Source organism: Streptomyces sp. WZ-12 (assembly GCF_028898845.1).
Lineage (GTDB): Bacteria > Actinomycetota > Actinomycetes > Streptomycetales > Streptomycetaceae > Streptomyces.
Window position 1 is genome coordinate 171,503 of the sequence record NZ_CP118575.1, and the last position, 206,823, is coordinate 378,325.

A 206,823-nucleotide genomic window follows, 5' to 3' on the forward strand; every position below is an offset into this window, starting at 1 on the left:
GCGTTGTAGGCGGCTGACTTGTCGGGGTAGGTGAAGGTGTTGTCGGCAATGACCGCTGTTCCGCTCGCGTCCGCTGCGGGCGTGGTCACCGGGGTGCCGGTGCCGAAGTCGACGCTGGCGGTGGCGCCTTGCATGAGTCCGGTGACAGTGGCGCCGGCCTTGTTCCAGTTCGCCCCCGTCCCCACTGGCTTTATTCACGAGCCGTGACGGCGGTTGTACACGGGTTTGGGAGGCGCCCGTTTCCACGGTCGGGTGATGTTCACGAGTTTTGAAGGCAGTGGGGGGCTTGCCAGGACAGCATCGAGGTGTTCCCGGTGAAAGGCCCTGGTCATGCCGCAGATGTCGAAGGTCGAGCTGTACGCGGCGATTCGTCGGGACCACCGAGCCGGCGTGACGATGCGGGAGCTGGAGCGCAAGTACAACGTCGCCTGGCGGACGGTGCGCAAGGCCCTGGACTCGGCTTGGCCGGAGCCGCGCAAGCAGCTTCCGCCGCGGCCGTCGGCGCTTGATCCGTACAAGACGCTGATCGACGGGATCCTGCGGGCGGACCTGGGCGCGCCGCGCAAGCAGCGGCACACGGTCACCCGGATCTTCCATCGGCTGCTCGATGAGCATGGTGCGAACGTGTCCTATCCGATGGTCAGGCGCTATGTCGCCGACCGGAAGCCGCAGATCGCGGTGGAGGCGGGGAAGGCGCCCATCGAAGCGTTCGTCCCGCAGACCCACCCACCCGGCATGGAGGCGGAGGTCGACTTCGGCGACGTGGCCGTGCGGCTCGGAGGGGAGCTGGTGACCTGCTACCTGTTCTCCTTCCGCCTGTCGTATTCGGGCAAGGCCGTCCACCGGGTGTTCGCTTCCGCCGGCCAGGAAGCCTTCTTCGAGGGCCACGTGCACGCGCTGCGGACGCTGGGTGGAGTCCCGCGGGGCCGCGTCCGCTACGACAACCTCAAGGCCGCCGTCGCCCAGGTGCTGGGGCTGAGCCGGGCGAGGGTGGAAACCGACCGGTGGATCGCGTTCAGATCGCACTTCGGCATCGAGAGCTTCTACTGCCGCCCGGGCATCGACGGCGCCCACGAGAAAGGCGGTGTCGAGGGACAGATCGGCTACTTCCGCCGAAACCACTTCACCCCGGTGCCGGAAGTCTCCTCGCTGGCGGAGCTGAACGAGATGGTCGAGCAGTGGGACCTGCACGACGGCCGACGCCGGATCGGCTCTCGTTCGCAGACCATCGACGACTACTTCACCGTCGAACAGCCGCTGCTGCTGCCACTGCCGCAGGAACCTTTCGAGACCGGGCGGGTGTTCACCCCCAGGGTCGACCGCTACAGCCAGATCACCGTCCGCACCAACCGCTACTCAGTGCCGGTCCGCCTGATCGGCAAACGGGTCCGCGTCGTCCTGCACGCCTCCCACCTGGTGGTTTACGACCAGAACGTGGAAGTGGCCCGGCACGAGCGGCTGATCGCCAAGGCCAGCTGCCGCCTGGATCTGGACCACTACTTGGAGGCCCTGATCCGCAAGCCGGGCGCTTTCCCCGGCGCCACCGCCCTCGAACAAGCCCGCTCTGCAGGCAAGTTCACCCCGGTCCATGACGCCTGGTGGGATCAGGCCCGCAAAGTCCACGGCGAGCGGGACGGCACCCGAGCCCTGATCGAGGTGCTGCTGCTGGGCCGACACATCCCTCACGAGTACCTGGTCGCCGGGCTGGCCACGGCCCTGCGGGCCGGGGCTCTGACCGCGGACGCGGTCGCCCTGGAGGCCCGCAAGGCCGCCCAGGCCGAGGACGAGCCAGCTGCCCCCGGCTCGTCGGGCACCGAAGCGGGACAGCCGTCGGGGACCGTGACGTTTCTGCACGAGTGGAAGCTCGCCCACCTTCCGCCGGACACCAGGCCGCTGCCCTCGGTGACCCCCTATGACCAGTTGCTCCGACGTCGTCGCGCCAGCGGCGGCGCCCACCGAGAGGAAGAAGCCCAGTGACCCTGCCCCGCCAGCGAGGCTTGACCGAGCAGGCCGCCACCACCGCCATCGACACCGCCTGCCGCATGCTGCGGCTGCCGTCGATCCGCAAGGAGTTCGCCGACATCGCCGACCGGGCGGTGAAGGACCAGCTGACCTATCGCGGCTTCCTTGCCGAGATGCTGATGGCCGAGTGCGACGACCGGTCCCGCCGCCGCTCGGAACGCAGGATCAAGGCCGCCGGCTTCCCGAGAGAAAAGTCGCTGCGGACCTTCGACTTCGACGCCAACCCCAACATCGACGCGGCCACCATCAACACGCTCGCCAGCTGCGAGTGGATCAAGAAGGGGCAGCCGCTCTGCCTGATCGGTGACTCCGGCACCGGCAAATCGCACATGCTGATCGCCCTGGGCACCGAGGCGGCGATGAAGGGCTACCGGGTCCGCTACACGCTCGCCACGAAACTGGTGAACGAGCTGGTCGAAGCCGCCGACGAGAAGCAGCTCACCAAGACCATCGCCCGCTACGGCCGCGTCGATCTTTTGTGCATCGACGAACTCGGATACATGGAACTGGACCGGCACGGAGCCGAGTTGCTGTTCCAGGTCCTGACCGAACGCGAGGAGAAGAACAGCGTCGCCATCGCCTCCAACGAGTCGTTCGGCGGGTGGACAAAGACCTTCACCGATCCCCGTCTCTGCGCGGCCATCGTCGACCGCCTGACCTTCAACGGCGCAATCATCGAGACCGGCACCGACTCCTACCGGCTCCCTTCCACCCGGGCCCGGGTGGAAGAACCGGCCAAGGCCGGCTGACACCTGCAGGCCCCATCTCGACGGCCCGCCGCCCTCACGGGCGGCGGGCCGTCCCACGAAGTGACGTCATTTCTCGTGAACATCCACGGCCCCGCTGGCCGCTCATCGCCACCCAAACCGATGGACAAACGCTGCTGCTTGAAGTGAACGAAGCCACATGTCATCTTCCCTGATCTCTGCCGTCACCCGCCACCATGACCAGTTGCCGGACAGCGGCACGTACGACGCCTGGCGCCTGGCCGATCTGGCCGCCTTCCTCGACCAGTTGCCCGACCCGCGCTGTCGGCGCGGACGGCGCTACTCCCTCGGCGCCCTGCTGACCCTGTGCACGCTCGCCGTTCTTGCCGGGGCCACCGGCTGGGCCACCATCACCCGCTTCGCCATCGGCCTGTCCCTCGCGGACCGGCAGCGCATCGGCCTGGCGCGCGGCGTCCCCCGCGCGATCACACTGGCCCGGCTGCTGCGTCGGCTGGACGCCGACCTGCTCGATGACGCCCTCGGCGCCTGGGTCCAGCTCCAGCACGCCGATCCGCTCGCCACCCCGCAGGGCACCGGCCCACGCAAGAGAGGGGCCGTCGCGGTGGACGGCAAGACGGTCCGCGGCTCACGCACCCGCGATCAGCGCACCGTCCACCTACTGGCCGCCTGCCTGCACGGCACCCGTGCCGTGATCGCCCAGCGCCAGGTCGAGACCAAGAGCAACGAAATCACCGCCTTCCAGCCCCTGCTGGCAGAGCTCGATCTGACCGACACGGTGGTCACCTTCGACGCCCTGCTCACCCAGCACGACCACGCCCGCTTCCTGGTCGAGGAGAAGAACGCGCACTACATCGCCCTGATCAAGGCCAACCACCCCACGCTGCACGCCCGGTTGAAGCAGCTGCCCTGGAAGGAGGTCCCGCTGATGGGCTACACCCGCGCCACCGCGCACGGCCGTGACGAGATCCGCAGGATCAAGGCAGTCACCGTTCCCGACCTGCCCTTTCCCCACGCGGCTCAGGCCCTGCAGATCGTGCGCCGCCGCCGCGTACTGTCCACCGGCAAACTCACCCTCGAACGCGTCTACGCGCTCACCGACCTGACCATGCACCAGGCCACCGTCCCCCACCTCGGCGAACACGTCCGCGAGCACTGGGGCGTGGAAGCCCTGCACCACGTGAGAGACGTGACCCTGCGCGAGGACGCCTCAAAGATCCGCATTGGCAACGCGCCCCGCGTCATGGCCGCCCTGCGCAACACCGCCCTCGCCCTGGCCGAGCTCGCCGGCTGGCACAACCATGCCGCCGCCGTTGATCACTACCGGTCACACCCCGACCACGCGCTCGACCTCATCAAGCCCGTCCTCTGAGAAAGATCGCGCCCTGCCGGCGCCCTGGGGATCGGAGCGCTTCGCCGGGCAGACGCGAGGGTAGCCGTGGGTGCTATAGATGACGCCTACAGGTGCTTCTCGGAGGAGATCTCTGCGATTATCGATATGAGGTTAGATATACCGAGTATGAATCTGTCCTGGTATTTTGTCACCTGCTCCTGGGTCAGTCCTTCTCTGATGCCGAAGGTGTGCGCCAGGTCGATAAGTTTTACGTTGACGGAAGAGGCTCGATTGTCGGAGGCTTCGTCGAAAGCAATCAAGACGCTTGCCCCGAGTGGCGCCATCCATTCTTCTCTTACTGCCTCTCTGATCCTCTCAAGCCCTCTCCGGATTGCGGCGTATACTTCAAAGTCGCTTGAGTACTGCCGCAAGTGCTGGATGGAGTCCCTTCCCCGGGAAATACGTGTACCAGAGACTCCCGTTCCGCCGACGACTCCGAAGCCCAGCGAGGCTGAGGTGGAAAGCACGTCTGCGGCAGTCAGGCGCGCCTTCTTCCAGCGTGCGGCTGCAGGGGTCACTTCTTCGTGTGTCAGTAGTTCACTCTTACTTGCCGCCCTAAAGCCGATCTTGATGTCCAGAACTTTTGGACTCTTCATACCGTGAGTCATGTTTTCAAGAAAAACGTGCACTCCGGCTTCTTCGCCGGCAAGGCCGAGTTGAGGATCGCGTTCTGAGTACGAAACGGGCGAGACGGCGGCCAAACCCTTCAGTGACTCCCCTGCCCGCATTAAGGCGTATAATCCGTATTCTCTGGCATTGGTCGGCTTTTGGAGGATCCTGCCACCCTGCAGGGACTTAATTCCCCCATGTCCGGCCACCTGATGCTCTTGGCTCCGCTGCTGTCGGGGCGGGATCTTGAACATGCGATTCCCCTTTGGGTGCAGATTTGAAGAGGGTATGTCGATCAGGTCGTGAGTATGAGCTGGTCTCGAGCCTGCTTACGGGCGAACTCCTGCTTCTCGTGCCTGGACCAGTAGGTGTCGAGTAGGGCCGGGTGATGTCGAGTCTGTCTTTTTGACCATCAGGTGGCGGCAAGCTCCTCCAACGCCCCAGTGCGGCACATCAACATGGTTGCCGAGCTCCCTGAGTGCGGTGTCGGCTCCACCCCGCTGCACGAGAACCTGGACACCATCGCCCACGGCGGCAAGCTCGTCTTCCACGTTCTCGCCGCCCTGTCCGCTCATCCGCGAGCTGACCATCATCGGAACCAACGGTCGGTTGGGACGGCACCGCCGCCGGCGGCCACTACCGGTCGCATCCTGGCCAACACGGTCCCGCTGCTCGGTCTCGGCCAGTGAGGACGCGTCACCTCCTGGTCCACCGCCATTCAGGAAGCAGCAACACACACCAATATAAGATCCTTTTTTGCCGCAAACTCCGCAAATGGAATTACCTCCTCCTTCCTGTGAGGATCGTAAATCCCTACTGTATTGCCGTCGATCCTGTCGTGAAGTATGGCGCGTGCATGGCGGCCACCTGGGTCCTCCCAGGAGGCAACCATGAATTCCCCTTTCTGGCTCGCCTCCATCATCAGCCTAGAGAATTCGTCTGCGGCCCTCTTGAAATACACCCGAGCCTTCCACCCGAAGAGCTCTGCAAGCTTCCATGCCTGGACTCCGTGTATGCTGGAGTAGCTTGGAGGCTCATCCTTTAACTGGGACTGCCGCTTCGCCACAGCTTTCTCGAGTATGGCAACCCAGGGCACATCGGCCTGCGCGTACAGCCAGAGACCTGACCCACCTGTAGGGAAAACGGGCGAAACGATTTCAGGCCCGTCGGAAAAGTTGACGGAGAACCCGCCTGCCGCGGGGCTTATCAGCCGCTTTATTATTTCCGGATCCCTGTATACGGCGGCGCCAAGCATTGCGAGAAGTCCACAACTCCCCAGGGCCCCTTGCTTGATGTCGGAAAATTTTGGTGTCCCGTTTTCTGGGTATATAGATTTTCGGAATACCGCAGGGGAGAGCGATTCAGGGATGCGGTGTGGCCCCTGGGTTTTTTGATGCGCTGGGATTACCTCAACCGAAGAACGTCGCTCGGCCTGCCCCTTGCGAAGTGATGCGTACATCTTGTTGGCCTCCTGACGGCATTGTCACGTACTGCTGAACCGCATTGCGACTGCTGCCCGGGCGGGTAGCTGGGCTTCAGGGGAGCGTGGGGTCGTAGTCGCCGGGTGGGATGTGGAGACTATCGGTGTCGTAGTCCCCGAAGCGCAGGACGTTCTCGCGCCGGTGGGGGCTGGTCACGGCGAGATCTTCGGGGAGCACGGTCCAGCCCTCACTGACCATCTGCCGCAGCGTACCGGTCATGTCGATGGTGGTAGAGAAGATGATGCTGGAGGCAACCAGGTCAAGGAATTTGACGGCCTTTTCCTGCTGTTCGGGGTCGCGAGAGCTAAGGAGGCCGTGGTTTCCGAAAGCGAGCCATTTGGTGAACCCATTGTACGCCTCAGCCTTATTCGTCGCCCTGCTGATCTGCTCGCGAAGTGAGGGTTCCGACAGATAGCGCAGGAGCACGATGGTGCGGACGGCACGTCCGACCTCGCGGAACACCTTGTAGATCTGGTTCTTGCGTGACCGGTTGTTCAATCGGCGCAGCAGCGTCACCGAGGAGACAGTGCCCTCCTTCACCGACAGGGCGACCTGGATGAGGTCGGGCCAGTGATTCTCGATCAGTGGCCAGTCAATGGCGGTGCGTGGGTCGGTGGAGAACAGCGGGTCGATGTGCTGGTAGCGCAGGCCAGGGTCAGGGCGGTGGAAGGTGAGATCGTGGAAGTTGCGGATCCTGGGGAGCAGGTCGATTCCGAGGGTGTGGGCGAGTCCGAAGACGGGGAACGACTGGCCTTGCGTATCTGCATGCACCGTGCTGGGCTGCACGTCCGATTCGTTGGCGAGCATCGCGTCGATCAGATAGACGGCCTCCCAGGCCCCGCAGGGTATGAACCGGGAGAAGAGCGCGATGTAGGTGTCGGCGACAAGATGGTACGCGATTCCGCCGAAACCCCCGTACCGGATGGACGTTTCGGCGAGGAGGTTGTCGATGACGGTGTCCATCATCGTGCCGTCCACCGCCGCCACCGACCCGTCACCCCACGCGGCGGTGAGCTCGAGGTCGGTGTAGGTGCTGATGACGTCGGCGCCAGCTTTGCCGAGGGTGCGGGTGGTGAAGTGGCGCTGGGCGATCGCGCCGAGTTCGTGGGCGGTGACGGCACCGCGCATATGGCGGGCGGCCTGCGCGGGGCCGAGGTTGCAGCCGTAGGTGAACGCGGTGATCACATAGCGGGACAGCGGATCCTTCAGTTTCGGGTCCGACCCCGACAGCGGCCCCGGCCGGTGCCACCACCCCGTCCAGTGCGCCGCCCGCGCCAGATGTTCCAGCGCCGAGCGCGCCGGCAGCCGCCTCGACAGCTCGGCATCTACCGCCTCCGCGGACGCGGTACGGTCCGTGCCCTTGCGCGCCTTGAGCGAGGGCACCCCCGTCAGCGGATCGACGGTCAGATCGGCGTTGTCGGGGTAGCCGTCGTCCACCTCCTGGGCCACCTCGGTGAGCTGCTGCCTGAGGCGGGCGGTGAAGCCAGCAGCGGTGGGCGGCAGTCCGGCCTCCACGCAGAACGCCGCGAGCCTGGGCACGCACTCGTCCCAGGGCAGGAGCATGGTCGTCCAGTCGCCGTACTCCTCACAGCCCACCACCGCGATGTCCCCGCACCGCAGATCCTCCACCAGGTAGGTGAAGACCATCGTCTCGAAGTGCCGGCGCACCAGCTGCCCGGGGACATCCTTGGCGTAGACAGTCTTCAGCCAGTTCTTCGACGCGAACGACAAATCCAACGCCCGCGGAGCCTCGTCCGCTGCCTCGCAAAGGGCGGTGGGTGGCGGGGTGTCGGGGATCAGCGGACAGGTCAGGTTCTGGTGCGCGAGCGCGTGCTCCAGCGCGTCCAGCACCCTGCGGTCCTGCGAGGTCGCCACGAACGTGAGCCTGCGCGCTAGCTTGAACATCGTCGGCCGGTCCGGGCGGAAGAACCGCTCCACCAGCGGCGTGAAATTGTTCCCGTGATGCGCGGCGAGGGCCTCGATCTGGCCGAGCTGCGCATCGAAGCCGCCCGCCCGCTTCACCGCCTCCCGCGCCAGCTTCAGAGCCAGGACGTCATCGAGCGAGCCTGCGGTGCTACCGTCCCCGTTGCCGACGGGGTCTTTCAGCGCGGCCAGGACGTCCCGGTAGGCGGCGATCAGCTGCTCGGTGACCTCCTTCTGCCGCTTCTCGATCTCCGCGAGCTCCTCCTCCGCCCGCTTGAGGTGCCGGGCCATGCGCTTGCACAGCATCGTCACGAACTCATCCCGCGCCCGCGAGCGCAGCTCCGCGACCAGACAGGCCAGCATCGCCGTGCGGCGCGGCTCGGCGATGTCCTTCATCTCCCCCACACTCAAAACGCGTGCCTGCGCAGCCAGCGACGCCGCCTTCGCCGACGCCGTCTTGCCCACCCACCAGCCGGAATCCCCCAGAGCATCCAGGCGTTCCATGCGTTCGGCGTGCGCGCGGAACTTGGACCACGTCGCCCGCCGCCCCGGCTCCTTCAGACTGTCGAAGACGCTGCGGCGCTCACCATCGGCCACCTCCAGCAGAGCAGCGAGACGGATACGGGCCGCCTCGCTCATCCGGGACACGATCCCCGCACAGATCTCCCCCTCCACCCGGGTCCGGATAGCGGCGGCCATGCGGTCCAGGGTGGAGAACCCCGGCAGCTCCAGCCCCGCCCGGACCAGCTCCTCCAACGCCACATTCACCAGATCCGCAGAGTGCGCCTTCACCGGCGCCGCCGCCGTCATCGCCCGCGCGGCAACCTCCCTCGCCCGCACAGGATCCCGCACCAGCCCCAGGCGTTCCCTCACCCAGGTGCGGTGGTGCTTGGCCGTCCGCGGCGACCCCGTCTCCGCCAGCACGGCATCCCCCAGCCCCAGACCGGACCGCACATGTGCCACCACCGGCTGCGGCACCGTCTCCAGCGGCGGGAAATACCCCAGCCGGGCGCAGGACTTCAGCATCACCGCTAGCGCCAGCCGGTGCCCCGGCCACCGGGCCCGCCCCTCCACCCAGACCCTCTCCTCCGGCGCCACGGTGAAGAACTCCCGCAGCTCCCGCTCCGAGATGATCCGTTTGAAGCGTGGATACGCCGTCCGCTCCACTGACGCCACGACCCGCCCCTCCCAGCTACCCGGCCCGTCCACCAGGAAGCCGATCAAGAAGCCGACAGCCGCCACCAGAGGCAAACGTCCCAAGAACACACCACTACAGAACGTCCTGCCCTGTCACTCAGCGTCTACCAATGGCCCCTTTCGCGGGTATCTCCTCCGGCCCCGGACGTGGCGTACAGCTCACGCAGGCAGGGGATTTCGTTCGTCTTGTCCGGGACGCGCATCTGCCCGGTGACCAGGGCGTTCTCATCACAGCCGGACAGCAGGTGAGCGGCGGATGCGGTATGGGTGCGCGAGCCGCGGGCGCTCTTGCCGTCCACTGCCAGACGCTCCGGGCACCCCTTCGGCGCGGCGCGGCCGGTCAGCAGGGCCGCGAGCCCCTGTGGGCAGGTCATCAACAGCAGGCGCCGGACGGTGTCCTTGGCCGGGACAGGGCGCAGTCCGAGACTGCCATGGCCGGGAAAGCCCAGGCGAGCGCGGGCATCCTGGGTACTGAGCCTTTGCCAACCTCACTTTGAGCAGTTCAGGTGAAGCGTCAGCACTGCTTGAACGACGCCGGTGATGCGGGTGGTGCTGCAGCGGAGTTTGCGCAGGAGGCGCCACGTTTTGAGCGTGGCCATCGCCTGCTCTCCGAGAGCCCGAATGCGCGCATGTGCGACGTTAACAGCTTGCTGACCTGCGGAGAGGTTGTTGTGCCGGCCGCGGAAGGGCACCCGGACACTCCCGCCGGCGCCCTGGTATCCCTTGTCCGCCCAGCAGGCCAGGTCGGCATCAGACAGGGCGTTGATGATGCCGTGAGTGCGGGCGGCCTTGATGTCGTGGACGGCGCCGGGCAGGGCGGGCGATGCCCACAACAGTCGGCCGTGCGGGTCGGTGAGGACCTGCACGTTCATCCCGTGCTTGCGATGCTTGCCCGAATAGAAGGGTCGGTCGGCGGCGATCCGGTCGATCGGCAGCAGGGTCCCGTCCAAGATGACGAACGCCTTGCCCTGTGCCGCCTTCACCGCCGCCGCGAGCTCCGGCGCCAGGGCGGCCAGCAGTTCCACGGCTTCGGCGACATATCGGTAGACGGTGCTGAGACCAACCTTGAACCCGGCTGCGAGCTGCGCATACGTGTGCCCACAGCGCAGGTGCGCCAACACCAGCAGGGCCTGTCGGCCAGCGGGCAGCCGGCGCCAGCGCGTACCCCGCCCGGCCCGGTGTGCAGCCAGTTGAGCCGTCAGAAACCGCAGGTGGGAAGTGGACAGGTCGAGCGCGGACGGGTAGACAAGCACGCGAAGCTCCTGGAGCAGACGAGCGATCTTGGTCGTGAACTCGTCTACCAGGAGCTTCGTCATGTCACGCACCTGGGCCCCACCCCAACACCCCATCAAGCCCAGCAGGTTGGCAAAGGCTCACTGTGGCGCAACCAGTCGGCGATCGCCGCATAAGACTTGGCGCCCGCAATCACCGCGGCCTGCGCAGCACGCAGAACCGGAAGCAGCGACCAACGCCGGCCCCGGCGACTGCGGGAATCGAACATCTCCGGATCGCCGTCAACAGTCGCGGAGGGTAAGCAGACGAATGTGGCAAGATACGACAACGCCGAAGTTCCGTTCCGGACAGCCGAGTTGGAGTCTCAGCTGAACCCAACGGAACTTCGGCTCTTCAGGTTGCGGAGCCTCTCACCAGCCCAGATACATGATCAACAGGAACTTGCGTCAGCCCTGACCCACCACCACACGGCGGATCGAGGCTCAATAATTCGCAAAAATGCGCAACTTGGGTGATAGGAATCTTTTGTACCGCGCGTCCACTTCCTGCTTCCCACTAAGAGGACTTTGCTTACCTTGAGGCGAATTGCCCGGTCTTCAACCGATCGAGGAAGGGATACCTGTATGTCTTCTTTTTATGACCCCGAATCGGAGCTCGACAAGCTGGGCATCCCAATCCAATACATCCAGCTCAACGATGTTCTAGCCACGTGGGATCCGGAGAGCGGCAAGGTGTACTGCAGCACCGGGCTGAGCCCAATGCAGAAGCGTTGCGCGCTGACGCATGAGGTCGCTCATATCACGCTGAAGCATCGCCGTTGTTCCTATCTCGCCACCGAAGACGCCACGACGGTGGCTGCCGTTGCTCAAGAAAGAGGCGCTGAAATGTGGGCCGCGCGTAAGCTTGTGAGCGCGGTGCAGCTGGCTGCCGCCCGTGAGTGCGGGCTACCGCCTACAGTGGTCGCAAGGGAACTCGGCGTTACTCTCCGGGTATATCGTGCGCGGCTGCTCGCCGAGCACCAAGACGAGCAGCGTTGGCTGGGCAACCTCGATGAACTCGTCGGTGTCTGACACGGCAGCTGTAAGTCGTGATCTTCGGGGCGTCCGTGCAGGTCAGCAGGTTGCTGCGGGTATGGGAACGGCCACCGTGATCATGAGCGTTTGTGACGACGTTCAACGATCAGGTGGCCGTGGAGGCCACGATAGCCGAGCAAGTGTGGAGGACGGCGTTCGGGGCGCTGATGGCCGAGGTGGCTGACTGTTCCCGCGCCGTGATTCGCGACAGCTGGCACGGGAGATGACGGAGGCGATGCTGATGGAGCTGGAGCGGCGCAACTGCTGGACGCTCGCCGAGGCGCTCGGCCACGACGGGCCGTACCGGCTGCAGCACTTCCTTTCCCGCGGCTCATGGAACCACGGAGCGTTTTTCAACGCCGCTGCGTTTAGCGTGGTGAGCAGGGTGCAAGTCCGTTTTCCATGATCTTGATCTCGGTGTGGAGGGTGTAGTTCCGCGCGGTGGCGGGGTGTTTGCCGTGGTGGGCGGCGTACTTGCTGACCGACTTCACGTTCCTGGATTTCATGCGCTGGCGGTGACGGGCGGGCAGGAGGTTGTCCAGCAGCGCGCGGCCGATGGCTCCGACCAGGCGGACTGGTCCGTCGGGCAGGACGCCGGCGGCGGTGACGACCTGGTCGCGGGCGGCGTGGAGGGCGACGGTGAAGCTGAGGCGGTCCATGTCCAGGCCCGGGCGGGTGGCCGCGGTGTCCGCGGCTGTGCGGATCAGGGCTTGGTAGACGGTGAGGATGCCCGAGAGCTCTTGTTCCAGGTCGGTGGGGTGTCCGGAGCGCAGGACCCGGCCGTGCAGCAGGGTCGCCTTCACGCTGGCGTAACAGGTCTCCGCCTGAGGTTCCCCCGTCGTTCGGGAGGCGCTGATCAGCTGGTCAGGAGGGGTTGACGGGGTTTCAGGTTCGCTCGTTCGGCCGTTGCCTGCTCGGCGTAGTACTTCTCCTCGAATTCGATCGGGCTGAGGAAGCCGAGTCGTTCCTGGGTGCGGCGGGAGTTATAGAAGCCGTCTGTGTACTCGAAGAGCGCGAGGTTCGCCTCGGCACGTGTGGCGAAGACGCGGCCGCGCACGCACTCGGTCTTGATCAGCATCCACAGGTTCTCCGCGAGGGCGTTGTCGTGGCTGTCCCCGACGGAGCCCATGGACGCGTCAACTCCTGCCCGCAGCAGGCGAGTTGTGAGCTTGATGGATGTGTACTGACAGCCGTGGTCGGCATGGTGGATGAGCTTGCCGGGCTCGACCTCGCGGGACGCGAGGGCGTACTCCAGCGTGGTCAGGACCAGGTCGGCGTCCGCGCGGGCGGAGGTCTCCCAGGCCACCACCCGGCGGGAGAACGCGTCCCGGATCGCCGACAGCCACAGCGGGCCCTCGCCGGTCGAGATCATCGTCAGGTCGGTGACCCACAGCCGGTTCGGCGCCGGTGCGGTGAAGTCCCGGTTGACCAGGTCCGGGGCGAGTGTGGCCTTCGGATCCCGGCGCGTGAAGCCTGTGCGGCGCGGGCTGATGCCCGCCAGGTCGGCCTCGCGCATCAGGCGCTCGACCCGCTTGCGGCCCACGCGTGTGCCCTCGCGTTTCAGCACGGCATGCACGCGCGGAGAGCCGTAGATCCCGCCCGGACTCGGTGTGGATCTCCTTGATCCGCTCGGTCAGCTCGACGTCGCGACGCCGCCGCTCGCACGGCTGCTTCTCGGCGCGGCGCCAGCGGTAGTAGGTGGAGGAGGCGATGTGCAGTTCCCGCAGGACGCACTCGACTCCCAGGTCAGGGTGCTCGTCGAGGAGCCCCGTCACCTGGGCCGGGTCGGGTCGAGTTGCGCCGCGAAAAAAGCCGAGGCCGTCCGCAGAACTTCGTTCGCGCGCTTGAGCTGGGCGTTCTCCTTGCGAAGCGCGGCGAGTTCGACGCGTTCGTCGCTGGTCAGCCGGTCGTCCCGCTCGCCGGCATCGGCCTCGGCCTGCCGGATCCAGCCGCGCAGGGCCTCGGGATGCACGCCGAGCTCGATAGCCAGTCGCTTGATCTGGGGCTTCGGGTCGGAGGTCCGGTACATCCGCACCGCACGCTCGCGCAACTCCAGCGAGTACTTCCTGGGGGCAGCCATGGTCGATGTTCCTCTCATGAGAACCATCTGACCCTCTGTCACCATCCTCCGCATCTCGGGGGAACCTCAGGCTTTGGTCCAGTACTACCTTCTTGCCCAGGACGTGTTCCGCCTGGGCAGGCTCCAGTGGGTCATGGAGACCTCGCTGCTGAAGACGCTGGCCGGGAAGCACCGGTCGACGGTCACGAAGATGGCTCGGAAGTACAAGAGCATCGTCGAGACACCTGAGGGACCGCGAACCTGTCTGACCGTCACCGTTCTACGCGACCGGGGGAGGAAACCGCTGGTCGCCCGCTTCGGCGGGATACCGCTCAAACGACAGCGCAAGGCCGTCCTCACCGACAGGCGGCCGGTCATGGCCAGTGCGAAGCGAAACGAGCTGATCCACCGGCTCATCGCCGAGTGCTGCGAGATCTGCGAAGCCCGGACGAATCTTGAGGTCCACCACGTCCGCAAGCTCGCCGACCTCAACCGGCCCGGACGTCGGGACAAGCCCGACTGGGTGCACCTCATGGCTAAACGACGGCGCAAGACCCTGGTGATCTGCCGTCGCTGCCACGAGGACATCCATGCCGGGCGGGGCACCGCGCCACCACGGAAGTGATCACTGGAGAGCGGGATGCCGGGAAACTGGCCTGTCCCGTTCGGGAAGGGGCCGTCGGAAAAGGACCCGAACCACGGGCACCTCGTCGGCGGCCTACTTCACTCGGGTCGGCGGCTCGGGGAAACGGAACGACGGCAACGTCGTCACCGCGCCCCGAGCCGACCGCACAAGGTCGGTACCCCTTGTACGACGGCGCCCCCTCGGACCCCACGACCGACCCCTCCCACAACGACCCAACATCAAGATCACCTCACGCCACCCACAACAACCCGATAGCGCCTGTCCGCGACCTCGCTCTGCCGTATCCCTTGTTCGAATAAATCAGCTGCCCGCATACGCCGCCGCTCGGCCTCAACTGCCCCCAACCGCCTACGAGTTAGAATCTCCATACACACGGTATGCCGAACAAGGCCAGATCATCAAACGCGCCGTCAAAGATCAGTACTTCCTGCTCGAAGATCCACCGTTGACCGCACAGCCCCTCAGTCCGGGGCAACTCCACGACTCAATAAATGTCGGGGATTAGGAAACGGTGAATTCTTCTTCATTGATGAGGCGTCGGAGTTTTCGATATTCGGTGCGGACGGCGTTGAGTAGGCTTGCCGTGCTGATGGGTCGATGACTGACGGCTGCTTGGTAGGCCGCGGTCAGAGCACAGGAACGGATGCTTCCCCCCACGAGGTCGAAGGTGTTGGCCAGGCGAGTGAGGTCAAGGTCATCGTCCCTGGGAACGGATGTTCCCAGGCATTGGTCCCACAACAGCCGCCGATGGTGTGCATCGGGGAGGGGGAAGTGGATGATCATGTCTAGCCGCCGAGTAAAGGCTGGGTCCAGGTTGGCGTGAAGATTGGTGGTCATCATGGCCAAGCCGTCGAAGCTCTCAAGACGCTGAAGGAGGTAGGCAGTCTCGAGGTTGGCATAGCGGTCATGGGCGTCCTGGACTTGTGTTCGCTTGGCGAAAAGGGCGTCGGCTTCGTCGAACAAGAGGACAGCATTGACATTGGTCGCTTCGGTGAATATGCGGTCGAGATTTTTCTCAGTTTCGCCGATGTACTTGTCGACGACGGAGGCCAGGTCGACGACGTAGAGGTCGAGACCAAGGTCGGCAGCGACAACTTCTGCTGCCAAGGTCTTGCCGGTACCAGACTCACCGGAGAACAGAGCTGTGACGCCGAGCCCACGGCTGTTCGCCGGACGCATCCTCCACGTGCCAATAACCAGGTCACGATGGCGTGCCCGCAGCGGGAGTTCCCTGAGCTGGGATCGTGGTAGCAGCGGCAATATAAGTTCCTCCCAGCGCGCGGTGGGGGAGATGCGACGCGCAAGGCGTTCCAGTCCGGCGGCGTTATGCACTCGGGCAGAGGTGCGCAGGTGGCTGAGGTTGACAGCTGTGCCCTCAAGTTCGGCGTGGCGGCGAGCGGCGTCGACGGTTTGGTGAATGTGCTTGGCCGAGAGCCGATAGGAGGCTGCCATCTCAGCGGCAGCGCTCGGAAGTTGACTGGCCAACTCGCCAAGGGCAGCCTGCCACTGCGCCGTGCGCTCGGCGGGAGTCGGTGGCGAGGCGGTGATGCGAAGAGGAAGGCGTTGACTCCAAGCAGGGTCCCAGGAGCATGCTCCGGTGACGATCATGGGTAGTGGCTGATCCTGCCACGATGGCACAAGTGCGTGAGAGGGAAGGTGCGGTATCGTTCGGTCGGCTGGGCCGATGATGAGAGCACAGTTGCGCAGTCGTGCTTCGCGCAGGGCCGTAGATACCAAGAGGGCGACTTGCTCTGTCGATGTGTCCTTGCCTAGGTGAAGCACCAAGGCTGACTCTTCGGCGGCTGTGACTGCATCGACGGCCAGGGCCGTGGCGGTGTGGGGGTCGTCCTGCTGGATGTACGCCAAGGGTTCCCCTCGGACTACAGCCGCGGCTAGACGCTGTGTGGCCTGGCAGTGCGCAACCGCCATCGGAAGGAGTTGAGGGCAGGCCAGGTAGGCGGTGTCGATGAGCCCTTCATCTAGAGAATCGTCTCCCAAAAGGTGCGCGACGACGCGGTTGGCTACGCGCAGTGTCTGGGATGGCCAGGGTCCCTCGGATTCCTGAAGGGTCAAGAGGCCCCCGCCGACGAGGGGTGCATGGAGGGTGAAGCGGGCTCGGTCCGCGGCACTGGCGGTTGAGGCGGAGCACAAGAGAAGTGCCAGTTGAATGGTGGCCCGCCGGCAGGTGATGTCGCTGTTGAGATAGGCATAGAACTGCCCGAATCGGGCGTCTACTTCTGGTGCCAGGGCGATCAGCAGTACTTCGATGTCCAGAGAGGACAGTGAGAAGGCCCTGATGAGCTCACGGAGCCGCAGCCGCACACCGGTGTGCTCCAGATGGTCCGCCCATGCTTCGAGTTCGGCCCGCAGTTCTTGGTTGTGACTCTCGTCGAGGAGGTGAGCGCGTGGCTGGTCGAACAGCTTCATGATGTGCTCGGGCGACATGTGGATGCCCAGCAGTGAATCCGCGAGGGACGGGGCAGCATCTTCGTTGGTCACGGTCACGGCTTGGCGAACCCGCTCCTCGATGAGGGCGAGGCGCCCTAGGAGGTAGGAGAAACTCGGGTCTTCGGGGCTGGGCAACTCCTCCATGTCGTTGGGGGGGGGTGGGCACCCCCGGCGGGGCGGGCGCTGCATTGGTCGGGTCGTCGGCGGATGGGATCATGAGGTTGCCGGTTCCGTAGCGGTGCTGCGCCCAGATGAAAGAGGTTCAATCACAATAGACATTAATTCGAGAATTTCCAAATGGATGGTTTTAGCGCGGGAGGTGTTTTCGGTGTCTTGAGTGGCCGCGATCTTGACGGTGCCAGAACGCCCCATCCGTTGAGTTGTGGACGCCTCGCCATCATCAGAGGCGTTTAGTTCTTGAGTAATGTCATTTGAGCCCGCTAGTTCGAAATTAACTTTGACTTTAGGGGCTCCTGATCCGGCGGTGGGTTGCGCCTGAGCGACTCCGACGGCGATAGAGTACGGATTACCATTAGAGCCAGCTTCGAGTTCGAGAGGGAGGGGAGTAAATTCTCCTTCAGCTATTGCGCCTTCACCCTCCTTGCTTTCCTCCCAGACTTTGATGGTGAACGGGCCGGGCTCATATTCTGGTCCCGGTCCAGGATCCTTGTAAGTGTGGAAGCAGGTGGTTCCATCTACGTCCTCTACGATACCATCTCCCCAGTCCACTTTAACTTCTACCTCTTCACCTGTGTCCCGGTTATGAATGTTGACCGCGACGTCGGCCCAATATGGGCCAGATTTGACGACCAGATACAGGCCGGCGGCGATCTTATATTCGAGGTGGGCGGGGCAGTGAGCCCGCACGAGCCGGTCGAATTGTTCGCGGACTCTTGGTTCGTTGAGATCCAAATCGCTGCCTTGTTCGGAGACGAGTTGGCGGGCGATGATTTGCACAATGCGGTCGTCAGGGTTTACGCCGTGGGGTTCGGTGATGCTCAGTTTCCATCCATACACGTCGCGGGCTTCGGCGATGAGTGCTTGGGGTGTTCCGATGCGGGCATTGATCCATCCGCAGCTGTCGATGGCGGCGCGGCGGCGTTGTTCGGACCAGCCGGGTTCGGTGCGGGCTCCGCTGATGTGGACGAGCCAGTCGAGGAAGGTTGCGGGTGCACTCCAGGGGTCGAAGAGGTTAGGGAAGCTGTCGAGGGCGTGTGCCATGGGGTCGAGGAGTGCGTCGATTCCCGCGGCGAAGGCTCGGACGACATGGTCTTGCGTGTAGATGGAGGGGAGTAGTTGTGCGGTGTGGCCCTGCCCGGTGATTGCGGGCGTGTTGTCGGAATGGGAAGTCGTCATCTTTGCTCTCCTCATGTTTACACAGCGGGAAGTTCTCTTATTCGGTTGCCTCCTGATGTGTCTGGTGGCGCGGTGTGCAGCACCTTACGCTGCGTTCTCTACGGTGCCGTCGCCTCATCCACCGCTGCTTCGTGCTGTCGTGCTTCCGCCGTGGCCCACTTGTCGAGGCTTGGGTTAGGTTTCGATTTCTACAGTGATCTCGTGCTGACCTGAGTAGATTGTTTCCAGGGGGCAAAGATCGATACTGTCCGTCAGCTCATCCGCTGTGACAGTGTTCCCTGCGGAGCGTGCGAATGATAGGGAATCAATGCGTTGCAGGTCAGGGAGCTTTTGCAGCTCCCTGTATGCCTCGCCGATGTGGACGCGTCGACCGAAGGGCCAGCCTGAGTGATGAGGGCCGCCTCCGTGAACAGGGTTAAAAAGGCGGTACATGGCCTTCTCGGCAACATCCTGCAGTGCCTCGCAATCTTCCGGAGTGCTGTCGGCCGCCGCGTAAATCGTCCCTACGACACGGACTTCTTGGTATTGGGGAGGCTCGATTTCGAGGTCCACCCCAGGAGGCATGATACGAGCCAGCCCGCGGGTCAGAGTGGCTTTCAGTTCCGGCGAGGGATCGAGCAGTTCGAGGTCGATAGAGCCATCAGGTTCTGCAGCGACGCTCGGTACGACTATGAGGTGCACCCTGTCCGGGTTTTGCCGTAGTGCCATCTCGGCATCGAGGCCGCCGGTGGCCGCTGTGGGGTTCACGATAATGAGGCCGGGAATCTCCTCGGATAGCTGGGAGACCATGCCCGCGGGCACGTTGCCCTGGGCGCCTTGGCTAACGAGGTAGTCCCGACCGACTTGGATTGTTGCCCCCAAAGGGGGCACTGCGCCGTGCTGATAGGTGTTGATGGCGTCGTAGTTCACACACGGGCCGAAGGAGACCTCCCCGGTCGCATGGTCGATGACAATATGTCGATCATCTGGATGGGAAGCAGCAAAGGACTCCACGGGTGTCCATTCCTGGAACTCTCCCCCAGCGGTGACCAGCACGGTCGGGGCGTCGCCAAGAATTGGCCAGGCAGGCAGGCTCAGGCGTTGGCCTGGGCAGCCGGTGGCCGTGCCGATGGAGGCGCCGGCGGGGACACAGTCGGCTTGTATGGCACCTACGCTTGCGGTCTGTGCGTACGCGCAGGCGCGTATCACTGGCGCGGGCTGTCCGGAGGTATCCAGCACGCATGACAGCCAAGCACCCGCCCGTTGTGGGAACCCCTGCGCGCGGAGTGCAGCGCCGTCTGGAAACAACTCGTCAAGGGTGTGCGGGAGCACCTGGTTTACGGCCTCGTGCCAGCCGGGGATATCGCCGAGCCGAGCAGACAGGATCGTCGTGTCGTCGGTGCCGGCCTGGGGTTGAGTTTGGCTGCGGAGGATGGAGGGACTGAAAGGACCGAGGCCGTGCAAAGTCACTGTCAACGTGGGCGGCTGTTGGGCGTCGATCGTGCCCGCTGGAAAAGTGAACGTCAAGGTCGCGTCGGGCAAGGGGAGATCTTCGGGGATCGCGGTGGTGAATCCGGCGGGTGCACCCAGATCCACACTACCCCCGACCCATGGTCCTTGGGCTCCGTCCTGTACGAGCGATAGTCCAATCTGCCGCACCAGGGAGACGGAATCGGTGGTCATGAAGCGCACCGGCGGGGTACGCGTGTCTAGGGCGGGCTGCAGCGCGACGCTTCCTGCGGGGAGTTGGACATCGATAGTGCTCAGGGCCGGATTGCTCAGGCTCACGGTCAAGGTTGTGGTGGCCGCGCGGCAGGGTGTTGTGGAGACCGCGGGCGAAAGTTGCTCGTAATCGGTGGTAGGGACCCGGGCCTGTACAACCCCGGCCGCGACACGGCGGGCAAGTTGCTCGTAGTCGTAGGCGACTACCGCGCGCTCGGGGACCGCCGCGCCCAACGGCGTGCGTTCAGCGGCCTCGAGCAAGGTTTCGCCGTCAGCCCCACCTGTGCAGGAGGTGGGGTTGGTTACGGCGGAAACCTGGGGCAGCGGTGTGCGCAGTACCGAGATCGTGCCTGCCGCCACATTGCCCTGAGTACCGCCACCGACCAGGTAACTGCGCATGTGCAGGGCAGCACCGCTGACAGGCACGGCACCGTATTGCTGTATCCCGCTGGCCTCTTTGACTTGAATGCCAAAGACAACCTCCCCTGTGGCATGATCGAGAGTGAAATGACGATCCAGCGGGCCCGACTGAGAAAGAGACTCGACGAAGGACCATTCCTGACACTCCTCATTCACCGTTACTTCGGCGACCATCGGCCATGCTTGTGGCTGTGGCCTCTCTGTCAGGGCGAAACGCTGGCCGGGGAGCCCCGAGGAAACTCCTAACTCCTGTGCCGGCACGAGCCGTCCTTCCACCACCGGCGCACTCGCTTGCTGCTCCACGACCCGTACTTGGCGCACCGGAAGTCCGTACTGCCACGATGAGGAGTCTGCCGGCCGGCATCGCAGCACACCAGCCCCGTCCGCGCGCAGCGGAGAGCCGCGCGGTCGTCCGAGGCGGACAGCGACGGGGGCGTGCCTGTGCGGTACTCGCAAGGTTACGGTAATGCTGTCCGATGCGGTGCGCTGATCCTCTGTTAGAACATCACATGGGGCCCAGGCCGAGCCCTGCCCTCTGCTCCCCACCCACGCCTCCCATACCCACGCCCCAGCTTCCTTCTCGGCGGCCACGTCGACGCGCACCCTGACGTGTTCCTTGGGCATCGGCCGAGACAACACCAGCAAGAGAAATGCGTTGCTCTCACCCGCACTGACAGAGTCCGCTGGGAGTAGGTTTCCCCGCAGTGCGGACATCGGATCATTGAGGTCCTCTTCGATGACAACGCCGGATCCTTCCAACCTCTGAGGAGAAAAGGCTATATCTCGGGTGGTGGTAAAGACCACTGGCTCCTCGTTCTCTGTGGATTCCGTGGCCACCTCTGTGCCCGCGGGTATCCGCACGCGTTGACCTGCATCGGCAAACAACTCAAAAACCACCGTGCCTCGTGCCGCGGATGACAGGTACGCACGCGCTCCGATCTGGCTCAGCAGCGCTCGACAGTTCATGCTTGGAGCAGAATTTAGCCGACTACGCAACGCGTCCGCCATCTGCGAAGATGCCGCCAGTAACGCCTCCCCCGGGTCCGCGCCCCAGCCATTCCATTTCCCTCCGGAGGCCCCCTGGACGGCCTCTCGCGCCTCGGACAATAATTCAGAGATGCTACGATCATCAACAGAGGGGTTATCCATGACGCCACACCCAATTCTCTAAAATCCGAATATTTGCCGTTCTAAGCTTTCAGCGTCAAAGCCTACAATTCACCCCCAGTTAGGAAGAGCGGGTTCGGCACTTTCTCGGCGCACGCCCATGATCCAGGAATCTCCCCCCCACTGACCAGCACTCGGCGATTCGCATGGCTTCCCGAGGAGAGAGGATCGTGCCGGTCACGAGCCGCCCAAGGCTATTTTGTAGGATCTCCGGCACGCCGTTGACCAGGGAGTTCTTCCGGCACTCACAACTTCGCAACAGCCCTGATCCATGACCTGACCTGGGCCCAAAATACATACGGAAAAAGGAGCCAAGGAGAGAAGAGTTAAGAAAGTCTCGGAACTGTTCGGCCGATCCGCGACCCAAAGCCGCCCCGGCAACCCTGTTATCCAGCGCCCTCTGCAAAGTTAGCATGCGCCGGGCAATTCCCCTGAAAACTCTAGGGAAGTCCAATCTCGTGCCACTGTCTCACAACTCGCCAAATAGGTCAATACCATGTTTGCAGAAGGCAGCACCCCCGCACCGACTTCCGCTCTCACCCACATATCAGAACCCGTCCGAATCAAAAACCAAAACCGCGTACCCTTGAAGCCTAATCTTCCACAGCAAAACTCGACTCGACATCGATCTCCAGCGTGCCCACCAGTTCCTTTGAGGCGAGCTGGACCTGTTGCGTAGGGTCGCTATTGGGGTTTTTCAGATCGAAGAGTTCGATCTGGTCGACCTCACGGACAGATGGAACTTTTTCCAGCGTTTGAAGGATCTCTCCTACGTGAACTGGCTTGCCCCAGGGCCAGCCGGTACCCTCTTCTCCACCGTATAGAGGGTGAAAGTACTGACGGAGGGCAGCTTCCGCGTCTTCCTTGACCTCTTCATCAGACGCGTTTACCCAGGGTGTCACCGTAGCCTTGATCTTAATCTCATGATAGATGGCGAGGACCGTTGTCACCGACGTGCCGATAATGCGTAGATCTTCTGCTCGCTTCTGAACTCTCCCTATGAGGTCGTCAGAACCCACAGAAAGAGACGTGTAAGTATCCGGTTGCGGAAATTGGGGAACGACGTTAAGCACTATGTTGCGGGGTACACCGCTGGGCAGCTCTTCTGTGGCAGCGCCTATACGCGCTACACCTGGGACGTGTTGTAGCGTACGTTCGAAGTCGGCAAGAGTGACAGCACGTTGCAGCGACGTAAGCCCCAGGGCCGAACGCTTAATTACTTCATCTACGGTCTCCGCCGAGCTCCCCATGTCCAGCAGTTCTCCGTCCGCTTCCAAATCGCCGCTATTCGTCAGAATTGTCACTGGAAAGGAGGAAGGAATAGGGACACTGGATGCAGTGTAGTACGTTGCAGTAATGCGTTGACCTTGGTCCGGAATCGCACCGTATTGAAGCGATGTCGAAGTTTGTGAAACGTATACCAGAGGGCCAAACATGACCTTTCCGGATACATCGTCCCAAGTCCAGCACTCCTCCTCTTCTTTTCGGCGAGAAAAGGACAGGACGAGGTCCCAGGGATTCCCTTGACCATTGATAGTTACCGTCAAGAGCGGAGCATCGTTGGCCCATAACGTAGGCGACAGTGGTTGACGGGCAGGGGAAAAAGATTGCCCAGGCTGCCCCGTGGAGATACCCAGTACTTCGTCCTCGACTAGTTCTACAGCGGCGGCATCTATAACGATTCCTGATGAATCCTCGCTGACCATTGGAGCAGTGATCGTGATGAATTTCACTGGATACTCTGCACTGGTCGCCTGAGTGCCGGGCGGGATCTGCGGCACGCTGCCATCAGCTTTGAGGGTGACTCGGATGCGGGGCGGCGTGGGAGGTGCGGGGGCAAGGCCGAGGAGTTTGAGTAGGGCGCGTTGGTGTGATTCTGGAACGCGATTGACTCGGTAGCAGAGCTCGTCCACCTGTTGGGCGCAGGCTTCGATCAGGGTGATGCCGGGGTCGGAGACGTTGTGGTCGGTCCAGGTGGGATCGAGGGTGGGAAGGAGTCGTTTGGCGGCGTCGACGAGGTCTTGGAAGCGGAGGTCGTCGAGGTTGGGGACAGGGAGGGCCATCACCCGCCTCCAGTGTTGGGTGTGGTTTCTTCGGGGATGACATAAAAGGGGAAGACGAGGTTCCGGATGCTGTTGGTGGAGCGGATGCGGTAGCGGATGTCGATGTACATCAGTCCGGGGGTGGTGTCGTCGGTGGCGATGCCGATGTGGTCGACCTCGATGCGGGGTTCCCACCGTTCGAGGGCGGTTTGGGTTTCATACACGGCCTGGCCGGCGGTCGTCGCGTCGAGGGGGGCAAAGAGCAGTGAGTGGACGTTACAGCCAAATTCCGGGCGCATCGCCCGTTCGCCGAGCCGGGTCGTGAGAATAATGTGGATGGCCTGTTCGATCTCGCGAGGGCCGCTGGTGAGTGCCACGGTGGCGTCGGCGTTGAAAGTGGCAGGATGTGTCCAGCCACGGCCGATCAGGGCGGTGTCGTTCACGCTGGCCTCCTCGTAGGGTGGGGCGAGTGCTGGGGATGGGAACGTGAGATGAGGACGCCAAGATCAGTTGATCTCCACGGATCTGCCTTCGATCTTGACGTTGCCTGTGGTCTTGAGCGTGAGATCAGCGCTGCCGGCGTCGAGGCTGAATCCCTCACCGTTTAGGATGATGGCACCGTTATCGGTGATGCTGATACTGCTGTCGCCGTTGGCTATGTCGATATTTCCGTCCTCCTGACTGAGGTGCAGGGTTCGCTGTCCGTCACCGGTGGTCAAGCAGACGTGCTGGTCGCCCGTGATGCTGGTGGTCTTGGTGAATCGATCGAGTTGCAGCACTTGCCTGCCCTCGCCGGTGGACAATCGGATGCCTTGCGGATCCTTATCTTTGGCGTCAAGGAATTCGAGCCGGTCCCCGCTGCGGGACGCTAGCGATTGCCGGTTAATGTGATCTTTTGATTCGGGGTCGATCAGTGGGAGGTCTTCGCTGGAGGGGGTGGGTTTGTCCTTGCCATTGTAGAGACCGCCGAGGACGTAGGGATGGTCAAGTCGCCCTTGTTCAAACCCGATGAGGACTTCGTCTCCGACCTCCGGGCTGATCACTCCGCCACCGCGAACGCCGCCCAGTTGCACCGTGCGGACCCAGTCGGTTTCGTAGGTTTCGCTGAGCCAGGGCAGCTTGAGTTTGACCTGGCCCCGGTCTTTGACGTGGTCCGGGGTGTTCTTGTCTGACTTGACAGCGACCACTTTGGCGACCGCCAGGCCTGCGTGGTAGCCGGGTGGGAGAGGCGGGCGTTCATAAGGCAAAGGAGCGGGAGGGGCCGTGCGAGCGCCAAGGCGTACCCAGGTCGTGTCGCCGTTCTGGTCGAAAACGTGCGTGACCGACGTAGCTGTATAGCGGCCAGTAAAGATTGACCCTGTGTTGATGAGGGTGACGGGCGTTCCGGCGCGGAGTTGAGGGGAGATACGGAGAGATGCCTCTAGTTCGATGAAGCCAGAGGTGATGGAGGTGGCCAGTGCCTCGGCTGTGGCTTTGGCGTCCTTGGCGGAGGTGCAACCGGTGGCCAGTTCGGTGGGCGGCGTGTCGAGGCCTAGTTTTTTGGCGGCTTCGCCGGGGGTCAAACCAAGGTCAATCTGTGGGCTTTTGCCGGCTTTGGCAGTCGTTGTGACGGTGTCCTTGATGAGAGGATCCCAGCCGATGACCTTGACCTCTTCAGCCTGCCCTGCGGAGTCGGCCATGATTCGCAAGGTGAGAAGATTATCACCGAACTTGAGTACGTAGGGATTTTTGGCGGTGATTTGATTCAGATGTGGTGCTTTATCGGCTGCTGCTGGTCTCAGCAACGATAGTTCTTCGCGGTCCACTACGAGTTCCAACCCGGTTTTGCGGGTGAGCATCTGGAGGAACTCCCAATCCGTCATATTCGTCTGGGCCATGTAGCCTTGTTCTTCGTCCCTATCGACCTTTCCTAACTTCAGTTTGACACGCCTAACCACCTCGCCCAAGATTTCCTTGGTGGTCATTCCTTCATAAACGATCGCATGGCGTCCGTGATGGAGCCTGTGTGCGCGGTCCAGAGCTCTGATCACAGTGAACGTTCCGTCAGTGTTGAACTCTGTCTCCACTGCGGTCACTTCTCCATCGAAGAGCTCTTGCCGCGAGGAACCGATCGGCACGGAGATTTCCACTGTCGAACCGATGGAGATTTCGAACTTACTCAGCATCTCGTGATAAGGGTCTCGAAAACTCAGTCGGGCTGATGCTGGCAGGCGGGTGTGTGTATCGACGGAGAGACTTTCAAAAAAGCAGCCAGACAGCTGTTTGCTGTTGAAGATGATTTGAGGCAGATTAGCCATGCCAGCCTCCCACATCGGTGAGTGCCGGGATGGTCAGCACCGTGCCGGGCGCGAGGGCTGCGACGTCATCTATACCGTTGATTGTGGCGATGCGACGCCAATGGTCGGGGCTCCCGTAGTAGCGCCAGGAGATCAGAGGAAGAGATTCACCTGCGATGAATCGGTGCTGGGTGAGTGCATCGAAAGACCCTGATGTTGGATTTTGTCGTTGTATTTCCCCACCGATTTCTTCGATAGAGATAGAGCAGGTTGCTTGTACAGGTTCACCGCTAAGTAAAAACGCAGTGTAGATAGCATTCACATCTGTGATGCAACCATTGAAGCGCCCCGCCTGAGAGCCTCCCCATTCCAGGCGGACCCATGGCGGGGAGGGCCGCTGCGCATCGATGCTTTTTTGGGTGGGCCTGCAGCAGTTAAGGAGCTCATCAACCTTTTCTTGAACATAGAATTTCGCAGATGCATCGATGGCCCTGAAGCGAGCATCAAAACTGAGGGTACGGGGCTGCGCGCCGATAAATTCTGCGCGCGCGGCGGCCTGCGCTGCCCGGGCTGGAGTTCGAGCAAGCCTTGCCGACCCACCGGTCGACAATTGGGTCGGATTGAAGTTGAACTCGATATCTTTGATAAATGCCCCCGGGTTGGTGCTAAAATTGTCACCGGGCGGCTCGTATATCTTAATTTTCGCGTGGACCATGCCTCGACTCCATAGTAGATCCTTTCAGATGGGGAGTCCTCCGACCCTAAAATCCTAGACGAATCCTTGGTGGCAAATCTCCAGGGTCTCCTCGGCCGCGGACACTCTACCCGCATCGAACGAGGGGCCCTTCCAACTCACGGGAAACACACCCATCAGGAGCCAACTGCCCAGTACTCTGCCATCCGGTCCGCTGGCCACAATCTCGCCTAAAGTGGGCAGAGGTACAATTCCTGAACTGCTGACCCACCACGACAGCGGTATGGTCTGCTTGGTGAAAGGCCGACTGAGCGTGATGTTGGAAAACCGTACCCCGGTCGGCCACTTCCACGTAAAGGAATCGAACCCGCCCTCCTTGTACTCGTCGATCTCGACGTTACAGCTGAGCCCCTCGCATCGGGTAAAAAAACCAAACCCCAAAACACCTGCAGTGAATTTCCAGCTCATCGCGAAGTCATCGTCAGACATGACGAAACTTTCTCCCTTCCCCACTCAGATACATAGAGTGGCTTCCAATATTGAAGTGGCGGCGATTAAGCAGGTTCGACGATCGATTTAAGGCAAGAAGGAGAAGATTCCCGAGCGTTCGTCTGAGGATTTCTGCTCCTTGCGCATCATCCAGCTCAGCGGAGCGAATAGGGCCTGAGCGAGTCTCTCGGCGTGATACGCTAGAAGCTCCTCAACTATGTCATCCATATTCCCACGATTCAGGTGGGCCGAAACTGACGGCGAATCGAAAGCTTTCCTTGCTGCATCTGGGAATTGAGACGCGACAGTCGTGCCCAAGGGGGTGACTGTTTGCGATACAGGCACTGAGGACGCCTGCCCACCACTCTGTTGGCCCGCCGAGAGCGCTACCTGGGGTTGGGGCTCTGGCCGCGTGAGCCGAGCGCCACGTGGTAAAGACGACAGCGGCTCACCGAATCCTGAGGCTCTCGCCGGCACGACAGGTGTCGACGATGTATGCGCGGAAGGCCGAACGAAGGAGAGCGGCACCTGTCCAACAAACACCGGCTCACTGTGTCCCCCCTGCTCATCCCTCGCCGACACACCAGCACGACCAACAACAGGCCACCCACAACCAAGCAAACCGCCAACCGCTCGCCCCCGCCCCGAGACCACCTCACGCCGGCGTTCGACACCTGTGCTCGTCAACACCAGTCCCGATACCGAGACCACCCCACTCCTCCGCCCGCGCACCAAACGAACTGTGCCACCCCCACCGAACATTCGACCGCGAGCCCAAGGAGACGCCGACACACCAGCACGACCAACAACAGGCCACCCACAACCAAGCAAACCGCCAACCGCTCGCCCCCGCCCCGAGACCACCTCACGCCGGCGTTCGACACCTGTGCTCGTCAACACCAGTCCCGATACCGAGACCACCCCACTCCTCCGCCCGCGCACCAAACGAACTGTGCCACCCCCACCGAACATTCGACCGCGAGCCCAAGGAGACGCCGACACACCAGCACGACCAACAACAGGCCACCCACAACCAAGCAAACCGCCAACCGCTCGCCCCCGCCCCGAGACCACCTCACGCCGGCGTTCGACACCTGTGCTCGTCACCACCAGTCCCGATACCGAGACCACCCCACTCCTCCGCCCGCGCACCAAACGAACTGTGCCACCCCCACCGAACATTCGACCGCGAGCCCAAGGAGACGCCGACACACCAGCACGACCAACAACAGGCCACCCACAACCAAGCAAACCGCCAACCGCTCGCCCCCGCCCCGAGACCACCTCACGCCCCTTCTCTACAACCGGCAAACGCCGCCACCCCCACCCCACCACCGACACGGGTTGGGGCGAACGCACGAAGGACAACAACGCGGGCAACGGCACGCCACGGGTCCGCCGCGATCGCCTCCGCCACGAGAGCACTCCACCCCACACCGTAAGGATCCGTGGAACCTTTGCTACGGTGATGAGGCAGTGTCGAGACCATGCAGTGAGGTGTCTGATGGGCTGCGTCAGTGCCGTGCGGAGGGGTGGTGTGGTGCGTGACGCGTGTGCCCCCCGGTGTGTCGTATTCGAAGCGCCGTCGCCTGACGCCTCGGGGGGTGGTGTGGTGGCGTCTGAACGACGCGACCAGTCCGGCAGACGCGTCACTCGTGTTCACCTGCCTTCGTTGATGGTGGTGTTGATGCGGTTGATTTCGTTGACGTACCGCAGCCGTTCGTGGTGGGTGAGACTGTGGATGTCTTGGAGTGCCCAGTGGAAGTGGTAGGCGATGTAGGAGGTCTCGCGGTGCAGCTGGTCCACTGGGTGGGTCACGATTCCCCCAGGCGACCACGGGTTTCACGCCCTGGGACTTCCGTTCCGCAGGAGGGGCATGCCAGTGGCTTGGGGTTGACGTCATTGATTTGCTCGTAGAGGTCCTGCAGGTAGGCGAGGTCGACTGCGAAGAGCGACTCCATGATGTTGGGGTTAACCTCGGGTAGAGAGCCGAGTTGGGTGACAACCAGGCTCAGGAGCACTACTCCCAGATAGGCTTCGTTGTCTCGCACGCGCAGGTCAGCCAAAGGCGCGAGTTCGTCCCGGGCGGTGGCTCGACGCATGGTGCCGCTGCGGTGCACGGTTCCGGTGGAGTCGACGTATCCCAAGGGAAGTTCGAAGGTGAATTCGATCTGCAGGTGTTGGGCAGCGGACGAGGTAGGCGGGGCGCCTGCGCGGGTAGGGGTTTCGATGGTCATACGGCGGCTACGCTCCTTCGACGTCTACGTCTTCGTAGGTAACGGTGACCCTCTCTTGTGCGGCTCCTGACTGGCCTGCTTGGAGTGCGGGGGCTTCCCATGACTTGGCCCAAGCGTTGGACAGGCGGATGCGGCGGACAACCTCTTTTTGAGCATTCATCAGTACGATGGTGATGTTCTGTCGGGCCCCGTCGACGTCATGGTTTTCGACGGTCTGTTTGACCCAGTTGGTGAATGCGAGGTTCTTGTCCAGGCCGCGGGTGATGGTCACCTCGCCAGAGGTGGGGGGCCCGGGCTGCTTGCGCAGGATCGGGGTGCCGTCCGCGGTCACCTGGCGTACTTCGATCTCTTCCTGCCCGTAGGTGATGGCGCTGATCTCCTGGAAGGTCTCTACCAGAATACCGCCTAATTCTACGCCGAAAACGTTCGTACTTGCTGTGTCTCCGATGGCCATCTTGAATCATCACTTCCTGTGTGAGGTGAAGCCTAGGATTCGGGTCCTCCGACGATTTGGGTCACTCTGAAGGTGATGAATTCACCGGGTCGAACGGCGGCGATGCCGATGTCACAGTAGACCTCACCGGCGGCTATGGATGTGGGGTCGTTGTTCGTTTCGTCGCAGATGACGTAGTAGGCATCGGAAGGCGTTGCTCCTGCCAGGGCGCCTGCGCGCCATTGGTCCCTGAGGAATACAGAGACGTTACCTCTGAGGCTGGACCACAGTCGTTCGTCGTTGGGTTCGAATATAGCCCACCGACTGCTGACACGGATTGATTCCTGGATGAAGTTGCACAGTCTCCGGACGTTTATGTACCTCCAGTCAACATCGGAAGAATCGACCTGAGTGCGCGCACCCCAGACGCGGATTCCTTGACCCCTGAAGGATCGGATACAGTTCAGCCCTTTTTCGTTGAGCTCGGCCTGTTCTTCATCCATGAGATTCTTCTCGAGGTCCAGGACGCCTTGGAGCACTTCGTTGGCCGGCGCCTTGTGTACTCCTCGCTTTCCGTCAACCCGCGCCCACATTCCTGCGACATGCCCCACCGGCGGTACATACATCTTCTCCCCTGCATTATCGAATACCTCCAGCCACGGGTAGTATAAAGCGGAGAATTTTGCGCTGTCATCCTCGGTAATCAGGGGGGTGAGTTCCAATGCGGCCCGGTCCCCCAAGCCTTCCTGGAGGTGAAGCACAGTCATACGATTGCGCATCTTTGCGCAATGGGCCGCCATCGCTCTTGCATTGAGCTTCGCCTGCTCCTCTGTGCCAAACCACAAGTCAGGGGCGATTACGATGGTGACGTCTTCAAGGGCTTCGAGTTCCGCCAAGCCGGTTCCATTGGCCCGGCTTCCCTGGTACGATGGAGCCTCCGCTTGTTCGGGTTCTGCTGCCGTGTCATCTTCCCCGCCAGCGTCGTCAACGCCACCATCGCCGGATGCAAACGGCGACATATTTTCCGTCGCACTGTAGTTATCATCTACTGCGACCCTATAGCAGGGTCCGCCTCCGTTTTCAAACCATCCCCGTATTGCAGCCGGCACATAAGTAGATGCCGGTTCGCCTGTGGATGCGGGTGTGCGGTTATCCCACGGAGCAGACAGAAACTCGTCGTCCCCTAGATTAGCCCCAGGCGCACCCACCTCTCCAAAGGTACTATTAAGCTCCTCCCATTCCTGCCAGTTCCGGATGAATTGGGGTTCGCCGTCATACTGCGGATCCAAGAAGGCGGCACATGCGGTGGCCACGCCCTGAACCAAGCGCACCCCACTAGGAACCTCCTGCACATACACACCAGGAGCTTGCGGCGTCATGTTCACTCTCCATCCATCATAGGATCTATGACCATCAGTATCGGACACGATATGTGCGGTGTCACCTGGCGAATGAACAGCGAGTAGGGGGAAGATGCTGCCCCAAAGGGACCTCTTCAAGGCATCCCAACCAACTGGCCCCGCTTACGCCTCGGGGCATTCAGAATGTCCACGAGTCAGCCCATTAAGGCTGGCATTCTCTGCACACAGTGCACAACCCTTAGATCTTGCTGCATGCTAAATTCCATCCCTGTTTCATTAGAGCTCATCCCCCTGCTCGAGAGGCCGGCCCGTGATAAAAGAAGTGGATAACGCGTTACAAGTCATCGTGGATACCGAAATAGGTGAGGGGCAATTTGTCATTAAGTTTGATGCCCCCACTCGGGAAAAGGTTGCCGAGTGGGGCGGGGCCCATGCCGTCGACCTGTTCCTCTATGAAATCCACGAAGACCGAGCCAAGCGCTCCTGCGGCAGGATCTCCGTATACCAGAAGAACGGAGAGGCCCCCACACTGGAAAACCTGGGCCCTGAGTACAAAATTGGGGAATATGAGGCACCGCGCTTCTTCGCCCTCACGTACATGCTCACGGTCTGGACTGGAACTCCGATGGACGAACACCAAGTGCTCGGGCAATTGACTGCGCGCTTCGCCCATGAACAGACACTCCTATTGCCCTCTTTGGAAAGCATCCCCATCCTCAAACTGCTCGGCGTCACTGCCTCGCTGGAAATTTCTGAGCTGCCGCAGGATCGGATCTTTACGGACCTGTGGCCCGCTATCGGTAATACCCACACCCCGTTCGTCAGTCTGACCGTGACGCTTCCCTTGGTGTGGTTCGATGCGCCAGCGATCGAGTATCGTGTCGACAAGGTGACTGTGAGATTTCCCGACGAAGTGCCAAACGCCGCCCCGTCGATCACTGAGCCGCCCGCAGGCAACACCGGGCGCAGGCCTCAGATCAAAGGAACCTGTGTGGCCGGTGCGACCGTGACCGTGGCAACGACCAACGGAACGATCACCCCCGCCACCGTCACTCCCGGCGGCACCGCCACCACCTGGACACTCCCGAACCTCACCGATGACCTGGCAATCGGCAGACACGAGCTGACCGCCACCCAGACCGTCCCCGGCAGCGCCCCCTCCCCGGCCTCCACCCCCCTCACCATCACTGTGGTCGCTACACCTGCCCGCCTCGTCGTCTGGGGCGAGGGCGCGGACCAACTCACCACCGGGGCCCCTACAGAGCAGGGCTTCACCCAGGTCGCCTGCGCCGGAGCCGGCGGCGTCAACTATCCTCTGGTGGCGGTGGCGATTGACAAGGACGGCAAACTGCGCGTCTGGGGACAGAACGCGGCTCAGCTCTCCGAGGCTCCTACAGAGGAGGGCTTCACCCAAGTCGCCTGCACCGGCTACGGCCGCGCCGGCACTCTGGTGGCGGTGGCGATTGACAAGGACGGCAAACTGCGCGTCTGGGGACAGAACGCGGCTCAGCTCTCCGAGGCTCCTACAGAGGAGGGCTTCACCCAAGTCGCCTGCACCGGCTACGGCGTCGTCAACTATCCTCTGGTGGCGGTGGCGATTGACAAGGACGGCAAACTGCGCGTCTGGGGACAGAACGCGGCTCAGCTCTCCGAGGCTCCTACAGAGGAGGGCTTCACCCAAGTCGCCTGCACCGGCTTGGGCGGCGCCGACTCTCCTCTGGTGGCGGTGGCGATTGACAAGGACGGCAAACTGCGCGTCTGGGGACAGAACGCGGCTCAGCTCTCCGAGGCTCCTACAGAGGAGGGCTTCACCCAAGTCGCCTGCACCGGCTCCGGCCGCGCCGACTCTCCTCTGGTGGCGGTGGCGATTGACAAGGACGGCAAACTGCGCGTCTGGGGACAGAACGCGGCTCAGCTCTCCGAGGCTCCTACAGAGGAGGGCTTCACCCAAGTCGCCTGCACCGGCTCCGGCCGCGCCGACTCTCCTCTGGTGGCGGTGGCGATTGACAAGGACGGCAAACTGCGCGTCTGGGGACAGAACGCGGCTCAGCTCCCCGAGGCTCCTACAGAGGAGGGCTTCACCCAAGTCGCCTGCACCGGCTCCGGCGGGGCCGACTCTCCTCTGGTGGCGGTGGCCCTTTAGTAGGGTCGGGGACTGGCGCGGTGGCTTCCGCTCCGTTTCCAGCCCCCGCCGCTTCAAACCGTACGTGCGGTTCTCCCGCATACGGCTTTCCGACATCGTGTGAACGATCTTGATATTCCTCAGCCCCGCGATCACATAATTCCGCAGGTCCTCGCCGGGTTCTTGTCTATCTGATCGAGGGTCAGTCTGTCTTCTTCGTGGCTCCTCCTCGGGGGCGTTTGTTGGGCCGGTAGCTCGGGCCGTTCATGATCACCTGGTGGCTGGTGTTGATGAGCCGGTCGAGTAGGGACTCCGCGACGACGGGGTTCGGGAAGAGCGGATACCAGTCACTCGGCGCCCTGTTACTCGTCAGGATCAGCGACCGCCCTTGCCGCTCGGAAACCAGCTCGTAGAGGTCGTCGGCCTGCGTCGCGGTGAGCTGACGCATCGCGAAGTCGTCGAGGATGAGCACGTCGGGCCGGATGAACTCGCGCATGCGCTTGTCCCAGGTGCGGTCCGCGAGGACCCGGCTGGTCTTGGCGAAGCGGACGTTCGCGCCCTGCCGGATCGCGAGGTGACCAAGTGCCTGAGCGACGTGCGTCTTCCCGACGCCAACGGGTCCGAACAAAATTACGGACTCGCCGGTGTGGAGCCAGCGCAGGGCGGCGAGGTCGCGGATCTGGGCCGCGGGCAGCTTCGATGAAGCCGCGAAGTCGAACTCCTCAAGTGTAACGGCCTGCTCGAACTTTGCTCGGTGCAGGCGCCGTTGGAGCGCGACGGTCTCGCGGCGGGTGATCTCGTCCTGGCAAAGGGTCTGCAGAAACTCCAGGTGCCCGAGCTCGCCGCCGTGGGCCTGGGCGAGGCGGGCGTCGAGGGTTTCGAGCATGCCCGACAGCTTCAGCGCCCGCAGCGCGTCCCGCAGGGCGGTGTCCATGATGCTCATCTCAGGCCACCTCTCCCGCGTCGCCGTGACCCTGGTCGCCGCGGTCGCCGTTCGCGGTGCCGGGGGTCATGTCGGCCGCGAAGAGCCGCTTCGGCCCGTGCAGGAACGCGGCGGCCCCGCCGTCGCCGGTGGACTCGGGCTGCGGGTCGCTCTCGGTGCCGGCGATCAGGATGCCCTTGACGGTCCGGTAGGACGGATCGCCCACCGTGATGGCCTTCGCGCAGGCCGCCTCCAGTCGCTCGCTCCCGTACTTCTCCTTCAGGCCGAGCACTCCCTGGGCGGCGCGGAGCCGGTAGAGCGCATTGATCTCCAGCAGCTCGGCGATCAACTCGGCGCAGGACGGGCCGACTTGGGCTGCCTGCTTGCGGCACCAGACCGGGGTGCGCATATGGAAAGCGATCTTCTCGGGCGGGTAGTCGTTCTGGCCGGTGCGCTTGCCCTGCTCCAGCGCGGCGTGCGTCTTGACGAGCTGGCCGTCGTCGAAGACCTGCACCATCGTGGCGGTGGAGCGGACGTCGACCTTCTTGCCGATCAGCTTCCAGGGCACCGAGTAGAGGGTGCGGCCGACCTTGATGTGGATGTCCGGGCCGACGGTCGCCGTCGACCAGCGGGCCAGCACGAACGCGCTCGGCGGCAACGGCTGCAGCACCGGCTTCTCGACTGCCTCGAACACCGACAGTGGTGCGGCCCCGCCCAGCGGGCGGCACTGCCGCTGCCCCGCGACGTTCGTGCACCACTCGATCGCGGCGGCCTGCATCTGGTCGATAGAGGTGAATTCCCGCCCCCTCCACCACGAATCACGTATATAGGGCATAGGTCGCTCCACCCTCGGCTTGTCCTTGGGTCTCAATGCCCTCGCTGGGTCCACCAACGTGCCGTAATGCGCGGCGAGTTCGGCATAAGACCGGTTGATCTTCGGGTCGTAGAGGTCCGGCTTCTCGACGCCGGTCTTCAAGTTGTCCGGCACCAGCCGCAGCGGCGTGCCGCCGAAGAACTTGAACGCTTCGACGTGGGCCTCGCTCCAGGCGTGCTGGTCCAGGTGAAGGACGGGACGCACGAACATGTGCCGGGAGGCGGCCAGGACCATGACGAACGCCCAGATCCGGTGCCGCTTGCCCGAGCGCGGATTGATCCACTGCCCGAGGAAACCGTAGTCGATCTGGGCCTCCGAGCCCGGCTCGACCTCGTCCCGCAACACGGTGACCTGCGAGCGGCGCGATTCCTCGGGCAGCGTCGCCTTGACCCAGCGGCGCAACGAGGCGACCGACACGTTCAACTCGTGCTCGTCGCGCAGGCGTTGGTGGATCGTCGAGACGGTCACCGTCCCGAGCAGTCCCTCGATGTAGTCGCGGTGCTTGTCGATCTCGGGCCAGGTGATCTGCCGCAGCCGCTTGTCCGCGAGCTTGGGGAACCAGCCCTTGATCAGCTCGGCCCAGTCCTTCTCGGTCATGGGCGGCCCGCCGGGGGTTATCCCGGCGGCCACCGCCGGCGCCAGGTACTTCCCGATCGTCTTGCGGTCCACGCCGAGCGAGGCGGCCACCTCGCTTCGCGAGCGGCCCGCGTACCAGTGGACGTAGATCTCCGTGATGTCGACCACGCTGAACGTTCTCCTTGCCATCTGGCGCCACCTTCGACCGCGTACTTGATCGAAGGAAGCGTCCGCCTTCAGACGGCGAGGACCCTGTGACCGCGATCACGATCCCCATGGGGAATTCCGTGATCGCGGGGCTGGGAATTATGTGACGCACGGGGCGTCTGAGGTGCGGAATTTCGTGATCGCCCACACATCGTTCACCGACTGGCATGCGCCGTCGCCCTGCGTACGGTTCCGGTAAGGCGGTAGACCCGGAGCCGTGTGATCCACCCGTAGGTGAAACGGGTGGTTCCAGTTCCGACCCCGCAGGCCGTGTTTTCGGCTGGCGAGGATCGCCAGCCGTTCGTGGACGTAGCCGTCGACCGCGTTGAACTTCCGCCCGGAGTTCCCGTTGCGGAAGTACGCTCCCCAGCCCCGCAGCACAGGTGAGGTTCCCCCGAGATGCGGAGGATGGTGACAGAGGGTCAGATGGTTCTCATGAGAGGAACATCGACCATGGCTGCCCCCAGGAAGTCCTCGCTGGAGTTGCGCGAGCGTGCGGTGCGGATGTACCGGACCTCCGACCCGAAGCCCCAGATCAAGCGACTGGCTATCGAGCTCGGCGTGCATCCCGAGGCCCTGCGCGGCTGGATCCGGCAGGCCGAGGCCGATGCCGGCGAGCGGGACGACCGGCTGGCCAGCGACGAACGCGTCGAACTCGCCGCGCTTCGCAAGGAGAACGCCCAGCTCAAGCGCGCGAACGAAGTTCTGCGGACGGCCTCGGCTTTTTTCGCGGCGCAACTCGACCCGACCCGGCCCAGGTGACGGGGCTCCTCGACGAGCACCCTGACCTGGGAGTCGAGTGCGTCCTGCGGGAACTGCACATCGCCTCCTCCACCTACTACCGCTGGCGCCGCGCCGAGAAGCAGCCGTGCGAGCGGCGGCGTCGCGACGTCGAGCTGACCGAGCGGATCAAGGAGATCCACACCGAGTCCGGCGGGATCTACGGGTCTCCGCGCGTGCATGCCGTGCTGAAACGCGAGGGCACACGCGTGGGCCGCAAGCGGGTCGAGCGCCTGATGCGCGAGGCCGACCTGGCGGGCATCAGCCCGCGCCGCACAGGCTTCACGCGCCGGGATCCGAAGGCCACACTCGCCCCGGACCTGGTCAACCGGGACTTCACCGCACCGGCGCCGAACCGGCTGTGGGTCACCGACCTGACGATGATCTCGACCGGCGAGGGCCCGCTGTGGCTGTCGGCGATCCGGGACGCGTTCTCCCGCCCGGTGGTGGCCTGGGAGACCTCCGCCCGCGCGGACGCCGACCTGGTCCTGACCACGCTGGAGTACGCCCTCGCGTCCCGCGAGGTCGAGCCCGGCAAGCTCATCCACCATGCCGACCACGGCTGTCAGTACACATCCATCAAGCTCACAACTCGCCTGCTGCGGGCAGGAGTTGACCCGTCCATGGGCTCCGTCGGGGACAGCCACGACAACGCCCTCGCGGAGAACCTGTGGATGCTGATCAAGACCGAGTGCGTGCGCGGCCGCGTCTTCGCCACACGTGCCGAGGCGAACCTCGCGCTCTTCGAGTACACAGACGGCTTCTATAACTCCCCCCGCACCCAGGAACGACTCGGCTTCCTCAGCCCGATCGAATTCGAGGAGAAGTACTACGCCGAGCAGGCAACGGCCGAACGAGCGAACCTGAAACCCCGTCAACCCCTCCTGACCAGCTGATCAGCGCCTCCCGAACGACGGGGGAACCTCAACCCGGCGCAGGCCGTTGACCAGGGAGTGCAGTGCGGGGAGTTGTCGTGTTCGACGCGCTCCATCCAGGCGGGGAGTTCGCTGCCGGTCAGGTCCCGCATCATCGTTGCGAAGTCGCGGACGTGCTGGGTGGCCGCGTCCAGTTCGGGACAGCCCGCACTGATCTCCTTGAGCGCGAGGGCGTCCTCATCCGGGAGGCTGCCGGGGTTCGTCATGATCCATCGGATGATGCGGCGGGGCCGCGGAGCCACACAGGGTGCTGCCGGTGCGGCGGTGGAGGATTTGAAGCGGCGGAGGTAGCGCCGGGTGGTCTGGATGCTGCCTTGAGCCCTTTCCATCTGTACGGCCTGTGGGTGAGGCGGCGAGAGCATGTTGACCGTGGCGTGACGAACGGGGCATCCCGCTGGTTTGCCAAGTCGCCAAACACAGCCTCACCTGCGGAGATGCCCCGTGTTCCGGGAGCACGACCCGGAATCGCGACCAGGTGAGGTTCCCCCGTCGTTCGGGAGGCGCTGATCAGCTGGTCAGGAGGGGTTGACGGGGTTTCAGGTTCGCTCGTTCGGCCGTTGCCTGCTCGGCGTAGTACTTCTCCTCGAATTCGATCGGGCTGGGGAAGCCGAGTCGTTCCTGGGTGCGGGGGGAGTTATAGAAGCCGTCTGTGTACTCGAAGAGCGCGAGGTTCGCCTCGGCACGTGTGGCGAAGACGCGGCCGCGCACGCACTCGGTCTTGATCAGCATCCACAGGTTCTCCGCGAGGGCGTTGTCGTGGCTGTCCCCGACGGAGCCCATGGACGCGTCAACTCCTGCCCGCAGCAGGCGAGTTGTGAGCTTGATGGATGTGTACTGACAGCCGTGGTCGGCATGGTGGATGAGCTTGCCGGGCTCGACCTCGCGGGACGCGAGGGCGTACTCCAGCGTGGTCAGGACCAGGTCGGCGTCCGCGCGGGCGGAGGTCTCCCAGGCCACCACCCGGCGGGAGAACGCGTCCCGGATCGCCGACAGCCACAGCGGGCCCTCGCCGGTCGAGATCATCGTCAGGTCGGTGACCCACAGCCGGTTCGGCGCCGGTGCGGTGAAGTCCCGGTTGACCAGGTCCGGGGCGAGTGTGGCCTTCGGATCCCGGCGCGTGAAGCCTGTGCGGCGCGGGCTGATGCCCGCCAGGTCGGCCTCGCGCATCAGGCGCTCGACCCGCTTGCGGCCCACGCGTGTGCCCTCGCGTTTCAGCACGGCATGCACGCGCGGAGAGCCGTAGATCCCGCCGGACTCGGTGTGGATCTCCTTGATCCGCTCGGTCAGCTCGACGTCGCGACGCCGCCGCTCGCACGGCTGCTTCTCGGCGCGGCGCCAGCGGTAGTAGGTGGAGGAGGCGATGTGCAGTTCCCGCAGGACGCACTCGACTCCCAGGTCAGGGTGCTCGTCGAGGAGCCCCGTCACCTGGGCCGGGTCGGGTCGAGTTGCGCCGCGAAAAAAGCCGAGGCCGTCCGCAGAACTTCGTTCGCGCGCTTGAGCTGGGCGTTCTCCTTGCGAAGCGCGGCGAGTTCGACGCGTTCGTCGCTGGTCAGCCGGTCGTCCCGCTCGCCGGCATCGGCCTCGGCCTGCCGGATCCAGCCGCGCAGGGCCTCGGGATGCACGCCGAGCTCGATAGCCAGTCGCTTGATCTGGGGCTTCGGGTCGGAGGTCCGGTACATCCGCACCGCACGCTCGCGCAACTCCACCGAGTACTTCCTGGGGGCAGCCATGGTCGATGTTCCTCTCATGAGAACCATCTGACCCTCTGTCACCATCCTCCGCATCTCGGGGGAACCTCACACCGGGCACCGGTCCGCGACCTGCACCGCGTCAGGCAGGGCACGCCGGATCGCGTCAGCATAGGTTGCCGAGCCGTCACGGCACACGATCTCGATGCCCGGATGCTCGCTCAGCCACGCCTGTAGGGTGTCGGCCGTGCGACCGGGCAGCACGTCGATCCGCTCGTGAGTCTCGGCGTCGATGATCACGGTGGCATAGCGATGCCGCCGGCGCAGAGCGAAATCGTCGTCGCCGATCACGCGGGGCAGCCGCCCGGCGGATAACGGGATCCGCAGCAGGGCGCGCAGGGCCGTGTGACGCGACAGGCTCACCGCCAATATCGCCAGCAACCGTGTCCCCGCCCGGCCCGCAACTCCTTGACCACTGCCTTGACTTGCCTGGTCAGGCGGGTCGTACGCCGCTGGTACCGGTCCAGGACGCCGGGCACCTGTTCACGGAAGGTGTGGCGGCAGCCGCGCGTGGGACACACCAGGCGCCGCACCCGCACGCGGACCACTACCCGTCGTCCATCGACCGGCACGTCCACGACTGTCCGCCAGTGATAGCCGTGTACGCGTTCCGACGGGGCCCCGCAGGGGTGTGACCCAGATACGCGTCAAAGGGGCAACGGGTTGATCTTGAAGCCTCGACAGGTATTCGGGGTCACGCTGTGACGTCGGCGTTCTCGGTGAGGATGCGGTACACGGTGGCCACCGAGGGGTGTTCGCCCTTGTTCTTGCCTGAGGTGATGACGAGCTTGCGGGCGATCTCGGGGACGGGTACGCCGTTTGCCCGCAGGCTGCGGGCGTAGGCGGCCATGTCATCGTCGACCACTTTGGGGCGTCCGCCGTGCCGGCCGCGCTCGCGGGCGGACGCCTGGCCCTCCAGGGATTTCTCCCGGATGTACTCGCGTTCGGACTCGGCCATGCCGGCGAAGAACGCGAACAGGGCGGCGCCGTGCCCGGACGGGTTGTACACCCCCTGCAACGGTCCGGTGAGGAGTTCGAGCTGGATGTCGTGGTGGCGCAGGTCCTCGGCGATGGTCAGGAGTTCGGCGGCGTTGCGGCCTTTACCGAGTGTGCTTTGAGTGTGCGCTTCGCTCGATGGGGCGATCCGAGAGCACGTTGCGTGTCTATTTACTGATCGTCTCAGTTTCCTTCCCGACGTACGGGACGAGGGGCGGGAGACAGTGTGCGAAGTGGGATGGTCCTGGAGGACATCCGGGTACAGCCGATGAAGCGGGCCGGTGGCGGGTGGTCGTACACGATCGTCTGGCCGGACGGGTCGGTGGATGAGGAGGCGGACAGCTTCCTGCGGATGCACGAGGGGTCGGGGACGCAGAAGACCTACGCGTACACCCTGGTCGACCACCTGCGGTGGCGGGTACGCGAGGGGCTGGGTACGGAGAAGGTCACGCTGCTGGATCTGCACCGGTACATGGGGGCGGTCGGGGCGAGGGTGCCGATGCCGTTCGGGCAGCCGTGGCGGACGCCGCCGAAGAAGCCGTACGGCGAATCGGGGCTCCAGACCGCGGCCGCGTGCTTGAAGGGCTTTTACCTGCACCAGTGCGCCAAGCGCGGGATGAACGACGATCAGAGCCCATCCGGCCAGATCGACGATCGGTAAAGCGGCCCAGACGCTTCATTTCGTGCACCGTGAAGATCACCCGTTGGTAGGGGACGGCCTTCTTGATGGTGCGGGCGAAGTCCATCGCCTTGACGAACTCCGGCCGGATCTTGACGCGGGTGCTGATCTTCTCGGAAAAGACTGGGTCGCACCTGGCTTCCGCCAGGGCGTCGAGCTGGCTCTGGAGCTCCTGCTGGGCGGTACTGCAACGTGCGTATCCCACTCTCGTGGGCTTCGTGGTGGCCTCGGGCGCGGCGCCATCGATGGCCGGACCCCTCTCCCATGCACGGCCGGGGCCGCGGTCGGCAGGGGTGCGGACTTCGAGCTCGGCGCGGAGCTGGGGGACGAGCATGAATCGGGGGGTGTGGTACTTCGGGGCGACCTTGCCGCCGCGGGTGCGGCAGGTGCTTCCGGCGGGCACCTCACACGTGGGGCAGTCGAACTGTTCGACGGCGGTGGCCGGTTCAGCGAGCTGGGGCATGTCGCAGAACCTACCGCGAGGGGCATTATGCGAAGGCTTTTTTGCGAGAGGTTGTGAGAACGAAGTTCAGGGGCAAACCGGACGCGGCCAGGTAGGGATTGTCCTGTCTCTGTGATGTCCGGGCAGTCTCGGAGATCTCCGGGCAAGTGAGCTGACGTCTCGGTTATCTCCGGGCATTTGGTGGGGTGTATCGGTCTTCTCCGGGTGCGGCGGGCCCGGGCCTTCTACGGTCGTAGCGGCGGGGCAGCGACGTCGTAGCGGAGGCCGGGGTGGCGGGACATGAGGGTGTACCCGAGTCCGCGGAGGGATTCGAGGTCGAGTACGTCACGAGGGCGGGGGTCCGGCGGCGGGGCACGCTGAGCGAGCTGTGGCCGGTCCGGTTCGAGGAGGTCGCGCCTGAGCGGCGGTTTCCGTCTTTTCGCGGGCAGGGCAACTGGTGCGGCTGGTACTGGTCGGCAACGTGCGACGATCACGTGGGCTACGAATCGTGGCTGGAGCGGGACCGGCTGGTGCTCCTCGACTTCGACCCGCTGGTGACGGGCATGGCTTCGCAGCCGTTCCGGCTGTCGTGGACAGGGTCGGCAGGCAGGCGGATCCGGCACACGCCGGACTTCTTCGTACGCCGCGCGGACGGCACGGGTGTGGTGGTCGATGTCCGCCCCGATGACCGGATCGAGCCGCGTGACGCGGTGAAGTTCGCCGCGACAGCGGCAGCCTGTTCGCTGGTGGGCTGGGACTTCTGGCGGGTGGGGACGCCGGATGCGGTGCTGATGGCGAATGCGCGATGGCTGGCCGGCTACCGGCATCCGCGGGTGCACCGCCCGGACGTCGCGGCCGGTCTGGTGGAGGTGTTCGCCGAGGAGACCGCGCTGCTGGCCGGGGTCCGCGGGGTCGGCGACCCGATCGTGGTGCTGCCCGTGCTCTATCACCTGCTCTGGCGCCGGATTTTGGCCGCCGACCTCGAAACGGCGCTGCTGGCCATGGGGACGACGGTCCGTCTGGCCGATGCGACGGCGGGAAGTGGAGATGCCGACGCGTTCGCGACTGCTGCGGGTGGGTGACACGGTCCGGTTCGACGGGCGTCTGCACACGGTGGTCGCTTTGGAGGGGACTGCGGTCCGGCTTGTCGACGAGGCTGTGTCGGCAAGCGTGGTGTTATTGCCGCACCTGCTGATGTCCGACGGGTTCGAGGTGGTCACGGCCGCCTCGCCCCGTATGACTGTTCCCGACTCCGGAGTGCTGGAGGGCCTTCCGCCCAAGGCTGTGGAGCGGGCGGAGTGGTGGCAGCGGCACCTGGTGGAAGTGCTCACCGGCCGGCCCGCCCATGCCCCGGACGGGCCGGTGAAGACCGAGTACGACCCGCAGATGAGGTCGCTGCGGCAGCGGGAGCTGGCCAAGTCCGCCGAGCTCGCGGCGTCCGGGACGGCGGTGTCGCTCACGGTGCTGCAGGACATGCGGGCCCGCTTCGAGCGGGAAGGGATCCTCGGCCTGGTCGATCCGCGGCTGCTCACGGTCCCGGACGGCACGGGCCGGGCCGACCGGCAGGTCGTCGAAGCCCTGCGGCAGGTGGTGGACGGGCAGACCGGCAAGTCCACGGTGTCCGCTCAGGTGCGGCGGCGCCGGATGGAACGGCTCGTGGAGGCCGAGCACGGTCCTGGAGTGCCGCTGCCGTCGCGGGCCACGTTCTACCGGCTGCTGGCTGCGGTCACGGCCGGCCGGCACACCCTGGGCTCGGCCCGCACCCGCCGTTCCCTGGCCAAACAGCCGGACGGCATGTTCGGGCAGCTCACCGCCTCCAGGCCGGGCGAGGTCATGGAGATCGACTCAACTCCGCTGGATGTTCTGGTCGTTCACGAGGACGGCACGGTGGACACCGTCGAGATGACCGGCCTCGTGGACATCGCGACCAGGACGCTGGCGGCAGCCGTCCTGCGGCCGTCGACGAAGGCGGTGGATGCCGCTCTGCTGCTGGCGCGGGCGATGACGCCGGAACCGATGCGGCCGGGCTGGGCGGAGGCACTGCGCATGTCACGGTCGGTGCTGCCGCACGCCTCGCTCATGGCAGTCGATGAGCGTCTGTCCAAGGCCGCCGCCATTCCGGTGATCACGCCGGAGACGATCGTCTGCGACCGCGGCAAGGCCTACCTCTCCGACACGTTCCGGGCGGCCTGCAGGTCACTGGGCCTGAGTTTTCAGCCCTGCCACCCGACACCCCTACGGACAAGCCGCACATCGAGTCGACACTGGGCTCAGTGGCCACGATGTTCACTCAGTACCTCCCCGGCCACAAGGGACGCAGCACCGAGCACCGGGGCACTGACCCGGAATCCCAGCCGCTGTGGTCGATCCACCAGCTCCAGGAGCTGCTGCAGGAGTGGATCGTCATCTGGCAGAACCGCCCGCACGACGGGCTGCGGGACCCGTTCATGCCCGGGCGGGCGATGAGCCCGAACGAGAAGTACGCCGCCCTGGTCGCCGCCGCCGGCTACGTCCCGGTCCCGCTCGGCCCGCAGGAATACATCGGTCTGCTGCCCCGGGAGTTCAGGACGATCAACTCCTACGGCGTCCGCATCCGGCACCGCGCCTACGACAGCCCCGAGCTGACGCCGTTTCGACGGCAGCCGTCGGGCACCGGACCGGGTGACAGGCAGTGGGAAGTCCGCTACGACCCCTACGACATCTCCCGCGTCTGGGTACGCAATCACCGCGAAGGCGGCTGGATCACCGCGCTCTGGCGGCACCTTCGCACCGCACCGACCCCGATGGGCGAGCTGGCCTGGGACCACACCCGCCGCGTCCTCGCCGAGCGCGGCACCGATCCGGTCACCGAGCAGGAGATCGCCCAGGCCGCGGCCGACCTGCTGGACCGGGCCGCCGACGGACCCCAGGAATCGCCGGCCAAGCCCTCCCCGCGCAGCCGCAAGGACCGCAAGGTCGCCGCCCGCACCCGCACCACCAGCACTCCGTCCTGGCCCCGGCCCGCACCCGAGCCGGAGACCGAGGAAGCCGAGACGGAGCCGGAGAACGACAGCCAGGAGACCCTCGCGGACGTCGTCCCACTGGGAATCTTCGACGCCCGCAAGGAGGCCGAGACATGGTGGTGAGCGCGCCGGAGCCCGAGGGCCGTGACGTCGCGGACCTGGCGGTGCCCCGTCGCGATCCCACCACGCAGCTCACCGGCTGGCGGCAGTTCGTCGAGGCCGATCCGACGGCCTTCGAGCTGCTGTCCGAACAGCGGTGGCGTTCGCTCGGCCCGGCGGATCAGGAGCTCTATGACGACGCCCGGGTCCTCTATCACTCCGAACTTCAAGTCGTACGCACCTCGGCCGTCCGGGAGATCGCCCACCAGGGACGGCTGCTGACCCTGCTCAACCAGCGCGAGTCCGGCGCCCGGCGCGGACTGATCGTCTCCGGGCGGCAGACGACGGGCAAGACCACCGCGCTCAAGCAGCTCGGGCGCCTGCACGAACTCTGGGTCCATCAGCGCTACCCGGGGGACGACCGGATCCCCGTCGTCTATCTGACCGTCCCGCCCAAGGGCTCACCCCGCAAACTCGCCATCGAGTTCGCCCGCTTCCTCGGCCTGCCCTCCGTCTCGGCCCGGCACAACACCATCGACATCACCAACGTCGTCTGCCAAGTCATGATCGAGGCACGCACGGACCTCGTGCTGGTCGACGAAATCCACCTGATGAATCACGGCACCGCCGCCGGCGAGGACCTCTCCGACCACCTGAAGTACTTCACCGAGCACCTCCCGGCGACCTTCGTCTATGCGGGCATCGACGTCGAACAGTCCGGTGTCTTCACCGGAATTCGCGGCCGGCAGATGGGCGGCCGCTGCGTCCTGGTCCGCACCGGACCGTTCCCGCGCAACGCGGAGTGGCGGTCGCTCATCGCCACCATGGAAGACACCCTGCGACTCCACCGGCACCAGCCGAAGACCCTGGTGAACCTGTCCGACTACCTCCACAAACGCACCGGCGGAATGATCGGAAGCCTCTCCCACCTGATCCGCGCCGCCGCGATCTCTGCCATCCTCGACGGAAGCGAGCGCATCACCCAGGACCTGCTGAAGAACACCCGGATCGATCACAACAGCGAGTCCGCGTCCCATTCCGCAACCGCCTCCCGCCGGAAGGCCGGATGAGAGAGCCGACCGACTACTGGCTGACCAGGCCCCTTCCCCGCCCCTCCCGCCGTTCCCGCACGAAAGCGAACGGTCCTATCTGGAACGGCTGGGCGCCACGAACGGAATCCGGGCCGAAAGGGTGCTGGCACAGAGCTCCTGGCTGGAGTCCCGGCAGGACTACATCGAGCGGCTCGCCATCGTCAGCGGCCAGTCCCGCGAAACCCTCCTGCACGCGATCCCCCAACTCGGCCAGGAACACGGGCCGTTCCTCGCCGATCGCCCGGACTTCTCCGTGAACGCCCCTTGCCGACTCTGCGTCGCCCGCCGGACCGGAAGTTATTCCCACTTCTCAAGGGTCTCGGTCTGGAGCTCTCGCTTCCACGATCAGGTCTGCCTCCGGCACAAGATCTGGACCGGACGATCAGCCGAGAACTACATGCAACAGGTCGACGTCACCGACCTCCCTGACGTGATCCAGGCGCAACGGCGGCACTACCGGCTCCTGCGCAGACACGGACACGTCGTGCTCAGCGCCTGCTTCGAGCACTGCTCCGACCTCTGGGACGCCGTCGTCCGACGCGGATACCGCCCCAGCGACCGCCGCCGCCGTCTCGACGCCCTGGGCATCGGCCACCCCGAAATCTGGGACCCCCGCCGCTACATCGCCGTCTATCCCGAGGTCGTCGCGGCCACCGCGCTCTACGCCTCCCCTCACTGGAGGAAACTCGCGCGCTCCGAGGACAGCGGATACCTCCGCTTCCGGACCGAGTTCATCCGTCAGCTGCCACAGGAACGGATCCTTCTCAGGAGCAGCAAGCCGTGGTTCCTCAGGGAACTGGGAGACACCGCTCTACGCATCGAGGACGCCATTGCGGCATATGCCACACCGCGAGATGCCCGGACTCCACCGAGACAAGCGGAGACCCGAACGTCTCAACCAACTCCGGGCACCGCAGGTCAGCAGACCGCACTACCCTCACTTAAGCTTGAAATTAAAGGTTTCCCCTCGACTCTCAGGGTCGAGGGGTGTCCCTTTTCTGGGGATGTTTGCCGACAGGGTGACGGGGTGCGGGGGTGGTGGTGCGGCCTGGTGGGCGGCCGGGGCCGGGGCGGGTGGCTTTCGGGTCTCTGGTGGGGGTGCCCAGGATCCGTCGGATGCGGGGATAGCCGCGGCGGACACGGCCGGGGGTGAGCTGTTCTTGTGTCAGAGGCTTTTCCCAGGGGCGGCGGAGGTCGTCGGCCAGGGGGCGGGCGAGGCGGAGTTGGGTGTAGGCGGCGGTGATCAGCCAGACCCAGCGGTCGGCTTGCTCGGGGGTGCGGAGCCGGGGGCGAGTCAGCCCGAGGACCTGCTTGAAGAACCGGAAGGTGTGCTCGATGTCGAATCTTCGAAGGAAGATCCGCCACAGGCGGTTGACGTCGTGCGGGGTGGCATCGGGGACCGAGTGCCACAGCCACAGCGGCTTGGGGTCCCGGTTGCCAGGCAGGTACTCCACTGCCAGGTGGACCAACGTGCCCTCGATGATGGGCAGTTCACCCTCGTGACTTACCCAGGATCCACGTCGGTCCAGTTTCGGGTGCAGGCGTCCCCAGCAGCGGGCGACGACGGCGCCGAAGCGGTCGTGCACGCTAGTCGACGCCTGCACGGGTGCGGGGTGGGTGGCGGCATCGGCCAGGCGGAACGCCTCGCCGTGGCGCGGTTGCCGGCCTTTGGTGGGGCCCTTGCGGCGCCCGGGCGGGTGGTGCATGACGCGGTCGGCGCGGATCCTCCCAAGCAGCCGCACCGGCACCTCGCGCAGCAGCCACGTCAGACGCACGATGTCGTAGCCGGAATCCAGCACGAACAGCACCTCGGGATCGCCTTCGCGCCACTGTCCGGCCTGACGCAGGCGGTCGAGCAGGTCCCGGATCTGGGCGGCGGTGACCTCGGTCGCATCGTCGGTGGGACCCAGGCGGACCGCATCCAGCACTCCGGTCCACGAGGTCCGGCCCCCGCCCAGCCCGGCGGCGACCTGGTAGGGCCACCCCGGAATGGTCTGCCGCACCCCGTCACACCGGCACGGGCGATGGCAGTGCAGGCGGTCTGGTGAGCACTCCGCGTCCGGACGCGGCCACGGCGTCACATCCAACGCGATCGAGATCTGCCTGTCCGTCCCGCGCGGCAGCCGAAGCCCGGCCAGCGCCCACCGCAGCCGCGACACATCCAGCCGGCCCTGGGCAAGCGCGCCGTACATCGCCCCGTGCCCGCGCCGGTGCACAGTCTCCAGTGACAACTCCGGCAGTGACACCACCGGGCCGCCCGCGCACAACACCGCATCGACCAGCTCGAACAACGCATCGGCACGGCGGGACATCGCCGCATACAACTCCATCCGAAAGGACGACAGTTCGGCAAACGCCTCCCGACGAACGGACTCATGGACGACACTCAACACCGACGACCTCCTGGCCCGTTGCGTGACTCGACACCACACAGCGTGAAAGGGAGGCCGTCGTCATGTCCGGGAGATTCCCATGTGGGTGAACGCCCCAGCCTCCCGAACGATCACCGAAGGTTTAATTTCAAGTTAAGAGCGTGCGTGGATAGGGCGAGGGCGAGGTTCCGAACGCAGGTGCAGGCACGGGGCTGCGCGATCATGTGAGTTCCTACACCCTGTGATCGTGGGGGCTCCGTGCCTGCTTTGCCATCATGGCTCACCGACCCGCTCTGGTTCCAGTTCGAGGCTCTGCTGCCGGCGCGTGAGGAGTTCGATCCGTCGCATCCGCTGGGCCGCCACCGTCGGCGTATCGGCGACCGCACGGTCTTCGACAAGCTCGTACAGGTCCTGGTGTTCGGCTGCGGCTACCGGAAAGTCGCCGATGGTTCGTGCTCGGCGACGACGATCCGCACGCGCCGTGACGAGTGGGTCAGATACGGGGTGTTCGAACGCCTGGAGCTGATCGTGCTGCAGGCCTACGACCGTTTCGTGGGGCTGGGGCTGTCGGACCTGCCGGTCGACGGCTGCCACACCAAAGCGCCCTGCGGCGGCGACGTTGCAGGTCCCTCGCCGGTGGACCGGCGCAAGGGCGGCATGAAACGCTCCGCAGCCACCGATGCCGGCGGCATCCCGCTCGGCACGGTCACCGCCCCCGGCAACCGTCACGACTCCCCACTGCTCGGCCCGACGCTGGAAAGACTCGAACGTCTCGGGCCGCTCCCGGACGATGCCACCGTCCACCTCGATGCCGCCTACGGCACGGACAAAGGAGCGAAAACGGCGGCTGAGCACGGGCTGCGGGCCCAGGTCGCTGTCAAGGGTGTCGCCGCCCCGATCCAGAACACGAAAAGGTAGCCGGTCGAGCGCACGAATGCCTGGGGAAACCAGTTCTTCAAAATCGCCCGCTGCACCGAACGCCGCACCGAAGTCGCCGACGCCTACCTCTCGTTGGCACACGCCGTCATCACTCTGCGTCGCCTCATCCGCCGCACATGGACCCTCTACCGCTGGGACACACGCCCCCGAAAACGACCCTGACCCCCGCCCTATCCGCGCATGCTCTAAGTTGAGACAGGACAGGGATGTCTGGTCTCTCATTTCTGCGAACAAGCGTGTCGATTTTCATTTTGCTCCCACTCTCCCTGCCGGCGGCCAACCGGCTGTTGCCCGGCAAGGTCACCAAGTGGGATACTTCATCACTAACTTAATAATCAGCCACATTAATCCCAGGCGGGGGGTCCTGGCCTGGCGTCACGACGCCCGCAGAGCCGACCTTCGCCGAGGCTGACAACTAAAGCGTGCTACCTGCCCCTGCATGAAGTTCGGCCGCGATGGCGCAGCAGGGCAGGCTGCCCGTACGGATCTTGGAGTCATCCTCGCGGAAGACGGTAAGGAGTCGTCATGTATGCGACTAGAGCATTAAAGTCAGACCGCCCGACCAGTCGGCAAATCCAGGCCGATAGAGAAATGCAGCAACGGGGAAAGGCTGCATTAACACGGCCAACCCCCCTGAGCCTCTTGCGATACATCGATGGCGCACTGGAGCCCTATGTGGGGGCGATATTCTTACAAGGTGAGATTATCCCTGGTCGCCGAGCTGCTGACCTCCTTAAAATCATATGGGAGAATCGCTGGGAGCCGATTTCAAGAGTCTGCAAGGAGAATAAATACACCATTTGTGTTCGGGTGACTGGCGAACCCTCTATCCGACGAATTACAGAAGAGACCAAACCGAAGCCGCACACCATCCTGGAGAAGTCCATCAAGGAAAGTTCCGTTAAGGCGAAATATGGAGCGCGCGCGGAGAGCGTTATGTTATGCAGTGGCTGTATAGTCAGGACCTGGACGGATTTGTCGGACATTGGGACGAGCTGGGCCTTGCGGGTGTTCGAATCGATAATCCCCCTCAAGGCGTCCTGGACATGGACATCGTGCAAACAGGCAAGAATGGTGAACAGTATGTTCCAATTGATACTGATGCAGAGGATGGTGGTCCAGCGCTGACCCGTCTGAAGAGCAATCCGTGCTGGAAGCAGTATCTGTACACGGGCGACTATGATCTGCACGAGGCTTACGCGGCCTTGGGTGGCGGCGGCGGACAAATACCTGAGGCCACCCCCGAGAAGGTCAAGTTGTTGAACCGACTCAACGCCGGGATAGCGAAAAATTACAGAGAAGGAGGCACGGAAAAGGTGCGCCGCAGTGGTGCCGCGGAGAAGAAGGGGGGAACCCTCCACATGCTGGAAGGGTCCGACTATGCCATGTTTCAGCACGGCGATCAAGCCACGTACAGAATGAACCAGTACCTCGAAGCGGCAGCTGCACAGAAATGGCAGGTCTCACTGGTACGAGCGGTGGCGACAGAATCCGATGAGCCCCTGGCATGGTGCCGCTTGGGGCAGTGGTACATCACAAATAACCGCATAGAACACGCGGCCCTGCGAAACCACTGGAAGCTCACTCCTCCCCACACTTGGGGAGCCGCGGAGGTGGGACGGACAGAAAAGGGAGGTTACAGGAGGGCAAAGTTTAACGCGTGACGAATGCTCCGGTATACAAGCCCAGAATTCGGAAGATTCATACCGAGACGGTGAAACCCGGAGACGCTAGCCCGTGGATCCAGCGTTCAAGAGACTCAACAAGACCCCAACGAGCTGAATCGACTGAGAGCAGGATCACAATTGTCGGGGCTGGCTTGCTGACTCAAGCTGCTGGGCCGAAGGCGTCCGCGTCTGGGGCCTGTTCGCGGAGTGGCGTGAAGTCGACGTCGAGTTTCGGGTTGTATGCGTCGGGCTGGAGCTCGTGGGTGGAGTATTCGCCGAAGCGGTTGATGTGTTCGGTCAGGTACGGCGAGATGTGGGCCAGGTCCTCCGGGGCAATCTCCCAGCCCTCCTCCAGCAGCTGCCGGACGATCTCAGCGATGTCCAGGGCGTTGTGGAAGATCACCACGTTCGTGAGCAGCGCGTTGAATTTCATTGCCTTCTCCTGCTCGACAGGGTCGTTGTCGGCAATGACGCCGCCGTTGCCGAACCCGAGCCACTGGGAGAAGCCGTTGAACGCCTCGACCTTGTTGGTCGCTGCGGTCACCCGCCGACGCAGTGGTGCATCGGAGAGGTAACGCAGGAGCTGGACGGTGCGGATTACGCGGCCGACCTCGCGGAACGCGGTATAGGTGGCGTTCTTCCGCGATCCTGAGCGCAGCCGCTTGAGCAGCGTGGACGAGGAGATGGTCGCAGACGTGCTTTCCACCTCAGCCTCACTGGGCTTCGGAGTCGTCGGCAGAACGGGAGTCTCTGGTACACGCATTTCCCGGGGAAGGGACTCCATCCAGCACTTGCGGGAGTACTCAAGCGACTTTGAAGTATACGCCGCAATCCGGAGAGGGCTTGAGAGGATCAGAGAGGCAGTAAGAGAAGAATGGATGGCGCCACTCGGGGCAAGCGTCTTGATTGCTTTCGACGAAGCCTCCGACAACCGAGCCTCTTCCGTCAACGTAAAACTTATCGACCTGGCACACACCTTCGGCATCAGAGAAGGGCTGACCCAGGAGCAGGTGACAAAATACCAGGACAGATTCATACTCGGTATATCTAACCTCATATCGACAATCGCAGAGATCTCCTCCGAGAAGCACCTGTAGGCGTCATCTACAGTACAGCCGGTGGTGTCACTGTCGGTTGCGTCGGGTGCGGTAGTTGGCTGGCCCGTGCCTGGGTTTGGTGGCGTAGGCGCCAGTGGCTTGACCTACTTTGACAGAGAGGGAATTGAGCAACGGAGTCACCCTGATGTCAGTGGCCGGGCTGAAGAAGCTCACTGCGTGCTATGGCGGCGGATGGTCTCCAGGTCGGTGGGTGAGATTCTCCCCGCTCCGTCCGATGTGTAAGCGACTAGGTCGTACTGTTCGCGGCGTGATGACGGCCGACGGCCAGATCTACTGTCAATGGCCTGCATACGTTCGATGGTTGCGGGTGCGGACTTTACCGGTTTGGCGGATCTCGCACTGTCGGCAGCGGCGAGAAGGGCATCCACAACACCGAGGACTACCTCTCGTTCACGGTGCGACAGACGGCTGGCTCGGGGAGGCATGACGAACGGCTGTGCAGGGCGGTTTCGGTAGATGCCAGCCGCCTTCTCGAGCCGGCTGCGTGGAAGGTTCAGGGCCAACGACAGGCCGTCGAGAGTCTCCTCTTCTAGTGCGCCGGTGTGCTCGCCACGCACCAGGCGCCCGATGGTTCCATGACTGACATGCCCTCGGCCCCGAGCGGCAGCCGCGCGATAGCTTAGGGGCCTTCGCGAATCCCCAAGTTCGGCCAATCGGGCCACAACGAGCTTTTGAAGATCATCGCTCATAAGACAAGCCTCCCGTCTAGTCAGAGTTAGTGCCAATCTTCACGATACGACTCCGGATCGCGGCGTGTGGCGCGCGCTTTGGACGAGTCGCAGACGTGAGCAATGAGCCTCAATGAGCTTCTTCAGCCCTGCCACTGATCGGGTGACAGAGGTCAACCCGTGACAGGCGAGGCCCTCGGACTGTTGAGCAAGATGTCTCACGTCTCAACTCGCCAGCCAGAGAGCCTCGTTGGTTACCTATCCTTGCGCACTGGACCTACCGCACACGCTCGTGGAGTGGGTCACCATGCTCATCGTCACCCAGGAGGGTGACCGCCGCTGCAAGCTCCGCCCGTCGGGACGGGCCCTGGTGGCGCTGGTCTACCTGCGGGAGCACACCACCCTCGCGAAGATCGCCGCTGGTTTCGGGATCAGCGAAGCCACCGCCCACGCCTACGTGCACAGCGTGACGGCGCTCCTCGCAGGCCGGGCACCGTCCCTGACCGGGGCGCTACGGAAAGCCAAGCCGGAATACGTCCTGGTGGACGGCACCATCGCCGAGTGCGACCGGGTCGGCGACGGCCAACGCAACTACTCCGGCAAGGCCAGACGCCACGGTGTGAACATCCAGGCCGTCACCGATCCGGCTGGAGAGGTGATCCGGTATTCGCCCGCACTGCCCGGCCGGACCGTGGACATCACCGCAGCACGGACCCATCACATCATCACGGTGTGTGAGCGATTGAAGATCCCGGCCCTGGCGGACAAGGCATACGTAGGGGCCGGCGGGACCTTCTGCACACCGTTCAAACGCCACGGCGGCCGCGAGCTGACCACTCGTCAAAGCTGCGTCAACCGCGCGCACTCCCAGCTTCGGTCAATGGCCAAGGCCATCCTAACCCTGGAGCAGCACCGCTGAAGAAGCTCAGTGAACCGTGCAGCTCAGCCTGCTGCAGATCCGCCCTCACCGGCCGGATCTGCAGCCGCAGGAACACCCGCAGGTCGCCCGGCTCGCGCATGGCCGCTATGTCTTGAGGTTCCCCCGAGATGCGGAGGATGGTGACAGAGGGTCAGATGGTTCTCATGAGAGGAACATCGACCATGGCTGCCCCCAGGAAGTACTCGCTGGAGTTGCGCGAGCGTGCGGTGCGGATGTACCGGACCTCCGACCCGAAGCCCCAGATCAAGCGACTGGCTATCGAGCTCGGCGTGCATCCCGAGGCCCTGCGCGGCTGGATCCGGCAGGCCGAGGCCGATGCCGGCGAGCGGGACGACCGGCTGACCAGCGACGAACGCGTCGAACTCGCCGCGCTTCGCAAGGAGAACGCCCAGCTCAAGCGCGCGAACGAAGTTCTGCGGACGGCCTCGGCTTTTTTCGCGGCGCAACTCGACCCGACCCGGCCCAGGTGACGGGGCTCCTCGACGAGCACCCTGACCTGGGAGTCGAGTGCGTCCTGCGGGAACTGCACATCGCCTCCTCCACCTACTACCGCTGGCGCCGCGCCGAGAAGCAGCCGTGCGAGCGGCGGCGTCGCGACGTCGAGCTGACCGAGCGGATCAAGGAGATCCACACCGAGTCCGGCGGGATCTACGGCTCTCCGCGCGTGCATGCCGTGCTGAAACGCGAGGGCACACGCGTGGGCCGCAAGCGGGTCGAGCGCCTGATGCGCGAGGCCGACCTGGCGGGCATCAGCCCGCGCCGCACAGGCTTCACGCGCCGGGATCCGAAGGCCACACTCGCCCCGGACCTGGTCAACCGGGACTTCACCGCACCGGCGCCGAACCGGCTGTGGGTCACCGACCTGACGATGATCTCGACCGGCGAGGGCCCGCTGTGGCTGTCGGCGATCCGGGACGCGTTCTCCCGCCGGGTGGTGGCCTGGGAGACCTCCGCCCGCGCGGACGCCGACCTGGTCCTGACCACGCTGGAGTACGCCCTCGCGTCCCGCGAGGTCGAGCCCGGCAAGCTCATCCACCATGCCGACCACGGCTGTCAGTACACATCCATCAAGCTCACAACTCGCCTGCTGCGGGCAGGAGTTGACGCGTCCATGGGCTCCGTCGGGGACAGCCACGACAACGCCCTCGCGGAGAACCTGTGGATGCTGATCAAGACCGAGTGCGTGCGCGGCCGCGTCTTCGCCACACGTGCCGAGGCGAACCTCGCGCTCTTCGAGTACACAGACGGCTTCTATAACTCCCGCCGCACCCAGGAACGACTCGGCTTCCTCAGCCCGATCGAATTCGAGGAGAAGTACTACGCCGAGCAGGCAACGGCCGAACGAGCGAACCTGAAACCCCGTCAACCCCTCCTGACCAGCTGATCAGCGCCTCCCGAACGACGGGGGAACCTCAGTGTGGCACAACCTGTGCGAAGCCGCTCTGAGCGAGGTCAAGGCGCACAGCGCCTGCTGGGCCACGGTGCTGGACGCGCCCATCTATGAGGGGCCCCGCGCCCAGACCACGCTGGAACGCTGGCACCAGGTCCACGGCCTGCTCGATCAGGGCGTCGGCCTGCTCGAATGCGCTCGCCGTCTCCAACTGGCCCTGAACACCGTCAAACGCTACGCCCGCGCCGATCGGCCCGAGCGCATGCTCCGCGTCCCCAAGTACCGTGCCAGCCTCGTTGATCCCTACCGCGAGCACCTGCGCAAACGCCGAGCCGAGGATCCCGGCGTCCCCGTCAAGCACCTCTTCGAAGAGATCAAAGCCCTCGGCTTCACGGGCTGCCTGAACCTCCTGCACAAGTACATCAACCAGGGTCGTGCGGACGCCGACCGCAGCCATATCTCCCCGCGCAGGCTCGCTCGGATGCTGCTGACCAGGCCCGACAACCTCAAGGTCGAGCAACACGAGCTCCTGCCCAAGCTCACCACCGCATGCCCTGAGATGACCCAACTGGCCATCAGCATCCGGGACTTCGCCCCGCTTCTCACGCCGCACGCCGACAACGCCGACGCGCTCACGCGCTGCATCGCCCAAGTCCGAGCAGCCGACCTGCCCCATCTACATGCCTTCACCCGGGGACTGGACCGGGACCTCGACGCCGTGATCGCCGGGCTCACGCTTCCGTACAGCAACGGCCCCACCGAGGGCGTCAACACCAAGACCAAACGGATCGCACGCCAGATGCATGGACGAGCAGGCTTCACCCTGCTTCGGCACCGCATCCCCCTCGGATAGCAGCACGCTCCATCACCACCGAAAGTGAGACAGGGCCCGGTCTACTGGACAGACCCCCATCACGGCGGATCGAGGCTCAGATGCACTCGCGAAAAAGGATCCCTATTTGGGTCGTTGTTCGGGAACTTCGGCGCCCCTTAAGGTGCCTTAAGGGGCGTGATCTGGCGTATCCCTTGACTTCGGACAGAACGGGGTGAAGATGGCAATACACCAGAAAACCAGAGGGAGTCGCATCCCGTTGACAGAGACGTCCGTCGACCCCGAGCGATCCCCATCAAGGCTCTGGCTAGGCTCCCGGTACAGCGCGTGCCGCTACTGGAATCGCTGGCGACGGCCAAGATTCACAGCATCGGTACGAAGCGCCGGGGGCCGTCGCGTATCTGGCGCCCGCCGTTGTTACGGGGCCGGATGGCCCTCTGTGGCAGTGTGAAACCCCCCGTTTCGTCTTGTTAGCCTGAGAGGGCTACGACAGGAGTACCAGACCGTATGGCCAGCACCAACGCCTCCGTGATAGACCCGGCCGCGAAGCCGAAGCGTCATACCTTCAGCCCGGAGTACAAGCTGCGGATCGTCGCCGAGTGCGACGCCGCCCCGGCCGGCGAGAAGGGTGCCGTACTGCAGCGCGAATGCCTGTATGGCTCTCATATCAAGGAATGGCGGGCCGCGAGGGACGCGGGCGCCCTGGATGCGCTCGCCGACCGCCGCACCAACGGTGTCCGGGCGAGGAAGGTCTGGCGACAACTGCACATAGAGGGCATCGAGGTCGCCCGCTGCACCATCGAACGCCTCATGCGCGCGCTCGGCCTGGCCAGCGTGGTCCGCGGGAAGAATGTGGGGACCACGGTCACGGACCCGGCGGCCGAGCGCCCGGAGGACTTGGTCGACGGGACTTCACGGCCTCCCGCCCGAACCAGCTGTGGGTCACCGACTTCACCTACGTGGCCACCTGGGCCGGGTTCGTCTACATCGCCTTCGTCCTGGACGTCTTCTCCCGCAAGATCGTCGGCTGGCGGGCCGACGGCCACAAACACACCGGTCTCGTCCTGGACGCACTCAAGATGGCCGTCTGGTCCCGCGACCGCGACGGGGCCGCTGACCTGCATGGACTCATACATCACTCGGACGCGGGCAGTCAGCTCAGGTTCATGGGGTCGTTGCAACATCGCTTCTCTGCAGTGAGAGTAGGTGATCGTTAAGAGCTTCTGCGCGAGTTCGCCAGCCGAGTGTCTTGCGGGGGCGGGCGTTGAGGGTGGTGGCGACGGCGTTGAGGTCGCTGCGGCCGTACCGGGCCAGGTCGGTTCCCTTGGGTGAGCTTCCCCCGCTGTGCGGGAGGTGCTGATCAGCAGGTCGGGATGGGTTGATGGGTGTTCAGGTTCGTTCGTTCGGTCGTTGCCTGCTCGGCGTAGTACTTTTCCTCGTACTCGATCGGGCTGAGGTATCCGAGCCGTTTTTGGATGCGGCGGGGGTTGTTACTGACTTCGGCTCGTCAGGGTGATCTTTGGCGAAGTCGCTGGTGAGGCGGGCGCGTTGTCTGTATCTCGTGGTGTGTGAGATATGCAGATGGGGGCGGGCTTACCGCTGCGGGACGTCAGCGTCGCGAGGCTGTACGGATGCAGGCGGTCGAGCTGTTCGAGCAGAAGATCAAGCCGCCGGAGGTCGCACGGCGGCTGCGGGTGAGCGTGAAGTCGGCCTATCAGTGGCAGCAGCTGTGGCGTCAGGGCGGCGCCGATGCGCTTGGTTCACGAGGGCCCGGTGGCGGCCGGTGCCGGCTGTCGCCACGCTGCCTGGCGAAACTCGCCGTGTATCTCGACCAGGGTCCGGCCGCGCACGGGTGGGTGGAGGACCAGGTGTGGACCGCGGCGCGAGTGGTCACGCTGATCGGCAGGAAGTTCCACGTCTCCTACAGCGTCTCGGGTGCCACCCGGTTGATGCACCGGCTCGGCTTCTCCCCGCAGGTTCCCGCGCGGCGGGTGGCCGAGCGCGACGAGCAGGCCGTGAAGGTGTGGAAGGAGGCGACCTGGGCGGAGGTAAAAGAGCCCGGGCGGCCTGCGGGGGCTACCTCTGCTTCGAGGACGAAGCCGGGTTCACCCGCAAGCCGCCCAGGGGACGCACCTGGGGCCGGCGCGGTGTGACGCCGGTTGTGACGGTCAGCGGACGACGATCGGGACGCCTGTCGGTGGCCGGGCTGGTCGCCATGCGGCCCGGCTCGCGGACCCGCCTGTGCCACCGGCTGATCGCCCACCCGGCGGGCAAGGGTAAGCGCCGCAGCATGAGCGAGCGCGACTTCATCGCGCTGATCGACGGCGCCCATCAGCTCGTCAAGGCACCGATCGTCCTGGTGTGGGACCGGCTGAACACGCATGTCTCCCGCAGGATGCGGAAGTTGATCGACGAACGGGAATGGCTGACGGTATTCCTGCTGCCGGCCTACTCACCCGATCTGAACCCGGTCGAGTGGGTGTGGGCACACGTCAAACGCAGCCTGGCCAACCTCGCCGTCGTGGCCCTGGACCGCCTCGAGGCACTCGTCCGCAACCGGCTCAAGCGCCTCCAGTACCGGCCCGACACCCTCGACGGCTTCATCGCCGGAACCGGCCTCACCCTCGATGACCCAACATCACCCTGACGAGCCGAGGTCAGTAGAAGCCGTCGATGTACTCGAAGAGTGCGAGGTTGGCTTCGGCCCTGGTGGTGAAGGTGCGGCCGCGGATGCCCTCGGTTTTGATCGTGGACCACAGGTTCTTGGCGAGGGCGTTGTCGAAGCTGTCGCCGATCGATCCCATAGATGCCTCAATGCCCGCTCTGAGCGGGCGTGTTGTGAGTTTGATGGACGTGTATTGACAGCCGTGATCGGCGTGGTGAATGAGTGTGCCGGGCTCGACCTCGCGGGATGCGAGCGCGTACTCCAGCACGGTGAGCACCAGGTCCGCGTCGGCGTGGGCGGAGGTCTCCCAGGCGACCACCCGGCGGGAGAAGGCGTCGCGGATCGCGGAGAGCCACAGGGGCCCCTCGCCGGTGGGGATCATGGTCAGGTCGGTGACCCACAACCGGTTCGGTGCCGGCGCGGTGAAGTCCCTGCCCACCAGGTCCGGGGCCAAGGTAGCCTTCGGATCCCGGCGCGTGAACCCCTTGCGCCGAGGGCTCACGCCCGCCAGACCGTCCTCGCGCATCAGGCGCTCGACCCGCTTGCGGCCGACGTGGACGCCCTTGCGTTTGAGGACGGCGTGTACACGGGGAGAGCCGTAGATCCCACCGGAGTCCGTGTGAATCTTGCGGATCTGCTCGGTCAGCTCGACGTCGCGACGTTTGCGCTCGCACGGTTCCCTCTCGGCTCGACGCCAGCGGTAGTAGGTGGCGGAAAGGACGGAGATCTCCCGGAGTACGGGCTCGACCCCCAGATGCGGATGCTCATCGATGAGCTCCATCACCTGGGCCGGGTCGGGTCGAGCTGGCCGGCGAAAAAAGCGCTGGCGGTCCGCAGGATCTCATTCGCGCGGCGCAGTTCCTTCACCTCCCGCCGCAACTGCGCAAGCTCTTCCTTCTCCTCGGTGGTCAGCGGGTCCTCCCGCTCACCACGGTCAGCCTCGGCCTGACGGATCCAGCCCCGCAAGGCTTCGGGATGCACACCGAGATCGACAGCCAGACGCTTGATCTGCGGCTTCGGATCCGCGGTGCAATACATCCGCACCGCACGCTCACGCAACTCCAACGGATATTTTCTCGGGGCAGCCATGCTCGAAGGTCCTCTCATGAAACCCATCTGACCCCACGTCAACTCCCTCCGCATCTCGGGGGAACCTCAATTTTGATCTTGTTGTTGTGGCCTTCGACGGCGCCGGAGCTGTAGTGGAGGCTGAGGCCGGCGACGACGGCGTCGAGGTCTTGGCCGAGGCCGGTGACGAAGGTGTGCAGGGCGGGCAGGTCGTCGGCCTGGACGCTCGTGATCCACTGGTTCAGGTCCCGACCCTGACGGTTGTTCATGAGCTCGGCGAACGCGCGGACGTGGTGGGCGGTGCGGTCGAGTGCGGGGCAGCGGACGAGGATCGCCTTGAGCTGCTGGGCCTGGTCATCGGTGAGACGGTCGGGATGGCGGGTGAGCCAGCTGGTCACGTCCCGCACGGACGGCGCCTTGCGGGGGGGCGTGCGGGAAGTTCTCGCGGAGCATGGCCACGTAGACCTTCACGACGTTCTCACCACCGGGGTAGCCGCGCTCGCGTACTTCCTCGAAGAGGCGGCGGGCGACGGTGCAGCCCTCCGCTCACCGCTGGTGCAGGTAGGGCTTGTAGGGGTCGAGGATGCTGGCCCGGCCGGCCCACCGGCCGACCAAGAGCTCGTCCGCGCTCGCCGCATTGGCGAAGCGACGGACGGTATTGCGGGCCAGTTCAAGCTGACGGGCGATCGCGCGCAGTCCAACGCCCTGGTCGAGGAGGGCGTTGAGGTGCCTCGAGGTTTCCGGACAGGCGTCCAATAGGATCGCCTGGAACAGGGAACGAGGAACAAGCAGTGGCACCGAGAAAGTACTCCCCGGAGTTCCGTGAGGAAGCCGTCCGGATTGCCTTGAGTTCGAGCAAGACGGTCACCGAGGTCGGCCGGGAACTCGAGATAAATCCGGAGACGCTCCGTGGCTGGATGAAGAAGCACCAGAAGCGGAATGAGTTGCCCGCCGATGCCGGCCTGCCCGTCAGTGAGCGTGCGCGACTGAAAGAGCTGGAACGGCGCAACCACGAGCTCGAGATGGAGAACGCCTTCCTGACAAAAAGCCGCAGCGTACTTCGCGAAGGATCCCCGGTAGCGAGCAAGTACGAGTTCATCGATGAGATGCGACTTGATACGGCGGAGTACGTCTACAGCGTCGAGTTCATGTGCAGCAGACTCGGCGTTTGCAGATCCGGCTACTACGAATGGCGCGACCGTCCAGAATCCGCAACAGCCAAGCGGCGCGAGGAACTGAAAATGCTCATCAAGAAGGCATTCGAGGAATCCGACAGCACCTATGGCTACCGGCGCGTCCACGCCCAGCTGGCCCGCTGGGGCCGCGCCGTCGGCCCGGAGCTGGTCCGCCGCCTCATGCGCGAGATGGGCCTGGAACCCTGCCAGCCGAGGCCGAATCGTTTCGGCCTCACCCAAGCCACGGCCAGCCTGGTGCCAGACCTTGTCGGCCGCGACTTCACCGCCGACACACCCGGCGAAAAACTTGTCGGCGACATCACCTACATACCGACGACAGAGGGCTGGCTTTATCTCGCGACCATTATCGACTGCTGCAGCAAGGAAGTTATCGGCTACGCAATGGATGACCACTACCGGACGCCGCTCATCGTCCGGGCTATCCGTAACGCGGCACGAAACCGCAAGCTCACCAAGGGCGCGATATTTCATAGCGATCGCGGCAGCAACTCCATGTCCACCGAGTTCGCAGATGTCCTCAAGAAGCTTCAACTCCGAAAGTCCGCCGGGCGCACGGGGATCTGTTTCGACAACGCGATGGCCGAATCATTCTTCGGAGTCCTCAAGAACTAACGCGTATCGCGCGTCACGTACTTGACCCGCGAGGCCGCACGACAGGACATCACTCGATACATAGAATAGAAGCTGCGAATAGCCGCGTGAAATAGACCGCCAGACGACTGTCCGGAAAACGCGAGGCCCCTCAGGTTGCCGCCGACGGCCTTCTCATGCTTCTCGTGGCCGAGATGGTCGGCGAACTCGCCTTTGAGGGCGGACGCGAGGATCTTCTTCGTGAGCTGCAGCAGCCCGCCCTGGCCTGTCAGCCGGATCCCGTCGGCCTTCGCACGGTCCACCAGCTGGCTGATCAGCTGGTCGTCCAGAGCATCCGGAGCCCCCGCGGGCTTCACTTCCTCGACGGCCTCACCCGAGATGATCACGCCTGTCATCAGGTGTTACTTCCTGCTCGAAGATCCACCGTAGACCGTACAGCCCCGGCTCTCTGACGAAGCCCTCGTGGTCGCCACCCGCTGCTTGGCAGCGGCTGAGATCGGGGGGATATTATAGAGAGCTGACTCAACGAGTGTTCATCCGGTCTGCCATGAGCAGTGGAACACCGAGCGCGTGTCAACTCACGGCCAGTGTTTATCCGGCAACTGGCCGTCAGACTGCGGAATTCCCGGACGCGGGAGCGCCACCGATGACCTACCTCTTCCGAATGACCTGACCTGTCAGGAGCCGATCCAGCTGGGTTTCTATTGCCGACGTCTATACCATCGGAGGTTGGACCTGTCAAAGAGGAAGAATCGAGCAAAGGGCATGTCACTGTCGGCTGAGGCATCATGAAGAAGACAGTCTCCGTCTCCAGTCTTGCCCACCGATAATACACTCCTCTGTTCTTGACGCCGGGACGTTTATTCACAGCCCCCGGATCGGACCCGCCTACAGGCCCGTAGCCTGTGGAAGCATTGCAGGTGACGTTCGTTATGAATAAGCCTCTGGCCGTGTCCACACGATCGGCCCTAACAACAACGCTACTGGCGACGAACAGACCATCACTGGCCTCGGGCCTGCTGGTAACTCCGCTCTATCCTCCCGATAACTTAGGGGGAACTCATGTGTACCTTTCCTGATTCTGCCTCTTACTGGCTTGAATACCTACCAAGAGTGGAAGACACGCCCGAGCGCACGCGCCTGGTCGACTACGAGATCCTGGAGCTGGCAACGCTATTCCGAGCAGGGCATACCACCTCTGTGGAAGTGACGCAGGAATACCTGAGGCGGATCGACGAGTTCAACGGCCCTTTTGAAACCTACGACGAAAATGGCGGCTATAACGCGTTCGTCCGGGTCGACCACGACGCCGCACTACAGCAAGCCACAGACGCAGATGCCCGCCTGCGTGACGATCCGCAGGCTCCGCTGCTGTGCGGCATCCCTGTGGGAGCCAAGGACTCCATCGCTATCCAGGGCATGGAAGCTAAGAACGGCACTCACCTCTTCGACGGCAACCTCGCGGACAAAGATGCGGCTGCAGTAGCAGCCTTGCGGAGCGATGGCGCAGTGGTGCTGGGCCACACAATCGCCTCGGAGTTCTCTACCCACACCACAGGCACATTCGCGGGCAACGCCTGGGACCCGCGCTACATCCCCGGTGGCTCGAGCCAAGGTTCAGGCGTCGCTCCGATAGCACGCCTGGCGGCAGCAGCGATCGGCGTCGAAACCGGTGGTTCGATCGTCACCCCGGCCGCCTGCAACGGTGTCAGCGCGATCAAACCGACTCTGGGACTGGTATCCGAAAGCGGCGTGATGCAGGGATCGCCTGGTATGGATGTTGCTGGCCCCATGGCACGCTCCATGCGTGACGCATCACTGCTGCTGAACGCAATGACTCGGTTCGACCAGCGAAACAATCCCGCCACCCTCGGCCCAGCACCGACGTACCCTCTAAAGCCGCAAGAAGCAGGAGAGCCTCTTGCCGGACTGCATATCGGCATCCCCCAGAGCGACTGGATGGGGGGAACCTCCGTTGGCCCCGGACGGCGACCACCTGCCGACACCTACGACACTGACTACCGCACCGCGTTCGAACGATGCAAAGAAGAGCTGCGGGCCCTGGGCGCCGAGGTATATGAGTTCGAGGGGCTCGATCTGAGCGACCCCGACCACGACCCGTTCTCCAACGGCGAGTTGCAAGAGATCGACGGCATGCTGTTCACTGCTGCGCTGGCCAACCGAGGCCTCAACCAACGACGTTTGCGTCAGTTGGAAGCCGTGCGCGCATTTGCTGAAACCCGGCCGAACGGTCAGGAGCTCATCTATAAATACGCAATCGATTTCCTGATTCCGCGATATGCGCAACTATCATTCGCAACGCAACTGGCTAGTGAGCGTCGCCGCCGACTGCTGTGCGACGGCTACCAAGCTGCCTTAGAACAGGCAGATGTAGACTTCATGTTAGTTCTTCCGCTGGGGGCTCACATTCCAGTTCGCTTCCAGCCAGAAAACCCAAACTATGAACCCTCACACACTAATCAGCGCGCATTTTACTCCCACCCGAATCTTATGGGATGGCCGATGGTTACCTTCCCGATCGGGTTGGGGAATAGCCTTCCCCTGCCAATCACCGCGGCCTTCTGGGGCCCACGCTTTAGCGAACCCTTACTGACCCAGGCAACGATCGACTACCAGCATCACTATCCCGACTACCACCACCTCGCCCCGCCAGATCCGTTATTCGGTCCAGCTACGAAGAGGCCTCCTCAACAACCGCGTGTGGGGCCGCTCACCTCGATGACCACCGCAGATCCACTGGGATGGGAGCTGACTACGATGGCGGCAATGCTCCAGTGAACGCTTCTCATCCTGCGGCACGCGGGTGATGACGGGTCCGTGACGTGGCAGGCCTCCTGGTCGTTCCGTTGCCGATCTCACTCATCAACGTCCGGACGCAGGAGCCCTATTGGTCCCGTATCGTGCCATGCTCGATGTCCCGCACGAGGTCGTTGAGCACGTCTCGAGGCTGGTCTACGCCCGAAGGTGTGAGCTAAACGCCCGCTGGCGCAGGCTCGGCTGCTTCCGCCAAGCCCTCCTCGCCCTGGTACTGCAGGAATGACCTTCCCCTCGTAGTGTGGAGGCGTGGCTGAAGGGGAAGTTGAGGATCATGGGTGGGAAGCGACGGTCGTATGACGCGCCGTTTCGTGAGGGTGCGGTGCGGATCGTGCTGGAGACCGGGAAGCCGGCCGCAGAGGTTGCGCGGGACCTGGGCGTGCACAGTCAGCTGCCGTCCGTACTGGGTGGAGCGGGTGCACTGATCGCGCACGGGGCAGGGTGCGCAAATGGCGGTCGCGAAGCGGATGCGGAGCGCGTCCCGGCCGTTGTTGTCCACACCTTGTGTCCAGTGCCTGCTCGTGGCGCCGGTCGGGCAGACGGCCTGCCTGGCCTGCCAGTCGATGGCGAAGGCGGTCTTACCGAAGCCGCCGCCCCGGCTGCCTGCAGGGTGTTGTTCGACCGGGCCGGCCCGGTGACTGTGACGCCACGGGAGACCGGTGCGGTCAGCAGCAGCTCGGCAGAGGTGTATCCTCTCGGTGTGAGGTCTCAGGAGATGCTTGACCGTTTGTGCTCTGGACATGGTTGACACGTTCGGCTGAATGCCCGTGATCTCCCGTCCCCTTGCGGGGCAGGAGTGCTTCCGTAAGTGGTCGTGGATGTACAGCAGTTGGCCGAGTACCGCTACCGGGCCGTGCGCGAGGTGCTCGGTGGGTCTCCGGTCGCCACGGTCCCGTCCCGGCTGCGACCTGAGGACATCGCCTACCTGACCATGCGCTACGGCGCCCGGCCGGCCGGTCCCGAGCCCACATCCCCCGCCCTGCCCCGGGCCCGCGGCGGAACGGCCATCCTCGCCGCCGGCGAACCGATCGAGGTCGAACGCAAGGTCCTGCGGGACGGCATCGTCTGTCTGGCCGGCGGTCGCTACAGGTCGGCTTTGCCCTGGCTGGACGCACGATCACCCTCCGGCTCGACGGGCACCTCATGCATGCCATCGCCGACAACGCCCTGATGGGAACGTGGCCCTGCCCCGTTCCAGCCAACCGCCTGGAGCAGACCCACGGGGCTCGGACAGCGGCTTCCCCGCTACCCCCTCCGCCCCTGCCGACCGGTGCCATCCAAGCCCAGCGCAAGGTGCATGCGAGCGGCCGCTTCCAGATCAACGGGCAGTTCATCAAGCTCGGCCCCCGGCATGCCGGAAAGATCGTCACCGTCGTCATCGAGGACACCCACTACCGGATCCTGCACGGAGAGGACGAACTCGCCGTCAGGCCCCGCAAGAACCTCGGACCGATCACCAGGCTCTACGTCAAAGGCATGGGCACCCAGAAGGACCGTCAAGGATCTCCTGACAACAAACCGTCAGGGAAGTCCTGAGACCTCACACCGACATATCCGGCATCCACCAGGTGCTCCGCCGGCAAGTGTTCAAATCTCGGTCAAACCCGGAGCGGTTCAGTTCTTGCCATCACGGGGCTGGTTGCCCGGCGCAAGACCTGCCTGGTAGGCGAGGATGGCGGCCTGCGTCCGGTTCTCGAGCCCCAGGTGTGTCAGCATGCGCGACGCATACGTTTTGACACTGGCGAGGGAAAGGTGGAGTTCCGCAGCGATCCTCTGGTTGGTGTAACCGGCGCCGATGAGGGCGAGGACGGCACGTTCGCCGTCCTTCAGCGAATCGATCTTCTCCTGGAGGCCGCTGGAACTCGTTGGTTTCCTCGCATGGGCTCGGCTCACCAGCTTGGCCGTGATCTCCGGTGACATCACCGTGCCGCCCATCGCCACCATCCTCACTGCAGTGACCAGTTCCTCGGACCTGAGGTCCTTCAGCAGGAAGCCTGAGGCACCCGCGTTGAGGGCCTCGATCACCAGATCGTCGGTGTTGAACGTGGTCAGGGCCAGCACCTTCGGGGGGCTTTCGAGCCGCATCAGCTTGATGGTGGCCTCGACACCGCCGATGCGCGGCATACGGAGCTCCATGATGACGACATCGGGCTGGTGCTCCTGGGTTGCGCTGACCGCCTCTACCCCGTCTGCCGCCTCCCCGACGACGACGAACTGGTCGTCCGCCTCTAGAACGGAACGCAGCCCAGAACGGATGAGGCTCTGGTCATCGACAATCAGAACGCGGATGGCCATGGGTCTTCCTTCATTGTGGCAAGGGGCGTACTCACCCTGAAAGTCCACCCTTGGGTCGACGACGTGCCATGAGGCACGAGATGCAGGGTTGCGGCCCGAGTTTCCGGGGTGAGGGCTTCGGCAGCAGCGCGGTTCCGCTGCCCTGATGGTGCTGTGCGCCTATGGGTGGCTTCGTTGAATGGATGGGCAGAGCCCTGCCGGGTCCGAGCAGGAGATCCCGGAGCTCTTCGCGGGCTGCGGCAAGCGTGTCAGTGCCTTGGATTTGATCGCTTCGGTGCGTGTCAAGTCAAATGAGACGTGTGTGACGTCATGAGGCTTGTGGTTGAGGTTGCTGGCGTTTGGCGGGGTTGTTGATCCATGCTTGCGTTGGGATCTGGGGGGGCGCAGGGTGAAGCGTTCGGGGTGGCGCTCGTATGCCTCGGTCAGGGTGATGGCCCGTTGGTCGTGGACCTCGGCGGCGGTGCCGAAATGCGCCGAGGCGGGGGTGTGCAGGCCGATCCCGGAGTGCCGGTGCTCGTGGTTGTAGTAGCTGATGAACGCGTCGAACCAGTCCCGTGCGTGCGCGAGGGAATCGAACCTCTCGGGGAAGTCCGGTGCGTACTTCGCGGTCTTGAACTGGCTTTCGGAGTAGGGATTGTCGTTGCTCGTCTTCGGCCTTGAGTGGGACCGGGTGACGCCGAGGTCGATCAACGGCTGAGAGACCTTCTTCGAGGTCATCGAGGTGCCGCGATCCGCGTGCACGGTCTCGGGCACGATGCCGTTGCGGGTGATGGTCTCGCGGATCAGCTCCTCGGCGCGGTCGGCGGATTCGGCCCGCTCGACGGTGTGGCCGACCACATAGCGCGAGTAGATGTCGATGATCACATAGGCATGGAACCAGCTCCCTTTCTCCGGCCCGGCGAGCCTGGTGATGTCCCAGGTGAAGACCTGCGACGGTGCGGTGGCGACCAGCTCGGGCACCGTCTTGGCCGGATGGGTGGCCTGACGGCGTCGTTCACCGCTTTGCCCGGCCGCCCGAAGGATCCGGTACATGGTGCGGATGGAGCAGTGGTAGCGGCCTTCGTCCAGCTCGCGGGCCCAGATCTGCGCAGGCGCAAGTTCGGCATAGCGCGGGCTGTTCATCAACGCCAGCAAGGCGGTGCGCTCCTGGGTCGACAGTGCCGAGGCCGGTGTGGGCCTGGGATTCTTCGGTTTCGGCTCTGCCGGATGCAGCCAGCGGTGGTGGGTGGCCCGTGAACGGCCGGCCAGTCGGCACGCGGTCCGATGCCCACGTACTTCTTCAACTCCTCAACGAGCTCGGCGAGATGCTCGTCGAGGACGTGGTTCAGTCCGTGCTCTCGGAGAGTAGTTCCAAGAGCTTTACCCCTTTTCCCATCACCTCCAGCGCGGCGTCTCGCTTCTCCACCTCCCTCTCCAGACGCGCGATACGCCGCCGCAGCTTCCCGTTCTCGATCTCGGCTGCCGGCCTCTTCGGCCGCACGCCCGCCGTCCGCCGGTCGGCCAGGGCACCCAGAGCACTCGCATCCCGGGCGGCCCGCCACTCCTTGACATGGGAGTCGTACAGACGCTCACGCCGCAGCACAGCCCTCTTCTCCCCCTTCGCGGCGGCGTCGTACTCCTCAACGATCCGCAACTTGTACTCCGGACTGAAGGTACGGCGCCTCGGCCTGGCAGCCGGATCTATCACGGGAATGTTCTCGCTGGTCATACCGAGCTGGTCTCCTATCGCGCCCTATCAGGCTAACAAGACAAAACGAGGCGTTTCACACCACGCTGTCACAGAGGGCTTCGACGAGGTCGTCGAGTTGCAGCGCATTGGTGTTGAGGATTGCTGCGGCAGATACAGGGCCGCATTAAAGCCTTTGGACGCCGGCTGGAAAGACCTCGTCGAACGTTCCACCGCGCTGCACTCGGTGGGACGTTCCATCGAGGCTAGGTCGTTTCTGATGGCTCTTGCTGGGGTGGTGGATCAGTGCTCTGGCTGGGCAGTTGCGTCGTTTGGTGCGGCGACATGAGCTCACGGACGCGCAGTGGCAGAAGATTGAGGCTTTACTGCCCGCCAATGGCAAGCCTGGCCGGCAGTGGGCCGATCACCGCACAGTGATCAACGGGGTGCTGTTCAGAGCCCGTACCGGTGTTCCCTGGCCGGACCTGCCCGAACGGTACGGCCCCTGGCAGACCGTCTACGAACGCCACCGCCGTGAGGTTCCCCCGTCGTTCGGGAGGCGCTGATCAGCTGGTCAGGAGGGGTTGACGGGGTTTCAGGTTCGCTCGTTCGGCCGTTGCCTGCTCGGCGTAGTACTTCTCCTCGAATTCGATCGGGCTGAGGAAGCCGAGTCGTTCCTGGGTGCGGCGGGAGTTATAGAAGCCGTCTGTGTACTCGAAGAGCGCGAGGTTCGCCTCGGCACGTGTGGCGAAGACGCGGCCGCGCACGCACTCGGTCTTGATCAGCATCCACAGGTTCTCCGCGAGGGCGTTGTCGTAGCTGTCCCCGACGGAGCCCATGGACGCGTCAACTCCTGCCCGCATGTCAATCCCCTGGAAACGTGGAGGACTTCCTTATGCTGCTCGGTCTTCCTGGTGCGCCCGCATCCGGGCTTCGGTGATCGTCCGTTCGAACTCCACCGGGGGCAGTCCGCCGGCGGCGCTGTGCCTGCGGCGGGTGTTGAAGAAGTCCGTGATCCATGTGGCGATCTTCAGTCGGGCCCCGGCACGGGTGGCGAAGCGGTGCCGGTGGATGTATTCGACCTTGATCGAGGAGTGGAAGGATTCGGCGGCCGCGTTGTCCAGGGCCGAGCCCACGCGCCCCATGGACTGCACCACACCCAGCCGGTCACACAGGCTGTTGTACGTCTCGCTGGTGTATTCCGACCCGCGGTCCGAGTGGAAGATCACGCCGTCCACGGCGCCACCCCGTGTCGCGGCGGCCATCTGCAGCGACACGCTGACCAGGGCTGCATCGTGCCGCTCACCCATCGCGTAGCCGAGCACCCGGCGCGAGAACGCGTCATGGACGGAGGAGAGGTAGAGCTTGCCCTCGCCCGTTTCGATCTCCGTCATATCGCCCCACCACAACACGTCCGGGGCGATCGCGTCGAAGCGACGAAGCACCAGGTCACGGGCTGCTTTCCGCTTGCCCTGACGGGGCAGGTTCTTCCGTCGGCGCGGGGGTTTGCGGCCCTGGAGCCCGAGCTCGGCCAGCCCCTGGGCGACAGTGTTCACCGAGACCTGCCAGCCCTCGGCCCACAGGTCCAGCGTGATCCTCGGCGAACCGTACGTATTCCCCGACGCGTTGAAGAAGTGGGTGACCCTCTCGGCCAAAGCCGCGCGTCTGACCTCGCGTTTCGTCGGTTCCGACGGACGGCGGCACCACTTGTAGAACCAGGACTCGGACACCCCGAGCGCTCGGCAAGACACGGCGTGCGGGACGTGGTGCTCGGTCCGCTGGCCGGCGATGAAGCCCGCAACCGTCACTTCGTCGCCTCCTTCACCCAGAGGACCACGGAACGCTTGAGGACATCACGCTCCATGACCTTCCCCTCGTAGTGTGGAGGCGTGGCTGAAGGGGAAGTTGAGGATCATGGGTGGGAAGCGACGGTCGTATGACGCGCCGTTTCGTGAGGGTGCGGTGCGGATCGTGCTGGAGACCGGGAAGCCGGCCGCAGAGGTTGCGCGGGACCTGGGCGTGCACGAGGGCACGCTGCAGACCTGGGTCCACCGGGCCAAGGTCCGCGCGGCCGCGGAAGCATCGGGCGGTCTGAACGAGTCCGAACGCGGGGAACTGCGCCGGCTGCGTGAGGAGAACCGGCAGTTGCGCAAGGAGAACAGCGAGATCGGGATGGAGCGTGATGTCCTCAAGCGTTCCGTGGTCCTCTGGGTGAAGGAGGCGACGAAGTGACGGTTGCGGGCTTCATCGCCGGCCAGCGGACCGAGCACCACGTCCCGCACGCCGTGTCTTGCCGAGCGCTCGGGGTGTCCGAGTCCTGGTTCTACAAGTGGTGCCGCCGTCCGTCGGAACCGACGAAACGCGAGGTCAGACGCGCGGCTTTGGCCGAGAGGGTCACCCACTTCTTCAACGCGTCGGGGAATACGTACGGTTCGCCGAGGATCACGCTGGACCTGTGGGCCGAGGGCTGGCAGGTCTCGGTGAACACTGTCGCCCAGGTGCTGGCCGAGCTCGGGCTCCAGGGCCGCAAACCCCCGCGCCGACGGAAGAACCTGACCCGTCAGGGCAAGCGGAAAGCAGCCCGTGACCTGGTGCTTCGTCGCTTCGACGCGATCGCCCCGGACGTGTTGTGGTGGGGCGATATGACGGAGATCGAAACGGGCGAGGGCAAGCTCTACCTCTCCTCCGTCCATGACGCGTTCTCGCGCCGGGTGCTCGGCTACGCGATGGGTGAGCGGCACGATGCAGCCCTGGTCAGCGTGTCGCTGCAGATGGCCGCCGCGACACGGGGTGGCGCCGTGGACGGCGTGATCTTCCACTCGGACCGCGGGTCGGAATACACCAGCGAGACGTACAACAGCCTGTGTGACCGGCTGGGTGTGGTGCAGTCCATGGGGCGCGTGGGCTCGGCCCTGGACAACGCGGCCGCCGAATCCTTCCACTCCTCGATCAAGGTCGAATACATCCACCGGCACCGCTTCGCCACCCGTGCCGGGGCCCGACTGAAGATCGCCACATGGATCACGGACTTCTTCAACACCCGCCGCAGGCACAGCGCCGCCGGCGGACTGCCCCCGGTGGAGTTCGAACGGACGATCACCGAAGCCCGGATGCGGGCGCACCAGGAAGACCGAGCAGCATAAGGAAGTCCTCCACGTTTCCAGGGGATTGACACTTCAATCGCTCACACACCGTGATGATGTGATGGGTCCGTGCTGCGGTGATGTCCACGGTCCGGCCGGGCAGTGCGGGCGAATACCAGATCACCTCTCCAGCCGGATCGGTGACGGCCTGGATGTTCACACCGTGGCGTCTGGCCTTGCCGGAGTAGTTGCGTTGGCCGTCGCCGACCCGGTCGCACTCGGCGATGGTGCCGTCCACCAGGACGTATTCCGGCTTGGCTTTCCGTAGCGCCCCGGTCAGGGACGGTGCCCGGCCTGCGAGGAGCGCCGTCACGCTGTGCACGTAGGCGTGGGCGGTGGCTTCGCTGATCCCGAAACCAGCGGCGATCTTCGCGAGGGTGGTGTGCTCCCGCAGGTAGACCAGCGCCACCAGGGCCCGTCCCGACGGGCGGAGCTTGCAGCGGCGGTCACCCTCCTGGGTGACGATGAGCATGGTGACCCACTCCACGAGCGTGTGCGGTAGGTCCAGTGCGCAAGGATAGGTAACCAACGAGGCTCTCTGGCTGGCGAGTTGAGACGTGAGACATCTTGCTCAACAGTCCGAGGGCCTCGCCTGTCACGGGTTGACCTCTGTCACCCGATCAGTGGCAGGGCTGAAGAAGCTCACTCTATTTTCGTGTCAGACCCACGAGGGGAAGGCCATCGGTGTGTGGGGGTGGTGAAGTGGATGGTGATGGTGAGGCCGCCGTCGGGGTTGGCTTCGGCTGTCACGTGGGCTTGGTGCGCTTGGGCGATGTTGGCCACGATGGACAGGCCGAGGCCGGCGCCTTCACCGGTGGCTTTGCGGCGTTCGGCAAGTCGGTGGAAGGGCTCGAAGAGGCGGGGCACAACGTCGGCCGGGATGACGGGGCCAGTGTTGGCGACGGTCAGGTTCTCGGGGCTGGTGCGGATGGTGACGTGTCCGGTGGGGTGGTTGTAGCGCACGGCGTTGTCGATGAGGTTGTGTACGAGTTGTTCGAGCAGGATCGGGTCGCCTTCGATGTGCAGGGGCTGGGTCTGAAGGTCGAGGGCGACTTGGTGGTCACGGGCTGTGGGGGCTGTGTGGTGGCATACCTGCGTGGTGATTTGATCCAGGCGTACCGGGTCGTGGCGTTCGAGGCCGCGGTCGGATGTGGCGAGCAGGAGCAGGCCGTCGATGAGGTGGGTGCTGTGTTCGCTGATGCGGATCAGTTCCTGGCGGATGTCGGCGATGTGGTCGGGGCCGGGGGTGCCGGCGAGGCCGATCTCGGCTGCGGCCCGTTGCTGGGCCAAGGGGGTGCGCAGTTCGTGTGCGGCGTTGGCGGCGAAGCGGCGTTGTGCGGTGATGAGTTGTTCCATGCGGTCGAGCATGTCGTCGAAGGTGTCGGCGAGGCGTTTGAGTTCTCCGGGCGGTGCGTCGAGGGCGATGCGTTCGTGGAGGGTGGCGCTGGACAGTTGCCGGGCTTGTTCGGTGATGGCAGCGACGGGGCGCAGGATGCGGCCGGAGATCCACCAGGACAGGGCGATGGAGAGGGCGGCGAAGACGGCAAGTGCGATCAGGCAGACGGTCAGCAGCTGGTGCAGGGCGGTTTGTTCGATGGTGGCGGCGAGGTTTTCTGCGGAGCCGTGGCGGTGGACTCGCGTGGGTGACGGTCCCGTGGGAGGGGGCGCCGTGTCGTTGACGACGTCGGCTGTGGTGATCGCCCCGTAGATCTTGTTGTAGAAGCCTCGGCGCAGGAGCACGTACACCAGGGTGATCAGGCCGCCCTGAGCAAGGAGGAGCAGTGTGGCGTACAGGGCGGTGAGCCGCAGTCGTTCGGCTGCCTGGTGTTGTCGGCGTTTCATGGTCCGTCCTGGGGGGCGGCGGTGATGCGGTAGCCGGCGCCGGGGACGGTTTCGATCACCGGTGGGTCGCCGAGTTTGGTGCGTAGGCGGCTGAGGGTGACGCGGACGGCGGCGCTGTCGTAGCCGATGCCCTCCTGCCAGACCTCTTCGATCAGGTCCTCGCGGCTGACGGCGGCGCCTTCGGCTCGCATGAGGGTTTCCAGGACGGCGAATTCCTTGGGGGTGAGTTGCAGGGGGCGGCCTGTGCGGGTGGCGTGGCGGGCGGTGGTGTCCAGGCGGATCCCCGCGCGCTGGAGGACGGGGGGCAGTGCCGGGCGTGCGCGTCGGCCGAGGGCCAGCACGCGGGCGAGGAGTTCCTCGTAGGCGAAGGGTTTGCTGAGGTAGTCGTCAGCGCCCAGGCCAAAGCCGGCGACCTTCTCGTGCAGGGCTGTGGAGGCGGTGAGCATGAGGATGCGGGTGAGCAGCCCCTGGGCGATCACGCGGCGGCACACTTCGTCGCCGTGCAGTCCGGGCAGGTCCCGGTCCAGGATCATCACGTCGTAGGCGGCGAAGGTGAGCTTGTCCATGGCCTGAAGGCCGTCTGGGGCGACGTCGACGGCCAGGTGTTCCCGGCGGAGTCCGTCGGCGATCATCCGGGCCAGGAACGCATCGTCTTCCACCACGAGTACGCGCATATCACCTTTTGTACCCGAGGCCGGTGTTTCTGCGGCGCAACAGGTCCTGTTCGGGAACGGAAACGTCTGCTTCCTCCAAGCTGCATGGAGCGCCGCGCAGTCAGGGATTGCTACGTGGTGCGTCATACCTCACTCGGCCTGGACCTGGGAGATTTCCGTGAAGAAGACGTATCGGATGCAGGTGGTGTCGGCGGCGGTGATGTTCGCCTTTGCCTTGTTCGCCACTGGCTGCTCAAGCGGGGGTGAGGAGGGAAAGGGCAGTGGCTCGCAGGGGCAGGACGCCGGTGCCGAGCAGGCCAAGCAGATGGACTGCCTGCGCAGCAAGGGTGTGCAGGTGGCTGATGGCGGCGACGGCCTGGGTGGTATCAACTGGGGCGACATCTCCGAGGACGAGAGGGCTAGAATCAGCCGGGAGTGCAAGATCGAGGACTCGTCCGGCCCAGGCACATCGGGCTCGGACAGCGGCATGTCCCAGGCCGACAAGGACAAGTTCCTCGAGATCGCCAAGTGCATGCGCAAGGAGGGCATCGATGTCCCCGATCCGAAGTTTGCCGGCGGCGGTGTGATGCTGGGTGGGAAGGGCGACTCGGACAAGCCCGGATACAAGGATGCGCTGGACAAGTGCTCCGCGAAGGTCGGCATCAAGTGACGCGGCGCCGGAAGGTGCTCATCGGCGTCGCGGCGGCCACGCTTGCCGCTGCCGGGGCGGTGACGGCGGTCTCGCTTGTCGGCGACCACGCTATGCCCAGCACGTATGAGCAGACCGGAGGGCCCCAGGCCCTTGGTGACGTCACCAGGGGCGACCTGAACGCCGCCGTGCGGGCGCAGGGCCGGCTCGCCTACGCGGGCAGCCGCAAGGTGAACGCGGGGCAAGGCGGGGTGCTGACCTGGCTACCCAAGGCCGGCGCGCAGGTCGGACGGGGCGAGAAACTGTACGAGGTGGATGCCAGGGGCGTGTACCTGATGTACGGGGACAAGCCCATGTACCGCGTCATGAAGCCCGGGGACAAAGGCGAGGACGTGCGCCAGCTCAAGCAGAACCTCAAGGCCCTCGGCTACGGCAACCAGCTCACCGCAGATACCACCTACACACCTGGTACGGCCCTTGCCGTGAACGAGTGGCAGAAGGACAGGGGCCTGAAGCAGACTGGGACGATCAGCGCCGCACAGATGGTGTTCGCCCCCGACTCCCTGCGCGTAGGCACACAGCAGGCCGCCCTCGGCGATCGGCTCGAGCCCGGCAAGCAGGTCTATACGGCTTCCGGGGCCCAGCGGATCGTGGAAGTCGACCTCAAGGAGTCCGATGCGGGGCAGCGCAAGGTGGGCGACAAGGTCAGCGTCCAGCTGCCCGACGGCACCAAGACGGACGGGAAGATTTCCTCCGTCGGCGACCCCGCCGCTGGCCAGGAACCGGGGCAGGGCCCGGGCGGGGACGGCTCCGGCGGCCAGGACAGCGGCGGGAACGGATCCGGCGGTTCCAAGGACTCCAAGATCAAAGTGACCATCGAGTTCGCTCCCCCGGGCGAGGCCAAAGGCGCCGACCAGGCCCCGGTCACCGTCTTCATGAACGGCGAGCACCGCACCGATGTGCTATCGGTGCCCGTCGAAGCCCTCATCGCGCTGCCCGGCAAGGGCTTTGGGGTCCAAGCCATCGAGGACGGCAAGGTCCGCGATGTCCCGGTCCAGCTGGGCTTGTTCGCCGACGGCCGGGTCGAGATCACCGGCAAGGGCATCAACGAGGGCATCAAGGTGGTCATACCCAAGTGACACACGAGACGCACGCCATGCACGCAGCGCCCGAAACATGCGAAACCATCCATCCGGCCGAACCAACTACGAAGGAAACGGTCGTCGCCCTCCGCGGCGTCGCCAAGGAATACCCCGGCGGGGTGACAGCCCTCCGTGGGGTGGACCTTACGATCGGCGGCGGAGAGCTGCTGGCCATCGTTGGCCCTTCCGGTTCCGGCAAGTCCACGCTGCTGCACATCATCGGCACCCTCGACCAACCCACCAGGGGCACGGTCATCCTGGCGGGGCACGACGTGGGCAGCCTGCCGGACCGGAACCTGTCGGCGCTGCGCGCCCAGCACGTGGGCTTCGTCTTCCAGGCCTTCCACCTCGTGCCGGGCACCAGCGCGCTCACCAACGTGACCGAAGGACTGCGCTACTCGGGCCTCTCGCGCGCCGAGCGCAAGCGGCGCGCAGCCGAAGCACTCGGCCGGGTAGGCCTCGGCGACCGGATGCACCACCGGCCCCACGAACTGTCCGGCGGCCAGAAACAGCGTGTCGCCATCGCACGCGCCGTCGCCGGCGAACCCGACGTGCTACTCGCCGACGAACCGACCGGAGCCCTCGACTCGGCCTCCGGCGAGGCAGTGATGGAACTACTGCACGAACTCCATATGCAAGGCGCCACTATCGCCGTCATCACCCACGACCAGGAACTCGCCGCCTCTCTACCCCGCCGAGTCGCCATCCGCGACGGACACGTCGTCGAGGACACTCACGCAACCCGACCGACAGGTGCACCATGACGACGCCGACGCAAGAACACACTCGGCTGCACCCGGCCCGCCTCACCTTCCCAGACGTGGCCGAGACCGGCTCCGCCGGTCTGCGCGGCCGCCCGATGCGTGTGGTCCTCTCGGCTCTAGGCATCGCCATCGGCATCGCAACCATGATCGCCGTCGTCGGCATCTCCTCCTCATCCAAAGCCAAACTCCTGGCCGACCTCGACAAACTCGGCACCAACATGCTCGTCGTCACACCCGGCCAGTCCTACTCCGACGGCAAACCCCAACTGCCCAAGAAATCCCCCGAGATGATCGCAAGGATCGACGGAGTGGAAGACGTCGGCGCATCCGCCTCACTCGACGGCCTACACATCTACCGCTCCGAACACATCCCCGCCACACAAACCAGCGGCCTGACCGTGCAAGCCGCCGGAGAAACCCTCCTCCAGACCGTACGCGGCTCCATAGTCTCCGGCACCTGGCTGAACAACGCCAACAGCCGCTACCCGGCCCTCGTCCTCGGCGACCTCGCCGCCCAGCGCCTCGGCGTGAGCGGACCCGGCCAGCAGGTCTACATCAATGGCCAGTACTTCACCGTTATCGGCGTTATGGGCCCCCTACCCCTCGTCGAGGACCTGCGCACCTCCGCCCTCGTCGGCTGGGATGCGGCGAAGGAACTGCTCGGCTTCGACGGCCACCCCACCTCCGTCTACGAACGCTCCGCCGACAGCGACGTCGAACACGTCCGCGACCTGCTCGCCAGGACCACCAGCCCCCAAGCGCCGCACGAAGTCAAGGTCTCCAACCCCTCCGATGCCCTCGCAGCCAAAGCCGCCTCCGAAGGCGCCTTCACCAAACTCCTCCTCGGACTCGGCGGCGTCGCCCTCCTCGTCGGCGGCGTCGGCGTCGCCAACACCATGATCATCTCAGTGCTCGAACGCCGCCACGAAATCGGACTGCGCCGCTCCCTCGGCGCCACCCGCGGCCAGATCCGGCTGCAGTTCGTCACCGAATCCCTGCTCCTGTCCGGCCTCGGCGGAATCGTCGGCATCGCCCTCGGCTCCCTCGCCACCTGGATCTACGCCACCACCAGCGCCACCCCCTGGCTGGTACCGCCCATCGCCATGGCCGCAGGATTCGCGGCTACCTTGCTCATCGGATCACTCGCCGGCCTCTACCCCGCCGTACGCGCCGCACGACTCTCCCCCACACTCGCCCTCCACACCACATAACGACGTTGTCGACGAGTAACGGGTTGACCCGCGATTGATGATCTTGGTCACGTGTGGGGACATGAGGAGGGTCACGGGAGTTGTCCTGAGTGTGATGATCCGCCAGGCCCGTGTAGCTATCTCCCATCCCGCCTTCTGCGGTGTCCCGGAGCAGTTCCTGGGTGAGTTGGTGGCCGAGCTCGCGCCGCGCTGGGAGGCGCGGTGCGGGCGCTATCGGGTTGTTGTGGGTGGCGTGAGGTGATCTTGATGTTGGGTCGTTGTGGGAGGGGTCGGTCGTGGGGTCCGAGGGGGCGTCGTCGTACAAGGGGTACTGCTTCCCGGCCGAGGTGATCGCTCACGCGGTGTGGCTGTATCACCGTTTTCCGCTCTCGTACCGGGAGGTCGAGGAGCTCCTCTTCGAGCGTGGCGTCGTCGTCTCGTACGAGTCGATCCGCGCCTGGTGCACCACGTTCGGCCCGGCCTACGCCAGACAACTGCGTCGCCGCCGGCCTCGCCCGGGCGACAAGTGGCGGGGATGTCAACTGGCTCTGTTCCGTAGTCGGTGGTGACGCTGGGTTCTGCTTATGGGAGGAGGATGCGGTGGCGGAGGAGGGCGAAGCCTGCTCGTCCGTGCATCTGCCTCATGATCCTCTTGGTGCGGGTGTTGACGCCCTCGGTGCGTCCGTTGTGGTAGGGCAGGGTGAGGCCGGCGTCCACGGCGGCGCGGTCGAGTTCAAGGCCGTTGCAGAAGGTCTGCAGGTGGGGCAGGTCGGCGGCCCGGACTGCGGTGATCCATTCGGTGAGCCGGGCGTCGTTGCCCGCGGCCGGGGCCAGCAGCTCGGCGAACTCGCGGACGAGCCGGGCGAGTTCGGTCATCTCAGGACAAGCAGCGGTGAGAGCTTCCAGGAGGGTGGTCTCCTTGGTGCGCAGGTGTTCAGGGCGGGTGAGCAGGAGTCGGGTGGCGCGTCGCGGGGTGGTGACCGGGCGGTCGCCTTCGGCGCGGCCGTGGTTGAGGTAGCGGACCAGCAGGTTGGCGCTGCCGGTGTAGCCCAACTCCCGTATCTCCCGCAGCAGGTGGGTGACAGGGACTGCGGGATCGGCCGCGCGGCGGGCGCGCAGATGGTCGCGGTAGGGGTCGACCAGGGTGGGCCGGTACTGGGGAGCGATGCGCAAGGCCGTCGGCTCGGGGATGCGGGCGTAGCGTTTGACGGTGTTCAGGGCCAGTCCCAGACGGCGGGAGCAGTCGAGCAGGCCGACGCCCTGGCTGAGGAGGCCGTGGATTTTGTGCCAGCGCTCGCGGGTGGTCTGCTCACGGACCCCGCCGGGGCGGGGCGGGTTGACGGTGGCCCAGCAGGGAGCATGGGCGCGGACCTCGGCCAGGACCTTGTCGCACACGTTGCGGAACAGGTGCCAGCGGTCGCTGACCTGCACCGCGTCCGGCAGTGCCCGCCGGATCGCCTCGGCGTAGGTGACCGATCCGTCCCGGCACACGACCTCGATTCCCCTCTTCCCGCGCAGCCAGGTCTCCAAAGTGGCGGCCTCGCGGTCGGGGAGAACCTCGACGCGCTGGCCGGTCTCGGCGTCGATGACGATCGTGGCATAGCGGTGCCGGCGGCGCAGGGCGAAGTCGTCGACCCCGATCACCCGTGGAACGCGGACCTGCGGCGCGGGGATGCGTCGCAGCAGGCGCAGGGCGGTGGCATACGAGACCGGTGTGGCCAGCCACCGGGTGAGCCGGGCTGCCGCCCGGCCGCATAACTCCTTGACCACCTTGGAGATCTGGCCGGTCAGACGCGTGGTGCGGCGTTGATGGCGTTCCAGCAGCCCCGGTATCTGTTCGCGGAAGGTCTGCCGCCGGCAGCCCAGGACAGGGCGGTGACCCGGACCGCCTCGCCGTCGCCCGCAACATCCTCGATGACCAGCGCTGACAACCCCGAAAACACCACAGCCACAAGCTCGTTGACATCCCGCATGAGATGTCAACGACACGCATCACCCTTCGTCACCACCAACTACGGAACAGAGCCAGAAGTTCGAACACCGTCCAAGCCACCCTGCGCGCTCCGGTCGAACGGACGATCTCCCGGATCAAGCAGTGGCGGATCTTCCGCCACGCCCGCATCAGCCCGACAGACTCACGTCAGTCGCCGCCGCGATCATCACCCTCATGATCTACACGTGAAAAACGCTCCTGGTCTCGCCGCGATAGAGCCTATCACGCTAGCCAATGCCGTTCGTCTTCTTTTTCTGCCAACAGTCGGGCTCTATAAACCCGTGGTGTGACTTTGAGTTCTCGCGCAATTTGGTGAGTTTGTAGGTCGGATTCTTGTGCCGTGGCTAGTTGCACAGCAGTGATCAGTTTGCGAGATGCCCACAATTCTGCAGTGCGCTCCTGCATGATGTGGACAGTCGACTCCAATTCCTCATTCGCGTAGACACACTGACGGTGACCCAGTGTAACGTGTGCGAGCTGATGAGTAAGTACACAGCGTTTCTGGGTCGAAGTCAGATCCTTGTGACAGTAGACCCTTCTTTGGTCGGGGTCCCAGGCTGCCATTACATCTGGCAGCTCAATATATTGAATTGCGATGTCAAGTTTTTTCAACTCGACTTCGGGGTCGAATGCATTCGCCCTGGCTGAGTGTGAGTCTCTGTTTGGGGAGACGGGGGGCTGTTCCTGTGTCACGCTCGGACTGCCTGGCCCCTCTCTCAGGCTGGTACCGACTGGCTGGAATGCAGCCAGGTTAAGAAGAGACTCTGGCCCGGGCTGTTTCATCAGTGGGCGGAGTGCAACTTGAACGTCATAAGCGGGCGTTCCATTGAGTAGAGCATGCGTAGCGGCGCTGATTGATGAGTTGCGGGCTCTGACTGCTTCCTTGACTGCCTCGAGAAGGGAATCGAGACTGGTCATGGATGTCGGGTGCCGTAGGGTGTTGGTCACGTCTATCCAACGGCTGTTTTTTCGCGAAGGCACTTTTTTTGCGCTACTTGAGTGATCAAAGCTACACATTCAGCCCACAGGCGTTGTCGAGTTGTTGGTGTGGGTGGTGAGTTGGGGTGTGATGAGGGTGCGGGTGTGTTCGCGGTGGCGCCTTGGTCAGCCGGTCACGGTCGCGGCGGTGACGGTCTTCCAGACGGTGAAGTGTTCGGTCATTTCGGTGCGGTAGTCACTGGCTGTGAGCAGGTGCCGCCGGGGTCGGAAGTGTGAGGAGATCTGGGAGAAGCAGGCAAGGGATGTCTGGGCCGCTCCGACGGGGGGAAGTTCTTCATGGCGCGTTCGCGTTGTCTGGTGGGCTGTTGGCTGTTCTCGGCCCGGTTGTTTAGGTACTTCGAGGTGCGGTGCTCGACCGAGGGCATGACCTGGCGGTGGGTGGCGTCGTAGGAGCGGAGTTTGTCGGTGACGATCACGCGGGGCAGGTACGCGTACTCCTTGAGGAGCTTGCGGAAGAACCGCTTCGCCGCCGTGGTGTCCCGCTTGTCCGTGACGAGAATGTCGAGGACGTTGCCGTCCTGGTCCACCGCGCGCCAGAGGTAGCGCATCCGGCCGTTGACCTTGATGAACACCTCGTCCAGGTGCCACTTGTCGCCCGGGCGAGGCCGGCGGCGACGCAGTTGTCTGGCGTAGGCCGGGCCGAACGTGGTGCACCAGGCGCGGATCGACTCGTACGAGACGACGACGCCACGCTCGAAGAGGAGCTCCTCGACCTCCCGGTACGAGAGCGGAAAACGGTGATACAGCCACACCGCGTGAGCGATCACCTCGGCCGGGAAGCAGTACCCCTTGTACGACGACGCCCCCTCGGACCCCACGACCGACCCCTCCCACAACGACCCAACATCAAGATCACCTCACGCCACCCACAACAACCCGATAGCGCCCCTGCCAGCCGAAGCCGAAAAGGTTCGGGCTGACACGATACTCGTACGAAACTTACGCTCGTCGCCTTTTATGCCATTTCCCGGAAGCGATCCCCGCTCATCTCAGCCAGCATTAACAGGCTTGGGCATGGGATTCAACTGAAATGTTGCCTGCCCGCTGTAAACCGGGGTTGGATCGGCCACAGGGTTTGTCCCCCCTGGAGGAATAAACTGCGCTGGCGTGTCAGGGGTGAACGTGTAACTCATCGGAGAATTATCGTTCACCACTACCGGATTCCCTTTAGTGTTCGTCTGGCGCGCCTTATGTCCAGCCGCGAGCGTAAATTTAATTTTCCCACTACCCGGCGCGGAGGGTGCACCCAGCGTCGCCGGGGCGTTGTATTGAGCGACTGTCTCTGGTGAGATATTTTCAATATCCTGCGGAATGCAGACTACTTGACCTCCCGCCGAAAAGCCTCCCGTTCCATCCAGAGTGACGATAACGGGAGTTACCCAAGTCGGAACGAGAGGCATCGTGGGTACTGGTACATTAATTTTATCTCCCTTGCGAACTACAAGGTTTCCCATTTGCATCACCCTTCCAGAGAGTCGTAAATGGCAGACCCCGTCACCCGTGAGCATCTCTCCTCGTTTGCTCTCTAGCAAGTAGGTGGTCCGTCATTCACCCAAATAGTCCTATTGCCTGCATGTACGAGGCAAGGCGAAGCCTGTCACGGCATCTGTAACGGGTTGACCTGCGATTGATGTTGGGATGTGTTGGCCTGGAGGTTCGGCTGATGGTTGGTTCAGCGGGTCGCCGGGCGGACGAGGACGAGTTCGGTGCTGGTCCTGCGCCGGGGGATGCGCCTGGCGGCGCGGTCGGAGACCAGGGCGGCGACGGGCGCGGTGGGTTTCTCCGTAGGTTTCGCGGCGTCCGGCGTACCGCTGAAGCGGGCGCCACTGGCGGTGTTCGGCGTTGGCGTGCTCGACGCAGATCCGCCGGGAGGACTGGCGGCGTTTGTGTTGGCGCCATCCGTAGTACTCGGTCAGTGGGGCGTTGTCACCGTCGAGGCCATTCGGCTTCTTCGGCGGGGCCGAGTCCTGGTCGGGGAACTCGTTGGCGAGTCCGCGGTAGCCGTCGTCGACTTCGGCTTTCACCGTAGGGTGGTGGCGGAACTGCTCGGCGATGCCTTCGGTGCGGACTGCGGTCTGGTCATGCATTCTGCCAGGGCGTTCGGCCCCGGCCGCCCGTCAACTTCCCCGATGATGGGGCGATGCGCATCTCCCACGAGGCGATCCACCAGGCCCTCTACATCCAGGGACGCGGCGGGCTGAAACGCGAGTTGACGGCCTGTCTGCGCACCGACCGAGCTCTGCGCGTCCCGCGGGCACGGACCCGAGGGCGGGGCAAGAAGTTCGTCACCGACGAGGTTAGGATCTCCCAGCGGCCCGCCGAGGCCGAGGACCGGGCGGTGCCCGGGCACGGGGAAGGCGACCTCATCATCGGCTTGAACAGCTCCGCGATCGGCACCCTGGTCGAGCGCACCACCCGCTTCACCATGCTGCTGCACCTGCCGCCGATGCCCGGCCACAGCGGCCCCCGCGCCAAGAACGGCCCGGCCCTGGCTGGTCACGGAGCCAAGGCTGTGCGTGACGCGATCTCCGCGACGATCACGGAACCTGCCCGAACAGCTCCGCAAGTCGCTGACCTGGGATCAGGGCGCAGAGATGGCCCAACACGCCCACCTTCGCATCAAACCGGCATCGAGATCTACTTCGCCGATCCACACAGCCCCTGGCAACGCGGCACCAACGAAAACACCAACGGCCTCCTCCGCCAGTACTTCCCCTGAGGTTCCCCCGAGATGCGGAGGATGGTGACAGAGGGTCAGATGGTTCTCATGAGAGGAACATCGACCATGGCTGCCCCCAGGAAGTACTCGCTGGAGTTGCGCGAGCGTGCGGTGCGGATGTACCGGACCTCCGACCCGAAGCCCCAGATCAAGCGACTGGCCATCGAGCTCGGCGTGCATCCCGAGGCCCTGCGCGGCTGGATCCGGCAGGCCGAGGCCGATGCCGGCGAGCGGGACGACCGGCTGACCAGCGACGAACGCGTCGAACTCGCCGCGCTTCGCAAGGAGAACGCCCAGCTCAAGCGCGCGAGCGAAGTTCTGCGGACGGCCTCGGCTTTTTTCGCGGCGCAACTCGACCCGACCCGGCCCAGGTGACGGGGCTCTGTGAACGGTCTCGTTATTCCCCAGGGCTGGGGTCACGTAATTCCCCAGCCCCTCGCGTGATCGGGGTCAGTCTGAGGACTTCTTGGGGCGCTTGTTCGGCCGGAAGCTGGGGCCGTTCATGATGACTTGGTGGCTGGTGTTGATGAGCCGGTCCAGGAGCGACTCGGCGACGACGGGGTTTGGTTTGGGAAGAGCGGATACCAGTCGCTGGGCGCCCGGTTGCTCGTGATGATCAGGGACCGGCCCTGGCGTTCGCTGACCAGCTCGTAGAGGTCGTCGGCCTGGGCCGCGGTGAGCTGGCGCATGGCGAAGTCGTCGAGGATGAGGACGTCGGGCCGTACCAACTCGCGGATCCGTTTCGCCCAGGTGCGGTCCGCATGGCCGCCAGCCAGGTCCGCGAGGACGCGACTGGTCTTGGCGAAACGGACGTTGGCGCCCTGGCGGACGGCGAGATGGCCCAGGGCCTGGGCGATATGCGTCTTGCCGACCCCGACCGGACCGAACAAAATGACCGACTCCCCAGCGTGGAGCCAGCGCAGGGCTCCGAGGTCTCGGATCTGGGCGGCGGGAAGCTTGGAAGAAGCAGCGAAGTCGAACTCTTCCAAGGTGACCTGCTGCTCGAACCTCGCCCGGTGCAGGCGCCGTTGGAAGGCGACGGTCTCGCGGCGGGTAATCTCGTCCTGGCAGAGGATCTGGAGAAAGTCCAGGTGGCCGAGCTCTCCGCTGTGGGCCTGGGCCAGGCGGGCGTCGAGGGTTTCCAGCATCCCCGAGAGTCGCAGGGCCTTCAGCGATTCCCGCAGGGCGGTGTCCATCACGCTCATCGAAGCGTCTCCTCGGCGTCGTGATGGACCTGGTCACCGAGATCGCCACCCGCGATCCCGGTGGATGCGACGGTCGCGAACAGCTGCTGGGGTCCGTGGAGGAAGGCGGCCGCTCCGGCATCGCCGCTGGTCTCGGGCTCGGGGTCGGTCTCGGTGCCGGCGACCAGGATTCCCTTGATGGTGCGATAGGAGGGATCACCGACCGCGATCGCCTTCGCGCAGGCCGCTTCCAGCCGCGTCTCGCCGTACTTCTTGCGCAGGCCGAGAATCCCCTGGGCGGCGCGTAGCCGGTAGAGCGCGTTGATCTCCAGCAGCAGGTCGATGACGGTGCGGCAGGCGTCGCCGACCTCCGATGCCTGGGTGCGGCACCAGACCGGCGTCCGCATCTGGAAGGCGATCTTCTCCGGTGGGTAGTCACCCCGGTCGGTGCGTTTCCCCTGCTCAAGTGCCGCGTGAGTCTTGACCAGTTCACCGTTGAGGAAGACCTGGACCATCGTCGCGGTGGAGCGGACGTCGACCTTGCGGCCGATCAGTTTCCAGGGCACCGAGTAGAGGGTGCGGCCAACCTTGATGTGGATGTCGGGACCGACCGTCGCCGTCGACCAGCGGGCCAGGACGAACGCGATGGGCGGCAGCGGCAGCAGCGTCTCGGCCTCCACCGCCGCGAAGACGGCCGCCGGTGCCGCCCTGTCCAGCGGCCGGCAGTCACGGCGCCCAGCGACGTCGCGGCTCCAGACCACTGCCTCCTTCTGCATCTGTTCGAGCGAGGCGAACTCCCGGCCCCGCCAGAACGAGTCTCTGATATAGGGCATAGGCCGCTCGACCCTGGGCTTATCTTTTGGCTTCAAAGCGCGAGCTGGATCTACCAACGCCCCGTAGTGGGTGGCGAGTTCGGCATACGCCTTGTTGATCTTCGGGTCGTAGAGGTCGGGCTTGTCGACCCCGGTCTTCAGGTTGTCGGGCACCAGCCGGCGCGGGACGCCGCCGAAGTACTCGAACGCCGCGACGTGGGCCTCGGTCCAGGCGTGCTGATCGAGATGCACCACGGGCCGCATGAACATGTGCCTTGAGGCGGGCAGCACCATCACGAACGCCCAGATCCGGTGCCGCTTGCCCGTCCTCGGATTGATCCACTGCCCCAGGAAGCCGTAGTCGATCTGGGCCTCCGAGCCCGGTTCGACTTCGTCCCGCAGGACCGTGACCTGCGACTTCTTCACCTCGTCGGGCAGCGTGTCGCGGATCCACCGGCGGAGGGAGGACTGGGAGATCTCCAGCTTGCGCTCGTCTCGCAGCCGCTGGTGGATCGTCGAGACGGTCACTTTCCCCAGCAGCGACTCGATGAAGTCACGGTGCAGGTCGATCTCCGGCCAGGTCAGCTGCCGCAGGCGCCGGTCGGCCAGCTCCGGGAACCACCCCTTGATCAGCTTCCCCCAGTCCGCCTCGCTCATCGGCGGCCCGCCCGGCGCGATCCCCGACGCCTCCGCCGGCGCCAGGTACTTCCTGACTGTCTTGCGGTCCACCCCCAGCGACCTGGCCAGATCGCTCTTCGAGCGGCCCGCGTACCAGTGGACGTAGATCTCGGTGATGTCGACCACGACCAGCGTTCTCCTTGCCATCGGCTGTCCGACCAGCAGGCCCAGAGGCCCACCACCGTCGCCGCGATGACCAGGTCCCTCGATCCCGAACGCCTTCGTACCCATGGCCAATTAGGAGAAATCGGGATGAGGAATTACGTGACGCTCAAACCACTCCAGATGGGGAAAAACGTGACCGCTCACACGATCTCACCGTCATCGAAGTCGACCGCACCGACCGCAAGGCCCGCCGCGACAACGGCAAGTCCGACCCCGTCGACGCCTATGCGGCCGCGACCGCTGTGCTCTCCGGCCGCGCCACTGGAACACCAAAGACCCGCAACGGCATCGTGGAAGCCATCCGCTCCCTGCGCGTGGTCCGCAAGAGCGCAGTCAAGGCCCGCACCCAGACCATCAACCAGATCCGCACCCTGATCGTCACCGCACCGTCCGCGGTCCGCGAGAAGCTGCGCGATCTGTCCACCAGCGCCCTGATCGACACCCTCGCGCGCTCACGCCCCACCGGTGACCTGGCCGACCCGACCTGCGCGGCCAGAACCGCTTTGCGGCGTCTGGCCCGCCGCTACCAGCAGCTCAGCGAAGAGATCAAGGACGCCGAAAAGGAGATCGGACCGCTGGTCACCAAGGCCGCACCCCGGCTCATCGCCCTGCCCGGCGTCGGGCCCGAAACCGCGGGACAGCTCCTGTCCACCGCGGGCGACAACCCGGGCCGGCTCAAGTCCGAAGCGGCCTTCGCCCACCTGTGCGCGGCCGCCCCCGTTCCCGCGTCGTCGGGCCGCACCAACCGCCACCGCCTCAACCGGGGAGGCGACCACCAGGCCAACAACGCCCTGCACACCATCGTCCTCGTCCGCATGAAGTACGACCCGCGGACCCGCGAATACGTCGCCCGACGCACCGCCGAAGGACTCACCAAGAAAGACATCATCCGATGCCTGAAACGGTTCGTCGCCCGCGAGATCTACAGGAACCTGCCACACCTACACACCACGACCACATCGCTCCCGCAGACCGCTTGACGATCTATAGGAGCTTCCGGCCCGACCTACCCGCATAAAGAGCTGATCCGCAGGCTCACCGCGAATAGATGTGAGATCTGCCAGCGACCCGGCAAGGTGGAGGTTCACCACGCCAAGTCGCTCAGGAGCCTCCAACGGGACGGTGACACATCCTCCGATTGGGTGAAGCTGATGGTCGAGCGCCGCCGCAAGGCCCTTGTGGTCTGCGACGAGTGCCATGGCCGCATCCACCAGAGGACGCCGCACGTGACTCCCGCGCAGTAGTCACTGGAGAGCCGTGCTGCCCGGAAACGGGCATGGCCGGTTCGGTGGGAGGCCGGACGGAAAAGGACCTGCTCAGCAGGCACCTCGCTGTCCGACCGACCCTACCGGCAGTCTACGCCGCGAACTGCTCGACTCCTGCGGCCCGTTCGAGACGCTGACGGTGGCCCAGGCCAGTATCGAGGAGTGGGTACACGCCTACAACTACCGTCGGCCACACCAGGCTCTGGCACATGGCGACGCCGATCTCCAGGTTCCGCCCCGTGCCCGCGCCCTCGGCGCCACCGACTCCCCCGGAGCCGTCCGGGCCGCATCCCGAGCGGGTCCTCATCCCGCAGCGTGAGGCCGGACCGGACGACGGTGAGGCCGTCGAGGTCGACATGGTCATCTCCCCGGCCGGACGGATCGTGCTGCCCGGGAACAACCAGCTGAAGTTCCCTGCCGCGCTGGGCGGGCACCCGGTCACGATCTGGGCCGACCTGCGCAGCATCCACGTGACCCTCGCCGGCGAGCTCATCCGCACCCGCCACTCCCGCCTCAGCTCCGAGGACCTGGCCCACCTGCGACTGCGCGGCCGGACGGCAGGCCCAGAGTCGGCCGCCTCTGCGGCACCGCGCGGGCCGCTCCCGGCAGCCACGGCAGTCGAAGTCGACCGCACCGTCGACCGCGACGGCATGGTCGCCCTCGCCGGACAGCGGCATCTGCTCGCGGTGCAGCTGTCCGGGCAACGCGTCACCCTCCGCCTGGACCGGCATCTGCTGCACGTCATCGCCGACAAGCACCTGGTCAAGACCACGCCCGCACCCATCACGCCCCGTCAGGCCGCGCGTCTCAACGGCGCCCGGTCGACTGCCGAACCGCTCCCGCCGCCACCCCAGGGGCCCGTCAAGGTCATGCGGAAGATCCCGGTCGACGGCATCACCCAGGTCGGAGGCCAGCGACTGCGGGTCGGCAGGGCCCACGCCGGCAAAACCGTGGTCATCATTGCCGAGGACACCGTCTTCCGCGTGCTCCACAACGACATCGAGATCGGTACGCACGCGCGGAAGAACAACAACCGCATCAGCCACCTGCGAGCCACGACCCGCCGTTCCTGACAAGGATCTCCTGGAACCGTCAACCAACATCTGGAACCGTCAGGGATCTCTTGATGCCACCGTGTCAAGGAAGTCCTGAACCCCCACAGGCGGTGGCTTGGGTGCCGGTTTCCAGGCCCGTGGCGACGATGGAGTACGTGCCGGAGGCGGGGTAGGTGTACTGGGCGTAGGCCTTGTAGATCCCGTCGAATTCGGTTACCTCGGCGTGGACTACATGGTCACCCTCCGGGCCTCTTTCGTCGTCGAAATTGACGGAGATTCCGGCGTCGGAGTCATCGGGAGGGACCTTATCGACGGTAACCCTGATGGACAGGCCGTTTGATTCGAGGCTGGCTGCCATTGTTTCCTCGCCTCCTTAGCGGTGCTGGACAACCGAGGGAGATGTCTGTCCGGTCGGCTGCGTTGGGAGAGTTGTGGGTGACAGTGACTGCGAGACTTCTGTAACCGGCAGCCTGAGCGGATCGTCCCCGCAGCTTCGGAGGAGTTGAAGCCGCCCGTGCTCGTGGTGTGGTCCGGCCGCAGCACACGACCGGACCACACCACAGTGTCGTCACAGGCCCGCCCGGACAGGAAGGTTCCAGCGGGTACCTCTCCAGGCACCTACCCCGCCTCAAAGGGAACGCTTTACGACGTTGTCGGCTATTGCTGTTCGGGTGTGCTGGTCTGGGGATTCGGTTGGTGGGTTGTCAACGGACTTCTGGAGCGGCTCTGATCAACATCTCGGGATGGCCGAGCGTGATTGGCTCATGGGGGTCGGAAGTGTGAGGAGATCTGGGAGAAGCAGGCAAGGGATGTCTGGGCCGCTCCGACGGGGGGAAGTTCTTCATGGCGCGTTCGCGTTGTCTGGTGGGCTGTTGGCTGTTCTCGGCCCGGTTGTTTAGGTACTTCGAGGTGCGGTGCTCGACCGAGGGCATGACCTGGCGGTGGGTGGCGTCGTAGGAGCGGAGTTTGTCGGTGACGATCACGCGGGGCAGGTACGCGTACTCCTTGAGGAGCTTGCGGAAGAACCGCTTCGCCGCCGTGGTGTCCCGCTTGTCCGTGACGAGAATGTCGAGGACGTTGCCGTCCTGGTCCACCGCGCGCCAGAGGTAGCGCATCCGGCCGTTGACCTTGATGAACACCTCGTCCAGGTGCCACTTGTCGCCCGGGCGAGGCCGGCGGCGACGCAGTTGTCTGGCGTAGGCCGGGCCGAACGTGGTGCACCAGGCGCGGATCGACTCGTACGAGACGACGACGCCACGCTCGAAGAGGAGCTCCTCGACCTCCCGGTACGAGAGCGGAAAACGGTGATACAGCCACACCCCGTGAGCGATCACCTCGGCCGGGAAGCAGTACCCCTTGTACGACGACGCCCCCTCGGACCCCACGACCGACCCCTCCCACAACGACCCAACATCAAGATCACCTCACGCCACCCACAACAACCCGATAGCGCCGACACCGGGGATACCGTCCTGAGATTCGCTGAAAGTTCACCGGCCGGATGGGTTATTGCAGGCGTGTGAGCTTCGATGTGAAGGATGGGGGTGTGAGATCTTCCTTCAAGGCGACGGGGACTTTCGTTGCTCCCTGGCCGTTGCCGACGCTCAGCACACCAACTTCGGTACCGGTCCTGGCTGAGTGCGGCGGTTTCTTACCGTCGCTGGTGATCTGCGGATTGAGTTGCATGCCTGGCACGCCAATCGCCTTGAGGTCGTCAGCGGCCACGACAGAGATGTGTCTGCCGAGACCGTCGTCCAGGTACCCGACGGTCTGTCCCTTGCGGACGATAGTAGTGGAGGTGAGTGCGTCGCGGACCGCCTGCACGATCTTCTTGCTGTTCTCCTTGACCAGGATGAGGCTGTTGGCGCCGTTGGGGTCGGGGCCGTCCACGTGCTGGTTCAGCATCGTCCCGAGGATCATTGGGGTCTTGTCGCCCACGGTTCTGTAGGCAGCCCACAACAGGGTTCCGCCTGCCGCAGTGTTGGACCCGGTTTTGATGCCTTTGACGCTCAGCTCCGACAGCAGCAGGTCGTCCATGTTGTTGATCAGCGGCTGGCCCAGGCCGCCGATGGTGGCCTTCGGAATGGCGACGACCGCGCGGAAGACGTCGAATTTCATCACCGCCTCCGCCAGCTTGAGCTGATCCACTGCGGTGCTCACGGTTTTGTCATCCAAGCCGCTGGGGTCGGTATAGGCGGTGTCCTTCATCCCCAGTTCCTTGGCGGCATCGTTCATCTTTTGTATGAAGGCCGCCTCGGAATCGCTGCCGGTGGCCCAACGCGCCAGTAGCCGGGCGATATTATTGCCTGAGGGAATCATCAGCATCTTCAACATGTCTTGCTGGCTGAACTTCTGGCCGACAGTCAGCCCTTCAATGCGCGACTCGTCCTTGGCTTTGCCGTCTTCCACCGCCCTGGCGTCGACCTCGACCGTCGGCCCCGCCTCGTCCTTCCCCAACGGGTGCTCCCGGAGCAGGACGTAGGCCGTCATCACTTTGGCGATGCTGGCGGTCGGTACCGGCTTCTGTTCACCGTACGTGCCGATCATGCCTGTGCCCTCCAGCTGGACTGCGGCTTGGCCCTGCTCCGGCCAGGGCAGTGTCAGCTGCCCCGGTACAGTGAACGAAGCAGAGGCCTCGTCGATGCGCAGCACCGGATGGGGCAACGGGCGGAACGTTTGGATGGTCACGAGCATGATGCCCAGCAGCGCGAGGAAGGGTGACCAGATCTTCAGTCGCTGCGCGACTGCGCGGCTGGGAGTCATGGGCGGAGGCGGTCTGTTGGTGAGCTGCGCCAACAGTTCGAGGGGAGGCTGGGTGGAGGCATCTGCCGGTTCGATGCCTCGAGAGTCCTGCGGAATGCAAGGTCGCGTTGATGCTGAGGGGTCAGAGCATGGAGCGGGGTGTTCCGCGGTCTCCTTGTCCGAGGTTTGCAAGGCGGCGGCCTCGCCTGTGGGTGGGAGAGCTGGCTCAGGACCGGGCGGGTTGGTGGAGTTCGGGGTGTCGGCAGATTCCCGCGATTCCTGATTGCTGTCCTCGGCGCCTTGAGCGGTCGATTCTGCCGCGTCGACATCGGCGTCGGCGGAGAGCCCAGCTATGTCGGCAGGAAGGAGGTTCCTCGACTCTCCGTCAGACTTGTGGGCTTGATTGTCTTGGGCGCGTCGCTGTGGCGTCCTGTTGTGTGACTGTGCGTCAGCGGACTTGTCTGCCACTGGCTTCTCCTTTGCTCAAAGCGTTGCCGTCCTACTCGGGCGCGATACTTCCGGGCGTCTTAGTTAGCCGGCTTCGTCCGGCTCTGTCGGTGTGGGTTTCACCGATGGGTTGTGGGTGGGTCCGGTCGGTCTGGGTGTCGGGCGGTGCGTCGGGGGTTGTTCGGGGGTGTCTGCCGGCATGGTGGGCCGCGGGGATGGTACGTCTGCCGGCGGCGTCGTGGGCAGCGGGCTGTACGTCGGCGGCGCCGTCGTGGGTGCCGTCGTGGGTGCCGTCGTGGGCATGGTGTCGGGTGTGTGTGTCGGGGCCGGTGCCTCGTCGGAGTTGCTGCCGGTCTCCAGATCGAACGTGGTGTGGTCGCCCTTGACCGCCTCGAAGGTGTATGCCGACCAGATCCTGGCCGGGGTGCCGCCGCCGGCAACCTGGCGGGGGTTGCCGGCCGCGCCGGCGATCGAGACCTGGCCCCCCTTGGGGACGACGCGCTCCTTGCCGTCCTCCGTGACCTGGCGTGGTTCGGCGGCCTCGCCCCACAGGCCGACCGCGGTGGCCAGGTTCGGAGTGTAACCGACGTACCAGGCCGACTTGTTGTCGTCAGAGGTACCGGTCTTGCCCGCCACCTGCCGGCCCTGCCGGTTCTTGGCCTCGGCCACCGACTTCCGGGCCGAGCCGTCGTCGACCACGCCCTTAAGCACCGAGGTTACGCTGTCCGCCGTCTCCCGGCTGATCACGTGGTCACCGGTCCCCTGCTTCGGCTCGTAGGTCCGTGTCGGGTGCTCGGCCTTCTTGACGACGGTCGGAGTGACCTTCTTGCCGTGGTTGGCCAAGGTGGCGTAGACACCTGCCATCTGCAGAGGACTGGCGCCGTAGGAGCCGAGAGACATGGCCGGGTGCGCCTTCTGCTGTCTGATGCCGGTGATGCCGAGTTCGTCGGCGTCGTCCCGGACCCGGTCGAGCCCCACGTCCACGCCCATCTGCGCGAAGACGCTGTTGACCGACTGGTTCATGGCCTCCTGGACGGAGACGGGCCCGTGGTCGATGTCGTCGAGGTTGGGTGGGGCGTATCCGCGGCCCTCCTCACCCTTCACCGGGACCTCGCTGTTGCCGTTGTAGACGGTCCGGGCATTGACCGATCTGCCGTCGTGTGTTTTCGCCTCGTTCTCCAGCGCGGAGGCGAAGACGACCGGTTTAAAGGTGGATCCGGGCTGATAGGTGGTGGTGGTCGCATTGCTCAACTGGTGCTCGGTGAAGTCCTGGCCGCCGTAGAGCGCGACGACCGCACCGGTATGGGGGTCCACCGAGACGGCGCCGACCTGTATGTCCTGGTCGGCTCTCTTCCTGGGGTCGAGCTTGCTGGTCAGCTCCGCCTTCACGGCGTTCTCGAGAAGCTTCTGGGTCTTCCGATCGATGTTAAGGGTAATCGTCCAACTGCCCTTGTGCAGCTCCTGTTCGCTCACGCCCTGTCTGCGTATTTCGGCATCGGCGGCCTGCACCAGATAGCCAGTCTGCCCCTCCGTGCCGGGCCTGGGCCTGGGAGCGCCGGGGGTCGGGAACTTCATCGCCGCGCGCCGGCCGGGGTCCAGGGATCCCATCTTCACCGCATTGTCGAGCGCATAGTTCCAACGTTCGGTGACCAGCTTCTTCCCAGTGTCCGAGGCGACTGCCCAGTCGTACTGGCTGGGGGCCTGGAGCAACGACGCGAGATATGCGCCCTGTTCGACGGTGAGCCTGGAGGAATCGACGTCGTAGTACGCCTGCGCCGCGGCTTGGATACCGTAGGCCCCACGCCCGTAGTAGCTGGTGTTGATGTATCCGGCGAGGATCTCGCTCTTGCTGTACCGCTGATCGACCTTGAGGGAGATCACCAGTTCCTTGAGCTTGCGGGTGACCGTCTGGTCCTGGTTCAGGTAGTAGTTCTTGACGTACTGCTGGGTGATGGTCGACCCGCCCTGCTTGCCCTTGCCGGAGACCGTGTTCCACAGGCCGCGGACGGTTCCCTTGAGGTCCACGCCGTCGTCGTCGTAGAAGGACATGTTCTCGGCGGCGACGAAGACCTCCTGGACAGGCTTGGATATCTTCTCCAGACCGACGATGTCCCGGTTGACCTGTCCGAGACGGGCCAGAACCTTTCCGTCGGAGAACTTGTACACATTGTTCTGGCGTTGAGCCATGGCGTTCGCCTCGGGGATCGGCACCGTCACGTAGACGGCATAGCAGGCGCCCATCGTAAGAAGGCAGAGACCGAAGAACGTGCCGAGAAGCTTCTTCCAGGTGAAGAACCGGCGTATCCCTTTCCTTCTCGCCTTCCCTCTTCTCCGATGCGCTCCACGCCCTCGGCAGTGTTCTTCCGCTCGCCCCATGCCTCGGTCACCCACCTTCGATTCGGCTCATCGGACACACCATGACGACCTCGAAAACTAACACGACAAAGAAAACAAGAAGGCGAGTCGAAAGTCGACTCCAGGTGGTCTATAGTGGATTAATGTGATTTCTTCTGGCCGTCTGAAATCGCGCTGCGTAGACCCTATGGCGGCATCCCTCGATACCCGCCGGGCCAAATGCTTTGATCGTCGTCACCCGCGATCATCCGATCTCGGAATTCAATTCGAATGGGGCGCGGCCTGCAGCGTAGCCCGGACGGCGGTACGCCCGTACGGCCTGCGGCCAGTTGCCGAAGGCACACGGCAACCACTGATGCTGGGCCCCGGATCCGCCCCTTCCTGCAACGCACCGGACACCGACCCGGTGGGCGTCGAGATCATATGCCTGTGGAAGGGCAAGATCACTGTCTTCAACCCGCACTACCCCAACTCCGCCTGCGCGCAGGCGTCCGCGGTCCTGGTCGTCCCGATCCACTGACACCCGTCCCACTCGCGGCCTCACCGGTCGGACTCCTCCTCGTACGGCGGGAGTCCGACCCGTACGGTGAGTCCGCCGCCCGGGTTAGCGACGGCGGTAACCGTTCCGTGGTGGGCTGCGAGATCGAGCGCACGATGGCCAGCCCGAGTCCATGGCCTGAACGCTCACCGGCCAGCCGGGTCCGTACCCGGTAGAAGGGTTCGAAGAGCCGGTCGACGAGTTCCTCGTCGACCGGCGTTCCGTATTCACGACGTTCGTGATCACCGCGGCGCCGCGGTGATTGGCCAGCCGCACCGAACCACCCGGTACGTTGTGGGTGAGCGCGTTGTCGAGCAGGTTCAGCACCAGCTGCTGCAGGAGCGTGCTGCTGCCACTGACTGCGCAGCCTGCACTCTCTGTTTCGGCAGTGAGCAGGAGCCCCTCCAGCGCTCAAGTTCGTGGCGGAGTGTGTCTTGTGGTTGTGTTGATCCAGTCGAGGAACTGGCTGGTATCTGTGTAACGGCTGTGCCAGGCGTCCTGTGGTCCCCCGGCGCTGTTGGTGATCCCGGCCAACTTCCAGCCTTCCCTGCTACTGATGACCGCGGGGCCTCCGGAGTCCCCGCCATTGGCACCCCGGCCCTGTGAGTCGATGAAGTCGAGGAAACGGTCGTCCGCCTTCGCCAGGGGCAGCGTGACCTCCCTCAGGCGCTTGGGCCGTTCACCTTCTTCTGTGTACCCCCAGCCGAGAAGCCGCACTGGGGCATCGATCGCGGGCGTGCTGCCGGCAAGATTGACGGACGTGTTGGACACCGGCCGGTCCAGCTTGAGGAGCGCGAGATCGACCCCCCTGAATGCGGGAATCGACGGGTCGAACTCCGCGGTGGGATGGAGGTGGACGTCCTCGGCGGCCACGTTGGCCGTCGTCCCTCCACGGGAGGCATGGAGGCTGCCGATCCTGAGCCGCTCCGGCTTGCCCTTGTTCGTCTCCGGGTCGATGACGCAGTGTGCTGCTGTCAGCACCCACTGCTCGGAGATGAGTACACCGCCGCAGTGGTGGCCCTGCCCTTGTGCCCCTTGCAGCGATACCATCCACTCTTCGGCCTGCTGCGTCTCTTCCCCCCTGTTGATCGCATGTGCCGGCTCCGCTGCCGACACCAGTGCAAATCCGGTACACGCAGCTGCGGTCAGGTGCCGGGCGACGGCGCTGCGCCTCCTGCGCATGAGTGCCCCGGATACACGGGTCTTAAGGCGGCGTATGTTCACGTGCTCCTCCTCTGTGGTGATCTGTATTCCCGGAGCCTGACCAAGAAGGACGTTGCGTTTCTGTAACAGGCTTGGGAGAGTTCGGGTCTTGGACGTGCTGGCCGAGTGGAGCGGCTCGAACTGCTCCGTAGCCGGTAGCCCGGGCAGGCCCGGGTTACAGCTGTACCAAGGGTGTGCGGGCTTGTGAGCCACGGCGACAGGCAGGCCGTGCCCTACAATCTGTGAGACGTCATCCGCTTTCCGAACGTGATCGGCTGGTTCGGGCTGGTCGGGTGTGAACTCTGGCTCATGGAGGGAGAGTTAAGACGATTCGTTCGTCTCGCTCGTGGAGGTGGCTGTGCCGTCGGTGCTCGGTCTGCTGGAGGCCCGGGAGAAGAAGGTTCGCGAAGAGGTGGCGCGGTTGCGCGAGGCTGTCGTGCAGGCGTTGTCGAGTTGTTGGTGTGGGTGGTGAGTTGGGGTGTGATGAGGGTGCGGGTGTGTTCGCGGTGGCGCCTTGGTCAGCCGGCCACGGTCGCGGCGGTGACGGTCTTCCAGACGGTGAAGTGTTCGGTCATTTCGGTGCGGTAGTCACTGGCTGTGAGCAGGTGCCGCCGGGGTCGGAAGTGTGAGGAGATCTGGGAGAAGCAGGCAAGGGATGTCTGGGCCGCTCCGACGGAGCGGAAGTTCTTCATGGCGCGTTCGCGTTGTCTGGTGGGCTGTTGGCTGTTCTCGGCCCGGTTGTTTAGGTACTTCGAGGTGTGAGGTTCCCCCGTCGTTCGGGAGGCGCTGATCAGCTGGTCAGGAGGGGTTGACGGGGTTTCAGGTTCGCTCGTTCGGCCGTTGCCTGCTCGGCGTAGTACTTCTCCTCGAATTCGATCGGGCTGGGGAAGCCGAGTCGTTCCTGGGTGCGGCGGGAGTTATAGAAGCCGTCTGTGTACTCGAAGAGCGCGAGGTTCGCCTCGGCACGTGTGGCGAAGACGCGGCCGCGCACGCACTCGGTCTTGATCAGCATCCACAGGTTCTCCGCGAGGGCGTTGTCGTGGCTGTCCCCGACGGAGCCCATGGACGCGTCAACTCCTGCCCGCAGCAGGCGAGTTGTGAGCTTGATGGATGTGTACTGACAGCCGTGGTCGGCATGGTGGATGAGCTTGCCGGGCTCGACCTCGCGGGACGCGAGGGCGTACTCCAGCGTGGTCAGGACCAGGTCGGCGTCCGCGCGGGCGGAGGTCTCCCAGGCCACCACCCGGCGGGAGAACGCGTCCCGGATCGCCGACAGCCACAGCGGGCCCTCGCCGGTCGAGATCATCGTCAGGTCGGTGACCCACAGCCGGTTCGGCGCCGGTGCGGTGAAGTCCCGGTTGACCAGGTCCGGGGCGAGTGTGGCCTTCGGATCCCGGCGCGTGAAGCCTGTGCGGCGCGGGCTGATGCCCGCCAGGTCGGCCTCGCGCATCAGGCGCTCGACCCGCTTGCGGCCCACGCGTGTGCCCTCGCGTTTCAGCACGGCATGCACGCGCGGAGAGCCGTAGATCCCGCCGGACTCGGTGTGGATCTCCTTGATCCGCTCGGTCAGCTCGACGTCGCGACGCCGCCGCTCGCACGGCTGCTTCTCGGCGCGGCGCCAGCGGTAGTAGGTGGAGGAGGCGATGTGCAGTTCCCGCAGGACGCACTCGACTCCCAGGTCAGGGTGCTCGTCGAGGAGCCCCGTCACCTGGGCCGGGTCGGGTCGAGTTGCGCCGCGAAAAAAGCCGAGGCCGTCCGCAGAACTTCGTTCGCGCGCTTGAGCTGGGCGTTCTCCTTGCGAAGCGCGGCGAGTTCGACGCGTTCGTCGCTGGTCAGCCGGTCGTCCCGCTCGCCGGCATCGGCCTCGGCCTGCCGGATCCAGCCGCGCAGGGCCTCGGGATGCACGCCGAGCTCGATAGCCAGTCGCTTGATCTGGGGCTTCGGGTCGGAGGTCCGGTACATCCGCACCGCACGCTCGCGCAACTCCAGCGAGTACTTCCTGGGGGCAGCCATGGTCGATGTTCCTCTCATGAGAACCATCTGACCCTCTGTCACCATCCTCCGCATCTCGGGGGAACCTCAGTGTGCGATCCGGCGGGCACCCCACCGGGGATGTCGGCGGCGCAGCTCGCAGATCTCGGATTCCACCTCCGCAGACAGGCGCGTGGGGCTGTTGAGCGGTCGCCGGGAGCGGTCCAGCAGGCCGGGCATGCCCTCCTGCTCGAACCGCTGTCGCCAGCCGTGCAGGGTCTGACGCGAGGTGCCGTACCGGGCCGCGACCTCGCCGATCGGAGACCCACCGAGCACCTCGCGCACGGCCCGGTAGCGGTACTCGGCCAACTGCTGTACATCCACGACCACTTACGGAAGCACTCCTGCCCCGCAAGGGGACGGGAGATCACGGGCATTCAGCCGAACGTGTCAACCATGTCCAGAGCACAAACGGTCAAGCATCTCCTGAGACCTCACACCGAGAGCGGGCACACAGCGGAGCGACTTGCCTGAATTGCCCGTAATGGCCGGGTGACGGTCTATCACCATGTACAGCCCAGAGGGTGGGCCGCCGGAGGGAGGCCCTGCGCTTCCCGAGTTCGTTCCCTTGCCGGAAACACTGGCCTTACCTGCGACTATCTCACTGTCGTGAGACTTGTGTGCTCATCTACGGCGTGTTGTTTGACCGTGCCTTTGTGTCTGGAGTTAAGTAGCGCTCAGCTTCAAGCGACGGAGGGTCACTCACCCTCGGGTCACTTGTCGGTTCGTTGCAGTGTCAGCCGGGGCGCAGTCGGCTGACCGTGATCAAGGGTTGTTGCGATGCTGGACTTGGCAGATCTGATGCGACCGCGTTCGCAGCGGTGGGTCGCAGCACGTGCCGGGGTGGGCACGCAGACGCTGAGCAACCTGAATCGCATCGGGCTGATGCCCGCCGCCGATGAGATGCAGGCTGTGGACGCGGTGTTGGCGTTGTGCGCGCGGACGCTCGGTGCCAACCGGTCGACGAACCGGAGGGCGAAGGCGGGCGCGCGGACCAAGGAGGCGATGGCACGCGATCACCAAGTGATGACCCTGGCGCGGCAGTTGCTGGAGGCCGGGCCGGTCGAGCCACGGACGACGCTGGTGGTCGACGGCAATCGCGTAGAGGTCCAGCACGCTCTGGAGGCGGTGGCTGACTGGCTGCACCAGGAGGGGGACGATGCCGAGCCACTGGTGCTGATGCCACTGGGCCGCTGGGCCACGTGGCTGCTGAAGGTCGTGGCCGAGGAAGGGGGTGCCGGCGTTGACGAGGTCCCCGCTTTGGCGTGCTGACGGCTCTTCGTCCGAGGTGCCCGCGTCAGTCTCCCCGCAGTGCCGCGGTGCCCGCGAGATGGGTGCGGGCGGCCTGCGTACACGATGGCGGCGGGAGGCGGACGGCTGTGGAGAGTAGGGCGGCCGAGGTGGCCGCCTGGTGCGCGCGGCAGGAGTGGCCTGTCTTTCCTCTGCAGGCTGGGCACAAGACTCCCCGCCCGGGGTGCAGCCGGTGTCGACGGGCCAGCGGCCGGTACGTGGCGCACGCGCCGGCCGGGTGCCCGTGTATCGGGCAGGGCCGCTGGTGCCACGGCTTCTATGCGGCCACCACCGACGCCGGGCGCATCGCACGGTGGTGGAGTGATCGTCCGGTGCCGGGCGTGGGGGTGGCCACGGGACCGGCCGGGCTGGTGGTCGTGGACGTGGACTGTCATGTCGAGGGCCCCGTAGAGGCGGGCCGGGTACTGCCCGCCTTCGGCGTGACGGAGCAGGAGGCAAGGACGGTCCGTACCGGGTGGGACACCTGGAATCTGCTGGCACGTCTGGCTGGGGGCTCAGATGCGGCGAATGCGGTGCGGACGCTGGCGGTGGCTACCCCTTCGGGTGGGCGGCATCTGTGGTTCACCGCACCGCGCGGGACTCGCTGGGCGAGTTCGGCGGGCGGGGATCACGACGGGCGGGCGCTGGGCTGGCAGTTGGACGTGCGCGCCGAGGGGGGCTACATCGTGGCGCCCGGAACGCGGACCGTGGCAGGGGTGTACCGGGCGGTGGGCGAGGTCCGGGCACCGGCGCGGCTGCCGGGCTGGCTGGCCGGTGCGCTTGAGCGGACCGGTCACCTGCTGACGACGTCCACGCCTCGGCCGCGCGCAGCCGCAGTGCCGAATCTGGCCCGACAGATCGCCGCGCCGCAGGCGCAGTCCGCGTGGGCCAGCGCAGTGGCCGCGACGGCTCTTGGGCAGGTCGCCGAATGCGAGCGGTTGCCGGAGGGCAGTGGCTGGAGCAGCAAGCTGAACAAGGCCGCCTTCACCATGGGCGGTCTGGTCGCGGCCGGGCTGGTGTCCAGTGATGCCGAGGCCCGTCGTGCCCTCGTGGATGCGGCTGTGCAGGCCCGTCCGCGGCGTGAACGAGAGGCGCACAGGATCATCCAGTCCGGGCTGGCTGCCGGGCAGCGCCGCCCCCTGAACCCGACGAAAGACCGCTGAGCCATGAGCTACACGAGCGCCAGCTCGGCCGTGCCGACGAGCCGGGCCCCGGACGATGCGCCCTGTGACGCGGCGCGCGCGGCGCAGCAGCTGACGGCGGAGGCCGCCCCGGCCGCCGTCGCGCCGCAGCCGGTGTTGCTGCCGGATGAGCTGACCGATTTTGACATGGCGATCCTGTTCCAGCGCGTGTACGGCGACTACTACCGGTACGTGCACAGCATGGGCTGGTACCGGTGGGCGGAGTACCGGTGGGTCCCCGATGCCAACACCACCGCGATCCGGTACTCCGCGATGCAACTGGCCTCCAACATGCCGCGCAAGGATCCGCGCGCGGATGAGAACGTGCGCCACCCGGACCGCGAGCTGTCGCGGCACCGCAAGCGCGCGCTCAGCGCATCAGGGGCGGCCGCGCTGGTGAAGATGGCCGAGACGCTGCCGGAACTCACCTTGCAGCCCGACGACTTGGACTCCGACCCGCACGCTCTGTGCACGCCGGGCGGGGTGGTCAACCTGCGCACGGGCGGGATGGTGCCGCCCTCGACCTCGCAGAAGCACAGTCGCGCCACCGCGGTCACGCCACGGATCATGCCGACGCCCATGTGGGACGCATTCTTGACCGACACCTTCGGGGACGACGCGGCCGGCCGGGAGATGAGGGCCTACCTTCAGACGCTGTGCGGGTACTCGATCTCCGGCGCGCAGGGTGCACAGGTGCTGGCCTTCTTGTACGGGGAGGGACAGAACGGCAAGAGCGTCCTGGTGGACGTGCTGCTGAAGCTGCTGGGTGAGTACGCCGACTCCGCCCCGCCCAACTTCCTGATGGCGTCCCCCTACGCGGACCATCCCACCGAGCTTGCCGACCTGCAGGGACGCCGCCTGGTGGTGTGCTCGGAAATCAACCAGGGGTCGAGGTTCGACGAAGCCAAGTTCAAGCTCCTCACCGGCGGCGACCGCATCAAGGCCCGCAGGATGTACGAGAACTTCTACAGCTTCGAACCAACTCACAAACTTTGGCTCGTTGGAAACCACCGGCCCGTGGTCCAAGCGGGCGGCTTCAGTTTCTGGCGGCGTATGAGGATCATCGAGTTCGACCGGATCGTGCCTAGCGAACGCGTCGTCGACGACCTCGGCGAACGCCTGGTCGCCAGCGAGGGGCCAGGTATCTTGCAGTGGCTCATCGACGGAGCGGTGACGTATTTCAACGGCACCGACCTGCGGCTGGACGGCCCCAAGCGAGTCCGGCTGGCCACCCAGGACTACGAGGAGTCGGAGGACTCGGTCGGCAGCTTCCTCAAGGAATGCTGCGTCATGGGCAGCGAGTACCGGGTCCTGCAAAAACACCTGGGCGAGGCGTACCGGGACTGGTGCCGCGGGGAAGACATGGTGCCGGTGAACTCCCGCGAGTTCGCCCGCTCAGTCCGCCAGAAGCTGCACATCCGTACCGGACAGGAACTGCCCAAGACCAATGGTAAGCGCTTCTTCCCTGGACTCGGGCTGCTGTCCGAGAGCCACGACAACGAGGACGAAAGGACGGGAACATGAGGCAGGGGCTGGCCCTGGGGCTCTCCACCCCACCCACTCCGTCCCGGCAAAACCACAGGTCAAAGCCTTCGCCACTCCGGCCACAGGGGCTGAAAGGGGCTGACTCGAAGGAATCTCCTCATATTGAGTTCCGCCGCTTTGCGGCTCCACAAACTGAGATGTCAGCCCCTTTCAGCCCCTGGATGTCAGCCCCTTTCAGCCCCTGCGAGTCTTCCTATGACGTCTGAAAACCTTCCTGACCTGCTACTTTCCTTCCACTGCGGAGGCAGTGGCGCAGGGTCTGACACTGGTCCTTCCTCAGCCCCGGTCCCGGCCCCGCGTCCCGCACCCCACTACGGAGAGACACCGATGTCCGACGCCTCGACGAGGAGCCTCTCCCAGGAGGTCAAAATCGTTTGGGTCGAGGGCAAGGACGACACTGAGGAGAAGTACGACTACGTCCGGTGGATGTGGGAGAAGACCCGCAACAAAACCGGTAAGCCGAGCGGCGCCATGCGAGCCGGCCGCATCATTGGCTACGCAGAGCTTGAGGAGAACGCTGAACCCACCGAGCCCTCACGCCGATACCGGCGGCGCGTCTTCTACGTCAAGGACAACGACCGCAGCGAGCCTGGAGGTCAGTACCAGGACGCCACGCCCCACGAAGCAGTGGATCCGCGTACCGTCCGGGCGGGGGTGCACGGACGGCTTACCAACCGGGCCCGAGGCCGCCGTCCTGTCCCGCCCAAGGCCCCGTCCTCCGTTGCCGCCCCGGAGTCGGAACCACCGTCCGACGGCATGCTGTCCTGACTCGCTTTTGGGCGAACACGGCCCCTTGAGCCCCTGCCGCCCGTTCGAGGGATTGCCGTGGTTCTAGCCCCTTCAGCCCCTTCCCGCTCGACGAGACTCCTCTGACCTGCACGTTCAGTCCGCGTAAGGCGGGGACAGAGGCCGAATTGAGCTCACAGACTGGCTCGCTCAGCCCCGCCGCACTGGCAAGGGCTGAGGAGCAGGGCCGTCGATCAGGACCTTCCTCCACTGGCGACGTGGGGCTTGCGGCGCAGCAGGGCTCTGCGCTCACGCTCGGTCATGCCGCCCCATACGCCCCAGTCGAGGCGTTTGTCGAGGGCTTCCACGAGGCACTTGGTGCGAACCGGGCAGTCCGTGCAGATGGCCTTGGCTCGGTTCTGCCGGGTACTGTCAGCGAACAGTTCGTCCGGGTCGGCGCTGCGGCAGGCTGCGTCCTCGTGCCAGTAGGCCCCTGTACTGCTCATCTTCTTCCCTCCCCCGTCGCGGCTCGGCGACAGCGTCGAGCCTATTGCGCAGGTCACGGCCGGTGTGCTGCGGGTGGCGGTCCGGGCGGGTGTGTATCCTGTGGCGCCCGGCTCCCACCACGGTGCCCGTCCAGTTGGCGGTCGCACGGGCCTGGGGGTGAACGTTCCGCGGGGTGGGGCGGGAGAGGTTTCGGATGGTCTCCGGGGCGCGTGGCGCGGGAGCGTGGGGCTGGCAACAGTCGTGTCGCGATAGCGCAGCGGGGCGAGTGTGCGCTGCGATGTTGCGTGCGGGTGGGGCTGCGTGGCGGCCCGACCACCTGTGTCGGTGTCCGGCGGCGAAACCGGCCACGGGTCGTCCTCGCTCTCAGCGCGCAGGGCGACTCCTGCGGGGCTGCGGTGCCGGGACATGGGCCTTGCTGAAACGGAGTGGTTGATGGCGCTCTTTGAATTTGGCTCTGACCGCAGTTTCGTGAAGGTCATGGTTGGGTGAGGATGCGGGTCCGGAGGAGTTCTAGCGAGGCCCGGCCATACATGGCTCGCTTGATGTTTTCACCCGGTTTACGTGGCCTTCGACGGTGCCGGAGCTCCAGGGCAGGGTGAGGCCGGCGGTGACGGCGTCGAAGTCCTGGCGGAGGGACCCTGCGAAGCTCTGCAAGGGTTTCGGGGCGTCCTGTTCGGCCTGGCGGATCCACTGCATCAGCAAGAATCCGCGCTGGTGGCGGACGAGTTCTGCGAAGGCGCGGGCGAGATCGCAGGCGCGGGTGATGTCCGGGCAGGCGAGTCGGACTTGGAGCAGTCGCTCCTCTTGACTGTCGGTGAGGGTGTCGCGTGGGCGCATGATCCAGGAGGTGATCTTGCGGGGGCTGGGGATGTCGGCCCGGACCGGTGCGGCGGTGCCTGCCCTGAGGGCGGCGAGGTGCTTGCGGACGACCTGGCGACTGCCGCGGTAGCCGCGTTCGTGGATTTCGTGGAAGAGACGGGTGCCGCTGACCTGGCCCTGTGTCTCGGTGAAGCGAGCGTTGAGGTATGCCTTGAACGGTTCCAGCGCGCCGTTGGGCCGACGGTCGCGGGCGGAGGCCAGCCAGTTGGTCGAGGTCGGTGTCGCGGAAGCGGCGCACGGTCTTGCGGTCGAGGTTCAGCCTCCGAGCGATGGCGCTGATCGTCCAGCCCTTCTCCACCAAGCGGTGGATGTCCTCGTAGCGGTGACGGGTCCGTTCCACGATCTGGGTGCCTGGCAGCTCGGCGGGCGGCAGCAGCATCGGTGGTGGCTCCGGCACGTTCGTCGCTGTCTCCTGCTCTGCGCGTTTGCGCAGGCAGTCGCGGTGTTGGTGGCAGGTCTTCTCCACCGCGGCGGACAGGTTCTGCAGCAGATGCCACCGATCAGCCACTTCCAGGGCGTCCGGGGCGGCCTCCTTCACAGCCTTCGTGTAGGCGGAAGCCCTGTCGCGACAGATGATCTCCGCACCCGGATGGTCTTTGAGCCAGGCCGCGAACGTCTCCGACGTGCGGTCGGGCAGCACATCCACGACCCGACTGGCCTCGACATCGACCAACACAGTGCCGTACGTGCAGCCTTTGCGGAAGGCGAACTCGTCCACCCCCAGCACCCGCGGGGCACGGTCCGGCACCGGCGGCGATGTCAGCAACCTGAGCAGCCGAGTCCGGCCCGCGGCCATCCGCAGTTTGCGGCACAGCCGCGCGGCCGGACGGCCACCCAACTCCGCCGCGATCGACCAGAGCCAGCCCGTCATCCCGATGCTTGACCGGCGGTACCGCCGGTCAGCCCGCCGACTTGCTCGACGAACGTCCGGCGTGAACAGCTTGGCCGGTCGCAGAAGAACCGTCGCACCCGGAGCCGGACTGTGACTCGACGCGGACCCAACGGCCTCTCGTCCAGGGAGCGTTGGTACGTACTGTGCACGCGTTCCGCCCGCTTCCGGCAGTCCGGGCACCGGCCCGGACGACCCGTGGACTCCGCCTCCAGCACCAGGCCGCCGGAGACATCGTTGACGCGCTCCACTCGCACATCGATCCCAGCAAACAGCACATCCTCGATCGTCTTGCTCGCCACGCCAGGGAACACCGTGCTGAAACGATCCCTCGTTCCTACCCCTGACCTGGGGATTCACGAAACTGCGGTCAGAGCCGTGAACGTCCCCAGCTACGTACGGATGAAAAGGGACAGCTAGGGGTGCACTGAGTCCTGTTTGCCCGGCACTCTGCTGCTTGGTTGTTTTGAGGCGATGGAGGGCGGTTGACGGTGGTTTTGAGTCCGCATCGCTGGCTGGAACTGCGGCGTTTCCGCGGTCTGTACGAGTCCGGAGCGATGAGCTTGTCGGAGATCGCCCGGGAGACCGGGCTGGACCGGAAGACGGTTCGCAAGTACCTCTTGGCGCCGGGCATGGTGACCCCGCCGCGCCGGTCGCCCAACGGGCGGTCTCTGGCGAGGAAGATCGACGAGTTCGCACCGTTGGTCGACTCGATGCTCCGTGCGGAGATCCTCATGAAGGGGTCGGTGATCCACGAACGGCTGGTGAAGGAATACCGGTTCACCGGCAGCTACCAGCGCGTCAAGCTCTACGTTCAGGAAGCCCGCCCCAGGATCGCCGAGGAACTCGGCATCCTGCCAAAGGAGTTGGCGGGCATGCACCGTCGCTTCGAGGTCGTCCCCGGCGCCCAGGCCCAGGTCGACTGGGGCGACGAGGGCAAGGTCCTGGCCTACATGGGCATCACGAAGGTCTATTCCTTCCACATGACGCTGTCGTACTCGCGCGATCCCTTCTGCTGTTTCACCACCAGTCAGGACCTGCAGACCTTCTTCGACTGTCACCGCCGGGCCTTCGCCCACTTCGGCGGGGTGCCGATGACGATCGTCTACGACCGCACAAAGACCGTCGTCCGCCGCCACGTTGCTCCTGGCGAGGCAGTCCCACTCCATCCGGAAGCAGTCGGATTCGCCGGCCACTACGACTTCGACATCGATGTCCTGGCCGCTTACCGGCCCACCGGCAAAGGCCGGGTCGAACGCCAGGTCCTCATCGTCCGCGACCACGTCTTGGCCGGCCGTGCCTTCTCCTCCGTCGAAGAGATGGACGCCGCCTTCGCCTCCTGGGTGCCGCATCGACGGGCCCAATCCCACAGGACTCACCAGGAGATCATCGGCGAGCGGGCAGCCCGTGACCATGTCGCCCTCAAACCGCTGCCGCCTACCCCCTACCTGGTGGCAGAGCGGCATCTGCGGCCAGTTGGCAAGGACTGCCTCGTCGCTTTCGGCGGCAATCTCTACTCAGTGCCGGCCCGACGCGTCCGCCCCCGCCAACTGGTCGAGATCAGGGCCACGAAGTCCCACGTCATGCTGCACTCCACCGTCCCCGATCCCAGCGGCGAGACGCTGTTGGCGATGCATCCGCGGGCGGTCGGCCGCGGGGCCCAGGTCGTCGAGGAGACCCACTGGGACGGCCTGCCCACCGGCAAGGGCCGCCGGACCACCACCGGCGACATCCCGAGACAGCCCCGGCACGAACGGCCGCTTGGCGAGGAAGCCGGAGCACTGCGGGCCCTGCTGAACCGGACCGCGGCAACCCAAGTCAAAGTCAGCCGCCGACCACTGTCGGTCTATGACGAGCTGACCGGGACCCGCCCCTTCACCACCCACCCGAGCACGAGGGAAACGTCTTGAGCGAGCTGGTCAGCACCCGCATCCGCAGCACGGCCGGCAAGCTCGGCCTGCCTCACCTGGCCGAAACCATCAGCGAGTACATCCGGCGGGCCGACGAAGGGAAGATGGGCTACCTCGACTTCCTCGACCTGGTGCTGTCCGAGGAACTCGCCGTCCGCGACGACCGCCGCTTCCGCCAGGGCCTGCGGCTCTCCCGGCTGCCCCACCACAAGACGCTGGACGAGTACGACTTCTCCTTCCAACCCGACCTCGACCCGCGCAAGGTCAAGGACCTGGCCACCCTCTCCTTCGTCGAGGCCAAGGCGAATGCCGCTCTGCTGGGCCCGCCCGGGGTCGGCAAGACACACCTCGCCGTCGCTCTCGCGGTCGCGGCCTGCCGGGCCAGGGCGATGAACCTTCTCGGGGGGCGAGACGTCATGGTCCATCATGGATGGTCGAGTTGCCTGGTCTGCGGCGTTGGTGAAACGAGACGCGGCTCCGGATGATCAAGGTGTCGAAGCCGTTGATCACGTACCGGAGCCGCGTTCGCATGTCATCTTCCCTGATCTCTGCCGTCACCCGCCACCATGACCAGTTGCCGGACAGCGGCACGTACGACGCCTGGCGCCTGGCCGATCTGGCCGGCTTCCTCGACCAGTTGCCCGACCCGCGCTGTCGGCGCGGACGGCGCTACTCCCTCGGCGCCCTGCTGACCCTGTGCACGCTCGCCGTTCTTGCCGGGGCCACCGGCTGGGCCACCATCACCCGCTTCGCCATCGGCCTGTCCCTCGCGGACCGGCAGCGCATCGGCCTGGCGCGCGGCGTCCCCCGCGCGACCACACTGGCCCGGCTGCTGCGTCGGCTGGACGCCGACCTGCTCGATGACGCCCTCGGCGCCTGGGTCCAGCTCCAGCACGCCGATCCGCTCGCCACCCCGCAGGGCACCGGCCCACGCAAGAGAGGGGCCGTCGCGGTGGACGGCAAGACGGTCCGCGGCTCACGCACCCGCGATCAGCGCGCCGTCCACCTACTGGCCGCCTGCCTGCACGGCACCCGTGCCGTGATCGCCCAGCGCCAGGTCGAGACCAAGAGCAACGAAATCACCGCCTTCCAGCCCCTGCTGGCAGAGCTCGATCTGACCGACACGGTGGTCACCTTCGACGCCCTGCTCACCCAGCACGACCACGCCCGCTTCCTGGTCGAGGAGAAGAACGCGCACTACATCGCCCTGATCAAGGCCAACCACCCCACGCTGCACGCCCGGTTGAAGCAGCTGCCCTGGAAGGAGGTCCCGCTGATGGGCTACACCCGCGCCACCGCGCACGGCCGTGACGAGATCCGCAGGATCAAGGCAGTCACCGTTCCCGACCTGCCCTTTCCCCACGCGGCTCAGGCCCTGCAGATCGTGCGCCGCCGCCGCGTACTGTCCACCGGCAAACTCACCCTCGAACGCGTCTACGCGCTCACCGACCTGACCATGCACCAGGCCACCGTCCCCCACCTCGGCGAACACGTCCGCGAGCACTGGGGCGTGGAAGCCCTGCACCACGTGAGAGACGTGACCCTGCGCGAGGACGCCTCAAAGATCCGCATTGGCAACGCGCCCCGCGTCATGGCCGCCCTGCGCAACACCGCCCTCGCCCTGGCCGAGCTCGCCGGCTGGCACAACCATGCCGCCGCCGTTGATCACTACCGGTCACACCCCGACCACGCGCTCGACCTCATCAAGCCCGTCCTCTGAGAAAGATCGCGCCCTGCCTGCCGGGCGGGCTACTCAATCTACTTCACATGAGGTGCCTCGAGGTTTCCGGACAGGCGTCCAATAGGATCGCCTGGAACAGGGAACGAGGAACAAGCAGTGGCACCGAGAAAGTACTCCCCGGAGTTCCGTGAGGAAGCCGTCCGGATTGCCTTGAGTTCGAGCAAGACGGTCACCGAGGTCGGCCGGGAACTCGAGATGAATCCGGAGACGCTCCGTGGCTGGATGAAGAAGCACCAGAAGCGGAATGAGTTGCCCGCCGATGCCGGCCTGCCCGTCAGTGAGCGTGCGCGACTGAAAGAGCTGGAACGGCGCAACCACGAGCTCGAGATGGAGAACGCCTTCCTGACAAAAAGCCGCAGCGTACTTCGCGAAGGATCCCCGGTAGCGAGCAAGTACGAGTTCATCGATGAGATGCGACTTGATACGGCGGAGTACGTCTACAGCGTCGAGTTCATGTGCAGCAGACTCGGCGTTTGCAGATCCGGCTACTACGAATGGCGCGACCGTCCAGAATCCGCAACAGCCAAGCGGCGCGAGGAACTGAAAATGCTCATCAAGAAGGCATTCGAGGAATCCGACAGCACCTATGGCTACCGGCGCGTCCACGCCCAGCTGGCCCGCTGGGGCCGCGCCGTCGGCCCGGAGCTGGTCCGCCGCCTCATGCGCGAGATGGGCCTGGAACCCTGCCAGCCGAGGCCGAATCGTTTCGGCCTCACCCAAGCCACGGCCAGCCTGGTGCCAGACCTTGTCGGCCGCGACTTCACCGCCGACACACCCGGCGAAAAACTTGTCGGCGACATCACCTACATACCGACGACAGAGGGCTGGCTTTATCTCGCGACCATTATCGACTGCTGCAGCAAGGAAGTTATCGGCTACGCAATGGATGACCACTACCGGACGCCGCTCATCGTCCGGGCTATCCGTAACGCGGCACGAAACCGCAAGCTCACCAAGGGCGCGATATTTCATAGCGATCGCGGCAGCAACTCCATGTCCACCGAGTTCGCAGATGTCCTCAAGAAGCTTCAACTCCGAAAGTCCGCCGGGCGCACGGGGATCTGTTTCGACAACGCGATGGCCGAATCATTCTTCGGAGTCCTCAAGAACGAACGCGTATCGCGCGTCACGTACTTGACCCGCGAGGCCGCACGACAGGACATCACTCGATACATAGAATTCTGGTACAATCGCAAGCGCCTTCACTCGGCAGTGGGGTACCACCCTCCCCGCGAAGTCCACGCCGAGCACCAGAAGCTGCGAATAGCCGCGTGAAATAGACCGCCAGACGACTGTCCGGAAAACGCGAGGCCCCTCAGCCCGCGTTCCCGGGCCGCGGCCAGGACGCCGTCCAGGACCTCGCGTCCGCCCTCGGCACCGGTCAGCCGGTCTCTGAACTCGCAGAGCACCGAGTGGTCGAAGCCGGGGTCAGTCAGTTCCAGTCCGAGCGCGCATTTCCAGTCGATCCGGGCCCGCACCGCCTCGGCAGCCTGCCGGTCCGTGAGGTTCTCCACGAACTGCAACACCACCACCAAGGCCAGCCGCCCCGGTGACCAGGCACGTTTTCCCCGCGCCGGGAACAGGCCCGCAAACTGCACGTCCGTGAACAACACGCCCAGCTCGTCCCGAACCCTGATCGCCAGACTGCCCTTCGGGAACGCCGCCCGCGCCACCCGCACCGTTTCTGCGGGAACCTCGCCCGGCACCAACGGCTTCATCGACACCCGTGCCCCACCCCAAACACAAACGTCGGTCTCCAAGACCACAACCAGGTCTTGGAGACCGACGTCACGCATGCCCCGCAATTCGCCAACAGCGTCCCCTCCGGGCGGCGGGCCGTCACCATGGACTGCCGCTATTTCTCGTGAACATCTACCGGCCCCAAGATCGCAAACTGCTGCCCAAACCGGCGGACAAACGCTGCCGCTTGAAGTGAACGAAGCCAGTCCGCGACGTCACCTACGACGAGGACCGCTCCCAGGTCCGTACCGGCAACGCACCCCGCGTCATGGCGAGCGTCCGCAACACCGCGATCACCCTCCTACGCCTCGACGGCCACCACAACATCGCCGCCGCCTTACGACACCACGCCCGCCACACCGACCGCCCCATCAACCTTCTCCTGGCTGCATGATCAACGACTTTGCCAGAGCCCTGGGTATGGGACACCTCATGATCATCGGGCTTAGACACCACAATGATCACGAACCCCGTGCCTGCACTGCTATCCACCCCAACCGGTCACTACCCCACCAACCGCACAACCCGGGAACTCGCAACCGCCCCGGGCGAACGCGCCTTCGCCCAACTCAAAACCTGGCACATCCTCCGCAAGGCACGATGCTCAACCAACCGGATCGGAATCATCGTAGCCGCCATCCATACCCTCTTGACCTGCGAAAACGAAGGATGAAAAAGGCTCAATGATCGAATTCAAAAAGAATGGGTCGGCGTAAAATCTTCTTCGAATAATGCGAAGTCGTCGCATAGCCCAGTGCGCCCCGGCTCAACATAGAAGAAGATCTTGACCTTACTCGACGAGGGTGTCGTAAATCGAATTTGAACCTTCTGCCAGTAAGGAAGATCGATCGCCTTCGATGCCATATATGCCCCTTCCGTGGTTTTAACTCCTATCACGGGCCCTTTGCCTCTACCTGACCGACCCCAGGCTTCCAGGATGTAACGTTTACCCGGAGTGAGACCGTTAAGTATTTGCTCGACCCCCCCTTTAGACTTAATCCCCAAGAACCCTACAGACTGTCGGCCAGAATGTTTTTCCTTGTAATTAAATTCTGGCTTATCCCCCCAAAATTCCCAGGACCTTAGGCCGTCGTCGAATTTCGGATTGAATATGAATTCCGTGGAGCTGTATCCCTGAAGCGTCGATACTGGGGAGAGGGCAAGACCTACTGCCGTTTCTGGCAGGGGTTGTCCTGCTGCAATCACGTCCACGTGACGGATGAGCTGGTCTTTTACGGAATTGGCTATCCGGAGATAGATGTCTTTGGACTGTCGATCACTATAGCTGCTCTCTTGAGGGTTGTAACCGAGCGAGGTCATGTAACCAGACAGGCGCACTTTCGCCAAGTAGCCTGGATTTAACCCTTCGATCCATTTTTGATATTCGCCATATTGGGAAATTATCACTTGCCGCGCTATCTGCTGGCTCGCGGCCTGCCATCTTCTATCCAGTTCGAGAAGTTTTTCGTCGCGCTCATTCCCGGGTTTATGTGTGTCCATGATCTTCTGCTGCAGCGGCGTGATAATGCGGTGCTGTGCGGCTTCTAGCCTGTCGTTTATCACCTTTATGCATAGGTCGCGCATGTTTTTCATGAAATCGTAGGGATGGTCAAGCGCATCATGGAGCAAGCTGTCCAGTACGGCCAATAATGCCGGCGCGGCAAGAAGGGCGCCGGTCACCAGTAGAGCGGCGGCACCTACCCCTGCGGCTGTCATTCCGATGACAAGGACGTCGCCTGCAACGCCAAGGACGTCCAGGGCAATTCCCGGCTTATCCTGCTCTCTTGCTGTTAATTTCTGAGTCAACGAATAAGCGTTGGCAGCCAACGAAACCCCCGGTCCGAGGTATGCAATTTTTCGGAGTACCGGTTTGCCGAGTTCTAAAGCCACCGCGACCTTGTCGACGGCGAATGGCAGGACCACCGCCCCTCCATGCAAAGCTGTTTCTATGTTGGTGGTGGTATCACTCTGTGGGTCCAGGAGCTGGATCGCCATTCCCACTCCGGCGCCGAAGGCCGATCCGGCGGAACCTGCACTTCCGCCTGTAAAGTGTCCGGCCAAGTCAGCCTTGGGGGCGATGGATCTGGTGATGGCCACCTGAGTGGTACCGGAGAGTATGCTGACTCGTTCAGCTGGAGCAGGAGTGACAGGGGGCACCGGTGTCGCGCTCTGTTCCTGGAGGCGCTCTGCTTCCCTCCCTATAATAGCCTCAGTGACGATCTGCGCATTCTGGCGGATCTCTTCCTGAATCCGGCCTGGAAGTGGGAATCGGTAGAGCAGTCCGTTTGCCGGAAGCCAAGCATCAAGCAAGGTACTTCCGGAGGTCTTGATAGTGATTCTTACTTCGTCGAACAGTCCGTTCGGTTCACATCCTGTGATGATGTGCGAGGGGTCCAGCGGATCTAAATACGGCAGGGTGCACGTTGACAGACATCTGACTGTGCTGTTCCCTTTAATGATCTCCAAAGTAGGAAACCATGAAGTTTCCGTACGCATGTTCCCTGATGTGTCAATAATTTTGGTTTTGCTCCCGGTGATGGACACCCTGGTCCCGGAGCCATGCTGGATCAAGTTCCTCCAGCTTTCGCCCGTTCCGGGAGCAAGTGCTCCCGAGGGCAACTCGTTGACCATTTCCAAGGTGAGGAAATCCGGGGTGAGCGCCATGAACCGGTCCTCTCCCGGAAGGGGCTCCAAGTATAAGGTAGAGGCACGAGGAACTATTTTTTGGGAGCCGGCCTTGATGATCGTAGATTTTGCGGGATAATTCTCCACCGTAGGCGTACCCGAAGAAGGTTTCTGCCCTGGGAACTTACTCACCCTGTTCATCGTGCGGACTCGTATATCATAGGGGCCCGTCACTTTCACTTTGATGTTTTCCATGTCGGCCTGCAATTCCCATTTAACGAATTTAGGAGATGTCGGCGCGAACACTTCCTGCGGCTCACCCCAAGGGTCACTTATCGGACGCCCCGATGCGGTGACAACCCTCTGTCGCGCCATTGGGACGGGTGTGGCTGAGTGGAACATAGGGTCCAGGGTCGGCGATGTCAGGGACGTTACATACGTCTCGTATTTATCTTTGTCACCCAGAGTCTCGGGAGATTTAGGGATTCGGCTGACTGGGAGGAATTTTCCGCCCGGCAGCGGGATGCTCTGCGGAGCGTTCGTAGGGATCTTGGCCTTGAAGCGGAACCCAGCGATGGGGTCGGCGTACGGCCCTGTAATGAAGTGCCGGACCTGCTCCCCCATTGGAACAGTACAGACATAGGATTCGACTCCCGCTGCAGTGTATTGCCATAGTTCACCATCGGTATAATCGCCTGCAGTCGGTACTGTAATACTTACATATGCGGCATAGGTTGTATCGGCGTTCGGGTCTGTGCGCGCTGTCCGGTTCTCTACGTATTCGTACTCCCTGAAAGGGAGGGCGCTTTCGCATGGAAAGAGAAAATCAAGGCGATAGTCCGTTCCGGGAGGCGAGTCAAGATGGATTCCATTTTCCCACAGTAAAGTGTACATCTGTCGCACGCTGCTGCGGCGCCAGAGCATCGGAACCGTGTTCTTTGTATCGGGCGGCATTTTCCAAGTGCTTCTCACAATGGGCAACGGATAATCCCGCAGAAGCCGGGTAGAAAACTCGGTCGTGTATCGCGGATACCGACCAGATATTTTATGAGACTGCCTGTAGGTAGGCAGCGTAGCCTGCGACAAGGGGGGTATGGTAGGGGTGACTTCGATGTCTCCTGTGGTGGGTTGCATGATTTCGTAGAATGTGGCGTGTGTCTGGGCGTGGAGGTTGATGGTGTGGGGTTGTCCGTCGGCGGGTATGGTGCCGAGGTGGTATGTGCCGTGGTGGTGCCAGTTGAGTGTGATGTTGTATTCTATTGTTGTGTCGTGTGTGTCGGGCTGGCCGGTGATTTGGAGTATCTTTCCGCTGAATTCTGTTGCGAGGCTGACGGTGTCGGGGAGGTCCAGGTAGGATGTTCCGTTGAGTGAGATCCTCTCGCCTTGGTACGGTCGGGCGGGGGCAGTTTCCATTCCTGCGGCCGGCCTCTGGGTGAATTCCTTCTTCTCTGTCCCAGCTGCTTTTTCTATGATTCTGGCCAGGCCGATGCCTTCCCCCATCATCAGTCCCTGGACGAGTCCCTCCTTTTCTTTCCCGGTCGCCTTTTCTATTATTCTGACCAGTTCGCGGATGTTGATGAAGGTTTCCTGTGGTTCTGCGAGTTCCGTTCCGGACGGGGCCTGGACCAGGGCCGGCTCCAGTACTCTCAGGACCTTTTCTGCTGCCTCTAGCTGCTGCTGGGTCAGGAGGAGGGGGGCGGCGAATCCGGTGAGGGGGAAGATGTCGGCGCTGCCGGGGATGCTGAGCGGGGTGAGGTCGGGCAGGGCGGGAACGGCGTTCTTGACGAGGGTTTTGATGATGTCAGGGATATTGAGGAGGCCGGGGGTTTTCCAGAGGTTCTGGTGCTGGTTGCTGATGGGTGAGATAACGGTGAGGGTATGGGGTGTGAGGTCCAGGGGGAGGTACACGGTGTGGTCGCGTTCGGGGTCGTCGGTGAAGTGTTCCGTGGAGACTGTGGTGGTGTGGCCGGGGCTGATGGTGGTAACGCACACCAGGTCGGAGAGGTAGCCTTCGGGGAGGGGGGAAGCGGTGGTGATGCGGGGGACACCGTTGTGGAAGGTGATGTCCATCCAGTCGGGGGTGAAGAAGGAGGCCCCGCCCAGAGTGTGGTGGATGCCGTCGGCGCCGCTGGAGCGCATGCCGCTGTAACGGGGATGGGATTTGTTACTGCGGACAAGGGCGGGGGCGCCGTTGACGGTGTCAGCTTTGAGGTAGCCAGTACCGACCCGGCGTGTGGTGGTGGGGGGCTGTCCGGGGCGGGGCGTGTCGGACGGGCTGGTGAACAAGCGCCCGAGCAGGCTCCGGTGCCCTTCGAGGACGAAGCCTGAGCGCTGGGGCTTGGTGGTCACCTTTTCGGGTGTGCCGAGGGCGATGCGGGCGATGTTGCGTAGGGACTCGCTGCCAGGGGTGTAGTAAGCGGTGTGGGGTGCGACGGGGCCGGTGACCGGGAAGTCTTCGTCCTCGGTCCTGATGCGGGTGACATCGCCGTACTTCATGTGGGTGGGGTCGATGCTGAACCAGTTGAGTTTGCTGACGATGTCCTCCTTGTTGGCACCGGTGTAGATATGGGAGGCGGGGATATTGAGATGCCGGGCGCGGCGGCCGGTGCCGGGACTGCCCAAGAGGACCAGGTAGTCCGCATTCCCCCCGCCCACCGGCTGCCGATAGTAGGCCTCGTGTGCGGCGGCGAGAGTGCGGGCCCCGATGGTCTTCGCAGCATCCATTGCAGTGCCGACGCCACCGCCCGCCGCGATGTCGGCGGCTGTCGTCCCGACTCTCGCAGCGGATTTCGCAGCCTCGACTGCGATCTCGGCCGCCCCGCCGCCCGCCTGCCACGACTTGGCGGCAGGGCCCACAACGCTGTAGCCGACGGCCTCGGCTCCAGCGCCTTTCACCGCGCCAGTGACAGCGGCCCGCGCGGCGGCAGTGACACTGGTGCCGCCAGGGACGGGTTTCATCATGGCGTGACCGGCAACAACACTGCCGTAGCTGTAACCGACCACAGTGATCACCGGCTGCTCCGGCAGCCCCTTCCCCGCCCTGACAGCGGCATCCCCCCGCCACAGGGCACGCCACTGGGCGAGATCGAGGTTCAAAAGCTGTGACCCCGCCTGGGCCAAGGCTTCGTTGCTGACCTCGCCCTTTACCGCCCACAGGTTTCGGGGAGCCTTATATCCCTGCCATGCCACGACCGCGACCGGCACCTTGCCTGCGCCCGTGTCCTCGACCTGGATTTCTTTCAGGCAGGCCCGGCGGACGTTGCAGGCACTGCGCACCAGCTCATGGAAGTTCTCCGGGGCACTGCCCATACCAGGCACCAGGACCACCACATACCGCGCGGATTCGATCGGCCCGACTGCCACCGCCATCCGCCCAACACCGCCAAAACTGGGATCGTAGGACAGCACGCTGGCCGGGACACCTGCATCGACCTCCCCCAGAGCCCGCCACAGATACCCCGCAGCCTCCTTACGACGGCCCTCAGGCGAATCCCCCGGATCCTCCACAGTGAGTTCGGGGCGCCCGGCGGCCCCACCGAGACCGATACGCAAACCACCACCCTCCGGCCCCGCCTCGCCGGCCAGCGTCTCACCCATCTCGGGTGCCTTCCTCACCCCCTTGACCAGCCGGGACACGCCCTCCCGCGGCAGCACCCTCTTCGGCACCACCGACTTCCCCCCCAGCAACGCCCGCCCCATGTCCCCCCACATCCGATCGCGGCACTCCTGGTCCAGCCCCCCAAACCCCCCAGACACCACCCCCGCAAACCCCCGCCACACACCCGGCCCCTCCGGGCCCCCGGATACCCCCATCGGATACTGCGCCGCGACGACAGCGCGAACGACTTGGGCCTTCTGGGCATCGCTCAGAGAAGGACGCCGCCGCTCTTTCTTCTTCTCACCACTGCTCCTCTGGCTGCCCCCACTCGTCCGGGGCTCCTGTTGAGATTTTTTGGAGGGGGACATCGTCATGGAACAGCTCCAGACCAGTAGAAGGGGGCAGTGCGCTTCCCTTCGTAATAGGGAGATGTCCCGTATGAAGAAGTTTGATGACCGACACGGCAGCTGTAGTTCTGGTGTCGTCGCTGGTCAGGAGTGTGCGGGGGTAGGTGTGGGCATGGGTAAGGCCACCCTGATCGGGAGTATCACGAAAGCGGCCCTGTCTCACTTTCGGTGGTGATGGTCTCGGCGACGGTCGAACTCGGACCCTCTGACGGCACATCAAAACTGACCCACTTGGTGATCTTCGTCTGATCCTGGCCTTGGTGATCAAGGGCAGGAGGAAGGGTGATCCTCGTGGAGGACTGGGCAGAGATCCGTCGCCTGCACCGGGCCGAGCAGATGCCGATCCGGGCGATCGCGCGACACCTGGGCATCTCGAAGAACACGGTCAAGCGGGCCCTGGCCAGCGACCGGCCGCCGAAGTATGAGCGACCGCCGAAGGGTTCGGTGGTGGACGCGGTCGAGGTGCAGATCCGTGAGCTGTTGCGGGAGACACCGACGATGCCCGCGACCGTGATCGCCGAGCGGATCGGTTGGGAGCGGGGAATGACGATCCTTAAGGACCGGATCCGCGAACTGCGACCGGCCTACGTTCCCGTCGATCCGGTCTCCCGCACGACCTATCGGCCCGGTGAACTGGCCCAGTGCGACCTGTGGTTCCCCGAAGCGCAGATCCCGCTGGGCTATGGCCAGACCGGCCGGCCTCCGGTGCTGGTGATGGTGTCGGGGTATTCACGCGTGATCGCCGCGCGGATGCTGCCCTCGCGAAGGACCGGCGACCTGATCCACGGTCACTGGCACCTGCTGTCGCAATGGCAGGCCGTCCCCAAGACGCTGGTCTGGGACAACGAGGCCGGCGTCGGCCGCGGACGCCCCACCAGCGAATTCGCCGCGTTCGCGGGCCTGCTCGCCACCAAGATCTACCTCTGCCGACCACGGGATCCCGAGGCGAAAGGGCTGGTGGAGCGGGCCAACGGCTATCTGGAGACCTCGTTCCTGCCCGGCCGTCACTTCAGCGGCCCGGACGACTTCAACACCCAACTCGACGCCTGGCTCAAGGTCGCCAACCGGCGCGTCCACCGAACCCTCGGAGCCCGTCCGGTCGATCGGTGGGAGGCGGACCGGGCCCAGATGCTCACCCTGCCGGCGGTGGATCCGCCGACCTGGTGGCGGTTTGCCACCCGGCTCGGCCGGGACCACTACGTCCGCGTCGACACCTGCGACTACTCCGTCGACCCCGCCGCCATCGGCCACCACGTCACCGTGCTCACCGACAACGACGAGGTCATCGTCCTAACCACCGGCGGAGAGATCGTCGCCCGGCACGTTCGCTGCTGGGCCCGCCACCAGACCCTCACCGATCCCGAACACGCCGAGACCTCAGCGATGATGCGGCATCAAGCACGGTGTCGTCCGACGGGCCAGATCCAGGCCGTCGGCACCGGATCCGGCCCGCTGGTCGAGGTCGAACAGAGAGAACTGGGCGCCTATGACCGGCTGTTCACCGTCATCGACGGCGGCGTCAACAAGGAGGCCGGCTGATGTCCCGCACTCCCACCGCAGGCGGCGAGTCAATGTTGACCCAGCCCGCAGCCGGGCCCGCGGCCGCCGGCCGTCGCACCAGCCAGCAGACCACCTCCGACCTAGCTTTCCTCGCCCGGGCCCTCAAAGCCCCGGCCCTGCTGGCCGCCGCCGACCGCCTGGCCGAACGGGCCCGCAAGGAGTCCTGGACCCACCCGGAATACCTCGTCGCCTGCCTCCAACGCGAGGTCGCCGCCCGCGAATCCCACGGCGGTGAAGCACGAGTCCGCGCCGCCCGCTTCCCCGCGGACAAGACGATCGAAGAACTCGACGTCGCCTATCTGCGCGGCCTGACGCGCGAACAACTCTCCCACCTGGGAACCTTGGACTTCATCGCAGGCAAGGAGAACGTCGTCTTCCTGGGCCCGCCGGGCACGGGCAAGACCCACCTGGCCATCGGCCTGGGCGTCCGGGCCTGCCAGGCCGGCCACCGCGTCGCCTTCGCCACCGCCGCGGAATGGGTCGACCACCTCGCCGCCGCCCACCAGGCCGGCAACCTCGCCGCCGAACTCACCCGCCTCGCACGCTACCCGCTCATCGTGGTGGACGAAGTCGGCTACATCCCCTTCGAATCGGAGGCCGCCAACCTGTTCTTCCAACTCATCTCAAACCGCTACGAACGCGCGTCCGTGATCGTCACCAGCAACAAGCCCTTCGGACGCTGCGAAGCGCGGCGAGTTCGACGCGTTCGTCGCTGGTCAGCCGGTCGTCCCGCTCGCCGGCATCGGCCTCGGCCTGCCGGATCCAGCCGCGCAGGGCCTCGGGATGCACGCCGAGCTCGATAGCCAGTCGCTTGATCTGGGGCTTCGGGTCGGAGGTCCGGTACATCCGCACCGCACGCTCGCGCAACTCCAGCGAGTACTTCCTGGGGGCAGCCATGGTCGATGTTCCTCTCATGAGAACCATCTGACCCTCTGTCACCATCCTCCGCATCTCGGGGGAACCTCACTCCGCCACCGCATCCTCCTCCCATAAGCAGAACCCAGCGTCACCACCAACTACGGAACAGAGCCAGAAGTCGAACACCGTCCAAGCCACCCTGCGCGCTCCGGTCGAACGGACGATCTCCCGGATCAAGCAGTGGCGGATCTTCCGCCACGCCCGCATCAGCCCGAACAGACTCACGTCAGTCGCCGCCGCGATCATCACCCTCATGATCTACACGTGAAAAACGCTCCAACGCCGCTGCGTTAGGGCTTGAAAGTGCAGGTCAAGGGGCTGGGAGACGCAACGGGACTCCTGATAGATCAACTTGTTGCGAAGCGAGTCGGTCGAGCAAGGGGTCCCGTTGCAGGAGAAGTCTGTCATCATCCGGAGGGTCGAGATGGCCGGGGGTGTGTTCGCGCCGGGGCATATAGGCGAGTTGACGCAGGTGGTGGACTTCGCACTGGTGGACGCGGTGCTCGCGGAGACGCGGGCGGTGCAGCGGCGCATCCGGCTGCTGCCCGCCCGGGTGGTGGTGTACTTCGTGCTCGCCCTGGCGCTGTTCGAGGGGTGCTCCTACCGGGCGGTGTGGGGCAAGCTCACCGGGGCGCTGGGGGATCTCGGCCTGGTCTGTCCGCATTCCTCGTCTCTGTCCCGGGCCCGGCGTCGGTTCGGGGCCGGGCCGCTCAAGGTGCTGTTCGAAGCCGTGTCCGGAGCGGTGGCCTGGCGGGATTCTCCCGGCGCGTACTGGTCGGGAATGAGTACGGTCGCCTTCGATGGCACCGGCCTGCAGCTGCCGGACCGCGACCCGGTCACCGCCCGGTTCCCGAAACGGCACGGCGAGCAGCGCGAGTTCGGCTACCCGCTGCTGCGGCTGGTCACTCTGGTCGAGACCGGCACCCGCGCGATTCTCGGGGCGGCCTTCGGACCCGAGAATGACGGCGAACTCGCCTACGCCACCCGTCTGATGGGCCGCCTCGGCCCGGGGATGCTGGTCCTGGCCGACGCCTGCTTCGACGCTTTGGGCTTCCTACGCGATGTCCGCCACACCGGAGCGCACTTCCTGGTCCGTTCCTCCGCCTGCCGCCGGCCGACCGCTTGTCAGCACCTGCCGGACGCTTGTACCTGGCCCGTCTTGCCGCCCCTTACCGGGCCGGCCACCGCTACAGCCCGCTCACCGTCCGCGTGATCGAGGCATGGGTCACGGTCACACTCGCCGACGGCACCACCCACCGCGAGCCCTGGCGGCTGGTCACCAGCCTCCTGGACCATGAACGCCACCCGGCCGACCGCCTCGTGGCCTTGTATCACGAGAGGTGGCAGGCTGAGGTTCCCCCGAGATGCGGAGGATGGTGACAGAGGGTCAGATGGTTCTCATGAGAGGAACATCGACCATGGCTGCCCCCAGGAAGTACTCGCTGGAGTTGCGCGAGCGTGCGGTGCGGATGTACCGGACCTCCGACCCGAAGCCCCAGATCAAGCGACTGGCTATCGAGCTCGGCGTGCATCCCGAGGCCCTGCGCGGCTGGATCCGGCAGGCCGAGGCCGATGCCGGCGAGCGGGACGACCGGCTGACCAGCGACGAACGCGTCGAACTCGCCGCGCTTCGCAAGGAGAACGCCCAGCTCAAGCGCGCGAACGAAGTTCTGCGGACGGCCTCGGCTTTTTTCGCGGCGCAACTCGACCCGACCCGGCCCAGGTGACGGGGCTCCTCGACGAGCACCCTGACCTGGGAGTCGAGTGCGTCCTGCGGGAACTGCACATCGCCTCCTCCACCTACTACCGCTGGCGCCGCGCCGAGAAGCAGCCGTGCGAGCGGCGGCGTCGCGACGTCGAGCTGACCGAGCGGATCAAGGAGATCCACACCGAGTCCGGCGGGATCTACGGCTCTCCGCGCGTGCATGCCGTGCTGAAACGCGAGGGCACACGCGTGGGCCGCAAGCGGGTCGAGCGCCTGATGCGCGAGGCCGACCTGGCGGGCATCAGCCCGCGCCGCACAGGCTTCACGCGCCGGGATCCGAAGGCCACACTCGCCCCGGACCTGGTCAACCGGGACTTCACCGCACCGGCGCCGAACCGGCTGTGGGTCACCGACCTGACGATGATCTCGACCGGCGAGGGCCCGCTGTGGCTGTCGGCGATCCGGGACGCGTTCTCCCGCCGGGTGGTGGCCTGGGAGACCTCCGCCCGCGCGGACGCCGACCTGGTCCTGACCACGCTGGAGTACGCCCTCGCGTCCCGCGAGGTCGAGCCCGGCAAGCTCATCCACCATGCCGACCACGGCTGTCAGTACACATCCATCAAGCTCACAACTCGCCTGCTGCGGGCAGGAGTTGACGCGTCCATGGGCTCCGTCGGGGACAGCCACGACAACGCCCTCGCGGAGAACCTGTGGATGCTGATCAAGACCGAGTGCGTGCGCGGCCGCGTCTTCGCCACACGTGCCGAGGCGAACCTCGCGCTCTTCGAGTACACAGACGGCTTCTATAACTCCCGCCGCACCCAGGAACGACTCGGCTTCCTCAGCCCGATCGAATTCGAGGAGAAGTACTACGCCGAGCAGGCAACGGCCGAACGAGCGAACCTGAAACCCCGTCAACCCCTCCTGACCAGCTGATCAGCGCCTCCCGAACGACGGGGGAACCTCAATCTTCCACACAGCGCCATGATTGGAAGCTGTTCCTACAACCAACTCCTTCTCATGCTCAGGACACACGGAGACGTGGAACTTCCTGCCGATCAGCGTGGCCACCCGCGCTGCGGTCCACACCTGGTCCTCCACCCAGCCGTGCGCGGCCGGACCCTGTTCGAGGCAGGCGGCGGTTTCTCCAGACAGCGCGGGGACAGACGACACCGCGATCCGCCTGGACCACGGGACGCCAGGGCCCCAGGCCCGCCGTCCCGCCACAACTGATGCCACTGGTAGGCCGATTTCCGACTCACCCGCAGGCGCTGTGCGACCTCCGACGGCTTGATCTCCTGCTCGAACAACTCGGCCGCCTGTACTCGTACGGCCCCGCAGCGGTCAGTCCGCCCCCATCCGCATACCTCACACACAACGGAATACGACCAATACCCCAGCAACGTCAGGGGTTTCATGAAAGATCACCCTGACGAGCCGAAGTCGGTATTGATCGGCAAGCCCTAAACGCAGCGGCATTGCCGGGGGGTGGATCGAGGATCACCGAAGGTTTCTTATACGGCTCGAGCTTCCTGATGGGCCTGGGAAATCCGGAAGACGATGAACTCCGCCGGGCGTACCAAGGCGACACCGACGTCGCAGATGACCTTGGCAGCGGCGATAGTCTCGGGGGTGTTGTTGCTTTCGTCGCATACGACGTAAAATGCCTCCCGTGCGATGGCTCCCTGCAGGGCACCTGAGCGCCATTGTGTCTTCAAAAACTGGGAGACATTTGCGCACAAGGTGTCGCGGAGTTGCTGATCGTTCGGTTCGAAGACGGCCCAGCGTGTGCCGAGCTTGAGGGATTCTTCGAGGTAGTTCATCAAGCGGCGTAGGTTCACGTACCGCCACTGGTCTTCCTTCGACAGGGTGCGCGCGCCCCATACGCGGTTGCCCCAGCCTGGGAAGGAGCGGAGACAGTTGATGCCTTCGGCGTTGAGCGGATCCTGATCGCGGTCGGTCAGTTCCCGCTCCAAGGCCTTTACATCCTGTAGCGCTATGTTGGCTGGGGCCTTGTGCACTCCCTTCTCTCGGTCCGCTTTGCACCACACTCCTGACACAGGTCCCGACGGTGGTACCAGGTGGCCGCGGGATGTCTCCACCCACGGGTAGTACAGTGCCGCGTACCGACTGTCCGTATCCGTCAGCCCGAGTTCCCGCACGTACGCCTGCACCCTGTCCGGGTTCGCTCCCTTCGGCGGGTCCATAATCACCATTCGGTTTTCATTCGCGCAATGTTGCGCCGCCTTCTGCCAAATTCCCGCCGCTCGAGCTTCGGTGATCCCGGGGATATTCCAGACATCGGGGATCGTGACCATGGTGACCTCAGGAACTCTCTCCAGTGCGGTCAAACCGACCCCGGGAAGACTTTGAGACTCCCCGATAATACGCTCGATCAGCTCATCCGCCGGTAGAACGATCCCTTCATCGCTTGTGGTGCGTATTCCGGCTACCCAACACACTCCGCCACCGTTGGAGAAAAATCCATAAACCGCATCCCACAACGAAAAAGTCAGCCCAGCCTCCTGATGAGCCACCCCCACCGTGTGATACTCGCCCGCGGCGATTGCGACGATGTCACGCCAGCTATCAAGCTCTTCCGGAATATAACCCGTATCTTCGCCGCTGCGGGTGTAGTGAACCTCGCCATTCTTGTCCACCCCCACCGTGTGAATCCTGCTCGCGGCGATTGCAACAATGTCACGCCAGCTATCAAGCTCTTCCGGAATATAACCCCAATCTGCGCCGCTGCGGGTGTAGTGAACCTCGCCATTCTTGTCCACCCCCACCGTGTGCGTCACGCCCGCGGCGATTGCGACGATGTCACGCCAGCTATCAAGCTCTTCCGGAAGATAACCCGAATCTGCGCCGCTGCGGGTGTAGTGAACCTCGCCATTCTTGTCCACCCCCACCGTGTGCATCAAGCCCGCGGCGATTGCGACGATGTCACGCCAGCTATCAAGCTCTTCCGGAATATAACCCGAATCTCCGCCGCTGCGGGTGTAGTGAACCTCGCCATTCTTGTCCACCCCCACCGTGTGAATCCTGCTCGCGGCGATTGCGACGATGTCACGCCAGCTATCAAGCTCTTCCGGAATATAACCCCAATCTGCGCCGCTGCGGGTGTAGTGAACCTCGCCATTCTTGTCCACCCCCACCGTGTGAATCAAGCTCGCGGCGATTGCGACGATGTCATGCCAGCTATCAAGCTCTTCCGGAAGATAACCCGTATCTTCGCCGCTGCGGGTGTAGTGAACCTCGCCATTCTTGTCCACCCCCACCGTGTGATACGCGCCCGCGGCGATTGCAACAATGTCACGCCAGCTATCAAGCTCTTCCGGAAGATAACCCGAATATGCATGGGAGGCGGTATAAACCATCTCACTTGCCACAGCACCTGCTGGTGGAGGACCGTAAATGTCCGTGAACTCATTCCAGGAGCGTACGAGGGTGGGTTCGGCGGGTCCGGTGAGGGTGAATCCGATGAAGGCAGGAACGGAAGTACTGACGCCAGCGATGGAACGCATACCGCTGAGCTGTTCCTCGACGTAGATACCAGGAGTGCTATACGGAGCAGGGGGAGGCATAAGTGACTGCTTTCCGAGCCCCGGAGACAGTCACCAGGGACTCATCGGAAGTGACGGAACAGCCGGCGCGGGAAGGTCATGTCAGCTCGGCAAACTGCTGAAGCAGCTTGAATCCAGCCTTGCGTCAGCCAAATGAGGGAGAGTGATTTCACGTACGCTCGCCAGTCTGGCAGACCGGTACCGCCTAAAGCCTTCCCAACAAGAGCCCCTTAGGGGCAGGTACTACAGCCTCAGATCTTGTGAATCGCCCCGTGTTTGTTGGAGGGTGTCGGCAACGGGTGAAATCGTGGTTCTGGATCACTTTCAGTGCCGGGGCCACGGAGGGTCACCGAAACCGCGATCATGAACGGCTTCGCGCGCTGAGCAGTACCCGTTTGCGGAGCAGGTCGAAGTTGGCGCGGCCGAACATCTGCCTCTTCAGCATTTTAGAAGTTACGTGGAATCTGCCGGGGTGATCATGTCTCTCCGGTGCAACCACGGACTTGGGAGATGGCTTGAGCGGCACGACGGTGCTCACGGAGAAGTGGCCGGTGTTCGGCCGGCACGAGCAGGCAGCGGCCTGGCTGACGGTCTGGACGGATCTCGGACGTGCACCCCGCACGATCGACGCCTACGGCCGGGGACTGGCCGAGTACCTGCTGATGTGCGAGCGGGAGGGTGTCGACCCGGTCGCCGCGAACCGTTCCCATATCGCCGTCTACGTACGGGAGTTGACCTCGCGGCCGCACCGCCGGGGTGCGAACGTGATCTCGATCGACTCGGGGGCGGGGCTGGCGAACGCGACGATCCAGCAGCGGCTCGTGCCGGTCCGCCTGTTCTACGACTTCCTCATGGAAGAGGGGCTGCGGGAGTCCAACCCCGTCGGCCGGGGGCGCTACACCCCCGGCCGACGGAACGGCGGTCCGCAGCGCGGCCTGGTGCCCCGACTGACGAAGCTGCCGTGGATTCCCGGCGAACAGCAGTGGCTGAACGTCCTGGAGGTCGCCAAGCGCGAGCCGGTACGCAACCGCGTGATGCTCGCCCTGGCCTACGACGCCGCCCTGCGCCGCGAGGAACTGTGCTCACTGCGGACCGACGACGTCGATCCGGCCCACCGCACGCTGCGGATACGAGCGGAAACGACGAAGAACCGGCTGGAGCGGGTGGTGCCCTACTCGGCACCGACCGGGGTACTGCTGTCGGACTACCTCGCCCACCGCGCCCGGATCAGCCGGGCCCGGGGACCGCTGTTCCTGTCGGAATCGCGGCGCAATCACGCCCAGCCGCTGAGCCTGTGGACCTGGTCAAAAGTGGTCCGCAAACTCGCGCTGACCTCCGGTGTCGAGCGGTTCTCCACGCATACCACCCGGCACCTGTGTCTGACCGATCTGGCCCGCATGGGCTGGGAGTTGCACGCGATCGCGTCCTTCGCCGGACACCGTCACACCGACTCGACCCTTCAGTACATCCACCTCTCCGGCCGGGACCTGGCCGACAAGCTGGCCCGCGGCATGGACCACATTCATGCCTGGCGAATACAGATGCTCACCGCCCCGGCCGGCGCGACGGCGGAGGTGTCGCGGTGATCGCATCGTCGCTGGCCATCGTCCCCGAGGACGTCGGCGGTCGCTGGTCCTGGCCGATCATCCCGGACCGCTACGACACGACCGTCAAGGTCCGCCCCGCGGAGACACAGGCCGTCCTCGAACTCGGTGTGCGCAATCTGCGCCGGCTGCAGTACCACGACCCGGCCGCACCGGGCTGGCGCATGATCGCACGGCTGCTGGGTCCGCTGGAGGCGGTCAACTCGGCACTCGACTCACCTCCCACTCCGCACCGCCGAAGGGCCATGCTCGACGTCGTTGCCCTTCTGCTGACGCACAGCGCGCAGACCAGACGGGCCTACTGGGGGTGGACCACGCAGGAGTGGGCCCATCTACTCGGCCGCACCCAGGCCGAGTTCCGGCAGAACGCACCCGCCTGGGCCGGGGACGAAGTCCGCCCCTACCTTGCGGCGCACGCCTACCTGCTCGGCTCCTTCAACGAGTTCCACCAGCTCGGCAGCTTCCAACGCCTCACGCTGTCCTGGAGGATCTTCGGACGCGACCGCGTCACCAGCGAGATCGCCCGCCTCCGCACGGTCCTTGGCGCCTGGGGCTATCAACTGGGCCAGGACGACGACACACTGCTGCCGGCGGTCGCCTGCCAGCTGTTCCTGCTCAACCGCAGCCCGCACCTCGAGGACATGGACACCGCACTGTTCGACAGGGTCCGCCGCGACCGGCTGCTGGAGGGCGCCCGGCTGAACACCCTGCACGCCCTGCAGCGGGCGGTCGCCGCGCTCGGCTTCTGCGATCCACCCCTGCAGAGCACCGGCCGTCACTCGGCGCGGGCCACTGGCGGCGCCAAGATCTGGGAACAGTGGGCCGACCGCTGGCACGACACCTCCACCCTCACCCCGCGCGTCCGCGGCAGCATCCGCTCCACCCTCCTGCGGGTCGGCCGGTGGATCGCCGCCGAACAGCCCGACGCCGCCGATCCCACCGACTGGACCCGGCAGACCTGCGCGACCTGGATCGGCGCACTGGACCGGATGAAAGTCGGCGACTACGTCCAGCGCACGGTCGGCCTCAAGGACCGGCTCGGCAAGCCGCTTGAGGCACCCACCAAGGCCGGACAGATCACTGCGCTGCGGACCTTCTTTCGGGACTGCCAGGAGTGGGAGTGGCTGCCCCGCCGCTTCGACCCACTACGCGCTCTGGCGATCCCCCGCAGCATCACCGCCCTCCTCGGCCCCGACCCACGGGTGATCGCCGACGAGGTCTGGGCGAAGCTGTTGTGGGCCGGCCTCAACCTCGACCCCGCGGATCTTCCACAGACCCGCTCCGGACACTTCTACCCCTTCGAACTGGTCCGCGCGGTCACGCTGACCTGGCTGTTCTCCGGTCAACGCAGCAACGAGATCGCCCGGCTGAGACTGGGCTGCATCCGCTGGCAGCACGACGGGAACTCGATCGCAGGCGACTCGCAACAGGTGCTGGCCCGCGATGCGGTCTGCCTGCTCGACGTCCCGACCCACAAGACCGGCACCGCCTTCACCAAGCCGGTCGACCCGATCCTCGGCCAGGCCATCGACGTCTGGCAGGCCGTCCGCCCGGACCAGCCGAAGTTCACCGACCGCCGCACCGGCGAGCACGTCGAGCTGCTGTTCGCCGTCCGCGCCCGCCGCGTCTCCACCAGCTACATCAACAACACGATCATCCCGATGCTCTGCCGCAAGGCCGGCGTCCCGGACGCCGACGTCCGAGGGAACATCACCAGCCACCGGGCCCGGTCCACCATCGCCAGCCAGCTCTACAACGCCAAGGAACCGATGACGCTGTTCGAGCTGCAAGCCTGGCTCGGACATCGATCGCCACAATCCACCCAGTACTACGCGAAGATCACCCCGAACACTCTGTCCAAGGCGTACTCCGAGGCGGGCTACTTCGAGCGGAACGTCCGCACCATCGAGGTCCTGGTCGACCGCGACGCGGTCACCTCCGGCGCCGCCGCGACCGGCGAACCCTGGCAGCACTACGACCTCGGACACGGCTACTGCACCTACACCTTCTTCGAGCAGTGCCAGCACCGCATGGCCTGCGCACGCTGCGACTTCTACACCCCCAAGGACTCCACGAGAGCCCAACTACTCGAAGCCAGGGGAAACTTGCAGAAAATGGCCGTCTCGATCCCACTCACCGAAGATGAACAAGCAGCCGTCACCGACGGCCAGAGCGCGCTCGACCGCCTCCTCGACAGACTCGCCGACACCCCCACCCCGGCCGGACCGACACCCCGCCAACTCGACGTCCCACCGAACACGCCCCTCCTTCCGATCCTCGACGTCCGCCAGGGCAAACCGCAGCAAGCTTGACAATTCTGATTCCACAGAATGGCTCTCGTATTCTGACCCTCGACCTGGCCGGAGCTCCAGGAGCTGGACAGGCCGGCGACGACGGCGTCGAGGTCTTGGCCGAGGCCGGTGACGAAGGTGTGCAGGGCGGGCAGGTCGTCGGCCTGGACGCTCGTGATCCACTGGTTCAGGTCCCGACCCTGACGGTTGTTCATGAGCTCGGCGAACGCGCGGACGTGGTGGGCGGTGCGGTCGAGTGCGGGGCAGCGGACGAGGATCGCCTTGAGCTGCTGGGCCTGGTCATCGGTGAGACGGTCGGGATGGCGGGTGAGCCAGCTGGTCACGTCCCGCACGGACGGCGCCTTGCGGGGGGGCGTGCGGGAAGTTCTCGCGGAGCATGGCCACGTAGACCTTCACGACGTTCTCACCACCGGGGTAGCCGCGCTCGCGTACTTCCTCGAAGAGGCGGCGGGCGACGGTGCAGCCCTCCGCTCACCGCTGGTGCAGGTAGGGCTTGTAGGGGTCGAGGATGCTGGCCCGGCCGGCCCACCGGCCGACCAAGAGCTCGTCCGCGCTCGCCGCATTGGCGAAGCGACGGACGGTATTGCGGGCCAGTTCAAGCTGACGGGCGATCGCGCGCAGTCCGACGCCCTGGTCGAGGAGGGCGTGAATGGCCGCGTGCTGTTCCCGGCCCCGGTCGGAGAGCCGGCCGGTTGTCCGCGGCCCTGTGGCAGAGCAGGCTTTGAGGTCCGCCTCATCGATGACCGCAGTGTCTCGGGCCGCGGCAGAGTCGTGCGGCTCACGCAGCAGAGCGCGGTGTTGAACGACTGTTTTCTCGACGGCCTCGGCGAGGTTCGACCAGATGTGCCAGCGGTCCGCGACGTGGACCGCGTCGGGAGCGCCGAGGCGTCCGGCTTCGGCATAGGCCGTGGAACGGTCCCGGCAGATCACCTCGACGCCGGGATGGTCGGTGAGCCACCGAGCGACCGTCGCCGTCGTCCGGTCCGGCAGCAGGTCGATGGGCTGACGGGATTCGATGTCGATCAGGATCGTGCCGTAGTTGTGGCCCTTGCGCAGCGCGAAATCGTCGACCCCGAGCACCCGCGGCGTCGAGCTCTCCGGCTCCGGAAGGCGGCGGATCAACCGCAGCAGCGTCGACCGGCTCACCCCGGCCGCCAGGGCGTGGGACAGGCGGGCACCCGCCCGGCCGGCGAGCATCACGGCCAGGTGCTCCAGCACCGTTTGCAGCCCAGTGCTCCGACGACCGTGCCGTACGGTCAGGCCGTCGACCTGCTCGGCGAACGTCGCCTGCTGGCAGGAACGTTGACCGCAACGGAACCGCCGCACCTGCAACTCGATCAACACCGGTCGCCCACCGACCGCGCTGTCGGCGAGCCGACGTACGTACCGGCTGTGCACCCGAGCCGACAGCGTCCCGCACGCTGGACACACGGCCTGCTCCACAGCCGTCCGGGCCCGCACGGCCACCAACTCGCCCTCAGACACGACGTTTTCAATCACGACACCGTCGACCTGGTGGAACCACAGGTCCTGGAGGAGCACATCACCCACGGCCGTTCATGATCGCGGTTTCGGTAACCCTCCGTGGCCCCAGCACTGAAAGTGATCCAGAACCAAGACTCGGCCGGCGTTGAGCTCGGCTCAGTATGGCCACCAAGGTTGATTGGATTGGAGTCGATAGGTGATTGAGGAGTAGCTCTTCGGCGTGGTTTGGGGCCGGCCGGCCATCGACTCTCGGTGTGTTCGCACATAAGAATGAAGCTGTTGCCTAGCTGACGACTGCTTCCAGGGGTGTCGTTCGCTGGCCTTGAGTCGGCTCTGCACCGTCGCTGCGGTCAGCCGAGAACGGAAGCGTCTGACAGTGAGGATGTAGATGGCATCGCCCGGAGGTCTGACTCTCCGTCTGACTGACGCTTCGGCTGTCCTTTGCTGGAACCGTCGGCCCGCCGGGCGATGCTGCTGCGCACGTGGCCGGTCGGGCGTCTGTGACTTCATAGGAGCCCGGCCAAAGGTCCCATCACTGTCTCGTCCGTCTGCCCGACCGGCGCGTGCCACCCCTCACGCGTCGTACGGAAAGGCAGCGAACTCCAGCATGGCAGCAGATGAGATAGCGGTCATCGGCGGCATCGACACGCACACCGACCTCCACCAGGCCGCGGTCATCGACACGGTGGGCCGTCGCCTGGCCACCGCGGCGTTCGAGACCAGCCCCGCCGGCTACCAGCAGCTCCTGCAGTGGCTGCGCTCCCACGGCGAAGTTCTGGCCGTCGGTATGGAGGGCACCGGCGCCTACGGCGCCGAACTCGCCCGCTTCCTGACGGCGAACGATCTCACCGTCATCGAAGTCGACCGCACCGACCGCAAGGCCCGCCGCGACAACGGCAAGTCCGACCCCGTCGACGCCTATGCGGCCGCGACCGCTGTGCTCTCCGGCCGCGCCACTGGAACACCAAAGACCCGCAACGGCATCGTGGAAGCCATCCGCTCCCTGCGCGTGGTCCGCAAGAGCGCAGTCAAGGCCCGCACCCAGACCATCAACCAGATCCGCACCCTGATCGTCACCGCACCGTCCGCGGTCCGCGAGAAGCTGCGCGATCTGTCCACCAGCGCCCTGATCGACACCCTCGCGCGCTCACGCCCCACCGGTGACCTGGCCGACCCGACCTGCGCGGCCAGAACCGCTTTGCGGCGTCTGGCCCGCCGCTACCAGCAGCTCAGCGAAGAGATCAAGGACGCCGAAAAGGAGATCGGACCGCTGGTCACCAAGGCCGCACCCCGGCTCATCGCCCTGCCCGGCGTCGGGCCCGAAACCGCGGGACAGCTCCTGTCCACCGCGGGCGACAACCCGGGCCGGCTCAAGTCCGAAGCGGCCTTCGCCCACCTGTGCGCGGCCGCCCCCGTTCCCGCGTCGTCGGGCCGCACCAACCGCCACCGCCTCAACCGGGGAGGCGACCACCAGGCCAACAACGCCCTGCACACCATCGTCCTCGTCCGCATGAAGTACGACCCGCGGACCCGCGAATACGTCGCCCGACGCACCGCCGAAGGACTCACCAAGAAAGACATCATCCGATGCCTGAAACGGTTCGTCGCCCGCGAGATCTACAGGAACCTGCCACACCTACACACCACGACCACATCGCTCCCGCAGACCGCTTGACGATCTATAGGAGCTTCCATGCACCTCACGAGCAGCAGAGATGCCCGCACTGTGTTTGTGTGTCGGGCCAGCTGATCCTGTCCACGCTTCTGCTGGGCGACTGAGGCTTCCTGCCCCACGTTATTCCTTGCCCGGCGCCGGAGACTTCCCTGTACTGGCTTCTGTTCTGAACGGCAGAAATGGAGAACTTCAGCATGCCTGGACCGGATGTCACGGTCATCATCCCCGCATACAACGCCATACCGTATGTGACCCGCAGTGTCAGCTCTGTCCTCGGCCAGAGCCTGGGCGCGGACCGAATCGAGCTGATTGCAATCGATGACGGCTCCACAGACGGGACGGCGCAGGAACTCGACCGCCTGGCGGCGCGGGCGCCGCTGATGCGCGTGATCCACCAGCCGAACTCTGGAGGACCAGCGGGCCCTCGAAACCTGGGTATCGGCCAGGCTGCTGGCCGGTACGTCTTCTTCCTCGACGCGGACGACCACCTCGGGCCCGAAGCGCTGCAGCGCATGGTTGTCGTGGCTGACACCAACGGCTCCGACGTCGTTCTGGGTCGGATCGTCGGAGAAGGCGGGCGCAGCGCGCCTCGGTCGATGTTCCGGTGGAACCAGCCCAGAACCGATGTCTTCGCCTCCCGGGTCTACTGGACGCTGAATCCAATGAAACTCTTTCGCCGTGAACTGATCGACCGCCTCGAACTTCGTTTCGATACGAGCCTGTCGATAGGCGAGGATCAGCCGTTCGTCGCCACCGCCTACCTCGAAGCCGCTTCGGTATCCGTGATATCCGACTACGACTGCCTCCACTGGGTCGCGAGGGAGGACGGCAACAACATCACCTCCCAGAGGCATAGCACGCGGATGTGGATGCAGCTGTTCAAAACGATGACCGAGCTCGTCGCACAGCGCGTCCCGGCTGGCCCAGACCGCGACACTTTGATGCACCGGCACTTCGCTGTCGAACTCCGCTCCGTGATCCTGCAGCTGTGCCAGGAGCCGCAGCGCAGCCGCCAAGACAGACTCCTGCGCGAAATGGCCGGCATGGTTGCGCTGTATTGGACCGAAGGATTGGCAGCCCGCCTGCCCGCCGTGGTGCGGCTGCGCTGCCATCTCATCCGCCACAACCTGCTTGAGGAACTCCTCTCCCTCGCTCGTTGGGAACTCGACCAGGGCGCCACCAGCTACGGCACTACTACCCTGGCCGCCACGAACCCCCAACTCCACGTCGAAAGCGGGCGCGCCTACGCCCTTTACCCCTACTTCCGCCACTCCACGCTCAACATCCCCGATGACTGCTACGACATCACCACTGAGCTCCCCGTCCGGCACCGCGTCGACTCCGCCGGGCTCAACACGACCGGGCTACGCCTGACCGGCCACGCATACATCGACCGCATCACCACGACCCAAGTGAGCACCGAGCTCGTCCTACGCGAGCGATCCTCCGGCCACGAGCGCCGTCTCCCAGTCCGCCATACCCCCACCCCGGGCCTGGGAACCGACGAAGACAACGAAGGCTACGAGTACGCAATGGCCGGCTTCGACGTCACGATCGACCTGGCACCGCTAACGGCCGGACTCTGGGACATCTTCCTGGCCGTAGGCGCCCAGGGCATCACCAAACAGGTCCGTCTCGGCAGCAACCGCACACCATCATCGACCACCGCTACCACCACGCTCATCACGCCGCAGGGTACTGCAGCCACGCTGTACACCACCAGGCCGTACGGCAATCTCACCCTCGACATCGGCGAAAGCAAATACCAAGTACCCCCACACCTGCGCGTGATGAACACCACATGGTCTCCCGATGTCCCTGCCACCCTCTCCGTCAACGGCCACTGCACCCTGGCGAGCTGGCCGCAGGGCTCGCTGGCGCTGCGTGCTCGAAACTTGGACGGCTTGGATCACACCGTCGCGGTGCAACTCACCGCACCCGACGGCACCTTCACCGCACTGCTACCGATCAGCACACCGGGGCAATGGCAATTCTCGCTTGACCTCGCGGTACCCGGCACAGGTGCACACTGGACGGTCCCCATACCACCGCAGGCATCACTCCACCCCGCACGCTGGCACCGCCTCGGCCTACCCCACTACGCCAAGCCACTGCCCGGACACGACACACTGACCCTCCGGGTCGGACGAGTGCAACTCTTCGTAGCAGCACGGAATCGACTGAAGCGGGCTTTGGGTCAAGCCGTACGCTGGTCCGGAAAGGCTCATTGAACCTCTTTCATCCCGACTCTTGAAGAGTGAAGTTGCTGGTCAGCGGGCCTGTTGGTGACATGGCGAAGCCTCCGTCGTTGGTGTGGTGTTCTCACGCATCACGCCGACAACGGAGGCTTCGTTGGTTCCGTATTCTGCCAGTCTCGACGTCTCGCACGAGCTCGTTGAGCATGTTGCCTGGCTGCTGCACGCACGGCGCCAGGAGATCAACTCGCGTTGGCGGAGGCTGGGTTGCTTCAAGCAGGCCCTGCTCGCGCTCGCTCACCTGCGGAAGAACGAGACGTTCGCCCAGTGTCGTGTGTGGCCTCAAGAGATAGCTGACAGAAGAGTCTCGGGAGAGGCTTGACGGGTGTATCAGGACATTCTTGACGACGTCTCAACTGATCCTCGATCATGAACAGTTGTGGGTAATGAGGATGAATCGGGGCAGCGTGGCCCTGCGTGGCTCGTCGAGCAGCGGTACCGGGCGGTGCTTGAGGTACTCGACGGTTCGCCGGTCAGTGAGGTGGCCGTCCGGTACGGCGTGTCACGCCAGACGGTCTACACGTGGAAGTCGAAGCACGAGGCCGAGGGGCTCGGAGGGCTGAGGGAGAAGTCCCGGCGCCCCCGGACCAGCCCGACCCGGCTTCCCTCCGAGGTCGAGGCCCTGGTGTGTGAGATGCACAGGGCGAACCCCCGCTGGGGTGCCCGCCGCATCGCCTTCGAGGTGGCCCGGACCGGCACGGGTGCCGCACCGTCGCGGGCGACGGTCCACCGGGTCCTGGCGCGCAACGGGCTGATCCGGCGCCAGGAGCAGAAACACCGCCGTAAGTACAAGCGGTGGCAGCGCGAGACGCCGATGCATCTGTGGCAGATGGACCTGGTCGGCGGGATCTTCCTGGCCGACGGCCGCGAGTGCAAGATGCTCGCCGGGATCGACGATCACTCCCGGTTCATCGTCGTCTCCATCGTCCTGGCGGTGCCGTCCGGCCGGGCCGTGGCCGACGGATTCGTGCGCGCGATGCGGACCTACGGGGTGCCGGCCGAGGTCCTCACGGACAACGGCAAGCAGTTCACCGGCCGGTTCACCAAGCCCCGGCCCGCCGAGGTGCTGTTCGAACGCGTCTGCCGGGAGAACGGCGTCACCGCCAAGCTGATCAAGCCTTACTCGCCGACCACGACGGGGAAGATCGAGCGTTTTCAGTGCGCCACGAGGCGCCCCGTCGTATCCCCGGCATAACCGGGAGGAACTCGGAGGGAGGTTCTTGGGTCCAATGGCTTACCTGGATCCGAAAGGTGAAGGGGACCGTAGCATGCCAGGAAATCAGAGACCGGGTCCAGGCGTAAGAGGACGTCTCACGTGGTGACTTTTGCGAGTCTCTTGTAGCAGGTCAGGGTGGCCGCCAGGCCGAGGAAGGCGAGGAAATGGGAGCCCTTCCGCTCGTATCGGACGGTGAGGTGGCGGTAGCCGAACAGCCAGGGCTGTGAACGGTCTCGTTATTCCCCAGGGCTGGGGTCACGTAATTCCCCAGCCCCTCGCGTGATCGGGGTCAGTCTGAGGACTTCTTGGGGCGCTTGTTCGGCCGGAAGCTGGGGCCGTTCATGATGACTTGGTGGCTGGTGTTGATGAGCCGGTCCAGGAGCGACTCGGCGACGACGGGGTTTGGTTTGGGAAGAGCGGATACCAGTCGCTGGGCGCCCGGTTGCTCGTGATGATCAGGGACCGGCCCTGGCGTTCGCTGACCAGCTCGTAGAGGTCGTCGGCCTGGGCCGCGGTGAGCTGGCGCATGGCGAAGTCGTCGAGGATGAGGACGTCGGGCCGTACCAACTCGCGGATCCGTTTCGCCCAGGTGCGGTCCGCATGGCCGCCAGCCAGGTCCGCGAGGACGCGACTGGTCTTGGCGAAACGGACGTTGGCGCCCTGGCGGACGGCGAGATGGCCCAGGGCCTGGGCGATATGCGTCTTGCCGACCCCGACCGGACCGAACAAAATGACCGACTCCCCAGCGTGGAGCCAGCGCAGGGCTCCGAGGTCTCGGATCTGGGCGGCGGGAAGCTTGGAAGAAGCAGCGAAGTCGAACTCTTCCAAGGTGACCTGCTGCTCGAACCTCGCCCGGTGCAGGCGCCGTTGGAAGGCGACGGTCTCGCGGCGGGTAATCTCGTCCTGGCAGAGGATCTGGAGAAAGTCCAGGTGGCCGAGCTCTCCGCTGTGGGCCTGGGCCAGGCGGGCGTCGAGGGTTTCCAGCATCCCCGAGAGTCGCAGGGCCTTCAGCGATTCCCGCAGGGCGGTGTCCATCACGCTCATCGAAGCGTCTCCTCGGCGTCGTGATGGACCTGGTCACCGAGATCGCCACCCGCGATCCCGGTGGATGCGACGGTCGCGAACAGCTGCTGGGGTCCGTGGAGGAAGGCGGCCGCTCCGGCATCGCCGCTGGTCTCGGGCTCGGGGTCGGTCTCGGTGCCGGCGACCAGGATTCCCTTGATGGTGCGATAGGAGGGATCACCGACCGCGATCGCCTTCGCGCAGGCCGCTTCCAGCCGCGTCTCGCCGTACTTCTTGCGCAGGCCGAGAATCCCCTGGGCGGCGCGTAGCCGGTAGAGCGCGTTGATCTCCAGCAGCAGGTCGATGACGGTGCGGCAGGCGTCGCCGACCTCCGATGCCTGGGTGCGGCACCAGACCGGCGTCCGCATCTGGAAGGCGATCTTCTCCGGTGGGTAGTCACCCCGGTCGGTGCGTTTCCCCTGCTCAAGTGCCGCGTGAGTCTTGACCAGTTCACCGTTGAGGAAGACCTGGACCATCGTCGCGGTGGAGCGGACGTCGACCTTGCGGCCGATCAGTTTCCAGGGCACCGAGTAGAGGGTGCGGCCAACCTTGATGTGGATGTCGGGACCGACCGTCGCCGTCGACCAGCGGGCCAGGACGAACGCGATGGGCGGCAGCGGCAGCAGCGTCTCGGCCTCCACCGCCGCGAAGACGGCCGCCGGTGCCGCCCTGTCCAGCGGCCGGCAGTCACGGCGCCCAGCGACGTCGCGGCTCCAGACCACTGCCTCCTTCTGCATCTGTTCGAGCGAGGCGAACTCCCGGCCCCGCCAGAACGAGTCTCTGATATAGGGCATAGGCCGCTCGACCCTGGGCTTATCTTTTGGCTTCAAAGCGCGAGCTGGATCTACCAACGCCCCGTAGTGGGTGGCGAGTTCGGCATACGCCTTGTTGATCTTCGGGTCGTAGAGGTCGGGCTTGTCGACCCCGGTCTTCAGGTTGTCGGGCACCAGCCGGCGCGGGACGCCGCCGAAGTACTCGAACGCCGCGACGTGGGCCTCGGTCCAGGCGTGCTGATCGAGATGCACCACGGGCCGCATGAACATGTGCCTTGAGGCGGGCAGCACCATCACGAACGCCCAGATCCGGTGCCGCTTGCCCGTCCTCGGATTGATCCACTGCCCCAGGAAGCCGTAGTCGATCTGGGCCTCCGAGCCCGGTTCGACTTCGTCCCGCAGGACCGTGACCTGCGACTTCTTCACCTCGTCGGGCAGCGTGTCGCGGATCCACCGGCGGAGGGAGGACTGGGAGATCTCCAGCTTGCGCTCGTCTCGCAGCCGCTGGTGGATCGTCGAGACGGTCACTTTCCCCAGCAGCGACTCGATGAAGTCACGGTGCAGGTCGATCTCCGGCCAGGTCAGCTGCCGCAGGCGCCGGTCGGCCAGCTCCGGGAACCACCCCTTGATCAGCTTCCCCCAGTCCGCCTCGCTCATCGGCGGCCCGCCCGGCGCGATCCCCGACGCCTCCGCCGGCGCCAGGTACTTCCTGACTGTCTTGCGGTCCACCCCCAGCGACCTGGCCAGATCGCTCTTCGAGCGGCCCGCGTACCAGTGGACGTAGATCTCGGTGATGTCGACCACGACCAGCGTTCTCCTTGCCATCGGCTGTCCGACCAGCAGGCCCAGAGGCCCACCACCGTCGCCGCGATGACCAGGTCCCTCGATCCCGAACGCCTTCGTACCCATGGCCAATTAGGAGAAATCGGGATGAGGAATTACGTGACGCTCAAACCACTCCAGATGGGGAAAAACGTGACCGCTCACACAACGCGGCCGCCGAATCCTTCCACTCCTCGATCAAGGTCGAATACATCCACCGGCACCGCTTCGCCACCCGTGCCGGGGCCCGACTGAAGATCGCCACGTGGATCACGGACTTCTTCAACACCCGCCGCAGGCACAGCGCCGCCGGCGGACTGCCCCCGGTGGAGTTCGAACGGACGATCACCGAAGCCCGGATGCGGGCGCACCAGGAAGACCGAGCAGCATAAGGAAGTCCTCCACGTTTCCAGGGGATTGACAGTCGGCGGTGACCTGCACGTTCATCCCGTGTTTCTTGTGCTTGCCGGAGTAGAACGGGCGGTCCGCGGCAATGCGGTCGATCGGCAGGAGCGTGCCGTCCAGGATCAGATATGCCTTCACCGACGCGGTGCGCACCGCGTCGGTGAAGGCTGGGGGCGAGGATGGTCAGGAGCTCGACAGTCTCGGTGACGTAGCGCGGTAGGCCGTCGTGGTTCCGACGCCGAACCCTGCCGCGAGCTGGGCATACGTGTGGCCCACTTTCAGGTGGGCGAGAGTGAGCAGGGCCTGGCGGCCAGCGCTCAGGCGCCGCCAACGCGAGCCGATTTCGTGGCGATGCCGTCGCAACTGCTGGGTGAGGAAGCGCAGGGCAGAGCTGGACACGTCGACGCCCGACGGGTAAACAAGCACGTGAAGCCTCTGGCGGAGCCGGTTCTCTTGGTCGAAAACCCATCTACCAGGGGCCTCACCATGTTGTCAGCCCAACTGCCGGACCGGAACGTCAGGTTGGAAAGGGCTCAGTAACCGCATAAGCCGTGTCCAAGGTTCGGGGTCAAGGCCCCGCGTTGACTATCCAGCGCCTTGGTTTCCGGTCAGTACCGCTCGCAGAACAGTTGTGCTCCTCTCGAGGCGGCGCCGAGGGTGGTCAGCTTGTGGGTCTCACTCAACTTTTCCAGCAGTTGCCCGAAATGTTCGCTGCTGCGATCGAATTCCATACAGAGGAACTTGATACTCTCCTGAAGTGTTCTGGACATGTCGAGGACGACAGGAACCTCGCTGCCCTCGATGTCCACTTTCAGTATGTCGATCGGCTTTCCGAGGAGCCTCAGATCGTCAAGGACGACATCCAAGGGCTCGACTGTCACCTCGACTCCATCGGCCCCGAGCCGGCTGCCGCCAGCTCCATCATTGATGGTCGCCTTTCCTGTGAAGTCTGACACAGCTTCGGTGATGATCATGCATCTTCGCGGGTCCACCCGGTCGACGTTCATTCTCAGTAGCTCGAGGTTGTGCGGCTCGGGCTCTATGGATACGACACAGGCTTGGGGTGCCATTTCCAGTGCGAAGCAGGTGAAAGATCCGATGTTCGCGCCGACATCGACAACAAGGCGGGCATCGCGAATGCGGTCGTGAACGTGGTACACGTCCTCGCACCACACCTCTCGTATAACATCGAAGTCGGCAGGGCACTCGTGGCGCACATGGAGGAGAACCTTCGGATTGTGCGTGGGTACGAGAATTGTTTTCACTTCTATTCTCCCCCCAGAATTGCTAGCATCTCGCTTACTCGATGAACGTAAGTGTGGCGTTCGAGTACAATTCGATGCATTCTCGATCGCGCACTCGAACGAGCTTGGTGATCGACCAATGCGTGCTCAATGATGCGTTCGAGATTATCGAAATCCCCCCATTTGTACATAGGGAGGAGTCCATCGAAATCCCCTTTGAGAAAATCTATCTCCGGCATGATCAGATAGCCGCCGCGTCCGGTTGTCTCGTAGACCCGGTCGGAACAGTACAAGGTTTTCTCGTGGTCGAGACAGAGGCTATCGCCCACCGTAACGCCGGCCGACGCGTAGAAATCGTTGAGGGCTTCACCGCGCTCGACCTTGGGATGGTCGCCACCAGGGTTGCGCCAGGACCAGTTGTTGCGGACGCACATCAGTCTCAATGAGTCCACGACCTGCTTACGATAGGGCCAGGCCTTCGAGTGGTAGCCGTTGCCGTTGCTCCCGACGAAGGCCACGTTGCAAGCGTGCCGGGCGTGTGCCTTGCCGAAGTGGGCGGCGTCGTGACGGATTCCGGGTCTTAGCCAATGATGGTTGACTCCCATGTCCCTCCACCGGTCCTGGTGTGAACCGTCCGCCGTGAAGACGTGGGAGGTAAAGAACATGGGGTGCAGCCACCACTGACGCGCGCCTCTGTCGCTGCCGTGGAAGATATCGAGGTGCAGTGTCGCCGTCCGGACGCCCGCCATGGCACACCGACGCAAGGTGTCGAGACTCTCGCGTAGGGGCTGGGCGTCGTCCCATGTGCCGGTCCACAGCAGGAGATCGGAGGCGAGCGCGGTCTCGCGGACACGGGCCCATCTGGTGGAATTCTCCTGTAATGGGATCACCTGGTGCCCTAGGAACTCGAATGCTTTGCGCACGTCGTTTTCCGTGCTGTAGGCGGGTTTGAAGTTTCCCACGTATGCGACACGCACGACGGCGACCTCCTTCCTCGGTCTCAGTCCCCGGGCGAAAGAGGCCGAATATGTCGGGCTGCGAAGGCTCGGGACATGTGTTCCTCAAACCCTGCGTTGCGAAAGATCCGACAGCGCTCGTTTGTACAGGGGCAGAATTTCCTCCCAGCGCATACGTGCGGCCAGTTCTTTGGCCTGCTCGTGCATGTGTCGTACAGCGGCGGGATGTCGGTACAGATGAAGTATTTCGTGGGCGAGTTTCGGGACGTCGACGGTATGCACGTCGACCCGGCCGCAGATACGGATGGTCGCGACTTCAGGCCGGACGGGGACAAGCCACTCGCGGGGCAAGACGACATTGTTGGGGGAGACGTCTGTCATCAGGACGGGGATACCGGATCCGATGGCCTCCTGCGCCGGGAGACAGAGACCGCCGTATCGGCGGGGGAGCACCAGGACGTCGCCCGTCTGGAAGATGTCTGCCGGTCGCGGCATGGGGCCGACGAGGTGTATCCCGCTGCCGTCGAGCGCTCGCCGGAAGACGTCGTTCATCTGCTGGCAGTACAGCGTGAACACAGCGTCGGGCATGAGCGGCCGCACCGACTTCACGGCCTCGATGAAGGCCAGGGTGCCGTTGCGGTCCTTGAAGGCGGGGCGTCCTGCTATGTGGAAGAACTCGCGTGCCCGTGTGATGTCGCGCCGCGGCAGGTCGGACAGGTCTATGGGCACCGGCAGATACCGTGTCGGGCCGATTCGTTCGATGTCCTCAAGGTGCCACGGTGAGGGAGCGACGAAGAGGTCGGGCCTTGGGATCGTGGGTCGACGCCGTTCGGACGGCCTCACGTAGTCGAGAAGCTCGTAGTTCGGTTGACAGACCGTCTTGACGTTCCGTTCTCGACAGTACCACAGTAAATCATAATTGAGTGGCGTTTCGCAGTAGAGCACCAAGTCGAGATTCGATACGAAATCCTCTATGTCGCTCTTCGACGGGGCTCCACGTGTGCGCACATCATACTCATACCAGTCGGCATGTACCGGCATGTGATTCATTTCACTGATGTCCAGCAACATCGTTCTGGCCGGTTCGAGCCATTTGTGGAGCGACCTCGTCTGAATTCCCAGACCGGTATCCGTTGCGAAAGCAAGTAGGCCCAGCCTGGGCTCGATTGCTTTCATTCGCTAGCCCGACAGGCCGGCATAGAATCGCGGAATTTCCGAGTGCGAGAAAAGGAGAGTTCACTCATGCGTCGAGTCCTTTCATGTGCGTTCCCTGTGGGTTAGCCACGCCAAGGCGCCACGGGTCAAGAATTTTTCGAGAAAGCTGTGCATTAATATTACATGGATTGACCGATTCTCACTGAACGGTGACGGGGTCTCTTTCGCGTGGAGGTTGGCACGTGAAGTGAGGGCCTGGTACCCTAGTCGCACTTTTTGATCTGCGGGGACTCCGTTGCTCAATTCGCAGGAGCTGCAGATCTGGCCGGCTCCGGTCGCTCGGCAAACAGCGTCGGTACAGGTCGTGGCGGCCGAGCCGGCTAGGGCGTTTCTGACGGATCTCCGTGGAGGAAGGAGCGGCGTCTGGTGCGTGTGATCGCAAGGCGCCGGGATGTCTTCATAGCGGAGCTATGGGGACATGTCGGCAACGCCGCGAGCGGGCGTGCCAGACGCCGCGGAGATCCGTCAGAAGCGCCCTAGCCCGAGGAATTGAGCAACGGAGTCTGCGCGCGGTCGGCGTGGAGGGTTCAGGTGGGGGCGGCGAGGCGTCGCTTGTAGTGGTGCCAGCGGGCGTGGGCCTGGTGGCTGGCGGCGTCGCCAGGTGGACCAGTGCAGGTGGAAGGCCATGCGGTGGGCCGCGAGGTGTACCGGCAGGTCCTGTAGTAGTGCGGTGAACAGCTGGGTCCTTGGAGGACCCCATCGTGGGGCTCATGTCGCTGGACCCGACTGGCAAGGGCCGCCGCCGCTGGACCTGCGCTGGAAGCCCGCCCCCAAGTCTTCGCCATCACCTTCGCAGGCCGCCTCACCCCCACCAACCACTGACACCTCAAAAATCAAGATCAGCTGTCAGGGCGTCGCCTTGGTCTGGGCGTCCTGCGGTGTTGGCGCCATGCCATTGCCAGCGCCAGGTGCGTTCCGGGTGGTGGACGAAGTGTGCTCCTGCGTCAACCATGCGTAGCCAGCAGCCCCAGTCTTCGCAGGGGGCTGCTGACCCTTTGACGGGCGTGAACCCGCCGACTCTCTTGACGAGTTGGGTGCGTGCGAGGACGGTGACGGGGATGTAGTTGGTGATTTTTAGCCGGGCGGGGTCGAATGGGCGGTTGAAGTCCGGGAAGGGATCGGCTCCGCCTATGAGGTCGAACCAGGGGTAGACCAGGTCTGCGTGGGAGGCTTTGGCGGTGGCCATGAGGTGTTCGAGGTGTTGGGGCAGGAGTTCATCGTCGGAGTCGAGGAAGGCGACCCAGGGAGTGGTGACGGCGGCGAGCCCGCGATTGCGCGTGGCACAGGCACCGGCTCGCTGACGGTCGTTTTCTATGATTACGCGGCTTGGGAGGAGTGTCTGTGCGGTGACAGAGCGGAGGGCGCGGTCGAGCATACCGTTGCGGCTACGGGCAGGGTGCGTGGGAATCACCAGCGTGATGTCTTCGGTATATGGCATGCGGGCCACAGAACCTCCTTGGCATCGTCAGCACTGGACACGGCACTGATCTCTACTGTCGGGTTTTGCGGACTATGACATAGGCCGGGAGCGGCGAATTTTCGTTGAGTTAACACTTCCTACAATCCTGGCGAGCATTGCCCCAATTTGGCGAGGAACGTCTCGCGGTCCCGGATGGCTTGCATACTGACTTCGGCTCGGCAGGGTGACATTGGGGGCGTCGAGGGGCAGATTCAGTGTCTGTTATGAAGTCGTCGAGGGTGTTGGGCCAGTATTGGAGGCGTTTGAGTCGGTTGCGGACGAGGGTTCGAGTCGGTCCCCGGGCCATGACGACGAGGTTGGCCAGGCTACGTTTGATGTGGGCCTATACCCACTCAACGCGGTTCAGGTCGGGTGAGTAAGCGGGCAGTAAGAACATCGTCAGCCAGTCACGCTCGGCGCGCACCCTGCGGGACACGTGGGTGTTCCCTCATTGACGTAGACGCCGGGTGTGGTGGGGGCGGCGAGGCATACGAGCCTAACCTTTCGGCGGTGACGAGCAGGACGCCAGCCATTCGGCCAGGTCACGTCAGTATCAGTGCCCACCGGGCCTGACGGCTACCCCTCAGCGGGAACACTTAGCGGCCAGCCCCCTGCCCTCAAGACCGCCCCAAGATGCCGCCTGCCGTCGCATTCCCTGCCGGGGCGAGCCAGTCGGCCGGTCAGGGGGCTGGGCGCCGACCGGGTGATGAGGTTCCCCCGAGATGCGGAGGATGGTGACAGAGGGTCAGATGGTTCTCATGAGAGGAACATCGACCATGGCTGCCCCCAGGAAGTACTCGCTGGAGTTGCGCGAGCGTGCGGTGCGGATGTACCGGACCTCCGACCCGAAGCCCCAGATCAAGCGACTGGCTATCGAGCTCGGCGTGCATCCCGAGGCCCTGCGCGGCTGGATCCGGCAGGCCGAGGCCGATGCCGGCGAGCGGGACGACCGGCTGACCAGCGACGAACGCGTCGAACTCGCCGCGCTTCGCAAGGAGAACGCCCAGCTCAAGCGCGCGAACGAAGTTCTGCGGACGGCCTCGGCTTTTTTCGCGGCGCAACTCGACCCGACCCGGCCCAGGTGACGGGGCTCCTCGACGAGCACCCTGACCTGGGAGTCGAGTGCGTCCTGCGGGAACTGCACATCGCCTCCTCCACCTACTACCGCTGGCGCCGCGCCGAGAAGCAGCCGTGCGAGCGGCGGCGTCGCGACGTCGAGCTGACCGAGCGGATCAAGGAGATCCACACCGAGTCCGGCGGGATCTACGGCTCTCCGCGCGTGCATGCCGTGCTGAAACGCGAGGGCACACGCGTGGGCCGCAAGCGGGTCGAGCGCCTGATGCGCGAGGCCGACCTGGCGGGCATCAGCCCGCGCCGCACAGGCTTCACGCGCCGGGATCCGAAGGCCACACTCGCCCCGGACCTGGTCAACCGGGACTTCACCGCACCGGCGCCGAACCGGCTGTGGGTCACCGACCTGACGATGATCTCGACCGGCGAGGGCCCGCTGTGGCTGTCGGCGATCCGGGACGCGTTCTCCCGCCGGGTGGTGGCCTGGGAGACCTCCGCCCGCGCGGACGCCGACCTGGTCCTGACCACGCTGGAGTACGCCCTCGCGTCCCGCGAGGTCGAGCCCGGCAAGCTCATCCACCATGCCGACCACGGCTGTCAGTACACATCCATCAAGCTCACAACTCGCCTGCTGCGGGCAGGAGTTGACGCGTCCATGGGCTCCGTCGGGGACAGCCACGACAACGCCCTCGCGGAGAACCTGTGGATGCTGATCAAGACCGAGTGCGTGCGCGGCCGCGTCTTCGCCACACGTGCCGAGGCGAACCTCGCGCTCTTCGAGTACACAGACGGCTTCTATAACTCCCGCCGCACCCAGGAACGACTCGGCTTCCCCAGCCCGATCGAATTCGAGGAGAAGTACTACGCCGAGCAGGCAACGGCCGAACGAGCGAACCTGAAACCCCGTCAACCCCTCCTGACCAGCTGATCAGCGCCTCCCGAACGACGGGGGAACCTCAGAGCGAGAGCCGCGGCCGAAGATGATCGACGCGTTCCTGGAGAAGGTCGAGGAGTGGGTCGAGCAGTCGAAGGCAACGATCCGCGCCGATGTGGTCCACGAGAAGCTGGTGAAGATGGGCTACCTCGGCAGCGCACGCTCGACGAGGCGGGCGGTGAACGCGGCGAAAACGGCCTGGAAGGCAGGCAAGCGCCGCACCTACCGGCCGTGGGTCCCTTCTCTGAACTACGAAATGGCCCTGTTTTATTGAGATTTAAGATGGTTCTTCGGGCCGGAGCTGGTAGTGATCTGGCGGCCCGCGACGTCGGGGAATGTGGGCATGCCGAGGTTGACGGCTGCGGTGCGGCTGGCAATGAGGTTGTCGAGCTGTGCGAGTTTGGCGTTCGCCGCGGCCAGGCTGACCTTGAGTCCTTCGGCTTCGCCGGCCCAGCCTTCGCGTTCGGCTTCGGCGATGCGGGCGAGGAGGTTGTCACGGATGCCCACGAGTCGTGACCGTTGGGCCGGGTCGGCCCGCAGGAGCGGGCATCGGATGCAACTGTGCTCGTGAATGCAGCTGGTGCCGTAGGCTCGTCCGCAGTCACCGAGTGCGACTTTGCGGCGTTCGAAGTGCCCGAGGAAATCCTCCCATTCCTCCTCGGTGGGGCTGCGGTATTCCTCGCTCGGACGTAGTTCCCGGCGGCGGGCGATGAACGCCCGGTGCCCGGTAATAGCCTCCTCGGGATAGACGGCCTTGTAGCCCATGGTCGTGTTGATGTCGCGGTGGCCCAGAACCAGTTGGGCGATGTGCGGTGGCATCCCGTTCATGACGGCGTCCGTGGTGAAGATTCGCCGGAAGTCGTGCGGAGCGAAGTGCAGCGGTCTCCCGGTCGTGTCGGTGAACCCGGTGGCGGCGAGGGCGTCCTGCAGGAGGGTGCGGATACCATCGATAGGGATGGGCCTGTCCTCCAGTCCGATCTTGCGCTGGAACAGCAGGGGCAGGGGCGGGTTCCAGACCTTCTCGTGGTGGTCGTAGGCGATCACGAGGGGGACGCTGCCGTCGGCGGTGCGGATGCGGCAGATGATCGCGGAGAGCACATCGGCGAGTTCCGGGGAGACGACCAGGAGCCGTTCCTCATCGGTCTTGGAAGGCGCGATCTGCAGCAACGGGACGAGTTCACCGGTGCTCGGCAGCCGGTATTGGACCAGGCTGTGGTGCGAGATCTCACTCAGCTCCTCGATGCGCACTCCGGTCATCCGCAGAACCTCAACCGCAGCCCAGCCCCAGAAGGCGTTGCTCTCCTCACGGGCCAGGTTCCGGCGCCGCCCGGTGTCGAGTTCCTCTCCCCACAAGTGCGGCGAGTGTCGCTTGAGAACCGCGCGTCGGAGCGTCGTGCAGTCGGCGGTGAACACCTCGCCGGGGTGGGTGTGTCCGGCGGCCTCCAAGCGGGCGGCGGCTGCCTTCCGGTTCCGGTCAACTGCGTCGATCAGCACCGGGAGGACGGGCAGACGTTCGCGGGTCCGCTGATCCATCCGGGCCTTTTGACGGGACTTCATCTTGCGGTGCTGGACGTCGTCGGCGCGGATCGGGCAAGGGACCGCCCAAGGCCCCCAGCGGGACGGCTCGTCCAGTGCCCACTGAGCGAGGTCGAGATAGAAGGCCCGCACTGTCATCAAGGTGTCGGAGGCGGTGGCCCTTTCCACCGTGGTTTCCACGACGTCGCCGTGCTCGTTGGTGGTGCGGACGGTGCGGGTCTGCAGGCGTCTCTTCCAACTGGCGGCAATGTCGGGAGGAAGCCGGAGCGAGTCGATGCCGGCATGGTGCTTTTCCAGGTCCTTCCAGAACCACAGCGCCAGCGCGGTCGCCAGGCCGGTCAGCGTGTTGTAGTCGATAGATGGCTGACGTTCCATCAAGTAGTCGACCAGCAGGTCGCGGACGGGACGGCAGGACAGGTCGTAGCGGTCGACGAGCTGTTCGGCGGTGAGCTGGCCCGGGAAGCGCGTGCTGAACATGCGGACCGAGGTCGGGGCGCCGGCGGGGAAGACGCCGAGGGAGTGCAGCAGCTGGTAGGAGAACGGGCTGTGCCGGCTGGCCTTGGCCGGTCCGGGGAAGACCTCCCGGCTGGTCTTCAGCAGTTCGAGGCAGTCGCCGGGGGTGACATCGGCGACCGTGCCGCCCTTGGCCGCCATGATGAGCGCGATCTTCTCGATCGCGGGCAGCACGGTGGAGTCGCCCACCGTGCTCGCCTTCCGCAGGGCCCGAAGAGAAGCGATGGCCTCGCCGTCGCGGACACGCTCCATTTCGTTCGCGATCCGCAGCGGCGAGGCCGTGGCCATCAGCCAGCCCAGGTCAGGCCGCAGGACGTCACCGCCGATCAGCTGGACCAGGCCCATGCCGAGGATGCTGAAGATCCGCTCTCCTCGTGGGCCGAGATTGTCGACGCTCTTCAGGTCGCTGATGAGCCGGGTCCGCCAGTCCACACGTCCGTCGACGCCGACGCCGCTGGCGTCCCACCGTTCCTGCCAGGTGGTGCCGGGCTGCATCTCCAGCCAGTCGAGCACCTTGAGCAGGGTCAGTTTCCGGTTGCAGCGGGTCTTGGAGTCGTTCCCGAGGAACGGTGGCTTGAGCATCCGGGACACCACGGCGGCCCGGCTCTGCCGGGTCGCCGGCCAGCTCTTCGGGTTGGTCCGGGGCGGGAACTTCTTCCAGAGGGCGACGGCCTCCGCGCTGAGCTGCCAGGGGCGGGCGGCCACCGCCTCGGTGATGGCGCTGGTGGTCACGGTCGCCTCCGGCCGAACAGCACGTCCAGGCTCTCGGGCCGGTAGTGCAGAGTCGGCTCCGAGGGCTCCGCCGGTTCCTCGGCCTGGCGACGGTGGTGAGCCAGGACGCTTTCGATGACGTCCTCGGTGGTGGGCGTGACGTACCGCTGAGTGGTGGATAGACGTGCATGTCCGAGTACCCATTGGACGTCCGTGATCGGCATCAGCGGGTCACGGGCGAGCCGGTAGGCCGCCGTGTGCCGTAGGTCGTGCAGCGACCAATCCGACCCCAGCGTGCTGTTCGCGCGGACGAACATCGCTCGCGCGGCATGGTAGTTGAGAGCACGAAACGGCCGTCGCAGCGTCCACCACAGCGGGTCGTCGGGGCCGGTGGGCACCAGTTCGTGCATCTGCTGCTGGTAGAGCCGCAGCCAGACGAACGCGTCCGGCGAAGCCGGCAGCTGCTGCAGGGCGCGCGAGCCCTTGCGTACCACCGTGACCAACTGGCGCCCCGGGTCCGTGCCGGAGCACAGCACCCCGAGCAGCTCGGAAGCCCTGGCCCCGGTGGAGATCCAGAAGGCGACCATGGCCCGGTCACGGTCCGAGGACAGCCGGGCGAACAGCTCGTTGAACACCGCATCGGGGATCTGACGCGGGATCCGTTGCGGCTGCCGTGGTCGGAACAGTCCTGCCCGTTGCGGGCGCCATGGCTCCATCGGGTTGTGGTGCGCGTTCACTCGCGGAGTCCTGGCCAGCGGGAACGGGTTGACCAGCGGACCGGTCCCGGCCTCCAGATGGTGGGCGTAGAAGCTGCGGAGCACCGTCTCGCTGTGCGCGACCGTCGACGCCGCGTACGTCGTCCCGACCGGCCGCTTCCCGGTGATCGGATTCGTGCCCCGGGCGACCGGCCGAACAGCCGACGACGAGGTCGATGCCGAACTCCGGTGCGGCCGAGGAGGCTTGGCCGTGATCTGAATCCACCGGGAGAAGTCGCGGGCCTCGATCCGGGTCGCCTCGTTCCACGGCACCTCGACCGCCCACAAGAAGCGGAACCAGCGCAGCAGGTCCATGCCGTACGAACGCTGAGTCGTCGCAGGCCGCCCGGCCGCCTGCAGATCCTTCATGTACGCAGCCGCCGCCCCCACCATCGCCCCGGCAGGATCCACCAGACGATACGGCTCCCACGGGTCACCACTCTCCACGAGCGCACCCACCCGGGACACCACCAGTGAACCCAAGTCCCTTGAGACATCCTCACGTTCGAGCATGTCAGGGGACGGTAGCCAGCCCGCCTCCGCCATGTCCGAAGAACAAGAAGAGAACCTCCCGTAGTTCAGTCAACACGCCAGAGCCGGGCCGATGGCTCCAGTTCGACTGGGGCGAGGGCCCGCGGATCAGGGGCCGGCGGACCTGGTTGTTCTGCGCGTGGCTGTCCTGGTCGCGGTTCCGGGTCGTGATCCCGGTCTGGGACTGCACGTTGGGCACGCTGGTGGCATGCCTGGACACCACGTTGCGGCGGATCGGCGGGGCACCGACCTACGTCCTGACGGACAACGCGAAGACGGTGACCGTCGAGCACATCGCCGGGATCCCGGTGCGGCACCCGCAGATGGTCGCCGCGGGCCGGCATTACGGCTGCCAGGTGGTCAGTTGCGTTCCCTACGACCCCGAGTCGAAGGGCGGCGCGGAGGCCACGGTCCGCATCGCGAAGGCCGACCTGGTGCCCACCAGCGCGAACCTGCTGGCCGCCTACGACACCTTCGCCGAGCTCGCCGATGCCTGCCTGACCTGGTGCGATGCAGTGAACTCCCGCCGCCACCGGGCGACCGGACAGATACCCGCCGACCGCCTCGATATCGAACGCACCACCCTGCACATACTGCCCATCGAGCCGCTCGCGCTCGCGCTGGGCGAGGAACGACTGGTCGGCTCGGACCGCACCATCAGCTTCAACTCGGTGCGTTACTCGACCCCGCCGGGCTATACGGGCGCGAGGGTGTGGTGCCGGGTGGTCGGCGAGGAACTTTCCATCACCGCCCGCACCAACTCCGGTGACCTGTCGGAGATTTGGCGCCACCAGCTCTCCACTCCGGGTGCTCCACAGATCATCGACGAGCACTACCCCGACCATCCCGATGGCCGCAGTGTTCACCAGCCGCGGCTGTAGCCCCGCTCGGAAGCGGAGATCGCGTTCGTGGGCATCGGCTCCGGCGCGGGCCGCTGGCTCAAGGAAGCCGGACCCGCCGGAGCGGTCCGCATCCGCTCCAAGATGGCCCGCGCGGTCGAGCTGGCCACCGTCCTGGGCAACGACAGAGTCGACCAGGCCCTCGGCCTGGCGGCCACGGCCGGACGCTTCGCCGACGGCGACCTCCTCTCGATCCTGGGACACATCGCGGATAGCAAGCCCGCCGGCGAGGTCGTCCGCGCGGACGAGGCCCACTCCGTCCAGAACGGAACCATCGGCTGGCAGGCACTCGGCCGCTGACCCAACAGCCCATCTCTCAACACGTTTTGACGATTCCTTCCCCAAGAGAACGGCACCTCCATGAGTTTTCCCAGCGCGCCCGCCCTCCCCGAGGAACTCGACAAGCTCATGCGCCGCATGCGGCTGCCCCATATGCGCAAGGCGGCCCCCGATGTCCTGGCCACCGCGCGGGCTCAACGCTGGGACCCCGCCGAGGTGTTGCGGCTGCTGATAGCCGAAGAGGTCACCGGCCGCGACGCGGCCACCCGCCGCCTGCGGCGGTCCTCGGCGAACTTCCCCACCGGCAAGACCCTGGGCTCCTGGCGGGCCGAGGACTCCACCATCCCCGAGCCCACCCAGAACTCCCTGATCACCCTGGAATGGATCGGCCGCGCCGAGAACTTGGTGATCGCCGGCCCGAGCGGCACAGGGAAAAGTCACTTCACCGAGGGACTCGCCCAAGCCGCGATCGAGAAGGACATGAGGGTGTCCTGGTTCACCCTGGAGACCCTCGCTGCCGCGATCGGGAAGTCGAAGGTCGATGGGTCCACGGCACGGACCGTCGCCCGGATCTGCCGGGCCGATTTGATCGTCATTGATGACATTGGCCTGCTGCCGGTCGGCGAGGACGCCGCCGAGGCGTTCTACCGGATCATCGACGCCGCCTACGAGCGTCGCTCCATCGCGGTGACCAGCAACATCCACCCCTCGGGCTTCGACACGATCATGCCCAAGACCCTCGCAGGGGCGAGCACCGACCGTCTCATGCACCACGCTCACCTCGTGACCACCTCCGGCGACTCACATCGCCTCGCCGAGGCCCTCGCCGGGAAGGGAGTGGTCCCCTTGAACTGACCCCCACCCCCAGGAACACCACTGGCCACACGCCTGGATTTCTGATGGCCACCAGCCTGGTCATCCACCGGCCACCTACCTGGGCATCTCAATGGCCGTTGACAATTCAGGCAATTCAGCTTTCGCCCTATCACGCGGGTCCCCCAGAGCACCGTCCCTTACGCCTGGACCCGGTCTCTGATTTCCTGGCATGCTACGGTCCCCTTCACCTTTCGGATCCAGGTAAGCCATTGGACCCAAGAACCTCCCTCCGAGTTCCTCCCGGTTATGCCGGGGATACGACGGGGCGCCTCGTGGCGCACTGAAAACGCTCGATCTTGCCAGTGGTCGTAGGCGAGCGCGGCTTCGTCAGGCGCTGGGTGATGCCGTTCTCGCGGCAGATCCCGACCGCGCCGAACCCCAAGGACGGCGAGAAGAGCCTGGACTGGTACTACGGCCTGAACCACTTCCAGTACCGCGTCGTCGGCGAGAAGCGCGGCGACCAAGTCACCTATCACGTCGACGTGCAAAAGCGATACGACTGGGGTATCCCCAGCGAGCACCGCCGCACCCAGACCGCCTTCGGAGGTCCCTTCAAGATGGAGCTGGAGCAAGCCGACCTGGCCCACCTCAACACCACAGGTTTGGCGCGGGACTTCGACGTCAAAGGCAGCTCCGGGCAGATGCAGACCACCTTGTGAGCCCCCGCTACGTTGGCCGGCACACCGGTGCGCCGGCACCCGACCCCAACAAACCCCCGGCTGCGCCACGCCCCCGGCGCCAGCCAGGAACGGGAGGCGTCGATCGAGGCAAGGTTAAGAAGACCGCCCTGTGGGGGCCCTCGCCCTGTGTCTTGCGCTGTCCATCGCCGTTCTCGTTGGCCTCGTGCAAGGTTTCTACGAGATGGGCCATCCGCCTGGTGGCTGGTGTCAGGACAACTCGGTGTCCTGTGTCCACCGTTGAGCATCCGCGTCGGGTTCATTCCGGTGCGCTGGGCCAGTCGTTTCTCGGCAGGTGCAGTGGCCTCCGCGGCCGGGAGTGATTACGCCGTAATCACTCCCGGGGCCGATTCTGACGGCACAAGGCCATACGCATACGTATCAGGCCCCGCTCCCCCACCAGAGGCAGGGTGCGGGGACTGACAGCCATGTCGAGTTAAGCCGGGGATACGGTCTGCAGCTTCTGCGAGAGCTGCTGGATCTGCTCCGTGCCCATGTGGCGGCAGATCAGGTCCGCCATGGCGTCGACGTCCTGCCACGGCAGGCCCGAAACTGTATCGGCTGTCGCCGGCGTTGACGTCGGCTTCGGTGTTACGGGCGAAGCCGGGTCCCCGCCACGGTCGCTGCTGGGCGTTGTTGCTCGACGGCCTTGCTGGGGGGCGATCTGCTCGGTGATTACGGCGTTATCACCTGAGGCGCTCTCGGGCCTGGAGGCTGGAGTGATTACGCCGTAAACACTCGGCACCTGGGGCGGCGGGGCATCGCTGGAGGGCTTGCGCTTGCGTTCCTTGGCGTGGGAAGCCTCAGCGGCCCGCTTGTCTGCCTCAGCTCGTTGCTGTTGCGGCGGCAGCTTGCCCAGTCCTCGGACGTGTTCGACCTTCCGGTCGCCTGCTTCAAGGTCGGCCTGGAGGGCCGGGTCAAGGTGGAGGAGGGAGAGCCGCTGGGAGATGAACCCTTGGCTTATACCCAGACGTTGGGCGGCCTTGCGTTGCGAGCCGTAGAACGTGACGAGCTTCTCCAGCGCGTTGGCTTCTTCGAGCTCGATCATGTTCTCGCGATGCACGTTGGCCACGAAGGCTGCTTCCAGCAGCTTCTCGTCCGACGTGGCGAAGGCGTCATCGACGGTGTACTTGATCTCCGTCAGGCCGGCCTCGCCAGCAGCCGCGAAGCGTCGGTGCCCATCGACGACGACGTACTGCGCCCCGTCCTTCAGCTTGCCGGCTTGACCGGGCCGTTCGGCGAGGTAGGCGTCCACCGTGACGAGGCTGATCGCATTGACCAGGCCGACCTCAAGAATCGACTGCGCGAGGTCGGAGACGTCGCCGACCGTCTCACGCGGGTTGTCGGGGTTCTCACTGATCTGAGTCAGGGGGAGCCTCGCGGCCTTGGGTGCCGGCGCGCTTGTCGGTGCTTCTGTTGCCGCGGCGATGGCGGCACGGCGGGCGCTGACGGCTGGGGCGGCGTGGCTGAAGGAGGCGGAGGCGCCGAGCTTGGCGGCCTTGCTGCTCATGCGATCTCCCGGGCCAGGGCGCGGATGTTGGCGGCTTGTTCGCTGTTGGAAGCGTAGGCGAGGAGGGGTGTCTTGGTGCGGACGGCTTCGCGTTGTTCGCGTCGGTCGGGGATGACGGCGACGACGCGGGGGTCCCTTATGGCCTTCCAGGATGCGAGGGAGCTGGTGGCGATGTAGCCGCGGCGGGCGTCGTAAAGGTTGACGATGAGGCCGAGGTAGTCGAGTTCGATGTTCATGTCGGCGCGCATGTCCTCGATTTGGGAGACAAGGAGGCCGTAGGCGTCTGCGCTGCTGTCTTCGGCTTGGACGACGATGCCGACGCCGGACTGTCCGGGCTGTTCGCCGTCGCGACGGCGTCCGTAGTAGACGGCGGCGTCCATGCTGAGGCCGAGGCTGGGCGGGCAGTCGACGATGATGACGTCGTAGTCGCCTTCGATGGGGGAGAGGGCTCGTTCGAGGGCGGCTTCGCGGACTCGGACGCTGGAGAGTTTCACGTCCAGGAGGAAGGCGTCTTGGCTTGCCGGCAGGAGGTCGAGGCGGTCGCCGAACTGGTCGCCGCTGACTCCGAGGATGAGGTCGCGGATGTCTCCGCGGTCCTTGTCGGCGGCCATGTGCTTGGAGAGCGTGTCGCCCTTCATGTCGAGGGGCTCGTGGCCGAGTTGCTTGGTGAGGTGGCCTTGCGGGTCGAAGTCCACCAGGAGCACGCGTATACCGTGGCCCGGCAGTTGTTCAAGGTCCAGTTCCGTGCCGGTCTCGGTCATCTGCTTGGAGGCGCGGACGGGGAAGAGGGCGTGGGGGTCCTCGGCGTAGGCCTGGGCCATGCCGGCTGCCGTGGCGGTCTTGCCGACGCCGCCCTTCTGGTTGCAGATGATCTTCCGCTTGGGAATGGTCGGGCGCTCAACGGCCGGAGCGGGGTTGGAGTCCAACCACAGTTGCACGGATTGCGCCAGACCTTGGATTCCGGATACGCCACGTGCGGTGGCGTCGGTGCGGAAGTCTTCCCACATGCCTTCCGGCAGCCAGGTGGAGAAGGACTCTGCGCCTGCGGTGTCGATGAGGGAGAGGTTGGAGCCGAGGCTGCGCCAGGCGGTGATGCCTTCGGTGACCGCGTCTTGGAGGGCGATGCCTCGCTGGGCGACGCGGATTTTGAGGGCTTGCCATAGTGTGGCGGGGAGTTTAGATACGACCTTCTCGCGGTCGCTTTGCGGACTGCTCGTCATAGAAGGAACCTTACTAACGCGAGCGATCATTTCCAACACCAGGGCGTTAGTGTCTACTCGAAGTAGCGTAGGGAATGGGTGATTACGCCGTAATCACCATCCAACCTCCTGCACTGGGACGCTTCCTGACGCACCATCCGCTGACCCGCCGCAACGAAGATCGAGTGTCCTCACCGATTGCCACGGTGTGCGTCAGCCCGTTGCGGTCAAACTCAGGAGTCAAGTGGACGACGAGGTGATGGTCACGGTGACGGATCGGCTGTGTAGCCCCTGGCCAGGTAGGCCACCTCCACGGACGTGCCGACCAGGCCAACTCCCTTAAGGACAATAGCCATCAGCCGCGCCTCATTCAGCGAGAGGTGCTGCATCTCGCGCAGGGCTCGCAGCACGGGAACGAAGCTCGCGTCTTGGTGCGCAAGCCGAAGCCGAGCGGCCCCGTGCTGCGTCAGCGGAGCCTGCCTGACCTCTTCGGGAGCCGAGCCGGTAGTCGTCTCGCACCATGCGTTCGGGCAGCCTCGACACTGCCCTTCGACGCGCCAGCGCAACCGACCCTGGTCGACGAACTGACCGACGTCGCGGGCAAGTTCACCTCCACAGCTCTCACACTGCGATGTAAGCGTCGCTCCCTGAGCAGCAGTGATCATTAGTCTCCCCTGCGGCGTCGATCCGCCCGATCCTGCCGCACGCAGCGAGATCCGGCGACAGGGTTGCGCGGCGGCACGGACCCTCATCAGGAGCGTCATGCCTCGACTGATGTTGATGGTGCGGGCTCGTAGCACCGTTGGTCGCGCAGTGGGGCCCAGATGGCGTTCACGCGACGGCGAGTCAGGTCGAGGGCAACCGGGGTGTGGCGCCTAGGGAAGTCGCCGCCTCATCGAAAGCAGTCGAGCCTGGCTTCGGACACGGCAGCACGAGATAGGAGGAGCCTCCTTAGCCGGATCTGCCTCGGCCCCCGGCGTATTGCTCACAGAACTCCACCGGCTCCTCGAAGTTGGTTGCTGTCAACGCCTGTGCTCATCGAGACAGCAGGGCCGATGCTGTAGCGATGACGCGTGTTCTCGTCCAGCCGCTCAGCCGACTCCATCAAGTCGAACGTCGTGGACAGGGCCGCAACACGGAACCTCTGCGGGGTCCGGGGTGATTACGGCGTAATCACCCCGGACCCCGCAGAGGCAGGTTCCACATCCTCTTCAGAGGGCGGTCGGGTTGAGGTTCCCCCGTCGTTCGGGAGGCGCTGATCAGCTGGTCAGGAGGGGTTGACGGGGTTTCAGGTTCGCTCGTTCGGCCGTTGCCTGCTCGGCGTAGTACTTCTCCTCGAATTCGATCGGGCTGGGGAAGCCGAGTCGTTCCTGGGTGCGGCGGGAGTTACTGACCTCGGCTCGTCAGGGTGATGTTGGGTCATCGAGGGTGAGGCCGGTTCCGGCGATGAAGCCGTCGAGGGTGTCGGGCCGGTACTGGAGGCGCTTGAGCCGGTTGCGGACGAGTGCCTCGAGGCGGTCCAGGGCCACGACGGCGAGGTTGGCCAGGCTGCGTTTGACGTGTGCCCACACCCACTCGACCGGGTTCAGATCGGGTGAGTAGGCCGGCAGCAGGAATACCGTCAGCCATTCCCGTTCGTCGATCAACTTCCGCATCCTGCGGGAGACATGCGTGTTCAGCCGGTCCCACACCAGGACGATCGGTGCCTTGACGAGCTGATGGGCGCCGTCGATCAGCGCGATGAAGTCGCGCTCGCTCATGCTGCGGCGCTTACCCTTGCCCGCCGGGTGGGCGATCAGCCGGTGGCACAGGCGGGTCCGCGAGCCGGGCCGCATGGCGACCAGCCCGGCCACCGACAGGCGTCCCGATCGTCGTCCGCTGACCGTCACAACCGGCGTCACACCGCGCCGGCCCCAGGTGCGTCCCCTGGGCGGCTTGCGGGTGAACCCGGCTTCGTCCTCGAAGCAGAGGTAGCCCCCGCAGGCCGCCCGGGCTCTTTTACCTCCGCCCAGGTCGCCTCCTTCCACACCTTCACGGCCTGCTCGTCGCGCTCGGCCACCCGCCGCGCGGGAACCTGCGGGGAGAAGCCGAGCCGGTGCATCAACCGGGTGGCACCCGAGACGCTGTAGGAGACGTGGAACTTCCTGCCGATCAGCGTGACCACTCGCGCCGCGGTCCACACCTGGTCCTCCACCCACCCGTGCGCGGCCGGACCCTGGTCGAGATACACGGCGAGTTTCGCCAGGCAGCGTGGCGACAGCCGGCACCGGCCGCCACCGGGCCCTCGTGAACCAAGCGCATCGGCGCCGCCCTGACGCCACAGCTGCTGCCACTGATAGGCCGACTTCACGCTCACCCGCAGCCGCCGTGCGACCTCCGGCGGCTTGATCTTCTGCTCGAACAGCTCGACCGCCTGCATCCGTACAGCCTCGCGACGCTGACGTCCCGCAGCGGTAAGCCCGCCCCCATCTGCATATCTCACACACCACGAGATACAGACAACGCGCCCGCCTCACCAGCGACTTCGCCAAAGATCACCCTGACGAGCCGAAGTCAGTATAGAAGCCGTCTGTGTACTCGAAGAGCGCGAGGTTCGCCTCGGCACGTGTGGCGAAGACGCGGCCGCGCACGCACTCGGTCTTGATCAGCATCCACAGGTTCTCCGCGAGGGCGTTGTCGTGGCTGTCCCCGACGGAGCCCATGGACGCGTCAACTCCTGCCCGCAGCAGGCGAGTTGTGAGCTTGATGGATGTGTACTGACAGCCGTGGTCGGCATGGTGGATGAGCTTGCCGGGCTCGACCTCGCGGGACGCGAGGGCGTACTCCAGCGTGGTCAGGACCAGGTCGGCGTCCGCGCGGGCGGAGGTCTCCCAGGCCACCACCCGGCGGGAGAACGCGTCCCGGATCGCCGACAGCCACAGCGGGCCCTCGCCGGTCGAGATCATCGTCAGGTCGGTGACCCACAGCCGGTTCGGCGCCGGTGCGGTGAAGTCCCGGTTGACCAGGTCCGGGGCGAGTGTGGCCTTCGGATCCCGGCGCGTGAAGCCTGTGCGGCGCGGGCTGATGCCCGCCAGGTCGGCCTCGCGCATCAGGCGCTCGACCCGCTTGCGGCCCACGCGTGTGCCCTCGCGTTTCAGCACGGCATGCACGCGCGGAGAGCCGTAGATCCCGCCGGACTCGGTGTGGATCTCCTTGATCCGCTCGGTCAGCTCGACGTCGCGACGCCGCCGCTCGCACGGCTGCTTCTCGGCGCGGCGCCAGCGGTAGTAGGTGGAGGAGGCGATGTGCAGTTCCCGCAGGACGCACTCGACTCCCAGGTCAGGGTGCTCGTCGAGGAGCCCCGTCACCTGGGCCGGGTCGGGTCGAGTTGCGCCGCGAAAAAAGCCGGGGCCGTCCGCAGAACTTCGTTCGCGCGCTTGAGCTGGGCGTTCTCCTTGCGAAGCGCGGCGAGTTCGACGCGTTCGTCGCTGGTCAGCCGGTCGTCCCGCTCGCCGGCATCGGCCTCGGCCTGCCGGATCCAGCCGCGCAGGGCCTCGGGATGCACGCCGAGCTCGATGGCCAGTCGCTTGATCTGGGGCTTCGGGTCGGAGGTCCGGTACATCCGCACCGCACGCTCGCGCAACTCCAGCGAGTACTTCCTGGGGGCAGCCATGGTCGATGTTCCTCTCATGAGAACCATCTGACCCTCTGTCACCATCTTCCGCATCTCGGGGGAACCTCAATGGGGCAGGTCGGCTGCTCGGACTTGGGCGATCCAGCGCAGGTTGCGTCCGGTGTCAATGGCCACGAATTGGCCCCCGGTGGCGGTCAGCAGAACCCGTGCACTGGCGGACACAAGAATTCGCGGTCGCTGACCTGCACCGCTGACCTTCGACAATGAAGTTAGTCGACTGCGGGTTCGTGGCCTGGGCGGACTTTGTTGGTTGGCAAGGAAGCCCCGCAGTGTGGGCATCGAGGCGCCCGGTTCTGGACGTAGAGCCTGATAGTGCCGTATGAGATCGAGGTCTCGTGCTCATCCATGAGCTTCACCCAGATGTCTCTGGGGCGGCTGTGACCGGATTCGATCATGGAGTCGATGAGGTGTTGGACGGGATCGATGACGGTCGGTCGACGGGGCTGAGGTTTGCGGGGACGGGGTTCGAGGCCGTCAAGGGCGGCCCGGACGGTTCGCCAAGTGACGTTGTGCCGTCTGACAGTGAGGATGTAGATGGCATCGCCCGGAGGTCTGACTCTCCGTCTGACTGACGCTTCGGCTGTCCTTTGCTGGAACCGTCGGGCCCGCCGGGCGATGCTGCTGCGCACGTGGCCGGTCGGGCGTCTGTGACTTCATAGGAGCCCGGCCAAAGGTCCCATCACTGAGCGTTTTCCATCCTCACTCTGGGCTGGTCAATTGGAGGGTGAGGACGGTCTGGACGAGTTTGGTGATCCGAGTGGTCGAGCACCGCAGTTTGCGAAGAAGGCGCCAGGTCTTGAGGGTTGCGATGGCCTGCTCGACGAGCGCTCGGATCTTCGCGTGGGACCGGTTCACCGCCTTCTGGCCTGCGGAAAGGGTCTCCCATCGGCCCCAGTACGGGATGCGGATGGTGCCGCCGGCACCCCGGTAGCCTTTGTCTGCCAAGCACTTGATCCCGACCTCGGCCAAGGCGTCGACGATGCCGTGTTCACGGGCTGCGCGGACATCGTGGACAGCGCCAGGCAGCGCGGGTGAGGCCCACAGCAGCCGACCGAAGGGGTCAGCGAGGACCTGCACGTTCATCCCGTGTTTCTTGTGCTTGCCGGAGTAGAACGGGCGGTCCGCGGCAATGCGGTCGATCGGCAGGAGCGTGCCGTCCAGGATCAGATATGCCTTCACCGACGCGGTGCGCACCGCGTCGGTGAAGGCTGGGGGCGAGGATGGTCAGGAGCTCGACAGTCTCGGTGACGTAGCGCGGTAGGCCGTCGTGGTTCCGACGCCGAACCCTGCCGCGAGCTGGGCATACGTGTGGCCCACTTTCAGGTGGGCGAGAGTGAGCAGGGCCTGGCGGCCAGCGCTCAGGCGCCGCCAACGCGAGCCGATTTCGTGGCGATGCCAGGGTCTCGGCAAAGTCGTTCAGATGAGGCCGAGCATGGTCAACGGGCGGGTGTGGTCGCGGGCGTTGGCGCGTAGGGTCCGGGCGATGTTGGCGGCTCCGGCCAGGCGGCAGGTGCTGGTGGCGAGGTTGCGGAGGGTGGCCATGGCGCGGGGGCCGTTGCCGGTGCGGATCTGTGAGCGGTCCTCGTCGAAGGTGACGTCCCGGACCCAGTGGAGGCGGTTCTCGATGCCCCAGTGCCCGCGGGCGTAGGCGCCGAGGTGGGCGGGGCCGGCCCGGTGCGCTTCCAGGCTGGTGATGCCGTAAACCGTTTCGGTGTGTTTCGGCTGTCCGTCGAGACGGCGGACGGTGCGCCGGATCCGGAACGCCTGGGCAGCGTAGGGGAAGTGGAGGCCTGCCGGGACGGTGAGGGCGAGGACGGCGCGGTGTTCGCGGCGGCCGTGGCCCCGGTTCAGCCGGGGACATCCGCCCAGGGCAGCGCGCTGAGCTGGGCGAACAGCCTCGGCTGGTTCTGCTTCACCGTCAGGACGTAGTCGGCGTTCTTGTCCTCGACGAGGTAGCGGGCGTGTTCGCGCTGGGTGTGCAGGGCGTCGGCGGTGATGACCTTCCCGGCCAGGCCAAGTGGGTCGAGCAGGGGTTGGAACCGGGTGATTTCGTTCGTCTTCCCGTCGACGTCGACCTGGGCGAGAACGATGCCGCTGTCGTGGTCGAGGGCGGCCATCAGGTGGGGCTGTCCGTCCCCGGTCTGCGCTCCGCGCAGGGTCTTGCCGTCCACCGCGACGGCCTGCCGCGTTGCCGCCCTGGGTGAAGCAGGGGTGTTCCGTTCGGCGAGCCATCCGCATACGGCCTGGTCAAACGCCTGCCCGTCCACCGCTTGCAGGGTCCGGCGGATGGTCGACTCGCTCGGCGCGATCCGCAGCCCGCCCGCCGGGCGGCAGCGCGCGTCCAAGGTCTCAAGAATGTGCTGGGGCAGGTCGGCTGCCCACTCGCCGATCGCGGACAGGGACCTCGCGCCGGCCAGGACCGCGCACGCCGCGATCACCAGCACCACCACGAGCGCATGCCGCACCCCGCGCGAGGCGCGGGGATCCGGTATCCCTTCGAACCACTCCCGCAGCCCCGCCCCCGACGACGAACACCCCGCCCGGTGCAGCCTCTCCAGAGCGGGATGCAACGATGTCGTACAAGCGGGCATGGACGTCCCCTTCGATCACGTGAGCCTCAACAACCCACATGATCACCGACCTTCATGCCAGCCCACCTGCACAAACACCCCTCAACCACAACTTTGCCGAAGCCCTGACCCACAAGTATTGACAATTCCTCCCGCGCCACCCTCCGGGCTTAGTCCGGATGGTGGGCGCGCGGCGCTTCGGAGATATGGCGGGTGGCTGTCCGACGTCTTGCCTACGTGGAGTGGAGTGGTTGCCGACAACGTATTCGTTGTCGGGCTCCGCGGTAGTCCGGGTACGCCGACGGTAGTAGACGCACCGGACCCGCACGCGTTCACCCGTTTGGGTCATCGGGATCGCCTGTATGGGCACGCAGGGGTTGCATGGAGCCACGGCTAGGCCGCAAGGCCCTCGAACAGGGCCCGCCACGTCTCAGCGCACCACCGGAGACGGAGCGGGCAGCACGGGAAGGCAGCCGCCGTGTACGAAATGTGTTGCGCCCCCGCATTCCCCGGCAGCCCAGACGTTCTATGGCACATCATCTCCCACAGCGCCCCCACCACCCTGTGCGGATACGCCCTGAGCCTCATACCCCCCAGCCCTACCGCAGCAACCACGCTCACCGAAGCGCACTGCGCCCCCTGCATGGCCGTCTTCTCCACCCTCGTACACCCTCAGCCAGCAGTAACGCGGCAGTCACCGGAACCCCTTTAGCAGGTGCAGCCTCTCGGCGGATCGGGTAGCTCGATTGACCTAAACCGCTGTGACGCCTTCCTGGTGCACTCGTTGGAGAGAGCACCGCTTCTCACAGTGCGGTCGGCCCCGACGCCTCGGCCGGCGGTCGGGGCCGTAAAACCCCAAGACTCTCCCCCGCCAGTATCACGGCGCGGCACTAACAGTGACGCATGTTCAGGTGCCAGACTCAGCCAGGGCGCCGCCGGCTGTTCAGAGCCTCCCCTGGCCGTCACCATGGCTGGCGGCGTCCGCAACGAGCAAGCTCACACCAGCGGCCCGTTGCCGCGTTGTGGGCCGTTAGCCTGTCGGTTTGGCAGAGCGTGTCATACCCGGTCGCACGGACGGCCTGATCACCCTGGGTGTCGCGGACGCTCTGTGGGTCGATGAGATGTCTGAACAGGTTTCGGGCCCTTCCCCGCAGCCTTTCCCGACAGTGCGAGACCGTGAGTATCTATACGGCGCATCGCACTGACGCTGGGTGTTTTGGACCGTTCCGTTCCGCCTGGTGGCTCGTTATCCGAGCCATGGATGACTCTTCTCGTGATTTCGTGCAGTACGCGGCCCAGCTGGACTCGTACTGGTTCGATACCACCACGGCGGCACCGCGCGCTCGGAGATACCCCACCCTGCTCCGGGTGAGGGCAACCTGGCGGATGGCGGCAGTCGCGCTTTCCGCCGTGACGGTGGCTGTGGCCCTGCTAGTCACGGTATTTAACTGAGGCAGACCGTTCCGCCGGAGCAGTCCTCCAACTCCTGCCCATGAGACCCAGGCGTACCTCCTTCGAGGGCCGTGAGTACTCACTTCAGGCTAAGCACCCAGGAAGTGCTAGAGCTGGATGCGACCGGGGCGTTGACGACGGCGCATGTGTGTGCGGGCGCTCGGGTCGGCGGGGTGAATGTGCGCACGGTGTGGCGCTGGCTGGAGGCGGCGCGGACGGAGGGCCGTGTGGAGCGCAGGCCCCGGGCGCGGCTGGAGTTGTCCGACCAGGCGTGGGAGGTGCTGGCGCAGGCGGGCGGGAACGTGGCGGCGTTGCACCGGCATCTGAAGGCCGACTCGCGGGTGAGGTTCCCCCGAGATGCGGAGGATGGTGACAGAGGGTCAGATGGTTCTCATGAGAGGAACATCGACCATGGCTGCCCCCAGGAAGTACTCGCTGGAGTTGCGCGAGCGTGCGGTGCGGATGTACCGGACCTCCGACCCGAAGCCCCAGATCAAGCGACTGGCTATCGAGCTCGGCGTGCATCCCGAGGCCCTGCGCGGCTGGATCCGGCAGGCCGAGGCCGATGCCGGCGAGCGGGACGACCGGCTGACCAGCGACGAACGCGTCGAACTCGCCGCGCTTCGCAAGGAGAACGCCCAGCTCAAGCGCGCGAACGAAGTTCTGCGGACGGCCTCGGCTTTTTTCGCGGCGCAACTCGACCCGACCCGGCCCAGGTGACGGGGCTCCTCGACGAGCACCCTGACCTGGGAGTCGAGTGCGTCCTGCGGGAACTGCACATCGCCTCCTCCACCTACTACCGCTGGCGCCGCGCCGAGAAGCAGCCGTGCGAGCGGCGGCGTCGCGACGTCGAGCTGACCGAGCGGATCAAGGAGATCCACACCGAGTCCGGCGGGATCTACGGCTCTCCGCGCGTGCATGCCGTGCTGAAACGCGAGGGCACACGCGTGGGCCGCAAGCGGGTCGAGCGCCTGATGCGCGAGGCCGACCTGGCGGGCATCAGCCCGCGCCGCACAGGCTTCACGCGCCGGGATCCGAAGGCCACACTCGCCCCGGACCTGGTCAACCGGGACTTCACCGCACCGGCGCCGAACCGGCTGTGGGTCACCGACCTGACGATGATCTCGACCGGCGAGGGCCCGCTGTGGCTGTCGGCGATCCGGGACGCGTTCTCCCGCCGGGTGGTGGCCTGGGAGACCTCCGCCCGCGCGGACGCCGACCTGGTCCTGACCACGCTGGAGTACGCCCTCGCGTCCCGCGAGGTCGAGCCCGGCAAGCTCATCCACCATGCCGACCACGGCTGTCAGTACACATCCATCAAGCTCACAACTCGCCTGCTGCGTGACCTTCCCCTCGTAGTGTGGAGGCGTGGCTGAAGGGGAAGTTGAGGATCATGGGTGGGAAGCGACGGTCGTATGACGCGCCGTTTCGTGAGGGTGCGGTGCGGATCGTGCTGGAGACCGGGAAGCCGGCCGCAGAGGTTGCGCGGGACCTGGGCGTGCACGAGGGCACGCTGCAGACCTGGGTCCACCGGGCCAAGGTCCGCGCGGCCGCGGAAGCATCGGGCGGTCTGAACGAGTCCGAACGCGGGGAACTGCGCCGGCTGCGTGAGGAGAACCGGCAGTTGCGCAAGGAGAACAGCGAGATCGGGATGGAGCGTGATGTCCTCAAGCGTTCCGTGGTCCTCTGGGTGAAGGAGGCGACGAAGTGACGGTTGCGGGCTTCATCGCCGGCCAGCGGACCGAGCACCACGTCCCGCACGCCGTGTCTTGCCGAGCGCTCGGGGTGTCCGAGTCCTGGTTCTACAAGTGGTGCCGCCGTCCGTCGGAACCGACGAAACGCGAGGTCAGACGCGCGGCTTTGGCCGAGAGGGTCACCCACTTCTTCAACGCGTCGGGGAATACGTACGGTTCGCCGAGGATCACGCTGGACCTGTGGGCCGAGGGCTGGCAGGTCTCGGTGAACACTGTCGCCCAGGTGCTGGCCGAGCTCGGGCTCCAGGGCCGCAAACCCCCGCGCCGACGGAAGAACCTGACCCGTCAGGGCAAGCGGAAAGCAGCCCGTGACCTGGTGCTTCGTCGCTTCGACGCGATCGCCCCGGACGTGTTGTGGTGGGGCGATATGACGGAGATCGAAACGGGCGAGGGCAAGCTCTACCTCTCCTCCGTCCATGACGCGTTCTCGCGCCGGGTGCTCGGCTACGCGATGGGTGAGCGGCACGATGCAGCCCTGGTCAGCGTGTCGCTGCAGATGGCCGCCGCGACACGGGGTGGCGCCGTGGACGGCGTGATCTTCCACTCGGACCGCGGGTCGGAATACACCAGCGAGACGTACAACAGCCTGTGTGACCGGCTGGGTGTGGTGCAGTCCATGGGGCGCGTGGGCTCGGCCCTGGACAACGCGGCCGCCGAATCCTTCCACTCCTCGATCAAGGTCGAATACATCCACCGGCACCGCTTCGCCACCCGTGCCGGGGCCCGACTGAAGATCGCCACATGGATCACGGACTTCTTCAACACCCGCCGCAGGCACAGCGCCGCCGGCGGACTGCCCCCGGTGGAGTTCGAACGGACGATCACCGAAGCCCGGATGCGGGCGCACCAGGAAGACCGAGCAGCATAAGGAAGTCCTCCACGTTTCCAGGGGATTGACACCAGCCAAGGGGACGAATGTTGACGCACAGCGATACGCAGGCGATTACCGATAGCAGATCAACCCCAACGAACCTTCAACAAGCATGGATCAAACCTCTACAGAGCCTCTGACCTGCACTTATATCCATAACAATGCCGATGATTGAACCCTCACGCATACCGATGTATATTGCTTTTGCGATCTCTTAATATATCGCCATTCAGCTATCTATTAACATCCCCTTATAAATATCCTTAGCTGCAACTTGACCTATATCTATGGCTGCATCCTTATACCTATCCTCATGACTACCTTCATTCGCTCCTTGAATACTGCCTTCATCGCTTTCCTCATTGCTTACTTGAGTGCCACTCACCCATCGATCGAACTAGCCAACCTCGCCCACTCCGACTGAACTTCTTAAACTCCCAGCTACCTCCTGCCGGAGCTACACACCATCGATCCTTACTTGACTCCCGTCTTCCTTTCCTCCTGAAGAACCAACCTTCTAGTTATCGACATACGTTCCGTACGTTCGACCATCCGCACACGCCACCTCCAGCCATTACCTCCAAACTTGATGCCTACCGATAGGTCTCCCTAAGCAGGTCCCGATCCATCTATGCAACCGCCTTTATCTGCACTGACCGACATGCCGAACGCACTACTCAACGTCTTCCCGACATAGCGATCGACATTTTTCCCCCACAACTATCGTCCTCGACAAGGATCGGAGCACCCACCTCCCCACCTGCCGGTCTGCCGGTCTGCCGGTCTGCCGGTCTGCCGGTCTGCCGGTCTGCCGGTCTGCCTGAAGGCACTACGACCAACCGCCTTCCGTGTCCAAATGACCCGTCGAGTCTGCCCTCGACCGCCAACCAGCAGGTTCTTCGCACCGTCGCTCCGCCCCAACTCGTCACCGGTGTTCCACCGTTAATGCCTCTGCCTGTTCAGAGCGCCTTCGCCTCCGACAGATGCACCGTTTGGTCGATCAGCCCACCGCGGCTTCGATCCAGCCACGTCTTCGCCCTGCGCCTGCGCCAGGAGACTGATTTCGGATTTGTCAACCCAATGCCGCGTCGGAACCCCTCAAGCCACACTGAGGCTGTTAAAGTCACACCAGACATACCCCTGACAGGGGCATAGTTTGCCCCCCGTCGCCGAGGTGCAAGTAGCGTCCTTTCGCCCATACCGAGCGATGTCACGCGCTGACCAACCATGAGGTTGGCCGCTGGTAGGAAGAGAGTTGTCCGTGGAGAAGATCGCCGTTGCAAGCCAGAAGGGTGGCCCAGGCAAGACCACGACGACGGTCAACCTCGCTGCGGGGCTTGCTCTCGCGGGGTTCCGCGTCCTGGTGGCCGACATCGAGCCGCAGGCCCAAGCTGGCGTAGCCCTTGGAGTGCGGCTCAAGGGCGGGGACATCGCGAAGTCACTGGCCCTGCCTCTGCAGCAGCTCGCTCAAGGTGTCCCCTCGACTCTGCGCAGCATCATCATCGACCGCTCCGACCTTCTCCAGGCCCGCAAGGCGAAGGGCACCCTTCACCTTCTGGCGTCCGAGCAGGCCACGATGACTAACGCGCAGCACATTCTGCATGCGGCTGGTGTTGAGAAGGTGCACGTTCTCCGCGAGCTGCTGCAGGAGTTCGAGGACGAATACGATTTCGCCGTATTTGACACTCCGCCAGCCGTTCAATCTCTAAATGGCGTTGCTCTGGCTGCGAGCGACTACGCCCTCACTCTGTGCATGCCGAAGGGCGCCACCGTTGAGGGCGCTGTCACCATGCGTTCGACCATCAGGCACGTCAAGGACCGCACTCGTGGCCTTGCTGATCCCAAGTACCTCGGTGCAGTCCTCAACATGGCGAAGCCGATGGGAGATTGGAGCACGGAGGAGATCAATGTTCGTAACCAGATGGTCGACGCAAACCTCCTGCCTTTCGTAACCGAGATCCGCGAGGACTCCCGGATTTCCGGCAGCTACTCCAAGGGGTTGCCTGCGGTGCTGGGGTTCGCCCGGGCGGCTCCGGGAAAGCGCTACGCACAGTTTCTGCAGGAGGTGTTGGACAGGATGGACGCCCCTGAGGAGGGCTGGGAGATCGCTCAGAGCGCCGACGAGATGCTGGACGCTGCCGAAGCTGCCTCCGTGCCCGCGCAGCAAACCAAGGAGGCATCCAGTGTCTGAGGCAACCAGCCGGCGGGACACCGACCTCACCGGCGACTTCGCCTCACTTAGGCCCCGAAGGCCGAGAAGGCGGGGGAGTGCTGACCGTGCGGCAGCAGCCGCCGAGTTGCTGTCCAATGCCGATGAGGTCGCTGCCAGCTCGTTTCTCGGTCAAGGCGCTGGGACTCAATCCGGAGCATCCGTCGAGGTTCAAGCTGTTCCGGCCACACCCGCCGCCCCCACAGCGCCCTCCCCGCTCGCCGAGCCCAAGTTCGAGCCGGAGCCCGAACCGGCGACGGCAACACCCCCTAAGAAAAGGGGCGCTGCCAGGGAAGGAGCGGGAAGGAAGGTCGGCACTTCGCCTTCCAAGCGATCGACGCAGGCCCCGCCAGCACCGGAATACGGCCGCGTGCAGCGGGAAGTCTGGAAGAGCTTCATCAACTCAAGGGTTCACTCCCGCACGTGGGATAGCCATGGTGTGAACCTGATTCCAGACTTGTGGCGACTCCTAAAGTCGCGCGTCCAGGCGGATCGGAAGGCCACTGGACGTTCCGAACTTACGCTCGGCCACTACCTGGACGCTGCCCTGCGTACTGCGCCACTGGACCAGGACAAGCTCGTCAAGATGGCCGACGGGCTGCAGGTTGAGTTGGAGGGGCTTCCGAAGGGCAAGAAGAGCACGCTGAGTCTCAGCCCCGAGGCGATCAGCAACTTCGGCGAGATCCTGGAGTTGCTGGATGCGGCGGACTACAACCGTAAGGGCAAGGATGCGATCTGCGCCCTCGTCCTCCAATTGCTTCGCGACTTGAAGGACGAGGGTCCGATGCCCAAGCCACCCGCTAAGCCGCTCATGTAAGAGCGTTCTGCACACCGAGAGGGCGACCCAGCGAAGGTCGCCCTCTCGCGCACTCGCGACATGCCGGGGAAGAAGCGCGCCAGAAGCCATCATTCGGCACTTTTTTGGGCTTAGCGACACCTAATGGCTGCTGCCAACGGGCCATTCACCACGAGGTCGGTCCGCGCCCCAACCTCAATTCACGCGTGCACGCCTCGCCTCGAACGCAGTCCCGCGAGGCAGGGGGCATCTGCCGTCACACCCATTGTGAGCTGCGGATATGCCGATCTGTATGCCCTCTAGCGCTTCCTTATTGCTACCGATGTCTGCACCCTCAGCCATGCCTGTATTGCGATCGACACACCCACCTACAGCCTCTACCGTCCCCCTACTGTCGCATCCCTCACCGCGCAGACCTCGCTACGCATCTATGCCCCTGACAGGGGAATAAATCCACGAATTCAGGTATGCTGGCGCCGCCAGGTTGATCTTCTTTCGGGAGCATCGATGTCGTCAGGGCGCCTTAGCGCGAACGCTGTTGCCGTCGCCGCCGGCGTGGACAGCAATTGGGTCTACCGAGCGGTACAGAACGGCGTATTGCCGGAGCAGCACTTTGAGGCTGATGTGATCGTCATCAAGGTCTACCGACTCATCTCGCAGTTCGTGTGGCCCGACCGACCGCGCCAGCGCTCCAGGAAGCACGAGATCGACACCTGGCAGCTCTCCGCCTTGCACGCAGCCCGAGACGCCGTCACAGATCCCAAGACCACCCCTGAAACGACCCTTTGGATCATGCAGGACTCCGTGCGGGTTGCACACAGACGCACGGAACGAGCTGCTCTTGAGTCTGTTGCTGCTGATGGGCACGAACCGTCTTTGCTCGACGCTCAAGTCGCTCTACGCCTCCCAATCGGGCGCTGGATCGACGAGTTGCCATCGCTCCTCGCACGCATCCCAAAGCGCGAACCGCGCCGGAAGACGGCAGCCCGCACCAGCCGGACCCAGCCCCGTTCTGCGGCCTGACATCTGCTTCGGCAACTGCAGCAGGTAGACGCACTTGGCCCGGGACACAGCAATCCCGGGCCTGTTCTGTCGAGGAGGTGAACGCCACCCGCATCTGTAACTGAATGACGTCGCGCGACCGGCTTCCCTACCTCCCCAGGCGGTGTGCCGGTTGGCGATGGGTGTTGCCCTCGTACCTCCTCGACAGGAGCACATCATAGCTACCCGTCAGAGGGCTGGCTCAGTCATGCCTGATGGTGGTCTGAATCGTCAGCCGGCCCAGCAGACCCCAACGCGTCTCGGCTCGACGCATTCCGACGCGTTCGGCCGGGCCCGAGAGTTCTCGGTGGGGGAGTCCCTACAACTGACCCGTTCGATGCGCAGTGCGCTCTCCGCCGCCGTGCACGCACTTCTCAATGACCCGCGACTTGTTGGTGCCCTTGATGCGGTGCGCCTGGCCTCGGTGGTGCTGTTGGCCAAGGCGCCGGCGACTTCGTCTCGCGTACGCATCACGTACCAGGACCTGGCCGGCTGGCTGGGGTACTCCGTCTCCCACGTGGGGCACACGGTCATCCCCGCGTTGAAGAAGGCTGGTGCGGTCACCAGCAAGAAGGTCCGCGACCTGGTGACCCGGCACACCAAGGCCATCGAGCTCGACCTGCTTCCGCTGCGGGAAGCCCGCGCGGCGGGCACACCACACCCGATGGCTCTGCTCACCCAGCGCGATCTGGCGACGCTGCTGAGGATGTGCGAGGCGGTGACGTGTCCGGGCTGGGAGCCGGTGGACAAGCCGGCAACGCCCGCGGGGTTCATGGCTGTACGGCGGGGGTCCGATGCTGCAACGGACCGGCTGGCCATGGTCCTTCTCGTCCTCAACGCTCGCCCTGACGGGCGGGTCCGCATGGCGCCTGGACGCGTCGCGGAGGGCTTCGATCGAGCTGACGCGACGGTGGCGCGGCTGCTGGACTGTCCGATGAGTGCCGCGGTAGCGGTAGTTGACCGTCTGGCGGCGCTTGGTGTGGTCGAGTTCGGGTCAGTTGGTCGGGATCGGCTGCGCATTCCTGCTGTCGCCGCGTCGTACGCGCGAACCCGCACGATGTCGCCGGAGAAGCACGACGATGCGCCACCTGTCGAACCTCCTGTTGAACAGCAGGGCGGATGCCCGCGGTGCGCGCAGGATGGGGGCGCTGACAACGACGTGGAGCTGGTGCTGGCCGGTGAGGGGTGGGCCCAGGAGAGTTTCGATGAAGTCCTGGCTAGCGAACCGGAGAGTGCATTCAGGGATCAGGAACCTGTCGAGCCGTCATCTCCGCAGGGCAGGGCGGGTTTTGAGGGCGCGGGGACCGGTTCTCGTCCTGCCGAGCTCCACGCCCACCACGCACCGGTAGCTAATCTCTGTGGGTCTGGTGCGGGTGGTCATGATGGTTTTTCCGGCTCCGCCGTTTTGGGTTGCGACGACCAGCGGGGACGCGCGGGCGCGGGCGAGGTTCAACTCCAGGACTCCGCCTCCGGTGAAGGTGCTTGCGAAGCTGGGGGGCGCCCGCTGCGCGGGGAACAACCCAACAGTGATCCCTACGGCGGTAGGCAGCCCGCTTCACGTGAGGTGTTGGCGAGCTGGCTGCACGCGTCGGGTGGCCCTCCGAAGGTGTGGGCAACGGTGCCGCGAGAGCTGGAGCAGGTCCTTAGGCCCGCGGAGGCCGTCTGGGGCCGGTTGGATCGCCGTGGCGCCCGGCGGCGTGTTCTTCGCGCGATCCGCGTGGAACTCGCCCGGTTGAGCGGTACGTTCGGGCCCGAGCCAGCTGCGCAGCTCCTTGCGGAGCGGCTGCGCCGGCGGCTTCGCGAGCAGAGCACGACTCCGATCACTGACCCGGTGGGTTGGTTCGTCGGGCGGGGCCTTCCTCGCCGGTCAGAATGCTGCGACCAGCGGTGTGACGACGGACGGCGCATGGACACCCGAGCCCACTGTGATGCCTGCCGACTGCTCCACGCCGATCGCGTGGCGCTGCGGCACACCGTTGCCGCCGAACTGGCCAGCGAACCTCACCTACCGCCCCTGCGGTGGCAGCGCAAGGAACTCTTCGACGACCGGCTCCGCCAGGCGCACACCGCCCACGTCGAGCGTCGGATGGCCGAACTCGCCCACCAGGCCGCACAACGGGCTGCTCGGGAAGCCCGCGCAGCTGAAGAGTGGGCCCGAACCGAGGCGGCCGTGGCCGAACGGCGTGCACGGCCCTGCGCTGTGTGCGGGCGGACGGCATCAGACGGCCTGTGCCAACCCTGCGCGAACCTCCAGGCCGCCGACCGCGCAGTGGCCACCGCGGTGGACGTCGTCACGGCATGGACGGCTCCCGACGACCCCTCCGAATGGCCGGAGATCGCCACCTGGGTGGAGAGCGACATCCGCGCCGAGGTCGACCAGGCCGCGGCGGTGCAACAGCAGGCGCACGGCGCTACCGATGAAACGGTAACGCTGGCACAGAAGTTGACCGCTGAAGTGGCGGCAGTCGAGTACCGGAGCTCCGCCATCTCCGGGCTGTCCCGTAGCGCGGAGGCCGAAGCCGAAGCCAAGTCCGCCTTCGCGGCTCAGATGCGGCGCCGTCACCTGTGCGCCTCCGACGAGGACGCCCGAGCCAACGCCCACGCGGCTGCCCGAGCTGCACGACGGCGGACCGCCGAACACATGCTGGCGACCCGCCTGGCAGCGGTGCGCGATCAGCGTCGGGTTCCTTCCAGCCCGGAGGAGTCGGACCCGTACGTCTTGGCCACAGCCCGGCTCCGATCCCTGATCCAACCGACCTGCACTCTCGCTACGAGCGGCCGTTGATGAGCAGTGACCGACCAGATGGAGAACGCCGTGCCCCTCCTGGGCCGCTCCGGCCCCTCGTGGACCTTGAGGACGTACTCACCGCCTACCAGGACGTCCTGCACGTGATCGCGGGGCCGGCCACGTTTGCCTCGACGTGCGCGGCCGCCGGCATCGGCCCGGCTCCGCGGTCATCATCTTGGCGTGCACCTTCCCCGCCACCCCGCGGTTCCACCTCGGCGGCTCGTCCTCCTCGATGTCGACAATCGGAGCCGGCTCGACCGTTGACGCCAGCCCCGGTCCTTCGGCGTCACCGGCTCGTACGGCGTAGGTTGTCCGCGTCGACCACGGCCTCGCGATCCATCTCCCGGCCGACCGACCACCTGGGAACCTTGATGTCCACGGTCCCCGGCGGTGAGCACGAATACGCCGCACCGCGGCCGTACAGCTCGCGCTGCGTGTCGCAGTCGCGTTTGTAGTCGATCCAGCCCCGGGCACCGATGTCCCGCAGCTCCGTGAGGATCCGGCGCAGGTCGTCGAGATCGCGGTAGTCGCGTGTGTAGACGCAGGCCCTGCTGTGGTCCTTCAGCACCTTGGCCCCGATGCCGAGGTCCCCCTCAATCGTGGCGCTGCGGATTCGCTCCCACAGCTCCGGCGTGAGCTCCTTGGGCATCCACTTCCCGGTGACCTCGTTGCCGAACTCGTCGAAGTCCTCGTTGGCGTCGTCGGGCGCGCGGACGCGGTCGATCCATCCCAAGCTGTTCAGCTCCTCCAAGCCGGCTCGGACGGCGGGCGGGTCAGCGGTCACGGTGCCTCATTGAGCTTCTTCAGCCCGGCCACTGATCGGGTGACGAAGCGAAACCCGTAACAGGCGAGGCCCTCGGACTGTTGAGCGAGATGTCTCACGTCTCAACTCGTCAGTCAGAGGGCCTCGTTGGTTACCTATCCTTGCGTACTGGACCTACTGCACGCACTCGTGGAGTGGGTCACCATGCTCATCGTCACCCAGGAGGGTGACCGCCACTGCAAGCTTCGTCCGTCAGGACGAGCCCTGGTAGCGCTGGTCTACCTGCGCGAGCACACCACCCTCGCCAAGATCGCCGCAGGCTTCCAGATCAGCGAAGCCACCGCCCACGCCTACGTACACAGTGTGACGGAGCTCCTCGCCACCAAGGCTCCGTCCCTGACCCGAGCGCTTCGCAAAGCCAAGCCCGAGTACGTCCTGGTGGACGGCACGATCGCCGAATGCAACCGCGTCGGAGATAGCCGAGCAGACTACTCCGGCAAGGCCAGACGCCACGGAGTGAACATCCAAGCCGTCACCGATCCAACCGGCGAGGTGCTCTGGTACTCGCCCGCACTGCCCGGCCGAACAGTGGACATCACCGCGGCGCGGACCCACCACATCATCACAGTGTGTCAGCGATTGAAGATCCCGACCTTGGCGGACAAGGCATACGTAGGAGCCGGCGGAACCGTATACACACCGTTCAAACAGCACAGCGGCCGCGAGTTGACAGTGAGCCCTTTCCAACCTGACGTTCCGGTCCGGCAGTTGGGCTGACAACATGGTGAGGCCCCTGGTAGATGGGTTTTCGACCAAGAGAACCGGCTCCGCCAGAGGCTTCACGTGCTTGTTTACCCGTCGGGCGTCGACGTGTCCAGCTCTGCCCTGCGCTTCCTCACCCAGCAGTTGCGACGGCATCGCCACGAAATCGGCTCGCGTTGGCGGCGCCTGAGCGCTGGCCGCCAGGCCCTGCTCACTCTCGCCCACCTGAAAGTGGGCCACACGTATGCCCAGCTCGCGGCAGGGTTCGGCGTCGGAACCACGACGGCCTACCGCGCTACGTCACCGAGACTGTCGAGCTCCTGACCATCCTCGCCCCCAGCCTTCACCGACGCGGTGCGCACCGCGTCGGTGAAGGCATATCTGATCCTGGACGGCACGCTCCTGCCGATCGACCGCATTGCCGCGGACCGCCCGTTCTACTCCGGCAAGCACAAGAAACACGGGATGAACGTGCAGGTCCTCGCTGACCCCTTCGGTCGGCTGCTGTGGGCCTCACCCGCGCTGCCTGGCGCTGTCCACGATGTCCGCGCAGCCCGTGAACACGGCATCGTCGACGCCTTGGCCGAGGTCGGGATCAAGTGCTTGGCAGACAAAGGCTACCGGGGTGCCGGCGGCACCATCCGCATCCCGTACTGGGGCCGATGGGAGACCCTTTCCGCAGGCCAGAAGGCGGTGAACCGGTCCCACGCGAAGATCCGAGCGCTCGTCGAGCAGGCCATCGCAACCCTCAAGACCTGGCGCCTTCTTCGCAAACTGCGGTGCTCGACCACTCGGATCACCAAACTCGTCCAGACCGTCCTCACCCTCCAATTGACCAGCCCAGAGTGAGGATGGAAAACGCTCAGTGATGGGACCTTTGGCCGGGCTCCTATGAAGTCACAGACGCCCGACCGGCCACGTGCGCAGCAGCATCGCCCGGCGGGCCCGACGGTTCCAGCAAAGGACAGCCGAAGCGTCAGTCAGACGGAGAGTCAGACCTCCGGGCGATGCCATCTACATCCTCACTGTCAGACGGCACAACGTCACTTGGCGAACCGTCCGGGCCGCCCTTGACGGCCTCGAACCCCGTCCCCGCAAACCTCAGCCCCGTCGACCGACCGTCATCGATCCCGTCCAACACCTCATCGACTCCATGATCGAATCCGGTCACAGCCGCCCCAGAGACATCTGGGTGAAGCTCATGGATGAGCACGAGACCTCGATCTCATACGGCACTATCAGGCTCTACGTCCAGAACCGGGCGCCTCGATGCCCACACTGCGGGGCTTCCTTGCCAACCAACAAAGTCCGCCCAGGCCACGAACCCGCAGTCGACTAACTTCATTGTCGAAGGTCAGCGGTGCAGGTCAGCGACCGCGAATTCTTGTGTCCGCCAGTGCACGGGTTCTGCTGACCGCCACCGGGGGCCAATTCGTGGCCATTGACACCGGACGCAACCTGCGCTGGATCGCCCAAGTCCGAGCAGCCGACCTGCCCCATTGAGGTTCCCCCGAGATGCGGAAGATGGTGACAGAGGGTCAGATGGTTCTCATGAGAGGAACATCGACCATGGCTGCCCCCAGGAAGTACTCGCTGGAGTTGCGCGAGCGTGCGGTGCGGATGTACCGGACCTCCGACCCGAAGCCCCAGATCAAGCGACTGGCTATCGAGCTCGGCGTGCATCCCGAGGCCCTGCGCGGCTGGATCCGGCAGGCCGAGGCCGATGCCGGCGAGCGGGACGACCGGCTGACCAGCGACGAACGCGTCGAACTCGCCGCGCTTCGCAAGGAGAACGCCCAGCTCAAGCGCGCGAACGAAGTTCTGCGGACGGCCTCGGCTTTTTTCGCGGCGCAACTCGACCCGACCCGGCCCAGGTGACGGGGCTCCTCGACGAGCACCCTGACCTGGGAGTCGAGTGCGTCCTGCGGGAACTGCACATCGCCTCCTCCACCTACTACCGCTGGCGCCGCGCCGAGAAGCAGCCGTGCGAGCGGCGGCGTCGCGACGTCGAGCTGACCGAGCGGATCAAGGAGATCCACACCGAGTCCGGCGGGATCTACGGCTCTCCGCGCGTGCATGCCGTGCTGAAACGCGAGGGCACACGCGTGGGCCGCAAGCGGGTCGAGCGCCTGATGCGCGAGGCCGACCTGGCGGGCATCAGCCCGCGCCGCACAGGCTTCACGCGCCGGGATCCGAAGGCCACACTCGCCCCGGACCTGGTCAACCGGGACTTCACCGCACCGGCGCCGAACCGGCTGTGGGTCACCGACCTGACGATGATCTCGACCGGCGAGGGCCCGCTGTGGCTGTCGGCGATCCGGGACGCGTTCTCCCGCCGGGTGGTGGCCTGGGAGACCTCCGCCCGCGCGGACGCCGACCTGGTCCTGACCACGCTGGAGTACGCCCTCGCGTCCCGCGAGGTCGAGCCCGGCAAGCTCATCCACCATGCCGACCACGGCTGTCAGTACACATCCATCAAGCTCACAACTCGCCTGCTGCGGGCAGGAGTTGACGCGTCCATGGGCTCCGTCGGGGACAGCCACGACAACGCCCTCGCGGAGAACCTGTGGATGCTGATCAAGACCGAGTGCGTGCGCGGCCGCGTCTTCGCCACACGTGCCGAGGCGAACCTCGCGCTCTTCGAGTACACAGACGGCTTCTATAACTCCCGCCGCACCCAGGAACGACTCGGCTTCCTCAGCCCGATCGAATTCGAGGAGAAGTACTACGCCGAGCAGGCAACGGCCGAACGAGCGAACCTGAAACCCCGTCAACCCCTCCTGACCAGCTGATCAGCGCCTCCCGAACGACGGGGGAACCTCAGTACTAGGAGTCCGGGAAAGCCGGTCACATGGGGAAGGGCGACAGCGTGATGGCAGCAGGACTGCTGTCGGGGAGGAACGTTGTTGAATAACGACGCGCCGTCGACAACTTGGCCGGGGAGTATGACGGCCGAGCGGCGGGTACTCGATCACCAGATCAAGCTGCACCGATGGGCAAGGAATGAACCGGACCGCCGGTTCGATGATGTATTCAACTTGATCTGCGACCGGGCCACTTTGGTAGTGGCCTGGGAGCGGGTGGCTGGCAACCGGGGTGCCAGGACAGCAGGCGTGGACGCGGTCACCCGCTACCACGTCGAAGAACGCCAGGGAGTTATTCCGTTCCTGGAGGAGCTTCGCTCCTCACTAAAGGACGGCTCCTTCACCGCATTGCCGGTCAAGCAGGCAGTGATTCCCAAGAAGAACGGCAAAGTCCGTTACCTGGGTATCCCGACCCTGCGTGATCGTGTCGCGCAGATGGCGCTCAAGCTGATTCTGGAGCCGATCTTCGAGGTCGATTTCTACCCGTCCAGTTACGGGTATCGGCCTGGTCGTCGAGCTCAGGATGCCATCGCCGAGATTCACCACTTCACCTGCAAGCCGTCGACCTACGAGTGGGTCATCGAGGGCGACATCAAGGCTTGCTTCGACAACGTCGACCATCACGCCCTGATGGACCTGGTGGCCGAGCGCGTCAAGGACCGCAAGGTCCTGCGGCTGGTCAGCGCATTTCTGCGGGCTGGGGTTGTCGAGATGCACGGCGGATTCGCGGAGACCCTCACGGGCACTCCGCAAGGAGGAGTCGCCTCCCCGCTGCTGGCCAACATCTATCTCTCGGTCCTGGACCGGCATTTCTCGCGGATCTGGGACACGGAGATGACCCCGCCCTGGCGTCGGCAATACTGGCGCCGGATGGGGCGGCCGAACTTCCGGCTCGTGCGTTACGCCGACGACTTCATCGTGCTCGTGCACGGGACGAGGTCAGAGGCCGAAGCGCTTAAAGCGGAGATCGGCGAGCTGCTGGCCAGAAGGCTGAAGATGACTCTCTCGGTCGAGAAGACCCACATCACCCACATCGGCGACGGATTCGTTTTCCTCGGATTCCACATCCAGCGGAGAGCCTGGGGTGACGGTCGTCGTGTCGTGCTCACCATTCCGTCCAAGCAAGCCTTGGCGTCGGTGATGCACAAGATCAAGAAACTGACGGGGCGGAGCACGACATCGCTCTCGTTGGAGGAGGTGTTGCGGACGGTCAACCCGGTCCTTCGGGGATGGGCTGCCTATTTCCGCTACGGCGCATCCAAGAAGACGTTCTCATACCTCGGCTGGTACGCGTGGTGGAGACTGATCCATTGGATTCGCTACAAGCATCCCCATGTGACCTGGAAACAGTTGCGCCGCCGCTACTACGGGGCGGACCGCATCGCTGAGGGCGGGCTCGTCCTCTACAACCCGGCGAAGATGCGGGTCGAGCGTTACCGCTTCCGCGGAGCGAAGATCAGCACGCGCCACAACATCGACGAGGTCAATCCGGACGGGGCGCGTTCCGCCGGACCAGCCACGACGATGTGGCCTTCGTCGGCCAGGTCAGCGAATACCTCGCCTGACTCATCGGATCACGTGGAGAGCCGGATGCTCGGCCAACGGGCACGTCCGGTTCGGCGGGCGGGGATGGGAAAACCGACACCGGGAACGGTGCACGGCGTCCCGTCCCCGACCCAACACATCCCCTTCGAATCGGAGTAACTGGATAGGTCCTGGGCGTCGTTGATCTCCGGGTGGCTTGCGGGTCCGGGCGTCAGGGTGTGGCGGGTGTCCAGGGGCTGCCGCGCATGGCGGTGATGAGGACGTCGAGGGTTCTCTGGCCGTGGCGGTGGGCGGTGGCGAGGTAGGTTCGGATCGTCGCGAAGTCGCGGGCTCCTCGCAGGGTGCGGAGGCAACCGGAGACCTTGATCCTGAGTTCCGCCATGTGGATGGTCTGTTCGGCGGGGTTGTTGTCGAAGGGCAGGGCCGGGTCGTGTGTCCAGCGCAGGTAGTCGTCCCAGCGGCGGTGCAGGCGCTTGAAGAGGGCGTGGTGCTTGGCCTCGGCCTTCGAAGCGCCGCGCCACCGCCAACTCCGCCCGCAGCTCTACCACCAGGGCGGCGAGCTCCTCATACGACAGCAAGCGGTCATCGACAGGTACAACCCCCAGACAACATCAAACCCGGCATCAAGATCAAACCGAGCACCGACGACCCATCCAGTTACCTGCTCCATTCTGGTTACATGTCTCACTATCCAAGTAGCAACTGAGGGAATTTCTCCTCTTATCGGATGATTCAACCTGCAATTTCACCTAAGACTGGGCAAGCTGACCGTCGTAGAGCAGACCAAAAACTGTCACATGGGAGACGATCCATGCGTTCATTGATCAGTGCTGTTATTTTGGGTGTTTGTGTTCTGACTTCCGGGGCTATTGCTGTGCCAGCTGTCGCGGCGCCCCACGCGAGCGAGCTCACCAGCGCCATCAGGTCCATGACCATGGGATGCCGTCCCAATGCGTGCGACCGTGACTTCGGGCACGGGCGAGACAACGACCATGACTACGGGAGCGTCCCGGACAACGACCGTGACTACGGGAGCGTCCCGGACAACGACCGTGACTACGGGAGCGTCCCGGACAACGACCGTGACTTCGGGCACGGGCGAGACAACGTGCACGCGAAGAACGGACATGGCGGCATGGGATTTAATCAAAAACAGACGGTCGTAGTAGTGAAGAACCGCGACCACAAGCCCTGTAAGTGCGTCCTTCGGTAGGTGATGCGATGGTGCGGGCATGGCTCCCGATCACGGAGGCGTTGATGCTTCGTGATCGTCGGGGCTGTGCCCGCAAGCGCCATTGACTGAACCTCTTTCTGGAGTTGCCCCGGTCTGGCAGACACAAGGGGCGCGGGGTGCGAACGGGCGGATGGTCTTGCTCGGCGGCGTCAGGCCGCTGCGACCTGGAGCGCAGCGACGTAGGGCCAGACGCGGTCGGTCTCGCTCTGGCCGACGATGATGCTGCCGCTCTCGATCCACGCGTGTGCGCCCTGCGAGGCGCCAATTCGGCACTTTGACATGATGATGCAGTCATGGTGTTGTTGAGTCATGTTGTACGAGACTCCGGCGCTGGACGCCGACGACCACCGCGTCCTGACGGAGATCGAGGAGATGCGGCACACGCTGCGGCATCAGCTGCGTACGCAGCCGCGGTGGTCGGGGCAACTGCGGCGAAACCTGACGGCGCGGGCGATCGCGGGATCGAACACGATCGAGGGCTACGCCGCGACCGTGGACGACGTCGAGGCGCTGATGGCCGGCGAGGAGCCACTGGAAACCGCTGACCGCACCCGGGTGGAGCTGGAGGGCTACCAGCGGGCGATGACCTTCATCCAGACTCTGGCCGATGCCGGGCCGGACTTCCGGTATGACGCGGGCCTGCTGGGCGGCCTGCACTTCATGCTCCAGGGACACCACCTGGACAAGCGCCCGGGCCGCTGGCGGGATGGACCGGTCTATGTCACCAGCCCCGACGACCCGCTCGTGCCCGCCTACACCGCCCCCGACTCCGAACACGTTCCGGGGTTGATGGCGGAGCTGATCGACTGGCTCAACGACGGCGACCTGAACGCGCCCGTGCATATGCGGGCGTCGATGGCGCACCTGAACCTGGTCAACGTCCACCCGTGGAAGGAGGGGAACGGGCGCATGTCCCGCGCCGTGTCCACGCTGGTCTTCGCCCGTGAGGCCGAGCAGATGCTGCCGCCGGAATTCTCCAGCATCGAGGAGTGGCTGGGCCGCGGGCAGAACACCTACGCCTACTACCAAGTCCTCCAGCAGGTCGGCGGCCCGCGCTGGAGTCCCGAGCGCGACACGCATCCGTGGATCCGGTTCTGCCTCGGCGCCCACCACCGCCAAGCCCAGCAGGCCCAGCGCCGCACCGACCTGCTCGCCCGCGCCTGGATCCACCTGGGCGAGACCGCCACCGCCGACGGCTTGGACGAACGCGTCGTCTACGCCCTGCTGCCTGCCTTCTGGGGCTCGAAGGTCCGCCGCACCGTCTACCAGCAGGACGCCGACCTCTCCGACCAGCAGGCCATCCGCGACATCCGCGACCTGGTCCGCATCGGCTGGCTGACCCCGCACGGCCAGGCCCGCGCCCGCCACTACGGCCCCGGCCCGCGCCTGGAAGCAGCCCAGCAGGCGGTCCGCCAGTCCCTGGAGCCGTTCGCCGACCCCTACCAGCGCAACTGACTGAGGTTCCCCCGAGATGCGGAGGATGGTGACAGAGGGTCAGATGGTTCTCATGAGAGGAACATCGACCATGGCTGCCCCCAGGAAGTACTCGCTGGAGTTGCGCGAGCGTGCGGTGCGGATGTACCGGACCTCCGACCCGAAGCCCCAGATCAAGCGACTGGCTATCGAGCTCGGCGTGCATCCCGAGGCCCTGCGCGGCTGGATCCGGCAGGCCGAGGCCGATGCCGGCGAGCGGGACGACCGGCTGACCAGCGACGAACGCGTCGAACTCGCCGCGCTTCGCAAGGAGAACGCCCAGCTCAAGCGCGCGAACGAAGTTCTGCGGACGGCCTCGGCTTTTTTCGCGGCGCAACTCGACCCGACCCGGCCCAGGTGACGGGGCTCCTCGACGAGCACCCTGACCTGGGAGTCGAGTGCGTCCTGCGGGAACTGCACATCGCCTCCTCCACCTACTACCGCTGGCGCCGCGCCGAGAAGCAGCCGTGCGAGCGGCGGCGTCGCGACGTCGAGCTGACCGAGCGGATCAAGGAGATCCACACCGAGTCCGGCGGGATCTACGGCTCTCCGCGCGTGCATGCCGTGCTGAAACGCGAGGGCACACGCGTGGGCCGCAAGCGGGTCGAGCGCCTGATGCGCGAGGCCGACCTGGCGGGCATCAGCCCGCGCCGCACAGGCTTCACGCGCCGGGATCCGAAGGCCACACTCGCCCCGGACCTGGTCAACCGGGACTTCACCGCACCGGCGCCGAACCGGCTGTGGGTCACCGACCTGACGATGATCTCGACCGGCGAGGGCCCGCTGTGGCTGTCGGCGATCCGGGACGCGTTCTCCCGCCGGGTGGTGGCCTGGGAGACCTCCGCCCGCGCGGACGCCGACCTGGTCCTGACCACGCTGGAGTACGCCCTCGCGTCCCGCGAGGTCGAGCCCGGCAAGCTCATCCACCATGCCGACCACGGCTGTCAGTACACATCCATCAAGCTCACAACTCGCCTGCTGCGGGCAGGAGTTGACGCGTCCATGGGCTCCGTCGGGGACAGCCACGACAACGCCCTCGCGGAGAACCTGTGGATGCTGATCAAGACCGAGTGCGTGCGCGGCCGCGTCTTCGCCACACGTGCCGAGGCGAACCTCGCGCTCTTCGAGTACACAGACGGCTTCTATAACTCCCGCCGCACCCAGGAACGACTCGGCTTCCCCAGCCCGATCGAATTCGAGGAGAAGTACTACGCCGAGCAGGCAACGGCCGAACGAGCGAACCTGAAACCCCGTCAACCCCTCCTGACCAGCTGATCAGCGCCTCCCGAACGACGGGGGAACCTCAGTACTAGGAGCCGGGTGAGGGCGGTGTGGCGGCCTGGGCCGGTGGGCCAGGTGTAGTGCAGGTCCAGGCGACGGTGCCGGACGGACAGCTCTACGTGTTCGACGGTGGGGGTGGCGGCCGCGGGCAGGTGCAGTGACAGGGTGCGGGTGTAGACGTCCGGCTGGTAGGTGGGGACGAGCCAGCCGCCGAGTGCGAGCAGGTACCACAGGAAGTTGGCGATCTCACCGGCCAGGATGTTTCGCCCGGCATGCTCGAAGTCGAGCCAACACGCGCCTGCGGCGCTGTCGGCGATGTTGGGCTCAGTCGGGTCGCCCTGGGTGAGGGCGGAGACCCACTGAGCGTTTTCCATCCTCACTCTGGGCTGGTCAATTGGAGGGTGAGGACGGTCTGGACGAGTTTGGTGATCCGAGTGGTCGAGCACCGCAGTTTGCGAAGAAGGCGCCAGGTCTTGAGGGTTGCGATGGCCTGCTCGACGAGCGCTCGGATCTTCGCGTGGGACCGGTTCACCGCCTTCTGGCCTGCGGAAAGGGTCTCCCATCGGCCCCAGTACGGGATGCGGATGGTGCCGCCGGCACCCCGGTAGCCTTTGTCTGCCAAGCACTTGATCCCGACCTCGGCCAAGGCGTCGACGATGCCGTGTTCACGGGCTGCGCGGACATCGTGGACAGCGCCAGGCAGCGCGGGTGAGGCCCACAGCAGCCGACCGAAGGGGTCAGCGAGGACCTGCACGTTCATCCCGTGTTTCTTGTGCTTGCCGGAGTAGAACGGGCGGTCCGCGGCAATGCGGTCGATCGGCAGGAGCGTGCCGTCCAGGATCAGATATGCCTTCACCGACGCGGTGCGCACCGCGTCGGTGAAGGCTGGGGGCGAGGATGGTCAGGAGCTCGACAGTCTCGGTGACGTAGCGCGGTAGGCCGTCGTGGTTCCGACGCCGAACCCTGCCGCGAGCTGGGCATACGTGTGGCCCACTTTCAGGTGGGCGAGAGTGAGCAGGGCCTGGCGGCCAGCGCTCAGGCGCCGCCAACGCGAGCCGATTTCGTGGCGATGCCGTCGCAACTGCTGGGTGAGGAAGCGCAGGGCAGAGCTGGACACGTCGACGCCCGACGGGTAAACAAGCACGTGAAGCCTCTGGCGGAGCCGGTTCTCTTGGTCGAAAACCCATCTACCAGGGGCCTCACCATGTTGTCAGCCCAACTGCCGGACCGGAACGTCAGGTTGGAAAGGGCTTAGTGCACCGAAACCCTCAACACCCGGACCAGGAAGGCCATTTGGCTCGAAGAATCGCCGCCTGACCGCCCGGCATGACGTGGGCAGAGTCCTCGCCACCGGCGAGGCGTTCAGCCGCCCCGCCCACCACAAAGTCGGTACGAAACCGCGTCGAACTGGATAAACGACAAGCTCAGGTGAAGCGGTTCAGGATGCAGTCGTCTACTGCTGGTCCAGAACGGCCTTCATGACCGCCTTGGCGATCGGCGCACCCAGCCGCCCGCCCGCGATGTCCGAGCGGGAGATGTTTATGTCCTTGGGGTCGACGAGAACGGCGACGGCAACCGGGGAGGACCCGTCCTTGAGCTTGGCGTAGGAGACGAACCAGGCGTAGGGAAGCTCGTCGCGGACGTCGGCACCGTGCTGGGCGGTGCCCGGCTTGCCGCCGACCGTGACGCCGTCGATGCGCACCTTGTCCCCGGTGCCGTCGGTCACCGTGTACTCCATCATCTCCTGCACCTTCTTCGCGGTGTTCTCGGAGACGGCCTGGTTCAGCACCTCGGGCTCGGTCTTCTCGATGGTGGACAGGTCGGCGCCGCGCAGTTCCTCGACCATGTACGGCTTCATTACCTTGCCGTTGTTGGCCAGTCCTGCGGTGACCATGGCCATCTGGAGCGGTGTACTGGCCAGGCTGCCCTGTCCCATGCCGGTCAGCGCGGTCTGCGACTTGTCCAGCTTGTCGGGGTAGGCACCGGCGACGGCGCGCACGGGCGTAAACTGCTCCTTGTTGAAGCCGAACTTCTCGGCCGTCTCCCGCATCTTGTCCCTGCCTGTCTTGAGCGCTGCGTCGAGGAAGACGTTGTTGCACGACCACTGCATGCCGATTTTCATCGAGACGCGGTCACACTGGGCGTCGGGGACAACGCTGCCAACCTTCGTCGTGCTGAGCGGAAGCTGGTAGGGGGACGGTGCTCCGGAGGAGGCGTTGATGTCGGTGACGGCACCGCTCTCGAGCGCGGCTGCCGCTGTGAGGATCTTGAAGGTGGATCCGGGCGGGTAGGTCTCGCGGATGGCGCGGTTGCTCAGCGGCTTGTTCTTGTCCTTGTCCAGCTTCTGGAACCTCTCTCCTTCCTTGGCGGAGATGCCAGCGAAGGCGGAAGGGTCGTAGGATGGCGTGCTCGCCATGGCGAGGATCCTGCCGGTGCGCGGGTCCAGGGCGACCACGGCGCCCTGGGCGTTCAGATCCGTCAGCCCCTTGTAGGCGGCCTTCTGCGCCGCCGGGTCGATCGTGGTGACGACGTCGCCGCCCCGGGGCTTCCTACCGGTCAGCGCGTCCAGCGGCCCGGTGTACAGTCGGTCGTCCTTGCCGCTCAACAGGTCACTGTAAACGCCTTCCAGGAAGGTCGCGCCTTGCGCCTGGGAGAAGTAGCCCGTGATCGGCGCGTACACCGGGCCGTCCTTGAAGACCCGCTTGTACAGGAAGTCCGAGCCGGGCGTCGCCTCAGAACCGGTGATGGCCTCCCCTCCGACAATGATGTCGCCGCGAGGCTGGGAGAACGCCTCGATCTGCACCCGCCGGTTGTGCGGATCGTCGGCCAGGGTGCCGCCTTTGACGAACTGCACCCAAGTGGCCCGGAGGAAGAGTGCCATCACCATGACCCCGCAGAAGACGGCTACGTGTTTGATCGGTCTGTTCATCGTTGTCCCGTCGAGGTCGTGCGGTGGGTACGGTCGAGGTGGGCCCGCGCGGTACGGGACAAGTGTCGGGGTGCCATGACGGATCGGCGGGCACGTCGGAGAGGCTGCGGACGATGGGCCCTGCCGTAGCGCCACCGGTCTTCCCTTGCTCGACGACGCACGCGATGGCGACGTTGTCGCGACGAGCCACGATCCAGCTGTTGTTGGGAGCGTCCTCGGTGACCTCAGCGGTGCCGGTCTTTGCTCCGAAGCCACCGGGCAGGCCGTCCGGGACCTTCGCCCGTGCCGTCGGTGACCGTGGCGCGCATCATCTCCTTCAGCCGGTCGACCGCGTTCTGCGGGAGCTTGGACGTCGGCGTGTCCTTGTTCCCGCGCGTGATCGTGGGCTGGCGGAACGTGCCCTAGGCCCTAGGCCGCAGTGGCCGTGGCGGATGCAATGATCAGTGAGTTGGTCAGCACCCGGCCCTGCCCGATCATCGAGGCCGCCTTCTCCATCTCGTCGCGCGGTGCTGAAACGGTGGCAACCCTCTGGTTGCCTTCACGTTTTTTCAAGGGATTGCCACCTTCGGTTGAGTACGACACGAACTGGCCAGGTTGGTCAGTAAAATCTCCGGAAAGCGGATGTTCTCTGACTGAGACTGGACTACATGACCAGCTCGCCGACAGTATGAAAGTGAAGCATTGACGTCACGCAGCAGCTATAGGCTTAGGTTGACTGTTAAATTCAGGAGTCGACAGGGTACTGATCTTTGACGGCGCGTTTGATGATCTGGCCTTGTTCGGCATACCGTGTGTATGGGGATTCTAACTCGCAGGCGGTTGGGGGCAGTTGAGGTCGAGCGGCGGCGTATGCGGGCAGCTGATTTATTCGAACAAGGGATACGGCAGAGCGGGGTCGCGGGCATGCTCGGGGTGACGCCGCAGGCGGTCAGCCTGTGGCGTCGGGTCTGGGCCGAGGGCGGTCGGGAGGCTCTGCTGTCGAAGGGTCGGGCGGCAGCTCGTACTTGAGCGCCGGGCAGGAAGCGGAGCTGGAGGACTTGCTGCGGGCTGGTCCGATGGCGCACGGCTGGGAGGACCAGCGGTGGACGCTGGCGCGGATCGGCCGGCTGATCGAGGAGCGGTTCCACGTCACGTATGAGTTCCCTGTCAAGTCAGCGTGTTGAGATCTTGGAGGCCCCGGAGGGGCCGGATGCTGGGTTGGGCGGGGGCGCCGGAGGCGCTCCCGCCCGGAGATCTCTGAGTCGCGCTGTCACTCGTCCGGGTGGGGTCGTCGCCTGCCGCGGAGCGGGACGACATTCGGGTCTGGCTGGGCGAGTGCTTCTCTCAGTTGCTGGTTCTCCAAGGTGACCTGGTTGAGGGCCCGGATGAGGGCAGGGACGTCTGCTCGGAGCTGATCGAGTTCCTTGTTCTTGTTAGCGATCGTCGTTTTGAGCTTCACGATGTTCCGCCGGAGACGGACTTCGACGTCCAGAGCCGCCCCTCGTTCTTTGAGCCGTTCGTAGAATTCCTTCTTCAGGTCGAGATGCCGCTGGGTCAGGGCATTTCTTGGAACACCGGCTTCCTGGGCCAGCGCAACGATCGTGAGGGCGCCGTTCGAGGACTCCGGGGTGCCGTTCAAGATCCGGTCCATCGCCTTGCGGATGCGCTCGCGCTCGTCGAGGGCGGGGGCCATGCAGCAGTCTCCTGGAGTGTGATCCGGGTGCGGTCGGTGGTGATCGGCGATGGCGCGGAGGATGTTGGCGTTGGTCCGCAGCCTGTCCCCGACCGGTTGCGGGGTAACGGGGGCACGTTTGTCGATGATGTCCGCGCGCTGGCGAAGCCGGGCCGCGTGCTGGTCGGTGCGGACGACGTTGCCGCAGCCGGGAACGCAGTGGTCCAGGCTCGGGGTGTCCTTGACCTCGTCGCGGTGGCAGAGGGCCTGTTCGCGCCGGTAGTGGCATAGCACGAGGGCCTGGGGATTGTCGTAGATCATCGCGTCCTCGTTCGCCAGGAGGCGGCGGGCGGTGGTCGCGGTGATGGCGGTTCCGGTGAACAGGGCGGCACTGGTGGCGGTGGTGATGGCGCGTCGGGCGGCGGGCCCGGAGACGCCTTCGCCCGCTTCGAGGCTTTCATGGAGCTCGGAGACGGTGTCGGCAACGGCGAGGACGGTCTCCATGTCGATGAGTTCGTGGATGCCGTCGCGGCTGCGGGAGGCGTACCCCTCGGAGACGAAGGTCGTCCGCAAGTGCCCGTACTGGATGGCGAGAGCGACGAGATCGTTAGGCCGCCGGGCGATATGCCAGGCCAATGACCTGCGAAATCGCTCAGTTCCGACGTTGCCGTGAGGGTCGGGAGGGATGATCTCTCCGGTGATTCCCTGGGCCTCGGCCTCGGTGTTCGACCATGCGATGAAGTCCTCGATCCGGGTCCGGATGGCACTGTTCTTGAGGGAGCCCGTGTCGGTTCGCTGGCATTGGTCGTGTGCGTCGTGGTCAAGCAGGAGGTGTCCGGCGGGGACCATCCGTTCCAGAACACGTATGGAGCGGACGACGGGAGTGATGGCCACCCAGGGGACGTCGCGTTCAGCGCCAGAGGCCGCGTAGTTGCCGTCCTCGTCGGTCGCGGTCTTGTATTCATGACCGCGGATAAGGTGCCGGCCGACGGTCCCGTCCGGGCCCGGGACGGGGTCCGGGCAGCAGCCGGAGCGGAGGCCGAGAATTTCATCGGGGCGCATTCCGGTCAAAAAGGCCAAAACGATGAACGCGGCTGTTCCGAGATGCCGGCGGAGGCTCGCGACTTCGTTGAAGTCGATCTTCTCGCGCCATGGCTGCCCATCGACCAGACCGGTCACCGAAACATCCAGGGGGCAGGGGCCTGGCCGCAGGCCGACTGTGGCGACCAGGTCGTGCCGCTGGACGGCCCATTCGAGATCGCGCCGGGAGGCTCCGGTGACGCCGCTGATGTACTGCCGGGCCAGACTCGGCTTCCCCTGGTTCATCGAGCTCGGCAAGGGAGAGTGATCGTTCAGGAGCGGGGTCAGGTGGGCCATGAGGGCGTCCCGTCCGGCCGGGGTGGTCGGGTTGGTGCGGGCGGCTTCGACGAGTCGTTGGCTCTCGTCCCAGGCTCCGAGGATGTCGTCGGCGAAGTCGTCGATCATGCGGATCGCCCGGACGAGCAGAGGCCCCATGGTCTGTTCGGCCAGGGGCTCGTTGTCGTTCTCCCCGCCGGTGGTGGAGGTCGCGGACGGCAGGTAGTCGTCCGCCCCGAGCTCGTCCCAAGGTGGCCGGGCGATGCCGGTGGGCCGGGCGGAGAGCTGGTCGAAGGCCCACAACCGCGTCAGGGCTGCGAGCCACTTCTTCACGTACTCACGGCCGGTGTACTTGTCGCGCAGGTGCATGCCGTACTCGTGCAAGACCGCGACGTCGCAGTCCGCGAGGGTGGTGATGCCTTGCTTGGTCAGCCATGTCGCGAAGTGCGACCACCATCTCACCGTGTCGACGGTGCCGACCGGGCTGAGTCGGGACCGCAGGCGGTTGCCGCGGGCCTTGAGATGAGTGGGCCGCAGCTGCCCGTTGATCATGTTCCAGGCGATCAGCCGCACTTCGTCCTGGAAGACGACCGGGCAGTTCCGCCAGTGGACTGCGAGTTTGCTCGCGCTGGGCTTGTCGGTGAGCGGAGCCATCAGCCAGACCGGGTCCGCGTAAGCGCTGTTGAGGTGTGCGTGGGCGACGACGAGAGCCGTCGGGATGACGGGCGAGGTCGGAAGGGGCAGCGGCAGGAGGTAGGGATCGAGTTCGGGGGCGGTGGTCACGTATCGAGGCTTCCGGTCAGCAGGAGATCGATCAGTTCGCGGTCGGCGTCTGTGACCCTGGCCAGCCCCTGAGCCCAAGGGCCGTCGCCGAGCTTGCGCTTGAGGTCTTCGAGACGGGCATGGGGATCGCCCCAGTCCTCTTGCCATGTGGGCGGGGGCAGCACGGAGCGCAGGTTGGTCAGCGCCTCATGAAGGTGGACGAGGCGCGGGTGGTGCCCTGGGTGGACGCTGGCGTTTTCGCAGCCCAGACACATCAGGAACGAGGCACCGCAGCCGCCGTCCGGCGCCGGGTAGGGCCCGTTGTCGAAGTCGGAGCAGTCCGCTGTCGCGGTCTCGACGTCGCCGGGTGCCGGCTCGTCGCGCAGTTGCGCCACCAGCACCGCGGCGCGAGCCCGGCGCTCGGCGTCCTCGGCGCCGGCCGCGATCACCTCGACCACCCCGCCCTGGACGCGTTTGTCGACCAGCGCGTACTTGCGGTCGTGGGTGTCCTGGCTGTGCTGGGTCGGTTCGCGCCGGTCCACCGTGACCACGGTCCGCCGGCCCCGCTGGAACGGGGAGCCGGGAAACCCCTGGGCCTGGGCCCATTCCTTGGCGGCGTCGGTGTGAACACCGAACTCGAAGAACCCGACCGACGGCTGCCGGTCCTGGTCCTTGCGGAGGTGTGAACGATCGGGGCGGTTCGAGCGCCAGACGACCATCAGGTCGGTGCCCGGAGCGAGTCCCTCGACGAGAGTGCGGGCAAAGCGGGTGGCCTCCAGGGCCTGGGTGATCAGCCGCCCCCGCGAGTCGGCCCCGTGGTCGGTGACGTTCCGCGTCTCGTAGTAGCGGCCGGCACCGCGCTTTCGCTTCTCCACCGGGACGCGGTAGGTGGGATTCTGAGCTTCCCCCGCTGTGCGGGAGGTGCTGATCAGCAGGTCGGGATGGGTTGATGGGTGTTCAGGTTCGTTCGTTCGGTCGTTGCCTGCTCGGCGTAGTACTTTTCCTCGTACTCGATCGGGCTGAGGTATCCGAGCCGTTTTTGGATGCGGCGGGGGTTGTTAGAAGCCGTCGATGTACTCGAAGAGTGCGAGGTTGGCTTCGGCCCTGGTGGTGAAGGTGCGGCCGCGGATGCCCTCGGTTTTGATCGTGGACCACAGGTTCTTGGCGAGGGCGTTGTCGAAGCTGTCGCCGATCGATCCCATAGATGCCTCAATGCCCGCTCTGAGCGGGCGTGTTGTGAGTTTGATGGACGTGTATTGACAGCCGTGATCGGCGTGGTGAATGAGTGTGCCGGGCTCGACCTCGCGGGATGCGAGCGCGTACTCCAGCACGGTGAGCACCAGGTCCGCGTCGGCGTGGGCGGAGGTCTCCCAGGCGACCACCCGGCGGGAGAAGGCGTCGCGGATCGCGGAGAGCCACAGGGGCCCCTCGCCGGTGGGGATCATGGTCAGGTCGGTGACCCACAACCGGTTCGGTGCCGGCGCGGTGAAGTCCCTGCCCACCAGGTCCGGGGCCAAGGTAGCCTTCGGATCCCGGCGCGTGAACCCCTTGCGCCGAGGGCTCACGCCCGCCAGACCGTCCTCGCGCATCAGGCGCTCGACCCGCTTGCGGCCGACGTGGACGCCCTTGCGTTTGAGGACGGCGTGTACACGGGGAGAGCCGTAGATCCCACCGGAGTCCGTGTGAATCTTGCGGATCTGCTCGGTCAGCTCGACGTCGCGACGTTTGCGCTCGCACGGTTCCCTCTCGGCTCGACGCCAGCGGTAGTAGGTGGCGGAAAGGACGGAGATCTCCCGGAGTACGGGCTCGACCCCCAGATGCGGATGCTCATCGATGAGCTCCATCACCTGGGCCGGGTCGGGTCGAGCTGGCCGGCGAAAAAAGCGCTGGCGGTCCGCAGGATCTCATTCGCGCGGCGCAGTTCCTTCACCTCCCGCCGCAACTGCGCAAGCTCTTCCTTCTCCTCGGTGGTCAGCGGGTCCTCCCGCTCACCACGGTCAGCCTCGGTGTCCCTCCCCTCGTAGCGTGGAGTCCGTGATTGCAGGGGAAGTTGGGGTTCATGGGGTCCAAGCAACGGACGTACACGCCTGAGTTTCGTGAGGGTGCTGTACGCATTGTGATCGAGACGGGCAGGTCGATCCCGGAGGTCGCCGAGGAGCTCGGCGTCCACTCCGGCACGCTGCACAGCTGGGTGTCGCGGTGGCGGCGCAACGGGTCGGCGTCGTCCGACCGGCCGGCCGAGCCCGCGCCGGGTGGACGGATGCGCGAGGCCGAGCGCGCCGAGCTGGAGCGGCTGCGGCGGGAGATGTCGGAGAAGAACAAGCGGATACGCGAGCTGGAGATGGAGCGTGATGTCCTCAAGCGATGCATGGTCCTCTGGGTGAAGTGACCGAGACGGACCCGGCCACTCTGGCCGCGTTCATCGGTAACCAGAGGACCGAGCACCGCGTCCCGCACCGTCTGGCCTGCCAGGTTCTGGGGGTGTCGGAGTCCTGGTTCTACAAGTGGCGCGTCAGACCCACCACCGCGCGTGAGGTCCGGCGCGGACAGTTGGCCGACGCGATCACGGGGATCTTCGAGGGCTCCGGCGGCACCTACGGTTCCCCGAAGGTCTGGCTCGTCCTGGTCCGCGCGGGCTGGCGGGTCTCGGTGAACACCATCGCCCGTCTGATGGCCCAACTCGGCCTGGCCGGACGGAAGGTCCGCAGCCGGCGCGGGCTGACCCGGCCCGGCAAACGGCCGGCGGCCCCGGACTTCGTGCGCCGGGACTTCACCGCGGACGCTCCGGACCAGGTGTGGTGCGGTGACATGACCGAGATCACCACCGGTGAGGGCAAGCTCTACCTGGCCACCGTCATCGACCTGTTCTCACGTCGACTGCTCGGCTACGCGATGAGTGCCCGCCATGACGCCGAACTGGTCGTGGCCTCCTTGAACATGGCCGCGGCCACCCGCGGCGGTGATGTGAAGGGCGTGATCTTTCACAGCGACCGCGGCAGCGAATACGTCTCCTGGCGCTTTCGCCGGGCCTGTCGCCGCCTGGGCGTGACCCAGTCCATGGGCCGCGTCGGGTCGTGTTTCGACAACGCCGTCAGCGAGGCGTTCAACAGCGTGCTCAAGGTCGAGTATGTCCACCGGCACACGTTCGCCACCCGCACCGAGGCTCGGCTGCGGATCGCGACCTGGATCACCGGCTTCTACAACACGCACCGACTACACAGCGTGTGTGGGTATCAGAGTCCGATCGACTACGAGCACGACCATCGCACCAACTCCACCTTGGAGCTGGTCGCTTAGAAGATCTCCACAGTTCGAGGGGATTGACACCGCCCCGAGTTCATCCAGGACCGCGCGGTGCAGCCGACGCCACAGGCCGGCCTCGGTCCACGCGGCGAATCGGCGGTGCGCGGTGGCGGGTGAGACGCCGAACGTCTCAGGTAGGTGCCGCCAAGCACAACCACTGGTCAGGACATACACGACCGCCGTGAACACAGCCCGCTCATCGCGCGGAGCGGTCCCGCCACCCTGCGGACGGGCTTTGAACGACGGCAACAACGGGACAGCCAGTTCCCACAGACCGTCAGGAACCAGCCGCTGCGACAGATCGACACCCACAACCGACAATGATGCCGCAGATCAGCCCATCACCACGTGAGACATCCTCTTAGTCAAATGTATGCAAAATTCCGTCCTGGGTAACCTCAGCCTCGCAGTGCCCTCACTCGTTCTCCGGCGTGACGGCATTTACCATTCCGGCGTTCAATCAACCGTCGGCATTGGAGGCGAGTAGAGTATGACTGCTTTCGACCCCGAGGCAGAGCTCGAAAAGCTTGGCATCTCCATCCAATATCTTCAACTCCAAGATATCCTCGCTGCCTGGGACGCCGAGCGAAGCGCGGTCTACTGCAGCGTCGACTTGCGCCCTGTGCACAAGCGCGGCGCTCTTTGTCACGAGCTGGCTCACATTACCCTGGGGCACCAGCGCTGTGCGCACTTCGACGACAGTGTCACTGCCTTGGAGACCGTCACGCAAGAACGAGCCGCCGAAATGTGGGCCGCACGGCAGCTCATCAGTACCGTCGAGCTTGCTATCGCTCAAGAGTCCGGCCTCTCGTGCACCACAATCGCTAGAGAGTTTGGGGTAACGGAGCGTATGTACCGAGCACGACTGCTCGCACATACAGAAGACGAGCGGCGCTGGCTCGGGGGCACGGTGTCGACGTAAGGGGGGAACGCGCGGGGCATCTCCGTGGTTGGGCAGGACACCACAACGAGCCTGACCAGCGGAGAGGCCCCAGGTGTTCGCCTAAGAGGACGTCTCACGTGGTGACTTTTGCGAGTCTCTTGTAGTAGGTCAGGGTGGCCGCCAGGCCGAGGAAGGCGAGGAAATGGGAGCCCTTCCGCTCGTATCGGACGGTGAGGCGGCGGTAGCCGAACAGCCAGCGAGGGCACACGCGTGGGCCGCAAGCGGGTCGAGCGCCTGATGCGCGAGGCCGACCTGGCGGGCATCAGCCCGCGCCGCACAGGCTTCACGCGCCGGGATCCGAAGGCCACACTCGCCCCGGACCTGGTCAACCGGGACTTCACCGCACCGGCGCCGAACCGGCTGTGGGTCACCGACCTGACGATGATCTCGACCGGCGAGGGCCCGCTGTGGCTGTCGGCGATCCGGGACGCGTTCTCCCGCCGGGTGGTGGCCTGGGAGACCTCCGCCCGCGCGGACGCCGACCTGGTCCTGACCACGCTGGAGTACGCCCTCGCGTCCCGCGAGGTCGAGCCCGGCAAGCTCATCCACCATGCCGACCACGGCTGTCAGTACACATCCATCAAGCTCACAACTCGCCTGCTGCGGGCAGGAGTTGACGCGTCCATGGGCTCCGTCGGGGACAGCTACGACAACGCCCTCGCGGAGAACCTGTGGATGCTGATCAAGACCGAGTGCGTGCGCGGCCGCGTCTTCGCCACACGTGCCGAGGCGAACCTCGCGCTCTTCGAGTACACAGACGGCTTCTATAACTCCCGCCGCACCCAGGAACGACTCGGCTTCCTCAGCCCGATCGAATTCGAGGAGAAGTACTACGCCGAGCAGGCAACGGCCGAACGAGCGAACCTGAAACCCCGTCAACCCCTCCTGACCAGCTGATCAGCGCCTCCCGAACGACGGGGGAACCTCAACGTCGTTGGCTTGGTTCTCCATGTGTGGGTGTTGTCGCCATAGCGCCTGAAGTCCGCCGGGCCCAGGGACGACTGAAAAGGCCACTCCGCACCGGTCCTCGAAGGCGTCAGCGTGCAGGTCCGAGATCGGCAACCCCGCCTTCATCAAGGTGATCACCATCTCGATCGCCAAATGGCGACGACCCTCTGGCACTCCGGAGTCGGTGACCACCGCCCGGTCCAGAGCATTCAGGGCTTTCGCCTGCCACAGGTCATCGGTCGGGCTGTTGGTGGACGGCTCGGTCATGGTGGTGCTCCTGCGCGTGGGATTGCCTACCTCAGGGTCAGCCTGCCCACGTTCTCCCGCCAACATCGTCCAGTAGCCCCTTTCGGGCACACCTCGCCATAATGATAGTTACCAAGTATCATTCGCTCATGCTGTATCGGATGCCCCGCCTCGCCGCCGTCGACCGTCGGGTTCTGAACCAGATCGATTCCCTCCGGGAGGAGCTGCGCCATGCGGTGCAGCAGGTGCCGACGAAGTGGACGGCCGATCTGCGCAAGGCGCTAACAGCCAGTGCGATCGCCGCGTCCAACACCATCGAGGGCTACCGGGTCGACGCCAAGGACGTCGCCGATCTGATGGACGGCGAACGCGACGCGGTGGACGCCAGCGAGGAGGACAAGGCCGAGACGCTGGCCTACCAGCAGGCCATGACCTACATCCAGTCCCTGCACGACGCGACCGACTTCCGCTACAGCAAGGAACTCCTCAACGCGCTGCACTGGATGCTGCAGGGCCACCACCACCCGCTGCGCACAGCCGGCCAGTGGCGGCGCACCGCGATCCGCATCACCGCCCCCGGGGACGAGCTGGCCACCGACTACGAGGGCCCAGACATTGAACTGCTGCCGGCCCTGACAGAGGAGCTGGTGGACTGGCTCAACGACGGGGACCTCGACGCCCACGTGCTGGTGCGGGCAGCGATGGCACACCTGAACCTGGTGAAGATCCACCCCTGGTCGGACGGGAACGGCCGGATGTCCCGCTCCCTGCAGACCCTGGTGATCGCCCGCGGCGGCGTGCTGGCACCGGAGTTCTCCAGCATCGAGGAGTGGCTGGGCATGCCGGGCAACACCTGGGAGTACTACAAAACGCTGCGCGAGGTCGGCGGCCCCGTCTACTCGCCCGAGCGCGACACCGGACCATGGCTTCGGTTCAACCTGCTCGCCTACCACCAGCAGACCCAGCGGGTACAGCGCCGTGTCGAGCGGTCCAACGAGTGCTGGCTGCAGCTGATGGAGGCCGCCGACGGCCTCGGGATCACCGAACGGCAGATCACCGCGCTGCACGAGGTGGCAATGGTGGGCCGGGTGCGTCGCTCGCGCTATGAGAAGGCCGAGGCCCTCAACACCCAGCAGGCCACAAGGGACTTGCAGGCGCTGACGAAGGCAGGGCTGCTGACCGCTGTGGGCCAGACCAAGGCTCGCCACTACATCGCCGGCCCCCGCTTCCCAGCAAACGTCCTGGCTACCGCGCAGCGCACGCACACCATCGCCGACCCCTACGACTCCTAACAGCCCTGACGTACGGGGCCCGTGCCAGCCTGCCGTGATCCACCCTGACCTGTTCGTGGAGGAACAGTGCGTTCGCCATCCCTTCCCTCGTCGCCGTTACCGGATCCGGCCGACGACTGGCCCCACTGGGTCCTGGCCACCCACGTACTCCCCGCCGCCGTGCGCGGCGCGGTGCCCCAGCAGCGCCCCGTGGTGGTGTTCGTCGCCGGGCAGCCGGGCAGCGGCAAGACGTTGGTGGCCGACCTGGTGCAGGCGGCGTTGAACCGGCGGGGCGGCGCGGTGCGGGTGGATCACGATGAGTACAAGGCCATGCACCCCCACTACCAGGACTATCTCAGCGAGGATGTCCGCACTGCAGGGTCCGGGTGCGGCCCGAGACGTACCGGTGGCAGGCGGACGTCGAGGCTGTCAATCCCCTCGAACTGTGGAGATCTTCTAAGCGACCAGCTCCAAGGTGGAGTTGGTGCGATGGTCGTGCTCGTAGTCGATCGGACTCTGATACCCACACACGCTGTGTAGTCGGTGCGTGTTGTAGAAGCCGGTGGTCCAGGTCGCGATCCGCAGCCGAGCCTCGGTGCGGGTGGCGAACGTGTGCCGGTGGACATACTCGACCTTGAGCACGCTGTTGAACGCCTCGCTGACGGCGTTGTCGAAACACGACCCGACGCGGCCCATGGACTGGGTCACGCCCAGGCGGCGACAGGCCCGGCGAAAGCGCCAGGAGACGTATTCGCTGCCGCGGTCGCTGTGAAAGATCACGCCCTTCACATCACCGCCGCGGGTGGCCGCGGCCATGTTCAAGGAGGCCACGACCAGTTCGGCGTCATGGCGGGCACTCATCGCGTAGCCGAGCAGTCGACGTGAGAACAGGTCGATGACGGTGGCCAGGTAGAGCTTGCCCTCACCGGTGGTGATCTCGGTCATGTCACCGCACCACACCTGGTCCGGAGCGTCCGCGGTGAAGTCCCGGCGCACGAAGTCCGGGGCCGCCGGCCGTTTGCCGGGCCGGGTCAGCCCGCGCCGGCTGCGGACCTTCCGTCCGGCCAGGCCGAGTTGGGCCATCAGACGGGCGATGGTGTTCACCGAGACCCGCCAGCCCGCGCGGACCAGGACGAGCCAGACCTTCGGGGAACCGTAGGTGCCGCCGGAGCCCTCGAAGATCCCCGTGATCGCGTCGGCCAACTGTCCGCGCCGGACCTCACGCGCGGTGGTGGGTCTGACGCGCCACTTGTAGAACCAGGACTCCGACACCCCCAGAACCTGGCAGGCCAGACGGTGCGGGACGCGGTGCTCGGTCCTCTGGTTACCGATGAACGCGGCCAGAGTGGCCGGGTCCGTCTCGGTCACTTCACCCAGAGGACCATGCATCGCTTGAGGACATCACGCTCCATCTCCAGCTCGCGTATCCGCTTGTTCTTCTCCGACATCTCCCGCCGCAGCCGCTCCAGCTCGGCGCGCTCGGCCTCGCGCATCCGTCCACCCGGCGCGGGCTCGGCCGGCCGGTCGGACGACGCCGACCCGTTGCGCCGCCACCGCGACACCCAGCTGTGCAGCGTGCCGGAGTGGACGCCGAGCTCCTCGGCGACCTCCGGGATCGACCTGCCCGTCTCGATCACAATGCGTACAGCACCCTCACGAAACTCAGGCGTGTACGTCCGTTGCTTGGACCCCATGAACCCCAACTTCCCCTGCAATCACGGACTCCACGCTACGAGGGGAGGGACACACCCGAACAGCAATAGCCGACAACGTCGTAAAGCGTTCCCTTTGAGGCGGGGTAGGTGCCTGGAGAGGTACCCGCTGGAACCTTCCTGTCCGGGCGGGCCTGTGACGACACTGTGGTGTGGTCCGGTCGTGTGCTGCGGCCGGACCACACCACGAGCACGGGCGGCTTCAACTCCTCCGAAGCTGCGGGGACGATCCGCTCAGGCTGCCGGTTACAGAAGTCTCGCAGTCACTTTCACCCACAACTCTCCCAACGCAGCCGACCGGACAGACATCTCCCTCGGTTGTCCAGCACCGCTAAGGAGGCGAGGAAACAATGGCAGCCAGCCTCGAATCAAACGGCCTGTCCATCAGGGTTACCGTCGATAAGGTCCCTCCCGATGACTCCGACGCCGGAATCTCCGTCAATTTCGACGACGAAAGAGGCCCGGAGGGTGACCATGTAGTCCACGCCGAGGTAACCGAATTCGACGGGATCTACAAGGCCTACGCCCAGTACACCTACCCCGCCTCCGGCACGTACTCCATCGTCGCCACGGGCCTGGAAACCGGCACCCAAGCCACCGCCGAATGCATCGTGGTTGCTACACCTGCCGCCCCGACGATCACTGAGCCGCCCGCAGGCAACACCGGGCGCAGGCCTCAGATCACGGGAACCTGTGTGGCCGGTGCGACCGTGACCGTGGCAACGACCACCGGAACGATCACCCCCGCCACCGTCACTCCCGGCGGCACCGCCACCACCTGGACACTCCAGCCCACCACAGACCTGGCAGTCGGCGCGCACAGCCTGACCGCCACCCAGACCGTCCCCGGCAGCGACCCCTCCCCAGCCTCCACCCCGCGTGCGATCACCGTGGTTGCTACACCTGCCGCCCCGACGATCACTGAGCCGCCCGCAGGCAACACCGGGCGCAGGCCTCAGATCACGGGAACCTGTGTGGCCGGTGCGACCGTGACCGTGGCAACGACCAACGGAACGATCACCCCCGCCACCGTCACTCCCGGCGGCACCGCCACCACCTGGACACTCCAGCCCACCACAGACCTGGCAGTCGGCGCGCACAGCCTGACCGCCACCCAGACCGTCCCCGGCAGCGACCCCTCCCCAGCCTCCACCCCGCGTGCGATCACCGTGGTTGCTACACCTGCCGCCCCGACGATCACTGAGCCGCCCGCAGGCAACACCGGGCGCAGGCCTCAGATCACGGGAACCTGTGTGGCCGGTGCGACCGTGACCGTGGCAACGACCAACGGAACGATCACCCCCGCCACCGTCACTCCCGGCGGCACCGCCACCACCTGGACACTCCAGCCCACCACAGACCTGGCAGTCGGCGCGCACAGCCTGACCGCCACCCAGACCGTCCCCGGCAGCGACCCCTCCCCAGCCTCCACCCCGCGTGCGATCACCGTGGTTGCTACACCTGCCGCCCCGACGATCACTGAGCCGCCCGCAGGCAACACCGGGCGCAGGCCTCAGATCACGGGAACCTGTGTGGCCGGTGCGACCGTGACCGTGGCAACGACCAACGGAACGATCACCCCCGCCACCGTCACTCCCGGCGGCACCGCCACCACCTGGACACTCCAGCCCACCACAGACCTGGCAGTCGGCGCGCACAGCCTGACCGCCACCCAGACCGTCCCCGGCAGCGACCCCTCCCCAGCCTCCACCCCCCTCACCATCACCGTCCCTCCTGCCCGCCTCGTCGTCTGGGGACGGGGCGCGGACCAGCTCACCCCGGCCCCTACAGAGGAGGGCTTCACCCAGGTCGCCTGCACAGGCACCGGCTACAGATTCTACGATCATCAGGTGGCGGTGGCGATTGACAAGGACGGCAAACTGCACGTCTGGGGACAGGGCGCGGACCAGCTCGCTGAGGCCCCTACAGAGGGGGGCTTCACTCAGGTCACCTGCAACTACAGCGGCGGCGGCACCTATCCTCGGGTGGCGGTGGCGATTGACAAGGACGGCAAACTGCACGTCTGGGGACGGGGCGCGGGCGAGCTCACCCCGGCCCCTTCAGAGGGGGGCTTCACCCAGGTCGCCTGCACAGGCACCGGCGTCGGCACCGGCACCCATCCTAAAGTGGCGGTGGCGATTGACAAGGACGGCAAACTGCGCGTCTGGGGACAGGGCGCGGACCAGCTCACCCCGGCCCCTACAGAGGGGGGCTTCACCCAGGTCGCCTGCGCAGGCTACGGCGGCGACGACTATCCTCAGGTGGCGGTGGCGATTGACAAGGACGGCAAACTGCGCGTCTGGGGACGGGGCGCGGACCAGCTCACCCCGGCCCCTTCAGAGGGGGGCTTCACCCAGGTCGCCTGCGCAGGCACCGGCGGCACCTCTCTTCAGGTGGCGGTGGCGATTGACAAGGACGGCAAACTGCACGTCTGGGGACGGGGCGCGGACCAGCTCACCCCGGCCCCTACAGAGGGGGGCTTCACCCAGGTCACCTGCAGCGCCACCGGCCTTAACGTGGCGGTGGCGATTGACAAGGACGGCAAACTGCGCGTCTGGGGACAGGGCGCGGACCAGCTCACCCCGGCCCCTACAGAGGGGGGCTTCACCCAGGTCGCCTGCACAGGCCACGCCGGCGACACCTATCCTCAGGTGGCGGTGGCCCTTTAGAAGCCGTTGTCTTTCCGGATGTGAGCGTTGAGTTTCCGCTGTTCAGGCATGGTTTCGGTGTCGCTGCGGGAGAGTTCGGGCGATCAGTCAGTTCTCGGTGATGTGGAGATGTCCGATGCCGTCGGTGATGGGGTTGCTGGAGGAGCGGGAGGCGGTTGCCCGGGTGCGGGCGGAGGAGCTTCGCGTCGAGCTGGAGCGGATCGCTGCTGAACTCGCGGATGCAGAGGCGGTGTTGGAACGGCGGGTGATCGCCCGGACGGAACTCGCCGAGGCCCTGGCTGGTGAGGGCGAGGAGGCGCAGGCGCCTGATGCCGGTGTGTGCGAGGCGCCTTCCGTGAGCGAGAAGGCCCCAGCTCCGGTGGTGGGTCCGTCGTGCCACGCTGGCACGAGGCGGCGGCGGTGGACGCGCTCGCGGTGGACTACCGGCGGTCGTCGGAGGGTGTACACCAGAGTGTGTGAGTGGGGGATGATTGCTCCTATTTGGTTCCGGTTCCTGCCCTGAACGGAAAGTGACGCATAGTGATATCGAGGCAGGAATCTGAGGCGGTCCGCAGCGAGGCCGCGGAGCGGGCGACGCGGGCGTTGTCGCCGAGGCGATCGACGCGCTGATCGCGGACGCGAAGGACTCCGGGATTGCGCTGGACGGGCGGGACGGTCTGCTGCAGCAGATGATGAAGCAGGTCATCGAGCGGGCCCTGCAGGCCGAGCTGAGCGATCACCTCGGCTACGAGGCAGGCGATCCGGCCGGGCGTGGCAGCGGGAACAACCGCAACGGCTCGTATCCGAAGACGGTGACCACCACGGCCGGTCCGGTGGAGATCGAGGTGCCGCGGGACCGCCGGGGCGAGTACGAGCCGAAGGTCGTGCCCAAGGGCACGCAGCGGCTGGGGCAGGTCGACGAGATGATCCTGTCGCTGTACGCGCGCGGGATGACCACCCGCGACATCACCGCCCACCTGTATGAGGTCTACGGAGCCGAGGTGTCCCCGGCACTCGTCTCGAAGGTGACCGACGTGATCACCGACGAGGTCACCGGCTGGCAGAACCGTCCGCTCGACGAGTGCTACCCGATCCTCTACATCGACGCGATCGCATCAAGGTCCGTGACAACGGACACGTCGTCAACAAGGCCGCCCACCTGGTCATCGGCGTCGACACCGACGGCATCAAGAACGTCCTGGGCATCTGGCTCCAGGACGGTGAGGGCGCGAAGTTCTGGCTCCACGTCCTGACCCAGCTCAAGCACCGCGGCCTCACGGACGCGCTCATCCTCTGTTGCGACGGCTTGAGGGGGCTGCCCGAGGCGATCGAGGCCGTCTAGCCCCAGGCCATCACCCAGACCTGTGTCGTTCACTGAAGCCGTCAAGAAACAACGCGTTGCTTCGCGGAAACGATCTCGTTGATGTGGTATGCGCATATCCGACGAGGTCCGCGGCCAGTTGGCGCGACGGTTCGACGTTCTGCTCCCGCATCTGAACGAGCGTCAGCGGCGTCTGGCGCTGGCGGCCGAGGCCCGGCTGCTCGGGCATGGAGGCGTCGGTGTGGTTGCGCGGATAGCCGAGGTCAGCGAGACGACTGTCCGCAAGGGCGTGTTCGAACTCGAAGCCGGAGTCGACCCGCTGCCTGAGGGACGTGTCCGGCGTCCTGGCGGCGGGCGGATGCGGGCCGAGGCCGTCGACCCTCGGCTGGTTCCGGCGCTGATGGCGCTGGTCGAGCCGGACGAGCGCGGTGATCCGATGTCGCCGTTGCGCTGGACGGCGAAGTCGCTGCGGCACCTGGCCACCGAGTTGTCCCGGCAAGGGCATCGGGTGACCGCGCCCACGGTGGGCCGGATGCTCAAAGAGCAGGGATTCAGCCTGCAGGGCACCGCCAAGACCCTGGAAGGCGACCAACACCCGGACCGGGACGCGCAGTTCCGCTATATCAACGAGCAGGTCAAACAGCACCAGGCCGCGGGCGAGCCGGTGATCAGCGTGGACGCGAAGAAGAAGGAAGTGCGACACGATGCTGCACGAGACGAGTGAATGCGCTGGTCAGTCCTTCTGGCCCTGGTGGGGACGCCTTGCCGGCGTGAAAAGTGATCTTGGCGCCCGCTCGCCGACTCCGGTGTCTCGTTGGGACTTCAAGCCCGCAGGTCAGTCTGGTGCAGGGGCCGTCGCGGGGCCTTGCCTTGTTGCCGTAGAGCACGCCGGTCAGATTTCGCTTCCCCGTGGCCCCTTTGGGGCGGGCGCCGTCTTGGACGACGGCACTATGGAAAGGGGCGAGTGGGCATGACAGAGACGGCTGTGGAGGAGAGCGAGCAGGGCCCGGAGATGGTGGAGAGGGTCGCGGCGATCGACATCGCGAAGGCGTCGGGGTGAGGTTCCCCCGTCGTTCGGGAGGCGCTGATCAGCTGGTCAGGAGGGGTTGACGGGGTTTCAGGTTCGCTCGTTCGGCCGTTGCCTGCTCGGCGTAGTACTTCTCCTCGAATTCGATCGGGCTGGTGGCTTTATTCACGAGCCGTGACGGCGGTTGTACACGGGTTTGGGAGGCGCCCGTTTCCACGGTCGGGTGATGTTCACGAGTTTTGAAGGCAGTGGGGGGCTTGCCAGGACAGCATCGAGGTGTTCCCGGTGAAAGGCCCTGGTCATGCCGCAGATGTCGAAGGTCGAGCTGTACGCGGCGATTCGTCGGGACCACCGAGCCGGCGTGACGATGCGGGAGCTGGAGCGCAAGTACAACGTCGCCTGGCGGACGGTGCGCAAGGCCCTGGACTCGGCTTGGCCGGAGCCGCGCAAGCAGCTTCCGCCGCGGCCGTCGGCGCTTGATCCGTACAAGACGCTGATCGACGGGATCCTGCGGGCGGACCTGGGCGCGCCGCGCAAGCAGCGGCACACGGTCACCCGGATCTTCCATCGGCTGCTCGATGAGCATGGTGCGAACGTGTCCTATCCGATGGTCAGGCGCTATGTCGCCGACCGGAAGCCGCAGATCGCGGTGGAGGCGGGGAAGGCGCCCATCGAAGCGTTCGTCCCGCAGACCCACCCACCCGGCATGGAGGCGGAGGTCGACTTCGGCGACGTGGCCGTGCGGCTCGGAGGGGAGCTGGTGACCTGCTACCTGTTCTCCTTCCGCCTGTCGTATTCGGGCAAGGCCGTCCACCGGGTGTTCGCTTCCGCCGGCCAGGAAGCCTTCTTCGAGGGCCACGTGCACGCGCTGCGGACGCTGGGTGGAGTCCCGCGGGGCCGCGTCCGCTACGACAACCTCAAGGCCGCCGTCGCCCAGGTGCTGGGGCTGAGCCGGGCGAGGGTGGAAACCGACCGGTGGATCGCGTTCAGATCGCACTTCGGCATCGAGAGCTTCTACTGCCGCCCGGGCATCGACGGCGCCCACGAGAAAGGCGGTGTCGAGGGACAGATCGGCTACTTCCGCCGAAACCACTTCACCCCGGTGCCGGAAGTCTCCTCGCTGGCGGAGCTGAACGAGATGGTCGAGCAGTGGGACCTGCACGACGGCCGACGCCGGATCGGCTCTCGTTCGCAGACCATCGACGACTACTTCACCGTCGAACAGCCGCTGCTGCTGCCACTGCCGCAGGAACCTTTCGAGACCGGGCGGGTGTTCACCCCCAGGGTCGACCGCTACAGCCAGATCACCGTCCGCACCAACCGCTACTCAGTGCCGGTCCGCCTGATCGGCAAACGGGTCCGCGTCGTCCTGCACGCCTCCCACCTGGTGGTTTACGACCAGAACGTGGAAGTGGCCCGGCACGAGCGGCTGATCGCCAAGGCCAGCTGCCGCCTGGATCTGGACCACTACTTGGAGGCCCTGATCCGCAAGCCGGGCGCTTTCCCCGGCGCCACCGCCCTCGAACAAGCCCGCTCTGCAGGCAAGTTCACCCCGGTCCATGACGCCTGGTGGGATCAGGCCCGCAAAGTCCACGGCGAGCGGGACGGCACCCGAGCCCTGATCGAGGTGCTGCTGCTGGGCCGACACATCCCTCACGAGTACCTGGTCGCCGGGCTGGCCACGGCCCTGCGGGCCGGGGCTCTGACCGCGGACGCGGTCGCCCTGGAGGCCCGCAAGGCCGCCCAGGCCGAGGACGAGCCAGCTGCCCCCGGCTCGTCGGGCACCGAAGCGGGACAGCCGTCGGGGACCGTGACGTTTCTGCACGAGTGGAAGCTCGCCCACCTTCCGCCGGACACCAGGCCGCTGCCCTCGGTGACCCCCTATGACCAGTTGCTCCGACGTCGTCGCGCCAGCGGCGGCGCCCACCGAGAGGAAGAAGCCCAGTGACCCTGCCCCGCCAGCGAGGCTTGACCGAGCAGGCCGCCACCACCGCCATCGACACCGCCTGCCGCATGCTGCGGCTGCCGTCGATCCGCAAGGAGTTCGCCGACATCGCCGACCGGGCGGTGAAGGACCAGCTGACCTATCGCGGCTTCCTTGCCGAGATGCTGATGGCCGAGTGCGACGACCGGTCCCGCCGCCGCTCGGAACGCAGGATCAAGGCCGCCGGCTTCCCGAGAGAAAAGTCGCTGCGGACCTTCGACTTCGACGCCAACCCCAACATCGACGCGGCCACCATCAACACGCTCGCCAGCTGCGAGTGGATCAAGAAGGGGCAGCCGCTCTGCCTGATCGGTGACTCCGGCACCGGCAAATCGCACATGCTGATCGCCCTGGGCACCGAGGCGGCGATGAAGGGCTACCGGGTCCGCTACACGCTCGCCACGAAACTGGTGAACGAGCTGGTCGAAGCCGCCGACGAGAAGCAGCTCACCAAGACCATCGCCCGCTACGGCCGCGTCGATCTTTTGTGCATCGACGAACTCGGATACATGGAACTGGACCGGCACGGAGCCGAGTTGCTGTTCCAGGTCCTGACCGAACGCGAGGAGAAGAACAGCGTCGCCATCGCCTCCAACGAGTCGTTCGGCGGGTGGACAAAGACCTTCACCGATCCCCGTCTCTGCGCGGCCATCGTCGACCGCCTGACCTTCAACGGCGCAATCATCGAGACCGGCACCGACTCCTACCGGCTCGCTTCCACCCGGGCCCGGGTGGAAGAACCGGCCAAGGCCGGCTGACACCTGCAGGCCCCATCTCGACGGCCCGCCGCCCTCACGGGCGGCGGGCCGTCCCACGAAGTGACGTCATTTCTCGTGAACATCCACGGCCCCGCTGGCCGCTCATCGCCACCCAAACCGATGGACAAACGCTGCTGCTTGAAGTGAACGAAGCCAGGCCCGCGCACCTCGCGGACGCGGCTACCCCCGAACAACTCAAAGCCCTGCGCACAGCCCGTGCGGAGCGTGCCCGACGTCTGCGCGCCGAGGTGAAAGCCGCCGAGACGCTGCGCCGACAGCGCTTCGCCCCGGCCACCACGGCCGGGCCGGCCCAACGGCTGGGAGCCCTCACCGCCGCTCAAGCCGGGGACGAACTGGCCGCCGTCGAGCACACCGACGCCTCGAAGCTGGCGCTGCCGGACCTCATCCCGCCCGCCGCGCCCCCGGCCGACTGGCGCACACCGCCCTCCCTCGCCACCCGGACCACGCCGGACCGCCCTGTTCCGCTCCAGCCCGAACCCGTTCCCGACGGTTCGCCCAGACGAGCCGCAGACCCTGCTGAAGACGGAGACGCCTCGTGACCGTAGCCACCTACCAGTACGTCGACCTGCCCGATGCGTCCGTGGTCACCACTCGCGCTCTGCTCACCGCTCGGGAGAACATCGCCGACACGGTCGCCGCGCGGGCCATGATGTGTATCCACGGTGGCGCAGGCTTCGGCAAGACCCTCGCCGTCAACACCTGCCTGCGCGCACTCGAACCCGGCGAAGACGTCCGTAAAATCACCTTCCGGGCCCGGCCCACCGCCCGCGCGGTGCGCTACGAGTTGTTCACCGCTCTCGACCTGGCTGGTGAACCACCGCGCCACCCCAGCGAGTTCGACCGCCTGTTGAAGACCGCCCTGGCTGAACGTCCCCGCACCTTCCTGGTGGACGAGGCCCAGTGGCTCAACGGGGAGGCGTTCGAATACTTCCGCTACCTGTGGGATGAACCCTCAACCCAGCTCGCGGTCATCTTCGTCGGAGGCGAGGCCTGCCACACCGTGCTGCGCCGCGAGCCGATGCTCTCCTCCCGCATCTTCATCTGGCAGCACTTCTCCCGCCTCGCTCCCAGCGAAGTCCTCGAGGCCATCCCGCTGTTCCACCCGATCTGGGCCGACGCCGACCCTGACGACATCACCTTCGCCGACAGCCACGCCGCACACGGCAACTTCCGCGCCTGGGCCCAACTGACCGCCCACACCCGCACCGCCCTGGCCCGCACCGGACGCCCCCGCGTCGACCAGGAACTGCTGCGCTGGGCCTTCAGCCGCCTCGCCTGACCACCACACCGTCATGCCCCTCGTCGCGCCTCCGCCCATACCGCCCTGGCTGCCCACCATCCGGCGTCCGGTCGGATCACCTTGCACCCCGGCCCGGGCACCACCAGCGAAACCGGCCTCGGAGACCTGAAGTGACCCTTCGACTGCGCCTCGTCCGCGACGCTGTCCGGCACGGACATGAGCTGAACGACCCGTATGCGGACAACGCCACCGCCTTCGTCGTCACCGGCGAAGGGATGAGCCGACACCCGAGCCGGTATCCTGCCCGCGGGGCTGACGCCCTGGGCTGCGCCGACGCCCACACCACACCCGGGACACCCACACTGCCTGGAACACTGGTGGAAGGTCTTCCGGGATCAACGGACCGCTTGACGAACAACTTGACGATCCATCGAGCCGGGGTTGCCGTGTGGGGGCGAGAACCCGGTGCCGAGAGGACCCGTCCATGACCAAACGCACGACCGAGCAGCAGCGCGCCCGCGAACTCCAGCGCACCGCACGCGAGCAGGGCACACACTTCAGCTACCACGAAGCCCTCAACTGGGTACGCGCCACCGCCGAGGCGCAGGCCGAGAATCCGGGCCTGATCGCTGTTGCAGTGCCGCACGATCACTGCGTCATGCTCTTTCCCGCGGATGAGGACCCTGAGAGCATCCGCAGGGCGGTCACGCCGACTCCCGCAGCCGAAGTCGAGCTCGCCAACGAGCTCCTTCAGCGTAGGAACGCTCTGATGGACAACCACTCCAAGACGGAGATCATGACCCTGATCCTCAGGAGGTGGCGCGTTTCGCGCGCGGATCTCGCACGCTGCACCAAGCAGGAGCTCGCCAACGATCTGGTGCAGAGCGAGGACGGCCGCGAGCGTTGACAGCGGACAGCGCAAGATCCAGGTAGACGGTCATTCCGGGTCTTGGCTGGCGGACAGCTCATCTCCCTGGTGATTGGGCTATTCGAGGCAGTCCGAACATCCATTCCGAACAGATGAATCCCTCCGGGGGTTTGCTCGTGATTGCCCGATCACATATGAGCGACTCCTCCCGGAGGGATCGTGAAGAAGAATGCCAGGGAAGTGATGGAGATCTTCGAGGCGTTGGATGCCACCGAGTGCGTGTACTCGGCGGCTCAGCTGGCGGGGGTTGATCCCAAGACCGTGCGCCGGTACGCACGGATGAGGGACAGGGGGATGCCCGTCGACGGACCGATCGTCCGCCCGAAGCTGATCGACCCGTTCATGCCGAAGATCGAGGAGTGGGTCGAACGTTCGCAGGGCAAGGTCCGTGCCGACAAGCTCCACGAACGCCTGCAACTACTGGGTTTCACCGGTGATGAGCGCACGACCCGCCGGGCGGTGGCGAAGGCGAAGGAACGGTGGAAGGCCGGCCACCGCAGAACGTATCGCCCATGGATCGCTGAACCTGCGCTCTGGTGCCAATTCGACTGGGGTTGGGGACCGAAAGTGCCTGGCCCAGGCGGTGGCGAGCCCCGCCAAACGCTGTTGTTCTGCGCGTGGTTGGCGTGGTCCCGTTACCGGGTGGTGGTCCCGGCCTGGGACCGGTCG

166 protein-coding genes and 53 pseudogenes (1 of these 219 running past the window's edge) are annotated in these 206,823 nt (G+C 65.3%); 107 read left to right on the plus strand and 112 right to left on the minus strand.

From position 1 onward, the window contains the following. On the minus strand, positions 1-134 hold the 5' end (the start) of the coding sequence (locus PV796_RS40905; protein WP_274919537.1) for a hypothetical protein. Its footprint begins 778 nt before the window's first position; the window shows 134 of its 912 coding nt (coding positions 1-134); its start codon is at positions 132-134; its stop codon lies beyond the left edge, outside the window. Between the two features lie 205 nt (positions 135-339). Here PV796_RS40905 and istA (PV796_RS40910) point away from each other — a divergent pair, with 205 nt between their 5' ends. The 3 genes from istA (PV796_RS40910) to PV796_RS40920 all read left to right on the plus strand — a co-directional run bounded on the left by istA (PV796_RS40910) (position 340) and on the right by PV796_RS40920 (position 4,119). Next, positions 340-1,977 (plus strand): IS21 family transposase, encoded by a 1,638-nt coding sequence (gene istA, locus PV796_RS40910; protein WP_274919668.1) that lies wholly within the window; start codon positions 340-342, stop codon positions 1,975-1,977. Then, entirely contained in the window at positions 1,974-2,771 is a 798-nt protein-coding gene (istB, locus tag PV796_RS40915) for an IS21-like element helper ATPase IstB (protein ID WP_274919538.1), read from the plus strand. Before istA (PV796_RS40910) ends, istB (PV796_RS40915) begins: the two co-directional genes overlap by 4 nt. A 157-nt stretch (positions 2,772-2,928) precedes the next feature. Then, entirely contained in the window at positions 2,929-4,119 is a 1,191-nt protein-coding gene (locus tag PV796_RS40920; RefSeq protein WP_274919539.1) for an ISAs1 family transposase, read from the plus strand. An 86-nt stretch (positions 4,120-4,205) separates the two neighbouring features. Here the strand turns inward: PV796_RS40920 and PV796_RS40925 are convergent, their stop codons facing one another. Beyond that, positions 4,206-5,003: an inositol polyphosphate kinase family protein gene (locus tag PV796_RS40925; protein ID WP_274919540.1), complete on the minus strand. Its 798-nt coding sequence runs from the start codon at positions 5,001-5,003 to the stop codon at positions 4,206-4,208. Positions 5,004-5,165: 162 nt separating this feature from the next. Between PV796_RS40925 and PV796_RS40930 the strand changes: the two genes are divergently transcribed. Beyond that, positions 5,166-5,438 (plus strand): hypothetical protein, encoded by a 273-nt coding sequence (locus PV796_RS40930; RefSeq protein WP_274919541.1) that lies wholly within the window; start codon positions 5,166-5,168, stop codon positions 5,436-5,438. Positions 5,439-5,467: 29 nt separating this feature from the next. On the opposite strand, the gene PV796_RS40935 is transcribed toward PV796_RS40930, so the two are convergent. From PV796_RS40935 to PV796_RS40950, 4 genes are all read right to left on the minus strand, one after another. Then, the gene (locus PV796_RS40935; protein ID WP_274919542.1) at positions 5,468-6,208 is read right to left on the minus strand and encodes a C2 family cysteine protease; all 741 of its coding nucleotides are present in this window, start codon (positions 6,206-6,208) and stop codon (positions 5,468-5,470) included. 76 nt (positions 6,209-6,284) lie between these two features. Next, entirely contained in the window at positions 6,285-9,320 is a 3,036-nt protein-coding gene (locus tag PV796_RS40940; RefSeq protein ID WP_274919543.1) for a Tn3 family transposase, read from the minus strand. Positions 9,321-9,454: 134 nt separating this feature from the next. Next, positions 9,455-9,724: a hypothetical protein gene (locus PV796_RS40945; protein ID WP_274919544.1), complete on the minus strand. Its 270-nt coding sequence runs from the start codon at positions 9,722-9,724 to the stop codon at positions 9,455-9,457. Positions 9,725-9,838: 114 nt separating this feature from the next. Continuing rightward, positions 9,839-10,603: an IS5 family transposase gene (locus tag PV796_RS40950; protein ID WP_274918887.1), complete on the minus strand. Its 765-nt coding sequence runs from the start codon at positions 10,601-10,603 to the stop codon at positions 9,839-9,841. 603 nt (positions 10,604-11,206) lie between these two features. On the opposite strand from PV796_RS40950, the gene PV796_RS40955 reads away from it, so the two are divergent. Further along, the gene (locus tag PV796_RS40955; protein ID WP_274919545.1) at positions 11,207-11,653 is read left to right on the plus strand and encodes an ImmA/IrrE family metallo-endopeptidase; all 447 of its coding nucleotides are present in this window, start codon (positions 11,207-11,209) and stop codon (positions 11,651-11,653) included. A gap of 371 nt (positions 11,654-12,024) precedes the next feature. Here PV796_RS40955 and PV796_RS40960 read toward each other — a convergent pair whose 3' ends face one another. The 3 genes and pseudogenes from PV796_RS40960 to PV796_RS40970 form a co-directional block, all read right to left on the minus strand. Continuing rightward, positions 12,025-12,459 carry a hypothetical protein gene (locus tag PV796_RS40960; RefSeq protein ID WP_274919546.1) on the minus strand — a complete coding sequence of 145 codons (435 nt, stop codon included), beginning with the start codon at positions 12,457-12,459 and terminating at the stop codon, positions 12,025-12,027. A gap of 53 nt (positions 12,460-12,512) precedes the next feature. After that, positions 12,513-13,250 (minus strand): IS3 family transposase, encoded by a 738-nt coding sequence (locus PV796_RS40965; RefSeq protein WP_274919669.1) that lies wholly within the window; start codon positions 13,248-13,250, stop codon positions 12,513-12,515. 183 nt (positions 13,251-13,433) lie between these two features. After that, positions 13,434-13,790 (minus strand): annotated as a pseudogene (locus tag PV796_RS40970) (transposase); the annotation flags it as partial. Positions 13,791-13,809: 19 nt separating this feature from the next. Here PV796_RS40970 and PV796_RS40975 point away from each other — a divergent pair. Continuing rightward, positions 13,810-14,340, plus strand: coding sequence for an HNH endonuclease (locus PV796_RS40975; protein ID WP_274919547.1), 531 nt, complete (start codon positions 13,810-13,812; stop codon positions 14,338-14,340). A gap of 522 nt (positions 14,341-14,862) precedes the next feature. Here PV796_RS40975 and PV796_RS40980 read toward each other — a convergent pair. From PV796_RS40980 to PV796_RS41035, 12 genes are all read right to left on the minus strand, one after another. After that, positions 14,863-16,953 (minus strand): ATP-binding protein, encoded by a 2,091-nt coding sequence (locus PV796_RS40980; protein WP_274919548.1) that lies wholly within the window; start codon positions 16,951-16,953, stop codon positions 14,863-14,865. Positions 16,954-17,022: 69 nt separating this feature from the next. Beyond that, a complete protein-coding gene (locus tag PV796_RS40985; protein WP_274919549.1) occupies positions 17,023-18,165 on the minus strand; it encodes a phage tail protein in 1,143 nt (380 codons plus the stop codon). 174 nt (positions 18,166-18,339) lie between these two features. After that, positions 18,340-20,589, minus strand: a complete 2,250-nt coding sequence (locus tag PV796_RS40990) for a baseplate J/gp47 family protein (protein WP_274919550.1) — start codon at positions 20,587-20,589, stop codon at positions 18,340-18,342. Between the two features lie 1,457 nt (positions 20,590-22,046). Beyond that, the gene (locus PV796_RS40995; RefSeq protein WP_274919551.1) at positions 22,047-23,516 is read right to left on the minus strand and encodes a baseplate J/gp47 family protein; all 1,470 of its coding nucleotides are present in this window, start codon (positions 23,514-23,516) and stop codon (positions 22,047-22,049) included. Continuing rightward, a complete protein-coding gene (locus PV796_RS41000; RefSeq protein WP_274919552.1) occupies positions 23,516-23,938 on the minus strand; it encodes a GPW/gp25 family protein in 423 nt (140 codons plus the stop codon). The genes PV796_RS40995 and PV796_RS41000 overlap by 1 nt, the downstream gene beginning before the upstream one ends. 63 nt (positions 23,939-24,001) lie before the next feature. Continuing rightward, positions 24,002-25,792 carry a VgrG-related protein gene (locus PV796_RS41005; protein ID WP_274919553.1) on the minus strand — a complete coding sequence of 597 codons (1,791 nt, stop codon included), beginning with the start codon at positions 25,790-25,792 and terminating at the stop codon, positions 24,002-24,004. Beyond that, a complete protein-coding gene (locus PV796_RS41010; RefSeq protein WP_274919554.1) occupies positions 25,785-26,486 on the minus strand; it encodes a CIS tube protein in 702 nt (233 codons plus the stop codon). The genes PV796_RS41005 and PV796_RS41010 overlap by 8 nt, the downstream gene beginning before the upstream one ends. Before the next feature lie 54 nt (positions 26,487-26,540). Beyond that, positions 26,541-26,954 (minus strand): phage tail protein, encoded by a 414-nt coding sequence (locus tag PV796_RS41015; RefSeq protein WP_274919555.1) that lies wholly within the window; start codon positions 26,952-26,954, stop codon positions 26,541-26,543. A 1,659-nt stretch (positions 26,955-28,613) separates the two neighbouring features. After that, positions 28,614-28,772, minus strand: a complete 159-nt coding sequence (locus PV796_RS41020; protein WP_274919556.1) for a DUF6760 family protein — start codon at positions 28,770-28,772, stop codon at positions 28,614-28,616. Next, complete coding sequence (locus PV796_RS41025) at positions 28,769-29,191, minus strand: hypothetical protein (protein ID WP_274919557.1); 423 nt, start codon at positions 29,189-29,191, stop codon at positions 28,769-28,771. The genes PV796_RS41020 and PV796_RS41025 overlap by 4 nt, the downstream gene beginning before the upstream one ends. A 7-nt stretch (positions 29,192-29,198) precedes the next feature. Continuing rightward, on the minus strand, positions 29,199-29,645 hold the full coding sequence (locus PV796_RS41030) for a phage tail protein (RefSeq protein WP_274919558.1): 447 nt from the start codon (positions 29,643-29,645) through the stop codon (positions 29,199-29,201). Positions 29,646-29,677: 32 nt separating this feature from the next. Beyond that, complete coding sequence (locus PV796_RS41035) at positions 29,678-30,520, minus strand: phage tail sheath family protein (RefSeq protein WP_274919559.1); 843 nt, start codon at positions 30,518-30,520, stop codon at positions 29,678-29,680. Positions 30,521-31,295: 775 nt separating this feature from the next. Between PV796_RS41035 and PV796_RS41040 the strand changes: the two genes are divergently transcribed. Further along, the gene (locus PV796_RS41040; RefSeq protein WP_274919560.1) at positions 31,296-33,128 is read left to right on the plus strand and encodes a Pvc16 family protein; all 1,833 of its coding nucleotides are present in this window, start codon (positions 31,296-31,298) and stop codon (positions 33,126-33,128) included. A gap of 181 nt (positions 33,129-33,309) precedes the next feature. Here PV796_RS41040 and istB (PV796_RS41045) read toward each other — a convergent pair whose 3' ends face one another. From istB (PV796_RS41045) to PV796_RS41055, 3 genes are all read right to left on the minus strand, one after another. After that, positions 33,310-34,050 carry an IS21-like element helper ATPase IstB gene (istB, locus tag PV796_RS41045; RefSeq protein ID WP_274919492.1) on the minus strand — a complete coding sequence of 247 codons (741 nt, stop codon included), beginning with the start codon at positions 34,048-34,050 and terminating at the stop codon, positions 33,310-33,312. A gap of 1 nt (position 34,051) precedes the next feature. Then, on the minus strand, positions 34,052-35,647 hold the full coding sequence (istA, locus tag PV796_RS41050) for an IS21 family transposase (RefSeq protein ID WP_274919662.1): 1,596 nt from the start codon (positions 35,645-35,647) through the stop codon (positions 34,052-34,054). A 138-nt stretch (positions 35,648-35,785) separates the two neighbouring features. Beyond that, positions 35,786-36,253, minus strand: coding sequence for a group II intron maturase-specific domain-containing protein (locus PV796_RS41055; protein ID WP_274919561.1), 468 nt, complete (start codon positions 36,251-36,253; stop codon positions 35,786-35,788). Here PV796_RS41055 and PV796_RS41060 point away from each other — a divergent pair. Next, entirely contained in the window at positions 36,140-36,448 is a 309-nt protein-coding gene (locus PV796_RS41060) for a transposase (protein ID WP_274919562.1), read from the plus strand. The two genes, PV796_RS41055 and PV796_RS41060, sit on opposite strands and share 114 nt — an antisense overlap. After that, positions 36,445-37,362, plus strand: a complete 918-nt coding sequence (locus tag PV796_RS41065) for an IS3 family transposase (protein WP_274919563.1) — start codon at positions 36,445-36,447, stop codon at positions 37,360-37,362. The genes PV796_RS41060 and PV796_RS41065 overlap by 4 nt, the downstream gene beginning before the upstream one ends. On the opposite strand, the gene PV796_RS41070 is transcribed toward PV796_RS41065, so the two are convergent. The 5 genes and pseudogenes from PV796_RS41070 to PV796_RS41090 form a co-directional block, all read right to left on the minus strand. Next, complete coding sequence (locus PV796_RS41070; RefSeq protein WP_274919564.1) at positions 37,341-37,607, minus strand: hypothetical protein; 267 nt, start codon at positions 37,605-37,607, stop codon at positions 37,341-37,343. The genes PV796_RS41065 and PV796_RS41070 overlap by 22 nt on opposite strands. A 301-nt stretch (positions 37,608-37,908) precedes the next feature. Next, positions 37,909-38,826, minus strand: a complete 918-nt coding sequence (locus tag PV796_RS41075; protein ID WP_274919565.1) for an IS3 family transposase — start codon at positions 38,824-38,826, stop codon at positions 37,909-37,911. After that, a complete protein-coding gene (locus PV796_RS41080) occupies positions 38,823-39,131 on the minus strand; it encodes a transposase (RefSeq protein WP_274919566.1) in 309 nt (102 codons plus the stop codon). The genes PV796_RS41075 and PV796_RS41080 overlap by 4 nt, the downstream gene beginning before the upstream one ends. A 78-nt stretch (positions 39,132-39,209) precedes the next feature. After that, positions 39,210-39,775, minus strand: a pseudogene (locus PV796_RS41085) (ISL3 family transposase); the annotation flags it as partial. A gap of 68 nt (positions 39,776-39,843) precedes the next feature. After that, positions 39,844-40,473, minus strand: a complete 630-nt coding sequence (locus PV796_RS41090) for a recombinase family protein (RefSeq protein WP_274919670.1) — start codon at positions 40,471-40,473, stop codon at positions 39,844-39,846. On the opposite strand from PV796_RS41090, the gene PV796_RS41095 reads away from it, so the two are divergent. Continuing rightward, a complete protein-coding gene (locus tag PV796_RS41095; RefSeq protein ID WP_274919678.1) occupies positions 40,372-40,806 on the plus strand; it encodes a hypothetical protein in 435 nt (144 codons plus the stop codon). The genes PV796_RS41090 and PV796_RS41095 overlap by 102 nt on opposite strands. Positions 40,807-40,861: 55 nt before the next feature. On the opposite strand, the pseudogene PV796_RS41100 reads toward PV796_RS41095, so the two are convergent. Continuing rightward, a pseudogene (locus PV796_RS41100) lies at positions 40,862-41,287 on the minus strand (zinc finger domain-containing protein); the annotation flags it as partial. A gap of 269 nt (positions 41,288-41,556) precedes the next feature. On the opposite strand from PV796_RS41100, the gene PV796_RS41105 reads away from it, so the two are divergent. The 4 genes from PV796_RS41105 to PV796_RS41115 are packed head-to-tail and all read left to right on the plus strand — an operon-like array spanning position 41,557 to position 45,437. Continuing rightward, positions 41,557-42,348, plus strand: a complete 792-nt coding sequence (locus tag PV796_RS41105) for a TnsA-like heteromeric transposase endonuclease subunit (RefSeq protein ID WP_274919567.1) — start codon at positions 41,557-41,559, stop codon at positions 42,346-42,348. Further along, positions 42,314-43,732 (plus strand): hypothetical protein, encoded by a 1,419-nt coding sequence (locus tag PV796_RS41110; protein ID WP_342456982.1) that lies wholly within the window; start codon positions 42,314-42,316, stop codon positions 43,730-43,732. The genes PV796_RS41105 and PV796_RS41110 overlap by 35 nt, the downstream gene beginning before the upstream one ends. Continuing rightward, positions 43,729-44,391 (plus strand): Mu transposase C-terminal domain-containing protein, encoded by a 663-nt coding sequence (locus PV796_RS42120; RefSeq protein ID WP_342456983.1) that lies wholly within the window; start codon positions 43,729-43,731, stop codon positions 44,389-44,391. Before PV796_RS41110 ends, PV796_RS42120 begins: the two co-directional genes overlap by 4 nt. Further along, positions 44,382-45,437 carry an ATP-binding protein gene (locus tag PV796_RS41115; protein ID WP_274919568.1) on the plus strand — a complete coding sequence of 352 codons (1,056 nt, stop codon included), beginning with the start codon at positions 44,382-44,384 and terminating at the stop codon, positions 45,435-45,437. Before PV796_RS42120 ends, PV796_RS41115 begins: the two co-directional genes overlap by 10 nt. 403 nt (positions 45,438-45,840) lie before the next feature. Here the strand turns inward: PV796_RS41115 and PV796_RS41120 are convergent, their stop codons facing one another. Continuing rightward, entirely contained in the window at positions 45,841-46,134 is a 294-nt protein-coding gene (locus tag PV796_RS41120) for a hypothetical protein (protein WP_274919569.1), read from the minus strand. Positions 46,135-46,432: 298 nt separating this feature from the next. Continuing rightward, entirely contained in the window at positions 46,433-47,851 is a 1,419-nt protein-coding gene (locus PV796_RS41125) for an NF041680 family putative transposase (protein WP_274919570.1), read from the minus strand. 237 nt (positions 47,852-48,088) lie between these two features. On the opposite strand from PV796_RS41125, the pseudogene PV796_RS41130 reads away from it, so the two are divergent. Further along, positions 48,089-48,931: pseudogene (locus PV796_RS41130) on the plus strand (IS5 family transposase). 779 nt (positions 48,932-49,710) lie between these two features. After that, a complete protein-coding gene (locus PV796_RS41135; protein ID WP_274919571.1) occupies positions 49,711-50,433 on the plus strand; it encodes a hypothetical protein in 723 nt (240 codons plus the stop codon). A 163-nt stretch (positions 50,434-50,596) separates the two neighbouring features. Here the strand turns inward: PV796_RS41135 and PV796_RS41140 are convergent. Beyond that, positions 50,597-51,121: pseudogene (locus PV796_RS41140) on the minus strand (Tn3 family transposase); the annotation flags it as partial. Here PV796_RS41140 and PV796_RS41145 point away from each other — a divergent pair. From PV796_RS41145 to PV796_RS41170, 6 genes and pseudogenes are all read left to right on the plus strand, one after another. Beyond that, complete coding sequence (locus PV796_RS41145) at positions 51,120-51,533, plus strand: inositol polyphosphate kinase family protein (protein ID WP_342456992.1); 414 nt, start codon at positions 51,120-51,122, stop codon at positions 51,531-51,533. The pseudogene PV796_RS41140 and the gene PV796_RS41145 overlap by 2 nt on opposite strands. 939 nt (positions 51,534-52,472) lie before the next feature. After that, positions 52,473-53,141, plus strand: a complete 669-nt coding sequence (locus tag PV796_RS41150) for a transposase (RefSeq protein WP_274919574.1) — start codon at positions 52,473-52,475, stop codon at positions 53,139-53,141. 182 nt (positions 53,142-53,323) lie between these two features. After that, positions 53,324-53,632: a transposase gene (locus PV796_RS41155; protein ID WP_274919483.1), complete on the plus strand. Its 309-nt coding sequence runs from the start codon at positions 53,324-53,326 to the stop codon at positions 53,630-53,632. Then, positions 53,629-54,546, plus strand: a complete 918-nt coding sequence (locus PV796_RS41160; protein ID WP_274919486.1) for an IS3 family transposase — start codon at positions 53,629-53,631, stop codon at positions 54,544-54,546. Before PV796_RS41155 ends, PV796_RS41160 begins: the two co-directional genes overlap by 4 nt. Before the next feature lie 31 nt (positions 54,547-54,577). After that, positions 54,578-55,405 (plus strand): annotated as a pseudogene (locus tag PV796_RS41165) (transposase); the annotation flags it as partial. Positions 55,406-56,125: 720 nt separating this feature from the next. Beyond that, a pseudogene (locus PV796_RS41170) lies at positions 56,126-56,541 on the plus strand (DDE-type integrase/transposase/recombinase); the annotation flags it as partial. 7 nt (positions 56,542-56,548) lie between these two features. On the opposite strand, the pseudogene PV796_RS41175 reads toward PV796_RS41170, so the two are convergent. After that, positions 56,549-56,713: pseudogene (locus tag PV796_RS41175) on the minus strand (IS30 family transposase); the annotation flags it as partial. Between the two features lie 239 nt (positions 56,714-56,952). Here PV796_RS41175 and PV796_RS42560 point away from each other — a divergent pair. Beyond that, a protein-coding gene (locus tag PV796_RS42560; RefSeq protein WP_446750553.1) for an IS630 family transposase occupies positions 56,953-58,031 on the plus strand; the annotation gives its coding sequence in 2 pieces (ribosomal slippage) (positions 56,953-57,454 and positions 57,454-58,031; 1,080 coding nt in all). A gap of 10 nt (positions 58,032-58,041) precedes the next feature. On the opposite strand, the gene PV796_RS41190 is transcribed toward PV796_RS42560, so the two are convergent. From PV796_RS41190 to PV796_RS41205, 4 genes and pseudogenes are all read right to left on the minus strand, one after another. Beyond that, a complete protein-coding gene (locus PV796_RS41190; protein WP_274919575.1) occupies positions 58,042-58,830 on the minus strand; it encodes an IS3 family transposase in 789 nt (262 codons plus the stop codon). Then, entirely contained in the window at positions 58,830-59,138 is a 309-nt protein-coding gene (locus PV796_RS41195; RefSeq protein ID WP_274919490.1) for a transposase, read from the minus strand. Before PV796_RS41195 ends, PV796_RS41190 begins: the two co-directional genes overlap by 1 nt. Before the next feature lie 38 nt (positions 59,139-59,176). Continuing rightward, positions 59,177-59,527 (minus strand): annotated as a pseudogene (locus PV796_RS41200) (transposase); the annotation flags it as partial. 136 nt (positions 59,528-59,663) lie between these two features. Then, a complete protein-coding gene (locus tag PV796_RS41205; protein WP_274919576.1) occupies positions 59,664-59,915 on the minus strand; it encodes a hypothetical protein in 252 nt (83 codons plus the stop codon). Between PV796_RS41205 and PV796_RS41210 the strand changes: the two genes are divergently transcribed. Next, a complete protein-coding gene (locus PV796_RS41210) occupies positions 59,909-60,925 on the plus strand; it encodes an IS3 family transposase (RefSeq protein WP_274919577.1) in 1,017 nt (338 codons plus the stop codon). The genes PV796_RS41205 and PV796_RS41210 overlap by 7 nt on opposite strands. A gap of 128 nt (positions 60,926-61,053) precedes the next feature. On the opposite strand, the pseudogene PV796_RS42125 reads toward PV796_RS41210, so the two are convergent. Then, positions 61,054-61,299: pseudogene (locus PV796_RS42125) on the minus strand (IS256 family transposase); the annotation flags it as partial. A gap of 718 nt (positions 61,300-62,017) precedes the next feature. Between PV796_RS42125 and PV796_RS41220 the strand changes: the two are divergent. From PV796_RS41220 to PV796_RS41230, 3 genes and pseudogenes are all read left to right on the plus strand, one after another. Then, a complete protein-coding gene (locus PV796_RS41220; RefSeq protein ID WP_274919578.1) occupies positions 62,018-63,703 on the plus strand; it encodes an amidase in 1,686 nt (561 codons plus the stop codon). Positions 63,704-63,830: 127 nt separating this feature from the next. Further along, positions 63,831-63,953 (plus strand): annotated as a pseudogene (locus PV796_RS41225) (IS5/IS1182 family transposase); the annotation flags it as partial. Between the two features lie 60 nt (positions 63,954-64,013). Next, positions 64,014-64,079, plus strand: a pseudogene (locus PV796_RS41230) (hypothetical protein); the annotation flags it as partial. 93 nt (positions 64,080-64,172) lie between these two features. Here PV796_RS41230 and PV796_RS41235 read toward each other — a convergent pair. Next, positions 64,173-64,481 (minus strand): annotated as a pseudogene (locus PV796_RS41235) (hypothetical protein); the annotation flags it as partial. A 129-nt stretch (positions 64,482-64,610) separates the two neighbouring features. Between PV796_RS41235 and PV796_RS42565 the strand changes: the two are divergent. Further along, positions 64,611-65,275 (plus strand): annotated as a pseudogene (locus PV796_RS42565) (IS481 family transposase); the annotation flags it as partial. A 78-nt stretch (positions 65,276-65,353) separates the two neighbouring features. Here PV796_RS42565 and PV796_RS41250 read toward each other — a convergent pair. From PV796_RS41250 to PV796_RS41260, 3 genes are all read right to left on the minus strand, one after another. Then, positions 65,354-66,034, minus strand: coding sequence for a response regulator transcription factor (locus PV796_RS41250; protein WP_274919581.1), 681 nt, complete (start codon positions 66,032-66,034; stop codon positions 65,354-65,356). A 159-nt stretch (positions 66,035-66,193) separates the two neighbouring features. Beyond that, the gene (locus tag PV796_RS41255; RefSeq protein WP_446750736.1) at positions 66,194-67,282 is read right to left on the minus strand and encodes a transposase; all 1,089 of its coding nucleotides are present in this window, start codon (positions 67,280-67,282) and stop codon (positions 66,194-66,196) included. 76 nt (positions 67,283-67,358) lie between these two features. Next, positions 67,359-67,742, minus strand: a complete 384-nt coding sequence (locus PV796_RS41260) for a hypothetical protein (RefSeq protein WP_274919582.1) — start codon at positions 67,740-67,742, stop codon at positions 67,359-67,361. 290 nt (positions 67,743-68,032) lie between these two features. Between PV796_RS41260 and PV796_RS41265 the strand changes: the two are divergent. Continuing rightward, positions 68,033-68,236: pseudogene (locus tag PV796_RS41265) on the plus strand (transposase); the annotation flags it as partial. A gap of 30 nt (positions 68,237-68,266) precedes the next feature. Here PV796_RS41265 and PV796_RS41270 read toward each other — a convergent pair. Beyond that, positions 68,267-68,539, minus strand: a complete 273-nt coding sequence (locus tag PV796_RS41270; protein WP_446750721.1) for an IS3 family transposase — start codon at positions 68,537-68,539, stop codon at positions 68,267-68,269. Positions 68,540-68,593: 54 nt separating this feature from the next. Beyond that, entirely contained in the window at positions 68,594-69,508 is a 915-nt protein-coding gene (locus tag PV796_RS41275) for an IS3 family transposase (RefSeq protein ID WP_274919584.1), read from the minus strand. 106 nt (positions 69,509-69,614) lie between these two features. Here PV796_RS41275 and PV796_RS41280 point away from each other — a divergent pair, with 106 nt between their 5' ends. Together PV796_RS41280 and PV796_RS41285 are read left to right on the plus strand one after the other, a co-directional pair. After that, positions 69,615-69,932 carry a transposase gene (locus tag PV796_RS41280; protein ID WP_274919585.1) on the plus strand — a complete coding sequence of 106 codons (318 nt, stop codon included), beginning with the start codon at positions 69,615-69,617 and terminating at the stop codon, positions 69,930-69,932. Then, positions 69,929-70,843 (plus strand): IS3 family transposase, encoded by a 915-nt coding sequence (locus tag PV796_RS41285; protein WP_274919586.1) that lies wholly within the window; start codon positions 69,929-69,931, stop codon positions 70,841-70,843. The genes PV796_RS41280 and PV796_RS41285 overlap by 4 nt, the downstream gene beginning before the upstream one ends. A 37-nt stretch (positions 70,844-70,880) precedes the next feature. Here PV796_RS41285 and PV796_RS41290 read toward each other — a convergent pair. The 3 genes and pseudogenes from PV796_RS41290 to PV796_RS41300 all read right to left on the minus strand — a co-directional run. Further along, positions 70,881-71,372, minus strand: a pseudogene (locus PV796_RS41290) (transposase family protein); the annotation flags it as partial. Positions 71,373-71,485: 113 nt separating this feature from the next. Beyond that, positions 71,486-72,685: a sensor histidine kinase gene (locus PV796_RS41295; protein ID WP_274919587.1), complete on the minus strand. Its 1,200-nt coding sequence runs from the start codon at positions 72,683-72,685 to the stop codon at positions 71,486-71,488. Next, the gene (locus PV796_RS41300) at positions 72,682-73,359 is read right to left on the minus strand and encodes a response regulator transcription factor (RefSeq protein ID WP_274919588.1); all 678 of its coding nucleotides are present in this window, start codon (positions 73,357-73,359) and stop codon (positions 72,682-72,684) included. Before PV796_RS41300 ends, PV796_RS41295 begins: the two co-directional genes overlap by 4 nt. Positions 73,360-73,516: 157 nt before the next feature. Between PV796_RS41300 and PV796_RS41305 the strand changes: the two genes are divergently transcribed. The 5 genes and pseudogenes from PV796_RS41305 to PV796_RS41325 form a co-directional block, all read left to right on the plus strand. Further along, a complete protein-coding gene (locus tag PV796_RS41305; RefSeq protein WP_274919589.1) occupies positions 73,517-74,008 on the plus strand; it encodes a hypothetical protein in 492 nt (163 codons plus the stop codon). Continuing rightward, positions 74,005-75,126: an efflux RND transporter periplasmic adaptor subunit gene (locus PV796_RS41310; protein ID WP_274919590.1), complete on the plus strand. Its 1,122-nt coding sequence runs from the start codon at positions 74,005-74,007 to the stop codon at positions 75,124-75,126. The genes PV796_RS41305 and PV796_RS41310 overlap by 4 nt, the downstream gene beginning before the upstream one ends. Before the next feature lie 17 nt (positions 75,127-75,143). Further along, positions 75,144-75,893 (plus strand): ABC transporter ATP-binding protein, encoded by a 750-nt coding sequence (locus PV796_RS41315; protein WP_274919671.1) that lies wholly within the window; start codon positions 75,144-75,146, stop codon positions 75,891-75,893. Then, entirely contained in the window at positions 75,890-77,104 is a 1,215-nt protein-coding gene (locus tag PV796_RS41320; RefSeq protein WP_274919591.1) for an ABC transporter permease, read from the plus strand. The genes PV796_RS41315 and PV796_RS41320 overlap by 4 nt, the downstream gene beginning before the upstream one ends. A 275-nt stretch (positions 77,105-77,379) precedes the next feature. Next, positions 77,380-77,613: pseudogene (locus PV796_RS41325) on the plus strand (IS6 family transposase); the annotation flags it as partial. Positions 77,614-77,665: 52 nt separating this feature from the next. Here the strand turns inward: PV796_RS41325 and PV796_RS41330 are convergent. The 5 genes and pseudogenes from PV796_RS41330 to PV796_RS41350 all read right to left on the minus strand — a co-directional run bounded on the left by PV796_RS41330 (position 77,666) and on the right by PV796_RS41350 (position 82,162). Further along, a pseudogene (locus PV796_RS41330) lies at positions 77,666-79,056 on the minus strand (ISL3 family transposase). A 242-nt stretch (positions 79,057-79,298) separates the two neighbouring features. Beyond that, positions 79,299-80,093 (minus strand): ImmA/IrrE family metallo-endopeptidase, encoded by a 795-nt coding sequence (locus PV796_RS42570; protein WP_446750722.1) that lies wholly within the window; start codon positions 80,091-80,093, stop codon positions 79,299-79,301. A gap of 87 nt (positions 80,094-80,180) precedes the next feature. Then, positions 80,181-80,893, minus strand: a pseudogene (locus tag PV796_RS41340) (IS6 family transposase). A 171-nt stretch (positions 80,894-81,064) separates the two neighbouring features. Continuing rightward, positions 81,065-81,583 (minus strand): hypothetical protein, encoded by a 519-nt coding sequence (locus PV796_RS41345; protein ID WP_274919592.1) that lies wholly within the window; start codon positions 81,581-81,583, stop codon positions 81,065-81,067. A gap of 54 nt (positions 81,584-81,637) precedes the next feature. After that, the gene (locus PV796_RS41350) at positions 81,638-82,162 is read right to left on the minus strand and encodes a hypothetical protein (protein WP_274919593.1); all 525 of its coding nucleotides are present in this window, start codon (positions 82,160-82,162) and stop codon (positions 81,638-81,640) included. A 35-nt stretch (positions 82,163-82,197) separates the two neighbouring features. On the opposite strand from PV796_RS41350, the pseudogene PV796_RS41355 reads away from it, so the two are divergent. Together PV796_RS41355 and PV796_RS41360 are read left to right on the plus strand one after the other, a co-directional pair. Further along, positions 82,198-82,791: pseudogene (locus tag PV796_RS41355) on the plus strand (IS30 family transposase); the annotation flags it as partial. 69 nt (positions 82,792-82,860) lie between these two features. Then, positions 82,861-83,136, plus strand: a pseudogene (locus tag PV796_RS41360) (transposase); the annotation flags it as partial. A 108-nt stretch (positions 83,137-83,244) separates the two neighbouring features. Here the strand turns inward: PV796_RS41360 and istB (PV796_RS41365) are convergent. Together istB (PV796_RS41365) and istA (PV796_RS41370) are read right to left on the minus strand one after the other, a co-directional pair. After that, positions 83,245-83,999, minus strand: a pseudogene (gene istB, locus PV796_RS41365) (IS21-like element helper ATPase IstB). Next, complete coding sequence (gene istA / locus PV796_RS41370; protein WP_274919595.1) at positions 83,996-85,594, minus strand: IS21 family transposase; 1,599 nt, start codon at positions 85,592-85,594, stop codon at positions 83,996-83,998. The pseudogene istB (PV796_RS41365) and the gene istA (PV796_RS41370) overlap by 4 nt, the downstream one beginning before the upstream one ends. A 185-nt stretch (positions 85,595-85,779) precedes the next feature. Between istA (PV796_RS41370) and PV796_RS41375 the strand changes: the two are divergent. From PV796_RS41375 to PV796_RS41380, 4 genes and pseudogenes are all read left to right on the plus strand, one after another. Beyond that, positions 85,780-86,613, plus strand: a pseudogene (locus tag PV796_RS41375) (transposase); the annotation flags it as partial. A 75-nt stretch (positions 86,614-86,688) separates the two neighbouring features. Then, positions 86,689-86,877, plus strand: coding sequence for an HNH endonuclease (locus tag PV796_RS42130; RefSeq protein WP_342456993.1), 189 nt, complete (start codon positions 86,689-86,691; stop codon positions 86,875-86,877). Positions 86,878-86,890: 13 nt separating this feature from the next. Then, complete coding sequence (locus PV796_RS42575; RefSeq protein ID WP_446750723.1) at positions 86,891-87,217, plus strand: integrase core domain-containing protein; 327 nt, start codon at positions 86,891-86,893, stop codon at positions 87,215-87,217. Next, entirely contained in the window at positions 87,108-87,971 is an 864-nt protein-coding gene (locus tag PV796_RS41380) for a hypothetical protein (protein WP_274919597.1), read from the plus strand. The genes PV796_RS42575 and PV796_RS41380 overlap by 110 nt, the downstream gene beginning before the upstream one ends. A 64-nt stretch (positions 87,972-88,035) precedes the next feature. Here PV796_RS41380 and PV796_RS41385 read toward each other — a convergent pair whose 3' ends face one another. From PV796_RS41385 to PV796_RS41425, 9 genes and pseudogenes are all read right to left on the minus strand, one after another. Continuing rightward, positions 88,036-88,311: a hypothetical protein gene (locus PV796_RS41385; RefSeq protein ID WP_274919598.1), complete on the minus strand. Its 276-nt coding sequence runs from the start codon at positions 88,309-88,311 to the stop codon at positions 88,036-88,038. 410 nt (positions 88,312-88,721) lie between these two features. Beyond that, a pseudogene (locus PV796_RS41390) lies at positions 88,722-89,338 on the minus strand (IS6 family transposase); the annotation flags it as partial. A 121-nt stretch (positions 89,339-89,459) separates the two neighbouring features. After that, complete coding sequence (locus tag PV796_RS41395) at positions 89,460-90,749, minus strand: D-alanyl-D-alanine carboxypeptidase family protein (RefSeq protein WP_274919599.1); 1,290 nt, start codon at positions 90,747-90,749, stop codon at positions 89,460-89,462. A gap of 477 nt (positions 90,750-91,226) precedes the next feature. Then, positions 91,227-93,518: a transglycosylase domain-containing protein gene (locus tag PV796_RS41400; RefSeq protein WP_446750724.1), complete on the minus strand. Its 2,292-nt coding sequence runs from the start codon at positions 93,516-93,518 to the stop codon at positions 91,227-91,229. A 928-nt stretch (positions 93,519-94,446) separates the two neighbouring features. Continuing rightward, positions 94,447-95,259 (minus strand): S1 family peptidase, encoded by an 813-nt coding sequence (locus PV796_RS41405; RefSeq protein ID WP_274919601.1) that lies wholly within the window; start codon positions 95,257-95,259, stop codon positions 94,447-94,449. A 497-nt stretch (positions 95,260-95,756) separates the two neighbouring features. Further along, a pseudogene (locus PV796_RS41410) lies at positions 95,757-96,005 on the minus strand (IS6 family transposase); the annotation flags it as partial. Positions 96,006-96,028: 23 nt separating this feature from the next. Beyond that, positions 96,029-96,946 carry an IS3 family transposase gene (locus PV796_RS41415; protein WP_274919602.1) on the minus strand — a complete coding sequence of 306 codons (918 nt, stop codon included), beginning with the start codon at positions 96,944-96,946 and terminating at the stop codon, positions 96,029-96,031. Then, a complete protein-coding gene (locus PV796_RS41420) occupies positions 96,943-97,251 on the minus strand; it encodes a transposase (protein WP_274919483.1) in 309 nt (102 codons plus the stop codon). Before PV796_RS41420 ends, PV796_RS41415 begins: the two co-directional genes overlap by 4 nt. A gap of 69 nt (positions 97,252-97,320) precedes the next feature. Further along, positions 97,321-97,599, minus strand: a pseudogene (locus tag PV796_RS41425) (helix-turn-helix domain-containing protein); the annotation flags it as partial. 450 nt (positions 97,600-98,049) lie between these two features. On the opposite strand from PV796_RS41425, the gene PV796_RS41430 reads away from it, so the two are divergent. The 4 genes from PV796_RS41430 to PV796_RS41445 all read left to right on the plus strand — a co-directional run bounded on the left by PV796_RS41430 (position 98,050) and on the right by PV796_RS41445 (position 102,053). After that, on the plus strand, positions 98,050-98,541 hold the full coding sequence (locus PV796_RS41430) for a hypothetical protein (RefSeq protein ID WP_274919603.1): 492 nt from the start codon (positions 98,050-98,052) through the stop codon (positions 98,539-98,541). A 128-nt stretch (positions 98,542-98,669) separates the two neighbouring features. Continuing rightward, positions 98,670-99,722, plus strand: a complete 1,053-nt coding sequence (locus PV796_RS41435) for a bifunctional DNA primase/polymerase (RefSeq protein WP_274919672.1) — start codon at positions 98,670-98,672, stop codon at positions 99,720-99,722. A gap of 3 nt (positions 99,723-99,725) precedes the next feature. After that, the gene (locus PV796_RS41440; protein ID WP_274919604.1) at positions 99,726-101,264 is read left to right on the plus strand and encodes a DNA primase family protein; all 1,539 of its coding nucleotides are present in this window, start codon (positions 99,726-99,728) and stop codon (positions 101,262-101,264) included. A 348-nt stretch (positions 101,265-101,612) separates the two neighbouring features. Further along, a complete protein-coding gene (locus PV796_RS41445) occupies positions 101,613-102,053 on the plus strand; it encodes a DUF6009 family protein (protein ID WP_274919605.1) in 441 nt (146 codons plus the stop codon). Between the two features lie 212 nt (positions 102,054-102,265). Here the strand turns inward: PV796_RS41445 and PV796_RS41450 are convergent, their stop codons facing one another. From PV796_RS41450 to PV796_RS42585, 4 genes and pseudogenes are all read right to left on the minus strand, one after another. Continuing rightward, on the minus strand, positions 102,266-102,517 hold the full coding sequence (locus tag PV796_RS41450) for a WhiB family transcriptional regulator (protein ID WP_274919606.1): 252 nt from the start codon (positions 102,515-102,517) through the stop codon (positions 102,266-102,268). Positions 102,518-103,028: 511 nt separating this feature from the next. After that, the gene (locus tag PV796_RS42135; protein WP_342456994.1) at positions 103,029-103,598 is read right to left on the minus strand and encodes a transposase; all 570 of its coding nucleotides are present in this window, start codon (positions 103,596-103,598) and stop codon (positions 103,029-103,031) included. A 223-nt stretch (positions 103,599-103,821) separates the two neighbouring features. After that, positions 103,822-104,268: pseudogene (locus PV796_RS42580) on the minus strand (ISL3 family transposase); the annotation flags it as partial. Next, positions 104,265-104,600, minus strand: a complete 336-nt coding sequence (locus PV796_RS42585) for a transposase family protein (protein ID WP_446750725.1) — start codon at positions 104,598-104,600, stop codon at positions 104,265-104,267. The gene PV796_RS42585 and the pseudogene PV796_RS42580, both read right to left, overlap by 4 nt. 177 nt (positions 104,601-104,777) lie before the next feature. Here PV796_RS42585 and istA (PV796_RS41460) point away from each other — a divergent pair, with 177 nt between their 5' ends. The 4 genes and pseudogenes from istA (PV796_RS41460) (at position 104,778) to PV796_RS41475 (ending at position 109,212) form a co-directional block, all read left to right on the plus strand. Further along, a complete protein-coding gene (gene istA, locus PV796_RS41460; protein WP_274919673.1) occupies positions 104,778-106,196 on the plus strand; it encodes an IS21 family transposase in 1,419 nt (472 codons plus the stop codon). Further along, a pseudogene (locus PV796_RS41465) lies at positions 106,193-106,579 on the plus strand (ATP-binding protein); the annotation flags it as partial. The gene istA (PV796_RS41460) and the pseudogene PV796_RS41465, both read left to right, overlap by 4 nt. 146 nt (positions 106,580-106,725) lie before the next feature. Next, the gene (locus PV796_RS41470) at positions 106,726-107,916 is read left to right on the plus strand and encodes an ISAs1 family transposase (RefSeq protein WP_274919608.1); all 1,191 of its coding nucleotides are present in this window, start codon (positions 106,726-106,728) and stop codon (positions 107,914-107,916) included. 81 nt (positions 107,917-107,997) lie between these two features. Next, positions 107,998-109,212 carry an IS3 family transposase gene (locus PV796_RS41475; protein ID WP_446750729.1) on the plus strand — a complete coding sequence of 405 codons (1,215 nt, stop codon included), beginning with the start codon at positions 107,998-108,000 and terminating at the stop codon, positions 109,210-109,212. 41 nt (positions 109,213-109,253) lie between these two features. On the opposite strand, the pseudogene PV796_RS41480 reads toward PV796_RS41475, so the two are convergent. Continuing rightward, a pseudogene (locus tag PV796_RS41480) lies at positions 109,254-109,661 on the minus strand (transposase); the annotation flags it as partial. Between the two features lie 284 nt (positions 109,662-109,945). On the opposite strand from PV796_RS41480, the gene PV796_RS42590 reads away from it, so the two are divergent. Both PV796_RS42590 and PV796_RS41490 read left to right on the plus strand, forming a co-directional pair. Continuing rightward, complete coding sequence (locus PV796_RS42590; RefSeq protein ID WP_446750726.1) at positions 109,946-110,071, plus strand: hypothetical protein; 126 nt, start codon at positions 109,946-109,948, stop codon at positions 110,069-110,071. Positions 110,072-110,218: 147 nt separating this feature from the next. Then, positions 110,219-110,350, plus strand: a pseudogene (locus PV796_RS41490) (IS5/IS1182 family transposase); the annotation flags it as partial. A 20-nt stretch (positions 110,351-110,370) separates the two neighbouring features. Here the strand turns inward: PV796_RS41490 and PV796_RS41495 are convergent. After that, entirely contained in the window at positions 110,371-115,710 is a 5,340-nt protein-coding gene (locus PV796_RS41495) for an alpha/beta hydrolase (RefSeq protein WP_274919609.1), read from the minus strand. Between the two features lie 879 nt (positions 115,711-116,589). On the opposite strand from PV796_RS41495, the gene istA (PV796_RS41500) reads away from it, so the two are divergent. Both istA (PV796_RS41500) and istB (PV796_RS41505) read left to right on the plus strand, forming a co-directional pair. Beyond that, positions 116,590-117,846 (plus strand): IS21 family transposase, encoded by a 1,257-nt coding sequence (gene istA / locus PV796_RS41500; protein ID WP_274919502.1) that lies wholly within the window; start codon positions 116,590-116,592, stop codon positions 117,844-117,846. Between the two features lie 32 nt (positions 117,847-117,878). Beyond that, positions 117,879-118,670, plus strand: a complete 792-nt coding sequence (istB, locus tag PV796_RS41505) for an IS21-like element helper ATPase IstB (RefSeq protein WP_274919674.1) — start codon at positions 117,879-117,881, stop codon at positions 118,668-118,670. On the opposite strand, the pseudogene PV796_RS42595 reads toward istB (PV796_RS41505), so the two are convergent. Next, positions 118,609-118,818: pseudogene (locus PV796_RS42595) on the minus strand (transposase); the annotation flags it as partial. The gene istB (PV796_RS41505) and the pseudogene PV796_RS42595 overlap by 62 nt on opposite strands. 100 nt (positions 118,819-118,918) lie before the next feature. Between PV796_RS42595 and PV796_RS41510 the strand changes: the two are divergent. The 4 genes and pseudogenes from PV796_RS41510 to PV796_RS41525 form a co-directional block, all read left to right on the plus strand. Next, positions 118,919-119,053: pseudogene (locus tag PV796_RS41510) on the plus strand (IS5/IS1182 family transposase); the annotation flags it as partial. Between the two features lie 120 nt (positions 119,054-119,173). Next, positions 119,174-119,998, plus strand: a complete 825-nt coding sequence (locus tag PV796_RS41515; protein ID WP_274919610.1) for a transposase domain-containing protein — start codon at positions 119,174-119,176, stop codon at positions 119,996-119,998. A 205-nt stretch (positions 119,999-120,203) separates the two neighbouring features. Then, the gene (locus PV796_RS41520; protein WP_274919483.1) at positions 120,204-120,512 is read left to right on the plus strand and encodes a transposase; all 309 of its coding nucleotides are present in this window, start codon (positions 120,204-120,206) and stop codon (positions 120,510-120,512) included. Further along, the gene (locus PV796_RS41525) at positions 120,509-121,426 is read left to right on the plus strand and encodes an IS3 family transposase (protein ID WP_274919486.1); all 918 of its coding nucleotides are present in this window, start codon (positions 120,509-120,511) and stop codon (positions 121,424-121,426) included. Before PV796_RS41520 ends, PV796_RS41525 begins: the two co-directional genes overlap by 4 nt. Positions 121,427-121,525: 99 nt before the next feature. Here the strand turns inward: PV796_RS41525 and PV796_RS41530 are convergent. Beyond that, a pseudogene (locus tag PV796_RS41530) lies at positions 121,526-121,862 on the minus strand (helix-turn-helix domain-containing protein); the annotation flags it as partial. A 142-nt stretch (positions 121,863-122,004) separates the two neighbouring features. Further along, entirely contained in the window at positions 122,005-124,017 is a 2,013-nt protein-coding gene (locus PV796_RS41535) for a phage tail sheath C-terminal domain-containing protein (RefSeq protein WP_274919612.1), read from the minus strand. Between the two features lie 554 nt (positions 124,018-124,571). Here PV796_RS41535 and PV796_RS41540 point away from each other — a divergent pair. Together PV796_RS41540 and PV796_RS41545 are read left to right on the plus strand one after the other, a co-directional pair. After that, positions 124,572-125,642, plus strand: a complete 1,071-nt coding sequence (locus tag PV796_RS41540; protein WP_274911917.1) for a tyrosine-type recombinase/integrase — start codon at positions 124,572-124,574, stop codon at positions 125,640-125,642. Continuing rightward, positions 125,639-127,972, plus strand: a complete 2,334-nt coding sequence (locus tag PV796_RS41545) for a tyrosine-type recombinase/integrase (RefSeq protein ID WP_274911918.1) — start codon at positions 125,639-125,641, stop codon at positions 127,970-127,972. Before PV796_RS41540 ends, PV796_RS41545 begins: the two co-directional genes overlap by 4 nt. Positions 127,973-128,046: 74 nt before the next feature. On the opposite strand, the pseudogene PV796_RS42600 reads toward PV796_RS41545, so the two are convergent. Both PV796_RS42600 and PV796_RS41550 read right to left on the minus strand, forming a co-directional pair. Beyond that, a pseudogene (locus PV796_RS42600) lies at positions 128,047-128,304 on the minus strand (ISL3 family transposase); the annotation flags it as partial. A 139-nt stretch (positions 128,305-128,443) separates the two neighbouring features. Continuing rightward, positions 128,444-129,523: an ISL3 family transposase gene (locus PV796_RS41550; protein WP_274919613.1), complete on the minus strand. Its 1,080-nt coding sequence runs from the start codon at positions 129,521-129,523 to the stop codon at positions 128,444-128,446. A gap of 541 nt (positions 129,524-130,064) precedes the next feature. Between PV796_RS41550 and PV796_RS41555 the strand changes: the two genes are divergently transcribed. The 4 genes and pseudogenes from PV796_RS41555 to PV796_RS41570 form a co-directional block, all read left to right on the plus strand. Beyond that, positions 130,065-131,132: an IS110 family transposase gene (locus tag PV796_RS41555; protein ID WP_274919614.1), complete on the plus strand. Its 1,068-nt coding sequence runs from the start codon at positions 130,065-130,067 to the stop codon at positions 131,130-131,132. Positions 131,133-131,326: 194 nt separating this feature from the next. After that, a complete protein-coding gene (locus PV796_RS41560; RefSeq protein ID WP_274919615.1) occupies positions 131,327-133,363 on the plus strand; it encodes a glycosyltransferase family 2 protein in 2,037 nt (678 codons plus the stop codon). An 82-nt stretch (positions 133,364-133,445) separates the two neighbouring features. After that, a pseudogene (locus PV796_RS41565) lies at positions 133,446-133,655 on the plus strand (IS5/IS1182 family transposase); the annotation flags it as partial. Positions 133,656-133,766: 111 nt separating this feature from the next. After that, positions 133,767-134,579: pseudogene (locus tag PV796_RS41570) on the plus strand (IS481 family transposase); the annotation flags it as partial. 119 nt (positions 134,580-134,698) lie between these two features. On the opposite strand, the pseudogene PV796_RS41575 reads toward PV796_RS41570, so the two are convergent. The 3 genes and pseudogenes from PV796_RS41575 to istA (PV796_RS41585) form a co-directional block, all read right to left on the minus strand. After that, positions 134,699-134,836, minus strand: a pseudogene (locus PV796_RS41575) (IS5/IS1182 family transposase); the annotation flags it as partial. A gap of 56 nt (positions 134,837-134,892) precedes the next feature. Then, positions 134,893-135,647, minus strand: a pseudogene (gene istB, locus PV796_RS41580) (IS21-like element helper ATPase IstB). Beyond that, a complete protein-coding gene (gene istA / locus PV796_RS41585) occupies positions 135,644-137,242 on the minus strand; it encodes an IS21 family transposase (protein WP_274919595.1) in 1,599 nt (532 codons plus the stop codon). Before istA (PV796_RS41585) ends, istB (PV796_RS41580) begins: the two are co-directional and overlap by 4 nt. 14 nt (positions 137,243-137,256) lie before the next feature. Between istA (PV796_RS41585) and PV796_RS42605 the strand changes: the two genes are divergently transcribed. Next, positions 137,257-137,652 (plus strand): integrase core domain-containing protein, encoded by a 396-nt coding sequence (locus PV796_RS42605; RefSeq protein WP_446750727.1) that lies wholly within the window; start codon positions 137,257-137,259, stop codon positions 137,650-137,652. 31 nt (positions 137,653-137,683) lie between these two features. Here PV796_RS42605 and PV796_RS41590 read toward each other — a convergent pair. The 6 genes and pseudogenes from PV796_RS41590 to PV796_RS42610 all read right to left on the minus strand — a co-directional run. Beyond that, positions 137,684-138,091: pseudogene (locus PV796_RS41590) on the minus strand (transposase family protein); the annotation flags it as partial. Positions 138,092-138,273: 182 nt separating this feature from the next. Then, the gene (locus PV796_RS41595) at positions 138,274-138,930 is read right to left on the minus strand and encodes an FkbM family methyltransferase (protein ID WP_274919616.1); all 657 of its coding nucleotides are present in this window, start codon (positions 138,928-138,930) and stop codon (positions 138,274-138,276) included. 2 nt (positions 138,931-138,932) lie between these two features. After that, complete coding sequence (locus tag PV796_RS41600) at positions 138,933-139,886, minus strand: glycosyltransferase family protein (RefSeq protein WP_274919617.1); 954 nt, start codon at positions 139,884-139,886, stop codon at positions 138,933-138,935. Positions 139,887-139,970: 84 nt separating this feature from the next. Then, a complete protein-coding gene (locus PV796_RS41605) occupies positions 139,971-140,906 on the minus strand; it encodes a glycosyltransferase (RefSeq protein ID WP_274919618.1) in 936 nt (311 codons plus the stop codon). A 1,000-nt stretch (positions 140,907-141,906) separates the two neighbouring features. Beyond that, positions 141,907-142,518 carry a glycosyltransferase family 2 protein gene (locus PV796_RS41610; RefSeq protein ID WP_274919675.1) on the minus strand — a complete coding sequence of 204 codons (612 nt, stop codon included), beginning with the start codon at positions 142,516-142,518 and terminating at the stop codon, positions 141,907-141,909. Between the two features lie 235 nt (positions 142,519-142,753). Further along, a pseudogene (locus tag PV796_RS42610) lies at positions 142,754-142,984 on the minus strand (transposase); the annotation flags it as partial. A 331-nt stretch (positions 142,985-143,315) separates the two neighbouring features. Between PV796_RS42610 and PV796_RS41620 the strand changes: the two are divergent. The 3 genes and pseudogenes from PV796_RS41620 to PV796_RS41630 all read left to right on the plus strand — a co-directional run. Continuing rightward, positions 143,316-143,624 (plus strand): transposase, encoded by a 309-nt coding sequence (locus tag PV796_RS41620; protein WP_274919483.1) that lies wholly within the window; start codon positions 143,316-143,318, stop codon positions 143,622-143,624. Then, positions 143,621-144,538, plus strand: coding sequence for an IS3 family transposase (locus PV796_RS41625; protein WP_274919602.1), 918 nt, complete (start codon positions 143,621-143,623; stop codon positions 144,536-144,538). The genes PV796_RS41620 and PV796_RS41625 overlap by 4 nt, the downstream gene beginning before the upstream one ends. A gap of 43 nt (positions 144,539-144,581) precedes the next feature. Beyond that, positions 144,582-144,782, plus strand: a pseudogene (locus tag PV796_RS41630) (IS21 family transposase); the annotation flags it as partial. Between the two features lie 29 nt (positions 144,783-144,811). Here the strand turns inward: PV796_RS41630 and PV796_RS41635 are convergent. Then, on the minus strand, positions 144,812-147,325 hold the full coding sequence (locus tag PV796_RS41635) for a site-specific integrase (RefSeq protein ID WP_274919620.1): 2,514 nt from the start codon (positions 147,323-147,325) through the stop codon (positions 144,812-144,814). Next, positions 147,322-148,572 carry a site-specific integrase gene (locus tag PV796_RS41640; protein WP_274919621.1) on the minus strand — a complete coding sequence of 417 codons (1,251 nt, stop codon included), beginning with the start codon at positions 148,570-148,572 and terminating at the stop codon, positions 147,322-147,324. Before PV796_RS41640 ends, PV796_RS41635 begins: the two co-directional genes overlap by 4 nt. A 185-nt stretch (positions 148,573-148,757) precedes the next feature. Between PV796_RS41640 and PV796_RS41645 the strand changes: the two genes are divergently transcribed. The 4 genes from PV796_RS41645 (at position 148,758) to PV796_RS41660 (ending at position 151,303) form a co-directional block, all read left to right on the plus strand. Beyond that, entirely contained in the window at positions 148,758-149,471 is a 714-nt protein-coding gene (locus PV796_RS41645) for a Mu transposase domain-containing protein (RefSeq protein ID WP_342456987.1), read from the plus strand. A 27-nt stretch (positions 149,472-149,498) separates the two neighbouring features. Next, the gene (locus PV796_RS41650) at positions 149,499-149,789 is read left to right on the plus strand and encodes a hypothetical protein (RefSeq protein WP_274919623.1); all 291 of its coding nucleotides are present in this window, start codon (positions 149,499-149,501) and stop codon (positions 149,787-149,789) included. A 60-nt stretch (positions 149,790-149,849) separates the two neighbouring features. Continuing rightward, positions 149,850-150,623: an IS21-like element helper ATPase IstB gene (gene istB, locus PV796_RS41655; protein WP_274919624.1), complete on the plus strand. Its 774-nt coding sequence runs from the start codon at positions 149,850-149,852 to the stop codon at positions 150,621-150,623. A gap of 317 nt (positions 150,624-150,940) precedes the next feature. Beyond that, the gene (locus PV796_RS41660) at positions 150,941-151,303 is read left to right on the plus strand and encodes a hypothetical protein (protein ID WP_274919679.1); all 363 of its coding nucleotides are present in this window, start codon (positions 150,941-150,943) and stop codon (positions 151,301-151,303) included. A 454-nt stretch (positions 151,304-151,757) separates the two neighbouring features. Here PV796_RS41660 and PV796_RS41665 read toward each other — a convergent pair whose 3' ends face one another. From PV796_RS41665 to PV796_RS42620, 8 genes and pseudogenes are all read right to left on the minus strand, one after another. After that, positions 151,758-152,831, minus strand: coding sequence for a ParB/RepB/Spo0J family partition protein (locus PV796_RS41665; RefSeq protein ID WP_274919625.1), 1,074 nt, complete (start codon positions 152,829-152,831; stop codon positions 151,758-151,760). Continuing rightward, a complete protein-coding gene (locus PV796_RS41670) occupies positions 152,828-154,051 on the minus strand; it encodes a ParA family protein (RefSeq protein WP_274919626.1) in 1,224 nt (407 codons plus the stop codon). Before PV796_RS41670 ends, PV796_RS41665 begins: the two co-directional genes overlap by 4 nt. 1,382 nt (positions 154,052-155,433) lie before the next feature. Further along, positions 155,434-156,512 (minus strand): IS630 family transposase gene (locus PV796_RS42615; protein ID WP_446750553.1). Its coding sequence is split into 2 segments (ribosomal slippage): positions 155,434-156,011 and positions 156,011-156,512, totalling 1,080 coding nucleotides; the frame shifts between segments, so codons are not numbered across the junction. Positions 156,513-156,564: 52 nt separating this feature from the next. Continuing rightward, on the minus strand, positions 156,565-157,377 hold the full coding sequence (locus tag PV796_RS41685; RefSeq protein ID WP_274919627.1) for an IS3 family transposase: 813 nt from the start codon (positions 157,375-157,377) through the stop codon (positions 156,565-156,567). Then, the gene (locus PV796_RS41690; RefSeq protein WP_274919628.1) at positions 157,374-157,682 is read right to left on the minus strand and encodes a transposase; all 309 of its coding nucleotides are present in this window, start codon (positions 157,680-157,682) and stop codon (positions 157,374-157,376) included. Before PV796_RS41690 ends, PV796_RS41685 begins: the two co-directional genes overlap by 4 nt. A 720-nt stretch (positions 157,683-158,402) precedes the next feature. Next, positions 158,403-159,095 (minus strand): annotated as a pseudogene (locus PV796_RS41695) (transposase family protein); the annotation flags it as partial. Positions 159,096-159,119: 24 nt separating this feature from the next. Next, positions 159,120-159,245 carry a hypothetical protein gene (locus tag PV796_RS42140; RefSeq protein ID WP_342456995.1) on the minus strand — a complete coding sequence of 42 codons (126 nt, stop codon included), beginning with the start codon at positions 159,243-159,245 and terminating at the stop codon, positions 159,120-159,122. Between the two features lie 30 nt (positions 159,246-159,275). Continuing rightward, positions 159,276-160,147, minus strand: a pseudogene (locus tag PV796_RS42620) (ISAs1 family transposase); the annotation flags it as partial. Between the two features lie 1,989 nt (positions 160,148-162,136). Here PV796_RS42620 and PV796_RS41705 point away from each other — a divergent pair. From PV796_RS41705 to PV796_RS41720, 4 genes are read left to right on the plus strand one after another with little or no spacing between them, the layout of a single operon-like run. Then, complete coding sequence (locus PV796_RS41705) at positions 162,137-162,445, plus strand: transposase (RefSeq protein ID WP_274919483.1); 309 nt, start codon at positions 162,137-162,139, stop codon at positions 162,443-162,445. Beyond that, positions 162,442-163,101 carry an IS3 family transposase gene (locus PV796_RS41710; RefSeq protein WP_274919629.1) on the plus strand — a complete coding sequence of 220 codons (660 nt, stop codon included), beginning with the start codon at positions 162,442-162,444 and terminating at the stop codon, positions 163,099-163,101. The genes PV796_RS41705 and PV796_RS41710 overlap by 4 nt, the downstream gene beginning before the upstream one ends. A 17-nt stretch (positions 163,102-163,118) precedes the next feature. Continuing rightward, positions 163,119-163,436, plus strand: a complete 318-nt coding sequence (locus PV796_RS41715; RefSeq protein ID WP_274919585.1) for a transposase — start codon at positions 163,119-163,121, stop codon at positions 163,434-163,436. Beyond that, positions 163,433-164,347, plus strand: coding sequence for an IS3 family transposase (locus PV796_RS41720; protein ID WP_274919586.1), 915 nt, complete (start codon positions 163,433-163,435; stop codon positions 164,345-164,347). The genes PV796_RS41715 and PV796_RS41720 overlap by 4 nt, the downstream gene beginning before the upstream one ends. Positions 164,348-164,579: 232 nt before the next feature. On the opposite strand, the gene PV796_RS41725 is transcribed toward PV796_RS41720, so the two are convergent. Then, on the minus strand, positions 164,580-164,735 hold the full coding sequence (locus PV796_RS41725) for a hypothetical protein (protein WP_274919630.1): 156 nt from the start codon (positions 164,733-164,735) through the stop codon (positions 164,580-164,582). A gap of 876 nt (positions 164,736-165,611) precedes the next feature. Here PV796_RS41725 and PV796_RS41730 point away from each other — a divergent pair. The 4 genes from PV796_RS41730 to PV796_RS41745 all read left to right on the plus strand — a co-directional run bounded on the left by PV796_RS41730 (position 165,612) and on the right by PV796_RS41745 (position 171,181). Further along, the gene (locus PV796_RS41730) at positions 165,612-166,541 is read left to right on the plus strand and encodes a ParA family protein (protein WP_274919631.1); all 930 of its coding nucleotides are present in this window, start codon (positions 165,612-165,614) and stop codon (positions 166,539-166,541) included. Between the two features lie 106 nt (positions 166,542-166,647). Next, on the plus strand, positions 166,648-167,376 hold the full coding sequence (locus tag PV796_RS41735) for a hypothetical protein (protein ID WP_274919632.1): 729 nt from the start codon (positions 166,648-166,650) through the stop codon (positions 167,374-167,376). 534 nt (positions 167,377-167,910) lie between these two features. After that, complete coding sequence (locus PV796_RS41740) at positions 167,911-168,378, plus strand: hypothetical protein (protein ID WP_274919633.1); 468 nt, start codon at positions 167,911-167,913, stop codon at positions 168,376-168,378. A 226-nt stretch (positions 168,379-168,604) separates the two neighbouring features. Beyond that, the gene (locus PV796_RS41745; RefSeq protein WP_274919634.1) at positions 168,605-171,181 is read left to right on the plus strand and encodes a hypothetical protein; all 2,577 of its coding nucleotides are present in this window, start codon (positions 168,605-168,607) and stop codon (positions 171,179-171,181) included. 289 nt (positions 171,182-171,470) lie between these two features. Here PV796_RS41745 and PV796_RS41750 read toward each other — a convergent pair whose 3' ends face one another. Next, entirely contained in the window at positions 171,471-171,968 is a 498-nt protein-coding gene (locus tag PV796_RS41750) for a putative phosphothreonine lyase domain-containing protein (protein WP_274919635.1), read from the minus strand. A gap of 126 nt (positions 171,969-172,094) precedes the next feature. Between PV796_RS41750 and PV796_RS41755 the strand changes: the two are divergent. The 5 genes and pseudogenes from PV796_RS41755 to ltrA all read left to right on the plus strand — a co-directional run. Next, positions 172,095-172,685: pseudogene (locus tag PV796_RS41755) on the plus strand (transposase family protein); the annotation flags it as partial. A gap of 105 nt (positions 172,686-172,790) precedes the next feature. After that, positions 172,791-173,558: pseudogene (locus PV796_RS41760) on the plus strand (IS5 family transposase). Positions 173,559-174,278: 720 nt separating this feature from the next. Further along, the gene (locus PV796_RS41765; protein ID WP_274919483.1) at positions 174,279-174,587 is read left to right on the plus strand and encodes a transposase; all 309 of its coding nucleotides are present in this window, start codon (positions 174,279-174,281) and stop codon (positions 174,585-174,587) included. Continuing rightward, on the plus strand, positions 174,584-175,501 hold the full coding sequence (locus tag PV796_RS41770) for an IS3 family transposase (protein ID WP_274919486.1): 918 nt from the start codon (positions 174,584-174,586) through the stop codon (positions 175,499-175,501). Before PV796_RS41765 ends, PV796_RS41770 begins: the two co-directional genes overlap by 4 nt. A gap of 114 nt (positions 175,502-175,615) precedes the next feature. Further along, positions 175,616-177,277, plus strand: a complete 1,662-nt coding sequence (gene ltrA, locus PV796_RS41775) for a group II intron reverse transcriptase/maturase (protein ID WP_342456989.1) — start codon at positions 175,616-175,618, stop codon at positions 177,275-177,277. A 52-nt stretch (positions 177,278-177,329) separates the two neighbouring features. Here ltrA and PV796_RS41780 read toward each other — a convergent pair. Together PV796_RS41780 and PV796_RS41785 are read right to left on the minus strand one after the other, a co-directional pair. Beyond that, positions 177,330-177,611 (minus strand): annotated as a pseudogene (locus tag PV796_RS41780) (IS66 family transposase); the annotation flags it as partial. Between the two features lie 890 nt (positions 177,612-178,501). Then, on the minus strand, positions 178,502-178,633 hold the full coding sequence (locus tag PV796_RS41785; RefSeq protein WP_274919636.1) for a hypothetical protein: 132 nt from the start codon (positions 178,631-178,633) through the stop codon (positions 178,502-178,504). 28 nt (positions 178,634-178,661) lie between these two features. Between PV796_RS41785 and PV796_RS41790 the strand changes: the two genes are divergently transcribed. From PV796_RS41790 to PV796_RS41800, 3 genes are all read left to right on the plus strand, one after another. Further along, entirely contained in the window at positions 178,662-179,807 is a 1,146-nt protein-coding gene (locus tag PV796_RS41790; protein WP_274919637.1) for a Fic family protein, read from the plus strand. 70 nt (positions 179,808-179,877) lie between these two features. Next, positions 179,878-180,186: a transposase gene (locus PV796_RS41795; protein ID WP_274919483.1), complete on the plus strand. Its 309-nt coding sequence runs from the start codon at positions 179,878-179,880 to the stop codon at positions 180,184-180,186. Further along, complete coding sequence (locus PV796_RS41800; protein WP_274919602.1) at positions 180,183-181,100, plus strand: IS3 family transposase; 918 nt, start codon at positions 180,183-180,185, stop codon at positions 181,098-181,100. Before PV796_RS41795 ends, PV796_RS41800 begins: the two co-directional genes overlap by 4 nt. On the opposite strand, the gene PV796_RS41805 is transcribed toward PV796_RS41800, so the two are convergent. Both PV796_RS41805 and PV796_RS41810 read right to left on the minus strand, forming a co-directional pair. Continuing rightward, positions 181,079-181,480 (minus strand): hypothetical protein, encoded by a 402-nt coding sequence (locus tag PV796_RS41805; protein ID WP_274919638.1) that lies wholly within the window; start codon positions 181,478-181,480, stop codon positions 181,079-181,081. The genes PV796_RS41800 and PV796_RS41805 overlap by 22 nt on opposite strands. 2 nt (positions 181,481-181,482) lie before the next feature. Next, positions 181,483-182,250: pseudogene (locus PV796_RS41810) on the minus strand (IS5 family transposase). 112 nt (positions 182,251-182,362) lie between these two features. Here PV796_RS41810 and PV796_RS42155 point away from each other — a divergent pair. Further along, a pseudogene (locus tag PV796_RS42155) lies at positions 182,363-182,521 on the plus strand (NF041680 family putative transposase); the annotation flags it as partial. Positions 182,522-182,559: 38 nt separating this feature from the next. Here the strand turns inward: PV796_RS42155 and PV796_RS41815 are convergent. Further along, positions 182,560-184,035: a peptidoglycan D,D-transpeptidase FtsI family protein gene (locus tag PV796_RS41815; RefSeq protein ID WP_274919639.1), complete on the minus strand. Its 1,476-nt coding sequence runs from the start codon at positions 184,033-184,035 to the stop codon at positions 182,560-182,562. 408 nt (positions 184,036-184,443) lie between these two features. Continuing rightward, positions 184,444-184,587: a hypothetical protein gene (locus PV796_RS42160; RefSeq protein ID WP_342456990.1), complete on the minus strand. Its 144-nt coding sequence runs from the start codon at positions 184,585-184,587 to the stop codon at positions 184,444-184,446. A gap of 297 nt (positions 184,588-184,884) precedes the next feature. Here PV796_RS42160 and PV796_RS42625 point away from each other — a divergent pair, with 297 nt between their 5' ends. Together PV796_RS42625 and PV796_RS41825 are read left to right on the plus strand one after the other, a co-directional pair. After that, entirely contained in the window at positions 184,885-185,043 is a 159-nt protein-coding gene (locus PV796_RS42625) for a helix-turn-helix domain-containing protein (protein ID WP_274919519.1), read from the plus strand. Beyond that, a complete protein-coding gene (locus tag PV796_RS41825; RefSeq protein ID WP_274919640.1) occupies positions 185,040-185,198 on the plus strand; it encodes a winged helix-turn-helix domain-containing protein in 159 nt (52 codons plus the stop codon). The genes PV796_RS42625 and PV796_RS41825 overlap by 4 nt, the downstream gene beginning before the upstream one ends. 86 nt (positions 185,199-185,284) lie before the next feature. On the opposite strand, the gene PV796_RS41830 is transcribed toward PV796_RS41825, so the two are convergent. The 4 genes from PV796_RS41830 to PV796_RS41845 form a co-directional block, all read right to left on the minus strand. Then, entirely contained in the window at positions 185,285-187,825 is a 2,541-nt protein-coding gene (locus PV796_RS41830; protein ID WP_274919641.1) for an integrase, read from the minus strand. Further along, the gene (locus PV796_RS41835; RefSeq protein ID WP_274919642.1) at positions 187,822-188,679 is read right to left on the minus strand and encodes a hypothetical protein; all 858 of its coding nucleotides are present in this window, start codon (positions 188,677-188,679) and stop codon (positions 187,822-187,824) included. The genes PV796_RS41830 and PV796_RS41835 overlap by 4 nt, the downstream gene beginning before the upstream one ends. Positions 188,680-188,862: 183 nt before the next feature. Next, positions 188,863-189,648, minus strand: a complete 786-nt coding sequence (locus PV796_RS41840; protein WP_274919491.1) for an IS3 family transposase — start codon at positions 189,646-189,648, stop codon at positions 188,863-188,865. Next, entirely contained in the window at positions 189,648-189,878 is a 231-nt protein-coding gene (locus PV796_RS41845) for a hypothetical protein (protein WP_274919643.1), read from the minus strand. Before PV796_RS41845 ends, PV796_RS41840 begins: the two co-directional genes overlap by 1 nt. Here PV796_RS41845 and PV796_RS41850 point away from each other — a divergent pair. Together PV796_RS41850 and PV796_RS41855 are read left to right on the plus strand one after the other, a co-directional pair. Then, on the plus strand, positions 189,864-190,193 hold the full coding sequence (locus PV796_RS41850; RefSeq protein ID WP_274919487.1) for a transposase: 330 nt from the start codon (positions 189,864-189,866) through the stop codon (positions 190,191-190,193). The genes PV796_RS41845 and PV796_RS41850 overlap by 15 nt on opposite strands. Continuing rightward, positions 190,190-191,101 carry an IS3 family transposase gene (locus PV796_RS41855; RefSeq protein WP_274919645.1) on the plus strand — a complete coding sequence of 304 codons (912 nt, stop codon included), beginning with the start codon at positions 190,190-190,192 and terminating at the stop codon, positions 191,099-191,101. Before PV796_RS41850 ends, PV796_RS41855 begins: the two co-directional genes overlap by 4 nt. Before the next feature lie 30 nt (positions 191,102-191,131). Here the strand turns inward: PV796_RS41855 and PV796_RS41860 are convergent. Then, a pseudogene (locus PV796_RS41860) lies at positions 191,132-191,419 on the minus strand (transposase); the annotation flags it as partial. A gap of 178 nt (positions 191,420-191,597) precedes the next feature. Here PV796_RS41860 and PV796_RS42630 point away from each other — a divergent pair. Then, on the plus strand, positions 191,598-192,029 hold the full coding sequence (locus PV796_RS42630) for an ImmA/IrrE family metallo-endopeptidase (protein ID WP_446750728.1): 432 nt from the start codon (positions 191,598-191,600) through the stop codon (positions 192,027-192,029). A 94-nt stretch (positions 192,030-192,123) separates the two neighbouring features. Here PV796_RS42630 and PV796_RS41870 read toward each other — a convergent pair. Further along, positions 192,124-192,246 (minus strand): annotated as a pseudogene (locus tag PV796_RS41870) (IS5/IS1182 family transposase); the annotation flags it as partial. A 14-nt stretch (positions 192,247-192,260) separates the two neighbouring features. On the opposite strand from PV796_RS41870, the gene PV796_RS41875 reads away from it, so the two are divergent. Further along, a complete protein-coding gene (locus tag PV796_RS41875; RefSeq protein WP_274919647.1) occupies positions 192,261-192,947 on the plus strand; it encodes an IS3 family transposase in 687 nt (228 codons plus the stop codon). On the opposite strand, the gene PV796_RS41880 is transcribed toward PV796_RS41875, so the two are convergent. Beyond that, positions 192,948-193,265: a hypothetical protein gene (locus PV796_RS41880; protein WP_274919648.1), complete on the minus strand. Its 318-nt coding sequence runs from the start codon at positions 193,263-193,265 to the stop codon at positions 192,948-192,950. Positions 193,266-193,393: 128 nt separating this feature from the next. Between PV796_RS41880 and PV796_RS41885 the strand changes: the two genes are divergently transcribed. Continuing rightward, a complete protein-coding gene (locus tag PV796_RS41885) occupies positions 193,394-194,536 on the plus strand; it encodes a Fic family protein (protein ID WP_274919649.1) in 1,143 nt (380 codons plus the stop codon). 96 nt (positions 194,537-194,632) lie between these two features. Here the strand turns inward: PV796_RS41885 and PV796_RS41890 are convergent, their stop codons facing one another. Continuing rightward, positions 194,633-194,851, minus strand: a complete 219-nt coding sequence (locus tag PV796_RS41890) for a hypothetical protein (protein ID WP_274919680.1) — start codon at positions 194,849-194,851, stop codon at positions 194,633-194,635. On the opposite strand from PV796_RS41890, the gene PV796_RS41895 reads away from it, so the two are divergent. Next, positions 194,768-195,055, plus strand: coding sequence for a zeta toxin family protein (locus PV796_RS41895; protein WP_274919677.1), 288 nt, complete (start codon positions 194,768-194,770; stop codon positions 195,053-195,055). The two genes, PV796_RS41890 and PV796_RS41895, sit on opposite strands and share 84 nt — an antisense overlap. Here the strand turns inward: PV796_RS41895 and PV796_RS41900 are convergent. After that, on the minus strand, positions 194,972-195,883 hold the full coding sequence (locus tag PV796_RS41900) for an IS3 family transposase (RefSeq protein WP_274919488.1): 912 nt from the start codon (positions 195,881-195,883) through the stop codon (positions 194,972-194,974). The two genes, PV796_RS41895 and PV796_RS41900, sit on opposite strands and share 84 nt — an antisense overlap. Continuing rightward, positions 195,880-196,209, minus strand: coding sequence for a transposase (locus tag PV796_RS41905; protein ID WP_274919487.1), 330 nt, complete (start codon positions 196,207-196,209; stop codon positions 195,880-195,882). Before PV796_RS41905 ends, PV796_RS41900 begins: the two co-directional genes overlap by 4 nt. A gap of 368 nt (positions 196,210-196,577) precedes the next feature. Here PV796_RS41905 and PV796_RS41910 point away from each other — a divergent pair, with 368 nt between their 5' ends. The 10 genes and pseudogenes from PV796_RS41910 to PV796_RS41955 all read left to right on the plus strand — a co-directional run. Continuing rightward, positions 196,578-198,896 carry a hypothetical protein gene (locus PV796_RS41910; protein WP_274919650.1) on the plus strand — a complete coding sequence of 773 codons (2,319 nt, stop codon included), beginning with the start codon at positions 196,578-196,580 and terminating at the stop codon, positions 198,894-198,896. Between the two features lie 115 nt (positions 198,897-199,011). Beyond that, on the plus strand, positions 199,012-199,398 hold the full coding sequence (locus PV796_RS41915; protein ID WP_274919651.1) for a hypothetical protein: 387 nt from the start codon (positions 199,012-199,014) through the stop codon (positions 199,396-199,398). A 94-nt stretch (positions 199,399-199,492) separates the two neighbouring features. Further along, positions 199,493-200,214, plus strand: a pseudogene (locus tag PV796_RS41920) (IS256 family transposase); the annotation flags it as partial. 91 nt (positions 200,215-200,305) lie between these two features. Next, positions 200,306-200,893 (plus strand): annotated as a pseudogene (locus PV796_RS41925) (ISAzo13 family transposase); the annotation flags it as partial. Positions 200,894-201,533: 640 nt separating this feature from the next. Further along, positions 201,534-203,171, plus strand: coding sequence for an IS21 family transposase (gene istA, locus PV796_RS41930; RefSeq protein WP_274919668.1), 1,638 nt, complete (start codon positions 201,534-201,536; stop codon positions 203,169-203,171). Continuing rightward, complete coding sequence (istB, locus tag PV796_RS41935) at positions 203,168-203,965, plus strand: IS21-like element helper ATPase IstB (RefSeq protein WP_274919652.1); 798 nt, start codon at positions 203,168-203,170, stop codon at positions 203,963-203,965. Before istA (PV796_RS41930) ends, istB (PV796_RS41935) begins: the two co-directional genes overlap by 4 nt. Before the next feature lie 143 nt (positions 203,966-204,108). Then, on the plus strand, positions 204,109-204,525 hold the full coding sequence (locus tag PV796_RS41940) for a hypothetical protein (protein WP_274919653.1): 417 nt from the start codon (positions 204,109-204,111) through the stop codon (positions 204,523-204,525). Next, positions 204,522-205,265: an ATP-binding protein gene (locus PV796_RS41945; protein ID WP_274919654.1), complete on the plus strand. Its 744-nt coding sequence runs from the start codon at positions 204,522-204,524 to the stop codon at positions 205,263-205,265. The genes PV796_RS41940 and PV796_RS41945 overlap by 4 nt, the downstream gene beginning before the upstream one ends. 445 nt (positions 205,266-205,710) lie before the next feature. Next, positions 205,711-206,133: a hypothetical protein gene (locus PV796_RS41950; protein WP_274919655.1), complete on the plus strand. Its 423-nt coding sequence runs from the start codon at positions 205,711-205,713 to the stop codon at positions 206,131-206,133. 180 nt (positions 206,134-206,313) lie between these two features. Further along, positions 206,314-206,823: pseudogene (locus PV796_RS41955) on the plus strand (IS21 family transposase); the annotation flags it as partial.

Bases quoted from the DNA above. Each gene is read 5' to 3' on its own strand.
- istA (WP_274919668.1), top strand. From the start codon at position 340: ATGTCGAAGGTCGAGCTGTACGCGGCGATTCGTCGGGACCACCGAGCC.
- PV796_RS40920 (WP_274919539.1), top strand. From the start codon at position 2,929: ATGTCATCTTCCCTGATCTCTGCCGTCACCCGCCACCATGACCAGTTG.
- PV796_RS40925 (WP_274919540.1), bottom strand. From the start codon at position 5,003: ATGTTCAAGATCCCGCCCCGACAGCAGCGGAGCCAAGAGCATCAGGTG.
- PV796_RS40935 (WP_274919542.1), bottom strand. From the start codon at position 6,208: ATGTACGCATCACTTCGCAAGGGGCAGGCCGAGCGACGTTCTTCGGTT.
- PV796_RS40945 (WP_274919544.1), bottom strand. From the start codon at position 9,724: ATGACCTGCCCACAGGGGCTCGCGGCCCTGCTGACCGGCCGCGCCGCG.
- PV796_RS40955 (WP_274919545.1), top strand. From the start codon at position 11,207: ATGTCTTCTTTTTATGACCCCGAATCGGAGCTCGACAAGCTGGGCATC.
- PV796_RS40980 (WP_274919548.1), bottom strand. From the start codon at position 16,953: ATGGAGGAGTTGCCCAGCCCCGAAGACCCGAGTTTCTCCTACCTCCTA.
- PV796_RS40985 (WP_274919549.1), bottom strand. From the start codon at position 18,165: ATGACGACTTCCCATTCCGACAACACGCCCGCAATCACCGGGCAGGGC.
- PV796_RS40995 (WP_274919551.1), bottom strand. From the start codon at position 23,516: ATGGCCCTCCCTGTCCCCAACCTCGACGACCTCCGCTTCCAAGACCTC.
- PV796_RS41005 (WP_274919553.1), bottom strand. From the start codon at position 25,792: ATGGCTAATCTGCCTCAAATCATCTTCAACAGCAAACAGCTGTCTGGC.
- PV796_RS41010 (WP_274919554.1), bottom strand. From the start codon at position 26,486: ATGGTCCACGCGAAAATTAAGATATACGAGCCGCCCGGTGACAATTTT.
- PV796_RS41015 (WP_274919555.1), bottom strand. From the start codon at position 26,954: ATGTCTGACGATGACTTCGCGATGAGCTGGAAATTCACTGCAGGTGTT.
- PV796_RS41025 (WP_274919557.1), bottom strand. From the start codon at position 29,191: ATGACCATCGAAACCCCTACCCGCGCAGGCGCCCCGCCTACCTCGTCC.
- PV796_RS41030 (WP_274919558.1), bottom strand. From the start codon at position 29,645: ATGGCCATCGGAGACACAGCAAGTACGAACGTTTTCGGCGTAGAATTA.
- istB (WP_274919492.1), bottom strand. From the start codon at position 34,050: ATGAGCATCATGGACACCGCCCTGCGGGACGCGCTGCGGGCGCTGAAG.
- PV796_RS41060 (WP_274919562.1), top strand. From the start codon at position 36,140: ATGGCTGCCCCCAGGAAGTCCTCGCTGGAGTTGCGCGAGCGTGCGGTG.
- PV796_RS41055 (WP_274919561.1), bottom strand. From the start codon at position 36,253: ATGCACGCCGAGCTCGATAGCCAGTCGCTTGATCTGGGGCTTCGGGTC.
- PV796_RS41070 (WP_274919564.1), bottom strand. From the start codon at position 37,607: ATGACGAACCCCGGCAGCCTCCCGGATGAGGACGCCCTCGCGCTCAAG.
- PV796_RS41080 (WP_274919566.1), bottom strand. From the start codon at position 39,131: ATGGCTGCCCCCAGGAAGTACTCGGTGGAGTTGCGCGAGCGTGCGGTG.
- PV796_RS41110 (WP_342456982.1), top strand. From the start codon at position 42,314: ATGCCGACGCGTTCGCGACTGCTGCGGGTGGGTGACACGGTCCGGTTC.
- PV796_RS42120 (WP_342456983.1), top strand. From the start codon at position 43,729: ATGAGCCCGAACGAGAAGTACGCCGCCCTGGTCGCCGCCGCCGGCTAC.
- PV796_RS41115 (WP_274919568.1), top strand. From the start codon at position 44,382: ATGGTGGTGAGCGCGCCGGAGCCCGAGGGCCGTGACGTCGCGGACCTG.
- PV796_RS41135 (WP_274919571.1), top strand. From the start codon at position 49,711: ATGCAGTGGCTGTATAGTCAGGACCTGGACGGATTTGTCGGACATTGG.
- PV796_RS41145 (WP_342456992.1), top strand. From the start codon at position 51,120: ATGGTCGCAGACGTGCTTTCCACCTCAGCCTCACTGGGCTTCGGAGTC.
- PV796_RS41155 (WP_274919483.1), top strand. From the start codon at position 53,324: ATGGCTGCCCCCAGGAAGTACTCGCTGGAGTTGCGCGAGCGTGCGGTG.
- PV796_RS41190 (WP_274919575.1), bottom strand. From the start codon at position 58,830: ATGGAGCTCATCGATGAGCATCCGCATCTGGGGGTCGAGCCCGTACTC.
- PV796_RS41195 (WP_274919490.1), bottom strand. From the start codon at position 59,138: ATGGCTGCCCCGAGAAAATATCCGTTGGAGTTGCGTGAGCGTGCGGTG.
- PV796_RS41250 (WP_274919581.1), bottom strand. From the start codon at position 66,034: ATGGCCATCCGCGTTCTGATTGTCGATGACCAGAGCCTCATCCGTTCT.
- PV796_RS41260 (WP_274919582.1), bottom strand. From the start codon at position 67,742: ATGACCAGCGAGAACATTCCCGTGATAGATCCGGCTGCCAGGCCGAGG.
- PV796_RS41270 (WP_446750721.1), bottom strand. From the start codon at position 68,539: ATGGGCTCCGTCGGGGACAGCTACGACAACGCCCTCGCGGAGAACCTG.
- PV796_RS41280 (WP_274919585.1), top strand. From the start codon at position 69,615: ATGGGTGGGAAGCGACGGTCGTATGACGCGCCGTTTCGTGAGGGTGCG.
- PV796_RS41295 (WP_274919587.1), bottom strand. From the start codon at position 72,685: ATGAAACGCCGACAACACCAGGCAGCCGAACGACTGCGGCTCACCGCC.
- PV796_RS41300 (WP_274919588.1), bottom strand. From the start codon at position 73,359: ATGCGCGTACTCGTGGTGGAAGACGATGCGTTCCTGGCCCGGATGATC.
- PV796_RS41315 (WP_274919671.1), top strand. From the start codon at position 75,144: ATGCACGCAGCGCCCGAAACATGCGAAACCATCCATCCGGCCGAACCA.
- PV796_RS41320 (WP_274919591.1), top strand. From the start codon at position 75,890: ATGACGACGCCGACGCAAGAACACACTCGGCTGCACCCGGCCCGCCTC.
- PV796_RS42570 (WP_446750722.1), bottom strand. From the start codon at position 80,093: ATGTGTAGCTTTGATCACTCAAGTAGCGCAAAAAAAGTGCCTTCGCGA.
- PV796_RS41345 (WP_274919592.1), bottom strand. From the start codon at position 81,583: ATGCTCACGGGTGACGGGGTCTGCCATTTACGACTCTCTGGAAGGGTG.
- PV796_RS41350 (WP_274919593.1), bottom strand. From the start codon at position 82,162: ATGCATGACCAGACCGCAGTCCGCACCGAAGGCATCGCCGAGCAGTTC.
- PV796_RS41380 (WP_274919597.1), top strand. From the start codon at position 87,108: ATGGCGACGCCGATCTCCAGGTTCCGCCCCGTGCCCGCGCCCTCGGCG.
- PV796_RS41385 (WP_274919598.1), bottom strand. From the start codon at position 88,311: ATGGCAGCCAGCCTCGAATCAAACGGCCTGTCCATCAGGGTTACCGTC.
- PV796_RS41400 (WP_446750724.1), bottom strand. From the start codon at position 93,518: ATGGGGCGAGCGGAAGAACACTGCCGAGGGCGTGGAGCGCATCGGAGA.
- PV796_RS41420 (WP_274919483.1), bottom strand. From the start codon at position 97,251: ATGGCTGCCCCCAGGAAGTACTCGCTGGAGTTGCGCGAGCGTGCGGTG.
- PV796_RS41430 (WP_274919603.1), top strand. From the start codon at position 98,050: ATGCTGGACTTGGCAGATCTGATGCGACCGCGTTCGCAGCGGTGGGTC.
- PV796_RS41440 (WP_274919604.1), top strand. From the start codon at position 99,726: ATGAGCTACACGAGCGCCAGCTCGGCCGTGCCGACGAGCCGGGCCCCG.
- PV796_RS41445 (WP_274919605.1), top strand. From the start codon at position 101,613: ATGTCCGACGCCTCGACGAGGAGCCTCTCCCAGGAGGTCAAAATCGTT.
- PV796_RS41450 (WP_274919606.1), bottom strand. From the start codon at position 102,517: ATGAGCAGTACAGGGGCCTACTGGCACGAGGACGCAGCCTGCCGCAGC.
- PV796_RS41470 (WP_274919608.1), top strand. From the start codon at position 106,726: ATGTCATCTTCCCTGATCTCTGCCGTCACCCGCCACCATGACCAGTTG.
- PV796_RS42590 (WP_446750726.1), top strand. From the start codon at position 109,946: ATGGCGAGCGTCCGCAACACCGCGATCACCCTCCTACGCCTCGACGGC.
- istB (WP_274919674.1), top strand. From the start codon at position 117,879: ATGTTGACCCAGCCCGCAGCCGGGCCCGCGGCCGCCGGCCGTCGCACC.
- PV796_RS41520 (WP_274919483.1), top strand. From the start codon at position 120,204: ATGGCTGCCCCCAGGAAGTACTCGCTGGAGTTGCGCGAGCGTGCGGTG.
- PV796_RS41535 (WP_274919612.1), bottom strand. From the start codon at position 124,017: ATGCGTTCCATCGCTGGCGTCAGTACTTCCGTTCCTGCCTTCATCGGA.
- PV796_RS41555 (WP_274919614.1), top strand. From the start codon at position 130,065: ATGGCAGCAGATGAGATAGCGGTCATCGGCGGCATCGACACGCACACC.
- PV796_RS41560 (WP_274919615.1), top strand. From the start codon at position 131,327: ATGCCTGGACCGGATGTCACGGTCATCATCCCCGCATACAACGCCATA.
- PV796_RS41605 (WP_274919618.1), bottom strand. From the start codon at position 140,906: ATGCCGGTACATGCCGACTGGTATGAGTATGATGTGCGCACACGTGGA.
- PV796_RS41610 (WP_274919675.1), bottom strand. From the start codon at position 142,518: ATGCCATATACCGAAGACATCACGCTGGTGATTCCCACGCACCCTGCC.
- PV796_RS41620 (WP_274919483.1), top strand. From the start codon at position 143,316: ATGGCTGCCCCCAGGAAGTACTCGCTGGAGTTGCGCGAGCGTGCGGTG.
- PV796_RS41640 (WP_274919621.1), bottom strand. From the start codon at position 148,572: ATGCTCGAACGTGAGGATGTCTCAAGGGACTTGGGTTCACTGGTGGTG.
- istB (WP_274919624.1), top strand. From the start codon at position 149,850: ATGAGTTTTCCCAGCGCGCCCGCCCTCCCCGAGGAACTCGACAAGCTC.
- PV796_RS41665 (WP_274919625.1), bottom strand. From the start codon at position 152,831: ATGAGCAGCAAGGCCGCCAAGCTCGGCGCCTCCGCCTCCTTCAGCCAC.
- PV796_RS41670 (WP_274919626.1), bottom strand. From the start codon at position 154,051: ATGACGAGCAGTCCGCAAAGCGACCGCGAGAAGGTCGTATCTAAACTC.
- PV796_RS41690 (WP_274919628.1), bottom strand. From the start codon at position 157,682: ATGGCTGCCCCCAGGAAGTACTCGCTGGAGTTGCGCGAGCGTGCGGTG.
- PV796_RS42140 (WP_342456995.1), bottom strand. From the start codon at position 159,245: ATGGCCACCCTCCGCAACCTCGCCACCAGCACCTGCCGCCTGGCCGGA.
- PV796_RS41705 (WP_274919483.1), top strand. From the start codon at position 162,137: ATGGCTGCCCCCAGGAAGTACTCGCTGGAGTTGCGCGAGCGTGCGGTG.
- PV796_RS41715 (WP_274919585.1), top strand. From the start codon at position 163,119: ATGGGTGGGAAGCGACGGTCGTATGACGCGCCGTTTCGTGAGGGTGCG.
- PV796_RS41745 (WP_274919634.1), top strand. From the start codon at position 168,605: ATGCCTGATGGTGGTCTGAATCGTCAGCCGGCCCAGCAGACCCCAACG.
- PV796_RS41765 (WP_274919483.1), top strand. From the start codon at position 174,279: ATGGCTGCCCCCAGGAAGTACTCGCTGGAGTTGCGCGAGCGTGCGGTG.
- PV796_RS41785 (WP_274919636.1), bottom strand. From the start codon at position 178,633: ATGTCAAAGTGCCGAATTGGCGCCTCGCAGGGCGCACACGCGTGGATC.
- PV796_RS41790 (WP_274919637.1), top strand. From the start codon at position 178,662: ATGTTGTACGAGACTCCGGCGCTGGACGCCGACGACCACCGCGTCCTG.
- PV796_RS41795 (WP_274919483.1), top strand. From the start codon at position 179,878: ATGGCTGCCCCCAGGAAGTACTCGCTGGAGTTGCGCGAGCGTGCGGTG.
- PV796_RS41805 (WP_274919638.1), bottom strand. From the start codon at position 181,480: ATGGAAAACGCTCAGTGGGTCTCCGCCCTCACCCAGGGCGACCCGACT.
- PV796_RS41815 (WP_274919639.1), bottom strand. From the start codon at position 184,035: ATGAACAGACCGATCAAACACGTAGCCGTCTTCTGCGGGGTCATGGTG.
- PV796_RS42625 (WP_274919519.1), top strand. From the start codon at position 184,885: ATGCGGGCAGCTGATTTATTCGAACAAGGGATACGGCAGAGCGGGGTC.
- PV796_RS41840 (WP_274919491.1), bottom strand. From the start codon at position 189,648: ATGGAGCTCATCGATGAGCATCCGCATCTGGGGGTCGAGCCCGTACTC.
- PV796_RS41850 (WP_274919487.1), top strand. From the start codon at position 189,864: ATGGGGTCCAAGCAACGGACGTACACGCCTGAGTTTCGTGAGGGTGCT.
- PV796_RS42630 (WP_446750728.1), top strand. From the start codon at position 191,598: ATGACTGCTTTCGACCCCGAGGCAGAGCTCGAAAAGCTTGGCATCTCC.
- PV796_RS41880 (WP_274919648.1), bottom strand. From the start codon at position 193,265: ATGACCGAGCCGTCCACCAACAGCCCGACCGATGACCTGTGGCAGGCG.
- PV796_RS41885 (WP_274919649.1), top strand. From the start codon at position 193,394: ATGCTGTATCGGATGCCCCGCCTCGCCGCCGTCGACCGTCGGGTTCTG.
- PV796_RS41905 (WP_274919487.1), bottom strand. From the start codon at position 196,209: ATGGGGTCCAAGCAACGGACGTACACGCCTGAGTTTCGTGAGGGTGCT.
- PV796_RS41910 (WP_274919650.1), top strand. From the start codon at position 196,578: ATGGCAGCCAGCCTCGAATCAAACGGCCTGTCCATCAGGGTTACCGTC.
- PV796_RS41915 (WP_274919651.1), top strand. From the start codon at position 199,012: ATGCCGTCGGTGATGGGGTTGCTGGAGGAGCGGGAGGCGGTTGCCCGG.
- istA (WP_274919668.1), top strand. From the start codon at position 201,534: ATGTCGAAGGTCGAGCTGTACGCGGCGATTCGTCGGGACCACCGAGCC.
- PV796_RS41950 (WP_274919655.1), top strand. From the start codon at position 205,711: ATGACCAAACGCACGACCGAGCAGCAGCGCGCCCGCGAACTCCAGCGC.